Genomic DNA, 228804 nt, shown 5'->3' with positions numbered 1-228804 from the left:
GGCGGCCTGGTGGCCGGGGGCGCCCTCGAAGCCGACGGCGATCTGCCGGTCCGCGCCGGTCGCGTCCCGCCAGCCGCGGATCTCGTGCGGGGAGTCGACACCGCGCCGCGCCGGGTGGTTGGCGAGCATCAGCGCGTCCTTGACCTTGCGCCGCTGCACCTGCTCCGCGAGGAAGTTCAGGCCCGCGATGGCGAGGGCCTCGTTGGCGGGCGTGGAGTCGGAGGCGCCCTTGACGCTGCCGTCGTAGTCGGTCTCGAACTGCTTGAGGACGGAGACCTCGTTCTTGCCCGGGTGGACGAAGACCGTGCCGTGCTCGGCGGCCGGGATGTTCCACTCCAGGCCCTGGAAGACGAGGGTGTCCTCGTAGGCGGACCGGGCTTCCCTGATGTCCGGGTTGACCTTCTCCACGCCGATCCTGGCGTGCGTGGCGCTGCCGTGGTCGGTGATGACGAGCCAGTCCATGCCGTGCTTGGCGCCCTGGCGGACCTGGTCGACGACGGTGTACTTGCCGTCGCTGCTGTACTGGGTGTGGATGTGGTGGTCGCCGGCCAGCCACAGGAAGCCGTTCGTGCGGCGCCCCGCGGGGGCGGCGGCCGCGGCGGGCGTCGCCTGGGAGGCGAGGACACTGCCGGCGGCCAGGCCCGCGCCGAGCAGGCCGGCGCGGCGCAGCAGCGAGCGGCGCGACTGCTGCTCGGGGGTGAGCGCCTCGTCGGGGACGTTGACGTCGAAGGCGGCGGGCAGCGCCGTGACCTCCGCGTGGTCGTGGTCGTGTCCGTGGTGATGGTGGTGGTGATGCCCGTGTCCCATGACGCCTCCCGGTTGCCGCCGGCTGTCCGCGGCTGCCTTCCGCGGCGTGACCACGCCGCCTGTGGAGGATCGAGCCGAAACATGAACGTTGAACAAGCAGTGCGTTGCCGTCGCATGCCCCGCACACGGCGGATCGCCACGCCTTGCACAGTTTTCCCAACGGCCCTTGCACGTCAGGCCCGTTGGCGCCGAACCTGAGCCGCGTTCAGCTTCCCGCTCCCCCACCCGACGGAGACCCCCGCCATGAGACGAGTCCTCGGCACCCTCGCGGCCGCCGCGCTGGCCCTGACCGGCCTCACCGCCACCGGCGCGGCCCCCGCGACGGCCGCCGCGTCCGGTTCCTTCGACGTGCTGACCTACAACATCGCCGGGCTCCCCCTCGGCCTCGGCGACAGCGACCCGGAGACGAACACCCCGCTCATCGGGCAGCGCCTCGGCCCGTACGACATCGTCCATGTGCAGGAGGACTTCAACTACCACGCCTCCCTGTACGCCCACGACACCCACCCCCACCGCACCGCGACGAGCGGCGGAGCGGGCCTCGGCGACGGCCTGAACACCCTGTCCCACTTCGCCTTCGAGGACTTCGAGCGGGTGGACTGGAACGACTGCACGGGCACGGATTGCCTGACCCCCAAGGGGTTCACGCTGGCCCGGGTCCGGCTCGCCGAGGGTGCCTTCGTGGACCTCTACAACGTCCACACCAACGCCGATGTCACCGACGCCGCCCTCGCCGCCCGCCGCGCCAACATCGAGCAGCTGTCGGACTTCGTCCAGGCCAACTCCGCGGGCAACGCCGTGATCGTCATGGGCGACACCAACACGCGCTACACGCGTGCGGGCGACAACATCCGCACGCTGCTGTCGGAGAACGGCCTGCGGGACCCGTGGGTCGACCTGGTCAGGGGCGGCAGCGCGCCCGCGCCGGGCAGCGACGCCCTGGTCTGCGACGCGGCGGCGCCGACGGACGACTGCGAGGTGGTCGACAAGATCCTCTACCGGGGCAGCGGCCTGGTGTCCCTGAACGCCACCAGCTACCACAACGCATGGGCGTCCTTCCTCCGCGAGGACGGCGAGCACCTCTCCGACCACTTCCCGCACACCGTCGGCTTCTCCTACTCCCTCAGCCCGTCCCTGAAGGCGAGCGACTTCTTCGGCGGCCCGCACGGCACCGCGTTCACCGACGCCGACGACCTGCCGGGAACCGTCTCTCCCCGCACCCTCACCCTGCGCGGCGGCTCCCGGCTGGACGCCGTGGCGCTCACCCACGACGGCGGTACGGCCCTGGCCCACGGCGGCACGGGCGGCACTGCGGTCTCCCTGACCCTGGGCTCCGGCGAGCACCTCACCTCGGTGCGGCTGACGCGGGGTCAGAAGGACGGCCGGACCAGGATCTTCTCGGCCGCCTTCACCACGGACCGGGGCCGGGGCCTGGCGGCCGGAACGGCGACATCCGACGCGCGGACCTTCACCGCACCCCCGGGATGGCAGATCGTCGGCTTCACGGGCCGGTCGGGCCAGGAGATCGACAAGCTGGGGGTGCTGTACGCACCGATCGACTGAGCGGACGAGCCGGGGACAGCCGCTGCCTAGGACGACTAGGCTGCTCTCTAGGAGTACTAGGTCCGGAGGTGGGTGTGATGGCGCGTGCGGGACTGACCGCCGAGCGGCTCACGGCGGCGGCGGCCGAACTGGCCGACGAGGCCGGCCTGGAGAAGGTGTCGCTCTCGGCGCTGGCCCGCCACTTCGGCGTGAAGGACGCCAGCCTGTATTCGCACGTCAAGAGCCTCCAGGACCTCAGGACACGGATCGCGCTGCTGGCGGGCGGCGAGATGATCGACCGGATCGCCCTGGCGGTCGCCGGCCGGGCGGGCAAGGACGCCCTCGCCGCCTTCGCGGACGCCTACCGGTCCTACGCCCTGGACCACCCCGGCCGCTACGCGGCGACGCAGCTCCCGGTGGACCGGACCCTGTCGGCGGACTCCCCCGCCCTGCGCCGCACCGCCGACATCACCTACGGCATGCTCCGCGCCTACGGTCTGGAGGAACCCGACCTGACGGACGCGGTGCGCCTGCTGCGCAGCACCTTCCACGGCTACTGCGCCCTGGAGTCGGCGGGCGCCTTCGGCGCGCCCAGGGACGTCCGCCGCTCCTGGGACCGGGCGGTGGAGGCGCTTCACGTGGCGCTGGAGCACTGGCCGCGCGACCCGAACCCCGGGGCCTGACGCGCCTGCTGCACCTCGTCGTACGTCGGCGTGGTGCCGCCGGGAGTCCGCCCGGCCCGGATGTCGGCGACCGTGTCCAGGGCCGCACCCAGCGCCCGCCGGTACAGCAGGGACCCGAGGCTGACGCGGCGCACGCCGAGGTCGGCGAGGTGCGAGAGAGCGGGTCCGGTGGGCGAGTAGAGGATGTTGAGCGGGGTGTCGAGGTGCCGGACCAGGGCGCCGATCCGCGCGGGGTCGGTCAGGCCCGGGACGAACACCCCGTCGGCGCCCGCCTGCTGGTAGGCGTCGAGTCGGCGCAGCGTCTCCCGCTCGTCCCCCTCGCCCAGCCAGTAGGTGTCGGTGCGCGCGTTGACGAAGAGATGCGGGACGGCCCGCTTGACGGCGGCGATCTTCGCGGCGTGCGACGCCACGGGTCCCAGTCCGTCCTCCAGGTTGACGCCGACGGCACCGACGGCGGCCAGCTGCCGGGCGAACTCGCCCACGGCATCCGGGTCCTGGCTGAACCCGTCCTCCGCGTCGACGGAGAGCAGGAACGGCCCGCTCCCGAGGGTGAGGGCGAGCCGCAGCGTCTCGTCCCGGGTCACCGAGGCGCCGTCCGGCAGCCCCGCCGCCGCGGCAACGGCGAGGCTGCTGGTGCCGACGGCCGGGAAGCCCTCGCCGGCCAGGGCCAGGGCGCCGGCGTGGTCCCAGGCGTTGGGAAGGAGGAGGGGTTCGCCGGTGTCGTGGAGCCGGGCGAAGGCGGTCGTGCGGGCGCCGTAGGTCATGCGGCCATGGTGGGCCCCGGTTCCTTCGGTCCCCGCCGAACGATGGTCACCTCCACCGACCCGTCCCCCACCCGGACCCGGGCCTGCTCGCTCCCCGCCCACTGAACGACGAGCTCCCCGTCCTCCCGCGCACTCACCGCCGCGGTCCCCGCCAGTTCGGCCGGGTCCGGTTCCCCGGTGAGGCGGGCGAGGGCGGCGAAGAGGGTGGGCCCGTCCGCCGTGGTCCCCTTCAGGTCCTTGTCCAGGGCGAGGGCCGGGACCAGCTCGGCCCGCACGCCGTCTCCCCCGGGCCAGCCGGTAACCCGTACCGGTGTCCCCGGCTCCGCCCCGGCGACCAGGTGGATCCGCACCTCCACGGCGCCGTGCACGAGCACCACGCTCGTCACCCGGACGCCCGGGCAGACGGTGTGCCGGGAGGCCGCCCAGCCGTCGCCGACCCCCAGGGGCTCGATCTGCGTGCGGCTCGGGTCGCCGCCCACGAACACGGTGTTGTCGTACGACGGGGACGGCTGCGTCGACGTCGAGTAGGCGAGCCGCGTGTAGTACGGGTCGTAGCGGACCTCCTCGCTGCCGTGGTTGTGGAGGCGGACCAGGCCGTCCGGGACGGTGGAGTGGAGCAGCCAGTTGGGCGGGGCCACCGGGTACGCCGCGTCGGAGCGTTCCGCGGGGCCCGGTTCCTCCGTCGCCGTCCACACCTCGTGGTCCGCGGGCAGCAGCAGTCCCAGGAAGCCCTTGCTCGCCCAGTACGGGGAGGCCGGACCCGAGTAGTCCTGGAGCAGGGCGGGGTCGGGGCCGTGCCAGCCCAGGGTCAGCAGGCCCCGTTCGTCCACCGCGCCCCGCTCCAGGAAGTAGCGCAGGGCGCCCGAGGCCAGGCGCCGGGTCTCGCCCGGCGGCAGGGGGGTGTGGCCCGTCAGGGCGCCCAGCCACAGGGGGGCCGTGGTCGCGAAGCGGTACGTGAGGGAGCGGCCCTGGTGCACGGGGGCGCCGTCGGCGGCGAACAGGTGGGCGTAGTCCTGGAGATGGCGGGAGAGTCTGCCGCCGTACCGGGCCAGCAGCTCCGCGTCGTCCGCGAGCCAGGCGTGCAGCACCGGGTAGAGGTGCATCGCCCAGCCGTTGTAGTAGTCGAACTTGCGGCCGTCGCCGTCGGTGTACCAGCCGTCGCCCACGTACCACTGCTCGATGCGGTCCAGGCCCCGGTCGACCGCCTTGCGGGACGCCTCCGGCTCATGGCCGATCGACTCCAGGAAGCCGCCGACCGTGACCGGGAACAACTCCCAGTTGCACGGCCAGGGTTCGGCGGTGAGCGCGTCGCCCAGCCAGGCCGCCGCCCGCTGTCGCACGGCGTCGTCGAGGCGGTCCCACAGCAGCGGGCGGGTCAGCCGCAGGGCCAGCGCGATGGAGGCCGCCTCCACCAGGGGCTGGCTGCGGTGCCCGACGCGGGGCCACGCCCCGGCGACGCCCGCGGCCAGTCCGTCGGCGTAGCGGCCGAGGGCCCTCTCGTCGCGGCGGAAGGCGGCCAGCAGGAGCGTACGGGCGTAGCCCTCCAGACCGTCGGAGAGGCGGCCGGAGGCGCTCTGTCGGTCGCCGGGGAAGTGGTAGAGGGCGCGGTCGGCGGTGGCGTACGGCTCCACCGCGGCGAGCAGGGCGTCGGCGGCCGCCTCCCAGTGGGCGCGGGTCCAGCCGGTGCGGGGGCTGAGGATGCGGTCGTCGGGAGGCAGCTGCATCGGTTCTCCAGATGGTTCGGGACACAAGCCTGGGGCGCCCCGGTTCCGGTCGAGGCGCCCCAGGGGTTCATCCCACCCTCACCATGCCCTCGGGCACCAGCCCCTGGACGAGGAGTTCGTCGCGGACCAGCTCCGCGTAGGCGGTGGCACCCCGCACCGAGGTGTGGGTGTTGTCCCGCTTCTCGTCGTACAGGTAGAGGGACTTGGAGCCCTCCACGCCGAGGGACTCGACCAGCGCCTTCGTCCTCGCCGTCAGGTCGATCAGCGGCACGCCCTGGGCCGCGGCGACCGACCGGACGACCGCCGGATGGTCCACGCCCAGGCCGTTCACCAGCAGCGCGGTGCCGTTGTCGAGCGTGCCGTCGGCGCTGAACCAACGCCGCACGACCGGAGTGACGAGCACGGGGTCGCCGCCCCGCTCGCGCACGCCCGCCACCAGGGCCTCCAGGTTGGCACGGTACGTGGCCTCGTCGGTGGTCTTGTCGTTGTGCGCCAGCTGGACGAGAACGAGGTCGCCGTGCCGGATCTGCGGCTGGACGCCGGCCCACAGCAGCGGGTTCCCGAGATAGGTGACCGTGCTCTCCCCGGAATCGGCGTGGTTGGCGACCGAGAGGCCCTTGCGGAGGTACTGCGGGAGCTGTTGCCCCCAGCCGTAGTAGGGCTCGCCGGGCTGGTCGCAGACCGTGGAGTCGCCGACTAGGTGGATCTGGCGGGCGTGCCGGGCGGGGGTGACCCGGACGCCGGCCAGGGCGGGGGCCGAGCCGCCGAGAGTCAGGTCCAGTCCCGGGGTTCCGGCGGCGCCGGTGGGCTCGCCCTCGGGGGTGCGGACCTGCACGGTGAAGCTGCGGGCGACGCGCTCACCGGCGCCCGCCGCCGTCTCGGGGAGCAGGGCGCGCCGGGTCTCGCCGGTGATCGCCGTGCTCGACTCCGACGCACCGCCCAGCAGCACCTTCACGTCGTACGTCCCGGGCGGGAGGTCGAAGTGGCAGGCGGTGGCGGTGCAGTTGCCGGGTCCCGATGCCGGTTCGCCGGCGTGCGCAGGGACCGCGCCGAGCGCTGCGCTCAGCGCCACGGCCGCCGGCAGGGTGACGCCCAGGCGTCTCAACTTGCGCGCGTCCACTGCTGGTTCGTCCCTCCGTTGCAGGTGTACGTGATGATCGGGGCGGAGTTGGCGGTGGACGCGCCGTTCACGTCCAGGCACTCGCCGGTGGCGCGGGAGACGACGGTGACGTTGGAGCCGGTGGTGGTCAGCGACCACTGCTGGCCGGCCGCCGAGGCGGCGCAGGTCTCCTGCGTCACCGTGTTCGCGTTCTCCTGGACGCACAGCGAGCTGTGCCGGGCCATCAGCTGGAAGTAGCCGCCGCCGACGGGCTTGAACCAGAACCGCTGGTTGCCGCCGCCGTTGCAGTCGTGCTGCTTGAGCTGGGCGCCCTGCCACTGCGACTGGCCGGTCACGTCGGCGCACCGGCCGGAGTGCCGGGCGGTCAGCGACTGGTACGTGGCGCCGGTGCCGGTGAGCGAGCCGGTGGCCGTGTCGATCGTGACCTCCGGGGTCCAGGCCGTCGACAGGGTGGTCGCGTTCGGGAAGGTCAGCGGCAGCCACACGTACCGGGAGTCGTTGACGGTCCCGCCGAAGGAGTTGCCCCAGCGGTCGCCGAGGTACAGGTAGGAGGTGGCCGACGTGCCCTGCACGGGAAGGACGTACGCGGTCTGCGAGCCGTAAGCCGTGCTGTCGCCGATGTTCCTCATGGCCGTCCACGGGCCGGACAGCGACGTCGCGGTGGCGTACTGCTGCTGGTTGGGGTTCCAGCCGGTGGCACCGGACGTCAGCATGAAGTACACGCCGTTCCGCTTGAACAGCGCCGGGGCCTCCCGGTGGCCGCCGTGCCAGGGGTCGGCGACCAGGGCGGCGATGCCGGTGTAGTCGGCGGTGAGCCGGTAGATGTGCAGGTCGTAGTTGTCCCGCGCGGCGGAGACCATGTAGCCGGTGCCGTCGGTGTCGGCGAAGACCGTGATGTCCCGGGACATGTGCCGGTCCAGCGGGCGGAAGCTGCCGCGCCAGGTGTAGTCGCCGTCGACGGTGCCGGAGACGGCGACGGCCGCGCGGGCCTCGCTGTAGTCGGTGCCGTTCTCCTTGTGCATCCACATCACGAACGTGCCGGTGGCCGCGTTGTACATGACCTTGGGCCGCTCGATGTTGGCGGTGGCCAGCTCGGGGTGGGTGGCCTCGGTCAGGACGTGGTTGCGGAACTCCCAGTTCTTCAGGTCCGTGGAGCGGTAGGCGGAGACGTACCGGAAGGTGTTGTCGGCGTTGCGGTTCTCGCCGAACCAGTAGTAGTACGCCCCGACCTTGATGACACCACCGCCGTGCGCGTGCACCGGGTCGCCCGAAGTGTCGGTGAACTGGGTGCCGTTGGTGACGGTCATCGGCGCCGCCCGGGCGGGGCCGGCGGTGGCCAGGGATCCGGCGAGTGCCAGACAGAGGGCGAGCAGGGTGGCGTACGCACGTCTCATCTCACGCACTCTCCTCGGAACGGTTCGGCATTGCGAACAACATCTGTCATGACGAACGCCGAAAAGGTATGGGCGCGTTACGGGAAGGTCAACGGGTCCGGCGGGACGACCTCCGCACCCTTGCTCATGAAATCAACAAGTGATGAAATCAATGGCATGGAGGATCACAGCGTCCCCGTGGACGACGAGACAGAGGTGTTGGTCGTCGGCGCGGGGCCGGTCGGGCTCACCGCCCGCGCCCTGCTGGAGCGTTGGGGCGTGCGGGTGCTGCTGGTCGAGAAGCACCGGCGGTTGTCGCCCTTCCCGCGGTCCCGGCTGGTCAACGTGCGGTCGATGGAGATCTTCCGGCTGCTCGGGATCGACGCGAAGGTCACGGCGACCGCGTTCGGGCCGGAGTTCGGCCGGATCCGCTTCCGGGAGACCCTGGCCGCCCCCGACTTCGCCTCCGCGGCGCTGGTCGGGATCGACGCGCCGGTGGCCGAGAGCCCGGCGCTCGGGGTGATGACCTCGCAGGACCGGCTCGAACCGCATCTGCTGGCGGCGGCGTCCGCACCGGCGCGGTTCGGGGTCGAACTCACCGGTCTCACGGGACTCAGCGGTCTCGCCGGTCTCAACGGTCTCACGGGTCTCACGGGTCTCACCGAGGAGGAGGACGGGGTGGTGGCCCACCTCGTCGACCGCGGGAGCGGCGCGCGCACGCGGGTACGGGCCCGCTATGTGCTCGCGGCCGACGGCGCGAACTCCACCGTCCGGGACCTGCTCGGCATCGCCACCGCCGGCCCCGGGGCCATCGCCCACCTCACCACCGTGGTCTTCGACGCCGACCTCGACCGCTGGTGCGCCCGGCACCCCGCCGGGGTCTACGTGGCCGCGCACGGCTCGGTCATCCCGCTCTACCCCGAGGGCGGCTGGGCCTGGGCCGGTGCCACCCCCGAGGACACCGGGCACACCGACTGGGCGGGCCTCGTCGGGCACACGCTCGGCACCGGACCCGACGTACGGGTGGACGTGCGGCGGGTCCAGCACTGGGTGATGCAGGCGTTCGTCGCCGAGCGCTTCCGCCACGGCCGCGTCCTGCTCGCCGGTGACGCCGCCCACGCGGTGCCCGTGGTCGGCGGCCTCGGCATGAACGCCGGGCTCGCCGATGTGCACAACCTGTGCTGGAAGGTGGCGGGCGTGCTGCGCGGCTGGGCCGGGCCGGGCCTGCTGGACAGCTACGAGAGGGAACGGCGCCCCGTCGCCCACCGGACGCTCGCCCAGGCGGTGGCCAACGCCGAGCTGATGTTCCAGGTGCAGGCCAGGCGCCGGGAACAGTCGGCCTCCGGGGCGGCACACCCGGAGCAGATCGAACTGCCGTGGTCGGAGCGGTACTTCGCGCAGCTCGGGCTGGTGCTCGGCGTCGCCTACGACTCCGGCGCCGTGCTCGGGGACGGCGGCGCGCCGCCCGAGCCGGAGGACGAGGGCACGGAATACGTCCCCACCACGCGCCCCGGTCACCGCATGCCGCACCTCTGGCTGGCGCCGGAACGCTCCACGCTCGACACCTTCGGCGAGTGGTTCACCCTGCTCACCCCCGACCCCGCCGCCTGGCAGGGGCAGGTCACCGCGCCCTGGCCGCTGCGCGTGGAGCGGCTCCCCGAGGGCTTGGCGGACCTCGGACCGCGGGGGGCGCTGCTGGTGCGCCCGGACGGCCATGTCGGCGCCCGCTGGCCCGACGGCCCGCCCGGCGGCGCGGCCCTGCGCGAGGCGCTGACGGCGATCACCGCAACGGCCCGGTCCCCCATGCCGGTCACCGCGCCCAGGCGATGTGCCTGACCGGCCGCTCGACCGCTGTTCGACTAGCGTCAGGACATGACCAGCGCCATCACCCTCGCCGAGGCCCTCGCCGCCGGTCCCGTCGTCCTCGACGGCGGGATGTCCAACCAGCTGGAGTCCGCCGGGCACGACCTGAGCGACGAGCTGTGGTCGGCGCGGCTGCTCGCGGAGCGGCCCGAGGCGATCACCGAGGCACACCTCGCCTACTACGAGGCCGGCGCCGACGTGGCGATCACCTCCAGCTACCAGGCCACCTTCGAGGGGTTCGCGGGCCGCGGGATCGGGCCGGAGCGGGCGGCCGAACTGCTCACGCTGAGCGTGGAACTGGCCCGTGCGGCGGCCCGCCGGGCGCAGACGGAGCGGCCGCTGTGGGTGGCGGCGTCCGTCGGCCCGTACGGCGCGATGCTCGCCGACGGCTCGGAGTACCGGGGCCGCTACGGCCTGAGCGTCGACGCACTCGAGCGCTTCCACCGCCCCCGGCTGGAGGTCCTGGCCGCCGCCGGTCCCGATGTGCTGGCCCTGGAGACGGTCCCGGACGCCGACGAGGCGCGGGCGCTGCTGCGGGCGGTACGCGGACTCGGGGTCCCGGTGTGGCTGTCGTACTCCGTGGCCGGTGACCGCACCCGCGCGGGCCAGCCGCTGGAGGAGGCCTTCGCGCTCGCCGCCGACGCCGACGAGGTGATCGCGGTCGGCGTGAACTGCTGTGCGCCGCAGGACGTGGACGCGGCCATCGGCACGGCGGCCCGGACCACCGGCAAGCCGGTGGTGGCCTACCCGAACAGCGGCGAGTCCTGGAACGCCCGCACCCGCACCTGGCAGGGCCGGCCCACCTTCACCCCGGCCCGGCTCCACACCTGGCGCGACACGGGCGCCCGACTGATCGGGGGCTGCTGCCGGGTGGGCCCGGAGTCGATCGCGGGAATCGCGAGGACGCTACGGGGATAGACCCCCGCTCACATCCGCCCGGAGGCAGCACGGGAACAGGGAACGCCCACTCCCCGGCAGCCCCGGCTCCGCAGCACCGGGTGGTCCACGGCAGCACGGTGATCGGCGGCTGCCGCCGTGGGAGCCCGGAGGCAAGCGCGCACATCGCCGGGGCGGCGCAGGGTGCAGAGCACCGCCTGCGCCCGGCAGCCCAGATCCGCAGCACCAGGCAGTCCCCGGCAGCACGGTGGTCGGCAGGCGCTGCCGGGTGAGCGCGGAGGCAAGCTCGGAAGTCGCCGGGGCGGCCCCGGTCGAGAGCGCCGACCCCGCCCGGCAGACCGGATCCGTTCCGCCCCGGCACAGCTCCGCAGCCCCTGGCACTCCCCGCGGGCACCGCGATCGGCCGGCGCTGCCGCGTGGGCTCGGGAAGCACCGGGGCCGGGAGCCCGGGCCCGTGTCGCGCCCCGCAGGGGTCAGTGGCGGCGGACCGCGCCGGGGAGGCGGAGCCGTCGTACGACCGAGCGCAGTTCCGGGCCGCGCAGGGGCGGGCCCTCGGCCGGGGGTGGCTGGGGCGGGGGTGCCTCGGGGGTGCTGTCGGCCGCCCACAGGGCGAGTTCGCGGTCCCGGGGGCCGTACGCGGTGTGCGGTGGGCCGGCACCGAAGATCCGCACCGGGTGCGTGTCGTCCCAGTGCTGCCAGCCGGGGTCGCCGTGCTCGGCGAACCGCACCCAGGCGCCGTGCATGGCCTCGGAGAGTTCCGGCGGGGCGCCCGCACCCGCCAGCTTCGCGGACTCGGGGGCGTCGCCGGTGCCGAAGACGAAACCGAGCTCCAGGGCGTGGCAGGCGCCGAGGCCCGGCCGGTTGGAGGGCCAGGCGAACTCGTACACGTACGAGGTGTCCGGGCGGGAGTCGGCCAGTCGGTGCAGCGGGTTGCGCAGCAGGCGGTCGGTGACCATCTGGCCGACGATCTCGGCGGTGCGGGCCCCGGGGTGCAGGGTGCGGTAGCCGCGGGGCACCTCGTGACCGCAGCGGCAGCGGGCCATGGCTCCGGCCAGCGCGAGCGGGCCGAGCCGGTCGACGCGCTCCAGCAGTCCCCCGGGCACCAGCCACAGCCGGTACTCCTCGCTGGTCCAGCCCGTCAGCAGCTCCACGTCGCGCGCTACCCCGCCGTCGACGAGGGCTTCCAGGGGGTCGCGGGGCACGAGGTCGCCGTCGACGACGATCCCGAAGGCGGGCCCGCCGAGCACCGGGCTGCTGAGCCGGCCGGCCTCGGCCTGGGTGCGCAGCAGCAGGTCCCGGTCGACCTCGGCGAAGGCGGCCGCGGTGGCGGGGATCCTCAGCCGGGTGGCCATCCGGCGCACCACCTTGCGCACCTTGTCCCGCTCGGACGCCTCGGGCGGCCCGCTCTGCAGGATCGCCCGCCGCACCAGGCCCTGGGTCCCCGGGGCGGCCAGCAGCGCTCCGACGCTGATGGCTCCGGCGGACTGCCCGGCCAGGGTGATCCGGCCGGGGTCACCCCCGAAGGCCCCGATGGAGGCGTGCACCCACTCCAGGGCGGCGAGCTGGTCCCGCAGCCCGGGGTTGGCGGGGGCGTCCGGGAAGAGGCCGTAACCCTCCACGCCGAGCCGGTAGTTGACGGACACGAACACGATGCCGTTCCGGGCGAAGTGCCGTCCGTCGTAGACGGGCACGGCGGAGGAACCGCGGGTCAGCGCGCCCCCGTGCAGCCACACCAGGACCGGCAGTCGCGCCCCGGGGCCGGGATCGGGGGTCCACACGTTGAGGTTCAGGCAGTCGTCCCCGGCCACCACCGGGTCGGACAGGTACTCCGCGAAGGCCTCGGAGTACGGCGGTTTCGGCGCCGTCGGCCCGAACGCTCCCGCGTCACGGACCCCGTCCCAGGGTTCCGGCGGCAGCGGCGGCCGGAACCGGCGGGGCCCGACGGGCGGCGCCGCGTACGGGATGCCGCGGAACACGGCGACCGTCCGCTCGTACCTGCCGCGCACAGCCCCGTAGGGGGTGCCGACCACGGGGTCAGTCCGGTCCGCCGTCATCCGCCCACCAGCCCTTCGCCACGACCCGCACCGGTTCCATCAGAGCATCACATCGCCCGGGTGTATTCCGGGGGACGGCCTCGGTGCGGGTGGTCGACGTGCCCCAGGGCGCCGGAATGCGGCCGGTCACCGGTGCGCCGGTGGTCTCATTGACCGCCCTTCGTGCCGGATCTACGGTAGAAGGCGCTTTCTGAGACTGTGTCCATCAGCCCGTCAGGAGAGCCATGCCCAGCCGCCCGCCGCAGCCCCTGAGGGCCGTGTTCGCGATGGACCCCGTCCACCTCCCCCGGCTCTTCCCCCCGCCCCTCATGGCCCGGCTCGGGCAGACCTGCGTCCTCGAACCCTCCCTGGTCGTGCAGGACTTCGGCGCCCCGTCGGCCGCCGCGGCGCTGGCCGAAGCGGACGTCCTGATCACGGGCTGGGGGTGCCCCCCGCTGGACGCCGGCCTGTTGACGGCCGCCCCCCGCCTCCGCGCGGTCCTGCACGCCGCGGGCTCGGTCCGCCACCTGATCGGCGACGACGTCTGGGAGCGCGGCATCACCGTGTCCAGCGCGGCAGCGGCGAACGCCGTCCCGGTCGCCGAGTACACCCTGGCGATGATCCTGCTGGCGGGGAAGGACGCCTTCGCCCACCGGGACCGCTACCGCACCACCCACACCCTCCCGGCCCCCGCGGACACCGCGAGCACCGGCAACCTGGGCCGCCGCGTCGGCGTCATCGGCGCCTCCCGGGTGGGCAGACGCCTGCTGGAGCTGCTGCGCCCCTTCGACTTCGGCGTCCTGCTGCACGATCCCTACGCGACCCCGCAGGAAGCGGCGGCCCTGGGCGCCGAACCGGTGCCGCTGGAGACCCTCCTGAGCCGCAGTGACATCGTCACCCTGCACGCCCCCGACCTGCCCGGGACCCACCGCATGCTGGACGCCGCCCGACTGTCGCTGCTCCGGGACGGCGCGGTCCTGATCAACACGTCCCGAGGCGCCCTGGTCGACCCGGACGCCCTCACCGGCGAGCTGGTCTCGGGGCGCCTCAGCGCGATCCTCGACGTGACGGAACCCGAGCCGCTGCCCGCCGACTCCCCCCTGTACCGGCTCCCCAACGTCGTCCTCACCCCTCACATCGCGGGCTCCCTCGGCAACGAGCTGGAGCGCCTGGGCCGCACGGTCGTGGCGGAACTGGAACGCCTGGCGGCCGGTCAGGCCCCGGCTCACGAGGTACGCCGCGCGGACCTGACCCGGGTGGCGTGACCGGCACCTGATCCCGGCCGGACGGCTCCGGCAGCGGCGGCTCTTCCGCAGATCCTGCGGCGAACCTAGGGTAGGAAGCGCTTACTATCGCGCTGGGCGAGACGTTCGACGGCCCTCGGGCGGGCCGGAGAGGTGGTTCCGGATGGTCCGTACGGGGAGGGCGCACATGACGGCGGGGCCGACCCTGGCCGTGGTCGCCCGGGAGGCGGGGGTGTCGGTGCCCACCGCCTCCAAGGTGGTCAACGGCCGTGAGGACGTCGCGCCCGAGACCCGGCGCCGGGTCACCGAGGCCCTGGACCGGCTCGGTTACGTCCGCAGACCCCGCTTCGACGGGGTCAGGACACCCGGCTTCGTCGACCTGGTGGTGCACACACTGGACAGCTCCTGGTCGGGCGCCGTCCTGCACGGGGTCGAGGCGGCCGCCCACGACGCCGGACTGGAGGTGATCGTCTCGGCCGGGCTGCCCCGGGCCACGCCCGGCCGTCCGGAGCGCGGCTGGCTGGACAAGCTCACCGCGCGCGGCTCCTCCGGAGTGCTGTTCGACCGGACCGAGCCGACCCCCGTCCAGTACGCCTGGCTCGAACAGCACAGCATCCCGTTCGTGATGATCGACCCGGTCGTCGAACCCCCGCCGGGCGTGGTGTCGGTGGGCGCGGCGAACTGGCGGGGCGGGGTGACGGCGACCGAGCATCTGCTGGCGCTCGGGCACGAGCGGATCGCCGTGGTGGCCGGCGACCGGGCCACCCTGGCGGACAGCGCCCGGGTGGCCGGCTACCGCTCGGCGCTGGCCTCGGCGGGCGTGCGCCACCGGCCCGAGTACCTCCGGTACGCGGGCTCCGACGAGGACCTCGCCGACCTCGCCGGCCGCCGGACCGGGGAGCTGCTGGACCTGCCCGAGCCGCCGACCGCCCTGTTCGTCTCCTCGGACCGGATGGCGCACGGGGTGTACGCGGCCCTCGCCGCACGGGAGTTGAGCGTCCCGGACGACCTCAGCGTCGTCGGCTTCGACGATCTGCCGCAGTCCCGCTGGATCACCCCGGCGCTCACCACGGTCCGTCAGCCGCTGTCCGAGATGGCGGCGACGGCCCTGCGGCTGCTGGTGCGGATGATGGCCGGGGACCGGCCCGAGAGCACCCGTACCGAACTGTCGACACGGCTGGTGGAGCGGGCGAGCACGGCCGCCCCGAGTTTGGCATGTCCCGCTGGTCGTTCATAGGTTGACCCGATGGGTCTCATCGACAGGCTGACCGGCACCTGCTACCCCGAGGACGGGGCCGTGCCGCTGTCGGCGTCGGACGTCCGGGCCGCGCTGCTCGCGCTCAACGGCCCGGACGCGCCGTACCGCATACGCACCGCGCTGACCGCGGAGAAGGCCGATCTGGTGGCGGAGTGGCGGATCCCGCCGTTCGCCTCGGGCCGGCTGGAGCGGACCGTGAAGACACGGATGCTGCTGGTCCCCGGGCGGCGCGAGGTGCGCAGCGTCGACGAGCAGTGGGAGGTGAAGCGGGCCGGGAACCCGCCGCGCTGGGTGGTTTCGCGCCGGCACTCCGTCGGGCAGCTGAACTGGGTCGAGCGGCAGTGGGCCTACGAGCGGGGCGCCGACGGGCGGCGGCAGAAGGTCGAGACGTTCCGCTTCGACTCCCGGCAGGTCAAGGACCCGTTGCGGGCGGCGGCGCTGGCGGCGGGGTGGAGCTGGCGCGGGATGATGTTCAGGCTCGCGCCGCCCAGGTGATCCCGCCGCGCAGGTGGGCGCGGAAGCCGGGGTCGTCGTAGGCCTCGGCCGCGTGCCCGAGGGCGGTGTAGAAGACGCGTCCGGCGCCCTGTTCGCGGCACCAGGCGAGGGGGTGGTCGGCGCCCATGCCGCCGCCCTCGTACGACGTCTCGTCGGCGGTCAGCAACACCCGCGCCGACGCTCGGGGGTTGGTGTCGAAGTCGTACCACTCGTCGGTGAAGTCCCAGACGGGCGGCAGGTGGCGGGTCGCCGGGTGGTCGTGGTCCTCGACCAGGGCGCGGCCCGGCTGGAAGTCCGGGTGGCGGGTGAAGCGGGCGCCCAGCAGCTCGCCGTACCAGGGCCACCCGTACTCGGTGCAGGCCGCCGCGTGCACCCCGACGAATCCGCCGCCCGCCTCGACGTATCCGGCCAGCCGCTCCCGTCCGGCCGGGGTCAGTACCTCGCCGCTGGTGGAGAGGAAGACGACGGCGGCGTACGGCTCCAGGGGCGCGGCGAGCGCGGCCGGGTCCTCGCTGTGGTCGACCGCGAAGTCCCCGAGGGTGCGCAGCGCGGCGACGGCGGCCGGGATGGAGTCGTGCCGGTAGTCGGTGGTGCGGGTGAAGACGAGGAGTCGCGGGCCCATGGCCGACGAGCGTACGGCCCCGGCCGGCCGCCGGGCCGGTCGGGTCGTTCTCGCCTCAACCGGTCCGGTGGGCTATGCCGACTGGTTCCCGTCCGTTTTCTTCAAGACCGGCGCCCGGCCGCTGCCTACGGTGGGGGCATGACTCCGCGATTCGACGCCTTCGGGCTGGTGGTCTCCGACATGGCCGCCGCCGTCACCTTCTACCGCCGCCTCGGCTTCGCCTTCCCCGAAGGGGCCGAGAACGAGCCGCACGCCGAGGCCGGACTGCCCGGCGGGCTGCGGCTGATGCTCGACACCGAGGAGATGGCGCGCTCCCTCCACCCCGGATGGCAGCCGCCCTCCGGGTCCCGGCACTCCCTGGCCCTGCTCTGCGACCACCCCGGCGAGGTCGACACGGTGTACGAGGAGCTGGTCGGCGCCGGATACCACGGCGAGCTCAAGCCCTGGGACGCCTTCTGGGGCCAGCGGTACGCGGTCGTGCACGACCCGGACGGCAACGGCGTCGACCTGTTCGCGCCGCTACCGGCGGCCGAGTAGCTCACCCAGCGGCACCCCGGCCAACTCCTTGACCTCCCGCGCCAGATGGGCCTGGTCGGCGAATCCGGCACGGGCCGCCGCCTCGGCGAACGGCACCTCGGCGGCGAGGCGCAGGGCCCGCCTGAAGCGCAGGATGCGGGCCAGCGTCTTCGGCCCGTACCCGAACGCGTCCCGCGCCCGCCGGTGCAACTGGCGTGCGCCGAGACCGAGCTCGTCGGCGGTGGCGGCGACGGGCCGGCCCGCGTCCAGGGCGCCGACCAGCCGGCGCAGCAGGGGATCGGGCGGCTCGGCGCGCTCCAGGACGAGGTCCTCCAGCGCCCTCGGCAGGTCGGCCGATGCTGCGACCCGCCCCGACAGCCGCCGTACCTCGGAGGCGGGCCACAGCTCGGCGAGGTCGACGCGCCGGTCCCGCAGTTCGTGCGCGGGCACGCCCAGGAAGGCGGGCGCGGCACCGGGGAAGAAGCGCACGCCGTACCAGTCGCCCGCCGCGCCCTCGGTGCGGTGGGCCCGGGTGTCGGCGCCCGCGACGATCAGCCAGCCTTCGTGCCAGAGCAGGTCCATGCAGCCGTCGGGGAGCACGCGCCCGGTGCCGGGCGAGGTGTTCGCCCAGACGACGGCGCCTGAGAGCCGGGAGGGCCGTTCCTCGTACACGGCGTCACGTCCCCCTCGCCCGGTGCTCCTGCGGGCTCACCCCGTGGACCCGTTTGAAGGCGCTGGACAGGGCGAAGGCGCTGCCGTAGCCGACCCGGCGGGCGATCGCCTCGAGCGTGTCGCCGGTGTCCCGCAGCGCGTCCGCGGCGAGGGCCAGCCGCCAGCCGGTGAGGTAGGTCATCGGCGGCTCCCCGACCAGCTCCGTGAACCGCCGGGCGAGCGCCGCCCGTGACACCCCCGCCTTCGCCGCCAGGGACGCCACCGTCCAGGGGTGCGCCGGATCGTCCTGCACCAGCCTCAGCACCCGTCCGACCACCGGATCGGCGAGCGCCCGGTACCAGCCGGGCGCCGCCGCCTCGGGCCGGGAGAACCAGGCCCGCAGCGCCGCGATGACCAGCAGGTCCAGCAGCCGGTCCAGGACCACTTCCTGGCCCGGCTCGTCCCGGACGATCTCCTCCATGAGGAACGGGGTGAGCGGGCAGTCCCACACCTCGGCCGTGAGCGTCAGCAGCGGCGGCAGCGCGTCCAGCAGCCGCCCGCTGACCTCGCCCTGCCACAGGTAGGTGCCGATCAGCATGACGGCCGCGCCGTCGAGCCGGTCGCCCCAGGTCCGCACGCCGAGGTCCATCACGCCGTTGAGCGAGCGGCCGTCGGGGTAGCGGCACTCCCCGCCCGGCAGGATCAGCGCCTGCGGCGGGGTGTCCGGGGCGTCGGCGCAGGTGTACGGGTCGGGGCCGCGGGCGATCGCGAGATCGCCGGGGCGCAGCAGCACCCGCTCCCCGGTGTCCGGCACGATCCACGCCTCGCCGCGGGCCATCACCATCACGGTCAGCGGGGCGCGGTCCTCGATGCGGACGGCCCAGGGCGGGTCGAAGCACGCGCGGATCATGAAGGCGCCACGCGCGCGTGGGCCCTCCAGCAGGCCGGCCAGGGCATCCATGCCGCCAGCGTAGACGCGTGCGCATGGGAATGAGCCTTTCGGCGATGGGGACTTGGGGCGCGCGGCCGTTGACTTGAGCCATGACGACGCACACGCGCAACGCGACAGTGATGGTGACCGGCGCCTCGGGCCGTACCGGCAGCCGGGTGGTGCAGGCCGTACGGGCGGCCGGTCTGGACGTACGGGAGGCGACGCGGTCCCGGGGCTTCGACTGGGAGGACCCGGCGACCTGGGCGGACGCCCTGCGCGGCGCCGATGCCGCGTACCTGATGTACCCGACCGACGTGGGTTCGCCGGCCGCGGCCGAGGGCGTCGGGGCGCTGGCCCGGGAGGCGGTCGGACTCGGCGTACGGCGTCTGGTGCTGCTGTCGGCGCGCGGCGAGGACCAGGCGCTGCCGACGGAGGAGGCGCTGGCGTCCTCGGGCGCGGACTGGACGGTCGTACGGGCGGCGTGGTTCGCCCAGAACTTCAGCGAGGGCCCGCTGGCGGACGGGCTGCGCGAGGACGGGCGGCTGGTCTTCCCGGCCGGGGAGGTGGCGGAGCCGTTCATCGACGTACGGGACATCGCGGAGGTGGTGGCGGCGGTGCTGACCGCCGGGGACCGGTACGCGGGCCGGACGCTGGAGGTCACCGGGCCGCGGCTGCTGTCCTTCCGGCAGGCCGTCGCGGAGGTGTCGGGGGCCACGGGCGCCGAGCTGGATTACGTGCCGGTGCCGGCGCGGGCGTACGGGGAGCACCTGACCGGCTTCGGTGTGCCGCCGGAGGAGGCACAGCTGCTGGTGGAGGTCTTCGAGACCCTGCTGGACGGCCGCAACGCCCACCTCACCGACGGGGTCCGGCAGGTCCTGGGCCGGGAGCCCCGCGACTTCGCGGACTTCGCCCGGGAGGCCGCGGCGGCGGGCGCCTGGAAGGGGTGACGGGCGCGGTCAGTGGCCGTCGGGCTTGTGCGGGGGGTGCGGGCTCTTCACATGGGTGCGCAGCCGGGACGAGAGGTCCTCGGGGGGCAGGAAGCGGGACCAGCGTTCGGGGAACTCCGAGGGCATGTCCGGGTCGTCCGGGTCGTCGAGGGCGGCCTCGCGCTGGGCGGCGGCGCGGGCGACGTACTCGGCGACCTGGGCCTCGCGCAGCCGCTCGTTGGCGGCGCGCGCGGCGGCCGTCGCGGCGGCCGGCCAGACCCGGTCGATCGCCGCGTTGACCGCGGCCCCGACGAGGACCGCGAACGCGGACACGCCGATCCACAGCAGGACGGCGACGGCGGCGGCGAGGGAGCCGTAGATCGTGGCGCCCTCGACCGTGTTGGTGAGGTAGATCCGCAGCAGGAAGCTGCCGAGGACCCACATGCCGAGGGCGACCAGGGCGCCGGGGACGTCCTCGATCCACGGGGAGCGGACCGGCACGGAGACGTGGTACAGCGTCGTCAGGAACGCGATGGACAGCAGGATGACCACCGGCCAGTACAGCACCTGGACCAGGGTCTGCGACCACGGCAGGACGTTGAGCACCGCGTCCGGGCCCGCCACCATCAGCGGCAGGGCGATCGAGCCGATCACCAGGGCCACCAGGAAGAGCACGAAGGCGACCAGCCGCGTCTTCACGATGCCGCGGACGCCGTCGAGGCCGTACATGACGGTGATGGTGTCGATGAAGACGTTCACCGCGCGGGAGCCCGACCACAGCGCGAACAGGAAGCCGATGGAGATGACGTCGGGGCGGCCGCCCTTCATCACGTCGTCGAGGATCGGCTGGGCGATCTGGCGGACGCCCCGGTCCGACAGGACCGTGCGGGAGGCCTCGATGAGGTTCGCCTCCAGGCTGCTGATGGTGTCGGTGCCGGTCCAGGCGTCGACGTGACCGAGCAGTCCGATCATGCTCAGCAGCAGCGGCGGGACCGAGAGCAGCGTGAAGAAGGCCGCCTCCGCCGCGAGCCCCAGGATCCGGTACTCGATGCACGAGTTGACCGTGTCCTTGAGCAGCAGCCAGGCGGTCCGGCGCTTCGAGACGTTCCGGTAGAGGGCACGTGCCCGGTGGAGACGGCCGGAGGGCCTCTGGGGGGGTTCACTTGCTGGCTGCACGACCTAACGGTATCCGTCGCCGGGCCCGCTCCCGCCCCGCCCCGGGGGCCGCCGCGTCGGTGGGGTGAGTGCCCCGATCCGGACGGGTAGGTTCACAGCCATGGACGGCACCACCCACACCGTGACGAACCAGCCCCCGCCCCTGATCGGGTACGACGTCTACGCGGCCGACCGGGCGCTGACGGCGGCGGTCGAACGGCACCTCGACCCGGCCCTGCTCTCCGACGCGACCAGCGAGTTGTCGGCCCTGGGCCGGTCGGCCTCCGCGGCCCAGCTGCAGGAGTGGGCGGTGCAGGCCGACCAGAACCCGCCGCGGCTGCGCACCCACGACCGCTACGGCAACCGCGTCGACGAGGTCGACTTCCATCCGGCCTGGCACCGGCTGCTCGGCAAGGGGGTCGCCGCGGGGCTGACCGCGGCCTGGACCCGGCCCGGCGGGCATGTGCGGCGGGCCGCCGGGCTCCTGGTGTGGACACAGGTCGAGGCCGGCAACTGCTGTCCGCTGTCGATGACCCACGCCGCCGTACCGGCGCTGCGCCACGAGCCGGACCTGGCCGCCGAGTGGGAGCCCCGGCTGACCTCCGTGATCTACGACCGTGAGCTGCGGCCCGCCCGGCACAAGGCGGGGGCGCTGTTCGGGATGGCCCTGACGGAGAAGCAGGGCGGCAGCGACCTCCGGGCGAACACGACGGCCGCGCGGCCCCTGGGCGACGGCCGGTCCTACGAGCTGACCGGGCACAAGTGGTTCTGCTCGGCGCCGATGTCGGACGGGTTCCTGGTCCTCGCCCGGGCGCCGGAGGGACTGACCTGCTTCCTGGTGCCCCGGGTGCTGGAGGACGGCACCCGCAACCCCTTCCACCTCCAGCGCCTCAAGGACAAGCTGGGCAACCGGTCCAACGCCTCAGCGGAGGTCGAGCTGGCGGGGACCTGGGCGCGGCGGGTCGGCGAGGAGGGGCGCGGGGTGCGGACCGTCGTCGAGATGGTGGCGGCGACCCGTCTCGACTGCGTGCTGGCCTCGGCGGGGCTGATGCGGCAGGCCGTCGTCCAGGCGATCCACCACTGCGACCACCGGGAGGCGTTCGGCGGCCGGCTGGCCGACAAGCCGCTGATGCGCAACGTGCTGGCCGACCTCGCCCTGGAGTCGGAGGCGGCGACCGCGCTGGGCCTGCGGCTCGCGGCGGCCTGCGACGACGGCGGCGAGCAGGAGCGGGCGCTGCTGCGGATCGCGGTGCCGGCCGCCAAGTACTGGGTGACCAAGCGCTGTACGCCGGTGACGGTGGAGGCGTCCGAGTGCCTGGGCGGCAACGGCTACGTCGAGGAGTCCGGAATGCCCCGGCTGGTACGGGAGTCGCCGCTGAACTCGATCTGGGAGGGGGCGGGGAACGTCCAGGCGCTGGATGTCCTGCGGGCGCTGCGGCGCGAACCGGCCGCGCTGAACGCCTACCTCATGGAGATCGGCCGGGCCCGCGGCGCCGACCACCGGCTGGACGCCGCGATCAAGGGCCTGCTGACCGAACTGGCCGATTTGGAGAGCATCGAGGGCCGGGCGAGGCGCCTGACGGAGCGGCTGGCCCTGGTGCTCCAGGCGTCCCTGCTGGTCCGGTTCGCCCCGCCGGAGGTGGCCGACGCCTTCTGCGCGTCGCGTCTGGGCGAGGACGGCGGCGCCACCTTCGGGACCCTGCCGGCGACCCTGGATCTGGAGTCCGTGGTGGATCGGGCCAGGCCGGAGGTCTGACCGAGGGGTGCGGGCGACCGGGCGACGCCCTTGAGAACACCCGCCCCGCGGTGCCGCGAGGGGTGGTGCCGCGCCGACACGGCACCACCCTCCGCACAGGCCCGTTCGAGGCCGCTGGCGCCGCTCGGGACGGCGTTGCTCAAGTTTCAATCAGGCCATGGCCCACCACCAGGGTTGCAGGGGGTTGCAACTCGCCGACTCCTCTGGTCGGACTGGCTCCGTCCGCCGGGGATGGGCTGCACTATGAGACAACGGGTCAGGAAAGACCGACGCACTCCCGGGGAGGACTCGTGGCGCTGTCACCCATGGACGTGACGCAGTTGGTCGCCGTCGACGCGGCGCGCGCGGCGCGTGTGCTGAACGACGTGCGCAACGCCACCCTCGCCGGGCAGCGCGCGCCGGTCGCGCCGCGCCCGGTGATCGAGCAGTCCTGGGACCGGATGCTGCGCAGCGGGGTCGACCCGGACCGCGACGTCCGCTCCGGGCTGCTGTCCCGCGAGGAGGTGCAGCGGCGGCGGGAGACCAGCGCGCTGCGGCATGTGCTGCCGGTCCTGCGCGAAGGGCTGCTGTCGGTCGCGGACGTCGCCCACCACATCATGGTCGTCGCCGACGAGGACGGCCGGGTGCTGTGGCGCGAGGGCAGCGCGCCGGTGCTGCGCAAGGCCGACGGGCTCGGCTTTGAACTCGGCGCGGACTGGCGCGAGGACGTCGTCGGCACCAACGGCGTGGGCACCCCGGCCGTGGTGCGCCGGCCGGTGCAGGTCTTCGCCTCCGAGCACTTCGTGCGCACCCACGCCGCCTGGACCTGCGCCGGCGCCCCGATCACGGATCCGCGGGACGGCCGGCTGATCGGCGTGGTGGACATCAGCGGACCGCTGGAGACCATGCATCCGGCGACCCTCGCCCTGGTGGACACGGTCGCCAAGCTCGCCGAGTCCCGGTTGCGGGAGGTGCATCTGACCGCGCTGGAGCGGCTGCGCGCGGTGGCGGCGCCGGTGCTGTCCCGGCTCGCCGGGCGGGCACTGGTGGTGGACCGGGACGGCTGGTGCGCGGCGGTGACCGGGATGCCGTACCCGCACCGGATCGCGCTGCCCAAGTCGCTCGGGGCGGGCCGCCGGTGGCTGCCGCCGCTCGGGCTGTGCGCCGTGGAGCCGCTGGCGGGCGGCTGGCTGCTCAGGCCCGCCGGCGAGCCGGAGCCGCGCGGGGGCACGCGGATCGTGCTGGATCTGTCGCAGCCGCGCCGCTGGTCGATGACGGTGACCGGGGGCGCGGACACCTGGAGCCATGAACTGAGTCCAAGGCATGCGGAGTTGCTCTACCTGCTGGCACTGAACCGGGGCGGGATGAGCGCGGCGCGCCTGGCCGAGGAGATGTTCGCCGACCCGGGCCGCACGGTGACGGTCCGGGCCGAGATGTCCCGAGTACGGCGATATCTCGGAGGGCTGCTCGACCATCGGCCGTATCGTTTCTGCGAGTCGGCGGAGGTCGAGGTGCTGCTCCCCGGGAACCCACGCGACCTGCTGCCGCACTCGACGGCGCCGGGTGTGGCGGACGGCCGTACGCACTGAAGCTCCCGAGGTGGCATCTTCCGCACAATTACGGGGTCTTCGTCCGCGACCACACCCCGCTGCCGTAGCATCCCGGGTGGGCCACCCCACCTGCTCCTTGGTCAACGTACGGATCAACAGGCGCAGTTGGCCCGCACCGGGAGGACGTCATGACACAGCAACGCGGCAGGCACCGCCGGCGCAAGAGGGGCCGCGCGCTGCGGGGAGTGCTGGCCGGAACCGCCCTCGCGCTCACCGCGGCCGCCACCCTGATCAGCGCCTCGCAGGCCACGGTCGAGGAGGACCCGGGGGCGCTGAAGCCCCTCACCTCCCGCGCCGAGCTGGACCCCCTGCGGCTGCGCGAGGAACTGCTGCCCGAGGCGGCCATGGACCGGCTCGGCACCCGGCTGGGCCGCCCGGCCGGCGTCGGCACGGTGCTCGCCGACGCCGACGGCACCCTGCGCGACCCGGACGACTGCACCGGCACCGAGCGCGCGGCGCTTCCGGTGGCGCCCGCGGCCACGCGCGCGTACTGCTGGGACGCCGCCGACACCCGGGGCCTCAGGTCCGGCGCGGTCACCACCTCCGGGGACGCCGACGACGACGGCCGCTGGGGCGACCACCGCGTGGTGCTGTCCGCCTGGTCCGGCGACCGGCGCTCGCAGGTCGCCTTCGTCGACGCGGACGACCCCGGCCGGCTGACCTACACCTGGGTGCGGCTCGCCGTCCCCACGGACGACGGCCGTGCCCACCGCCCGCTGCGCTCGACGCTGTCGGGCATGGTCTGGTACCAGGACAAACTGCTGGTCACCGCGAGGGACGGACTGTACGTCTACGACGTGCACGGCGTCCGGCGCGCCACCGGGGCGGACGGCTCCCGGTACGTGCTGCCGGCCGTCGGCGTGTACCGCTCGGCCGGACCGGCCCCCACGGCCCTCTCACTGGACCGCAGCACCTCCCCCGACAGCCTGGTGGCGAGCCGGGACGGCCGGCTGTGGCGGTACGCGTTCAGCGCGGACCCGGGCCGCCGCGGGCTGCTCGCCACCGGGACCGCGACCGAGGCGTACGCGACCGGGGCGGACGATCTCGCCGGGGTGCTGTCGCACCGCTCCCGCTGGTACCTGACGCAGCGGGCCGAGGAGCGCGGCAGGCTGTGGCGGCAGACCGCGGACGGGGCCGAGGCCACCCGCTGCGGGGCCGACGGGACACGGCTGTGCTGGACCGGGCCGACCCCGTCCCTGTCGTACTGGCAGCAGACCGGAGAGGTCTGGTCGCAGTCGGGGCGGACCCTGTTCGCGCTGCCGCTGCACGCGATCGACAGAGCACTGGACTAGATGATTGTCTGGGCGACATGCCCAACATGCCCGTGACCACCTGGTCCCTGGAGCAGACGGACCCGTCCGACCTGCTGCCGGCCGCCGCCCCCGAGGGCGACGTGCGGATCGTCCGCTCCGCGGTCCCCTCCCCCGAGTTCAGCCGCTTCCTGTACGCCTCCGTCGGCGGCGACATCCGCTGGATCGACCGGCTGGACTGGAGCTACGCCCGGTGGCAGGAGCACCTGGAGCGCCCCGGCGTGGAGACCTGGGTCGCCTACGACCACGGCACGCCCGCCGGGTACGTGGAGCTGAGCCCGCAGGACGACGGGGTCGTGGAGATCGAGTACTTCGGGCTGATCCCCGCCTTCCGGGGCCGCCGCATCGGCGGCCACCTGCTGTCGTACGGCGCCGCGCGCGCCTGGGACCTCGCCGACCGCTGGCCGGGGCGGGCGCCGACGAAGCGCGTCTGGCTGCACACCTGCAGCCTGGACGGCGAGCACGCGATGGACAACTACCAGCGCCGGGGCTTCAAGCTGTTCGACACCAAGGTCGAGGAGCAGGCGCAGGTGACCACCCCGGGCCCCTGGCCGGGCGCATACCCCGCCTGACCTGCACGAGGCGGCACATTGACGGCATGTGACCCAGAACACCCTTGTCTCGCTCTTCGAGACAAGGGTGTCCGCATTTTGGACGAAGCTGGACTGTGTCCAGATCGCCGTGACACGCTTCCGTCATGCCTGGAACTGGAATTGCCTTGGTGAGTCGGCGGCACGTCGACCTCGGCCGCATGTCCAGCGCCATCTGTCCGGCGCGCTGAGAGTTCATCCAGCACCGCCCGGCATCTCCCCCTTTGCCTGCTTTCCCGCGCAAGGACGCGCACGTCTGCCCGTGCGCGCACGCGCAGGTCAGAGCCGCTTTCCCGCCTGTCCCGAAGGACGTATCAACCATGGCCGCCACCCCGCAGAACCCCGCCGCCGCGACCCCCCGCCGCAGGGCGAGCCGTCACCGCGGCGAGGGACAGTGGGCCGCGGGGCACTTCACCCCGCTGAACGGCAACGAGCAGTTCAAGAAGGACGACGACGGTCTCAATGTGCGGACACGCATTGAGACGATCTACTCCAAGCGCGGCTTCGACTCGATCGACCCCAACGACCTGCGCGGCCGGATGCGCTGGTGGGGTCTGTACACCCAGCGCAAGCCCGGGATCGACGGCGGCAAGACCGCGATCCTGGAGCCGGAGGAGCTGGACGACGAGTACTTCATGCTGCGCGTCCGGATCGACGGCGGCCGGCTCACCACCGAGCAGCTGCGCGTCGTCGGCGAGATCTCGCAGGAGTTCGCGCGCGGCACCGCCGACATCACCGACCGGCAGAACGTCCAGTACCACTGGATCCGGATCGAGGACGTGCCCGAGATCTGGAACCGCCTGGAGGCGGTCGGCCTGTCCACCACCGAGGCCTGCGGTGACACCCCCCGCGTGATCCTCGGCTCGCCGGTCGCCGGTATCGCCGCCGACGAGATCATCGACGGCACCCCGGCCATCGACGAGATCCAGCGCCGGATCATCGGCAACAAGGACTTCTCGAACCTGCCCCGCAAGTTCAAGTCCGCGATCTCCGGCTCGCCGCTGCTGGACGTGGCGCACGAGATCAACGACATCGCCTTCGTCGGGGTGAACCACCCCGAGCACGGCCCCGGCTTCGACCTGTGGGTCGGCGGCGGTCTGTCCACCAACCCCAAGATCGGTGTCCGGCTCGGCGCCTGGGTCCCGCTCGACGAGGTCCCGGACGTCTACGAGGGCGTCATCTCGATCTTCCGCGACTACGGCTACCGCCGGCTGCGCACCCGCGCCCGCCTGAAGTTCCTGGTCGCCGACTGGGGCCCGGAGAAGTTCCGCCAGATCCTCGAGGACGAGTACCTGCAGCGCAAGCTCGTCGACGGCCCGGCCCCGGCCCAGCCCGTCGAGCGCTGGCGCGACCACGTCGGTGTGCACCGGCAGAAGGACGGCCGCTACTACGTCGGCTTCGCCCCGCGCGTGGGCCGGGTGGACGGCACCACCCTGACGAAGATCGCAGAGCTGGCCGAGGCGCACGGCTCGGGCCGGGTGCGGACCACCGCCGAGCAGAAGATGCTCGTCCTGGACGTGGACCAGGCACAGGTCGACTCGCTCGTCGAGGGCCTGGAGGCGCTGGACCTCACCGTCAACCCGTCCCCGTTCCGGCGCGGCACCATGGCCTGCACCGGCATCGAGTACTGCAAGCTCGCCATTGTCGAGACCAAGGCGCGCGGCGCCTCCCTGATCGACGAACTGGAGCGCCGGATCCCGCAGTTCGACGAGCCCCTCACCATCAACATCAACGGCTGCCCGAACGCCTGCGCCCGTATCCAGGTCGCGGACATCGGTCTCAAGGGCCAGCTGGTCCTCGACGCCGAGGGCCGGCAGGTCGAGGGCTACCAGGTCCACCTGGGCGGCGCGCTCGGCCTGGAGGCCGGCTTCGGCCGCAAGGTGCGCGGTCTGAAGGTGACGGCGGAGGAACTGCCCGACTACGTCGAGCGGGTCCTCAAGCGGTTCCAGGAGGAGCGCGAGGACGGCGAGCGCTTCGCCACCTGGGCCGCGCGCGCTTCCGAGGAGGCCCTCTCATGAGCGAGCGGGCCGCCCCCTTCTACTGCCCCTACTGCGGCGACGAGGACCTGCGTCCCAGCGAGCAGGGTCACGGCGCGTGGGAATGCGCGGCGTGCAACCGGGCTTTCCAGCTGAAGTTCCTCGGGCTGCTGGCCCGGGGCGTTCAGCCGACCGAAGCAGGGGGAGACGAGATATGACGACCACCCGGGAAGACCGCACCACCGAGGAACTGAAGGCGCTCGCCGAGCAGGCGGGCCGCGATCTGGAGGACGCCGACGCGCTGGAGATCCTCCAGTGGGCCGCGGACACCTTCGGCCGGCGCTTCTGTGTGACCTCCTCCATGGAGGACGCGGTCGTCGCCCATCTCGCCTCCCGCGCGCTGCCCGGTGTCGACGTGGTGTTCCTCGACACCGGCTATCACTTCCCCGAGACCATCGGTACCCGTGATGCGGTGGAGGCGGTGATGGACGTCAACGTCATCACCCTCACCCCGCGTCGGACGGTCGCCGAGCAGGACGCGGAGCACGGCCCCCGGCTGCACGACCGCGACCCGGACCTGTGCTGCAAGCTGCGCAAGGTCCAGCCGCTGGAGGAGGGCCTCACGGGCTATCTGGCCTGGGCGACGGGCCTGCGCCGCGACGAGTCCGAGTCCCGGGCGAACACCCCGGTCGTCGGCTGGGACGACAAGCGGCAGAAGGTCAAGATCTCGCCGATCGCCAAGTGGACCCAGGACGACGTGGACGCCTACGTGGCCGAGCACGGTGTCCTCACCAACCCGCTGCTGATGGACGGCTACTCCTCCGTCGGCTGTGCCCCCTGCACCCGCCGCGTCCTGGAGGGCGAGGACGCGCGGGCCGGCCGCTGGGCGGGCCGCGCCAAGACCGAGTGCGGGCTGCACCTGTGACCACCACCCCGTTTCCGGAGACCGCCCCGGAGAACAAGGAGAACCACGTGACGACCGGAGCCACCGTCTGGCTCACGGGTCTGCCGAGCGCCGGCAAGACCACCATCGCGTACGAGCTGGCCGGCCGGCTGCGCGAGGAGGGCCACCGCGTCGAGGTGCTCGACGGCGACGAGATCCGCGAGTTCATCTCCGCGGGCCTCGGCTTCAGCCGCGCGGACCGGCACACCAATGTGCAGCGCATCGGCTTCCTCGCCGACCTGCTCGCCCGCAACGGCGTCAAGACGCTGGTGCCGGTGATCGCGCCGTACGCCGACAGCCGTGAGGCGGTGCGCAAGCGCCACCAGGACAGCGGAACCGCGTACCTGGAGATCCACGTGGCCACCCCGGTCGAGGTGTGCTCCGAGCGCGATGTGAAGGGCCTGTACGCCAAGCAGGCGGCGGGCGAGCTGACCGGGCTGACCGGGGTCGACGACCCCTACGAGGAGCCCGAGACGCCGGACCTGCGGATCGAGTCGCAGAACCAGACCGTGCGGGAGTCCGCGGCGGCCGTGTACGCGCTGCTCAGCGAAAGGGGCCTGGCATGACGACGACCGTCTCCTCGGTCGAGGAGGGCACGGAGACTCCGTACGCCCTCTCCCACCTGGACGCGCTGGAGTCCGAGGCGGTGCACATCTTCCGCGAGGTGGCGGGCGAGTTCGAGCGGCCGGTGATCCTGTTCTCCGGCGGCAAGGACTCCATCGTCATGCTGCACCTGGCGCTGAAGGCGTTCGCGCCGGCTCCGGTGCCCTTCTCGCTGCTGCACGTCGACACCGGGCACAACTTCCCCGAGGTCCTCGACTACCGCGACCGCGCGGTGGCCCGGCACGGGCTGCGGCTGCATGTCGCCTCCGTGCAGGACTACATCGACCGCGGGGTGCTCAAGGAGCGCCCGGACGGCACCCGCAACCCGCTGCAGACACTGCCGCTGACGGAGAAGATCCAGGCGGAGAAGTTCGACGCGGTCTTCGGCGGCGGGCGCCGCGACGAGGAGAAGGCGCGGGCCAAGGAGCGGGTGTTCTCGCTGCGGGACGAGTTCTCCCAGTGGGACCCGCGCCGCCAGCGGCCCGAACTGTGGAACCTCTACAACGGCCGGCACGCCCCCGGCGAGCACGTCCGGGTGTTCCCGCTGTCCAACTGGACCGAGCTGGACGTCTGGCAGTACATCGCCCGCGAGGGCATCGAGCTGCCGGAGATCTACTTCGCGCACGAGCGCGAGGTGTTCGCCCGGGGCGGCATGTGGCTGACCGCCGGCGAATGGGGCGGCCCGAAGGACGGCGAGACCGTCGAGAAGCGGCTCGTGCGCTACCGCACCGTCGGCGACATGTCCTGCACGGGTGCCGTCGACTCCGACGCCACCACGCTGGACGCCGTGATCACCGAGATCGCCGCCTCCCGGCTCACCGAGCGGGGCGCGACCCGCGCCGACGACAAGATGTCCGAGGCCGCGATGGAAGACCGCAAGCGCGAGGGGTACTTCTAACCATGAGCACGACCACGGAACTCCCCGAGACGACCCTGCTGCGGTTCGCCACCGCCGGTTCCGTCGACGACGGCAAGTCCACCCTGGTGGGCCGGCTGCTGCACGACTCCAAGTCGATCCTCACCGACCAGCTGGAGGCCGTGGAGCGCGCCTCGGCGAGCCGTGGCCAGGAGGGCCCGGACCTCGCGCTGCTCACCGACGGCCTGCGGGCCGAGCGGGAGCAGGGCATCACCATCGACGTGGCCTACCGCTACTTCGCCACCCCCCGGCGCCGGTTCATCCTCGCCGACACCCCCGGCCATGTGCAGTACACCCGCAACATGGTCACCGGCGCCTCCACCGCCGAGCTGACGGTCATCCTCATCGACGCCCGCAACGGCGTCGTCGAGCAGACCCGCCGGCACGCCGCGCTGGCCGCGCTGCTGCGCGTCCCGCACGTGGTCCTCGCCGTCAACAAGATGGACCTGGTGGACTACCGGGAGTCCGTGTTCGCCGCCATCGCCGAGGAGTTCACGGCGTACGCGCTCGAACTGGGCGTCCCGGAGGTCACCGCGATCCCGATCTCGGCACTCGCCGGTGACAACGTGGTGGAGCCGTCCGCCCACATGGACTGGTACGGCGGCCCGACGGTGCTGGAGCATCTGGAGACCGTCCCGGTCACCCACGACCTCAGCCACTGCCACGCCCGGCTGCCCGTGCAGTACGTGATCCGCCCGCAGACCGCCGAGCACCCCGACTACCGCGGTTACGCCGGTCAGATCGCCGCCGGTTCGTTCCGCGTCGGCGAGCAGATCACCGTGCTGCCGTCGGGCCGCTCCACGAAGATCGCCGGCATCGACCTGCTCGGCGAGCCGGTCGACGTCGCCTGGACCACCCAGTCGGTGACCGTCCTGCTGGAGGACGACATCGACATCTCGCGCGGCGACCTGATCGTGCCCAGCAAGGACGCGCCGCCGACCACGCAGGACATCGAGGCGACCGTGTGCCATGTCGCCGACGCCGCGCTCACCGTCGGCCACCGGGTGCTGCTCAAGCACGGCACGCGCACGGTCAAGGCGATCGTGAAGGACATCCCGTCCCGGCTCACGCTCGACGACCTGTCCCTGCACCCGCACCCGGGACAGCTCGTCGCCAACGACATCGGCCGGGTGAAGATCCGTACCGCCGAGCCGCTGCCCGTCGACTCCTACGCCGACTCGCGGCGCACGGGTTCGTTCATCCTGATCGACCCGAGCGACGGCACGACGCTCACCGCCGGCATGGTCGGCCAGTCCTTCGCCTCCCCGGAGCCCGTCAAGGACGCGTCCGACGACGACGGCTGGGACTTCTGACCGTGCCCCCGACCGGAGCGGGCGGGGGGCGGCGATGTCCGCGCTGACCTCCCACCCGTCCATCCGCCGTTCTCCCGGCCGCGCTCGCTAAGGGCGCCGGGCCGGGCCACCGAGAGGAACACCTCCCGTGCCTGCCATCCCCGCCCTGCGCCGTACCCTCGCGGTACTGGCCGTGCTGCCGCTGCTCGCGCTCGCGGCGTGCGGCTACGGCTCCCAGGCCGTGGAGAACACCGAGCACGCGATCCCCGGGGCGGCGAAGGTCGACGGCCTGGACTCGGTGCGCATCGGCTACTTCGGGAACCTCACCCACGCCACGGCGCTGGTGGGGCGGCACGAGGGGATCTTCCAGAAGGAACTCGGCGGTACGACCGCGAAGTACGCCGCGTTCAACGCCGGTCCCTCGGAGATCGAGGCGCTGAACTCGGGGTCCATCGACATCGGGTGGATCGGGCCCTCCCCCGCGATCAACGGGTACGTCAAGGCGGGCGGCAAGAACCTGCGGATCATCTCCGGTTCGGCCTCGGGCGGCGTGAAGCTGGTCGTGAACCCGGAGCGGATCAGGTCCGTGCAGGACGTCGAGGGCAAGCGGATCGCCACCCCGCAGCTCGGCAACACGCAGGACGTGGCCTTCCTCAACTGGGCCGCCGAGCAGGGCTGGAAGGTCGACGCGGAGAGCGGCGAGGGCGATGTGTCCGTCGTCCGCTCCGACAACAAGGTCACGCCCGACCTCTACCGGTCCGGCTCGGTCGACGGTGCCTGGGTGCCCGAGCCGACCGCGTCGAAGCTGGTCGCCGAGGGCGGCAAGGTGCTGCTGGACGAGGCCGACCTGTGGCCGGACAAGAAGTTCGTGATCACGAACGTGATCGTGTCGCAGAGCTTCCTCGAGGAGCACCCGAAGGCCGTCGAGGCGGTGCTGAGGGGTTCCGTCAAGGCCAACAAGTGGATCAACTCCCACCCGGACAAGGCGAAGGCGGCCGCCAACGCCCAGCTGGCCGCGGACACCGGCAAGGCGCTGCCCGCCGAGGTCGTCGACCGGGCCTGGCCGTCCATCCGGTTCACCGACGATCCGCTGGCGGCCACCCTCGACGCGCAGGCACGGCACGCGGTCGAGGCGGGCCTGCTGGAGCGGCCGGACCTGTCCGGCATCTACGACCTGACACCGCTGAACAGGGTCCTCGGAGCCGAGGGCGCACCCGAGGCCGACGACGCCGGCCTCGGCGTGAAGTGAGCCACGAGTCCTAATGAGTTCCCAGGAGGTGACGACCATGGCAACCGCCCTCGCCAAGGCCCCCCACACGGATACGTCCGTGGAGCACGCCGCGCGCATCGACCACGTGTCGAAGTCCTTCGCAGGCCCGGCCGGGCCCCAGCTCGTCCTCGACGACATCACCCTCGATGTCGCGCCCGGCGAGTTCGTCACCCTCCTCGGTGCCTCCGGCTGCGGCAAGTCGACACTGCTCAACCTGGTAGCGGGCCTGGACCGGCCGAGCGCGGGCGCCATCAGCACCGACGGCCGTCCCGCGCTGATGTTCCAGGAGCACGCCCTGTTCCCGTGGCTGACCGCGGGCAAGAACATCGAACTCGCCCTGAAACTGCGCGGGGTGCCCAAGGCCGAGCGGCACGGCCGGGCCGAGGACCTGCTGGAGCTGGTCCGGCTGGGCGGCGCGTACGGCAAGCGGGTGCACGAGCTGTCGGGCGGTATGCGGCAGCGGGTCGCGCTGGCGCGGGCGTTGGCGCAGGACAGCAAGCTGCTGCTGATGGACGAGCCGTTCGCGTCACTGGACGCGATCACCCGGGACGTGCTGCACGACGAGCTGACCAGGATCTGGCGCGAGGCCGGCGTGTCGGTGCTGTTCGTGACGCACAACGTCCGCGAGGCGGTACGGCTGGCGCAGCGGGTCGTGCTGCTGTCCTCGCGGCCCGGGCGCATCGCCCGGGAGTGGACGGTCGGCATCCCGCACCCGCGCCGCATCGAGGACAGCGCGGTGGCCGAGCTGTCCGTCGAGATCACCGAAGAACTGCGTGGGGAGATCCGCCGCCATGGCCAGCACTGAGACCACCGGCAAGGAGGCGAGCGACCTCGCCGGACTCGAAGCCGGCCTGGACGCGCTGGACGCCGTCCAGACCAGCCGCACTCCGCTGCGCGAGACCCTGGTCCGCAAGGTGCTGCCGCCGGTCACGGCGGTCGCGCTGGTGCTGGTGGTGTGGCAGGTCCTGGTCTGGGCCGAGGTCGCCCCCGCCTACAAGCTGCCCGCGCCCACGGCCGTCTGGGACGAGGTCCGCGCCGCCTGGCTGCAGGGCACGCTCCTGGACTACATCTGGACCAGCGTCTCGCGCGGTCTGCTCGGCTTCCTGCTCGCCCTCGCCATCGGCACCCCGCTCGGCCTGCTGGTCGCCAGGGTGAAGTTCGTGCGGGCGGCGATCGGCCCCATCCTGTCCGGCCTGCAGTCCCTGCCGTCGGTCGCCTGGGTGCCGCCGGCCGTGCTGTGGCTGGGCCTGAACAACTCGATGATGTACGCCGTGATCCTGCTCGGCGCGGTCCCCTCCATCGCCAACGGCCTGGTCTCGGGCATCGACCAGATCCCGCCGCTGTTCCTGCGGGCCGGGCGCACCCTGGGCGCGACCGGTCTGCGGGGCACCTGGCACATCGTGATGCCGGGAGCGCTGCCCGGCTATCTGGCCGGTCTGAAGCAGGGCTGGGCGTTCTCCTGGCGCTCGCTGATGGCCGCCGAGATCATCGCCTCCTCCCCCGACCTCGGGGTGGGGCTGGGCCAGTTGCTGGAGAACGGACGCAACAACGCCAGCATGTCCCAGGTGTTCCTGGCCATCTTCCTGATCCTGCTCGTCGGCATCGCCATCGACCTGCTGCTCTTCAGCCCGCTGGAGCGCTGGGTGCTGCGCAGCCGCGGTCTGCTCGCGAGGAGTTGAGCCCCATGCGCCACCAGCCGGTCCTCCTCGTCATCGCGCACGGCAGCCGCGACCCGCGGCACGCCGCGACCGTGCACGCCCTCGTACGACGGGTGCGCTCGGCGCGGCCCGGACTGCGCGTGGAGACCTGCTTCCTGGACTTCAACATCCCCACCGTGCAGGGCGTGCTGGAGTCCCTGGCGGCGGAGGGCGTGCGCGATGTCGTGGCGCTGCCGCTGCTGCTGACCCGCGCCTTCCACGCCAAGGCGGACATCCCGGCGGTGCTGCGGGACGCGCCCCGGCGCCTGCGGATCCGGCAGACGGAGGTGCTCGGCCCCTCCCCGCTGCTGCTCACGGCGCTGGAGCGGCGGCTGTACGAGGCGGGCCTCACGCCCGCCGACAAGTCCTCGACCGGGGTCGTGCTGGCCTCGGCGGGGTCCACCGACCCGGAGGCGAGCGCGGTGATCGCAGCAATCGCGCGGGAGTGGCGGCGCACCGGTTGGTGTGCCGTGCGGCCCGCGTTCGCCTCCGCATCCCTGCCCCGCACCGAGGACGCGGTACGGGAACTGCGGGCCCTCGGCTGTGAGCGGGTGGCCGTCGCCCCGTACGTCCTCGCGCCCGGCTTCCTGCCGGACCGGATCGCGCGGGGCGCGGCCGGGGCGGACGTCCTGGCCGATGTGCTCGGCCCGGCGCCGGAGGTCGCGGAGCTGCTGCTGGAGCGCTACGACGCGGCCCGGGTACCGGTGCTGGCTGCCGTCGGCGCCTGACGACCGGGGGCGAGTCGGCCACGGACGCCCGGCAGCCTCCCCCGCCTGGCCGGATTCGGCGAAACCGCCCTCCCCTGACCCGGCTGTCTGCTGGGATGGTCCCTCGTACACGAGCGGGGGGAAGCAGTACACGTGGGGGGACGGGAGTTCGGGCACCACTTGGGCCTGCCGCGGGCCCTGTCCGGGCTGCCGCTGAGCCCTCTGGTCGTCGGTTACGGCGACCTCGCCGCCGCCCAGCACGCGGCGGGGTTACGGCATCTCGGCGAGGCACTCGCCCCGGCGGGCGGCTTACGCGTCCTCGACGGCCTGTACGTCCCCTCGGGACCGCGCGCCCGGCGCCGGGTGGACGCGGCCCTGCTGGACGGCCTGGCCCGGGCCGCCTCCCCCGCCGCCCGGGTGGCCGAGCTGCTGGCGGGGCTGCACCGGCGTGATCCGCAGGGGCCGCGCAGGGCGGTGCTGTACCAGCTGATCTGTCTGCTCCAGGAGGGCTGCCCGGTCGCGGAGCTGGGCGTCCATCCGGACGAGACGGCCGCTCTGGTGGCGGCGGCCCGGCTGCGGCCCACGCTCGACCGGCGGCAGCGGGAGGCGGCCGAGTCCGTGGCCGATGTCTGGGAGCGGCGGCGGCTGCACCGGGTGCGCGGGCTGGTGGAGCGGCTGCCCCAGGGCGATCCCGGGATCGAGCGGCTGCGAGCCGCCCTGTCCGCCCGGTCGGCGACGGTCGAGGAGGCCCTCGCGGCGGCGTGGCGCGCGGAGGAGCGCGGTGAGCCGGACACCGCGAACGAGCGGTATCTGCACGCCCTGGACCTGGCGGCCGACGACCGGCGGGCGCTGCGCGGACTCGTACGGATCCAGCGGCCCGGACCGCAGGCCCCCTTGCGCGCCGAACTCGGCCCCGATCACATCGAGTTGCAGTGGGAGCGGGCGGGCTCCGACTGGCGGCTGCTGTGCCTGGACCGCACCGAGAAGGGCGAGTCCCGGGTCCGCGAGGTGCCGGCCGCCCGGGACACCGCCGTACCCCTCGGCACCACCGTCCGGTACGCCGCGCTCCCGCTGACGGACGGGCGGGTGGCCGGGCCCCCGCTCGTGTCGCACCGCGTGCTGTTCGCCCCCGAGGTCGCCGGACTGGAGCTGACCGACGGCCCGGGGCGGATCTCGGGGTCCTGGCGGCGGCCGCCGGGCGCCGAGGAGGTGACCGTGGAACTCGACGCGGCGGTACGGCCGGACCTGCGCGCCGACGGCTTCACCGCGACCGGGCTGCCGGCCGGCCGCCACACCGTCCGGGTCGTCTGCCACTACCGCGCGCCGGACGGACGCCTCGTCCCCTCGCCCGGCGTCCGGGCCACGCACCCCGTGCAGCCCTGGCCGCAGCCGGTGCACACCCTCACCGCCGCACCCGACGGCGACACCGTGCGGTTCGACTGGACCGGAGGCCGCGGCGCCGAGGTCCGCCTGGTGGTGTGGCCGGGCCAGGCGCCGCCGCCCGGCACCGAGTTGCGCACCGCCGACCTGCCGCCCGCCGCCGGCGCCCCGGCCGCCGGGCACCGTCGGATCGCCGCCGTCTCGGTCCTCGGCGAACGGGCGCTGGCCGGGCCCGTGGTCGACGTCGAGGTGCTGCGGCCGGTGACCGGGCTGACCGCCCGGCGGCTGCCCGGCGGGGAGGCCTCGGTCCTGCTGGACTGGCCCGACGGCACCAGCCATCTCACGGTCCGCTGGGACGGGCCCGACGGCGGCGGGGAGCGGACCGTCACCGCGCACGCCTACCGGCGCGGCGGGCTGCGGCTGCCCGTCGGCCCGGGGGACGTGCGCATCCGGGCCACGGCCGTGCCGCAGGTGCCGGACGCCGTGGTCGTGACGGCGGCGGGCACCGAGGCGGTCCTGCCGCCGGACACCGCCATCGGCTACCGACTCGTGCGCGAACGGCGGCGGTTCCGCGGCCGGAGCCGTACCCTGCTGAGGGTCACGCTGTCCGCCCCCGCCGGCGGAGGCGGCCCGGAGGTCCCCGAGTTCGTGTGTGTCGCCCGCAGCGGGACCCTCCGGCCGCGCAGCGCCGCCGACGGCACGACCCTCCTGCGCATCCCCGGTACCGATCTGACCCGACACGGCACGGTCGAACAGGAACTGCCGGCCACGCCGATCCCGGCCCCGTACACCTTGCGCGGCTTCCTGCTGGGCGAGCACGCGGCCGCCGTACGCCTCGAAGAACCGTCCCCCGCGACCCTGGTGGTGCGCTGAGCCATGACGACCGTGATCTGCCCCTACTGTTTCGCCCGCTGCGCCGCGGCGAAGCTGCCCTACCGCTGTCTGATGACGCCGACCGGCGTCCGCGGCGGCTCGCCCTGCGGGCCCGAACGCGACGACGTCTGGGCCGGGTTCATGGGCCCGGGGGTGCCGCCCGGGGCCCGGATGCGCGGGCCCGTGTTCACCCCGGCCCGCAGGGCCGGATGGCGCGTCGGCTCGGGCAGCAGTGTGCCGTGCCCGGGGTGCGGGGTGGGCACCACGACCCGGGTGTGCGGGTCCTGCCACAGCGACCTGCCGAGCGACTACTGCGACCAGGACAGCCGCATCATCGCCCTGGTCGGGGCCAAGGCGTCCGGCAAGAGCACCTATGTCTCGGTGCTGGTCAACGAGTTGAACCACCGGGTGGGCCAGGCCTACCACGCCTCGCTGGCCGCGATGGGGCAGAGCACCCAGGTACGGGACCGGGAGATGGCGGAGGACCTGTACGAGCGGCTGCGGCTGCCGGACGCCACCCGGCCCGCCGCCCTCGGCTTCAACGACCCGCTGCTGTACCGGCTCAGCCTGCCCCGGCGCAGCCGCCTCGGCTCGGGCACCCGGCACACCGCGCTGGTGTTCTTCGACGCGGCGGGCGAGGATCTCGCGGGCGCCGAGGCCATGGACCGCTACACCCGGTACCTGAGCGCCGCCGACGGCATCGTCCTGCTGGTCGACCCGCTGCAACTCGGCTCGGTGCGCGACCGGTTGCCGGTCCACGACGGGCCTCCGCTGCCCGTCGTGGAAACCCCGCCGCAGCAGATCGCCGCCGACCTGGCCCGCCAGCTGCGCGCCCACGGCAAGGGCGGCTCCCGGGGCCGGGTGGCGACGCCGATCGCGGTGGCGGTCACCAAGACGGACATGCTCAGGCCGCTGCTCGACCCGCACTCCCCGGTCCTGCGCAACGCCCCGCACCCCGGCGGCACCTTCGACGAGGACGACCGGCTCGCGGTGCACGAGGAGATCCGCTCCCTGCTCACCGACTGGGACTCGGGCGCGCTGCTGCGCCAACTGGAGCTCGACTTCGCTGAGTTGTCGCTGTTCGGGCTGTCCGCGCTGGGCGCCCCGCCGCCCGCCGAGGCGCCCGCGGACGCACCGAAGTCGGGTCCGCAGCCGATCCGGGTGGAGGATCCGCTGCTGTGGCTGCTGGCCCGGCGCGGACTGCTGCCGGTGCACCGTACGACGGGGAAGGAGCGGGCCACGTGACGCCGGCCCAGCTGCACTACACGTCCGCGCCGCCGGGCCCGGACGGTTCGGGCTTCCGGTTCACCGCGGTCAGCGCGGGGGTGCCGCAGGGGCTGCTGCGGGAGGCGGAGCAGCTCATCGGCTACGAGCCGCCGCGCGACTTCCCGGCCCGGCCGGACACCGAGGAGCTGAAGAGCTTCCCGAAGGCCTTCGCCTTCTCCGAACTGTCGGACGGGGGACGGCTGTTGAGCCGTTCCGTCTACACCGGCGCCGACTACACCGGGCGCTGGGGCAACTTCCACGCCCACGCGGTGCATCTGCCGCCGGGAGCCCGGCTGCCGGACGGGGCGCTGCCCATCACCGCCTGGGAGTCGCCCCGCTGGTCCGACACCACTCCCCCGGACGGGCGGCCCGGACCCGTCGACCGGTTCGAGCCGTCCGGGCTGCTGCGCCGGGACGGCCTGGTCGCGTTCGCCGCCTCCCGGCAGCCCTGGCTGGCGCCGTTCTTCGCCGATCTGCGGGCGGTCGCCGAGGATCCGGGCGCCGGTCAGCTCGTGCTGGTGGAGCAGGACAGCGCGGACGTGGCGCAGTGGATCGCGCTGGCCTGCGCGGTGCTCCCGCGCGAGCAGGCGCACCGGCTGACGTTCACCACGTACACCCGCCGTCCGCAGCAGGCCCGGCAGCAGATCGTGGGCGTGCTGCCGTCGTCGGAGCAGATCCCGCAGGACCACCGGTACCGGGTGCACGACTGCACCCGGCGGCCGCCGTCGGAGCCGGTCACCGACACCTGGGCGCAGGTGTGCGCCCGGATCTGGATCGCGGGCCGGCCCGATCTGTTCCGCGACCCGGTGGACGGGCTGGGGCCGCTCACGGTCGCGGCACTGGTCGAGGGCATCGGCCTGCCGTCGGACGCGCGGGCCGTGGCGGCCCGGTGGGCGGCGGAGCGGCTGCTGCCCGAGGCGACGCTGGGCGCGCTGATCGCCGGGCTGTGCCGGGACGGGGAGGACGCGGACGAACCGGCCGCGCTCGCCGCCCTCTGGGAGCGGGTCGACGGGCAGGTGCCGACCGCGGTGTCGGCGCCGCTCGCCGCGCGCGTGCTGGCGAGCGCCGTGCGCGGCGGCGGCCCGGTTCCCGCGCTGCGCCCCGGGTCCCTGACCCCGCAGGTCCACGCCGACCTGGCCCGCGCTCTCGCGCCCGTCCTGCGCGAGGGCGTCGCGGACGCCGCACAGCCCGCCGACGGCCGGCCGCTCACCCTGCTGCGGGTGGCGGATCTCCTCGGCGTCGACTGCCAGGACCTGCTGCCCGAGCTGGCCGGCCGCCTCGCGCGCGCCCTCGTGGACACGGCACCGCAGGAACGGCCGGCCGCACGCGAGCACCCCGTGGGGCACCCCGCCCTGCGGACCGCGGAGACCGCCGACGCGACCGCGCCCCGCCTCGGTACGCCCGCCCTGCTCGATGCCGTGCACGAGCATCCGGCGCTGCGGCTGGCGCTCTTCGGCTCGCTGGACGCGCTGGCCGCCGCCGACCCGCCCGCCGCCGCACGGACGCTGGCCGGCTCCGGTCTGCCCGTCGGGCTGCAGCCCGGCTTCCCGCATCTGCGGATGTGCGTGCTCGCGGAGCCCGGGGGCGACCGGCTCGCCCGGTTCCACGGGGCGCTGCGCACCGCCGGTGCCTCCCCGCACGCCGACCCGTCCGTCCTGCGGACCGCGCTGCGGCTGGTGTGGCCCGCCGGGGATTTACCCACGGGGCAGGAGGCGAGCCTGCTGCTGAACGAACTCGGATCCGATCTGCACCGGGCGGCCGGCACCCGGGACCTGCTCATCGACGCCGCCCTCGCCGCGCCGGCCGACGACCGGGACGTCCCCGCCCTCGCCGCGGACCTGCTGCGCTGCTTCACCACCGAACTGCGCCCCGGGCAGCGGGCGGCGCTGCTCCTGCTGGAGTACGCCGGGCTGCTGGGCACCCCGGGCGAGGGCGAGGAGTGGGTCCGGCGGGTGCTGTCCCTGCGGGACGGCGCCGCCGATCCGGTGCCGGACACGGTGTTGCACCGGGCCTTCGACGCGCTGGCCCGGCGGCTGGTGGCGGACTCGGTGCCGGAGAGCGAGCTGTACGCCCTGGCCCGGTCCGGCGAACCGGAGCTGCTGGCCGCCTACGAACGCGCCGGGCGCTCCCCGGCCGTGGCCGACCGGCTGCGCGTCGTGCCGTCGTACGTCGCCGTCTGCTTCCGCGCGTGGAGCGCCTTCCCGGGCACCCACCCCGCCTGGGACGAGACCGGCGCGGCACTGCTCGGCAAGGTGCTGCGGCCGGTGGTGAAGGCGCTGCCCGCCGAGGACGTCGCCGAGGTGGAGGCGGCGCTCGAACGGGCCGGGCGGAGCAAGCTCGACGCGTTCCGGTCCTGGAACCGGCCCGGCGCGCTGGGGCGGCTCGCGGGGCGGCTGTCCGGACGGGGGCGGCGCGCGGAACCCGGCGCCGCCTGGCCCGGAGACGTGGAACCGCCATACCGGGGAGGCCGTCGATGAGCGCCATGACCGTCGTGACGTTCTACTTCCTGTGGTGCGCGCTGATCGCCGCCGGGGTGGGCCTGGGCCGGGTGCTGTGGGAATTCCTCGGGATCGGGGTGCGTGGGGTGTGGCAGGGCCTGGGGCCCTGGCAGCCGGGCCGCCCCGACCAGCGGGTCCCGGCCGTGGGGGGCGCCGAACCCGCCCACCTGGCCTACTGGTGGCGGCAGATGTGGGTGGACGGCGGCACCGCCGCGGCCTACGGCATGCGGAAGATGTGGACCGCGCTGGCCGACCCCTGGCTGGAGCGGATCTCCAGGAACCTGTTCCGCGGCCGGTTCCCCTCCGGCCCTCGTACCGGCTCCCCGGCCGGAGCCGTGCTGCTGATCGTGTTCGTGGCGCCGGGCACGGCGGCGGGGGCGCTCATCGGCACCGCTCTGGCCACCCTGCTGCTCGGGGTGTTCCTCGTGGTGTTCGCGCTGCTGCTGGCGCTGGTCTGGCTGGGCTGCGCGACGGCCGTGCCGGTGCTGCGGGGTGCGGAGCGGGGCTGGGCGCTGGCCCGGGGAGTGCGCGTCAAGTGCCCCTACCCGGGCTGCTACCAGCCGGTGCCGCTGGCCGTGCACCGCTGCCCCGGCTGCGAGGCGGGACACGGCTCGCTGCGGCCCGGGCGGTACGGCGTCCTGTGGCACCGGTGCGGCTGCGGGCGCCGGCTGCCGACGACCCGGTTCGCCAAGCGGGGGGCGCTGACGACCCGGTGCCCGCACTGCGACCGGCGGTTGCCCGGGATCACCGGCACCACCCGCGTCGTCCACGCGCCGCTGGTCGGCGGGACCTCCTCCGGCAAGACGATGCTGATGGCGGCCATGGTGGAGGGGCTGCACGCCTGCGCGCGGCGCGGTGAACTCACCGTCGAGTACGCCTCGGACGACGACCGGACCGCCGCGAACGACCTCAACCAGGAACTGCGGCAGACCGGTTGGGCCCGCGCCACCACCGGCGGCCAGCCACGCGCCCTGATGCTGACGGTGACCCGGGGACGGCGGCGACGGCTGCTGTACCTGTACGACCCGATGGGCGAATCGGTCAGCGAGGCCGACCGGGTGCGCGCCCAGCACTACCTCCAGCACGCGAACGGAGTCGTGCTCGTCGCCGACGTCCTGGCCGACCCCAAGGTGCGCGGCAGGCTCGGCGCGGACGATCTCGCGCGGGCCCGGGCGGCACGGCCCTCGCCGCAGGGCCCCTGGGACACGTACCAGCGGCTGACCGGCGAGCTGGCGGCGCTGACCGGGCGGCGGGGGCGGCTGTCCGTGGCCACCGTCGTCACCAAGCGGGACATCCTCGACCAGCTGACGACCCTGGCCGTGCCCGGCGCGCAGATCGACGGCTGGCTGGAGCAGATCGGCCTCGGCCCGCTGGTCCGGGCCCTCGGGCACGACTTCCGGGCGGCCCGCTACTGGGCGGTGAGCGCCCACGCCGCCACCGGCACCGGGCCGCTGGAGAGCGAGCAGCGGCGGGCGGCCGAGCCGGTGCTCTGGCTGCTGGCCGCCTCGGGGCTGCGCACCGGCGCGCTGGCCGGGCCGGGCGGGGCGGGCGGCTCCGGCGGCCGGGAGCGCAGGATCCGGCTGCGTGGCACCGGCGACCGTGAGAGGACCCCCGCATGACACGGGTGACACCGTCCCTCGGGCGCTGGCGGCGGGTGATGGCGGGCGTGTTCGTCGCCTCCATCGCGCTGACGGTGCTCGCACTCCTCGGGCTGGCGCAGTGGCTGCTGGTCTGACGGCAACGACGAGAGGAAAGGAAACGGCGTGAGTGACATTCCCGGCGGGGCCATGGCCAGCCGGCCGGTCCACTTCATCTGGCTGCTCGACTGCTCGTACTCGATGCAGGGCGAGAAGATCGGCCAGCTCAACTACGCGATCAGAGAAGCGATCCCGGAGATGCGGTCGGTGGCGCACGACAATCCCGCCGCCCAGCTCCTGCTGCGCACGGTCACGTTCTCCACCACCGCGCAGTGGCACCATCAGGTGCCGGTGCCGGTCGACGCCTTCACCTGGCAGGACGTCCAGGTGGACGGCATGACCAACCTCGGTGAGGCGCTGGCCCTGGTGGCGCGGGAGCTGCAGAGCCCGCCGATGCCGCAGCGGGCGCTGAAGCCGGTGCTGGCGCTGGTGTCGGACGGGGTGCCCACCGACGACTGGAAGGCCGGTCTGAAGGCGATCGACGCGACCCCGTGGGGGCGCAAGGCGGTGCGGGTCGCCATCGCGATCGGCACCGACGCCGACCGCGGGGTGCTGCAGGAGTTCCTCGCCAACCCCGAGCTGCAGCCGCTGGACGCCAACAGCCCCAAGCAGCTGGCGGCGGCGATCCGCTGGGCGTCCACGGCGGCCGTCAAGGCGGCCTCGCAGCCGGTGGCCGGGGCGGCCGACCCGTTGGCGAAGCAGCAGCCGTACGCGCCGCCGGTCCTGGACGACGACGATGACGACGACGTGTGGTGACGCTCGGGGTGCGACGCTGGGACACACTCGGCGACAGCGTCCAGGGCGTCGGCAAGCGGTGCAACCAGGACTGGTGGGCCTGTGAGGGCACCGGCTCCGGGGACGAGCCGCTGGTGCTGGCGGTGGCCGACGGACACGGCTCGGCGGTGCACGCCCGCAGCGAGCTCGGCGCCCGGTTCGCCGTGGACCGGTTCCTGGGGCTGGCGGTCTCCTTCGGCCGCGCGGCCCGCGACTGCCACGCGCCGGGGCGGCTCGCCCGGCTGATGGCGTACGCCCGCGACGACTTCCCGCGCGCCCTGGTGCAGGAGTGGCGGTCGGAGGCGCTCGGTCACTGGGACCGGCACCGCCCGGTCGCCGACGACGGCGCGCCCGAGCCGGAGCCGGGCGACAAGCTGCTGCTGTACGGCACCACCCTGGTCGGCGCCGTGCTCACGCCGTGGCTGTTCGTGGCCTGGCAGATCGGCGACGGCGATCTCGCGGTGGTCGAGCACGACGGGGAGCTGCGCCGGCCGCTGGCTCCGGCCGAGGAGGATCTCGGCGACGAGACGGAGTCGCTGTGCGGCGCCCAGGCGTGGCGGGCGGTGCGTACGCACTGGGCGCCGCTGTTCGACGAGGCGCGCGGGCCGCGTCTGGTGGTGCTGTCGACGGACGGTCTGTCGAAGAGCTTCGCCGCCGCGGACGGCTACCGGGAGTTCGTCGAGGGGCTGGACGACCGGCTGGCGCAAGAGGGCACGGCGGGGGTGCGCGAGGTGCTGCCGGAGTGGCTGCGGCATGCCTCGCGCTACTCCGGGGACGACACGACGCTGGTGGCCGCGCTGCGGCCGGTGCACCTGACGTCGACAACGGAAGAGACAACGGAGAGTTGAGCGGATGAGCGGCATGCTCGACAGCGGGACGCGGCTGGCCGTGGACAACGGCGACGAGGCCGAGATCATCGGCATGCTGGGCGCCGGTGGCCAGGGCGAGGTGTACCGGGTGCGGACGGCGGCCGGGGAGAAGGCCCTGAAGTGGTACTACCCGACCTGTGCGACACCGGAGCAGGCGGCGATCGTCCAGGAGCTGGTGGAGCGGGACTTCGACGACGACCGGTTCCTGTGGCCCGAGGCGTACGTGGCCGGGTACCGGGGTTCGTTCGGCTATCTGATGGAGCTGCGCCCGGAGCGCTTCAAGGGCCTACCCGACCTGTTCCGGCGCCAACTGCGCACGAGTACGGGGGCGCTGCTCACGGCCTGTCTCTACACGGTGGAGGCGTACCAGGCGCTGCACTCGCGCGGGATCGCCTACCGGGACATCTCCTGGGGGAACGTCTTCTTCGACCCGGCCACCGGTGAGGTGCTGGTGTGCGACAACGACAACGCCGTGGTGGAGGGCGACGCGAGCGGCATCTCGGGGACGATGAAGTTCATGGCGCCGGAGCTGGTGCGCGCCGAGCCGGGCGCCCGGCCGGGCACCCAGTCCGATCTGCACTCCCTGGCCGTGCTGCTGTTCATGCTGCTGATGAACCACCATCCGCTGGAAGGCAGACGGGAGTTGGGCATTCACTGCTTCGACGAGGCGGCGGAGAAGCGGCTGTACGGCAAGAGCCCGCTGTTCGTGTTCGATCCGGTGGACGACTCCAACGCGCCCGACCCGATGGAGCACGCGACGGTGCTGGCGACCTGGGACGCGGCGGTCGGCACCCTCCAGCACCTGTTCGTGCGCAGCTTCACCGTCGGTCTGCGGGACCCCGCGGCCCGGGTGCGCGAGACGGAGTGGCGCAACGCGCTGCGGGCGGTGCTGGACGCGGTGGTGGAGTGCGCCTCCTGCGGGCGGCAGAACATGACCGAGCCGGGCGAGAACCCGCCGGAGCGGGCCTGCTGGGGGTGCGGGGCGCGGCTGGTGCTGCCGCCCCGGCTGACGGTGACGACCCCGCCACCGCGCGCCGAGCACCACATCCGGCTGCGCCGGGCGGCCCGGGTCCAGGCCCACCATCTGCTGCCCGAACCGGCCCGGCACGACTGCTCGGACCGGAGCGTGGTGGCGGAGCTGGTCGAACACCCCGCCAAGCCGGGCCGGTTCGGCATCGCCAACCGCTCCGGGGACACCTGGACGGGCACCCGCTCCGACGGCACGTCCCAGCAGATCGCCCCCGGCCAGACCGTACCGCTGCGCTCGGGTCTGGAACTGGACCTCGGCGGCGGGGCGCGGGCGGTGGTGCGCGCCAGGTAGCGGGGCCGCTCACAGGCCCAGGACGCGTCCGATCTCCTGGGCCAGGGCGAGTCCGCCGCTGCCCGCCGCGACCCCGATGCCGATGGTTTCCAGGGCGGCCCGGATCCGGCCCCGGTCGGCGGGCCGCCCGTCCTGCCCGGCACCGGCCAGCTCACCCTGGACGACCTGGGCCTGCGGGACCAGCGCCGGGCTCTCCAGGCGCAGCCGCTCCACGAGCTGGTCGGCCAGCCGCAGCAGGGCCACGGCGTCGGGGCCGTTGTTGATCTCGATACGGCCGTTGTCGCCGAAGTTGGCCGGGCCGTTGACGTTGTTGATGTGGTACGTGCTCATGTACCGGCTCCTGTTCCGTACCGGGTCGGGGCTTGGCCTACGGTGTTCCGCCGCCCCCGCCCGCACCCTGCGGCCCGCCGCCCTGGGGGCCGTTGTTCTGCTGGATGGTGCCGCCCGCGCCGAAGATGCTGGGCCCGTTGACGTTGTTGACGTGGTAGTTCTGCGTGATGATCTTCTGCGCGCTGTCGAAGGAGCTCGTGTCGACGTTGTGGTCCTTCAGGAAGCGCTCGGTGGCGGTCAGGACGCCCTGCTGCAGCCGGACGAGGTAGTCCAGCGCGTCCATGCGCTCCGCGTAGCCCGCCTGGTCCCAGTCGCCGTAGCGCTCGCGCAGGCTGGTGGCGGCGCCGTGGTCGACGATGACGTGCTGGTTCTTGATCCTGCGGCGCTGCTTGCGCAGGGTGCGCTCGTTGTCGTACAGCCACCGGGAGCGTTCCGTCATGCGTCCCGGGGCGCCGCTCAGCTCGGACCAGGTGTGCCCGGTGGTGTACTTGACCAGGCTCCACCAGCGGTCGAAGCGGGCCAGCGGGAGGGTGTCGACGTCGTGGAAGCGGGCTTCGAGCGGCGGGATCGCGTAGGCGGCCACCTCCCAGCTGAGGCTGGGCTTGGCGAGGATCGCCCGCAGGTACATGGAGACGATGAGCCGTCCGCCCTCGCCGACGCGCTCCAGGCACAGATGGGTGCGCATGCCCGCGCCGGGTTTGTGCAGCCCTGCCTGGACGAGCTGTTTGGGCACGTGCGGGTTGGGGCGCCGGGTCCGGTCCGGGACGAGTTCGGGAAGCAGATAGGCGTGGCTGCCGAGGACGTAGAGCCGGTTCCTGGTGCGCAGTCCGTCCAGGCCGGAGATGCTCTCCATGTGGCGGGCGACGTAGGTGTGCAGGTCGATGGCGTCGAAGTCGAGCACCGGCAGCTTGGTACCGCCGGGGCCCTCGGCCGGCTCGCTGACGTCGATGGGCCCCCAGATGACCTCCCGCTCCTGGAGCCGCTTGCCGCTGCCGACGAACGGATTGGTCAGGGAGGTCTCGTCGGCGTACGGCAGGACGTTGGAGCGCTTGAGCTCGTGCAGCCGGGTCTCCTCGGCCTGTTCCAGGGGCGGGGCGAGCGTCTCCGGCTTCTCGGCGCCGTGGAACACCTGCTGGGCCGCGTCCCTGGCCCGCGCCTGCGCGTGGTGGACGAGGCCCCAGGTGACCGCGAGGACGCCCGGGGGGCCGTAGACCGCGACGAGGACGAGGGAGCCGTGGCCGGCGATCAGGGACCACACGGCCATCAGCAGCGAGGCGAGGAACAGTACGCCGAGGACGGCGAGTTGACGGTCGAGCGACTTCCTGCGCCGGACCGCGGCGCGTGCGTGGCGGGCGACGGCCACGAAGTTGATGCCGAGGGTGAGTCCGATCGCGGTGAGCCGGTCGCCGGTGAGTTCGCGGTCGATGTCCCGGGCGAGGTCGTCGTGGAGGTGGACCGTGGCGCAGATCCGGCGCGTCACCGCGTCCTTTCGGTACTGCGGCAACAAGGGTAAGACTCTGCCCGCCACGCTGCCCCGCCCCCCTGCCGCCGTTGTCCCGCGGGTCTCACCTTAGGGACAACGGGGGCTATGTGTCCGGAGGTTGACCGCACCGGACCGCCTACGGGGCGGTCATCTCCAGCAGCTTGACCACGGTGTTCCAGTTCCGGGTGGTCGCGGTCACGCCCTTGGTCAAGCGCGGCCTGGCCAGCTGCTCGGCTAGTTTGGAGCGGCCGAGGCCGTTCGGGGCGTACAGGTACATGCAGCGGTCGCCGAGCCGGAACTCCTCCGGCAGGAAGGCGGCCGGGTCGATCTCGGCGAAGCGCTCGGCGGTGACCTGCTCGGAGAGGTACGTGACGTGCAGCTGCTTGCCCTCCAGCTCGGCGGCCGGGAAGGGACAGTCCTCGACGACCGACGCCAGATAGGCGTGGTCGCGGACGATGACGTCCACGGCGAACCCGAACCGCTGCTCGATCGCCCGGGTGATCTCCGCGGCCCAGGACTCCTCGTCGCCGCGCGCGGCGGAGAAGACGGCCTGGCCGCTCTGCAGGTAGGTGCGCACGTCCTCCAGGCCGAGCCTGGCCATCAGGACGCGCAGCTCCGCCATCGGGACCTTCTTGGCGCCGCCCACGTTGATCCCCCGCAGCAGCGCCGCATACGTCGTCGTCATCCGCACACCATAAGGCTGCACCGGGATGGGCAGTCGGCACATAGATGTAAGGGGCCTCCTCCTCCCCAGTGGGGAGAGGGCGGGGTCCAGGGGGATGATTCCGGCCGCGTTCAGCTCACCGATCAGCACGACGAGATGCCTTTATCCGCCGCATACCTTCAAAGCGAAAGGTGGCGGCAGGGGGCTGCCACCGCATACGAGGGGGCAAGCCCGTCATGGGGAACGGAGACATACGGGTGCGGGGTCTGGCCGCCCGGGCAGGCGGCTGGAGCGTCCGGCACCGATGGGCTGCCGTCGGCATCTGGGTGCTGTTCGTCGTCCTGGCGATGGGGGTCAGTTCCGCGACCGGCCGGGTGGACGTGGACGAGAGCCAGGCGCTCAAGGGCGAGACGAAGACCGCCGCGCAGATCATCGACGACGCCGGGATCGACGAGCCGGCCGGCGAGACCGTCCTGGTCCAGGCGAAGGACGCCGGCCTGAAGGCCACCGACACCGAGTTCCGCGCCGCGGTCACCGCGGTGATCGACGCGGTCGAGGCGACCGGCAAGGTCACCGACATCACCTCGCCGTACGACGCGGACACCCTCTCCGAGGACGGCCGCAGCGCACTGGTGCAGTTCGACATGCGCGGCGACGCGGAGACCGCGAGCGAGCGGGTCGAGCCGGTGCTGGACGCGGTGGCCGAGGTGCAGAAGGACCATCCGGCGCTGACGATCGAGGAGATCGGCGCCGCCAGCATGATGAAGACGTTCGACGACGCGTTCGGGGACGACTTCAAGAAGGCCGAGTACTCGGCCGTGCCCGTGGCCCTCGGCATTCTGCTGATCGCCTTCGGCGCGCTCGTCGCGGCGCTGCTGCCGGTGCTCCTGGCGATCACCGCGATCATGGCGACGATGGGTCTGATGGGCATCGTCAGCCATGTCATGCCGATGGGCGATGTCGCCAACTCGGTGATGCTGCTGGTCGGTCTGGCCGTCGGCGTCGACTACTGCCTGTTCTACCTGCGCCGCGAGCGTGAGGAGCGGGCGGCCGGCAAGGACCCGCAGACGGCGCTGCGGATCGCCGCCGCCACCAGTGGCCGGGCGATCGTGGTCTCCGGTGTCACGGTGTGCGTGGCGATGGCGGGCATGCTGTTCACCGGTATCGCCGACTTCGAGGCGATGGGCCTGGCCTCGCTGATCGTGGTGGCCGTCGCCATGGTCGGTTCGGTGACCGTGCTTCCCGCGGTGCTGTCGCTGCTGGGCCACCGGGTGGAGAAGGGCCGCATTCCCTACCTGCACCCGGAGAGCAAGCTGCGCCGCAAGCGCCGCGCCGTCAACCGGGACAGCCGACTGTGGACGGCCGTCCTCGGGACCGTGCTGAAGCGGCCGCTGATCTCGACGGTCGTCGCGACCGGCGCACTGCTCGCGGTCGCCGCCCCCGCGATCGGCATGAAGACGCAGAACCTCACGCTGGACCAGGAGTTCGGCGACTCGCTGCCCATCGTGCAGACCTACAACCGGGTCAACGACGCCTTCCCCGGCGGCTCCGAGCCTGCCGAGGTGGTCGTCAAGGCGGACGACATCAACGCCCCCGAGGTGCAGGGCGCGCTCGCCGACTTCAAGCGGGAAGCCGTGGACTCGGGCGCCTCGCGCGGCCCGGTCGAGATCAAGCTGCACGACGAGCAGAACCTCGCCTTCGTCTACGTCCCGCTGGTCGGCGGCTCCGACCTGGACAAGGCGGGCGAGAACCTGGAGAAGCTGCGCGACGAGGTCCGTCCGGCCACGCTCGGCAAGGTCGACGGCATCGAGGCGCCGATCACCGGACAGGTCGCGGGCAGCCACGACTTCAACAACCAGCTGGCCGGAGCGGTCGTCCCCGTCTTCGCGTTCGTGGTGGTCTTCGCCTTCCTGCTGATGCTGCTGTCCTTCCGGTCGCTGACGATCGCGATCACCTCGATCGCGCTCAACCTGCTGTCGGTGGGCGCGGCCTACGGCATCCTGGTCGGCGTCTTCCAGCACGGCTGGGGGGCGTCCCTGGTGGGCGCGGAGGGCGTCGGCGCCATCATCAGCTGGCTGCCGCTGTTCCTCTTCGTGATCCTGTTCGGCCTGTCGATGGACTACCACGTGTTCGTGGTCTCCCGGATCCGCGAGGCGCGGCTGAAGGGCCGTACGACGAACGAGGCGATCAAGCACGGGGTGGTCACCACGGCGGGGGTGGTCACCAGCGCCGCGGTCATCATGGTCGCCGTGTTCGGGATCTTCGGCACGCTGTCCATGCAGTCCATGAAGCAGATGGGCGTGGGTCTCGCGGCGGCGGTGCTGATCGACGCGACGATCATCCGGGGTGTGCTGCTCCCGGCGGTCATGGCGCTGCTGGGCGAGCGCAACTGGTACCTGCCGAAGTGGCTGGAGCGGCTGCCCGACCTGACGCACGACGAGGCGCCGGAGGCGGTGGCCCAGCAGGTACGGGACGACGAGGGGGAGCGCGTCCCGGTCTGATCCGGACCGCATGACACGAGGGCCCGTCGGTTCACGGGGGAACCGACGGGCCCTCGGCTGTGCTCACCGGCCGGGGAGTTCGGCCTCGATGAGGTCGGCCGCCCGCCGCGTGCCGCCCTCCTCGGCCATCTGCGCCGCGATCTCCTTCAGCCGCGCGGCCACCTCCGGATCGCCGACGAGGGCGAGCGCGGCCTCACGCAGCGCCTCGGCGGTCGCCTCCTCGGTGGACAGTTGCCGGGCCACACCGAGCGCCTGGAGCATCTCCGCGTTCCCGAACTGGTCCACGGCCTGCGGTACGGCGATCATGGGGGTGGCCGTGGCCATCCCCTCCTGGCTGCCGCCCGCGCCGGCGTGGGTGACGAACAGGTCGGCCTGCTTCAGCACGGCGAGCTGCGGCACCCACGAGCGCACGTCGACATCGGCGGGTACGTCGCCCAGCTCGGCGGGGTCGACATGGCGGCCGATCTGGAGCACGAGGTGCCAGCCGGGCAGTTCCCCGAATGCCTTGACGCACTCCCGGTAGAAGCCGGGCTGCTTGGTGAAGGACGAGCCGAGCGAGACGAGGACGACCTTCTCGGCACCGGCGGGCCGCTGCCACTCCCCCTCGGCGCCGCGGTCGCCCTGGCAGGCGCCCACGAAGGAGTACACCGACTCGTCGACCCGGTCGGCGTTCGGCTGCAGCGCCTTCGGGATCAGTACGAGGGAGCGGTCGGGGCGGCCCGCGAACCGGTCCGGGTGCAGGGTGATGCCGTTCTCCTCCAGCCAGGCGTGGAAGCGGGCGTAGTAGGCCCGCCCCCGCTCGGTCCTCTTCGGCTCCGCCCACATCGGCTCGGCGACCTCCTCCTCGTAGCCCTCCCAGGCGACGAGGTTCGGCGAGAGCGAGACGGCGGGGACGCCCCAGCGGTGGGCGAGGACACGGGCGGGGTAGGCGGTGATGTCGTGCAGGACGAGGTCCGGTTCGTCGCCCCGGTAGGCCTCGACGAGCTGGGGCAGCGCCTGGATCGCGTCGGCCAGGAACGGCTCGACGTTGTCCAGCAGGGTGCTGCCCCAGGCCTCGGGGTCGGCGTCCGGGCCGGGAAGGGTGGAGTTCCACAGCTTCGGCTCGGCGCCGGTCCCGGCGACCTTCTCGGCGAACGCGGGCGGGATCGCGTAGGTGACCCGGTGTCCGCGCGCGACGAGCTCACGGATCACTTCGAGGCTCGGGTTCACGTGGCCGTGGGCGGCGATGGAGAACATGGCGATGTGCGCGGGTGAGGTCATGCCCTGAACCTTAAGCGAGACGAGACGTCTCGTGCAACTTATTAGGAGTGCTGTGATGTCCGGGCCGTCACCTCTGATAGCGGGCGAGGACCAGGTTTCCGTCCTCCTCCAGGCGCTCGCGCAGGTCGTCGAGGCCGATCGCCCCGCTGTAGTACTCCTGCAGGGCGGGGGTGGCGACCTTGTCCTTCCACTCCGGGTAGCCGCGGACCGACTGCGCGGGCGCCGAGCGCAGGTGCGCGGCGAGGGCGGTGCCGGTCGCCCAGTCGTGCTCGGCCGTGCGCAGCGCCGGGTCCTGGAGCGCCTCGGTGCCGGTCGGCAGCATCCAGTCGCCGAGGGCGAGCCGGACCATGTTCCGCGGCTGGAGCAGGAAGTCGATGAACTCGGCCGCCTCCTCCGGGTGAGGGCTGTCCGCGGCGACGGAGAGCGTCTGCGGGCTGACGCCCTGGGTGAGTCCGTCCGCGCCCGCGGGGGCGGGCAGGACCCGCCAGTCGAAGCCCTCCGGGGCCTGCTGCACGATCTGCTGGCGGTAGGAGAAGCCGAGCGGGACCATCGCGTACCTGCCGCCGAAGAAGCCGGGCAGGGTGTCCGAGCCACCGCTGCCGAGCGTCGAACCGGAGGCGCTGCCATCGGAGTTGACCTGGTCGTGGATGGTCCTGGGGACCACCTCGTCGGCGGTCTTGAAGCGGATCTCGACCTTGCCGTCGGCGTTCCGGTGGAAGAGCTGTCCGCCGGCCGACAGGGAGAGGTTGAGGGTGGCGGAGACGGGTTCCTTCAGCGGCCAGGCCACGCCGTAGGTGCCGTCGCCGCTCAGCTCCTCGGTGATCCGCCGGAACTCCGGCCAGGTCCAGGGGTGTTCCGGCGTGGGGATGCGGACGCCGGACTTCCTCAGCCAGGTGGCGTTGGCGATGAGCACGCGCGGCTCCTGGAGGAACGGCACGCCGTAGATGCCGTCCCCGAAGGTCACCGTCTGCCAACTGCGTTCGGGGATGTCGGCCTTGAGGCGGTCCGGCAGCAGGTCGGTCAGGTCGGCGAGATGGCCGCCGTAGGCGAAGTCGGCGAGGTCGTCGGAGGCGTCGTGCACGATGTCGGGTGCCTCGCCGCCCTCGAAGGACGTGAGCAGCTGGTCGTGGACGCTGTCCCAACTGCCCTGCACGTACTCGACCTCGACGTCCGGATGGCTCGCGTTCCACTCCTCGACGAGTTCCTTGTTGACCGCGACGGACTCCTCCTGCCAGGCCAGGGACTGGAAGCGCAGGGTGATCCGGCCGTCGTCGGCGTCACCGCCGCCGGTGCAGCCCGCGAGGAGCAGCAGCAGGACGAGGATCCAGCGTGCGCGCATCAGTTCTTCACCGCCCCGGCGAGCATGCCGCCCGTGATGCGGCGCTGGACGATCGCGAAGACGACCAGGGAGGGCAGCGTCGCGAGGAACGCGGCCGCGGCGAGCGGGCCGAGGTCGGCGACGCCCTCCGCGCCGATGAAGTGGGTGAGGATCACCGGCAGGGTCTGCTTCTCCGGGGTCTTCAGGAGGACCAGCGCGAAGAAGAACTCGTTCCACGCGGTGACGAAGGCGAACAGCCCCGTGGCCACGATCCCGGGCGCGAGCAGGGGCGCGGTCACCGAGACCAGGGTGCGCAGCCGGCCGGCCCCGTCGACGGCGGCCGCCTCCTCCAGCTCGGTGGGCACGGCCCGGACGTAGCCGACGAGCATCCACAGCGCGAACGGCAGCGCCCACACCACGTACACCAGGATCAGCCCGGCCAGGGAGTCGATCAGCCGCAGGTTCTTCAGCACCAGGAACAGCGGGATGATCACCAGCACCAGCGGGAACGCCTGGCTGACCACGACCCAGCCGGTCGCGGCGCGCGCGAGCCGGGTGCGGTGGCGGGCCATGACGTACGCCATCGGAGTCGCGATCAGTACGGCGACCAGGGCGGCCGACACCGCGGCGACCAGGGAGTTCCCCGCGGCCTGGAGGAGCGGCTGTTCGTCGAAGGCCTGGCGGAAGTTGTCCAGGGTGGGGTTCTCGGGGATCCAGGTGGGGTGGAGGCTGCCGAGTTCGCGGGGCGGCTTGAAGGCGGTGGAGATCAGCCAGAGGAAGGGGAAGGCGAGGAAGACCAGATAACCGAGCAGGGCGGCGTACTGGGCGACGCGGGCGGCGGGGCGCGTCCTCATGACTCGTCCCCTCCCCTCAGCCGGCCCACGAGGAACAGGGCGAGCAGGACCGAGACCAGGGCGACCATCACACATCCCATCGCCGCGGCGTAGCCGAACTGGCCGTAGCGGAAGGCCTCTTCGTAGGCGAAGAGCATCGGCAGCCGGGTGCGGCCGCCGGGGCCGCCGCTGGTCAGGACGTAGACCAGGGCGAAGGAGTTGAAGTTCCAGATGAGGTTGAGCGCCGTGATGGCGAGGGCGACCGGCCGCAGCGCGGGCCAGGTGACGGTCCGAAAGCGCCGCCAGGCCCCGGCGCCGTCCACGGCGGCGGCCTCGTGCAGCTCGCGCGGGGTGTTCTGCAGGCCGGCGAGCAGGGCGACGGTCGTGGTCGGCATGCCCGCCCAGACGCCGACCACGATGACGGCGGGCAGGGCGGTGGCCAGGCCGCTGAGCCAGTCGCGGCCGTCACCGAGGTGCAGGTCGCGCAGGGTCTCGTTGAGGATGCCGGCGTCCGCGTTGTAGACCAGCCGCCACATCACCCCGACCACGACCTCCGGCATGGCCCACGGGACGATCGCGAGGGCGCGGGCCAGCCAGCGCAGCCTCAGGTCCTGGCTGAGCAGCAGGGCGAGCCCGAGCGCCAGCAGGAACTGCGGCACGGTGACCCCGACGGCCCACACCAGACCGATCCGGAACGACTCCCAGAACAGGGTGTCCTGCCACAGGTCCCGGAAGTTGAGACCGCCGATCCACTGGGTGGGCTCGGTGCGCCCGGACTGCGAGTCGGTGAAGGCCAGCAGGATCCCGTAGAGCAGCGGCCCGACGCTGAGCAGCAGGATGGGGATCAGCGCGGGCAGCACCAGGAACCAGGCCCCGCGGTCCAGCGGCGCCTTCCGCGCGGACCGCCTCGTCGCGGTCACCAGGGTCACGTGAGCGGCTCCTCGTGGGGCTCGTGGCGATCTCGAGGTGGGCCTGGTCATGGTCGTGACAGGGGTGGGCGTCGTCAAGACACCGCGCACCTGGCCCGACCTGTGCGAATGCGAGACTGGCCGACGGATGACCATTCACCGAGGGCGACATGGAGGCGGACGATGGACGAGATGCGGGCCCGGGAGGTCCTGGCCGCGGCGGGCGTGCTGCCCGCTCCGGCGCGGGACGCGGCTCTCCTCGCCCTGGGCGAGAACGCCGTGTTCGCCGCCGGTGACCTGGTCGTCAAGGTGGGCCGCGACGCAGGGCTGCTGGACCGGGCGCGGCGCGAACTGGACATCGCGCGGTGGCTGGCCGGGGCGGGCGTCCCGGCGGTCCGGGCGGCCGGGCCCGAGCCGCTGCTGGTCGAGGGACACCCGGTGACGGTGTGGCACCGGCTGCCCGAACCGGTCCGCCCCGCGGAGCCCCACGATTTGGCCGAACTCCTACGGGTCGTCCACGCCCTTCCCGCGCCCTCCTTCGGGCTTCCGGCACGGGATCTGCTGGGCGGCGTCGAACGCTGGCTGCGGCTCGCGGGCGACGCGATCGACCCGGCTGACGCGGCGTACCTGCGGGAGCGGCGGGACGGTTTCGCCGAGGCGGCGGCCCGGCTGACGCCGCGTCTGCCGGTGGGCCCGATCCACGGCGACGCGCTGCCGCGCAACGTCCACGTGGGCACGGACGGGCCTGTGCTGGTCGACCTGGAGACCTTCTCCTGCGACTTCCGCGAGCACGATCTGGTCGTGATGGCCCTGTCCCGCGACCGGTACGGGCTGCCCGCGGCGGCCTACGAGTCGTTCGTCGCCGGGTACGGCTGGGACGTGCGGGAGTGGGAGGGGTGCGCGGTGCTGCGGGGGGCCCGGGAGACGGCCAGTTGCGCGTGGGTGGCTCAGCACGCGCCGAGCAACCCCAAGGCGCGGGAGGAGTTCCGGCGGCGGGTGGCCTCGCTGCGGGACGGGGATGCGACGGTGCGGTGGTATCCGTTCTGAGCGCCTCCTGACGAGGGGCACTTGTCGGTTGTCGAGCGGCTGCGGGCCTTCCGTGGCGGATCGCGCGGTTGCCTGCGCCCCTGGGGCGCCTGGCTCGCGCCGGCCGCTGTGCGCAGTTCCTGCAGCACCCTGCGCACCGCCACACGGGCCGACCACTTCCGGCGGCTATGCGCTTCCCGTGGCTGGTCGCGCCGTTCCCCGCGCCCCTGGGGGCACTTGGCTCGCACCAGCCGCTGTGCCGCCGTTCCTGCAGCACCCTGCACACCGCCACACAGGCCGACCGCTCCCGGCGGCTGTGCGCTTCCTGCGGCCGATCGCGCGGTTCCCCGTGCCCCTAGGCGGCTTGGATCGAGCGGGCCGCTGCGCGCAGTTCCCGCAGTACCGTGCGGACCGCATTTCGTGCCGTCCGCTCCGGGCGGTAGAGGGCGTCGATGGTGCGCCTCGCCTGGACGCCGCTAAGAGGTCTCAGCGTCAGTGCCGGATGGGGGCGCATCGTCCAGCGGGGCATCAGCGCGATGCCTCCTCCGGCGGCCACCGCCTCCGCCACGACCGCGAACTCGTTGATGCGGTGGGCGAGCCGGAGCCGTCGGCCGGCCGCCGCCGCGATGGCGTCGATGGTGGCCATCACCGGGAAGCCGTCGTGCACGGTGATCCACGGCTCGTCGGCCACATCGCGCGGGGTGACCCGGCGCTTCGCGGCCAGCGGATGCTCCTTGGGCATGGCCACGTCCAGCGGCTCGCGCAGCAGCGTGGTCACGGTGACCGTGTCCGGCCAGGGCGGCGCATGGTCCAGGCGGTGGGCGAGGACGATGTCGTACTCCCTGGTGAGCCGGGGGAAGTCGTCCTGCGGTACGTCCTCGTCGGCGAGCCTCACCCGCGGCTTGCCGGGACCGGCGAGGGCGCGCAGCAGGAGCGGGAAGAACGAGCCGCCCGCGCTGTGGAACGCCGCCACCGACACCTCCCCGTCCGGCCGCCCGACGAACTCCTCGACACTGCCCCGGGCCCGCGCCAGCGCCGTCTCCACCTCCACGGCCGCGCCCGCCAGCGCCTGCCCGGCGTCGGTCAGCACCAGCCGTCTGCCCTGCCGCTCGGTGAGCGGGACCGGGATCGCCCGCTGGAGCAGCCTGAGCTGCTGGGAGATCGCCGACGGCGTCACCAGCAGCGCCTCGGCGACCGCGGTCACACTGCCCAGTTCGCCGAGCTCCCGCAGGATCCGCAGCTGCCGTTCGTCCATTCCCACAGTGTAGGAACCCGATGAAGCAGCCCTAAAAGATCCTTTTAGAAACTGGACCTGGGCTTCAGAGACGATCCGGGGCACCGTGGGGGCGTGTCCGACGTCCGCCGTACCGATGCGGTACTCCTCCTTGTCGCGATCGTCTGGGGATCCAGCTATCTCTCCGCCCAGACGGCCACCGCCGCCCTGCCCGTCCTGCTGGTGCTGTTCGCCCGCTACGCCCTGTCCGCGCTCGCCTGTCTCGGCGTCGTCCTCCTCAAGCCCGGCGCCCGCCGGTGGACCCGCGACGAGCTGCGCGCCGGGGTGCCGCTCGGTCTGACGCAGGCCGCGGTGCTCATCGTGGAGACGTACGGCGTCGCCCACACCACCGCCGCCAACGCCGGGCTCATCATCAGCCTGACCATCGTGCTCACCCCCCTCCTCGACCGTGCCGGGCGCTCCGGCGGCATGCCGGCCGCCTTCTACGCCGCCACCGGCGTGTGCGTCCTCGCCGTGGCCCTGCTGATGTCCGGCAACGGCTTCCACGCGCCCCGCCTCGGCGACCTGCTGATGCTCGGCGCCGCGGTGATCCGGGCCGGCCATGTCGTGCTGGTCGGACGGCTGACCGTCGGGCGGGCGATCCGTCCGCTGCATCTGACGACGGTGCAGACCCTGGTCGGCACGGTGCTGTTCGTGCCGACGCTCGCCGGGTCGGGGCTGCCGACGCTGGCCCGCGCCGACGCGGCGACCTGGACCCAGCTGGTCTATCTGGCCCTGTTCTGCAGCGTGTTCGCGTTCCTGGCGCAGACCTGGGCCGTGCAGCGGACGTCCGCGAGCCGGGCCAGCCTGCTGCTGGGCACCGAGCCGCTGTGGGCGGTGGCGGTGGGCATCGCCCTGGGCGGCGAGCACCTGACCGCGCTGACCGGTCTGGGCGCCGCCCTGATGCTCACCGGCACCTACTGGGGCCAGGCTGTGGAACGCGCCCACCGCACCCCGCCCCTCCCGCCCGATGGCCCCGCTCCTCCCACCGAACAGGACCCCGCATGTCCGAAGACACCACTTACCACCGCCTGATCTCCCTGCTGGACGCCTCCGGCGTCGGCTACCAGCTCCTCGACCACGCGCCCGAGGGCGCCACCGAGGCCGTCTGCGCGCTGCGCGGCCACCCGGCGTCCCAGGCGGCGAAGTGCCTCGTGCTGCGGGTCAAGGTCGACCGCCGCACCACCCGGCACGTCCTCGCGGTGGTCCCCGGGGACCGCCGCGTCGACCTGGACGCCGTCCGCGCGCTGTACGCGGCGCGCTACGTCGGCTTCAGCGATCCGGAGACGGCCGAGCGGCTGGCACGCTCGGTGCCGGGCACGGTCCTTCCCTTCAGCTTCGACCCCGGGCTCGAGGTCGTCGCCGACCCGGAGCTGGTGGCGCAGCCGAAGCTGTACTTCAACGCGGCCCGGCTGGACCGGTCGCTGCTGATGTCGGGCGCCGACTACGCCCGGCTGGCCGAGCCGCGGATCGAGCGGATCGCGGGACCCGCCCCCGAGTGACCGGCGGGGCTCACACGGTCTCGTCCGCCGGCTCCCGCAGCGGCCAGGTGCCGTCCACCACCGCCTGCTCGTCGCCCTTGCGGCGCAGGAAGCTCTGGAAGTCCGCCGCCCACTCGGCGTACCAGGCGATCTGGCGGCGATGCAGCTCCGCCGGAGCGAGGGACGCGATCTTGGGGTGGCGGTCGGCTATCGCGCAGGCGAGCCGGGCCGCGGCCAGGGCGTCCGCGAAGGCGTCGTGGGCGGACTCCAGCCGGACGCCGTACTCCGCGCAGACCGCCTCCAGATTGCGCTTGCCGCGGCGGTAGCGGTCGACCCAGCGGTCGATGGTGTACGGGTCGACGACGGGTGCGGGGTCCGTCCCGCCGAGGCGCTCCCGCAGCGACGGCAGGCCGTACCGCCGCAGTTCGGCGGAGAGCAGGCTCAGGTCGAACGCGGCGTTGTACGCCACGACCGGCACGCCCGTCTTCCAGTAGCCCGTCAGCACGTCCGCGATGGCGTCGGCCACTTGGTCGGCGGGCCGGCCCTCGCCGGCCGCGCGTTCGTTGCTGATGCCGTGCACCGCCACCGCGTCCGCCGGGATCACCACGCCCGGGTCCGCCAGCCACTCCCGGCGCCCGAGCTGCTGTCCGCCCCTGAGCTCGATCACGGCGCCGGTGACGATACGCGCCTGTCCCGGGTCCGTCCCGGTCGTCTCCAGGTCGAATCCGATCAGCAGCTCACGGTGCCAGCCCATGGGCGGTCCCCCTCCTCGGTGGTGCTCTCCCCCAGTGGTCTCCACCCTCCCATGAGCCACTGACAATCAGAGGAGCGCGTTCCGCTTACCCCTTCGGGCACTTCGGACAGACAGCCCGAAACGCCCACGCGACTCAGGACACCGGCCGCGAATCCGCCCAGGCCACCTCGAACTCCTCGCGGTACGTCGGAAAGAGCCCGCTGTCGTCCCGGGCGCCCGGTTTGACCAACCGGTTCCCGCCGCGCAGCACCAGCACCGGCGCCTCCATGCCCCGCGCCCGGCGCAGGTAGGACTGCAGGACCGCGATGCCGTCCGAGCCGTCGCCGTCGACCAGGTACGCCGTGAAGCGCGGTGTCTCGTCGTAGACCTGGATCTCGAAGGCCCCGGGGTCGCGCAGCCGGGCGCGGACCCGGCGCATGTGCAGGATGTTCATCTCGACCGAGCGGCTCAGTTCCCCGCGCTTGAGGCCCAGTTCCCGCTCGCGTCGCTTGACCGCGCTGGAGGCCGGGTTCAGGAACAGCAGCCGCACCCGGCAGCCCGACTCGGCCAGCCGCACCAGGCGGCGGCCGGAGAAGTTCTGCACCAGCAGGTTCAGGCCGATGCCGATGGCGTCGAGCCGGCGGGCCTCGCCGAAGATGTCCTCGGCCGGGAACTGCCGCAGCAGCCGCACCCGGTCGGAGTGCACGGCCACCACATCGCCGTACCGGTCGCCGACCAGCTCCTCGACCGCGTCGACCGGCAGCCGGCGCGCGGACGGTACGTCGCCGCCCGCGCCGAGCACCTCCAGCAGCCGCGCCGAGGCACGCTCGGCCTGGCCCAGCACCGCCTCGGACAGCGCCCGGTTGCGGGAGACGACGTTCCGGGTCACCTCCAGCTCGTCCAGGGCGAGTTCGACGTCCCGGCGCTCGTCGACGTAGGGCGCGAAGCACGGCCAGTGCTGCACCATCAGCTCGCGCAGCTGCGGCAGCGTCAGGAAGCTGAGGACGTTGTCGTCGGCCGGGTCGAGCAAGTAGCCCTTGCGGCGGCTGACTTCGCGTACGGCGACCGCGCGCTGCACCCACTCCTGCCCGGCGGGGCCGGCCGCGGCCACCACCCAGTCGTCGCCGTGGACGGGTTCGTAGATGGGGCGCAGGACGGCGGCCACCACCGCGCGCAGCCGCTGTTCGACGAGGTTGAGCCAGATGTAGGCCCGGCCGGCCCGCTGCGCGCGGGTGCGTACCTCGTGCCAGGCGTCGGCGTCCCAGTCCAGCTCCGGTCCGATGGCGCCGGCGTCCATGGGGCGCGCCAGGGACACCGTGCCGGGCGGGACGTCTGTGGAGGTCCCCTCGTGACCCTCGTCACCAGGGGGCAGCTCCCGCCCTCCCGAGCCCACCCGCGCACCGCCTTCCGCTCCCCCGAGCACTCCCCGTGTCAACGATCAAGGAAGGGTACTCCGGGACCGGTCGGCGGTGCAGCCGGATGGACAGGGTCGTTTCCCAACTGCCTCAGTCGAGGCGCCCGTTCGCCCCGGCGAGCTCGGCCGGAGTGAGCGGATTCATAGCGGTGACGTCACGCGGCGCGAGCGAGAAGCCCTGCCAGTGGACCGGCATGGGCTGCTGGTCCTCGTCCCGGGCTATGTGGTGGAAGCCGACGTTCACCCACATGATGGGGTTGGTCAGGGTCTGTCCGTCGACCCACTTGTCCACCGACTTGGGGTGCCCGGTGGGGCAGTTGCCCTTGTTGTTGCTGGCGTACTGCTCGCACTTGTCGTACTGCGTGAAGTACACGTCGTGCTTGGTGAACCCGCGGCCGCTGTACTTGGCGTTGGGGCCGGCGACGAGCTCGTAGGAACGCGGGTGGCCGTCCTTGTTCTTGCCGGTCGCGCTGACCACGCGCCACCAGCGCATGTTCTTGGCGTCGCCCGCGGTCTCCTTGGTGATCTTCGTGCGGGTGGTCTTGTTGGTGGGCGCGCGGTCGCCCGGCGCCTGCGGGGTGACCTTCGAGTCGTACTGCTCGACCCGGCCCTTGGAGGAGCCGTCCAGGCCGAAGTTGAGCCGCCAGAAGACGTTGTGGCTGTGGCTGAGGGGCCGGGCCTTCGGGCCCTTGCCTATCGGCCAGCCCTGGCCGTCCCCGGCGTCGTAGTCCTGCGGCGCGAGGCTGCCGGTGGCGCCGACGTTCAGGTGGATGGTGCCGTCGTCCGAGAAGCGCCACTCGGTGATGTACTCGTACCAGCTGACCTTGTTGACGGCGTAGACGAGCAGGTCCTTGCCCTGCTTCTGGTAGAGCTTCTGGCCGCCGCTGATCGGCTGGTTCAGCATCCGGTACGCGTGCCCGCGGGCGCGTGTCGTGGTGCACAGGCCCTTGACGTTGCGGGTCTCGGTGGACTCGGGCGCCCGGACCTTGACGGTGCGGATGGTGCCGCCCGGGCACTCGCCCGCGGCCAGGTTCTCCAGGCCGTCGCCGAAGTAGTAGCTCGTGATGTCGTCGTACTCCTCCGACCCGTCGTCGTAGGGCACGTGGATCTGGGCGAGCTTGGAGCTGTTGAGGACCTTGATCGGCTTGCTCTCGCCGGGCGGCTGGTAGGTGATGTCCTCCAGGATCATCCCGGCCATGGCCTCGTGGCGCCAGCACATGCGCCAGGTCGTGCCGTTGGAGAGCTTCTGCTCGATGCGGTAGGCCGCGCTGCAGTCGGGGGCGGCGGCGGGCGCCGCCGCGGGCTGGGCGGTGGCCGGTCCGGCGCCCGCGGCCGCGCCCGCCGTCAGTCCGGCCACGGCGAAGGCGGCCAGGGCCGTTCGCGTGCGGGCACGGCTCACTCTGTTGACGCGCATGAAGAATGGACTCCCTTGCATAAGGAGCGAAAGCGGAAGGGTGAAGTGGTCAGCGGTCGAGTTCGGCGACCGTGCGGGCGCTCAGGTCGATCACCAGGTGCCGCATGTCGATCCACGGGCCGTTGAGGGCCTTCGGGAAGAGCCGGGCGCAGCGGTGTTCGCCGCACCGGTCGAGTGCGGCGGGCTGGGCGCCCGGAGCGGCCCGGAAGACCATGCTGTCGACCTCCAGCTGGTCCGGGGAGGTCAGTTCCTTGCCGGTGGCGTCCTTGTAGTCCGCCTTCAGACCCGCGCTCAGCGGGCTGGCCAGCAGGATCTTCATGGCCTCGGTGTTCTCCGAGCGGCCGAGCGGCGGCTGGACGCCCTGCTCGGTGCCGGTGTGCTCGACCTCGCCGGTGTCGAGGTTGACCGTCTTGATGACCAGCGTGTCGTCCTTGTAGTCGTAGAACGTCACGTCGGCGCGCCGGGGCGCGGACGGGTCGTCGAGCTCGTCGGTCTCCGGCTCGGCGAGGTCGATGCCGAGGGTCTGCGGGCCGCGGTCCCCGTCGACGTCCTCACTGGACCGCAGCAGCTGCCGGTTCAGGGCGATCCGCTCGACCCGGGCCAGCTCGTCCTCGGTGAGCGGGTCGCGTCCGGTCCCGCGCTCGCCCTCGGCCGGCGCCTCCTGGACGACGCCGGGCTCGACGGCCTGGTCCTGGCCCGCTCCCTGCGCCTGTCCCGGGGCGCTCTGCCCGGTCCCCGTGTTCCGGTCGCCGGTGTCGTCGGCTCCCGCCGTGCCCGGCAGGGTGACCGCGATCATGGCCGCGGTCCCGGCCAGCGCTATCCCCGCGCCGGCCACCACCTTGCCCAGATGGCGGTGCACTGTCTTGCGCACGTCTTTCCCCCTACTCCCCCTGAATCCCCGGGAGTATGTGATCTGCCCCACTGGTTCGGCATACCGGGTATGCCTGGTCGATCGGTAAGAGGGACATAAGTCGGGGGTGGTTCCCTCACTTTCGGGGAGACTCGAAGCCAAGGCGCCCCGACGGGGCACTTCACCTGAAAGAGTCGTGTACATGCAGGTCTGGCCTGGAGAGGCATATCCACTCGGTGCCACGTATGACGGCGCCGGCACCAACTTCGCGGTCTTCACGGAGGCCGCGGACAGAGTAGAGCTGTGTCTGCTGCATGACGACGGCTCGGAGACGGCGGTGGAACTGCGGGAGAGCGACGCGTTCGTCCGGCACGCGTACGTGCCGGGCATCATGCCGGGACAGCGGTACGGCTTCCGGGTGCACGGGCCGTACGCCCCCGAGCACGGCATGCGCTGCAACTCGGCGAAGCTGCTCCTCGACCCGTACGCGAAGGCGGTGAGCGGCTCGATCCGCTGGGGCGAGGAGGTGTACGGCTACCACTTCGACGCGCCCGACGAGCGCAACGACCTCGACTCGGCGCCGCACACCATGTCGTCGGTCGTGGTCAACCCCTACTTCGACTGGGGCGACGACCGCCGCCCGCGCACCGAGTACCACCACACCGTGATCTACGAGGCCCATGTCAAGGGCCTCACCATGCGGCACCCCGGGCTCCCGGAGGAGCTGCGCGGCACCTACGCGGGCCTGGCGCACCCCGCACTGATCGAACACCTCACCGAACTGGGCGTCACCGCGCTGGAACTGATGCCCGTACACCAGTTCGTGAACGACCACCGGCTGGTCGACATGGGCCTGAACAACTACTGGGGCTACAACACCATCGGCTTCTTCGCCCCGCACAACGCCTACGCGTCCTGGGGCGACCGCGGCCAGCAGGTCCTGGAGTTCAAGTCGGCGGTGAAGGCGCTGCACGAGGCCGGCATCGAGGTCATCCTGGACGTCGTCTACAACCACACCGCCGAGGGCAACCACCTCGGCCCGACCCTGTCCTTCCGGGGCCTGGACAACCCCTCCTACTACCGGCTCACCGACGACCCCCGGTACTACATGGACACCACGGGCACCGGGAACTCCCTGCTCATGCGGTCTCCGCACGTCCTTCAGATGATCATGGACTCGCTGCGGTACTGGGTCACCGAGATGCACGTCGACGGCTTCCGCTTCGACCTGGCCGCCACCCTGGCCCGGCAGTTCCACGAGGTGGACCGGCTGTCGTCGTTCTTCGACCTGGTGCAGCAGGACCCGGTGGTCTCCCAGGTGAAGCTGATCGCCGAGCCCTGGGACGTCGGCGAGGGCGGCTACCAGGTGGGCAACTTCCCGCCTCTGTGGACGGAGTGGAACGGCAAGTACCGCGACACCGTACGGGACCTGTGGCGGGGCGAGCCGCGCACGCTCGCGGAGTTCGCCTCCCGGCTGACCGGCTCCTCCGACCTCTACCAGGACGACGGGCGGCGGCCGCTGGCCTCCATCAACTTCGTCACCTGCCACGACGGCTTCACCCTGCACGACCTCGTCTCGTACAACGAGAAGCACAACGAGGCCAACGGCGAGGACAACCGCGACGGGGAGAGCCACAACCGGTCGTGGAACTGCGGCGCGGAGGGCGAGACCGACGATCCGGCCGTGCTGGAGCTGCGGGCCCGCCAGATCCGCAACTTCCTCGCCACGCTGATGCTCTCCCAGGGCGTGCCGATGATCAGTCACGGTGACGAGTTCGCGCGCACCCAGCGGGGCAACAACAACGCCTACTGCCAGGACAGCGAGCTGGCCTGGCTGCAGTGGCCGGACCCCGACGACGAGGTCGGCAACAAGCTGCTGGACTTCACCCGCGCGATGGTGTGGCTGCGCCGGGACCATCCGGTCCTGCGCCGGCGCCGCTTCTTCCACGGGCGGCCGGTGGAGGGCACGCACGACGACCTGTCCGACATCGCCTGGTTCACCCCGCAGGGCAAGGAGATGACCCAGCGGGACTGGAACTCGACGCAGGCGTCGGCGCTGACGGTCTTCCTCAACGGCAACGCGATCTCCGAGCCGGGGCCGCGCGGGGAGCGCATCAGCGACGACTCGTTCCTGCTGATGTTCAACGCGTCGCCGAAGACCCTCGACTTCGTCGTACCGGTCGACCACGGCCGCCAGTGGCAGGTGGTCGTGGACACCGCGCGCGTGGACGGCGTTCCGCCCGGCACCGGGCCCAAGGTGCACGACGGGGACCGGCTGACCCTGGTGGACCGCAGCCTGGTGGTGCTCCAGCGGCCCGTCTAGGAACGGGTCCGCGGACGCCCGGCCACGCCCGCGTGGCCGGGCGTTTCCCGTGCGGCGTACGACCCCGTCCGCGCGGTCAGCGCGAGGGCGCAGGCGAGGGCGGCGGCCAGGCTCGCCGCCCCGAAGGCCGCGGCGGGGCCGTACGTCTCGGCGAGGCGGCCGGTCACGGCGACCGCCAGGGCCTGGCCGGCCACCAGGGCGCTGGTCGCGACGGCCATCGCCTCGGCCGGCCGGGCCGGCGGCACCACCCGCTCGGTGAGCCCGAACACCGTGATCAGATGCGGCGCGTAGGCCACACCGAGCACGGTGACCACGGCGTACAGGCCCGCCAGGCTGTCCGTCCACAGCAGCGGCAGCGACAGCGCGAACGCCGCCGCGGTCGCCGCCCGCCGCCGCGCCGGAAGCCCCACGCGCGCGGGTACGGCGGCCATGGCGAGCCCCGCGACGGCGCTCATGACCCCCATGGCGGCGTACACCAGTCCGGCCTGTTCCGGCCGCCCGAGCCGCTCGGTGAGCGCGGTGACGCCCGCCTGGCAGGCGCCGAACATGGCCCCCTGGAGGGCGAGCGCGGCGCGCAGCGAGTGGACGGTGCGGGGCATGCGCCCGGGTGCCCCGGTGCGGCGCACGGCGGCCGAACGGGTCACCGCGGCCGTCGGATGGAGGGCGAAGGCGCCGCCGCACAGGGCCACCAGGAGCGCCGCGGCGAGCAGGGCGTGGGCGGGGTGGGCCAGGACCGCGGCCAGGCCCACCAGGGCGGGGCCCAGCACGAAGGAGACCTCGTCCAGGGTGCTCTCGAAGGAGAACGCGGCGCCGACCACCGGCTCGGGGGCCTTGTGCCGCCGGGCCAGGGCGACCAGGCGGGCGCAGGCCAGGGGGCCGACCAGCGGCACGCTCGCGCCCGCGCAGGCGCCGAGCAGCGCGAGCCAGGGCGTGGCGAGCCCGGCGAGCGCCCCGCCCACCAGGGCGGTGATCGCGAGGGCGTTGGCGACCGAGAAGGCGAGCACGACCGTGCGCTGCCCGTGCCGGTCCGCGAGCCGGCCCACGAGCGGTCCGCACAGCACCTGCCCGACGGCCGGCGCCCCGCCGGTCAGACCGGCGGCGGCCAGGGAGCCGCTCGTGCGGGCGACCAGGAGAACACTGCCGAACTGGATGGTGGCCGTGGGCAGTCTGCCGAGGAACGACACCCCCGGCAGCAGCGGCCCGGTCAGGCCGATCACCTCACGGTATGTGTCCAGCGCCCGGCCCCGCCCCGAAGATCCCATCGCTCGACGCCAGCCACGCGCGGGGGCCACGTGGAGGGGAGGATGACACGAAGGGCGGCAGGGCGGGTACGTACGTTTCCATGACACCTGAGCGACCTGACACGGTGGCGCCCACGGCCACGTACCGGCTGCAGCTGCAGCCCGAGTTCCCCTTCGCCGCCGCGGCCGAGGCGGTGCCGTACCTGGCCTCGCTCGGCGTCTCGCACCTGCATCTGTCCCCGGTGCTGGAGGCGGTGCCCGGCTCGGCGCACGGCTACGACGTCGTCGACCACGCGCGCGTGCGGGAGGAACTGGGCGGCGAGGCGGGGCTGCGCGCGCTGGCCGGTACCGCCCGGGAGCACGGGCTCGGCCTGATCGTGGACATCGTGCCGAACCACATGGCGATGGCACCGCGCCACAACCGGGCCCTGTGGGAGGTGCTGCGCGAGGGCCCCAAGTCGCCGTACGCGCGCTGGTTCGACATCGACTGGGAGGCACAGGCCGGGCAGGTGCTGCTCCCGGTGCTCGGCGGTCCGCTCGGCCAGGAGCTCGGCCGCCTGGAGGTCGACGGCGACGTGCTGCGCTACTACGACCAGGCGTTCCCGCTGCGCCAGGGCACCGAGGACCTGCCGCTGCCCCAGCTCCTGGACGCCCAGTGGTACCGCCTCGCCTGGTGGCGGCTGGCCCGGACCGAGCTGAACTACCGCCGGTTCTTCAGCATCTCGGAGCTCATCGGGGTGCGGGTGGAGGACCCGGAGGTCTTCGAGGCCACCCACGACAAGATCCTCGCGCTGCTCCACGAGGGCGTGATCGACGGGCTGCGCATCGACCATCCCGACGGGCTCGCCGACCCCGACGGCTATCTGCGGCGGCTGCACGAGGCGACCGGGGGCCGCTGGACGGTCGTGGAGAAGATCCTCTCGGACGGGGAGCACCTGCCCGCCTCCTGGCCCGTCGCCGGGACCACCGGCTACGACGCCCTGCGGCACATCGACGGCCTCTTCACGGACCCGGCCGGGCACGGGGAACTCCTCGGCCAGTACCGGCGCTTCGCGGCGCCGCAGACGGACCGGGGCGGGCAGTGGGAGACGACCGTGCGGCGGGCCGCGTACAAGGTCCTCAGGCACGAGCTGGCCGCGGAGACCGAGCGGCTGACCCGGGTCGCCGACCGGGTCTGCACCACCTCGCCGGACCCCGCGCTGCGCGACCGCGCGCCCTGGGCGCTGCGCACCGCGCTCCAGGAACTCCTCGTCCGGCTCGAGGTCTACCGGCCCTACGCCTCCGGCGACCCGGCCGCCGTCGTCACCGAGGAGGCGGCGGCCGAGGCCCGGCACGCCTTCGCCGTCCCGGAGGAGGCCGGCGCGGTCGACGTCGTACGGGACCTGGTGCTCGGGCGGGACGGGGACGGCCCCGACCGGACGGAGTTCCGCACCCGGTTCGCGCAGACGGCGTCGGCGCTGCGGGCCAAGTCGGTGGAGGACACCGCGTTCTACCGCTACGTGCCGCTGCTGTCGGCGACCGAGGTGGGCGGGAACCCGGGCAGTCCCGCGATGTCCCCGGAGGACTTCCACGCCTACTGCGCGCGCGTGCAGCGCGACTGGCCGACGACGGGGACCGTCGTGTCGACGCACGACACCAAGCGCAGCGCCGACGTCCGGGCCGCGCTCGCGGTGCTCACCGAATGCCCGCAGCGGTGGGCGGACCTGCTGTCCGAGGTGACCCGCTCCGGCGAGGGCGTGCCCGACGCGCAGCTGGCGTGGGCCGCCTGGCAGACGGTGTTCGGGCTCGGCCCCGCGGACCCGCAGCGGGTGCGGGAGGCGCTGCTGAAGCACGTGCGGGAGGCAGGCCTCTACACGAGCTGGACGGAGCAGGAACCGCCGTACGAGGAGGCGGTGGCGGCCTTCGTCACCGCGGGGCCCTGCGGTCCGCCCGGCGCCCACGTGGCCGCCCTGCGCGACCGGCTCGCGCCGCACATCCGCGCGAACGTGCTGGGCACCGCCCTGGTCCAGCTGACGATGCCGGGTGTGCCCGACGTGTACCAGGGCACGGAGGGCGAGTACCGGGCCCTGGTGGACCCGGACAACCGGCGGCCGGTGCACTACCCGCCCCTGGAGACCGGCGAGAAGAACACGCTGACCGCGGCGGCGCTGCGGCTGCGCGCACGGAGGCCGGCCGCCTTCGGTGAGGCGGCGACGTACGCACCGCTGTCCGCGCAGGGTCCGGCGGCGGCGCACTGCGTGGCGTTCGCGCGCTCGCAGGAGGTGGTCACCGCGGTGACCCGGCTGTCGCTGCGGCTGGCGGAGGCGGGCGGCTGGCGGGAGACAGGGCTGGAGCTGCCGCCGGGGCGGTGGGCCGACGTGCTGACACCGGGACGGGAGTTCACCGGGCACGTGCGCGTGGCGGAGCTGTTCGAGCCGCTTCCGGTGGTGCTGCTGGAACGGGTCTGAGGAGGCCGCGGGCGGGCGCGCGCCGCGATGGCACGCGCCGCGGGGCGGGCTGTACGACCGGCTCGCCGCCGCGCGCGCTCCCCGCGTCCGCCCCGCGCGGGCGGCGCGTCGTGGTGTACGGCGCCGCTCCCCGCGTTTCCCCGCTTCCGGGGGCCGCCGGTGTCCGCCTCCTCCCCCACGGCTCCCGTCGGCACCGGCCGCCCCGCCGGTCGGCGTGCCGTGCCCCTGGGCGCCCCCTGGAGCCTCCCCCTGGCTGTCCTTGACAGTGCACGGCGGCCGTGGGGTACTGCGGATTGCGAGGCCGGGCGGACGTGACGGGGGTGAGTCTCCTGCCGGAGCTGCGCTACCCCACGGTGACCGAAGTCGTCTCGGCGGCCCGGGCGTTGGCGGCACAACGACCGGGCCCGTGCACACTGCGGGAGGTGGGCCTGTCGCGAGCGGGCCGCCCTCTGCATCTGCTGTCCGTGGGCCGTGCGCGGCGCGCGGTGCTGGTCGTCGCGGGCGCCCACGCCAACGAGCCGACCGGCGGCCCGGCCCTGCTCGCGCTGGCCGAACGGGTCCTGCACGAGCGGGCGCTGCGGACCGACACCTCCTGGCACTTCCTGCTGTGCGCCGATCCCGACGGGGCGAGCCTGCATGTCACTCCCGCGCCGCGCAGCCTGTTCGACTACCACCTCGGCTTCTTCCGGCCGGCGGGCCCCGAGCAGCCGGAGTGGTCGCCCGCGGTCCTGCCGCCCGACCGGCTGCCGCCGGAGACCCGCGCCCTGACCGGGGTCATCGACGAACTGCGCCCCTACCTCCAGGCCACCCTGCACGGCACCGAACTGGGCGGCAGCTGGGTGCAGCTGACGAAGGACCTGCCCGGGCTCGCCGAGCCGTTCGCCAAGTCGGCGGCGGAGCTGAACATCCCGGTGGAGACCGGCGCCGCGGACGCCGCGGGCTGGCCTGCGTCCGGGCCCGGCGTCCATGTGATGCCGGCGGCGGGGGCGGCGATGGCGTACCCGAGCATGCCGGACGACGCCCGGCACAGCACCTGGCACCACGTGCACCGGTACGGCGGGATGACGGCGGTCGTGGAGGTGCCGATGTGGGCGAGCGACCTGGTCGACGACCCGGTACCGCATCCGGCGCCGGTGGCGGCGATGCGGCGGCTCGCGGGCCGGCTGCTGCGGGACACGCGGGAGGTGGAGCGGGTGCTCACCGAGGTGCTGCCCCGGCTCGACGGCGCCGACGGACCGCTGCTGCGGGCCACGCGCTGGGCGCTGGAGCTGGTGCCGGGGCTGGCCGCGGACTGGACGCGCACGGCGCCGGTGGACGACACGCGCGCGTACATCGGCAGTGTGGACGCCTTCGCGCGCCGGCTGCCGCTGCGGGCGGCGGCCATGCTGCTGCGAGTGCTGCAGGAGACGGACGACCGTGCGGCGCCGGGTCTGGAACGGCTCGTGGCGTCCTGGAGCGGTTCCTTCGAGCGGCGGTTCCGGGCCCGCTGGGTGCCGTTGGAGCACCAGGTCGAGCACCAGTCCCGCACGGTCGTCGCGGCGGCCCGGCACGCGCGCGACCGGGCGGCGTGAGAGCCGCCACGCGCGTGCCGGGGGCGCGCGCACCGGTCAGTCGTCCAGGGCGAACACCGCCCCCGTCCGCGCCGTCAGCTCGCACGCGTTGCCGAACAGCCGGTGGAACTCGACCGGACGGCCGTTCCACCGGCCGCTCGCCCGGGCGGTGACCGGGGCGTAGACCATCGGGCAGATCGCGTCCCGCTGGGCGATGCGGTCGATGGCGCCGTCGACCGCCGCCAGGGCCGCGCAGGCCTCGGCGGCGCGCGCGTGGCCCTGGGGCATGTCGCACATCAGCAGTGCGCCGCGGGTGCGGCCGGAGTGCGCGTCGCCCGTGGTGAGCGTGAGGTAGAGCCAGTTGTCGGGGAGGGTCTCCCGCTCGACCGCCTGCGCCGGAACCGTCGCGAGGACGAGGACGGAGACCGCCGCGAGCAGGACGCCCCGGACACCGGCCCGTCCCGCCTTCACTGTGGTGGAGTGTGTCATTCCCGATGCATCGGCACGGCGGCCTCGGAACCCCACCCCTGCTCACCCGAACGGGAACCCGCGCGCGGGTGGCGCGAGGCCAGGTCGAACGCGGCGAGCACCACCCGGGACTGGTACTCGACCTGGCGTGCGACCGGTATCCACCGCGCCCCGCAGCCGTCGCGGTAGTCGGCGCACCACAGGTCGATGAGCCGGTCCAGCTCGGGCAGCACCCCCGCCGGGTCCCGGCCCGAGCCGGCCACCAGCCGGTGCAGCAGCCCCGCCGTGCGCAGCGCCAGCCGTCGCCCGGCGATGCGCAGGGTGGCCAGGTGGGCGGTGCTGAGCGGGGGCAGGGGGTGGGCGTCGGCGGTGACGATGTCGGGGTCCCAGGTGTCGGCGAGCCCCGGGCAGACCAGCACGTAGTCGTCGACCGGGGCGAGCAGGCGGGCGGTCTCCTGGGTGGCGGGCAGGTGGTGGCGCAGGCGGGTGAGGAGGCGGGCCAGCAGCCGGGAGTCGTGCCGCAGGGCGCGGCTGACCGTGCGCAGGACGGCGGCCGCGTCGGCGGGGATGGTGTCGTCCTCCACCGCGGCCACCCCCCACATGGGTGCCTCGACCACCGCCGTGACCGTGCCGTACCGGTAGGGGTGGAACCAGGTGGACTCCACGGCGGCCTCGGTGATGGCGGCGGCGAGGTCGCCCCGGCGCGGCGGCGGGATCAGGTAGACGGCGGGCCCGAGGCGCGGCCAGTACAGGGTGTCGTACGGCCCGAGTTCGCGGGGGATGCCCAGGCGGGCGGCGGTGTGCGCGAGGCGGCGCGGGAAGCCGGGCAGGTCGTGGGTGAGCTCGGCGAAGCCGCCGCCGACGTCGACGCCGTGCAGCGAGCACTGCAGGAAGGGGCGCAGCTCGTCCTGGAGGTCGAGCAGGGCGCGGGTCTCGGGCAGCGTGGCGCGGTCCGCCCCGTCGGGCAGCCACTCGGGCTGTTCCAGGAAGCCGGGGCGGAAGAAGTTCCGAAAGTAGCGGCCGAGGGTGTACGGGCCCTGGAGCCAGCCCTCGTTGCGGCGCAGTCCGTCGGGGTCGAGGCAGAGCAGCAGGTTCCAGGTGGCGTCGGCGTCCTCGTCGCGGCGGGGGTCGGCGAGGACCCGTTCGGCGAGCCGGAGGGCGGTGGCGCCGCCCACGGGTTCGTTGGCGTGCGGTCCGGCGACGACGAGGGCCTGGCGGCTGCCGTGGCCGACGGAGAGCAGCCACAGCGGGCTGCCTCCGCGGGAGGTCCCGACGCGGCGCAGCCGGGCGTCCGAGGGATGGCGGGTGACGAACGCGGCCGCCCGGGCGCCGAGTTCGTCGGCGGTCGGGTAGCGGAGGAGGGGCAGCAGGGCGCACCTCCGCGAGCCGGTGCCGTCGGTTCACTTGATGTGGCTGAGGTACGTACAGTCAGTCACGGCTGCGCTGGTACGTCAACGCCCCCGCGAGCAAAGGGATTTCCCCCACCGCGCCCCGTAAAGCCCAGGCCAGAGCTAAGGCACGGCTTAGTTCACGGTGAGCCGGAAGGCCAGCTGCCCGAAGCCGACCTGGTCGCCCGCGCGGACCACGGCCGTCCCGATGACACGCCGTCCGTTCACCGTGGTGCCGTTGGTCGAACCGAGGTCCCGCAGCAGCCACATGCCGCCCTGCCGGGTCAGCTCGGCGTGCCCCCGGGAGACCGTCTCGTGGGTCAGCCGCAGCCCGCTGGCGGGGTCGCGCCCGATGCGCAGCGGGTGACCGCCGCCGGGGTGGGGCAGCAGCAGCTTGGGCAGCCGCTCGGCCTGCCAGGCCCTGCGCAGCCGTACCCCGAACCCGGAGACCGCCTCGACGCCGCCGAGGACCATCCGGGAGAACCGGTTCTCCTGGGGCAGGTCGGCGGTGAGGGCGAGCAGTTCGTCGGCGCGGCGGGCGGCGAGGGCCAGCTCCATGCGCCGGATGAACGTGTCGTGCGAGAGCCGTCCCAGGGCGACACCGTCACGGAGCACCTTCAGCGCCTTGTCGCGCTCCGCGTCGGAGAGCCGCGCGGGGTACGTGGGGAACTCGAAGGACGACGTCACCTCGTGATTGTCGGTCAGCCGGGCCCGGGGTGTCCAGAAGCCGCGAAAACACCCGCCACGCGCGCGTAGTGCGACGACACCGGCCCCAAAAGGGAAGATTCAAAAGCGGATCGATCTCGTTTGAAGCACCATGGACGGGCTACATCACGGTGAGCAGACGAAGGGGAACCGTCCGTGCAGTTCGAGGTGTGGGCACCGCAGGCCGACCGGGTGACGCTCCATTACGGGGACGCCACACGCGCGCTGGAGCGCGATCCGGAGCGGGAGGGCTGGTGGCAGGGGGAGGCGGACGCCGAGGACGGCACCCGGTACGGCTATGCGCTGGACGACGGGCCGGTGCTGCCCGACCCGCGCTCGCGCCGCCAGCCCGAGGGTCCGGACGGGCGGAGCGCCGTCGTGGACCACGGGCGCCACACCTGGAGCGCCGCATGGGCCGGACGCGCGCTGCCGGGCGCGGTCCTCTACGAGCTGCACGTGGGCACGTACACCCCGGAGGGCACCCTGGACGCCGCCGCCGAGCGGCTCGGGCACCTCGTGGAACTGGGGATCACCCACGTCGAGTTGATGCCCCTGTGCCCCTTCCCCGGCCGGCACGGCTGGGGGTACGAAGGCGTCTCGCTGTGGGCGGTGCACGAGCCGTACGGCGGGCCCGAGGCGCTGAAACGGTTTGTCGACCGGGCGCACCACCTCGGTCTCGGGGTGGTGCTCGACGTGGTGCACAACCACCTCGGCCCGTCCGGCAACTACCTGCCCCTCTTCGGGCCGTACTTCACCGAGACGCACCACACGCCCTGGGGCGCCGCCGTCAACCTGGACGCGCCCGGCTCCGACGAGGTGCGCGACTACTTCCTGGGCAGCGCCCTGGCCTGGCTGCGCGACTACCGGATCGACGGACTCCGGCTGGACGCGGTGCACGCGCTGCGGGACACCCGCGCGTGCCACTTCCTGGAGGACCTGTCGACCGCGGTGGACGCGCTCTCGGCCGAGGTGGGACGGCCGCTGTTCCTGATCGCCGAGTCCGATCTGAACGACCCGCGGATCATCACCCCGCGCGAGGACGGCGGACTGGGGCTCCAGGCCCAGTGGAACGACGACTTCCACCACGCCCTGCACACCGCGCTGACCGGCGAGGCCCAGGGCTACTACGCCGACTTCGGGCGCTCCCCCCTGGCGTCCGTCGCCAAGACGCTGACCGGCGGGTACTTCCACGACGGCACCTACTCCAGCTTCCGCGGCCGCCGGCACGGACGGCCGCTGGACCGCTCGCGGACGGCCGGACACCGCCTGCTGGGCTACACCCAGACCCACGACCAGGTCGGCAACCGCGCCCAGGGCGACCGGCTGGCCGCCTCCCTCTCCCCCGGCCTGCTGGCCTGCGCGGCCACGCTCACCCTGACCGCGCCGTTCACGCCGATGCTGTTCATGGGCGAGGAGTGGGCGGCCGGCACCCCGTGGCAGTTCTTCACCGACCACACCGACCCCGAGCTCGCCGAGGCGGTACGGCGGGGCAGGCGCCGGGAGTTCGCCGCGCACGGCTGGGCCGAGGAGGACGTGCCCGACCCGCAGGACCCGGCGACCCGCGACCGCTCCTGCCTGGACTGGTCCGAGCCCGAGCGCGAGCCCCACGCGCGCGTGCTGGCCTGGTACCGCCGGCTCATCGCCCTGCGGCACGAACAGCCGGACCTGACCGACCCGGACCTCGCCGACACCAAGGTGGCCTACGACGAGCGGCAGCGCTGGCTCGCCTTCCGGCGCGGGGACGTGCGGGTGGCCGTCAACCTCGCCGGGGAACCGGCGCGGATCCCGCTGGGCCCCCGCCAGGCGCGCGTACTGGCCGCCTGGGAGCCCGTGGAGGCACCCGGCGCGGACGGGGTGCTGCACCTGCCCGGGGAGTCGTGCGTGGTGCTGCTCCAGGAGTGAGCGCCAGGCGCTTCCGCTCGGACAGGGCCTACGACCCTTCGTCGTCCCTCAGTTCGGTGACCCGCTCCAGCAGGATCGCCTCCCAGGCCAGTTCCAGTTGCCGCCGCAGCGGCGGCAGGGGGGCGCGGCGGGTGCCGTCGAGGGCCTCGGCGAGGTGCAGGACGGTGTCGCAGCGGGCCAGCCACAGGCCGCGCAGACAGGGGCGGGCGCCGTAGCCGGCCAGGGTGGCGGCGCGGACGGCGGCCGGGGAGCCGACGGCGCGGGCGAGTCCGGCGATGTCCTCGGCGGGGTCCCCGACCACCGTGTCGGTCCAGCCGAGGACGCCGAGCACCCGGCCGTCCGCGCTGACCACCAGGTGCTCGCCGGTCAGACCGTGGTGGACGAGGACGGAGCTGCCGGGCTGGGCGGCGAGCTGCACCGCGGCCGGCTGGGTGAGCTGGTGCAGCCGGCCGGGATCGAAGTCGTCGGCCGGGTCCAGGCGCCGGGCGGCGCGTTCGGCGGCCCGGCGCAGCCCCTCCAGGGAGCGCGGTCCGGTGCGCGGCACCCCGAGCGTCTCGGCCTGCCGCAGGGGGACCTCGCGCAGCCCGGTGAGCAGTCCGGCAAGGTCGGCCTCGCCGAGGGCGGACACGTCGTGCGCGTCGGCCGAGCCGCCGGGCACCTTGGTGTCCAGCGTGTAGGTCAGCCCGGGCGCCCACTCGCCGTGCGCGACGCTGGTCGGCACGGCGACCGGGACGTACGGCCGGACGAGATCGCGCAGCCGCAGCTCGCGGCGTTGCCGGACGGCGGTCTCGCGGTCGGGTGCGAGGCGCAGCACATGGCGGGCGCCGACCCACCAGGTGGCGGACGCGCCGCCCTCGGCGACGGGCCGGACCTCGGGTCCCGCGGTGTCGTCCGCACCGTCCTTGAGCAGGGAGCGGACCAGTCGGCGGACGGTGTCCGCGGTGGGTGTCGGTGCCTGGGTCATGGGTCGCGCCGTGGGTCGGTGGGAGGGTGCCGGGACTCCTGGGGCCGTTTCAGTCCACTATGACCATCTCGCGGGTGGTGTCGTTGAGGCGGCGGCCGCCGTCCTCGGTGACCGTGACGATGTCCTCGATGCGTACCCCGAACCGGCCCGGCAGATAGATGCCGGGCTCCACGGAGAAGCACATCCCGGGCACGAGGGGCTGGTCCTCGCCCTCGATCATGTACGGCGGCTCGTGCGTGGTGACGCCGATGCCGTGCCCGGTGCGGTGGATGAAGTACGCGCCGTACCCGGCGTCCGTGATGACCGCGCGGGCGGCCCGGTCCACCTCCTGGCAGGCGACGCCGGGCCGCACCGCCCGGAAACCGGCCTCCTGGGCCGCGCGCACCAGGTCGTGGACCCGGCGCTCCTCGTCGGTGGGCTCGCCGACGTGGACCGTGCGGGAGGTGTCGGAGCCGTAGCCGCCGCGGAGGCCGCCGAAGTCGAGGACGACCATGTCACCGCGCTCGATGACGCGGTCCCCGGGTTCGTGGTGGGGATTGGCGCCGTTGGGTCCCGAGGCGACGATCGTGAAGTCGACCGTCTCGTGTCCGTGCTCCCGCAGCAGCCGGGCCAGGTCCGCGGCGACCTCGGACTCCTTGCGGCCCGCGAAGGGAACCGTCCGGATCTCCTCGTACGTCGCGTCCGCGGCCGCGCCCGCGGCTGCCAGCCGGTCCAGTTCCGCCTCGTCCTTGACGGCCCGGAGCATCGGCAGCGCCTCGGTGAGGGAGGCGTAGGAGGAGTCGGGCAGGGTCTTGGCCAGGCCCAGCAGATGCATGGCCCAGGTGTTGTCGCTGATGCCGAACCGGCCGTCCCGCTGCAGCAGGGCCGCGGTGACGGCGTAGGGGTCCTTGCCGTCGGTCCAGTCGAGCAGGGTCAGCGCGGGCGCGCCGGTCGCCTTCGCGGCGTCGGGGGCCTCCAGGGCGGGGACGATCAGGCCGGGGTCCCGGCCGGGGACGAGGACGAGCAGGGTGAGCCGTTCGGTGACGGCGGTGGGTGCGTAGCCGGTGAGCCACACCAGGTCGGGTCCGGGCGCCACCAGCAGCCCGGCGAGTCCGGCGTCGGCGGCCGCCCGCGCGGCGCGCTCCATGCGGGCGCGGTAGTCGTCGGCGGTGAAGGGAGCGGGCGTAGGGGCGGTCATCCGGGCCTCCCTGGGCGGGTGAAGGTGACTACGGGCAGCATCCTGCCCGGACGGCGGGGGCGGCGCGAGCCGGTCGACGGACCCGGGCTCACCCCTCCAGGGCCATCCGGGCGCCGAGGAGCAGCAGCACGCCTCCGGAGACCTGCTCGAGCCGTCGGCGCACTCCCGCGCGGGACAGCAGGCTCTTCAGGCGGCCGACGAACCACACGTAAAGGCCGTAGTGGCCGATCTCGTAGACCGCCCAGAGCGCGGCGAGGCCCACCATGGCGGGCAGGTGCGGGGCGCCGTCGGGCACGAACTGCGGCAGGAAGGAGAGGGCGAAGACGGCCGCCTTGGGGTTGGCGAGGTTGAGCAGCAGGCCCGCGCGGTAGGACGCCCAGCCGCTGCGGCCGCCGCCCTCCCCGGCCTCGCCCTCCGGTTCGTCGCGGGTGCGGCGGGCCGTCCGCAGCGTCTGGATGCCGAAGCCGACCAGGACGACCGCGCCGACGACGCGCAGCACGTCGTACGCCACCTCCGAGGCGGTCAGCAGGGCGGTGAGGCCGAAGGCGGCGACGACGCCCCAGACGAAGACGCCGGTCTCGTTGCCGAGCACGGTCAGGAAGCCGGAGCGGCGGCTGTGCAGCGACTGCCGGATGATCAGCACCGTGCTGGGTCCCGGCGAGGCGGCCACCAGGGCGCAGGCGCCGAGGAAGGCGAGGAGTGTGGTCAGCATGGGGTCATCGTGGCCGGAGCGCCGGCTGTGGGGACAGGGGTTTTCCGACAGGGCTCAGGTGACGACGCCGGGGGTCACGGTCAGCTGCTGGTAGCCGCCGCTTCGGTGACGCACCGTCAGGGCGACCTCGGTGCCGGGCCTGGCCCGGGCCACCGCGTGGGCGAGGTCGGCGGCGTCGTCGATGCGGGTCGTGCCGAAGACCAGGAGGACATCGCCGCGGACCAGGCCCGCCGCGTAGCCGGGGCCCGGCACGTGCACGCCGATCACCTCGGCGCCCGCCTTGTCGGCGTCCACGGCCTCCACCCCGAGGGTGGCCCTGGCCGGCGCGGGAGCCGGGCTCGGTGCGGCGGACGGAGTGGGGCGCGGGTCCGCCGGGGCCGCCGGTGCGCTGCGCGGACCGGGGCCCGCCTGCTTCAGCTCGGCCAGCTTGCTCATGCCGATCACCGTGGCGGCGACCGTGCCCAGGCCGACGCCGGACAGGACCAGGACCGTGCCGGCGAACAGGGCGAGCAGCAGCGTCCTGAGCCGGCGTCCGCGCCGGCGGGCGGCGTGCGGGCGCCGGGCGGCCGGCTGCCTCGTGCCGCCGCCGGGCTCCTGGCCGGGCATCGGCTTGGGACGCAACGCGGTCTGTTCCATGGCTCGCCTCCGGCCGGAGGCTACGGATCGCCTCCGGCTGGAGGACTACCCGGGGCGCCGGCGCACGACGTGCCACGAACGAGTGAGACTGACCGCCGGTCAGGAGCGGAAGCCTCCCCGGTCAGGGGAGGCGAGTGCCGCTGCCGAGCGATGTGCCGCCCCCTGGAGCGGGCCGGCGTGCACCAGTTCCGTGCGGTGCACGAGCCGGGGCGCGGTGACCGGCACGGCGACGCCGCCCGGCACGCCCGTGGCCAGTGAGCGCGGGAGCAGGGTCAGGCCGTGCCCGGCGACGGCCAGCGCGGTGAGGGCCCGGACGTCGGTGCCCTCGTAGCGCAGGGAGGGGCGGAAGCCGTGACCGCCGCCCGCCGCGCGGAGCTGGGCGAGCGGGAGTCCCGCGTCGGGGGCGTCGAGCCAGCGGGCGTCGGCGAGGTCGCCGAGGCGCAGTCCGGGCCGTCCGGCCAGGGGGTGCGTCCGCGGCAGCAGCACGCACACCGGTTCCTCGCCCGCGCCGCGCGTGGTCAGCGGTGCCACGTCGGGCAGTCGCAGCGGATCGCTGGGGGCGGCCAGACCGTCGACGAGGCCCAGATCGGCGGAGCCGGTGGCGACGGCCGCCGGGATCCCGTCCCGGGGCAGCACCTTGAGGGTCACCCCGGCGGCCGGGAGCACGGCGAGGACGCGGGGTCCGAGGGCGGTGGGCGCGGCGGCGAGGGTCAGGCCGTGGGCGGGCGCGGCGGCCATCCGGACGACGTCGGCACGGGCCGCGTCCAGGCGCAGCAGCAGCGGGGCCGCGTGTTCCAGCAGCCGGGCGCCGGCCGCCGTGGGGGCGACGGGCCGGCGGGTGAGCAGCGGGGTGCCGAGGTCCTGTTCGAGGGCCGCGATGTGCTGGGACACGGCCGACTGGGTGTAGCCGAGGTCGCGGGCCGCCTCGGAGAAGGAGGAGAGGCGGGCGACCGTGACGTAGGTGCGCAGCAGATGCGGGTCCATGCCCCTGAGAATGACATCAGTTCCGCTTATCGAGCGTGCAGGGATCATCGTTGGACGTGAACTCGGGGGCGCGCCGAGGATGGCGGGCATGACCGAGACCTTCGCGCGGATCGCCCTGGTCGGCGACCGCTCCCCCAATGTCGTGTCGCACACCCGCATTCCCCTGCTGCTCGATGCCCTCGCCGCCCGTGAGCGGCTGGTCCTCGACGCGTACTGGATCCCGACCGAGGAGGCCGGCGCCCCGGGCGCCGTGGACGGGTTCGACGCGCTGTGGGTGGTTCCGGGCAGCCCGTACCGCAGCGAGGCCGGTGTGATCGCGGCGATCCGCACGGCGCGCGAGCAGCGCATTCCGTTCCTGGGGACGTGCGCCGGGTTCCAGCACGCGGTGCTGGAGTACGCCCGCCATGTCTGCGGGCTCACCGGCGTGGCGCACGCCGAGAACGACCCGTCCGCCGAGGACCCGATCATCGAGCCGCTGGCCTGCTCACTGGTGGGCCACGAGGCCGTGGTCACCATCGAGCCGGACTCGCTCGCGCACTCCGTGATCGGCTCGGAGCGGACCGTCGAGCGCTACTTCTGCGCCTACGGCCCCTCGCGCCACCTCGACACGCTGACCGCTCACGGACTGCGCTTCTCCGGGCGCGACGAGGACGGCCAGGTCCGGATCGCCGAACTGCCGGGCCACCCCTTCTTCCTGGCCTCGCTCTTCCAGCCGGAGCTGTCCGGCGACGGCTCCCGACCACACCCGGTGGTCACGGCCTGGGCCAGGGCGGCCGTCGAACACGCAGGTCAACCGGTCTGAGGCGGCCGGCCGGGGCCCGTTGTCAGCAGGGGCTGTTACGTTCTGTGACATGACCGATCACGCGCTGCGCAAGCTGCGGCAGGATCCGCGGCTCGCGGAACTGGCCGCCTTCCCCTTCGACTTCGACCTGAGCCGTGCCGCCCACGGCCATGTCGAGCCGGTCCGCCTCGCCTCGGGCGGCCCGATCGAGGTCGTCGCGGGCAGCGGCTCGGGCGGTACGTACTTCGGGTGCGCGGACGGTTCGGTGCTCTACGCCGATTCGGAGGGTGGGGCCGGGATCATCGGCTCCTCCGCCGACGAGGCGCTCGAGGTGGTGATCGGCCTGCCCTGCTGGTTCGACTGCGTGAACCTCTCCCCGCACGACGGCGAGCAGGCCGTCCTCGCGCGCGTCGCGGAGCTGGAGGCGGAACTCCGCGAGGACGACGACGGCTTCTACGCGGCGCGGGAGGAACTCCGCACGGCCCTGGGCCTCCCCGCGCGTTCCCCGTTCGATCTGGTCACCCTGCTGCACACCGCGCTCCTGCGCACGGAACCCGACTTCCTGCTGCTCAACGAGGAGGAGGGCGGCGCCTACCGGTTGCTCGACCAGCACCCCCGTCCCCCGCTGTGGGAGCCGGTGCTCGCCCGGGGCCGGGCGGATCTGGCCCTGCTGCGGGCGGGCGACCGCACCGCGTGGGACGCGGTAGTGGGGGATGCCGTACGGCGCCGACTCGCCCTGCGCGCGGCGCAGTTCGACCGCGCGGACGGCGACCTGGACCTGCTCCGGCATCTGCTGCGGCGGGAGACGGAGTCGTCGATGACGGACGAACTGCGGCTCGCCGCGGTCCTCGTGGGGCGGCACGGGGACGTGACCGATCTGCCGCTGCTGCACGAGGTCCGCGAGACGGACTTCGACACGCACTGCGGGCTCAGCGAGATCCCGGAACCGGGTTCGGACGCCGCCGAGTTGACACGCTGGGCCGAGGAGCTGGACGACATGATGTTCGGCACCGATCCCGCCGACGAAGGACTCGCCACCTGGACCGACCTCGCCCTGGACCAGGGGCTGACCGAACTCGCCCGGGTGGCGCTGATCCGCGAACTCGACGAGATCTTCCTGGACCGGAGCATCCTGCGACGGCCCGGCGATCCGGCCCGGCTGGACACGTCACGGCTCGGCCGGCTCGCATGTGCTCTGGAACGGGCCGGTGACCTCCCCCAGTCCCTGCGCGCCCAGCGCCTGTACGCCGCGCTCCAGGACACGGCGTGGGACCGGATCTCGGAGCTGCGGGACCAGGCCCGGCTGGAGCGCACCTGCGGACATCTGCCGCAGGCGGTGCGCACCTTGGCGTCGACACGTGCGCTCCTGGCCGACCCCGGCGACGACTCGCTGCGCCACTGGAGCCGGACCAACTTCGGCCGCTTCATCGCCGAGGAGCACTACGCCCTCACCGGGGCCCTCGCCGACGCCGGCCTCCCGGAGGAGGCCCGCGCCCTCCTCGCCTTGGCCGACGCGATACTCGGCGAGCTCTCGGGGAACGCCGCCACGGGCGCCCGGAAGCTCGCCGAGGAGACCTCCGAGCGGGTGGGGGACCTGACGGGCCTCAGCTGACGGGCAGGGCGGGCGGCCGGTCCGGCAGGAAGCCGTGGGCGCGGCGGGCCAGGTAGGCGGGCTTGTAGCGGTCGACCTCGCGGTGCCAGTTCAGGATGCCCGCCATCCAGTTCCGCAGGTCGGCCACATAGGTCCGCATGGCCTCGCGCGCCTCCTCGGTCAGGTCGAAGTCGTCGTACACGACCGGTAGTTCGTGCGCGACGACGTGCTCGAACTGCTGCATGCGCTGGGTCATCAGGTCATGCACCACGCCGAGCCCGGTCGGGTAGTCGCAGCCGAAGAAGTTCTGCACCACCAGGATCGAGTTGTGGATCTCGCCCTCGTACTCGACCTCCTTCTGGTACGAGAAGACGTCATTGAGGAGGCAGGCATAGTCGACAGCGGCGTTCTCCAGCGAGCGCACCGGGCCGCTGCGGTAGACCTCCGGCGGCACGGAGGGGCCGTGGCCCATGCGGCACAGGGCCATCGTGAGGTCGGAGCCGAAGGTGGCGCGGCGCATCTCCAGGTAGTCGACCGGGTCGGGGATGCGGTTCTGGAGCTGGTTGGACAGCTCCCACACCCAGCTCTCGGTCATGACGTTCACCGCGTCCTTGAGGGTGCGCCGCTGCCCGGGCGACATCCCGGCGGTGGTGCGGGCCCACAGGTCGCCGAGGGCGCGTTCCATGGCGTTGGCGGGGGCCAGGGGCTCCTCGCCGTCGACGGGCATGCAGGCCGCCAGGCGCTGGGTGGTGAGGTGGGCGGCGGCCAGGTCGCGGCGGTGGCCGAAGACGAGGGGGTAGTAGTCGTCGCCGTAGGTGCCCCAGGCGAGCCAGTCGGCGCTGAGGTCGAGGGCCTCCTCGGTCGCGTCCGGGTCCAGGCCCGCCGAACACAGGGCCAGGTCGGCGGCGGCGAGCTTGTCCTCGTCCCAGACGCCCTCCTCCAGCATGCCCATGCGGTGCGTCCAGTCGACGAGCCGCCGCCGGGCGCCGGGCAGATGGGGGCTGAGCTCCACCTGGAACGGCATGTAGATGTCGGGGATCAGGGACGGCCCGACCTTCTGGTACGGCACGTGCGTGTAGGCGCGCAGGCGTTCGGCGCCGGCCGCGGCGAGGAGGGCGCCGACGTCGGCGGCGGAGGTGCCGGGTCCGGTGAGGCCGTGCCAGGGGCTGGTGGAGCGGGCGCGCTCGTTCATGTACCGGCTGGAGCGCATGTGCCATTCGTGGCCGCCGGACTGCCAGTCCTGCAGTCCCTGGGTGTAGGCGGCGACGGCGGCGACCTCGTCCGGGGTCAGGCCCCGCTCCACGGCCAGCGCGGGGACCTCGGTGAGGGCGGTGTGCTCGAACTGGTGGAGCCGGGAGGTGAGGACGTCGTTGACGGTGTCGGCGGCCTCCTGGGTCGTGCAGCCGAAGAAGGTCTCCAGCACCAGGACGCCGTTGCTCAGCTCGCCCTCGTCCTCGACCTCGCGCTGGTAGGAGAACAGGTCGTTGCGCAGGTGCACGGCGTCGGAGAAGGTCTCCATCAGCACCCGCATGGGCCTGGTCCCGGCGACCGCGGCGGGCACCTCGGCCTGCGCGTACTCCACCAGACCCGCGGACCAGGGGGCGCCGCCCACCTTGCGGCGCATCTCGATGTACTCGACGGGGTTGGAGATCCGCCCCTCGTTGATGTTGGACAGCTCCCACATCGACTCGTTCAGCAGGTGCTCGGTGGCGACGGCGAAGCGGCGGCGCCAGTCGGCGGACATCGCGGGGACCGTGCGCTTCCAGAGGTCGGCGAGCCCGGCCTCCACCGGGTTCTCGGGCTCGGGCACCGGCGTGCCGAGGTCCATCGGCATGAACAGGGCGAGCCGGTCGAGGTGGGCCTTGCCGGCGGCGCGGTCCTGGGTGCGCTTGTACATGTCGAGGAAGTGGTCGTCGAAGAAGAAGACCCACACGTACCAGTCGGTGATCAGGGAGAGGGCGGGGCCGTCGCACTCGGGGTGGGTGTAGGCGCAGAGCAGGCCGTAGTCGTGCGCTTCGAGGTCGGACTGCTCCCAGATCCCGGAACCCTCCAGCATGCCCATCTCGCGGGCCCAGACGGTCGAGTGGGCGCGGGCCTCGTCGACATGGGGATTGAGCCGAGCGGGATACGGCATGTAGAAGTGCGGGAGTTCGAAGGGCTGCGTCATGGCCGGGCACTACCCGGCGCCACCGGCGGCCATCCTCGGGCCGGGACATGATCACACCATCGCGTGAATCCGGGATGAACCTCCGCATTCCCAAGGGCCCTTGTGGCGTTCACCTCTACGCGCGCAGACTACGGAGGTTCTCGCGTCCCTCCTCCCCGCCGGAGTCCCGATGAACCTGCCCGGAGCCCTGTCCCGCCGTACCGCCCTCGCCTCGCTCGCCGGGGCGGCGCTGGCCGGCACCGCCGCGTGGCCCGCCTCGGCGGCCGAACGCCACGGCCGCGCGGTCCGGTTCGCCACCTTCAACGCCTCCCTCAACCGCTCCGCCGAGGGCGCGCTCGTCGCGGACCTGTCCACGCCGGACAACGTCCAGGCGCGCAATGTCGCGGAGACGATCCAACGGGTCGACCCCGATGTGCTGTTGATCAACGAGTTCGACCACGTCGCGGGCGGCGCCGCGGTCCGCCTCTTCCGGGACAACTACCTCGCCGTCGGGCAGCGCGGCGCCGAGCCGGTCCGCTACCCGTACGCCTTCACCGCGCCGGTCAACACCGGTGTCGCCTCCGGGCTCGACCTCGACGGCCGGGGCGGCGCGGTGACGACGCCCGGTTCGGACGCGTACGGGCAGGACGCCTTCGGATACGGCTGGTTCCCCGGGCAGTACGGCATGGTGGTGCTGTCCAAGTACCCGATCGCCACGCATGCCGTGCGCAGCTTCCAGCGCTTCCTGTGGAAGGACATGCCGGGCCATCTGATGCCCCCGGGCTACTACAGCGCCGAGGCGACGGCGGTCTTCCAGCTGTCCTCCAAGAGCCACTGGGACGTGCCGGTGCGCATCGGCCGGGACACCGTGCACTTCCTGGTGTCGCACCCCACGCCGCCCACCTTCGACGGCCCCGAGGACCGCAACGGCCGCCGCAACCACGACGAGATCCGGCTGTGGGCCGACTACGTCGGCGGGCGCCGGCGCGGCGCGTACCTGTACGACGACCGGGGGATGCGCGGCGGGCTGCGGCCGGGGTCGCGGTTCGTGCTGGCCGGCGACCAGAACGCCGACCCGCACGACGGCGACAGCTACGGCGGCGCCATCCGGCTGCTGCTGGACCACCCGGCGATCCGCCCGCCCGCCGGTCCGCCGTCCAGCGCCGGAGCCGTCGAGGCGGCGCGGCTGCAGGGCGGCGCCAACGCCTCGCACACCGGCGACCCGGCCTACGACACCGCGGACTTCAACGACACCGCCCCGGGCAATCTGCGCGTCGACTACGTCCTGCCCTCCCGCGGTCTGACCCCCGGCGCGAACGGCGTGTTCTGGCCGACGTCCGACGATCCGCTGCACCGGCTGGTCGGTGGCGGCGCGAACGTGCCCACATCGGACCACCGGCTGGTGTGGCAGGACGTGTACGTCCGCTGAAACGCGCGCTCTTGCCGAGGCCGGGCCGGGGCGCCACCGTAAGCGCATGACCTCCTTCACGCTCCCTCATGAGCTGCACGGCGACGGCCCGCACAAGGTGTTCGCGGTGCACGGCTGGTTCGCCGACCGGTCCGCGTACGCGAGCGTCCGGCCCGACCTCGACGGCACGTCCTTCACCTACGCGCTGGTCGATCTGCGGGGCTACGGCGAGGCGAAGGACGCCGTCGGCAGCTACTCGACGGCCGAGGCGGCACAGGACCTGCTGGACCTGGCCGACCGGCTGGGCTGGGAGCGGTTCTCGGTGGTGGGGCACTCGATGGGCGGGTCGGTGGCCCAGCGGCTGCTGGCGTCGGCGCCCGGGCGGCTGCGCCGGATCGTGGGCGTCTCCCCGGTGCCCGCGTCGGGGCTGCCGCTCCCGGCCGAGCAGTGGCGGCTCTTCGCGGACTCGGCGCACCTGCCGGAGAACCGCCGTACGATCATCGACTTCACCACCGGGGGCGTCCGGCCCACGGCCTGGCTGGACCGGATGGTCAACCGGTCGCTCGCGGTGAGCGACGCGAAGGCATACCGGGCCTGGCTGGACTCCTGGGCCCGGGAGGACTTCCACGCCGAGGTGGCGGGCGCCCGGGTGCCCGCGCTGGCCGTCGCGGGCCGTCTCGACCCGGCGCTGTCGGCGTCGCTGCTGCGCGACACGTGGCAGCGCTGGTATCCGTACGGCGAGGTGCGGGAGCTGTCCGGTGCCGGGCACTACGCCATGGACGAGACCCCGCTGGAGCTGATCCAGGTGGTGGAGGCCTTCCTCGACGCGGACGACGAGGACGGCACCGGCCCCGAGGGCGGGGCGGACCAGCCCGGCGCGGCGGCCGAGGGCGAGGAGGCGTGACCTTCCGCCCCTCCCCGCCCGTCCCCGACGTCTTCGACCCGCGCCAGTACGCCACCGGCGTGCCCCACGCCGCCTACCGTGTGCTGCGTGACCATCACCCGGTGGCCTGGCAGGACGAGCCCGAGGTGCTGGGCTGGCCGGCCGGCCCCGGGTTCTGGGCGGTGACCCGGCACGCAGACGTGGTCCGGGTGCTCAAGGACCCGCTGACGTACTCGTCCCGGCTGGGCGCCACGCAGATCCGGGACCCGGACCCGGAGGACCTGCCGTTCATCCGGCGGATGATGCTCAACCAGGATCCGCCGGGACACGGCAGGCTGCGGCGGCTGGTGAGCCGGGCGTTCACCCCGGGCCGCGTCGACCGCTTCACCGCGGTCGCCGAGAAGCGCGCGCAGGACCTGTTCGCGCGGGCCCTGGAGACGGCCCGCGAGGGGGACGGCACGGTCGATCTCGTCGCCTCCGTCACCGACGACTACGCTCTGCTCAACCTGGCCGACCTGCTCGGCGTCCCGGAGCCGGACCGGGGGCTGCTGCTGCACTGGACGCAGCGGGTCATCGGCTACCAGGACCCCGACGAGGCGGGCCCGCCGGTGCTGGACGAGGCGGGCAAGCCGGTCAACCCGCGCTCCCCGGCGATGCTGCGGGACATGTTCGCGTACGCCCGCCAACTGGCCGCGTACAAGCGGCGGTACCCGGCCGACGACGTGCTCACCATCCTCGCGCACGACGCCGAACTCACCGCCGAGGAGCTGGAGATGTTCTTCTTCCTGCTCACCGTCGCCGGGAACGACACCGTGCGCGGCGCGGCCCCGGGCGGCCTGCTGGCACTCGCCGAGCACCCGGAGTCGTACGAGAGGCTCCGCGCCGGCGATACCGAACTCCCCTCTGCGGTAGATGAGTTACTGCGCTGGCACCCGCCCGTCCTGACCTTCCGCCGCACGGCCGACCACGACACCGAACTCGCCGGGCGGCGGATCCGTGCCGGGGACAAGGTCGTCGTCTTCCATGCCTCCGCCAACCGGGACGAGCGGGTCTTCGCGGAGCCGGACCGGCTGGATCTGACCCGGGCGCCGAACCCGCATGTCTCCTTCGGGGACGGCCCGCACGTCTGTCTCGGCGCGCACTTCGCGCGGCTGCAACTGCGGGTGCTGTACCGGGAGGCGGTGCGGGCGCTGCCCGTGCTGCGCACGGCGGGTCCGGCCGGGCGGCTGGTGTCGAACTTCATCAACGGGATCAAGTCACTGCCGGTGCGGGTGACCTGAGTCAGGGACGCACCTGGATCAGGGCGTGGGTGCCGCTGGTGCGCCAGCGCTGGTCCTCGGCGGCGGTCAAGGCGGCCTCGGTGGCGGCGTCCAGGCCGGTGATCACCTCGGACTTCAGGGTGCGCAGGGCGGCGACCGGGCCCGGGAAGCCGGTGGTGACGTCGGCGAAGGGGGTGGTCGGCGGCCATCTGCGGTCGCCCACCAGGCGCCGGTAGTTGAGGTCTCCCTTGAGCACGGTCAGCGTGGCCTCGGCGAGTTCCGCGCGGAAGTCGGCGGGCATCCGCTCGTAGGGCAGGGGCGCGCAGTTGAACGGGTGGGCGCGGATGGCGAGCCGGCCGTCGGTCAGCGCGGCCCACAGCGTCTCGCCGTACGTCCGTGCCGCGCCCTCAGCCGACCTGAGCCGGTGCAGGGCGTCGAGGACGTCGGCGGGTGTGGCGTCGGAGACGAAGTACGGGTACGGCTTGACGTGCAGGACGGCCCGCCGGACGCGCCCGCCGGCCAGGAGGTGGGCGATCAGGAGCAGGTCGGGGATGAGCTCGCGGCCGGCGTTGTCGGCGATCAGGCAGAGCAGCGGGGCCGCCGAGCCGGGCGGGAGCAGTGACCACAGGGCTTCACTGTCGTCGGCGACCAGGGGCGGGGTGCCGTCCGCCGCCGCGCCGTCGGCGGCGGAGAGCCGGAAGCCGAGGTCGGCGCGGTTTCCCCACAGGGAGCCGTGCAGCAGGGCGCGGTCTCGCTCGTCCGGTGACAGCGGGGCGAGGTCGTCCAGCGCGGCCAGTTCCTCGTCCGTCTCCGTGGAGTGCAGTTCGGCGAGCTTGGCGGGCCGGAAGGGGTCGATGCCCTGCCAGGGACCGGGGGTGAAGTAGCCGGTCGCGCCGAGGAGCCGGCGGTAGAAGTAGCTCTCCGCCCACAGCCACGGCACGTCGGTCCACGGCCGGCCGGCGTAGGCGGTGGTGCCCCACTCCCGCCACCGGTCCCGGTCGTGCGCGTCGGCGGGGAGGGGTTCGACCACGCCCTTGGTGCACTGGTCGAGGAGCGCGTCGAGCGCCACCTGCCGCTCGGGCCCGTACGGGACGGCCTCGCGGACCTGGCGGATGATCGCCGGGTGCCGCTCGGTGAGGACGCGGTGCGGAAAGGAGCCGGGTTCGTCGCCGGTGATCACGGGCGGGGAGACGCGCATACGGCCGACGGTACCGCGCCCAGCCCTACCGGGCAGGGGGCGGCGGGACTGGCGGGGCGGGAGGGCGGGCGGCCCGGCGACCCAGCGGGGCGGGAGGGCTGACGGCTCAGTGACCCAGCGGGGCTGGCTGCCCGGCGACCGACAGACTGGCACCCCTGGGGGCGAGCGGGACCGTGCTCAGCGGTCATGCGTCACGGGCTCCGACTGACCGGTGCGGGCGAGGCAGCGGGAGCGGCGAGACACCGGCTCCATGCCGCAGACCAATAGGCGCCACGACCCGGCCACCCACGGGGCCTGCGGGTGATGACCGGGCGGCTGACGGACTGGCGCCCCGGGGTCGAACGGGCCCGCACTCAGCAGCCCCGCTTCACGCGCTCCCCCAGGCCGGTGCGGGCGAGGCAACGGGAGCGGCGAGACACCGGCTCCATGCCGCAGACCAGCAGGCGCCACGACGCGGCCCCCGGCGGGGCTGGCGGCCGTATCGCGCGCAGGACGCGCTCGGCAGCCTCCGCGCTCACGCTCCGGCCAGCCGGTGTGGGCCAGGTAGGGAAGACGGCGGGACACCGGTAGGGACGCGGTCAGCAGGCTCTCGTCTCGCGTTCCAGTTGGGCCGTGAGGGCGAGGTAGCGGGGGCGGCGGGGTACCGGGACCATGCCGCGGATCAGCAGGTGCCACATCTCGGCGACCCGGCGGGGCTGGCGGGCGACGGGTTCGAGGGCGCGGCCGACGACTCGGGTGCCGACGAAGGAGCAGGCGAGGGAATGGGCCGCGGCGTCGACGTCGACGTCCTGATGGACGTCCGACTCCTTGACGGCGCCCAGGAGTTTGCGGGTCGAGATGTCCAGCCACTCCGTGAAGGGGTGCCGTAGCGGAGCCTTCACGGCCACGCCCCCGGTGGCGAGCCGGAGTCCGGCCCGGGGGATCGGGCCCTCGACCGACAGCCGGGTGATGCCGAAGGTGGTGCGCATCAGCGCCTCCAGGCAGGAGTAGCCGCGCGCGTCCATCTCGTCGGCGATCTGGCGGGAGGCCTGGGACTGCAGCTCCATGATGGCGTGGGCCAGGTCCTCCTTGGCCGCGAAGTGGAAGTACAGCGCGCCCTTGGTGACTTGGGCGTGCTCGACGATGTCGCTCAGACTGGTCGACTCGTACCCGCGCCGGTCGAACAGGTCGGCGGCAGCGGTGATGATCGTCGCGCGGGTCTGTTCAGCGCGTAACTGCCTCGCCATCGGCTGGACACTCCTGGGGCGGAAAAGAACGGGTCATGCCGTTTGTTTTTTACTCCCCGTACACAATAGCTCAATACGCCACCGTGCCTACCCGGCATGCGAAGACTGCCGAATCCCCCTGGATGCCGACGACTTGGAGCTCACCGTCGGCACCCCACTCCGCCTCGATCCACGTGGGCCGGTCCAGTTCGGCGTACCGGTTGAACGTCGCCTGGTAGGACGCCGGCACACGCTTCCCGCCTCCCATCACCTGCACGGCCTGGCGGGCTGCCTCCAGCAGCAGCATGCCGGGGACATGGTCGAGGGGGTGATCGAAGAAAACGGGATGCGCGGTATCTGCTCGCAACTGCCAGCGCCCCGCCCGGTCCGGCTGCGCGAGTACGACATCGGCGGCCACGGTGCGGTCCACTTCGGCGGGCGACAGCCCGGGCGGCGGGGTCAGGGCGGTGACATCGGCTGCGGTACGGCCGCCGCGCAGCCTGCGGTAGACGGGCTCGCTGGTCCAGGACGCGGCGAAGTACGCGGTCGCGACCTGCGTGCGGTCGACGGTCACGGCCGCGGAGAGGCGGAACGCGGCCACGCGTCCGGACCGGTGGCGGACGTCGAAGATCTGTACGGCGACGTCCGGTTCGGCGGGCACGGGACCTACGCCGAGGCGGTCGGGGCGGGTGGTGACATGCAGCTCCTGAAGCACGAACCGGTAGCCCATCGGCACCGCGTACTCGGTGTGGGCGAGGAGCGTCCCGCTCTGCCGGACGGTTTCGGTGACGAGCAGCGGCTCGTATGCGGTACGGTCGCTCGACACGTGCACCGGGTGGGCCCGCGGCCACTGCGCGGCTACCCTGAACTGGTCGGTTCCGGTCCGGCGCCAGCCGGTGATCAGGGTCTCGGCCACGGCCGCGCGATGCACCAGCTGACGCGGCACGGTGGCCGTGAGGGGCCCGGGCACCGTCGGGACACCAGCGAGTTGCGGCAATTCAGGCATGTCTCTCCCTGGCTCCCTCGGCAGTGCTGACAGACGGCGAGGTGCCCGTGCCGTGAGCGCTACAGTACGAGCCGACCGGTTTGTTTTCAATGAGACCAGGGTGACCGGGACCGGTCCGCGTCCGGGCCGTCGTACTGTGGGCCATCCGGTCAACTCGGCGCATCGAAGGGGCGCTTATGGCGAAGCAGGAGCGCGCCATCAGGACGCGCAGAGCCATCCTGGAGGCCGCTGGCGCGGTGTTCGACGAGCACGGCTACGCCTCGACGACCATCTCCATGGTGCTGGAGCGCGCCGAAGTCACCAAGGGCGCCCTGTACTTCCACTTCCCTTCCAAGGAGTCGCTCGCCCAGGCCGTCCTGGACGAGCAGGTGCCGTTCGGTGCGGTGCCGCCGCAGCCGTGCAAGCTCCAGGAAATGGTGGACATGGGCTACGTCCTCGGCCGGAGGCTCATGCACAACCCGTTGCTGCAGGGCAGTGTGCGCCTGACCGTGGACCAGTGCACACCCCCCGGCGTCGATCACAGCGGTCCGTTCCGGCAATGGGCGGACCGGCTGATCGACCTGCTGGAAGAGGCGGACAAGCAGGGCGAGTTGCTGCCCACGGTCGTGCCGAGGGACACGGTGGAACTGCTGGTCGGCTCGTTCGCCGGTATCCAGCTGATGTCCCGGGCGCTGACCGGGCGGGAGGATCTCGCGCACCGCCTCTCGGTGCTGTGGGCGCACGTCCTGCCGAGCATCGCGGTACCGGCGCTGCTGGTCCGGATCGACACCGCCCCGGACCGGGGCGTGCGGATCCTCGCCTCGCTCGACGAGGAGGCCCAGCTGATGCAGGGGGCCGAACCGTGATCCTGCTGACCGGGGCGACCGGAACCGTCGGCGGCCTGGTCGCGCGCAGGCTGCGCGGCACCACCGCGCTGCGTCTGCTGACCCGCCGGCCGGACCGGGCCGCGGACCTCTCCGGTCCCCGAGTGGAGGTGTGCGGCGGAGACTTCGACGACCTGGGGAGTCTGCGGAGCGCCCTGACCGGTGTGACCTCCGCCCTGCTGGTCTCCGCGAACCCGCTGACCCACACCCATGACGAGCACTTCCTGACGGCGGCGCGCGCGTGCGGGGTACGACAGGTGGTGAAGCTGTCCGCGCTGGCGGTCACCGACCCCGACGCTACCGACCTGATCACGGCCTGGCAGCGCCGCAACGAGCAGCTCCTCACGGCCTCGGGCCTGCCGTGGACCCTCCTCCGGCCGCGCGCGTTCATGTCCAACACCCTGGGTTGGGCCCACTCCGTCCGCGCCGAGGGTGTCGTACGGGCGGCGGGCGGGAGCGCGGTCAACGCCACCGTCGACCCGCGGGACATCGCCGACGTGGCCGCGCTGACCCTGCTGGAGCCCGACGCGCACGCCGGTCGGACGTACGCGCTCACCGGACCCGAGGCGATCAGCGCCGCGGATCAGACCCGCATCCTCGGTGAGCTGCTGGAACGTCCGGTGCGCTTCGAGGAGTTGACCGTGGCCGAGGCGCTGAGCCGGTTGCGCGTCCGCTATCCGGCGCCGATCGCCGAGGCACTCGCCGAGAGCGCGGCACGCGGAAGGGCCGGGGCGAAGACGCAGGTGGACCCGACGGTCGCGAAGCTGCTGGGGCGGCCCGCGGGGAGCTACCGGGAGTGGGCGCGGGATCATCTGGGCGCCTTCAGGGACGGGACGTGACGACGGGCCGGCCGGTGCCCCATCCGCACCGGCCGACCCGTCCGCTTCAGTGGAACGGCTCGCTCAGAAGGTCAGCTTCCAGCTGTTGAGCGTGCCCGTGTCCTGCGCCGCCGTGTCCTGCACCCGCAGCTTCCAGGTGCCGTTGGCGACCTCGGTGGAGGCGTTCACCGTGTAGGTGGCCACGACGTTGTCCGCGGAGTCCGAGGAGCTGGCGGACTTCAGGCGGTAGGCCGTGCCGTCCGGCGCAACAAGATCCAGCACCAGGTCACCGCGGTAGGTGTGGGTGATGTTCACGCCGACCTGGAGCGCCGAGGGCGCATTGCCGGTACGACCGGAGACGGTGATCGGGGACTCGATCGTGCCGTTGTCCGGGACCGCGACGGCCGAGGTGCTGGTGAAGGTGGTGCCCCCCGTGGAGCCGCCGGAACCGCTCACCGCCTGCACCGTCCTGGCCGCGTCCGCGAGACCGGCGCCGCAGCCGCCGGAGCAGGTGCCGGGCAGAGCACGCGCGTTGGTCTTGATCGCGGACTCGATCTGGGCCGGGGTCAGCGCGGAGTTCTTCGACTTCATCAGTGCGGCGAGACCCGCGATGTGCGGGGCGGCCATGCTGGTGCCCTGGTAGTACTCGTAGCTCTCGGCGCCCGGGCCCTGCGCGCCGGCGTTCAGCGTGGACAGGATGCCGTTGGTGGTCACGGAGTTGGTCTCGCCACCGGGGGCGGCGATGTCGACGACCGTGCCGTAGTTGGAGTAGTAGGAGCGGTTGCCCTGGCGGTCGGCGGCGGCGACGCTGATGACGTTGGAGCAGCTGGCCGGCGAGTAGTTGGCCGCGTTGGCGTTGCTGTTGCCCGCCGCGACGACGACCGCGGTGCCGCGGTTCACGGCGGCGTTGATCGCGTTCTGGGTGGCGGTGGTGCAGGCGCCGCCGCCGCCGAGGCTCATGTTGATGACCTTGGCGACATTGGTGTTGGCCGGGACACCGGAGACCGTGCCGCCGGACGCCCAGGTGATGGCGTCGATGATGTCGGAGTCGTAGCCGCCGCACTTGCCGAGGACCCGCAGCGGGGAGACCTTGGCGCCGTAGGCGATACCGGCGACGCCCTTGCCGTTGTTGGTCGCCGCGGCGATGGTGCCGGCCACGTGGGTGCCGTGCCAGGAGGAGTCGTAGGCCGGGTCGCCGGACTGGCACTCGTTGGCGGCGGTCCAGTCGCCCGGGTCGGCCGGGTTGCTGTCCCGGCCGCCGCCGTCGTTGGCGACGGTCGCGTCCGAGATGAAGTCGTAGCCGCCGACCATGTTCGCCGCGAGGTCGGAGTGGGCGACATAGCCGGTGTCGATCACGGCGACGATCACCCCGGTGCCGGTGGTGACGTCCCAGGCGCCCGGCACGTTCATGCCCGCGGTGGTCTCGAACAGGTCCCACTGCTTGGCGTACTCGGTGTCGTTGGGCGTGGCCAGCGGCTTGTTCAGGCGGTCCGGTACGACGTAGGCGACCTGCGGGTCGGCCTCGTACTCGGCGATGACGTCGGAGACGTCCGCCTTGGTGAGGTCCTCACCGAGGTCGACGAGGGCGGCACCGGTGCCGAGCCGGCGCTGGAAGTCCAGCTTCTCGCCGGCCTCCTTGCCCTTGGCGACGGCGTCCGCGTCGGCGGCCTTGTTCGACTTGGCCTCGGCGGCGCCGGACGTGTAGCCGACGATGAGCCGCTCGGCCGGGGCGCCGGGGGCGGCCTCGGTGCTCGCGGCGGGGGCATCCTGGGGAGCGGCGGACTCCTGGGCGACGGCGGCCGAGGCGGTAGCGGCCGTGAACAGCGCGGCGGAGACCGCGGCGACGGATATCAGCTTCCGTCGCACGGAGGGGGAGGTACGCAAGGGCTTGGCCTTTCGTGGCCGTGCTCCGGGCAGCGCGGAGCGGCGGTCGATGCGCTTCGTCCTCGAAGCGGAGGGGGGTGAACCGAAAACCGAAAGCGTGCGCAGTGGCCGGCCAGGCGCGGTGGGGGGCCGATCCGTCCGGGGTTACCTGTGGGTCGGCTGTGCAGGAACGATAGGCAAACAGAAGGTCATAGGGATACAGGGGAAACCCTCGATCCGGCCGGAAACGAACCCTCGCCGTCCGGGAGTTGACCGCCTGTGTCCCCTTTTGCACGGGCCCGTGCCCGCTGAACGCCCCGGGTCCGCGCCCCGTACTGGTCAGCGGCAGTCCGTCCCGCCCCGGCCGAGGAGACCCTTCACATGACCCGGACCCGCGCCCGGCGCGCCCTCGTGGCGGCGGCCCCGCTGCTGCTCGCCCTGGGGGCCGCGACCCCGGCCGCCGCCCACGGCGCGCCCACCGATCCGGTCAGCCGGGTGCGGGCCTGCTCGCCCGAGGGCGGCGATGCCGCGCGGTCGGCCGCGTGCCGGGCCGCCGTCGCCGCGAACGGCGCCCCGTTCACCGCCTGGGACAACCTGCGCATCGCGAACGTGAACGGCCAGGACCGGCGGATCGTCCCCGACGGACAGCTGTGCAGCGGCGGCCTGCCCGCCTACCGGGGTCTGGACCTGCCCCGCTCCGACTGGCCGTCGACCCGGCTGCGGCCGGGTGCCGCGCTGACCCTGCGGTACGCCTCGACGATCCCGCACACCGGCACCTTCCGGCTCTACCTCACCCGGCAGGGCTACGACCCCGCCCGGCCGCTCACCTGGTCCGACCTGCCGGAGCGGCCCTTCGCCGAGGTGCGGGACCCCGCGCTGACGGACGGCGCCTACCGGATCCGGGCGACCCTGCCGGCCGACCGGACGGGGCGGCACGTGCTGTACACGGTGTGGCAGAACAGCAGCACGCCGGACACGTACTACTCGTGCTCGGACGTGGAGTTCCCGGCGGAGCGGAAGGAGTCACCGGTCCAGGCGGAGGACTCACCGGCGGAGCGGAAGGAGTCACCGGCGGAACAGCAGGACCTCCCCGCGAAGGAGACGGACCTCCCCGTGAAGGAAACGGCTAAGGACACCGCCGAGGCGGCGCCGCCCGCACCTCCGGCGCCCCAGGAGCGCCGTACCGCCGCGGCCCCCGCCCCGGACGCGGGCCCGTCGGCCCCGCTGCTCGCGGGCGGCGCCGCCTCGGTGCTGCTGCTCATCGGGGGTGCCGCCGTGGCCGCGCGACTTCGACGGCGGTGACGAGACGCACACAGCGGCCGGATTAGTCGGAATTCGGCCACGAGCGTCGGTCTCGTTGACGCGCACGCGTCACCCCCTTACGTTCTGACCGGCTTGCCGAACCATGTTCGGCATATCGGCCATCGTCGACCCGCATCGGCCCTCCCCCAGGAGTCCGGATGACCCCCCTCCCCCACCCGTCCCGCAGAACGCTCCTCGGCCTCGCGGCGGCCACTCCCCTCGCCGCGACGGGCGTGCTGGCCCTCGGCGCCGGGACCGCCCACGCCGCCGACGCGGCGTACGTCATGGCGTACTTCACGGAATCGACCAACCTCGGCGACGGCACCGACTACGGCCTGCATCTCGCCGTCAGCACGGACGGGCTGAACTGGACCCCGCTGAACCAGAACAACCCCGTGGTCACCCCCACCCAGGGGGCCGGCGGACTGCGCGACCCGTTCGTCCTGCGCAAGCAGGACGGCACGTTCGTCGTGCTGGCCACCGACCTCAAAGGCACCGACTGGAGTTACAACAGCCAGTACATCCATGTCTGGAACTCGGCCGACCTGCGCACCTTCACGGGTTACCACCGGCTGAAGCTGCACGACATGGTGACCCACAGCTGGGCCCCCGAGGCCTTCTGGGACGCGGGCCGGGGCCGGTACGCGGTCATCTACTCGGCGGTCGACTCCAGCGGCCACAACGTGATCATGGTCAACTACACCACCGACTTCGTCACCGCCTCGGCGCCCCAGGTCTTCTTCGACCCCGGCTACGACGTCATCGACGGTGACATGGCGGTGGGCGTGAACGGGGTCAACTACCTCTACTTCAAGCGCAACGGGACGCTCGTGGGCGCCCGTTCCACCTCACTGAACCCGGGCAGCTTCACCCCCTTCACGTCAGGCGTGGCGCAGGGCGGCACGGAGGCGCCGACCCTGGTCAAGTCGCTGACGTCCGGCACCTGGTGGCTCTGGGGGGACACCTACACACCCAACGGCGTCTTCTACGCCTGGGCCACCACCGACCTGGCGGCGGGCACCTGGACGGCCGTCGACCAGCGCACCTACACCCAGCCGGTCAACTCCAAGCACTGCGGCATCACGCCGATCACCGCGGCGCAGTACACCGGCCTGCTCGCCCACTGGGGCGCGCCCGCCTGGAACCGGCTGAAGTCCTACAACTTCCCGGCACGTTACGTCCGGCACTCCGGCTTCGCCGGGCGGATCGACACCTATCCCGTCGAGCCGTACAAGGACTCGCTGTGGAAGCTGGTGCCGGGACTCGCGGATGCCTCGGCGGTGTCCTTCCAGTCGGTCAACCACCCGACCCGCTACCTGCGGCACGCCGACTACGCGGTCCGGCTGGACGTGAACGACGGCACACCGGCCTTCGCGGGGGACGCGACCTTCCACCGTACGACGGGGCTGGCCGACGCGTCCTGGTCGTCGTTCCGGTCGTACAACAACCCGACGCGGTATCTGCGGCACTACGGCTACGCCCTGCGCGTCGACCCGGTCGCCACGGCGACCGAGCGGCAGGACGCGACGTTCAGGGTGGGCTACTAACGGCCCGGCGGGGTCGTGGGGGCACGGCCCCGCCGGACGGGGCGTCAGCCGTCCAGGCCGACCGACTTCAGCCAGTCCTTGGCGACGTCGAGCGGGTCCTTGTTCTCCAGCTGGACCTGGGAGTCCAGGTCCAGCAGGGTCTTGGTGTCGAGCTTGGCGGAGACCTCGTTGAGGGCGTCGACGCCCTCCTGCGGCAGGCCCGACTTGTAGACCAGCGGGGTCACGTTGGCGAAGCCGAAGAGGTTCTCCGGGTCCTTCAGGACGACGAACTTCTCCTTGGTGATCGTCGGGTCCGTGGTGAAGATGTCCGCGGCCTGCACGGTGTTCTTCGTCAGCGCCGCCTGGGTGAGCGGACCGCCGGCGTCGAGCGCCTTGAAGGACTTGAACTCCAGGCCGTAGACGTCCTTGAGGCCCACCAGGCCCTGCTGCCGGGTCTGGAACTCCGGGGAGCCGCCGATGACCAGCTCGGGGGCGATGTCCTTGAGGTCCGCCAGGGTGGACTCGCCGGTGAGGTCGTACTTCTCGGCGGTCTCCGCGTTGATGCTGACGGAGTCCTTGTCCTCGGCGGGCGAGGACTCCAGCAGCGTCAGCTTCTTGTCCAGCTTGGTCTTCACCGCCGCGTTCACGGCGTCGGCGCTCTTCTGCTCCGCCTTCGGGTCCAGGTACGCCAGCAGCGAGCCGTTGTACTCCGGCAGCACGGTGATGGAGCCGTTCTTCAGCAGGCCGTAAGTGGTCTCGCGGCTGCCGATGTTGGGCTTGTAGGTGACCTTGATGCCCTTGGCCTTCAGGGCCTCGCCGTAGATGTCGGCGAGCAGGATGGACTCGGCGAAGTTGTTGGAGCCGACGACGACGGTGTCGCCGCTCGCCTTGTCCTCCGCCAGGGGGTTGTCGGACTCGTCGTCGGAGGAGCCACATCCCGCGAGCAGGGCCGCGGTGGCGGCGAGCACGACGATGGACCTACTGCGTGAGGCGGTAGAAGTCACGATTCCCGTTCCGGACTCAGAGATTGGGGGCGGTAGTTCTCCAGTTCTTGAACTGATCCAATCCAGCGGCTTCTTGGTCAGTCAAGGGAATCCTGGTTACCGATTGGCCTCAATGAGTGCTCGGTTGTGATCGCATGTGAAGAGATTCACCTCAAGAGGCGATAGTCTCCCCGCAGTTGACACCCGGTGTGCGATCACTCGAGGAGGAATGGTGTCCGCGACAGAGGTGGACGCGTCCACCGCGACACACGGCTCCCCTCCCGGCCTACGGCGACTCACCGACCGCTGGCCCTTCCGGCGCAAGCTCAATGTGCTGGTCGGCGTGCCGCTCGCCGTCGTCGCCGCGCTGCTCGCCTACCTGATCACCGATCAGCTCGGCCAGTCCTCCTCCGCCTCCGACGCGGCCCGGCTGGTCCGGGACAGCGCCGAGGTCGCCACCCTGGTGGACCGGGTGGAGGCCGAGCACCAGCAGGCGATCCTGCTCTCCGTACGGCACGAGGCCACCGCCGGCAGCGATTCCCGCCCCTCCACGGCCGCCTACGACCAGGCGCAGGCCGCGGTGGACGCCCAGGTCGTCAAGGTCCGCGAGACCTTCGGTGACCGGCTCCCGGCCACCGAGGCGCGGGCGCTGCGCGAGATCGGCGCCCTGGGCAGCCTCCGCGACACCATCGAGCAGGGCTATCTGCCCGCCGACAACATCGACCCGGCGTACGCGGGCGCCGCCAAGGGCGTCATCGACGGCCTCGGCCTGGACCGCAACTCCGACCTCGCGGGCACCTTCACCGGCAACCTCCTCGACTCCCTGCTGCGCGCCGACGCCGCCCACAGCGCCTTCGAGACCGGCGTGTTCTCCGCGGCGACCGGCGACTCCAACGCGCTCATCGAGTTCATCGGCGCGGTCGGCTCCTACGAGGTGTACACCTACCAGGCCGACCGGTTCGCCCGGTTCGCCACCGCCGAGCAGGCCGAGGAGTTCAGCGGCATCGAGCACAGCTCCCCGCAGGCCACCATCGGCCGCCAGTACGCCGAGCTGCAGATCGACCCCAGTTCCCTCCAGGCGGACTCGCCCGCCGAGATCCGGGAGGCGTTCCGGGCGGCGCTCGACTCCTACCCGGCCTACCGCGAGCAGGCCGAGATCCGGCTCGGGATCACCGCCTCCCTCATCGACCAGATCGCCGACCGGGCCGACGACGCCTCCAGCGACGCCGCCTGGCGCGCCGGGCTGCTCCTCGCGCTCGCCCTGTCCGGCTTCGCCCTGTGGCTCGGCCTGTCGGTCGTGGTCCGCCGCTCGGTGGTCCGGCCGGTGCAGGCCCTTACCGGCGCCGCCCGGGAGGTCGCCGAGGTCGCGGACCGCGAGCTGGCCCGGGTCGCCGACGACGACGCCGAGGACGACGGCCCGCCCCGGCTGCGCCCGATGCCGGTCACCGCACGCGACGAGATCGGCGACCTCGCCGACGCGTTCAACCGCGTCCAGTCCACCGCCGCCGCCCTGCTGGAACGCCAGGTGCTCAGCCGCCGCAACGTCGCCGAGATGTTCGGCAACGTCGGCCGCCGCGTCAGCAACCTCACCACCCGCCAGCTCGCCCTCATCGACGCGGTGGAACGCGGCGAGACCGACCCCGAGCTGCTGGAACGGCTGTACAGCATCGACCACATCGCGGTCCGGCTGCGCCGCAACGCCGACAGCCTGATGCTGCTCGCCGGCATCCGTGAGGCGGGGCTCGGCTCCGGTCCGCTCGCGCTCACCACCGTCGTCCGTGCCGCGCTCGGCCAGATCGAGGGCTTCCAGCGGGTACGGCTGACCGCGCGCTCCGAGGCCGCGGTGGAACCGGACGTCATCGGCGACCTGACCCTGATGGTGGCCGAACTCCTGGAGAACGCCGTGTCGTTCTCGCCCGCGGGCAGCCCCGTCGAGGTGACGGTGGCGACCGCCGAGGACGACACCGCGTCGATCGTGATCGCCGACCACGGTCTCGGCATGAGCGCCGAGCGCCTCGCCGAGGAGAACGCCCGGCTGATCCGCCGCGAGCGCCTGGACCTGGTGCCGACGAAGGTGCTGGGCCTGTTCGTGGTCGGCACCCTGGCCCGCCGCTGGGAGATCGGCGTGACCCTGACCCGGACACCGGGCGGCGGTGTCACCGCCGAGGTCAGCGTGCCGGCGTCGCTGCTGCTCCCGGTGCCCGCGGAACCGGAGCCGGTGCCCGTCCCCGCCGAGGTGCCCGCGGCGGCTCCGGCGGCCGGGCCACTGCCCTCGGCCGCCGCGGACGACGACTCCGGTCCCCTCCCCCGCCGGGTCCCCCGGCGCGAGGGCGCCGCCGCGGACGTACCCCCCGTCGATCACGCCCGGGCCGACCGCCCGGAGGCCTCCCCCCGGGCCCATGCCGAGGGCCCCGGTCCCCGCCCGCTGCGCCGCCGCGTCCGCGGGGCCACCCTGCGCAGCGGCGCCGAGGACACCGGCGCCCACCAGATCCTGCGCCGGCCCGCCCAGCCCGCCGACGCGGACGCCGTACGGTCCGCCCTGGAGGAGTTCGAGGCGGCCGTGGAGCAGGCGCACCGCGACAGCGACACCACCGAGCAACCGATCCCCGACCAGCACCCGACCCACCTCCCGGAAGGAGCGGAGCAGTGAGCACATCCACAGGAGGCACCACGCCGGCCGAACTCCAGGCCGCCGCAGCCGATTTCACCTGGCTGCTCAATCGCTTCGCGACGGAGACCGCGGGTGTCGTCGACGCCATCGCCGTCTCCTCCGACGGCCTGCTGATCGCGGTCTCCGAACTGCGGGAGCACGCCGACTCCGAGCGGCTCGCCGCGATCGTCTCGGGCATCACGAGCCTGGCCGCCGGGGCCTCCGGCAACTACGGCCTGGGCGGCCTCAACAAGGTCATCATCGATCTGGAGGGCGGCCATGTCCTGGTCTCCGCGATCGGCAGCGGCGCCGTGCTCGGCGTGGTCACCGACAAGGAGGCCAAGCTGGGCAACATCGCCTACGAGATGACGCTGTTCGCCAACCGTGCCGGTGCCGCGCTCAGCCCACAGCTCGTGCTCGAACTGAAGAACACCGTCGGCGCCGCGTCGGCCCGCTGACCGGGTCGAGAAGGACGGTACGGACCCCATGGCGGACGGCACTGCACTCCCGGGCGACGACCCGGTCGGCCCCGCTTCCGCCGTACGGCCGTTCCTGGTCACCGCCGGCCGGGTGGCGCCCAGCGTCGCCGGCCGGACGATGCCCGTCGAGACCCAGGTGGTGGCCACCGCCTCGGGGCTCGCCGCGCTGTCGCTGCTCTCCTTCGAGCATCACGACATCGTGGCCGCGTGCCGGCAGCCGCAGTCCATCGCGGAGATCGCGGCCCGGCTGCGGCTGCACCTCAACGTGGTGCGGGTCCTCGCCGAGGACCTGCGGGCCGAGGGACGGCTGACGGTGCACGTGCCGAACTCCGACGCCGTCCACGATTCATCCGTCCTGCGAAGAGTGATCGATGGCCTGCGCGCCATCCCCGACTCCCGGGGGGTACTCCGTGACACCGACTGAACCGGCCGCCGCCGTACGACCGCCGCTGCCGGTCAAGATGGTGATCGCGGGCGGCTTCGGCGTGGGCAAGACGACGGCCGTCGGCTCCATCTCCGAGATCGAGCCGCTGACGACCGAGGCCGCGATCACCGAGGTCGCCGCCGGCGTCGACGACCTCACGCACACACCGCTCAAGACGACGACCACGGTCGCCATGGACTTCGGGTGCATCACCATCGACCCGACGCTGAAGCTCTATCTGTTCGGCACGCCCGGGCAGGAGCGGTTCGGGTTCATGTGGGACGACATCGTCGAGGGCGCGGTGGGCGGCCTGGTCATCGTGGACACGCGGCGGCTCGACGACTGCTACGCGGCCGTCGACTACTTCGAACACCGGAAGATCCCGTTCGCCGTGGCGGTGAACGCGTTCGACGGCCGCGTCGAGCACGCGCTGGACGAGGTGCGCTGGGCGCTCGACGTGAGCGACGGGGTGCCCGTGGTGGTGTTCGACGCGCGGGAGCGGGGATCGGTGCGGGACTCGCTGCTGGTGGTGCTGGAGCTGGCGCTCGCCCGCAGCGGGGGATGACCCGGGGACCGCGGGCCGGTGCGGGCCCGGCGCGCAGTCCCCGCGCCCGCCCTTACCCGGTGCTTCCGCGCCGCACTCCCGGCGACACCGCGAAGCGACCCGCCGCCCAGAACAACCCCAGGGTCGCCAGCGCCATCGCCGCCACCAGCGTCGCGCCGCCGACCACCTTCTCGTAGTCCCGCTGGTACAGGCCGTCCACGATGTAGCGACCCAGGCCGCCGAAGCTGACGTACGCCGCGATCGTCGCCGTGGACACGATCTGGATCGCCGCCGAGCGCAGGCCGCTGAGGATCAGCGGGAGGGCGACGGGGAGTTCGACCCGGAACAGGACGCCTGTCTCCGCCATGCCCATGCCGCGCGCGGCGTCCACCGGGGCCGGGTCGACCGAGCGCATCGCCTCGTAGGTGGTGACCAGGATCGGCGGGATGGCGAGGACCACCAGCGGGATCATCACCGGTGCCATGCCGAGGCCCAGCAGCACGAACATCAGCACCATCAGCCCGAAGCTGGGCAGGGCCCGGCCCGCCGTGGCGATCAGCGCCACGGTGTTGCCGCCGCGGCCGGTGTGTCCGGTGAGCAGGCCGGCCGGGAGGCCGATGCCGGCGGCGATGGCGAGCGCCATCAGGGTGTAGCCGAGGTGTTCGGCCAGCCGGGTGGGGATGCCGTCGTAACCCGTCCAGTGCGCGCCGTCGCTGAAGAAGGCGTCGATGTGGTTGAGGAGGTTCATCGCGTGGCCTCGCGGGGCATCCAGGGGGTCAGCAGCATCCGTACGACGATCAGGGCCGCGTCCACCAGCATCGCGAGGACGGCCGTGCCCAGCACCGAGAGCCACACCAGGCGGGGCTGGTTGTAGATCATGCCGCTGTTCAGGAGGTTGCCGAGCGCGCCCTGGTTGCCGATCAGCATGCCGACGCTGACCAGGGAGATGCTCGACACCGCCGCCACCCGCAGCCCGGCGATGATCGCGGGGGTGGCGATCGGCAACTGGACCTGGAGATAGCGGCGTACGGGGCCGAAGCCCATCGCGGTGGCGGCCGCCAGCGTTTCCCGCGGGACCGACCGGACGCCGTCGACGATCGCCGGGACCAGCACCACCAGGCTGTACACGGACAGCGGGATCATCACGGTGAGTTCGGACAGGCCCGTGTAGTCGATCAGGATCACGAAGAAGGCCAGCGACGGGATCGCGTAGAGCACCGTCGTCACCCACAGCACCGGGGCGTACAACCAGCGCAGCCGTATGCAGAGCTGGGCCACCGGAAGGGCCACCAGCAGTCCGGCCAGCACCGGCAGCAGGGCCTCGCGCAGATGGAGGAGGACCAGGCCCACGTAGGTGTTCTGGAGGTCGCTCGGCATGTCGAAGAACTCGCTCATCGCGCGACCTTCTCCGTCACCGTCGCGCTTCTGGCGTGGGCGCCCCGGATCGCCTCGCCGATGGTCTGCTGCGAGACCACCCCGGTCGCGCGGCCCTCCGCGTTCACGGCGACGGCCCAGCCGGTCGGCGAGAGCACCGCGCAGTCGAGGGCGGCCCGCAGGGAGTCGGTGCGCGGCACGAACGGGCGCCCGTACGGCAGGAGTTGGTCCTTGTCGATGCGTCCGGCGGTCACGTCCTGCGGTTCGGCCCAGCCGAGCGGCTTGCCGTCCAGGTCCGTGACGAGGAGATAGGGGGCGTCGGCGGTGTCGCGGGCGGCGATCTGCTCGGCGGTGGCGTCGATCGCGACGATCGGGGACGTGCGCAGTTCCAGGCCCGCGGAGGGGAAGAAGGACAGCCGCCTGATGCCCCGGTCGGTGCCGAGGAAGTCCTCGACGAAGGAGTCCGCGGGGCTCGTCAGCAGGTCGGCGGGCGGGGCGAACTGGGCGAGCCGGCCGCCGGTGCGCATCACGGCGACCATCGTGCCGAGCTTGACGGCCTCGTCGATGTCGTGGGTGACGAAGACGATGGTCTTGCCCAGCTCGGCCTGGATGCGCAGCAGTTCGTCCTGCAGTCCCTTGCGGACGACCGGGTCGACCGCGGAGAACGGCTCGTCCATGAGCAGCACCGGCGGGTCGGCGGCGAGTGCCCGGGCCACGCCGACGCGCTGCTGCTGTCCGCCGGAGAGCTGGTAGGGGTAGCGCTTGGCGAGGGCGGTGTCGAGGCCGACCCGCTCCATCAGCTCGCGCGCCCTGGCCCGGGACTTCTCCTTGCCCCAGCCGATCATGCGGGGCACGGTGGCGATGTTGTCCAGGATCGTGCGGTGCTGGAAGAGACCGGCGTTCTGGATGACGTAACCCATCGAGCGGCGCAGGGTGTTGACCGGCTGCTGCTGGATGTCCTTGCCGTCGAGGAGGATGGTGCCCTCGGTGGGCTCGACCATCCGGTTGATCATGCGCAGGGTCGTCGTCTTCCCGCAGCCCGAGGGACCCACGAGGACGGTGATCGAGCGGTCGGGTATCTCCAGCGACAGCCGGTCGACCGCCACCGTGCCGTCCGGGTACCGCTTGGTGACAGAATCTATCCGTATCAAAACGCCGAATACCCTTCGGGTCTGGCAGAAGTCGCCCGCTTCCGGCCGGGGTTGAGCAAGCCGTTGCGGGGAGAGTCTAGACGGCTCACCAGATGAGGACGCCGCCTCCCATCTCCCGTGCACGCAGGGCGGTCTCCTCGATGGTGGCCAGCCGCGAGCCGATGTGGCCGGCGTGCTGTTCGACCGTCCGGTCCGGTCGGCAGGTGAGCTCCGCCAGCCGCTCCAGGTGCCCGCGCACGAGGGCGCATTCGGCCAGGAACGCGGGTGTCTCGTCCGGCGCGACGAGGCCGCCCCGGACCAGGTCCGGGAAGAACCGGGCACCGAGGGATCGGATCGCCCGGGAGCCCCACACCAGGGTGCGCCAGCTCTCGGGGCCCGCGGAGTCCGGCACCCCCTCGGGCGTTGCCTGGAACTCGACCTCCCCGTCCGCCCGCACCAGGAAGATCTCCACCGTCAGACTCATGGCCGCAGTTCACCATGGCGGGCGCCGCCGCAACGACCCGTTTTCGGCGGGGCGCCCCGGATGACGGCCGAAGCCGTCCGCGTCCCTCAAGGTGGAGTCATGAGCGAGCAGCAGCGGTTCGACGTGTGGCAGGCCGGACCCGCCTACGAGCGGTTCATGGGCCGGTGGAGCCGGAAGGTCGCCGAGCGGTTCACCGCCCTGGCCGGCCACCCGGACGGGCTGCGCTGGCTGGACGTCGGGTGCGGGACCGGGGCGTTGTCGGCGGTGCTGGCCGCGCGGTGCCGGCCGGCGCTGGTGCTGGGCTGCGACCGGTCCGCGGAGCTGGTGGCCACGGCCCGGGACGCGGCGTACGGTCCGGTGCGGTTCGTGGTGGCCGACGCCGGGGCACTGCCCGTGCGGGACGGGGCCTGCGATGCCGCGGTCAGCGGGCTCGCGCTGAACTTCCTGCCCGAGCCCGCGGCGGGCGTCGCCGAGATGACGCGGGCGGTCCGGGCCGGTGGCCGGGTCGCCGCGTACGTCTGGGACTACGCGGAGGGCATGGTCCTGCTGCGCCGGTTCTGGGACGCGGCCACGGCGCTGGATCCGGCGGCGGCCGAACTGGACGAGGGGCGCCGGTTCCCGGTGTGCGGCCCCGATCCCCTGCACGCGCTGTGGACGGGGGCCGGTCTGGCGGACGTGTGGGTCACCCCCATCGTCATCCGGACCGTCTTCACCGACCTCGCCGATCTGTGGTCCCCGTTCCTCGCGGGCCAGGGACCGGCCGGGTCCTACGTGGCCGACCTCCCCCCGGACGACCGGGACCGCCTCCGCGACACCCTCGCCGAAACCCTCCCCCGCGACCCGGACGGCTCCATCGAACTGACGGCCCGGGCCTGGTCGGTGAGCGGCATCAAGCGGTGAGCACGCGGGGGTGGGCAGCCCCGAAGCACGGCCGCAAGCGGCGAGGGCACGGGGGCGAGGGCACCGGGGGCGGGCAGCCCGGCACGCAGCCGCAAGCGGCGACGACACCGGCACCGGCGACGGCACCGGACCGCAGGCAACCCGGCGCACGGCATAAGCGGCGACAGCGCAGGACGCGGGCAGCCCCGGAGCACAGCCGCAAGCGGCACCGGCACCGGCACCGGCCGCAGACAGACCCGGCGCACGGCATCAGACGGCGACCGCACCGGCCGTGGGCCGTGGGACCCGCCCAGCCGGTGAACCGCGTCCGCCCGTAGCCGAGGGATCAGGCCCTCGCCCCCGCCACCACAGGCACCCCCTCCGTCCGCACCACCCGGCGCTCCGCGTCCACCGCGAACACCTCGCAGCCGGGGCGGGCGGACGCCCACGCCACGCCCTCCGGGCCCATCGCGAAGGCCGCCGTGGCGGTGCTGTCCGCTTCCGTCAGGGTGTCCGCGACGACCGTGACGCTGAGCAGACCCGTCGCCGGACGGCCGGTGCGGCCGTCGAGGATGTGCGCGCCCCGCTCGTACAGCGCGGAGGTCGCGACCGCCCCGTCGGTGATCTCCAGCACCGCGCAGAGCCGGTCGGCGCGTTCCGGATGCCGTACGCCCACCCGCCAGGGCCCGCCCGCGGCGACCACGTCACCCCCGGCGTTCAGGCAGAACCGCCGCACGCCGGCCGCCTGCAGCAGCTCGGCGCCCCGCTGCACCGACCACCCCTTGACCACCGCGCAGGGGTCGAGGCCGCGACCGGGCAGCCGGGCGTCGAAGGCGCCGCCGGTGGCGGTCCGGTACTCCTCGCACAGGCCGAGGACCTCGGCGAGGTCGGCGCTGATCCCGCCGGGGCCGATCTCGCCCCGGTCGAGCCGGGACACCTCGCTGTCCTCCCGGAACGGGCTGAACCGCTCGTCGACCTCCCGCAGCCAGGCGAAGACGGCGTCCACGGCCTCGCCGGGCACGTGCTCGTCGTCCACCCGGAGCGAGACCGGGAACCCCATCACGTGCTCGACGCGCCGCACCTCAGGCCCCCTTCGCGTCCAGGGCGGCCTGCAGCGACTCCCGGTATCCCTCGCTGGTGATCGTCGCCCCGGACACCGTGTCGACGTCCGCGCTCTGCGCCTGAAGCGTCCCCTCGATCAGCTTCGGCACCGCGGCCGCCGTCTGCGGATGATCCGGCTGCCGCAGCATCCGCACGGAGGCGATCCTGTCCCCCTCGAAGGTCACCTCCACCTGCACGGGACCCTTCTCGGTGGTCACCACCGAGCCCTCGATCACCAGGGCGGAGCTGCCCGACGAGGCGGACGGCGCCGGTGCGACCGCCTGGGTCGTGGGCGCCGGGTCCGTCGACGGCTCGTAGCGCCACAGCGGGACCAGACCGACGGCGGTCAGGACCAGGACGGGTATGGCTCGCTTCACGGTGTCCCTCTCATCCCGCCAGGCTGAAACGCTCGAAGTGGATCTGCGGCTTGGGCACGCCCAGCTCGCGCAGGCTGCCCAGGACCGCGGTCATCATCGGGGGCGGCCCGCACAGGAAGACGTCCCGGTCGGCGATGTCCGGGACCATCCGGGTCAGCTCGGCGGGCGCCAGCCGGTCGGGGCTGACCGGGCCGGTCACCAGGTGCAGGTCGGCGCCCTTGGCGAGAGCCAGCTCGCGCAGCTCGTCGTACAGGACCGCGTCCCGGTCCCTGGCGACGCGGTAGACAACCACGGCGTGCCCCTGCAGCTCCTCCAGCAGCGCCCGGATGGGCGTGACACCGACGCCGCCGGCGATCAGCACGGCCCCGGGGCGGGTGCGGTGCAGGGCGGTGAACGCGCCGTAGGGTCCCTCGGCGAAGACGCGGGTACCGGGCCGCAGATCGCGCAGCCCCGCGCTGCCGTCGCCGGCCGCCTTGACGGTGAGCCGGAGCCCGCGGCCGTCGGGGGCGGCGGACAGGGAGAAGGGGTTCGCCTGCCACCAGCGGTCCTTCGTCAGGAACCGCCACAGGAAGAACTGCCCCGCGCGGGCGGGCAGCCGGTCGAGGTCGCGGCCGGTGATGTGGACGGAGACCACGGTGTCGGACTCCGGGACGACCGCCGAGACGCGCAGCCGGTGGCGCCAGTTCCGCCACAGCGGCAGGACCAGGCGGCCCGTGAACACCGCGCCGAGCGCGACGCCCCACAGGCCGTACCAGTAGGCCGTGGCGGCCGGCGAGGCGGTGAAGGTCGTACCGACCGCGACCTGGTGGGTGAAGGCCAGCACCACGGCGAGGTAGGTGTACAGGTGGATGAAGTGCCAGGTCTCGTAGGCGAGCCGGCGGCGGGCGAAGCGTCCGGAGACCGCCCCGACCACCAGGACGATCACCAGCGCGGCGACGGCCCGCAGCACGCCCTCGACGGTCTCGGCGAGGTCGACCAGCTGGTTGACCGGGTCGAGGCCGGAGGAGTCGGCGTAGCCGAAGGTGATGAATACGGCGTGCGCCAGCAGCGTCCACAGGATGCCGAAGCCGGTCCAGCGGTGCCAGGACGTCAGCCGGTCCATGCCGATCCGGCGGTCCAGCCACGGCAGCCGGGCCACCAGCAGCAGCTGGAACGCCATGAACAGGGCGCCGTAGAGCCCGGCGAGGCGGCCGAGGACGAGCAGCGCGTTGGCGGCGCCGAAGCCCGCGTCGACGAAGAAGCAGGTCACCACGGCCACGTTCGCGGCCAGCACGGCGTACAGGCCGGTGCGGGCCACCACCCTGGGGCGTAGCGCCGTGGGGGGTGCGGGGGGCGATTGGACGGTCGTCACGGGCGGCAGCTCCTCATGGGGGTCCGGGGCCTGGGTACTGAGCTTGGCCGCACGAAGCTGTCGATCAGCTGTCGTAGATCTTTCAAGTGGTTATCGATGTACCGGGGGCGGCCGACCGGGCTGTGGCACGGGGCGCCGGGTGGCGCAGTATGAGCGGGTGGAAAAAGTACGACTCCTCGTCGTGGACGACGACCCGCCGATCGCCGACCTCGTGGCGACGGTCGCCCGCTACGAGGGCTGGGAGGCGGTCACCGCGAACTCCGGCGAGGAGGCGCTGCGGCGCGCCGCCGAGTTCCGTCCCGACATCGTCGTGCTCGATCTGATGCTGCCGGACGTGGACGGCTTCGGGGTGCTGGACCGGCTGCGCCGCTCGGGGACGATGGTGCCGGTGGTGTTTCTCACCGCCCGCGACGGCGTCGCCGACCGGGTGGCGGGGCTGACCCGGGGCGGTGACGACTACCTGGTCAAGCCGTTCGCGGTGGAGGAGCTGATGGCCCGGCTGCGGACCGTGCTGCGGCGCAGCGCCGGGCCCGGCTTCCAGCGCTCGGTGCTGCGGGTGGGCGACCTGACGATGGACGAGGACACCCGCGAGGTGCGCCGCGGCGAGCGGCTGCTGACCCTGACGCCGACCGAGTACGAGGTGCTGCGCTATCTGATGCGCAAGTCGCCGACCGTGCAGACCAAGGCGCAGATCCTGGACCATGTGTGGGAGTACGGCTTCGGCGGCCGGTCCAACGTGGTCGAGCTGGTCGTCAGCAGGCTGCGCCGCAAGCTCGACGACACCGGCGAGCCGATGATCCACACCGTGCGGGGCTTCGGCTACGTCATCCGGCAGGCCGCCCGGTGATCGGGCGGCTGCGGCGGGCGTACGGCAGGACGCGCCTCGGCACCCGGCTGGCGCTGGGGGTCGGGACGCTGGCCCTGGTGGTGTTCGCGGTCGTCGGCACCGCGCTGACGACGTACATGCGCGACTACCTGTCCGCGCAGCTCGACACCCAGCTCGCGCAGGCGCAGGTCGCCCAGTCCAAGAGCATCGCGCACTACGGCACGCTGTCGGGCAAGAAGTACTGGCGCTGGTACTACGCCGTGTACGACGTGCGGGACGGCAGCCCGCGGCTGCGCACGCCCGAGACGGCCGGTGATCTGCCCGCGGACGTCGAGGAGTTCACGGCGGTGGCCCGGGCGCGGTCCGCCTCGGACACGGAGGTGCTGCGCACCGGGCACCTCGAGGGCGAGGGGCAGTACCGGCTGCGCGCCTGCGAGGTGGAGCCGGGCGTGGTGCTGGTCAGCGCGGCGCCCATGGACGAGATCGACGACACCGTGGGCCAGTTGATCACCATCCAGGCGGTCACCTTCGGCCTCGCCCTGCTGGCCCTGGTGGTGGCCGGGCGGTCGCTGCTGCGGCGCGGTCTGCGGCCGCTGAGCGACATGGCGCACACCGCCCGGGGCATCACCTCGCACGATCTGACGGACTCGGCCCGGCTGCCGGTGCGGCACGACGGGCGCAGCGGCGGACCCGAGGTGGAGGAGCTGCGGACGGCGTTCAACACGATGCTGGAGCACATCGACGAGGCCCTCGCGGTGCGCGCGGAGGCCGAGCAGCGGCTGCGCCGCTTCGTCGCGGACGCCTCGCACGAGCTGCGTACGCCGCTGATGTCGGTACGGGGGTACGCGGACCTCTTCCAGTACGCGGCGGCCAACGCCCCCGAGGAGCGGGACAAGCACCTGGCGCGGCTGCGCGCGGAGGCGGCCCGGATGGGTTTCCTGCTGGACGACCTGCTGCTGCTCGCCCGGCTGGACGCGGCGGAGGCGGAGACCCCGCTGCGCCCCCGGGAGACGGATCTGGTGGAGCTGGTCCAGGAGGCCGCGGACGCCTTCCGCGCGAGCCACCCGGGCCGTCCCCTGACGGTCGCGCCCGGCCCCGCGGCCCTGTCGGCCCGGGTGGACGCGCAGCGGATCCGGCAGGTTCTGGACAACCTCCTCACCAACGCGGCGATGCACACCCCGCCCGGCACGCGGGTGCGGGTGGGCCTGTCGGTCTCCGGCGGCACGGCCCGGATCCGGGTCGCCGACGCGGGCCCCGGCATCCCGCCCGCCGACCGCGACCGGGTCTTCGACCGCTTCTACCGGGTCGACAAGGCGCGCAGCCGCGACCGCGGCGGCAGCGGTCTGGGTCTGGCCGTGGCCGGTTCCCTGATCCGGGCGCACGGCGGCACGATCGAGCTGAGCAGCGAGCCCGGCGAGACGGTCTTCACGGTCACCCTGAGCCTGGTCCCCTAGGTCCGGTCCCCTGAGGTCCGGTCAGGTCCCCTGAGCCCGGCCCCCGAGTCTTACGAAGCCGTGACGTGCCGGGCGCGGTCCGGTAGTCCGCAGGTGCCCCGGCCTAGCGTGGGCGCCATGCGTGTACTGGTCACCGGCGGCGCCGGGTTCATCGGGTCCCACATCGTGCAGGCGCTCGCGGAGCACGGTCACGAACCCGTCGTGTACGACGTCCGCGCCGACCCGGTGTCCGACGTGCGCGACCCGGAGGCGGTGCGCCGCGCCCTGGCCGGCGTGGACGCCGTCTGCCACCAGGCCGCGATGGTCGGGCTCGGCACCGGTTTCGCGGACGCGGCGGAGTACGTCTCCCGCAACGACCTAGGCACCGCCGTGCTGCTCACCGCCATGGCGGACGCAGGAGTACGGCGGCTGCTGCTCGCCGGGTCGATGGTGGTGTACGGCGAGGGCCGCTACACCTGCGCCCGGCACGGTGTCGTCCGTCCCGGACCGCGTGCCGTGGCCGACCTGGACGCCGGACGCTTCGAGCCGCGCTGCCCGGAGTGCGGGGCCGGGCTGTCGCCGGAGCTGGTCGCGGAGGAGGCGCCGGCGGACCCGCGGAACGTGTACGCCACGACCAAGCTCGCCCAGGAGCACCTGGCGGCCGCCTGGGCCCGGGTGACGGGCGCCCAGGCGGTGTCGCTGCGCTATCACAACGTGTACGGGCCGGGCATGCCGCGCGACACCCCGTACGCCGGTGTCGCCTCCTTCTTCCGCTCGGCGCTCGCCCGGGGCGAGGCCCCGCGGGTCTTCGAGGACGGCTGCCAGCGGCGGGACTTCGTGCACGTACGGGATGTGGCGGCGGCCAACCTGGCGGTGCTGGAGGCCGGTTCGCCGCCGGGGGTGCTGGTGGCCCGCAACGCCGGCAGCGGCGACCCGCACACGGTCGGCGAGATGGCGCACGCGCTGGCGGCGGCGTACGGCGGGCCCGAGCCGGTGGTGACCGGGGAGTACCGGCTGGGGGACGTACGGCACATCACCGCCGACTCCGCGCGCCTGCGGGCCGAGTTCGGCTGGCGGCCGAAGGTCGGATTCGAGGCGGGGATGCGGGAGTTCGCGCAGGACGCCTGACGCGGTCAGCCCTGGGCGGCCGGCAGCGTCACCTCGAAGCGGCAGCCGCCGGGGATGTTCCGTACGGTGGCCCGGCCCCGGTGGGCCTCGACGATGCCGCGCACGATCGCCAGGCCGAGGCCCGCGCCGGCCGGCGGGGTACGGGCGTCGGTGCCGCGCCAGCCGGTGTCGAAGACGCGCGGCAGGTCCTCCTCGGGGATGCCGCCGCAGCCGTCGGTCACCGACAGCAGCACCCCCTCGGGGACGCGTTCGGCGGCGATCGCGACCGTGCCGTCGGACGGGGTGCGGCGGATCGCGTTGATCAGGAGGTTGCCGAGGACCCGGCTCATCTCCTTGCCGTCGACCTCGACCGGCAGCGGTTCCACCCCGTCGCCGACGAGCCGGACGCCGTGCTCGCGGGCGAGGGGGTCCGCTCCCGCGAGGGCGTCGCCGACGAGGTCGTACAGGGAGACCCGGGTGGGGCTGAGGGCGAGGGCGCCGGCGTGGATGCGGGAGAGCTCGAAGAGGTCGCCGACCATGGCGTTGAGGCGTTCGACCTCGGTGCGGATCTGCCGGAGGTAGCGGTCGGGGTCGGCGGCGACGCCGTCCTCCAGGGCCTCGGACATCGCGCGCAGTCCGGCCAGCGGGGTGCGCAGGTCGTGGGAGATCCAGGCGACGAGTTCCCGGCGGGAGGACTCCAGGGCGCGTTCCCGTTCCCGGGACTCGGCGAGGCGGGCGCTGGTGGTCTCCAGCTCCCGGCTCAGGGCGGCGAGTTCGGCGGAGGCGGGGCCGTCGGGGGAGGTGAAGGCGCCGCCGTCGCCGAAGGAGCGGGCGGCGAGGGCGAGGGCGCGGCTGCCGGCGACGACCCAGCGGCCCAGCAGCAGGGCGGTGGCCAGGGAGACCACGGCGGCCATGGCGACGACCAGGGTGACGACCTTCAGGTCGTGCTCGGACAGGAACATCGCCTGGGCGACGGCGAGGGTGCCCGCGAGCATCGCGGTGACGGCGACGGCGGCCACCACCGCGAGGTGCACGGCGAGCGAACGGCGGCGGATCAGCCGCAGGACGCCCGCGCCGAGTATTCCGGCCGCGGCGGCGCCGAGGAAGGCGAACAGGGCGATGAGGAGGGTGTCCCGCACGGTCAGACCCCCTCGAACCGGTAGCCGACGCCCCACACGGTCTGGATCAGCCGGGGGCGGGCCGGGTCGTCCTCGACCTTGCCGCGCAGCCGTCGCACATGGACGGTGACGGTCGACAGGTCGCCGAAGTCCCAGCCCCACACCTCCCGCATCAGGTCCTCGCGGCTGAACACCCGCCCCGGGTGCCGCAGGAAGTAGGTGAGCAGGTCGAACTCGCGGATGGTGAGGGAGAGTTCGGCGCCCTCCTTGACCGCGCGGCGAGCCGCCGGGTCGACCGTGAGTCCGGCCCCGCGCAGCAGCCCCGCGGGCTGGGCGGGGCGGACCCGGCGCAGCACGGACTCGACGCGCAGGACGAGTTCGCGGGGGCTGAACGGCTTGGTGACGTAGTCGTCGGCGCCGACCTCCAGGCCGAGGATCCGGTCGTCCTCGTCGCCGCGCGCGGTGAGCATGATGACCGGGACCGGGCCCTGTCCGCGCATCCGGCGGCACACCTCCAGGCCGTCCATGCCGGGCAGCATCAGGTCCAGGACGACGAGGTCCGGCCAGTGCTCGGCGGCCCGGGCGAGGGCGTCCGGGCCGTCGCCGGCGCGGTCGACGAGGTAGCCGGCGCGGTCGAGGTAGCCGGAGACCACCTCGGCGACGGTCGGGTCGTCGTCGACGACGAGGACCCGGGGCTGCTGCTGTTCCATGCCGCCAGCCTCGCACCACGTCTGGCCGGATGCGGCGCCCGGCCGCCGACGTCCTTGTTCCGTAAGGAGCCGGTGCCCGATCCGCCCTTTTTGCGCTCGTAGGGTGAACGGTGTGACCACCTCTCCCGCCGCACCACCGGACCCGGCGCCGGTCGATGTCGTCCTGCCCTGCCTCGACGAGGCCGAGGCGCTGCCCTGGGTGCTGGAGCGCATCCCGCCGGGCTGGCGCGCGCTGGTCGTCGACAACGGCTCCACGGACGGCTCGGCCGCCGTCGCCCGCGCGCTCGGCGCGACGGTCGTGCGGGAGGAGCGGCGTGGATTCGGCGCCGCCTGCCACGCGGGCCTGACCGCCGCCACCGCCGAGGTGGTGTGCTTCTGCGACTGCGACGCCTCCCTCGACCCGTCCGACCTGGTGCCGTTCGTGGACCGGATCCGGTCCGGGGCGGCCGACCTGGTGCTCGGCAGGCGCCGGCCGCAGGGCCGGGGTGCCTGGCCCGCGCACGCCCGCGCCGGGAATCTCGCGCTCTCCCGTCTGCTGCGCCGCCGCACCGGCCTGCGGCTGCACGACCTCGGCCCGCTGCGGGCGGCCCGCCGCGAGGAGTTGCTCGCCCTCGGCCTGACCGACCGGCGCAGCGGCTATCCGCTGCAGATGGTGGTCCGTGCCTGTGACGCGGGCTGGCGGATCGCCGAGTACGACGTCCCGTACCGTCCGCGCACCGGCGCCTCCAAGGTGACGGGCACCTGGCGCGGCACGTGGCAGGCGGTGCGGGACATGAGCCGGGTCCTGTCGGACCGGGAGGCCCCCGCATGACCACGCCGCCGGCCATCACCGGGACACCCCGTCGCACCCCGGAGAAGGAGGCCGCCGACGGGACGTGGCAGGCGGTGCGGGACATGCGCCGAGCGCCGACGGAGCGGAGCATGAGCGGGGTGACGGCGCCGCGGGACGGGAGCGGGGCGTCGGCGCCGCGGACCACGAACCCGGCGCCCTCTGTCACCGGCGAGCAGGCATCCGACGGCACCCGGCAGGCCCTGCCGGACATGAGCCGGATCCCGGCGGAGCGGGAGGCCCACGCATGACCACGCTGCTCGTCATCGCCAAGGAGCCCAGGCCGGGCCGGGTGAAGACCCGGCTGACGCCTCCCTTCACCGCCGAGGAGGCGGCGGCCCTGGCGGAGGCGGCGCTGGCGGACACGCTGGAGGTGGTGGCCGCCACGCCCGCCCGGCGCCGCGTGCTGGTCCTGGACGGAGCGCCGGGCCGCTGGCTGCCGCCCGGCATCGAGGTCGTCCCGCAGGTCGGCGGCGGCCTGGACGAGCGGCTGGCCGCGGCTTTCGGTGCCTGCACGGGCCCGGCGCTCCTGATCGGCATGGACACCCCCCAGGTGACACCGGACCTCCTGACGGTGGACTTCACCGCCTGCGACGCCTTCTTCGGTCCCGCGGAGGACGGTGGCTTCTGGGCCCTGGGTCTCGCGGACCCGGACCCGGCCCTGCTCCGGGGCGTCCCGATGTCTGTGCCGCACACGGGCGCGGAACAGCGGGCCCGGCTGGCGGGGCTGCGCGTGCGGGAGCTGCCGGTGCTGCGGGACGTGGACACGGCGGCCGACGCGCGGCTGGTCGCGCGGGCCGCGCCCGGGGGACGGTTCGCGGCCCTGCTGGAGGAGTTCACGGCGGTGGGCCGCCCATGACCTCCTTCGCCCGCACCGCACCCGCCCGTACCTGGTCGGCCGACCCCTACACCCGCGCCCTGCGCACCGGCCGGGGCCCGCTCTTCCTGCGCCGGTCCGACGGCCGGCTGCTCCCGCTGGACATAGAACGCTGGTGCGCGCGGGCCGACGCCGCCGACCTGGACGTGCTCCGGCGCTGCGAAGGCCCGGTCCTGGACGTCGGCTGCGGCCCGGGCAGGCTGGTGGCCGCCCTGGGCGAGCAGGGCCGCCCCGCCCTCGGCATCGACGTCAGTGCAGCCGCCGTCGCCCGCACCCGTCAGCTGGGCGCTCCCGCCCTGCACCGCTCGGTCTTCGACCCGCTTCCCGGTGAGGGCCGCTGGGGCACCGCCCTGCTCATCGACGGCAACGTCGGCATCGGCGGCGACCCCCGCACGCTCCTCGCCCGGACGGCCCGACTCCTGCGCGCAGGAGGCCTGTTGATCGCGGAGACCGTTCCCGTACCCGACCTCGACGAGCGCGTCCTGGTCCACGTCACCGACGCCCACGGCACCGAGGGCACCCCCTTCCCCTGGGCCCGCATCGGCACCGCCGCCCTGCTGCGGCACGCCACCCGCGCCGGATGGCGTGCCGTCGCTCAGTGGACCGCCGGCGGCCGCTCCTTCGCCGCCCTGCGCACCCGCAGCGCGCACAGCGCCGCCGAGGCGCCGAACAGCACGGCCGTGATGAGCAGCCAGCGCGCCAGGAAACCGTCCGGGGAGAGTCCGGTGGCCGAGCGGTAGCGCTCCTCCACCCGGCCGGTGATCAGCGGGAACCACACGAGCAGCAGCAGCGCGGAGAACGCGGCGGGCACCCGGACGTACATCACGTACCGTCCGGCCGCCGCCCCGAGCGCCCGGTCCGCCACCGCGTACAGCGGCAGCAGGACCAGGTCGTGCAGCACGGCCGCGCCCGCGAACCACAACGCGATCCGGAACCAATCACCCTCCAGCAGCCGCACGCCCGCGTATCCGGCGAGCGCGAACGAGCAGACGAGCAGCAGGATCTGCAGCGGGCTGCCGAGGGGAAGCCGCGGTCGCATCACAGGTCTCCGAACGTCATCCGGGCCACCCACTTGGTGTTGAGCACCCCGGGCGCCGCGGGCACGATGACCCGGGCCGGCCGGCCGTGGTCGGGGGACAGTTCCTCGCCGTTGACGAACAGGGCGAGCAGGGAACGCGGGTCGGCGACCTGGTTGGCGCGCAGGGCGGCCCGGCGGAACGCGCCGCGTTGCTGCAGCGACTCCACGAGGACGTCCGGCGGATCGTCGTAACCGACGAGCGCGGCCAGATCCCGCAGCCGTACGCCGCGCCACGACTGGTCGGAGGTCGACCAGCCCTCGACGCAGGCGATGGGCAGCGCGGCGCTGTGCGCGGGGAGCCGCAGCAGATCGGCGCGGCTGAGCCGGACGGTTCCGGTGCGGCCGGTGACGACCAGGCGCCAGGCGTCGTCGGCCGTGTCCGCGGGGCGGATCCCGGCGTATGCCGCCGTCTTGTTGATCTGGAAGCCGTTGGGGCCCTCGCCCGGGTCGCCGGGCCCGTGCGGGGCGAGCAGGGCCGTCCAGCGCAGTGCGTCGGAGTTCTGCCCGGCGGTGGTGGCGAACAGCAGCAGCGATCCGCCTCCGACGAACCACAGCGCACCGCGCCGGGAGACGGTCGGCTCGGCCGGATCGCTCGGGACGAGGTCGTCGCGCTCCTCGCGCAGCTGCCGCAGGTTGCGCAGCGCGAGCGGCAGCTTGAGGGCGAGGTGCGCGAGGAACGCTGCGAAGAACACCCACGCCCCGTAGAAGTGCAGCGGGTAGAAGGAGCCCGGGAAGAGGTAGTCCAGCTGGACGTTGAGCACTCCGGTCACGAACTCGAACAGCGCGCCGCCGACCAGGAGCAGCAGCGAGATCCGCTCCAGGGCGTGGGCCAGGGAGCGGACGGGCGGCAGGGTGAACAGCCGCGGTACGACCGACCACAGCTTGGCCAGCAGCACCGGGATCAGGGTGATGCCGAGGGTGACGTGGACGCCCTGGTCGAGCCGGTACAGCCAGTGCGGGTCGGTCGGCCAGGCGAAGAGGTAGAAGCCGAGGATCCCCTTGTCCGGGGTCTTGTCGTTCACCGGCGACAGATCGGGGTTGTAGGCCGCGTACGACACCAGTCCCGTCACGAACAGCACCGTGATGCCGCCGAGCAGCACCACGCCCAGCACCGAGGTGAGCCAGGGGCCGCGCAGCGGACTGCGCCAGAAGCCCGGTGCGAAAGGAGACCGTTTCATGTCCCGACCGTAGGCCGGGAGCAGTGCCGCGAAGCGTTCACGAACCATGACGAATCTCTGACGTCCGCGCCTGTCAGCCGTCCGGTCCAGGCCCCGCCGCCCTAGCGTGCGGACGTGACCCGCCTTCCCTCCCGCGACCTTCGCCGCGACCTGTACGCCGCCGCGGCCGCCGCGCTGCTCTTCGCGGCCGCCGCCCTCGTCGGCACCGCCGTCGAGCACCGTGACGGCACTCTCTTCGTCAACTGGCCGCCGCTGCTGGCCGACTGGGGCCCGCACGCGGGGCCCGGCACCGCGGCGGCGCTCGTCGTCGCGGTCGCGGTGGTGGCGTACGGCCCGCCGCTGGCCGCCCGGCTGCCCTGGCGCGGGCTGCTGCTCGCCGTGTGGGGCGCGGGCACGGCCTGGACGTTCTCGCTGGCGCTGGTCGACGGCTGGCACCGCGGCATCGCCCGCCGCCTGACGACCCGGTACGAGTACCTCCAGGTCATCGACCGCTTCGACGACATCCCGGCCGCCCTGCGGGGGTTCACCGACCACATCCTGCTCGGCTCGCCCGACCACTGGCCCGCGCACGTCGCGGGCCACCCCCCGGCGGCCCCGCTCACCTTCGTGTACCTGGACCGGATCGGGCTCGGCGGCGGCGCCTGGGCGGGCGTGTGGTGCATCGTCGTCGGCGCCACGGCCGCGCTCGCGATCCTCGTCACCGTGCGCGCCCTGGCCGCCGAGCGACTCGCCCGCCGTGCCGCGCCGTTCCTCGTCCTGGCGCCGGGCGCGGTGTGGCTCGGCACGTCCGCCGACGGGTACTTCGCGGCCGTGGCCGCCTGGGCGGTGGCGCTGCTGGCGCTGGCGGTGACGGGCCGCCGCCCGCTCTGGACGGGCCTCGCCTCCGGCCTCCTGTTCGGCCTGACGGTGTACCTGTCGTACGGCCTGACCCTGTACGTCGTGATCGCGGCGGCCGTGCTGTTCCTGGGCTCGGCACGCGTACGGCCGCTGCTGTTCGCGGGGGCCGGTTTCCTGGTGGTCCCGGCGGTGTTCACCGCGCTGGGCTTCCACTGGTGGGAGGCGTACGACCTGCTGGTCACCCGCTACCACCAGGGCGCCGGCGGCACCCGGCCGGGGGCCTACTGGGTGTGGGCCAACCTCGCCTGCCAGGTCCTGGTGGTGGGCCTCGCGACGGCGGCGGGGCTGCCGCGGACCGGTGTGGTGCTGCTGCGGCGGCCGGGCGCGGCGGAGGTCCGGCTCGCGGTGCTGGTGGGCGCCGCGCTGCTCGCGATGCTCGTCGCCGACCTGTCGGGGATGAGCAAGGCGGAGACGGAACGCATCTGGCTGCCGTTCGCCCTGTGGCTGCTGCCGTCGTGCGCGTACCTCACCGCTCCCCGTGCCTGGCTCACCGCCCAGGCCGCCCTCGCCCTGCTCGTCAACCACCTGCTGTGGACGGGCTGGTGACGGAACCGCTCCCGGTCAGGGCAGGAGCTGCTCGGTCCAGATGACCTTCCCGTGCGGGGTGTAGCGCGTGCCCCAGCGCTCGGTGAGCTGGGCCACCAGGAAGAGCCCGCGACCGCCCTCGTCCTCGCTGCGCGCCCGGCGCAGCCGCGGCGAGGTACCGCTGCCGTCGGAGACCTCGCAGATCAGGGCGCGGTCGCGGAGGAGGCGGAGCTGGACGGGGCCGGTGGCGTGGCGGATGGCGTTGGTGACCAGTTCGCTGGCGACGAGTTCGGTGGTGAAGGCGAGCTCGTCCAGGCCCCAGGCGGCGAGCTGTTCGGTGACCGCGGCGCGGGACCGGGAGACGACCGCGGGGTCGCTCGGCAGCTCCCACTGGGCGACCCGGTCGGGCCCGAGGACATGGGTGCGGGCGACCAGCAGGGCCACGTCGTCGCTCGGCCGGGCCGGGAGCATCGCGTCCAGGACCGCCTCGCAGGTGTCCTCGGGAGAACGTCCGGCGCACCTGAGGACGGCACGGAGCCGGTCCAGGCCGGCGTCGATGTCCCGGTGGCGGTCCTCGACCAGACCGTCGGTGTAGAGCACCAGCTGGCTGCCCTCGGCGAGTTCCAGCTCGGCGGTCTCGAAGGGCATCCCGCCCAGTCCGAGCGGCGGTCCGGACGGCAGGTCGACGAAGTCCACCGAGCCGTCGGGACGGACGACCGCGGGCAGGGGGTGCCCGGCGCGGGTGAGGGTGCAGCGCCGGGACACCGGATCGTAGACCGCGACCAGGCAGGTGGCGCCGATGCCGCAGGTCTCCGGAGGGGCGCTCTCCACCGCCCAGCCCTCGCCCCGGTCGAGCCGTCCGACCAGGTCGTCGAGGTGGGTGAGGAGATCGTCGGGGGGCAGGTCGAGGGAGCAGAAGTTGTGCACGGCGGTGCGCAGCCGGCCCATCGTGGCGGCGGCGTGCAGCCCGTGCCCCACGACGTCGCCGACGACCAGTGCCACCCGCGCGCCGGAGAGCGGGATGACGTCGAACCAGTCGCCGCCCACGTCGGCGTGCGCGGGCAGGTACCGGTAGGCGACCTCGACGGCGCTCTGCTCGGGCCGCCCCTTGGGCAGCAGGCTGCGCTGGAGCGCGAGCGCGGTGTTGTGCTCGCGGGTGAAGCGGCGGGCGTTGTCTATGCACATGGCGGCCCGTCCGCCCAGCTCCTGGGCGAGGGAGAGGTCGTCGTCCTCGAAGGGGGCGGGGTTGGCGCAGCGGTAGAAGCTGACCACGCCGAGGGTGGCGCCGCGGGCCCGCAGCGGGACGGTGATCAGGGAGTGCGTCCCGGCCGCGAGCACCCGGTCCAGCCGTACCGGGTCCTGTGCGTACCAGCCGCCCGCCCGGGACAGCACCGGTTCCAGCACCGCCCGCCCGCTCTCCAGGCTGCGGGCCTGCGGGGTGGAGGCGACGTACGCGAAGCCGTCGCCGACGTGGTAGAGCCGCGGCTCGTCGTTGCGGCTGTGCAGGGCGACCCGGCGCAGCGGGACGTCCGCGCCGACCGGCGCGGGCTCCTCCCCGTTCAGCACGGCGTCGGGCAGGTCGACGGCGGCGAAGTCGGCGAACCGGGGCACGGCCACCTCGGCCAGCTCCTCCGCGGTGCGGGTGACGTCGAGGGTGGCGCCGATCCGCGCCCCGGCCTCGTGCAGCAGCTCCAGCCGTCGGCGCGCGAGGAGCGCCAGCCGCCCGACCCCGGGCTCCCCGACCAGCACCAGCCGTCCGCCGGTCGCGTCGCCGGTGTCGGCCGGGACGGTGAGGCGGGCCGTGGCCGCCGTCGGCGGGGGCGTCGGCGGGGTGAGGGCGACCGGGCGCGGATGCCCCAGGACGCGGGCCTCGACGACCACGCCGGTCTCCCCGGCCGCGCCCACGACCTTGCGGCGCATCAGGGTGGCGGTCCGGCCGCCGGTCAGGTTCACCTCGTCGAGGATGCGGTGCGGCGAGGCCAGCAGCGCCTCGGCCTTCTCCCGCAGAACGGCCAGGTCGATCCGGCCGAGCCCGGTGCCGTCGGACTCCGGGCCCGTCTCGGGGCCGGCCTGCCGGTAGGCGGCGAGCAGCGCCCGCTCCCGCTGGGTGGACTGCTCCAGCAGCCGTCCCTCGATGGCCTGGGCGGCCTCGCGCACCAGCCGGAGCATGATCGGGTCGCTGTCGTCGCGCAGGCAGGTCAGGTCCAGTACGGCCTCGATCCGCCCGCTCAGCGGGTCGCGGACCGGGGCGCCGACGCAGGCGAAGGGCTGCAGGCAGTCGGCGAAGTGCTCCCGGCCGACGACCTGGACGGGCCCGCGCTCGACCAGCGCGGTGCCGACGCCGTTGGTGCCCGCGGCCTGTTCGGAGGCGTCGAAGCCGGGGGCGAAGCTCACCGCGTCGAGCCGGTCGAGCAGCGCCCGCCCGCCGCCGAGCCGCTGGACGATCCGCCCTTGCCCGTCGCACAGGGCGATGGTCGTGCCGAGTCCGCCGAGGGATGCGGCGAGCTGCCCGAGGACGGGTTCGGCGGCGCGCAGGAACCGCTCGCCGAGGACCACGCCGGGGTCGTAGGGGATGTCCAGCCGGTCCGGTTCGAGCCCCGCCGACCTGCACCGCTTCCAGGACGCCAGCACGGAGTCCCGGACCTCCGCGTCGACACGGGCTCCGGCGAGGAAGCGTTCATGGGCATCGACGAGTCCGCCGATGTCGTCCCAGGCGACGGACAAATGGCTCACTTCCCTCAGGCGATTTCACCCTAGACCCTATGTGACCCACCTCACAACAATGCGTGAAAGGGGTGAAAGGGGCGCACGGGGGAGCGCGACGGCCCCGGAGCGGCGGGGGTGTGACGGAGGACACCCCGCGGTGGCGGGACTTTTTACCCGCAGCGCTGATTGTTTCGGGTTGCCCGCCCGTATCTCCGGGTGTCCGAGCCGTTCGCCTCAGGAGGTCCGATGCGCATCTCGCGCAGCACGGCGGGAACCGTCTTCGTCGGCGGCGCCCTGGTGCTCACCCTCTCCGCTCTCGCCTACCCCGCGATGCTGGGGGTGGAGAACACGTCGTCCGACACGTCGCGCATCATCGCCAACACGCAATGGGGGCCGCTCACCGAGGCGGACCGGGACTTCGTGGTCAAGGTGCGGGCGGCCGGACTGTGGGAGTACCCGCTCGGCGAGATGGCGCTGGAGCGCGGCACCAACGAGGCGATGAAGGAGGTCGGCAAGCATCTGCTCGTCGGCCACTCGGGCCTCGACGCGATGTGCCGCAAGATCGCGCCCGAGCTCGGCATCACACTGCCGAACCAGCCGAGCCCGCAGCAGCAGCAGTTCGTGGCGACCGCGGACTCCAAGACGGGCAAGGAGTTCGACTCCACCGCGGTGACCATCATGCGGGTGGCCCACGGCCGGATCTTCCCGGCCGTCGCCAGCATCCGGGCCAGCACGCAGAACACGCTGGTGCGGCAGCTCGCGGACCTGACCAACGACACGGTCCTGGACCACATCACGGTGCTGGAGAAGACCGGCCTGGTCAACTACGAGCAGGTCAACTTCCAGCAGACCTCCCCGCCGAAGCTCCCCGACGAACAGCTCACCCCGCCCCCGCCCCAGCCCGGCTCCCCGGTCCTGGTCCTCAAGCCCCGCCCGGACCTCAACGTCAACACGGCCTCTCCGACCCCCAACCCGAACCCGAGCCCCAGCGGGACGATCGGCTGACCGGCGAGCACCCCGGGCCTCCGCCGGGCAGGGTCACAGCGGCTTCGCCGGCCAGTCCAGCAGGCGGGCTCCGATCACCGCGGTCTGCAGGGTGTACCGCTGGACCGGGTCGGCCGGGTCCGCGCCGGTCAGCTGGCGGACGCGGTCCAGGCGGTAGGTCAGCGCGCGCACGCTGAGCGACAGCCGGCGGGCCGCCTCGGCGGCCACGCAGCCGCAGTCGAAGTAGGCGGTGAGCGTGTCCAGCAGGGGCCGCGCGCCGCCGCGGGCCTGCCGCAGCGGGCCGAGGGCACTGATCACGAGGTCGGCCATGGCCTGCCGGTCCCGGGTGAGGACCGGGTAGACGAGCAGGTCGGCGGCGTGCAGCACCGGCTCGCCGAGCTCCAGGCGCTCGGCGAGATCGAGGGCGTTCAGGGCCTCCTCGTAGGACTGGACGACACCGGCCGGCCCCGGGTGCGCGCGGCCGATCGCCACCTGGCCGCCGTCGGTGACGGCGTGGGCGTGCTGGGCGAAGTGGGCGAGGACGTCGTCGTGGTTGCCGGGGGCGATGCAGACCATCCGGCCGTCCTTGGTGGTGAGCAGGATGCTGCGGTCCCCGAACCGGCCGATGAGCGCGCGCTCCACCTCCCGGGGCACGGGGTCGCCGTCGTCGTAGGCGGTCCCGCCGCAGGCCACGGCGACGGCGGGCGCGTGCGACAGCCGCAGCCCGTACCGCTCCGCCCGCTGCGCCAGCAGGCCGAGGTCGCTGCGGCCGTAGAGCAGATCGTCCACGAACTCCCGGCGCGCGGCCTCCTCCTGCCGTACGGCGTCCCGCTGCGCGCGTTCGTAGCCCTCGGCGAAGGCGTCCAGGGCCTGGGCGGCCGCGGCCAGCACGGCGTCCACGGAGCCGGCGGCCGGCCGGCCGGCGCGGGTCTCCGCCATGTGGGCGGCGACCATGGCACGCAGGCCGAGCCCCGCCTCCGCCGCACGTTCTCCCAGGTCACGGCGGGATTCGAGCTCCGCGCGGGTGAGTCGGCGGCCGGTGGCGGAGGCGTCGGCGAGGATGTCGCGGTAGCCGGTCAGATACTCCGCATACGCGTCCGGCCCCGCCATCGGCGCTCCCCCGTTCTCCGGTCCGTCGTGCGTCGCTGTGCCGCGCGTCGTGTGTCGTGTGTGGCGTGTCGTGTGTCGTTCCGACATCGCTTTCTACGTCGTTTTCCCACGACTTTCCAGCGTGCGGAGCCGCACGGAACAGCACGGACGCTCCCCGGGCCGCCCGGATTCAGCCCGTCTTCCAGCCGTTGCGGGTGTCGATGCGCTCCCACTCGACGGCCCACTGTTCGAGGCGCCGGCGCTCCATCAGCTGCCGGACGACCCACACCGTGCCGAGGACCACGCCGGACGTGCACAGCGCGGCCAGCGTGCCGCCGGAGACGGCGTGCAGTCCGATCTCGCCGCTGCTCAACGGCGGGGCGGTGACCCGGCCGTGGCCGTCGGTCCAGACAGGGACCTTCGCCCCGGCCCTGGTCCTGGGCGCCACGCGCGCGTCGTCGGAGCGGGCGGTGCCGTCGGGATCGGTCCAGCTCACCCGGGCCCACACCCGGTAGTCGGCCGGCACCCGGGCGGGCACCTTGTCGTCCGCGTCCTCCATGAGCACCGCCGACACCTGCCGGCTCTGCGCCCGCCGGTCCTCGGCGGCCCGCTCCACCGCGCCGACCGCCAGCAGGCCCGCCAGCGCCCCGCCCACCAGGGCCAGCAGCCAGCCGCCGAGCACCACCCAGGCCTCGACGAGGTCGCAGCGCCGCCGCAACGGGCTGCGCCGCCACCGCCACATCCGTATGCGTTCGCACCGTGGCTCAGCCATCGGCCGACACCCCCTGGAGAGCACCGACAGCACACTCCCAGTGTGCGCCCGCGCGGCGGGTACCGCGCCCGGCCGTACACGTGCCGCCTTCATCAACCGTTCAACCAGCGTGGCCGAAAATCGACTGTTCCCCGGGCTCCGCCCACCCAAGTCGCATCCGGCGAATGTCAGTTCGCCTAAGTTGGGCATCACCTGATCAACGAAGCCACCGCAGGAGGCCGCACCGTGTCGGACGTCGATCCCCAGATCCGCGCGTCGATGGAGATACGCGCCCGCATCGACACGACGAAGCCGCACTCGGCGCGCTTCTGGAACTACTTCGTCGGCGGCAAGGACAACTACGAGGTCGACCGGGAGATCGGCGACCAGATCAAGGAGATCTTCCCCGGTCTGGTCGACGTCGCGGTGTCCAGCCGGCACTTCCTGGGCCGTGCGGTCCGCCACCTGGCCGGGGAGCAGGGCATCCGCCAGTTCCTGGACATCGGTACCGGCCTGCCCACCGCCGACAACACCCATGAGGTCGCCCAGCGCGTCGCCCCGGACGCCCGGATCGTCTACGTCGACAACGACCCCATCGTCCTGGCCCACGCCAACGCCCTGCTCACCAGCACCCCCGAGGGCAGGACGGCCTATCTGGACGCCAACCTCTACGAGCCGAAGTCAGTGCTCGAAGCCGCCGCCGAGACCCTCGACCTGTCCCAGCCGGTCGCCCTGATGATCCTCAACACCCTGGGCCATGTCGCCGACCACGCGCAGGCCGTGGACCTGGTGCAGCGGCTGATGGCGGGCCTGCCGTCGGGCAGCTACCTGGTGGTCAGCGACAGCACGGCCACCAGCGAGGGCATGATCGCCGCGTCCGCGGCCTACAACGCGAGCGGCGCGGTGCCGTACTACGTGCGCAGCGTCGGGGACATCGCCGCCTTCTTCGACGGCCTGGACCTGGTGGAGCCGGGCGTCGTCCCGGTCACCGACTGGCGCCGCGACGAGACCGGCCCGCAGGCTCCGGTCACCGCCGTGGACGCCTACTGCGGGGTCGGCCGCAAGGCGTAGGGACGGCTCACTGCCGAGGGGGCCGTTCCACAGGCGCGGAACGGCCCCGCCCGTTCCTTCCGATGCGCACGCCCTGACCCGTTTCTTCGATGGGCCGTCGGTTTCCGGACTCCATGGCGTCACATCCAGCGGGCACCTTTCGCTCGTCCCCCCTGCTTCGCCTTGTGATCCGTCCGCCCTGCGCCGCGTGGGCGTGACGCGGAAGGACGACGTGCGCCATGTCCCTTCTCCCCCTCCCTGCCCCGGCGGCCACCCCCGCCCGCCCGGGCTCCCCCTCCCCCTCCCCTGCCCGCCTCGCCCGCCTCGCCCGCCATGTGCTGACCGCCCTTCCGCTCGTGCTGATCGGCGTCTGGCTGGCCGCCGACTGGCGCGGCCTGTCCGACGGGGCGTCCCATCTGGCCGCCGCCGACCCGCGCTGGCTGCCGGCCGGAGTCGGCTTCACCTGTCTGACCTTCGTGGCCGCCGCCTGCGTCCGGCAGGGCGCGATTCCCGAGCGGCTGCCGCCCCTGCCGCTGCTCGCCTCGCAGGTCGCCGCGGGCGCCGCGAACCACGCGCTCCCCGCGAGCATCGGCGCGCACGCCGTGACCCTGCGCTTCCTCCAGCGCCAGGGCATACCCCTGCCTCGGGCCGCGGCCTCGCTCGCCCTGTACGCCCTGGTCAAGCCGGTCGCGAAGCGGTTCGTGCTGCTCGCCCTGCTGCTGGCGGCCCCGGAACTGATCCGGCTCGACGCGCTGGTCCCGGACCACGGGACCCTGCTCATGACCGGCGTGGGCGCGGCGGCCGTACTCGCCGCACTGGCCCTGTTCCTGACGACCGTACGGCCGCTGCGGCGCGCGGTTCTCGGGTTCCTGCGCACCGCGCTGACCGACGCGCGGCTGCTGCACACCATGCCCGGCCGGGTGCTCGCGCTGTGGGGCGGGGCGGCCGCGCTCCCGCTGCTCCAGGCCGGTGTGGTCGCCTCCGTGGGGGCCTCGCTGGGGCTGCCGCTGTCGTGGGCGCAGCTCGTGTTCGCGTTCCTGGCCGCCAGTACCGCTGCCGGGGCGGTGCCCGCGCCGGGCGGGATCGGTCCGGTCGACGCGGCGCTGGTGTTCACGATGGTCGCCCTCGGCGCCGCCCCGGCCCCGGCCACGGCGACCGTGATCGGCTACCGCGTGCTGACGGTGTGGCTGCCGCTCGTACCCGGCATGCTCACCCTCTCCGCCCTCGTCCACCGCAAGCTGCTCTGAGCGACGCGCGGCGACCCGGGTCCCCCGCGACCCGTCAGGAGCGGTGGTGGAGCCGGGCGGCGAGCACCGCCACGTCGTCCTCGGCGTGCCGGGCGTCGAGGCGGGCGAGCACGGTGTCGAGGACCTCCTGGACACCGGCGCCGGACGGGAAGCCGAGCCCGGCCAGGCGATCCAGGGACTGGTCGATGTCCTCGCCTCGGCGCTCGACGAGGCCGTCGGTGAAGAGCATGAGCGTCTGGGACGGGTCGAGGCGGCAGGTGGCCGGTTCGTAGCCGCCGAGCCCGGTGCCCAGGGGCGGGCCGACCGGCACGGGGAGCAGGGAGACCCGGCCGGATCCGTCGATCACGGCGGGCGGGAGATGCCCGGCACTGGCCAGGGTGACCAGTCCGCGCGCGGGGTCCACGCGCGCGACGAGGCAGGTGGCGGGGCGGCGTTCCGGCTCCGCGGCGGCGAGGTCGTCGAGCTGGCGCAGCACCCGGTGCGGCGGCAGATCGGCGGAGGCTATGTACCGCAGGGCCGAGCGGTAGGCCGTCATGTCGACGGCGGCGTCCAGGCCGTGCCCCATCACGTCGCCGACGACCAGCAGCGTACGGCCGAAGTGCAGCCGTACCGTCTCGCACCAGTCGCCGCCGACCAGCGCGCGCTGCCCGACGGGCAGGTAGCGGATGGCGACGTCGAGGTTGGGATGCGGGCGGCCGGGTTCGGCGAGCAGGGCCCGCTGGAGCCTGCCGACGATGCCGCTCACCGCGTCGTGCTCGCGGGCATGCCGGATGGTCGAGGCGGCGCGCTCGGCCAGGAACGCGACCACGTCCTCCTCCGCCTGGCCGAAGGGCGCCCCTTCCCGGGCGCAGACGAGCACGCCGTAGCGGTGGCCCTGGGCGGTGAGGGGGACGCAGAGGGCGGGCCGGGAGCCGCCGGAGGCGAGGTTCACGACGCCGGTGCCGCCCGTCCCGCGGGCCACCTGGGCGGTCCAGTGGGCGTCGGGCAGTACCGCCGGGTTCCCGACGACGGCCTCGTACTCCGCGCCGGTCTCGCCCCGCTCGCGCAGGACCGCCACCGCGGCCCCCACCTGTCCCGCGACTTCCCGGGTCAGCTCGGCGCGGGTGGTGTCCTCGTCCAGGGTGGTGCCGACGCGGGCGGCCGCCGAGCGCAGCGCGCTGAGCCGGGAGCCTCCGGCGCCGTACGCGGGCGAGCCGGCGGCATCGGCCGGCTCAGCCGTCGCCGGGCTATGAAACGACTCGCACGATCGCGCCACAGCTCCCACTCTAAGAGCACGCCGAACCGGAACAGGTGACGCCGAGGTTGCGTCATCTCGAACGCCTGTACGTCGGCGGGGGGGCGGACGTCCTCCGGTGCCGCTGCTCCGCGGGGCCCGGACCGCTCGGGATCTAGAGCGCCCGCTCCGGTGCCGCCGGCGGATCGACGGGCGTCGGTCCGGGCGGGCCGAAGAGGACGGCCCGGGCCACGGGCGGGGCGAGCAGGGCGGTGACGGGCTCGGCGAGGCTGAGGACCTGGCGGAAGGCGCGCCCCACCACGGGGTCGCCGGGGGACCGCTCCTGGACCCGGCGCAGATACCAGCCGGCGACCCGGTCGGCGCGCCCGCCCTCGGTCGCGGTACCGACCGCTCCGGGCATCGAGCGGTCCGCACCGGCGGAGATGTCCCACGCCTGCCGGGACGCCGCGAGCAGCGCCCGCTGCACGCGCCGCGTCGTGGGCGTCCGGCGCCGGTCGGCCAGCGCGTCCCCCAGGGCGACCGCGCTCATCGCGGCGATGGCCATGCCCTGCCCGTAGATCGGGTTGAAGGTGCACAGCGCGTCGCCGGTGGCGAGGAATCCGGCCGGGCGGCGGCCGGGGAGGTCGTAGCGGCGGCGGATGTTCGCGGTCCGCCGGTAGCCGAACGCCGGGGACAGCGGTTCGGCGCCCTCGATCCAGCGGTCCAGCAGCGGATGCGCCAGCCGCTTGGTGTAGGCGACGAACTCCTCGTCGTCCGTGGGCGGTTCGTCGCCGCGCAGCCCGGAGACGATGACCAGATGGCTGCCGTCCTCCAGCGGCAGCACGCCGCCGCCGTGGGGCTGCTGGGGGCCGGGGTAGACGTAGTAGCCGAGCGTCTCGCCGCCGAGGGCGCCGTTGCCGCCCCGGTAGACGCGGGAGGCGTAGGCGAGCCCGGTGTCGATGGTCTCCTCCGGCGGGCGCTCGGCGCCGATCGCCTCCAGCCACTGCGGGGCCTTCGTGCCGCTGCCGGTGGCGTCGACGACCAGGTCGGCCTCCAGGGGCCGTTGCTCCCCGCGGGCGTCGCCGGAGCGGTCCCGCAGCAGGACGCCCCGCACGCGGGCGGCGTCCCCGAGCAGCCCGACGACGTCGGCCCCCTCCACCGCGCCGATCACCGGGTCGGCGAGGACCCGCTGCCGCACCAGCGCCTCCAACTGGGCGCGGGAGCCGGTGTAGATGTGCGTGGACGCAGGCACCCGGCGCAGCCAGCGGCCGCTCTGCCAGAGCACCAGGTCCGCCGGCATGCCCACCCGCGGCGCCCCCGCCTCCCGCAACTGCGCGAGAAAGCCCGGCAGCAGCGACTCCAGGGCCGTCTGCCCGCCCTGGAGAAGGACGTGCGGATGCCGGCCCTGCGGCACACCGGGCCGGGAGTCACTGCCGGCCGGGAAGCGGTCGCGCTCCACGACGGTCACCCGGTCGGCGTGCCGGGCCAGTACGTGCGCCGCGAGGAGCCCCGCGAGGCTGCCGCCCACGACCACCGCATGCCGCCCGCCCGGGCGGCCCTTGTCTCCGGCCGAGTTCAACGATCGCTCCCCCTGGTCGTCACGTCACGCGAAGACCCAAGTATCCCGTGCCACCAGGGGGGTTGACCGACTTTCGGCCTTTCGGCCTTTCGTCCTTCCGCCGCCGCGGTCAGCCCGCGTCGGGCGTCAGCCGCAGGGAGATGCTGTTGATGCAGTACCGCTGGTCGGTCGGCGTGGGGTAGCCCTCGCCCTCGAAGACATGCCCGAGGTGGGAGCCGCACCGCGCGCACCGCACCTCCGTGCGCACCATGCCGTGCGAGGTGTCCGACAGCAGTTCCACCGCGTCGGAGTCCTTCGGGTCGAAGAAGGACGGCCAGCCGCAGTGGGACTCGAACTTGGTGTCCGAGGTGAACAGTTCGGCACCGCAGGCGCGACAGGAGTACACGCCCTGGGTCTTGGTGTCGGTGTACTCACCGGTGAAGGCGGGCTCGGTACCGGCCTGCCGCAGCACGGCGTACTCGGCCGGGGTCAATTCCGCGCGCCACTGCTCGTCCGGCTTCTCGACGTCGTACGACATGAGTCTCAGCCCCTCACTTCGACAGGCGGTCCAGGATCTGCGGGCCGAGGTCCGTCACGTCGCCCGCGCCCATGGTGAGAACGAGATCACCGGGCTTGGCCATTCCCGCCACCACGGAGGCGACCTCGCCCTTGTCGCGCACGGGCGTCACGTCGGCGCCCGCGACCCGGGCCGCCTCGATGATCAGCTCGCTGGTGACACCGGGGATCGGGTCCTCGCGGGCCGGGTAGATCTCCAGCACCAGCGAGGCGTCCGCGAGGGCCAGCGCCTGCCCCATCTCCTTGCCCAGCTCCTGGGTCCGGGAGAACAGGTGCGGCTGGAAGACGACGAGGATGCGGGCGTCCCCCGCGGCGGCGCGCATGGCCTCCAGGTCCGCCGTCATCTCGGTCGGGTGGTGCGCGTAGGAGTCGATGACCTGCACCCCGGCGGCCTCGCCCTTGAGCTGGAGGCGCCGCTTGACGCCGGTGTAGGCGGCGATCGCCCCGGCGAGTCCGGCGGCCGGGACCCCGAGCGCCACGCCCGCCGCCAGCGCGGCCACGGCGTTGTGGGCGTAGTGCCGGCCCGGGACGGAGACGGTGAAGGTGAGCCGCTGACCGTCCAGGTCCACGGTCACCTCGCTCTTCAGGCCCTGCGCGACCACGGACAGCACCCGCACGTCGGCGTCCTCGGACTCGCCGTACGTCACCACGCGGACGCCGTCGAGGCGCCGGGTGAGTTCGCGCGCGCCCTCGTGATCGGCGGAGATCACCAGCGTGCCGCCGGGCACGATCCGGCCCGCGAAGGTCTCGAAGGACTCGTAGATCTCGTCCATCGACGCGTAGTTCGCGTGGTGGTCCAGCTCCACGTTGAGCACGATCGCCACCTCGGGCGCGTACTTGTGGAAGCTGCGGTCCGACTCGTCGGCCTCGGCGACGAAGATCTCCCCGTCGCCGTGCAGCGCGTTGGATCCCGGCGCGTCCAGGTCCCCGCCGATCGCGTACGAGGGGTCGAGGCCGAGCGCGCTCAGCGACACGGCCAGCATCGAGGTGGTGGTCGTCTTGCCGTGCGTACCGGCGACGGCGATCGGCCGCAGTCCGTCCATCAGCGCGGCCAGCGCGTCGGACCGGTGCACCACCGGGATGCCCAGCTCGGCCGCGCGCGCCAGCTCGGGGTTGTCCTGCCGGATCGCCGACGACACGACGACACAGCTCGCGTCGTCGGCGAGATGCCCGGCGGCGTGCCCGATGTGCACGGTCACGCCCAGCGCGCGCAGCGCCTCGGCGGTGGCGGACTCCTTGGCGTCGCTCCCGGCCACCACGGCCCCGCGCTGCGCCAGGATCTTCGCGATGCCGGACATCCCGGCACCGCCGATGCCGATGAAGTGCGGTCGGTCCATGGCGGAGGGAAGGCCGGGTGCCATGTACATATCTCCCAAGATCCGGTACGACGTGAAGGTGCCCCCAGCCTATGGGGTGCGGCGGCCGGCCAGGACCTACGCCTTGCTGTGCGAGAAGAGCTTCAGCACCGGCACTCCCACCTTGTGGCGGGCCCGCGAGGCCCAGTCGCGGTGGAAGAACTCCTCCACGTAGTGCGGATCGGTGAGGACGATCACCTCGTCCGCCCTCACCTCGTCCACCAGGGACTTCAGCGCGTCCAGCGGATGGTCCTCGATCAACCGCCCGTCCGCCTCGCTCCCGGACGCCCGCAGCGCCTGGAGGGAGACGGCGAGCGCCCGCTCCCCGAACCCCCTGGCCTCCTCGCCCTCCGGCGTCTCCCCCTCGCGGGCCGCCTCGTCCAGCTCCCCCAGCGCCACGTCGTCGATGGCCCGCAGCAGGCGGTCCGCCTGGTCGCCGCGCGGCTGGAGCAGCACATGGAAGAAGACCGGCTCGTCCCCGTGCAGCGTGGTGACGAACTCCACGTCCGCGGAGGTCAGGGCCTTCTCGATCATCAATACGCTTCTGAACACCAGACGCCCCTTCTGCGACAGGGCCCGACAAGGCCCTGCGGAAACCATCCTGCCCCGTGATCGCACGAGGACTGCGACATTCAGTGTGCCCGCCGGGGGCTAAACGGAACGGCTTATTCCGCCCTTTACCGGACCCCGGCGCCCGGGCCGGCGCCCCGCCGCCCCCGTCAGACCCGGCCGTACCGGGTGAAGAGGAAGCCCTCCTCCTCCAGCATGGACATCAGTGCGAACTTCCGGGGCAGCTCCACCGGGGGCCCGTCCGCGATCCGCTGCGCGTTGCCCGCGGTGAGCATCGGGGACACGGTCAGACAGAGCTCGTCGAGCACCCCGGCCGCGATCAGCTGGCCGAGCAGCCGCGGCCCGCCCTCGGTCAGCAGCCGCCGGTGGCCGAGCCCGGCGAGCGCCTGGACGAGCCGGCCCGGGTCCACCCCGGCGCCGTCACCGGCGAAGAGCACCCGCACCCCCGCCTTCCCGGCGGCGGCGATCCGCTCCGGGGCCGCCCCGGCACCGGTCAGCACGATCGTCGGCACCAGCGGGGAGGCGAAGAGCGGAAGGGAGAAATCCAGGTCGAGACCGGCGGTGACGACGGCGATGGCCGGCGCGGGCGCCTGGCCGGCCGCCTCGCGCCGCGCCGCGAACTCGGCACGCGCGCGTGCGGGCCGGTACCCCTCCTGGCGTACCGTTTCCGCACCGACGACCACGGCATCCGCCAGCGCCCGCAGGGTGCCGAAGATCCGCATGTCGGTCGCGCTGGAGATCGGCTGCGACCTGCCGTCGTACTGGGCGGCCCCGTCGAGCGTGGAGACCATGTTGGCGCGCAGCCGGGGCTCGGCGGGGTCGGGGTAGGCGTAGACCTCGGCCAGCTCGTCGAGCGTCCACTCACGGTCGTCCGTCTGATCGGTCACTGGGAACAGGCGTCGCATGCGGGCAGTGTTCCACGCACGGGCGAGGACACACCGGCGCGCACTCCCCCGGCCGGCCCGCACCGGGGAGGCCGCCCGCGCGCCACCCCCTAAAATCGGTGAACGTGTCCTCCTCCAGCTCCGCCGGCGAGTCCCCGATAGCCGAAGCGACCCCGCTCTCCCTCTGCTCCCGCGAGCCGCGCGTCCCCGCGGACCGGCTGGTGGCGGAGATGGTCCCCCCGCCCCGCTTCGACTCGGTCCGCTTCGGCACGTACATCCCGGACCCGAACCAGCCCAGCCAGACGGAGGCGGTCCACGTCCTGGAGTCCTTCGCGGCGGGACTCGGCGGCGCGCAGGCGGCCGGCTCCGGCAGGCGCGGCTTCTTCGGCCTCGGCAGGCCCAAGGCGCCCAAGACCCCCGCAGGTCCCCGGGGCGTCTACCTGGACGGCGGCTACGGCGTGGGCAAGACCCACCTGCTCGCCTCGCTCTGGCACGCCACCCCGGCCGAACCGTCCCTCAAGGCGTTCGGCACCTTCGTGGAGCTGACCAACCTCGTCGGCGCCCTGGGCTTCCAGCAGACGGTGCAGACCCTGTCCGGGCACCGCCTGCTGTGCATCGACGAGTTCGAGCTGGACGACCCCGGCGACACGGTCCTCGTCTCCACCCTGCTCGGCAAGCTGGTCGACGCGGGGGTCGCCCTCGCCGCCACGTCCAACACGCTGCCCGGCAAGCTCGGCGAGGGCCGCTTCGCCGCGGCCGACTTCCTGCGGGAGATCCAGGGCCTGTCGGCGCACTTCCGCCCGCTGCGCATCGACGGCGAGGACTACCGCCACCGCGGCCTGCCCGAGGCTCCGGCGCCGTTCGACGACGAGCAGGTGACACGGGCGGCCCAGGAGACCGCGGGCGCCTCGCTCGACGACTTCCCGCGGCTGCTGGAACACCTGGCGAGGGTGCACCCCAGCCGGTACGGCGCGCTGACCGACGGCGTGACGGCGGTGTGCCTGACCGATGTGCGGCCGGTTCCGGACCAGTCCACCGCGCTGCGGCTGGTGGTGCTCGCGGACCGGCTCTACGACCGTGAAGTGCCCGTGCTGGCCTCGGGCCTGCCGTTCGATCAGCTGTTCAGCGAGGAGATGCTGAAGGGCGGGTACCGCAAGAAGTACTTCCGCGCGATCTCCCGCCTCACCGCGCTCGCCCGGGACGCGAAGGACCTCGTCCGAACCGCCTAGTTCAGGCCAGGCCGCCCCCACATTTCAGGCCCTCTTCCGCGCGAAGCGCCGAGTTGACCCTGCAAACAACTTTGCAGGGTTAACGTGTTTCTTGACCAGCGGTTGACCAACTGTTGGGGCGTACTAGAAGTGCGGGACGACCGGAGGAGGGCGCGTGTTCCGAGGTACGACGGATATGGCCCCAGAGCAGGCCCCCACCACCGCCATGCCGGCCCTCGAACTCTTCGCTCCCGCCGCATCCTTCGCACCCGCGCACACGGTCCGTCACGCAAAGGCCAGAGCCCGGGCGCGCCGGGTGGTCCGCCGCTGATCAGCGGAGCAGCTTCCCCCACTCTGCTTTGTCCTGCCCGTCCGACGCGCCCCTGTGCGGCGCGCCAGGAGGAATCACGACCTATGCAGCCCCTCATCGACAACGCCCGTACGTTCGGACAGCGCCCTGAGGAGTTCGCCGAGCTCGCCGAAGGCCAGTCCCCGCAGGTGCTCTTCATCACCTGCTCGGACTCCCGGGTCGTGCCGGCCCTGATCACGGGCGCCCGCCCCGGCGAGCTCTTCGAGCTGCGCACCGCGGGCAACATCGTCCCGCCGTACGCCTCCGAGCACCCCACCAGCGAGGCGGCCACCATCGAGTACGCCGTGGAAGTCCTCGGCGTCGGCGACATCGTGGTCTGCGGCCACTCCCACTGCGGTGCCGTCGGCGCGCTGGTGCGCGGCGACGACCTGGACGCCGTACCTGCCGTGCGCGACTGGCTGACGCACGCGACCCCGCGCCCGACCGGAGCGGCCGAGGACCCGGCCGTCGCCGCGGGCGTCCAGAGCCACGTCCTCACCCAGCTGCTACGGCTGCGCTCCTACCCCTTCATCGAGGCGAAACTGAAGGAACGCCGACTGACCCTGCACGGCTGGTACTACGAGGTGCACACCGGCGCCGTGCGGGAACACCGCGCCGACACCGACACCTTCGAGGCGCTGTGAGGGCGGCGGCGACCGCCTTCCCGCATCTGCGGCGGGACTTCGCCGCTTCCCTGGTCGTGTTCCTGGTCGCGCTGCCGCTGTGCGTGGGCGTGGCCGTCGCCTCCGGTGTCCCGGCCGAACTGGGCCTGGTCACCGGCATCGTGGGCGGCATCGTCACGGGCATGATGCGGGGCAGCAGCCTCCAGGTGTCGGGCCCCGCGGCGGGCCTGACCGTGCTGGTCTTCGAGGCCGTCCAGGAGTTCGGGCTGCCCGCGCTCGGTGTGATCGTGCCGGCCACGGGCCTGCTCCAGCTCCTGATGGGCGCCCTCCGGCTCGGGCGCTGGTTCCGGGCCATCTCGGTCGCGGTCGTCGAGGGCATGCTGGCCGGCATCGGTCTCGTGCTCATCGCCGGCCAGCTCTACGCCATGGCCGGCGCGGCGGCGCCGGCCTCCGGTGCGGCGAAAATAGCCGGGCTGCCCGGTGCGCTCGCCGACGCCCTCGGCGACACCGGGGCACTGGCCTCGCTGGGACTCGGCGCGGGCACGATCGCCGTCCTGGTGCTGTGGAAGCGGATGCCGGGCGCGCTGCGCACGGTGCCCGGTCCGCTCGCGGCTGTGGGGCTGGCGACGCTGGGCGCGACGGTGTTCGCGCTGCCGGTGGCCACCGTCGAGGTGAAGGGGCTGCTGGGCTCGGTCCAGCCGCCGTCGCCGAGCTCCTTCGGGCAGCTCGCGGATGTGGGGCTGCTCGTCACGATCGTCGCCTTCACGCTGATCGCGTCCGCGGAGTCGCTGTTCAGCGCGGCGGCGGTGGACCGGATGCACGACGGTCCGCGCACCGAGTACGACAAGGAGCTGATCGCCCAGGGCGCGGGCAACACCGTGTGCGGAGCGCTCGGCGCGCTGCCGATGACCGCGGTGATCGTGCGCAGCTCGGCCAACGTCCAGGCCGGGGCCCGGACCAAGGCCTCCCGGGTGATGCACGGCGTCTGGCTGCTGCTGTTCGCGGCGCTGCTGCCGTCCGTGCTGGCCTGGATTCCGCTCCCGGCCCTGGCGGGCGTACTGGTGCACGCCGGAGCCAAGCTGATCCCCGTGCGCGCGATCCGCTCGCTGTGGCCCGAGCACCGCGGTGAGGTGCTGATCCTCGTGGTCACGGCCGGGTCGATCGTCGCGGTCAGCATGTTCGAGGGGGTGCTCATCGGTCTCGCGCTGGCCGTCGCCAAGACGGCCTGGCAGGCCTCGCACCTGAAGCTGGAGGTGGTGGACAAGGGCGCCGGGCCGGTCCAGGCGTACCTGTCGGGCAACGCCACCTTCCTGCGGCTGCCGAAGATACTCGACAGCCTGGAGGCGCTGCCCCAGGACCGGCCGGTGGAACTGGACCTGTCCGGGCTGCACCACCTGGACCACGCCTGCCGTACGGCACTGGAGACGTGGGCCGGGCGGCACAGCGCGGCGGGCACCGACCCGGTGCGGGTCACCTCACCCTGACGGGTGCCCTCGGGGCGGGGCCGTCCCCGCCCCGAGGGCACACGGCCCGCGACACCCTTGCGCATATCGTCCGTTATTGGCCGCCTCGTCGGTGAACTCGCTCTACGCGCGTGGTTCACCTGGCCGGAACCAAATGGTAGACACGGCGTCGACACAGTCCTGTCCGCCAGCAGGAAGGTTCCACCATGTCCGACCACGGCTTGCAGAACCGCCGTCAGATGCTCGCCCGCACCGGCGCCCTGGGCGTCTCGATCGCCTTCGCCGGAAACCTCAGCGAACTCTTCGCGGGCACAGCCGCCGCGCAGGACCTGGGCCACACCGGTTACGGCCCCCTCGTCCCCGACCCGAACGGCCTCCTCGACCTGCCGAAAGGTTTCCGCTACCGGGTCCTGTCCCGTGAGGGCGACCCCCTGCGCTCGGGAGAGGGACCGGTCCCCTCGAACCACGACGGCATGGCCGCCCTGCCCGGCCGGCACGGCAGGGTCCACCTGGTCCGCAACCACGAGAACCGCGCCACCGCACGGCTCGCCGTCCCGGCGGTCGAGGGACTGACGTACGACCCGCAGGGCAAGGGCGGCTGCACGACGCTGACCCTGGACGCGCGCGGCAAGGTCCTCGCCGAGCGCGTCGGCATCGCCGGTACGGCGGTCAACTGCGCGGGCGGGCCCACTCCCTGGGGTACCTGGCTGACCTGCGAGGAGACCGAGGACAAGGCGGGCACCAACGGCTACACCAAGGACCACGGCTTCATCTTCGAGGTGGACCCGGCGGACCCGCACCGCAGCGGCGCGGTACCGCTGACCGCGATGGGCCGCTTCCAGCACGAGGCGGTGTCGGTGGACCCGAGACGCGGCATCGTCTACGAGACCGAGGACGCCTTCCAGAAGCCCTTCGGCCTGTTCTACCGCTTCCTCCCGCACCGGCCCCTCGGCGGCGGAGGCTCCCTGCGGGCGGGCGGCCGCCTCCAGGCGATGCGGGTGCCGGACGTACCGGACCTGTCGTCGATCCAGGAACCGGGAGCCTCCTTCGACCGCGTCGAGTGGGTGGACGTACCGGACCCCCTGGCCGCCGAGACCCCCATCCGCCTCCAGGACTTCGGCCCCCGGGGCATCACCCACGCCCAGAAGCTGGAGGGCTGCTACTGGGGCGGCCGCTCGGTCTACTTCGTGTCGTCCTTCGCCCGCAGTGCCGAGGGCTCGGCGGCGGACCACTACGGCCAGATCTGGCGCTACGACCCCGAGCGCCGCCGGCTCACCCTGGTGATCGTCTTCGGCCCCGACACGGACATCCAGCTCCCCGGCGAGTCCCCCGACAACATCTGCCTGGCCCCCTCCGGCGGCCTCATGGTCTGCGAGGACGGCAACGGCGCCCAGCACGTCTACGGCGTCACCCGCCGCGGCGAGGTCTACGCGATGGCCCGCAACGCCCAGAACATCGGCACACCCGAGGAACCGGAATGGGGCGAGTTCGCCGGCGTCGCCTTCTCCCCGGACGGCGGGACGATGTACGTCAACTGCTACACCCCGGGCACGACGTTCGCGGTGACGGGCCCCTGGCGCAGGTGACCGGCCGCTGACCGGGTGACACGGCCCCGTGTCGGCGGCGCCCGAAATCGGATAAGACGCATGTCGCCGTGATTCTCATACGGTGATCACTCGCGTACGCAGCATCACCGCCGTCTGTGTCCTGGGCGCCGCACTCGCCGCCTGCGGCGCCCCCCAGGCCCCCCGAGCCGCTCGCCCGGCGCCCTCCGCGGCCTCCGCCGCGCCGTCGCAGCCGCCGACGCTCGCGCCGGGCCCCGCCGGACTCACCCCCGTGTTCACGAACGGGCCCCGGACCCCGGACAGGACCGTCGCGCTCACCTTCGACGCCGACATGACCGCCGACCAGGGACCGCGGGCCGCGGCCGGGGAGCGGTTCGACAATCCGGGGCTCATCGAGGCGCTGCGGGAGCTGAAGGTGCCCGCGACCGTGTTCATGACCGGGCGGTGGGCCGAGGAGTACCCCCGGCAGGCGCGGGGCATCGGCCGGGACCCGCTCTTCGAGGTCGCCAACCACTCCTACAGCCACTACGCCTTCACCGGCGACTGCTACGGCCTGCCGACCGTGCCCGAGGCCCGGATGCGGGCGGACGTGGAGCGGGCGTACGCCGCCTTCCGCAGGGCCGGAGTGCCGGACGCGAGGCCGTACTTCCGGTTCCCCGGGGGGTGCTACGACCGGCGGGCGCTCAGGGCGCTGACCCCGGCCGGGGTGACCGCCGTGCAGTGGGACGTGGTGAGCGGGGACGCCTTCGCCACCGACGCCGACGCCGTGGCCCGGCAGGTGCTGGAGGGGGTGCGGCCGGGCTCGGTCGTCGTCATGCACTGCACCCGCAGCGCCGCCCCCACCACCGAGCGCGCCGTCCGCACCCTCGTGCCCGAGCTGCGGCGCCAGGGGTTCCGCTTCGTCCGGGTGTCCGAGCTGATCGGGGCCGCCCACGACCGGCGGTGACCGTTCTACGCTGGAGGCATGAGCGACGCCGACTACTGCACGATCGCCGACGCGACCAAGCCGCCGAAGGCCGACGGGCCGCCGTACGCGGAGTGTGTGCTGTGCCGGGAGCCGACGGAGTACCCGGAGTCGTACAAGGGCCTCACCCTGTGCCCGGTGTGCGAGTGGCGCGAGGCCGAGCGGACCGCCTGCTCGGGGTGATCCGCGGCAGCCGGGCGCCGGCCTTCCGGCTGGCAGACTGGGCGGGGTGAGCCAAGAAACCGCGTCCGCCGCCGACAGCCCCTTCCGTGCCGAGCCCACCCCCCGCGACCTCGCCCCGCAGTACGTGCTGCCGCTCGTCGTGCGCATCGAGCGGGCCGCTCCCCCGGCCCGCACCGACGCCCTGGAGACCGCCGCCCGTGCCGTGCTGGTGATGCTCGCGGACGAGCGGGCCGCCGGGGACGGCGAGTGGGCCGAGGCCGTGCGGGACTGGCAGGACGCCCGGATCCGCAAGGTCGTACGGCGGGCCCGGGGCGCCGAGTGGCGGCGGGCGGAGGCCCTGCCGGGGATCACGGTGACCGGCGGGACGGCCGAGGTACGGGTGTTCCCGCCCGTCCCCCTCGACGGCTGGCCCAAGGAGCTCGCCCGGCTCCAGGTCTCCGGCACCGACCTCGACGACCCGCAGGACCCGGTCGCCGCGGACCCGGCGGCCCCGGTGCTGTGGCTCAACCCCGACCTCGGCATGTCGGCCGGCAAGGCGATGGCCCAGGCCGGTCACGGCGCCCAGCTCGCCTGGTGGGACCTCGCGGAGGAGGAGCGCAGGGCCTGGCGCGACGCCGGCTTCCCGCTCGCCGTACGGACGGCGCCCCGCGACCGCTGGCCCGCCCTCACCACGAGCGGCCTGCCGGTCGTACGGGACGCCGGCTTCACGGAGATCGCCCCCGGCTCCTGCACGGTGGTCGCCGATCACCCCGCCCTGCGCTAGCCAACCTCAAATGTTGCTCTGAAGCCCCGGCCGAAGGGGTTCGCCGCCGCCCGCCGGGGCCATACCCCCTGCACGCACGTGCTGGGCGTGTCGGAGGGGGACGACCATGGAGCGACTGGGTACGGGGATCGGGTGGCGGCCGGAGATCGCGGACGCCGTGGAACGCATGCCGGGCATCGACTGGGTCGAGGTGGTCGCCGAGAACGTGTGCCCCGGCCATCTCCCGGCGGCGTTGCTGCGGCTGCGCGAGCGCGGGGTCACCGTGGTCCCGCACGGTGTCTCGCTCGGCCTCGGCGGCGCCGACCGGCCCGACGCCGCCCGGCTCACCGCACTCGCCGAGCGGGCCGAGGCGCTGGGCTCGCCGCTGGTCACCGAGCACATCGCGTTCGTCCGGGCGGGCGGCCCGCTCACCGCGTCACCGCCGCTGGAGGCGGGCCATCTGCTGCCCGTGCCGCGCACCCGGGACGCCCTGGACGTGCTGTGCGAGAACATCCGGATCGCCCAGGACGCGCTGCCCGTCCCGCTCGCCGTCGAGAACATCGCCGCACTGATCGCCTGGCCCGGCGAGGAACTGACCGAGGGACAGTTCCTCTACGAACTGGCCGACCGCACCGGCGTCCGGCTGCTCATCGACGTGGCCAACCTGCACACCAACCACGTCAACCGGGGCGAGGACCCGGCCGAGGCGCTCGCCCACCTCCCCCTGGAGGCCATCGCGTACGTCCATGTCGCGGGCGGCTTCGAGCGGGACGGCGTCTGGCACGACAGCCACGCCCACCCGGTCCCGCGGCCGGTGCTCGACATCCTCACCGACCTGGCCTCGCGCATCGCCCCGCCCGGCGTCCTGCTGGAGCGCGACGAGAACTTCCCCGAACCGGCCGAGCTGGAGCGGGAGTTGGCGCAGATCCGGGCGGCCGTCGAGAAGGGCGGCCAGGAGCCGGGGACCCCGGCCGCCCCGGCTGGCCGCCGCACCGCGGAACCGATCTCCCCGGCCGCCCGCGAGCGCCTGGCCCTCGCCCAGGCCGCGCTGCTGTCCGCGCTCGTCGCGGGGACACCGGTGCCCGAGGGATTCGACCGGACGCGGCTGGGCGTCCAGGCGCGGGCGCTGGCCGGGAAGCGGGCGGACGTCGTGGCGAAGGTCGCGCCCGAACTGCCCGTCATCCTCGGCCCGCGCTACCGTCCCGCCTTCCTCGCCTACGCCCAGCGCAACCCCATGACGGACGGCTACCGACGCGACGCGCTCGACTTCGCCGGTCACCTGCTCGCCGCCGAGGGGGCGCTGGACAGCCGCGCCCGCAGGGAGCTGGGCCGGTGGCGGCGGGAGCGCTCGGGCCCGGCCCCGCGCCCGCCCGCGCGGCTGGCGCGGATACGGCGCACGTTGACCCGCCGGGGAACCCCGCCCGTGCCCCCTCCCATGGCCCCTCCGGTGGACAAGAGGCCCGCGAAGCCCTGACGTTTCCTACGGAACGTTGCATATCGGCAACGCTCCGTCCGGATGGTGAATAAGGCATGGCGTCCGCACGCGCCCTTGGCATAGAAACGCGGCATGTTCTGGGTCCTTCTCCTGCTGCTGGCCTGGGCCGTCGCCGGCCTCGCGTGCACCCGGCTGTGCCTGGCCGCCGTCCACGCGGCGGCCGTCGACGTGCACGCGGGCCGGGAGCACGACCTGACGCTGTACGAGGCCGCGTTCCTGTCGGGCGGCCCGCGCCGGGTGGCCGATCTCACGCTCGTCTCCATGGCCCGTCAGCGCCGGCTGCTGCTCGCCCGCACCGGCTGGGCGACGGTCGTCGACCCGCGCGGCCGGGACGACATCGAACGGTCCGTCATAGGGGCCATCGGGCCCGGCGGGCAGTCCCCCATCGCGCCGGTGCGGGACGCCGCGGCCGACGCCGAGGCGGTGGGCACCCTCGCCGAACGGCTCGTCCGGGCCGGTCTCGCCGTTCCCGACGGAGCCCGCACCGGTATAGCGGCCGAGGTCCAGCGGGTGCGGCTCGCCGCGGTGGCCGTCCTGGCGCTGGGCGGGATCGCCCTGCTCCTGCCCGGCGGGGCCGAGTTGCCCCGCCATCTGGTCGCCCTCTGGTTCGGGCTGCCGCTCGCGCTCACCCTGAGCTGCCTGGCCATCGCGCGCGTCGAGGTCCACCCGTACTCGCGCTGGGCGTCGCCGGCCGGACAGCGGCTGCTGGGCGCGTTGTCCCGGCACACGGGCGGCGGGGACGACCGTACGTACCTCACCACCGTCGCCGTGCGCGGCGTCCGCGCGGTCGGCGAGCCGGACCTGCGGGCGGCCTTCGAGCAGCGCGCGTCCCTCTGGCGCGACTGACACCCCGCACCCAGGGGGCGCACAGGGGGCATTGGCGCCGACACCGGGCGGACGGTGCTTGCCTTCGCCCACAACCGAACGAAGCATCCCTTTTGTTGCGTCCGTGCACCGAAGGGATACGCGATGAGAGCCCTCACCCTCTACACGGCCGCCGGGTCGCTGCTCCTGACCACCCTCGCCGCCACCCCGGCCGGCGGCGCGGAGGCCGCCCCGGGTACGGCCGAGCTGCGCGGCACCGTGGTGGCCGCCGCGCGCGCGAGGGTGACCGGCATCGACTTCGGCTCCTGCTCCCAGGAGCAGGACATGCCGGGCTCCCTGCAGTGCGGCACGGTCAAGGTCCCGCTGGACTACGCACGTCCGGACGGCCGGCAGATCGAGCTGACGGTCAGCCGGGTGCGGGCCACCCACACGGACCCGCACAACAGCAAGCGCCGGGTGCCGCGGCAGGGCGCCCTGGTCTTCAACCCGGGCGGCCCCGGCGCCTCGGGCATGTACTTCCCGCTGATCGGCCTGATGCCCGAGTGGAAGCGCCTCGCGGCCGCCTACGACCTCGTCGGCTACGCCCCCCGCGGGGTGGGCCGCAGCGCTCCGCTGTCCTGCCAGGACCCCAAGCACTTCTTCAAGGGGCCGTCACAGGCGCCCACCCACCCCTCGGAGTCGTACAAGCAGGAACGCATCGCGCGGGCCAAGGCGTACGCGCGCGGCTGCGCCCAGCGGTCCGGTGGCGCGCTGCGGCACTACCACTCCCTGAACAACGCCCGCGACCTCGACGTCCTGCGGGCCGCGCTGGGCGAGGAGCGGCTGACGTTCATGGGCGCGTCCTACGGCACGTACTACGGCGCCCTGTACGCGGCGCTCTTCCCCTCGCGGGTGCGCCGGATGGTGTTCGACGCGGCCGTGAACCCGGACCCGGAGCAGATCTGGTACCGCAACAACCTCGACCAGTCGGCCGCGTTCGAGGGCCGCTGGGCGGACTTCCGGGAGTGGGTCGCCAAGCACCACAAGGTGTACCGGCTGGGCGACACCCCCGCGAAGGTGCTGCGCAGCTACGAGCGGGCGCGCGCGCAGCTCGCCGCGGAACCGGCGGGCGGGAAGGTGGGGCCGGGACAGCTGCAGGGGGCGTTTCTGCAGGCCGGGTACTACGACGACTACTGGCCGTACCGGGCGCAGGCGCTGTCGGCGTATCTCCAGGGCGACCCCAAGCCGCTGATCGGGATCGCCGCGCCGGTGACGGAGGCCGCCGCCGAGGCGGAGAACAGCAAGGCGGTGTACACGGCCGTCGAGTGCAACGACGCGCCCTGGCCCACGGAGTGGCGGGTGTGGGACCGGGACAACACCCGGCTCGCCCGGGTGGCGCCGTTCGAGACGTGGGACAACGTGTGGGCGAACCTGCCCTGCGCCTTCTGGCCCGCGCCGCGTCAGCGGCCGCTCGATGTGCGGACGGCGCCCGGTGAGCTGCCGCCGACGCTGATCCTCGCCGCCGAGCGGGATGCCGCGGCGCCCTATCAGGGGGCGCTGGAGCTGCACCGGCGGCTCGGGGACTCGGTGCTGGTGACCGAGCGGGACGCGGGGACGCACGGGATCGCGGGCGGGCCGAACGCGTGCGTCAACGCGCATGTGGAGGCGTACTTGCTGGAGGGGCGGCTTCCGGTGCGGCGCACCGCGTGTGCGCCGCGCCTGGAGCCGCGTCCTGCCACGTGAGGCGCCCCTGAGGGGCTCAGGCGAGCCCGGCGATCAGATCGGCGACCGACTTGCGGCGGCCCGTGTAGAACGGGACCTCCTCGCGTACGTGCATACGGGCCTCCGACGCGCGCAGGTGGCGCATCAGGTCGACGATGCGGTACAGCTCGTCCGCCTCGAAGGCGAGGATCCACTCGTAGTCGCCCAGCGAGAAGGACGCGACCGTGTTGGCGCGGACGTCCGGGTAGCCGCGGGCCATCTTGCCGTGGTCGGCGAGCATGCGGCGGCGGTCCTCGTCGGGCAGCAGGTACCAGTCGTAGCTGCGCACGAAGGGGTAGACGCTGACGTAGTCGCGGGGCGTCTCGTCGGCGAGGAACGCCGGGATGTGCGAGCGGTTGAACTCGGCGGGGCGGTGCAGTGCCATGTTCGACCAGACCGGCTCCAGCGCCCGGCCGAGCCGGGTGCGGCGGAAGAGGTTGTACGCCTCCTGGAGCTGGTCGCTGGTCTCGGCGTGCCACCAGATCATGACGTCGGCGTCGGCGCGCAGCCCGGACACGTCGTAGGTGCCGCGGACGGTCACGTCCTTGGCGGCGAGCTGGTCGAACAGCTCCTGGACCTCGTCGGCGTAGCCCGCGCGGTCCTCGGGGAGCACGTCCTTCAGCCGGAAGACGGACCAGAGGGTGTAGCGGATGACATCGTTGAGGTCCTTGGCCAGCTTGCCCTTGTTCGGGATCCTGCCGGACTCGGTGGTGGGGGCGTCGTCACTCATGGCCCTTATTCTCCCGCCCCTCCGTGCAGACTCTGCACCGGGTGGGCGGTGAGCCGCTGCACGGCGCGCAGATCGCCGTGGATCTGGTCGACGGCCGCGTACGCGCTCGCGATGCACGCCGGGATGCCCACGCCGTCGTAGGCGGCGCCGCACACCGCCAGGCCCGGCACCTTGGCCAGGTGCTCGCGGATGCGGGCGACGCGCGCGTGGTGGCCGACCGGGTACTGGGGCAGGCCGTCGGTCCAGCGGGTGACGCGGGTGGCGAGCGGGGTGGCGTCCAGTCCGGTGGCCGCCTTCAGGTCCTGCCGGGAGACCTCGACGAGGTCGGTGTCCTCCCGCTGGAGGATCTCCGTCTCGCCGTACCGCCCGAGGGAGGTGCGCAGGACCAGCACGTCCGGGTCCTGGTCGGCGATCCAGCCCCACTTGTGGGAGGCGAAGGTCGACGCCTTGATGGTGCGGCCGTCGACGGGCGGCACCAGGAAGCCGCTGCCGTCGGGCAGCGCGGTGTCGGCGCGCCGGTAGGCGAGGGTGACCAGGGCCATGGAGGCGTACTCGACGGCGGCCAGCTCGGTCGCGGCGGCCGGGGCCTCGGCGCGCAGCAGGCCGGCGGCGGCCCGCGCGGGTACGGCGACGACGACGGCGTCCGCGTGCAGCGTCCGGTCGCCGGTGACGACCCGCCAGCCGTCCGGCTCGCGGCGCAGCCCGGTCACCGGCGCGCCGGTGCGGATCTCGCCGCCCCTGGCCCGCACCGCCTGAGCGACGGCGAGCGCAAGCGTGCCGATGCCGCCGTCGATGCCCATGAAGACCGGGCCGCTCTGCTGAGCCGCCGCAGCCTTGGCCTGGACGGCGCGGACCGCCTCGGTCAGGGAGTCGTGGGCCTGCGCGGCCCGGAAGAGCTGCGGGACGGCCGAGCGCATCGAGATGCGGTAGGCGTCGCCCGCGTACACCCCGCCCAGCAGGGGCTCGACCAGCCGGTCGACCACCTCGCGGCCCAGCCGCTCCGCCACGTACGCGCCGACCGCCACATCGTCACCGACCTCGGTGCGCGGCAGTTCGGCCTCGCGCTCGATACGGGCCAGGCCCTCGTCGGACAGGACGCCGGCCAGGGCGGCGGCGGTGCCGGGCACGCCCATGACATGCCCCTTGGGCATGGGGCGCAGGGCACCGCGGGTCCACAGGGAGGCGGTGGCGGTGGCCGGCGGCTGGAGGTGCTCGGCGAGACCGGCCTCGCGGGCGAGTCCCACGGCCTCGGGGCGGCGGGCCAGCATCGACTCGGCGCCGAGGTCCACCCGGACGCCCGCGATCTCGCCGGGCAGCAGCTTGCCGCCGATCCGGTCCGCCGCCTCCAGCAGGGTCACCCGGCTGCCCCCGGCCAGCAGCCGGTGGGCCGCCGCGAGGCCGGCGATCCCGGCGCCGATGACGACGACCTGTCCGTGTTCCGCTGGAGTGTCCGCTGCGTGCATGATCCCACTCTCTCAAACGCCACTGACACTCCCGCCCACGCCCGTCCGGCCCCCGCGTGCCCGGCCCGAGTCCGGACCGTGACCGCATCGGAACCACCGGACGCCAACGTCCGGGCCCCTTCCGGCGTCGAAGAACCATCAGTCGTCACGACCCTCGGGGGGAACACCACCATGCGCGCACGACGTTCCGTACGACCCGTCCGGGCGCTCGCCGGAGTTCTGCTGGCGGCGGCCCTGGCACTGACCGGATGCACCGGCGGCGCCGACTCCAGCGACTCCGGCGGCAGCAACGAGGCCGCCAAGTCCCAGGCGGACAGCGCCGCGGGCCCGGCCGCCGGCGACTCGGGGGCCGGGAAGGCGGACGCCCCGCCCAGGATCACCGCGAGCCACATCATCCGTACGGCGTCGCTGACCGTGCAGGTGAAGGACGTACCGACGGCCCTCGACGAGGCCCGCACCACCGCCGAGACCGCGGGCGGCTACGTCGGCAACGAGACCACCACCCGCGACGGGGACGGCCGGGAGCGCACCCGGGTCGTGCTGCGCGTCCCCGTCGGCTCCTACGCGGACGTCCTCGCCGATCTGGAGGGCACCGGCAAGCTGCTCGACCGCACCGCCAAGGCGCAGGACGTCACCGAGCAGGTCGTCGACGTGGAGAGCCGCATCAAGTCGCAGCGGGCCAGCGTGACCCGGATCCGGGCGCTGATGGACCAGGCCACCAAGCTGAGCGACGTGGTGACGCTGGAGGGCGAACTGAGCACCCGCCAGGCGGACCTGGAGTCGCTGCTGGCCCAGCAGGCCTCCCTGAAGGACCGCACGAGCCTGGCCACCATCACCCTGTCGCTGTCCGAGACGCCGGTCAAGAAGGCGGTGGCCGAGGACGACGACCCCGGGGTCATGGACGCGCTCACGGGCGGCTGGGACGCCTTCGTGACGATGCTGCGCTGGATCGTCATGGCCGTGGCGGCGGTGCTGCCGTTCGCCGTGGGTGCGGCCCTGCTGATCGTGCTGTGGCTGCGGCTGGTGCAGCCGCGGCTGACCCCGCGCCCGGCGCCCGCGCGCGAGGAGGACTGACCGCGAGCCCGAAATGATCTGCGCCCGTAGCGTGTTCGCATGAACATGAACCGTGGGCGGGGTACGAGGCAACGGCTGGTCGTGATCGGCGGCGACGCCGCGGGGATGTCCGCGGCGTCGCAGGCGCGGCGCATGAAGGGCGCCGCCGATCTGGAGATCGTGGCCTTCGAACGCGGCGACTTCTCCTCGTACTCGGCGTGCGGCATCCCGTACTGGGTGGGCGGCGACGTCGCCGGGCGCGACGAGTTGATCGCCCGTACGCCCGAGGAGCACCGCGCGCGGGACATCGATCTGCGCATGCGCACCGAGGTCGTGGAGATCGACCCGGCCGGGCAGCGGGTACGCGCGCGTGACGTCGATTCGGGGGCCGAGTCCTGGACGCCGTACGACGACCTCGTGATCGCGACCGGTGCGCGACCGGTCCGCCCCGACCTGCCGGGCGCCGACGCGCCGGGCGTGCACGGGGTGCAGAGCCTGGGCGACGGGCAGGCGCTCCTGGACACGCTGGCGCGCACGCGCGGGCGGCGCGCGGTCGTGGTCGGCGCCGGTTACATCGGCGTGGAGATGGCCGAGGCGCTGATCAAGCGCGGTTACGAGGTGACGGTCGTCAACCGCGGCGAGGAGCCGATGTCCACGCTCGACCCGGACATGGGCCGCCTGGTGCACGAGGCCATGGCGGGCCTCGGCATCACCATGGTCGACGGCGCCGAGGTCACCGAGATCCGCACCGGCGACGACGGCCGGGTCCGCGCGGTGGTCACCGAGGACGCCGAGTACCCGGCGGACGTCGTCGTCCTCGGCATCGGGGTCCGCCCGGAGACGACGCTGGCGCGCGAGGCGGGGCTGCCCCTGGGAGGGCACCAGGGGCTGCTGACGGACCTCGCGATGCGGGTGCGCGGACACGGGAACATCTGGGCGGGCGGCGACTGCGTGGAGGTCCTCGACCTGGTCTCCGGCCAGGAGCGCCACATCGCGCTGGGCACCCACGCCAACAAGCACGGGCAGGTCATCGGCACCAACGTGGGCGGCGGCTACGCCACCTTCCCCGGCGTGGTCGGCACCGCGGTCAGCAAGGTCTGCGACCTGGAGATCGCCCGCACGGGCCTGCGCGAGAAGGACGCGCGCCGGGCGGGCCTGCAGTACGTCACCGCCACCGTCGAGTCGACCAGCCGGGCCGGCTACTACCCCGGCTCCTCCCCGATGACGGTCAAGATCCTCGCCGAGCGCCGCACCGGCCGCCTGCTGGGCGTGCAGATCGTCGGCCGGGAGGGCGCCGCCAAGCGCGTGGACATCGCGGCGGTGGCCCTGACCGCGGGGATGACGGTGGAGCGGATGACGGCCCTGGACCTCGGCTACGCCCCGCCGTTCAGCCCGGTGTGGGACCCCGTCCTGGTGGCGGCCCGCAAGGCGGCCAAGGCCGTGTCGGCGAGCGCCTAGGCCGAGCCGCTGAGCCTCGGCAGCGACGCCACGGAGGCACCGGCGGGAGCGGCCGCCGGCTGCTCCCCCGTCCCCGGCCTGGCGTGCGCGGCCGACGCCCGCACGGACCGCAGCCGATGGCTCACCGCCTCGTCGAGCGTCACCGGCCGCCCCGTCTGCGCGGCGAGCCGCGAGGCCTCCTGGCCCAGCCGGGCCACGTCCTCCCAGGGGATCCGCACCACCACGGAGAGCTCCGCCTCGCCGTCCGGCAGCGCGTGCATCGACGGAGCAACTCGTTCGTTCATCGCCTGTCCTCCCGTAGTCCCGGTCGACAAGCCATACGGGCGCAAGGACAACGGCGTTCACCGATTCCGGGACCGCATCGCGGGAAGAAGTCCCTTGTGGTCATACCCGTCCATGACGTGAACCCCGCACGCGGCACTCCGTGGGTGACGTACGGCCTGATCGCCGCGAACATCCTCGTCTTTCTGGCCATGCCCGGCACGATCGGCCTGCCGTGGGAGAGCCGTCTGGCCCAGACCTGCGAGCTGCACGCGTTCCTGGACCACTACGCCGCGGTACCCCGGGAGTTGATCCACGATCAGCTGCCCCGCCTGGTCCCCACCGGCGACGTCTCTGCCGGCCCGCGGGGCCCCGGCTGCGTGGTCGGCGAGCCGGGCTACGACAAGTCGCCGGTGCTGTCGGTCTTCACGTCGATGTTCCTGCACGGCGGCTGGCTGCACCTGCTCGGCAACATGCTCTTCCTGCTGATCTTCGGCAACAACATCGAGGACCGCATGGGCCATGTGCGGTACTTCCTCTTCTACGTCGTGTGCGGCTACGCGGCCGGTTACGGCTTCGCGCTCCTCAACGACGGCTCCGGCGACCCGCTGATCGGCGCCTCGGGAGCGATCGCGGGGGTGCTGGGCGCCTATCTGGTGCTGTATCCGAAGGCCAGGGTGTGGGTGCTGGTGCCGTTCCTGGTCTTCCTGCCGCTCAGACTGCCGGCCTGGATGGTGCTCGGCTTCTGGTTCGGGCTGCAGGCGGTGTACTCGTCCGGCGAGGGCATCTCGGACGCCGGGACGATCGCCTACACCGCGCATGTCGTCGGCTTCCTCGCGGGCATGCTGCTCGCCTGGCCGCTCAAGGCCGGCACTCCCCCGCCGCCGGAGCCGCGCGGCCTGCTGTTCGGCAGACGCGCCCGGCCCCGGGAGACGTGGTGAGTCAGCGCGCGGTGCGGGTGTGGACGTAGTCCACGAGCCGGGTCAGGGCGTCCGGGTCGGTGTTCGGCATGACGCCGTGGCCGAGGTTGAAGACATGGCCCTCCAGGCCCGCCGCGGCGTCCAGGACGTCCTGCGTCTTCGCCTCGACGGCCTCGGTGGTGGAGAACAGCACGGTCGGGTCGAGGTTGCCCTGGAGCGCCTTGCCGGGGCCGACCCGGCGGGCGGCCTCGTCCAGCGGGACGCGCCAGTCGACGCCGACCACGTCCGCGCCGGCCTCGCCCATCAGGCCGAGCAGTTCGCCGGTGCCGACACCGAAGTGGATGCGCGGGACGCCGTATCCGGCGACGGCCTCGAAGACCTTGGCCGAGGCGGGCATCACCGAGCGGCGGTAGTCGGCGGGAGCGAGCGCGCCGACCCAGGAGTCGAAGAGCTGGACCGCGGAGGCGCCGGCCTCGATCTGGACCTTCAGGAAGCCCGCCGTGATGCCGGCGAGGCGGTCGAGCAGCTCGGCCCAGAGCTCGGGGTCGCCGTACATCATCGCCTTGGCGTTCTCGTACGTACGGGACGGGCCGCCCTCGACCAGGTAGCTCGCGAGGGTGAAAGGCGCGCCCGCGAAACCGATCAGCGGGGTGGAGCCGAGCTCGCGGGTGAGCAGGCCGATGGCCTCGGTGACGTAGGAGACGTCCTCGGGGGTGAGCTCGCGCAGCCGGGCGAGGTCGGCGCGGGTGCGGATCGGGTTCTCGACGACCGGGCCGACGCCGGGCTTGATGTCGAGGTCGATGCCGATGGCCTTGAGCGGGACGACGATGTCGCTGAAGTAGATCGCCGCGTCCACGTTGTGCCGGCGCACCGGCTGGAGGGTGATCTCGGTGACCAGCTCCGGGCGCATGCACGACTCGAGCATCGGGATGCCCTCGCGGACCTTGCGGTACTCCGGCAGGGAGCGCCCGGCCTGGCGCATGAACCACACGGGCGTGTGCGGCACGGGTTCGCGGCGGCAGGCCCGGAGGAAGGCGGAGTCGTGCGTGGCGGTCGGCGTCGTCTCGTGTGCACTCACGTCGGAAAGTCTCGCACGGGGGCAGGGGTGCGCCGTCCCCCGCTCCGGGGCCCCTCGCCCGCCGCCGCCCCGGAACATCACGGGTGTCTAGGCCAGCGCCGACGCCCTGTTCCCCTTAATCTTCCGGCATGGCTGCGGCTCAGGAACGACTGTCGGACGGCACTGGTGGGATGGACGAGGCGAAGGACGGTAACCGGGAGGGGAGCGGGGCGGCGGCTCCGTCGGCGTTCCAGGCAGCGGTCCAGGCCCTGCGCGGCTGCCGGCTGAGGCCGCAGATCGAGGTGGAGCCGACGCGCGCCCCGCAGCGGCTCGCCCCGTACGCGTACGCGCTGGAGGCGACCGTCCTCGACGGCGACCAGGATCTCGCCGACGGCCGTCTGGTACTGCTGCACGACCCGGACGGGCACGACGCCTGGCGGGGCACGTTCCGGCTGGTGACGCTGGTGCGGGCGGAGCTGGAGCCGGAGATGGCGGCGGACCCGCTGCTGCCGGAGGTGTGCTGGTCGTGGCTGACCGGCGCGCTGCAGGCGCGCGGACTGACGTACGGCGAACCCAGCGGCACCGTCACGCGGGCCGGTTCGCACTACTTCGGCGGTCTGTCCGAACGCCCGCCGACCTCGCAGATCGAGATCCGCGCCTCCTGGACCCCGCGCGAGGGGCTGGGCGGGGTGCCGGACACCGCGGCGCATCTGGCGGCCTGGGCGGACCTGCTCGCACAGGTCGCGGGGCTGCCGCCGGCCGGCCCCGGCGACGCGGCGGTCGTGACGCTGCCGCAGCGGCGGGGACCGCAGTCGCGGTAGCGGTACACGGACGGGTGCATGAGACGTGGCGACGTGGGCATCACTTTGTCGATACGGCCACTTTCAGTCATCAGCAGACACTCGAACGAACCGATTCGTTCACCGAACGATCGACCGTACGTCCGAATTGCACTAATTGTTACTCACTAGATCGTGATCATTCTCTAAAGGACTCCGGGTTCGGTGCCGAAGACGTCTTTGACCTTCAAAGCCGTCCGCACCCCAGGAGGCCTGGTGTCCGTTCTCCTCGAGCAGCCCGCAAGCCTGGTCGCCTACCGCCCGAACAAGCCGACCGCCATGGTGGTCGTGGCCGACCCCCGCGTCCGCTCCACCGTCACCCGCCACCTGTGGGCGCTCGGTGTGAGAGACGTCATCGAGGCCTCGTCCGTCGCGGAGGCTCGTCCCCGCATCGGCAACCCCCGCGACATCTGTGTCGCCGACGTCCACCTGCCCGACGGCTCCGGCCTGACCCTGCTGTCCGAGACCCGCGCCGCGGGCTGGCCCAACGGCCTCGCCCTCTCCGCGGCCGACGACATCGGCGCCGTCCGCAACGCACTGGCCGGAGGCGTGAAGGGTTACGTCGTCACCGGCACCCGCACCAACGTCGGGCTCCCCACCCGGCCCGGTGCCGCCCCCATCGGCGCCGCCGCCGCCCGTATGCACCGCCGCCCCCCGGGTGCCCCGAGCCACCCGGGCGGCTACCGCGAACTGTCCGGCCGTGAGGTCGAGGTGCTGCGGCTGGTGGCGGAGGGCCAGTCGAACAAGGCCATCGGCGTCTCGATGGGCCTGTCCGCACTGACCGTCAAGAGCCACCTCGCCCGAATCGCCCGCAAGCTCGGCACGGGCGACCGTGCCGGCATGGTCGCCGTCGCCCTGCGCACCGGCATCATCCACTGACCCCCCGACCGCCCTTCACGGACGTGAACGGACCGCCCCCCGGCCCGCCCCGCCCGTGCTCCACCCGTCGTGAACCGGACGATTCACCGGCCTGACTGGTTTACGACCCCCAAGCGCCCTGCGCCGGACGGTTCCGTCGACGGGCGCTGTCCATACACGGATACCCTTGACAGGTGACCGACGCCCAAGACACCGCAGCAGACAGTTCACTGCGAACCACCGGAGGCGCCCCTCCGGACGACGGCGGATCTTCTGTTACGGGGGCGCCGGACGGGACGACCCACCCCGAGCCCACTCCGTTGCTGGCGCCACGCGAAGGCGTTCCGCCCGTGATCGCCGACGAGGAGTCCCTCGCCCGCGTCATCGCCGCGTTCGCCGGGGGCTCGGGCCCCGTCGCCGTGGACGCCGAGCGCGCCTCCGGCTACCGCTACGGACAGCGCGCCTATCTGGTGCAGCTGCGCCGCGAGGGCGCGGGCACCGCGCTGATCGACCCGGTGGCCTGCCCCGACCTGTCCGGTCTCGGCGAGGCGCTCTCCGGCACCGAGTGGGTGCTGCACGCCGCGACCCAGGACCTGCCCTGCCTCAGGGAAATAGGCATGGTCCCCACCCGGCTGTTCGACACCGAGCTGGCGGGCCGGCTCGCCGGGTTCCCGCGGGTCGGGCTCGGCGCCATGGTCGAGAGCGTGCTCGGCTTCGTCCTGGAGAAGGGGCACTCCGCCGTCGACTGGTCCACCCGCCCGCTGCCCGAGCCGTGGCTGCGGTACGCCGCGCTGGACGTGGAGCTCCTCGTCGACCTGCGCGACGCGCTGGAGAAGGACCTGGACCGGCAGGGCAAGCTGGAGTGGGCCCGCCAGGAGTTCGACGCCATCGCCGCCGCGCCGCCCGCCGAGCCGCGCAAGGACCCCTGGCGCCGCACCTCCGGCATGCACAAGGTGCGCCGGCGCCGGCAGCTCGGCGTGGTGCGCGAACTGTGGGAGACCCGGGACCGGATCGCGCAGCGCCGGGACGTGTCGCCGGGCAAGGTGCTGTCGGACGCCGCGATCGTGGAGGCCGCGCTGGCGCTGCCCGCGAACGTGCATGCGCTGGCCGCGCTCAACGGCTTCGGGCACCGGACGGGCCGGCGGCAGCTCGAGCAGTGGCAGGCGGCCGTCGACCGGGCCAGGCTGCTCAGCGAGTCGCAGTTGCCGCAGCCCGGGATGCCGCTGACCGGTCCGCCGCCGCCGCGCGCGTGGGCCGACAAGGACCCCGCGGCCGCCGCCCGGCTGTCGGCGGCCCGCGCGGGGGTCTCCGCGCTGGCCGAGCGGCTCAACATGCCCCAGGAGAACCTGATCACCCCGGACACCGTGCGCCGGGTGTGCTGGGAGCCGCCGAAGGACGTGGACACCGAGACGGTGGGGGCCGCCCTCGCCGGGTACGGGGCCCGGCCGTGGCAGGTGGAGCAGGTCACGCCGGTGCTGGTGGCCGCGCTGTCGGCCCAGGCGTAGCGCCGGGGGCACCTCGCGGGAGCGCCGGCGACGTCGAGATCGCGCCAAGGTCCTGCGACGTCACCCCCGCGGTGTGACCTTCGCCGCTTGGTTCCCCGGGGCTGGGCAGCTACGTTACTCATAAGTAGCATGGTTGTAAGCGCGCGCTCAGTGCATGCGTGCCGCAGCAGTGCAGTCCCGCACCCTGGAGGAGAGCCATCGTGCCTCGTACCGTCAGGGACGTCGTCTTCGTCGACGGCGTCCGCACCCCGTTCGGCAAGGCGGGCCCGAAGGGCATCTACCACGAGACCCGCGCCGACGACCTCGTCGTGAAGGCGATCCGGGAGCTGCTGCGCCGCAACCCCGGTCTCGACCCCAAGAAGATCGACGAGGTCGCCATCGCCGCGACCACGCAGATCGGTGACCAGGGCCTGACCCTCGGCCGCACGGCCGGCATCCTCGCCGGTCTGCCGCAGTCGGTGCCCGGCTACTCCATCGACCGGATGTGCGCGGGCGCCCTGACCGCCGTGACGTCCGTCGCCGGTTCCATCGCCTTCGGCGCCTACGACGCCGTCATCGCCGGTGGTGTCGAGCACATGGGCCGCCACCCGATGGGCGAGGGCGTGGACCCGAACCCGCGGTTCGTCAGCGAGAAGCTGGTCGACGAGTCGGCGCTGTTCATGGGCATGACCGCCGAGAACCTGCACGACCGCTACCCGCACATCACCAAGCAGCGCGCCGACGAGTACGCCGTGCGCTCGCAGGAGAAGGCCGCCAAGGCGTACGCCAACGGCAAGATCCAGGCCGACCTGGTGCCGGTCTCGGTGCGCCGCACCAACCCGGAGGCCGGGGAGACGGGCTGGGGCCTGGTCACCGCCGACGAGCCGATGCGCCCGGGCACCACGCTGGAGAACCTGGCCGGTCTCAAGACCCCGTTCCGCGTCCACGGCCGGGTCACCGCCGGTAACGCGGCCGGTCTGAACGACGGCGCCACCGCCTCGATCATCGCCTCCGAGGACTTCGCCCGGGAGCACGGCCTCCCGGTGAAGATGCGCCTCGTCTCCTACGCCTTCGCGGGCGTCGAGCCGGAGGTCATGGGCTACGGCCCGATCCCGGCCACCGAGAAGGCCCTCGCCAAGGCCGGCCTGTCGATCGAGGACATCAACCTCTTCGAGATCAACGAGGCCTTCGCCGTCCAGGTCCTGGCCTTCCTCGACCACTACGGCATCGCCGACGACGACGCGCGCGTCAACCAGTACGGCGGCGCCATCGCCTTCGGGCACCCGCTGGCCTCCTCCGGTGTGCGTCTGATGACGCAGCTGGCCCGCCAGTTCGAGGAGCAGCCGCACGTCCGCTACGGCCTGGTCACCATGTGCGTCGGCTTCGGCATGGGCGCGACGGTCATCTGGGAGAACCCGCACTTCGACGGAGGCAACAAGTGAGCACCACCGCTGAGCTCCTGAAGGGCGCGGCCGAGCTGTTCCCCGACGAGGTCGTCACGTCCGCGCACGTACGCCACCTCGACCTGCCGTTCGGCGCCGGGCGCTTCGCCCTGATCACGCTGGACAACGGCTTCGACCACACCAAGCCGACCACCTTCGGCCCGCAGTCGCTGGCGAACCTGGACACCGCCATCGACCAGGTCGAGGCGGAGGCCGCGGCCGGTGACATCGTCGGCGTCGGCATCACCGGCAAGCCGTTCATCTTCGCGGTCGGCGCCGACCTCAAGGGCGTCGAGCTGCTGAAGGAGCACCAGGACGCGCTGGCCATCGGCAAGGGCGGCCACGAGGTCTTCAAGCGCCTCGCGGGTCTCGCGGTGCCGACCTTCGCGTACTACAACGGTGCCGCGATGGGCGGTGGCGTCGAGGTCGGCCTGCACTGCCGGTACCGGACCGTCTCCAAGGCGCTCCCGGCGTTCTCGCTGCCCGAGGTCTTCCTCGGTCTGGTGCCCGGCTGGGGCGGCTGCACGATCCTGCCGAACCTGATCGGCCCCGAGAAGGCCGTCTCGGTGATCATCGAGAACAGCCTCAACCAGAACAAGCAGCTCAAGGGCGAGCAGGTCTACGAGCTCGGGATCGCCGACGCGATCTTCGAGGGCGCGGACTTCCTGGAGCAGTCGCTGCTGTGGACGGCCGCCGTCCTCAAGGGCGAGATCGTCGTCGACCGCCCGTCGATCGACCGCGGCGAGGCCTGGGACCAGGCCGTCGCCAAGGGCCGCTTCATCGCGGATTCCAAGGTGCACGGCGCCGCCCCGGCCGCCTACCGCGCCCTGGACATCATCGCGGCCGCCAAGAACGGCGACCTGCAGCAGGGCTTCGACGCCGAGGACCAGGCGCTCGCCGACCTGATCATGGGCGGCGAACTGCGCGCCGGCATCTACGCCTTCAACCTGGTGCAGAAGCGCGCCAAGCGCCCGGCCGGTGCCCCGGACAAGAACCTGGCCCGTCCGGTCACCAAGGTCGGTGTCGTCGGCGCCGGTCTGATGGCCTCCCAGCTCGCGCTGCTCTTCCTGCGCCGTCTGGAGGTGCCGGTCGTGCTGACCGACATCGACCAGGAGCGCGTCGACAAGGGCGTGGGCTACGTCCACGCCGAGATCGAGAAGCTGCTCGGCAAGGGCCGGATCAACCAGGACAAGGCCAACCGCCTCAAGGCCCTGGTCACCGGTGTGCTGGACAAGGCCGAGGGCTTCTCCGACGCGGACTTCATCATCGAGGCCGTGTTCGAGGAGATCGGCGTCAAGCAGCAGGTGTTCGCGGAGGTCGAGGCGGTCGCCCCGGCGCACGCGATCCTCGCCACCAACACCTCCTCGCTCTCAGTCTCCGAGATGGCGTCGAAGCTGAAGAACCCCGAGCGGGTCGTGGGCTTCCACTTCTTCAACCCGGTCGCGATCCTGCCGCTGCTGGAGATCGTCCGCGGTGAGAAGACCGACGACGCCTCGCTGGCCACGGCGTTCGCCGTCGCCAAGAAGCTGAAGAAGACCGCGGTCCTGACGAAGGACGCCCCGGCGTTCGTCGTGAACCGCATCCTCACCCGCTTCATGGGCGAGATCCAGAACGTCATCGACGAGGGCACCCCGGTCGAGACCGCCGAGAAGGCCATCGAGCCGCTCGGTCTGCCGATGTCCCCGCTGGTGCTGCTGGAGCTGGTCGGTCCCGCGATCGGTCTGCACGTCTCGGAGACCCTCAACCGGGCCTTCCCGGACCGCTTCACGGTCTCCCCGAACCTCGCCGCCGTCGTCAAGGCGGGCAAGCGCGGGTTCTACGTCTACGACTCCGGCAAGCCGGAGCTGGACCCGGAGGTCGCCGCGCTGCTGAAGCAGGGCGATGTCGTCCTGACCGAGGAGCAGGTCCGCGCGCGGGTCCTCGACGCCGTCGCCCAGGAGATCGGGCTCATGCTCGACGAGGGTGTCGTCGCCGAGGCCCAGGACATCGACCTGTGCCTGATCACGGGCGCCGGCTGGCCCTTCCACCTGGGCGGCATCACGCCGTACCTGGACCGCGAGGGTGTCTCGGAGCGCGTGAACGGCAAGAAGTTCCTGGCGCCGGGCGTGGCCTCGGTCCCCGCGTAACAGCACAGAGCGAGGAGGGCCCCCGCCGACCGGCGGGGGCCCTCCTCGCGTTCCTCAGACCTCCTGCCAGGCGGCCAGCGCGAGACCCGGTTCCTCCTTCTGCCGGGCCAGGCGCAGCACGCCGTCCGGGGTCAGGCTGGCGGCCACCACCCGGCCCGCCGCGTCCTCCGCCACGGCGACCCGCGTGCCCGCCGGCAGGGCCGGCCCCGACTCCGTCCACCACAGGCCCGCCGACTCCCGCTGCGTCGGATACGCGGCGAACGCGACCCGGCCGGAGGAGGAGCGCTGGGCGAGCAGGGTGCAGTCGTGGCCGTCCAGCACCCAGCGGACGGCGGACACCCGGCCGGGGCCCGCGGCGGCGAGCAGGGGCAGCGGGTCGCCGTCCGACCGCCAGGCGTGCAGCATGCCCTCGGGGTCGGCGAAGAAGAGCGTCGTGTGCTCCTTCGAGGTCGGCAGGGCGCTCAGGGTGCCCGGAGCGATCCGTACGGCCAGAGGGTCGGCCGCGACCGGGCGGCCGCCCGGCTCCTCCTGGAGCCAGCGCAGCACCCCGGTGGGAGCGGTCGCGTACACCTGGACCAGGCCCGACTCCGCGGTGACGGCGACGAGTTGGTCCGCCACCTCGGAGCCCTTCAGGTCGTGCCAGCCGTTCCAGCCGCCGCGTTCCTTCTGGTTGACGGTGTGGACGCCCTGACCGCGATTGCGTACGAAGAGGTAGGCGCGGCCCTCGGTGTCGACGGCGACGGCCGGGGTGCCGGTGCGCTCGCCCTGCTTGTCGGGGTGGCCTACGGGCAGCCAGTCCAGGGCGGCCAGCAGCGGGCGGAAGTGCGTGGAATGCACCAGGCCCGATTCACCCGGACGAGTGGGCCGCCAGGCGACCAGATGGGTGTACCCGTCCGCGCCCTGGCCCAGGGCGAATCCGGGCTGCACCTTCTGCTCGCCGCCCACCCGGCGCGGGGCGTCCCAGGGACCCCCGGGGACGTGCTCCGCCCGGCACAGGACGGCGTCCTTGGTGTGCCAGTAGACGCTGAGGCGGCCATCCCGACCGCGTATGAGCCAGTCGCCGTTCACCGGATCACTGTAGACGGGGGCGCCCCGGGCACCGCGTGCGACCCTGGGGCCATGGAGTCTGCCTTGTTGGTGATCGTCGACGCGGCGAACGTCGTCGGGTCGGTGCCGGACGGCTGGTGGCGGGACCGGAAGGGGGCCGCCGAGCGGCTGCGGGACCGGCTGGCGGCGGACGGGGTGCCGGGGCTGCCGGGACCGGCCGAGATCGTGCTGGTGGTGGAGGGCGCGGCCCGCGGGGTCCCGTCGGTGGCGGGGGTGCGGGTGGAGTCCGCCCAGGGCAGCGGGGACGACCACATGGTGGATCTGGTCGCCGGGCGGGCGGACGGGCGCCCGTGCCTGGTGGTGACGGCGGACCGGGAGCTGCGGCGGCGGGTGGCGGAGCTGGGGGCGGAGGTGGCGGGGCCGCGGACGGTACGGCCGTGACTACCGCGCCCGGGCGTGCAGTACGGCGCCGTCCACCACCGCCACTTCCTCGTACCCCGCCAGCAGCCGGCGCAGGGACCTGATGCGGTCCGGGGCGTACGGCTTGCCCCGGGAGTCGTCCACGATCAACCGGGGCGGGTGGGTGGCCAGTTCCCGGTGGAGCGTGGCCCAGGCGCCCTCCATGGCGTACTTCTCGCCCACGCCCGGCCCGTCCCGGCCGCCGCTGTAGTTCGTCAGCAGACCCGCCGTCAGATAGCGGGTGGCGGGGGCGCGGTGGGCCAGCCAGTACGTCTCCGGGTGTATCCCCCACAACAGGATCCGGTCGTCCGGCGTGGTGCGGCGGCCGATCGCGTCCGCCAGGCGCTGGGCGTGGGTCAGCTCCGGGCGGGGGGCGAGCAGGCCCCAGGTCAGGAACAGGGCGCAGCAGCAGGCCGAGGTCACGAGGGCGCGGGTCCGGCGGGCCCGGGGCACGGTCCGCAGCGCCGCTGTCGCCAGCAGGGCGAGCGGCGGGGTCAGTTGCAGGTAGTAGTGGCCGAAGAAGTGGAAGCCCAGGGCGACCGCCCCGGCCGCCGACGCCAGCCACAGCCACAGGTCCGCCGCTCCGGTACGGGCCCGCGCCACCAGCGGGAGCACCCCCGCGCAGGCCGCCGCCAGGAGCGCCGTGTTGGCCACCGCCCGGGCCAGGACGTGGAGTTCGGAGCCGGTGAAGGACGCGTACGCGCCCGATCCGGTGACCGTCCAGAACAGGAAGCCCGCCGGGTCGGTCAGTACCGCCGCCGACAGCACCGGCACCAGCGCCCCCGCGCCGAGCCGCAGCAGCCCGCCCCAGGACGCCCCGCACAGCCACAGCACCGGCAGCAGCACCGCCGCGCCGGTCTGCTTGGCGAGGAACGCGCAGCCGACGGCCGCCCCCGCCGCGGCCCAGCGCCCCCGGTCCGCGCACCACACGGCGGCCGCCGTGCACGGCAGCATGAACACCTCGAAGCCCGCCGCCTGCGCGTCCTCGGGGTTCAGGCCGACGGAGATCAGCAGATACAGCACGCCCGCCGTGCGGCCCGCGGTGTCGCCCCAGCGGCGGCGGGCCAGTGCGGCGAGGAGGGCCGCGGTCAGCAGGTGGGCCAGGACCGCCAGCAGCCGCACCGACACCAGCGAGTCGGAGCCCGCCAGCGCGAACGCCCCCTGGTAGAGCCACGGTACGAGCGGTGGCTTGCGGTCCACGACCGTCTCGTACAGCTCTCCGCCGTGGGCCAGCATGCGCGCCTGGACGGCGAGATACCCCTCGTCGGGGTTCCACAGGGGGTGGGCGAAGGACGGGACGCGGGTGAGGCAGGCGAGCGCCGCCAGCAGCGGCAGCAGCCGGCGCCAGTAGCCCCGGCCGGCTCGCGGCGGAGTCACGGAGCGTTGCTGGGCGAGGGGCTCGGCGTACATGGAAGTGCACGCTATCCGGCCCCGCAGTCCCTGCCTGAGCGGGACATACGGGGCCGGAGCGGAAACGGCGACGCTACTCCGCGTCACCCCGCGGCGGCTGCACGACCTGGCCGACCGAGGTCTCCTGGGCGCGGCCCAGACGGCTGTGGCCCCTGCCGTACAGGAAGTAGACGACGAAGCCCGCCGCCATCCAGAGGGCGAACCGGAGCCAGGTCTCGGCGGGCAGGTTCAGCATCAGCCACAGCGAGGCGCACACCGACAGGATCGGGATGACCGGCACCCAGGGGGTGCGGAAGGCCCGGTGCAGGTCGGGGCGGGTGCGGCGGAGGATGATCACGCCGATGGCGACGACCACGAAGGCGAACAGGGTGCCGATGTTGACGAGTTCGGCCAGTTCGCTCAGCGGGGTGAAGCCCGCGAGGATCGCGATGAGCACACCGAGCAGGATGGTGGGCCGGTGCGGGGTCTTGAACCGCGGGTGGACCTGGGAGAAGAAGCGCGGCAGCAGTCCGTCGCGGCTCATCGCGAAGAACACCCGGGTCTGGCCGAGGAGCAGGATCATGCAGACCGTCGTCAGGCCGACCGCGGCGCCGAAGCTGATGAAGCCCGCGAACCAGGGATGCCCGGTGGCCTTGAAGGCGTCGGCGAGCGGGGCGGTGATCGACAGGTCGGTGTAGTGCTGCATGCCGGTCACCACGATGGACACCGCGACGTACAGGACGGTGCAGATGATGAGCGATCCGATGATGCCGCGGGGCATGTCGCGCTGCGGGTTCTTGGTCTCCTCCGCGGCCGTGGCGACGACGTCGAAGCCGATGAAGGCGAAGAAGACGACGGAGGCCGCGGTGAAGATGCCCATCACACCGAAGTTGGAGGGCGCCCAGCCGAAGATCAGCTGGATCAGCGGAGCGTCCAGGCTGTCGCCCGCGTCCACCGGCTGCGCCTTGGGGACGAACGGGTCGTAGTTGTCGCCCTTGATGAAGAAGGCGCCCGCGATGATCACGGTCAGGACGACCGTCACCTTGATCGCCACGACCACGGAGGTGACCCGCGCGGAGAGCTTGGTGCCGAGCACCAGGATCGCCGTGAGCACCAGCACGAGCGCGGCGGCGAGGATGTCGAAGCCGAATCCGTCGGCCCCGTCCCTCGATCCGAGCGCGTCGGGCAGGTGCCACCCCGCGTTGTCCATCAGCGAGGCGACATAGCCGGACCAGCCGACGGCCACCACCGCCGTACCGAGCGCGAACTCCAGGACGAGGTCCCAGCCGATGATCCAGGCGGGCAGTTCCCCGAGGGAGGCGTACGAGAAGGTGTACGCCGATCCCGCCACCGGCAGGGTGGAGGCGAACTCGGCGTAGCACAGCGCGGCGAGCGCGCAGGCGACGCCGGCCGCGATGAAGGCCAGCGCGACGGCGGGGCCGGCGTTGTTCTTGGCGACGGTGCCGGTCAGGACGAAGATTCCGGTGCCGATGATGACACCGACGCCGAAGACCGTCAGATCGAGCGCGGACAGGGATTTCTTCAGTGCGTGCTCGGGTTCCTCGGTATCGAGGATGGACTGCTCGACCTTCTTCGTCCGGAAGAGGGTGCTGCTCATGGGCGTACCTCCGACGCTTGTCGTCCTCGACATGATCGAGAGGGGGCGTGGTGCGTATGCCCTGACACCAGCGAGGTCACACGGATGGGCCGGTCCCACCACCTCCACGGGGGGTGGGACCGGCCCATTCGGCGGTACTCAGTCGCGCGCGGCCTCCACCGAGCCGGCCTCGGCCGCCGTACGGTCGAACCGGCCGTCCAGCTTGGAGACGAGTCCGGTGACCTGGCGGGCGATGTCCGGGGCGGTCAGGCCGATCTCGGCCATCACCTCGGCGCGCGAGGCGTGGTCGAGGAAGCGCGGCGGGATGCCGAAGTCCCGCAGCGGGACGTCGACCCCGGCGTCGCGCAGCGCCTGGGCGACGGCCGAGCCGACGCCGCCGACGCGGGAGTTGTCCTCGACGGTGACGACCACGCGGTGCCGCTCGGCGAGCGGGGCCATCGACTCGTCGACGGGCTTGACCCAGCGCGGGTCGACGACGGTGGTGGTGATGCCCTGCTGGTCGAGCAGGCCGGCGATCTCCAGGCACATCGGGGCGAGGGCGCCCACCGAGACGAGCAGCACGTCGGGCCGGTCGGTGCCCGGCTCGCGCAGCACGTCCATGCCGCCGACCCGGCCCACGGCGGGTACGGCGGGGCCGACGGCGCCCTTGGAGAAGCGGACGACGGTCGGCGCGTCCTTGACCTCGACGGCCTCGCGGAGCTGGGCGCGGACCTGGTCGGCGTCGCGCGGGGCGGCGAGCCTGAGGCCGGGCACGACCTGGAGGATCGACATGTCCCACATGCCGTTGTGGGAGGCGCCGTCGGTGCCGGTGACACCGGCCCGGTCTAGGACGAAGGTCACCCCGCACTTGTGCAGGGCCACGTCCATCAGGACCTGGTCGAAGGCGCGGTTGAGGAAGGTGGCGTACACCGCGAAGACCGGATGCACCCCGCCGGTGGCCAGGCCCGCCGCGGAGACGGCGCCGTGCTGCTCGGCGATGCCGACGTCGTAGACCCGGTCGGGGAACGCCTTGGCGAACTTGTCGAGGCCGACCGGCTGGAGCATGGCGGCGGTGATGGCGACGATGTCCTCGCGCTCCTTGCCGAGCGCGACCATCTCCTCGCCGAAGACGGAGGTCCAGTCGGCGCCGGAGGTGGCGATCGGCAGGCCCGTGTCGGGGTGAATCTTGCCGACGGCGTGGAAGCGGTCCGCCTCGTCCTGGAGGGCGGGCTGGTAGCCGCGGCCCTTCTCGGTGAGGCAGTGCACGATGACGGGGCCGCCGAAGCGCTTGGCGCGGGCCAGGGCCGACTCCAGGGCCTCGATGTCGTGGCCGTCGATGGGGCCGACGTACTTCAGGCCGAGGTCCTCGAACATGCCCTGCGGGGCGATGAAGTCCTTCAGGCCCTTCTTGGCGCCGTGCAGGGTCTCGTAGAGCGGCCGGCCGACGACCGGGGTGCGCTCCAGGACCTCCTTGGTGCGGGCCAGGAAGCGCTCGTAGCCGTCGGTGGTGCGCAGGGTCGCCAGGTGGTTGGCGAGGCCGCCGATGGTCGGCGCGTAGGAGCGCTCGTTGTCGTTGACGACGATGACCAGCGGGCGGTCGCCGTCGGCGATGTTGTTCAGCGCCTCCCAGGCCATGCCACCGGTGAGGGCGCCGTCACCGATCACGGCGACCACGTGGTCGGCGCGCTTGCGGATCTGGTTGGCCTTCGCCAGGCCGTCGGCCCAGCCGAGGACCGTCGAGGCGTGGCTGTTCTCGATGACGTCGTGCTCGGACTCGGCCTGCGAGGGGTAGCCGGACAGGCCGCCCTTCATCTTCAGCCGGGAGAAGTCCTGGCGGCCGGTGAGCAGCTTGTGGACGTAGGACTGGTGGCCGGTGTCCCAGAGCACCTTGTCCTTGGGCGACTCGAAGACCCGGTGCAGGGCGATGGTCAGCTCGACCACACCGAGGTTGGGGCCGAGGTGGCCGCCGGTCTTGGAGACGGCGTCGACGAGGAAGGTCCGGATCTCCTCTGCCAGCTGGTCCAGCTGCTCCAGGCTGAGCCGGTCCAGATCGCGCGGTCCCCTGATGCGGGTCAGCAGCGGCACCCGTGCCTCCTTGCGATAGAGCTGTTCGAGCTGTTGCCGGGCTTGTCGAGTCTAATGTTCCGCCCCCGCGGCCGACGCCCGGGCGGTGCTTCGTGGGTCACGCGTCGGCTGTACCCATATTGCGGCGTTTCTACGACATGGCTGTTGCCCGGCACCCCAGGGGCGCCGGGCAACAGGTCCGTCGGAGGCTAGGCGCGACCGGCGGTCTTCTGGGTCTTGCGGGTGACCGCGTCGATGACGACGGTCGCCAGCAGCACACCACCGGTGATCATGTACTGGACCGGGGAGGCGATGCCCTCCAGGGCCAGGCCGTACTGGATCGAGACGATCACGAGGACACCGAGCAGGGCGTTCCAGGTGCGGCCCCGGCCGCCGAACAGCGAGGTGCCACCGATAACGGCCGCCGCGATGGCGTTCATCAGCAGGTCACCGGCGCCGGCGCCCTGGTTCGCGGAGGCGATCTTGGAGGCGATGAACAGACCGCCGATGGCCGCGAAGGTGCCGGAGATCGCGAAGACCGAGATCCGGACCATCTCCACGTTGATACCGGCACGGCGGGACGCTTCGACGCTGCCGCCGAGCGCGAACACCTTGCGCCCGTAGGCGGTGCGGCGCAGGACGAAGTCCGTGAGCAGCAGGACCGCGATGAAGAGCACCACGGCCAGCGGCAGGCCCTTGTAGGAGTTGTAGACCGCGGCGACGGCCAAGGAGACGATCGCCAGCAGCACCGTGCGCAGGATGGTGTCGCTCAGCGGCCTCGACGGCACGCCCGCGGCCTCGCGGCGGCGGTTGTCGTAGAAGGAGCTGAGGAAGAACAGCCCGGTCGCGACGATGGCGAGACCGTAGGCGGCGGCGACATCGGAGAAGTAGTAGCTGGTCAGCTTGGCCACCAGGCCGTCGCTGTCCAGGTTGATGGTGCCGTTGTCGCCCAGGATCTTGAGCATGAAGCCGTTCCAGAACAGCAGACCGGCGAGGGTCACCGCGAAGGCGGGGACGCCGATCCTCGCGAAGAAGAAGCCCTGGATGGCGCCGGCGGCGGTGCCGGTGAGGATGGCCAGCACGAAGGCGAGCCACTCGTTCATGCCGTGGGTGACGCTCAGCACCGCGAAGGAGGCGCCCGCGACACCGGAGAGCGAACCGACCGACAGGTCGATCTCGCCGAGCAGCAGGACGAACACGATGCCGACGGCGATCATGCCCGTGCCGACCATGGCGACGGAGATGTCGGAGAGGTTGCCCGCGGTGAGGAAGTTGGAGTTCAGGCTCTGGAAGATGATCCAGATGACCGCCAGGCCGATGACGACCGGGATGGAACCCAGGTCGCCGGCCTTCATCTTGCGCTTGAACTCGGAGACGTAGCCCGCGAGGCCCTGCTCGCGCACCAGCAGACGGGGGTCGACGACGGTCACGGCCGCGGCCGCCGCCTCGGGGTTCTCCACCGTGTGGTCCTCGGGCGGCGTGGAGGTCTTGTCGATGCTCACTTCTTGATCTCCCCATTGGAGCGCGCCGCACGACGGGTCACGGCGTTGTCCGTGGCGCCGGTGATGGCGGAGATGATCTCTTCTTGCGAGGTCGACTTGACCTCGAAGACGCCGTTGTTGCGCCCGAGGCGCAGGACGGCGACCTTGTCGGCCACCGCCTTGACATCCGCCATGTTGTGGCTGATGAGGATGACGGCGTGCCCGCGCTCGCGCAGCCGCTCCACGAGGTCGAGGACCTGGGCGGTCTGCTCGACGCCGAGGGCGGCGGTGGGCTCGTCGAGGATGACCAGCTTGGGCTCGCCCAGCATGGAGCGGGCGATGGCGACCGTCTGGCGCTGACCGCCGGAGAGCGAGGCGATCGGGATGCGGACGCTGGGGATGCGGATCGACAGCGTGTCCAGCAGCTCGCGGGAGCGGCGCTCCATCTCGACCTCGTCCAGGATGCCGCGCTTGCGGACTTCCCGGCCCAGGTAGAGGTTGCCGACGACATCGATGTTGTCGCACAGCGCGAGGTCCTGGTAGACCGTCGCGATGCCCAGGTTCTGGGCGTCGTGCGGCTTGTTGATCGTTACGGGCTTGCCGTCCCACTCGATGACGCCGTCATCGATGGGGTGCACGCCGGCGATCGTCTTGACCAGCGTGGACTTTCCGGCGCCGTTGTCGCCGACCAGGGCGACCACCTCACCGGCGTGGACCTCAAGCTCTACGTCGGTGAGCGCCTGAACGGCACCGAATCGCTTGGAGACCCCGCGCAACGCCAGCACGGGCGTAGCGGACACGTGAACCATCTCCTTCGCCGCCTGACCCGGCGGGAGGTTGTGCAAAGAATGAGGGGGAATTCCGTCCGGCACCCCGCGCCGAGCTTGCGGGGCTGTCGAGTGCGCGGGGCGCCGGAGGAGCCTTGGAGCATCAAGTCCCGTACGGGAACTCAAGGGTGAATTCCCGTACGTGTGAGGGACCTGGGGCTGCTTACTCGAGGCCGATCTTCTCGCAGGCCGCCTTGTACTTGGCGGTGCAGATCTCGGCGACGGTGTAGACGCCGTCCTTGACGACGGTGTCCTTGATGTTGTCCTGGGTCAGCGAGGTGACGTCGACCAGGACGGACGGGATGCCCTTGTTGGTGGGGCTGTCGACCTTGTCCTTGGCGATCGAGTCGAGCGACTTGCCCTGGGCGAGCGCGACGGCCATCTCGGCGGCGGCGTCGGCCTCGGGGGCGTACGGCTTGTAGACGCTCATGTACTGCTCACCCGAGACGATGCGCTGCACACCGGCGAGCTCGGCGTCCTGACCGGTCACCGGGACCTTGATGCCAGCGGCCTTGAGGGCGGTGATGATGCCGCCGGCCATGCCGTCATTGGCGGAGTAGACGCCAATGATCTTGTCCTTGCCGATCGCCGAGATCGCGCCCTCCATGTTGGCGTTGGCGTTCTCCGGCTTCCACTCCTTGGTGTCGTACTCCTTGCCGACGTTCACCTTGCCGTCGAGGACGGAGTGCGCGCCCTCCTTGAACTGGGCGGCGTTCGGGTCGGTGGAGGAACCGTTCATCATGACGATCTGGCCGTCCTTGGCCTTGTCGCCAAGGGCCTCCAGGAGCGCCTCGCCCTGGGTCTTGCCGACCGTCACGTTGTCGAAGGACGTGTAGGCGTCGATCGGGCCCTGCGCCAGGCGGTCATAGGCGACGACCGGGATGTCCGCGTCCTTGGCCTTCTGCACCGAGCTCTTGATGGCCGCGGCGTCGACCGCGTCCAGGATGATCACGTCCACCTTGTTGGTGATCATCGACTCGACCTGCTGAGCCTGCTGGCTCGCGTCCTGCTTGGCGTTGGCGTAGACGACCTCGCCCTTGCCGTTCGTCAGCTCGCCGATCTTCTCCTCGATCAGCGGGCGGTCGAACTTCTCGTACCGGGCGGTCTGGTTCTCCGGAAGGAGGAGACCGACCTTGATGTCGTCGCCCTTGGCGGCGGACGCCTTGGTGGAGTCGTTGTCGCCCGCTTCGTCGGCGCTGCCACAAGCGGCCAGCGAGACGGCCATTGCACCTGCGGCAACGGCAACGGCGGCACGACGCATATGCGTGTTCACTCTTGAAACCTCCCTGACGAGGCCGCGTCGTTGCGGCCGAGGTGGCTGGAAGTCAACTCGGCCACGCGTGCGACGTCAAGAAGTAAATCCTTAACGGGTTGGCAACGGTGCCATCCGTTCTCTAAGTGAAGGCGGGTGCCGCTGCGTGCAGGGTGCCGTCCAAAAGGGTCGAATCACCCATCTCGCTGAGGGCCAGGGCGAGTGCCCCGAGCACCTCCGCGCGGCCCCCAAGGGCCCCTGGAAGAACGGAGAGTTGACGTGCCGCGCTGGGGATCGCGTACCGGCTCACGGACTCCCTGATGGGCCCGAGAACCAGCTCGCCGGCCTCGGCGAGATCACCGCCCAGGACCACCCGGCTCGGGTTCAGGAGATTGCAGAGATTGGCCACTCCACTGCCGATGTGTCGGCCGACGTCGGCGATCACCCGACGGCAGCCCGGATCTCCGTCCCTGGCCAGCCGTACGACGCCCTCCATGGTGAGATCCGTGCCGTGGCTGGACTGGAGGAGCGGCAGCACATAGCGGGCGGCCGCGAAGGTCTCCAGGCAGCCGCGGTTTCCACAGCGGCAGACCGGGCCGGACTCGTCAAGTGTAATATGCCCGATTTCTCCCGCCGTGCCACCCGGGCCGCGGTAGATCTTGCCGCTGATCACCAGGCCCGCGCCGACACCGCTCGCGACCTTGATGTAGGCCAGGTCCCGGACCCCCCGGCCACTGCCCCAGACCAGCTCGCCGAGGGCGCCGAGGTTGGCGTCGTTGTCCACGTGCACCGGCACGCCGAGGCGGCCGCGCAGCTCCTCGGCGGGTTTGGTGCCGGTCCAGCCCGGCAGGATGGCGGTCGACCCGAGGGTCCCCGACTCCACGTCGATCGGTCCGGGCACGCCGAGGCCCACCCCCGCGACCTTCGAGCGGTCCACCCCGGTCGCCGCGATCAGGCGGTTGACCAGCTCTTCCGCCCGGTCGAAGCCCTGGGTCGAGGAGGCGTCCACATCCAGCGGCTCGGACTCCTCGGCGAGTACCTGGTGGGCCAGGTTGCCGACCGCGACGCGCAGATGGGTGTGCCCGAAATCCACCCCGATGACGATGCCTGCGTCCCCGCTCAGGGAAACGCTGCGGGCCCGGCGGCCACCCGCCGATGTGGGCGTGACCTCGACGGTCCCGCCGTCCTTCAGCTCCCGGACGATATTGGATACCGTCGCCGCCGACAGGCCCGTCGTCCTGGCGATCTCCGCCTGGGTGAGCGAACCCGCCAGCCGCACGGCCCGGACGACCCGCTCCAGGTTGGCTCGGTGCAGCGACGACTGCGACCCCGGAGTCTCCACGACGACCTCCTGCGCGCGGGACCGCTTCAGTGAGGCCCCGTCTATGTCCAACTAGTGAACTCTAAGCTGAGCCGTTCGGGTTGCCTCCCGTCAAGAGGTTGAACAACATCCGGGGTCCGGGACACGCCGACACACGCCGCTCCCTGGGGAGGGAGCGGCGTGCGCACGGGTGGTTGCCGAGGGTTACTTCAAGGTCGCGGAGGTCAGACCCGCCTGCACCTGACGCTGGAAGGACAGGTACACGACCAGCATGGGGATCATCGCGATGGTCACGCCCGCGAAGAGCACCGGAAGGTCGGAGGCGTACCCCTGCTGCTGCTGGAGCTGGATGAGCCCCTGGGTGAGCACGTAGCGCTCGGGGTCGTCACCGCTCTGCGGCTGCATCAGCACCGTCGGCAGGATGAACTGGTTCCACTGGCCGAGGGTGTTGAAGATGCCGACGCTGAGCAGTCCCGGCTTCGCCATCGGCAGCATGACCTGGAAGAAGGCCCGGGTGTGCGAGGCGCCGTCCAGGATCGCCGCCTCGAACACCGCGCTGGGCAGGGTCCGGAAGAAGGCGTGCATGAAGAACACCGTGAACGGCAGGGAGTAGGCGATGTACACCAGGATCAGGCCCTGGTAGGTGTTCAGCATGTCCAGCCGTTTGACCATGAAGAACAGCGGGACCAGCGCCAGGAACACCGGGAACATGGCGCCCGCGACGAAGAAGTAGTACATGAGCCGGTTGCCCCGGAACGGGTACCGGGCCAGGACGTACGCGGCCATGGAGCCGAACAGCATGGTCAGCGGCACCGAGAAGACGAGCACGATGACCGTGTTGATGAAGTAGTCCCCGATGCCCTTGTCCCAGGCCCGGGAGAAGACGTCCAGGGACCAGTTCTCGGGCCAGCCGAAGGCCGAGGAGCCGATCTGCACGTCGGACTTGAAGGAACTGAGCACCAGCCACAGCAGCGGCAGCACGATCAGCAGCGCCCACAGGGCGAGGAAGCCGTGCGAGAAGACGTTCAGTACGACGCCTTCGCCGCGTTCGTCGCGGGGGCGTGCCGGGGTCCTGTCCACGGGCCGCCGGGCGGGGGGCGCGGATTCCTTGATGGGTGCGCTCATGGGTCGTCGTCTCTCCCGCTCAGAACTCGATGCGCTCGCGGCGGGTGGCGCGCAGCGTGACCACGGACACGATCAGGGTGAGCAGCAGCATGATCACGCCCATGGCGCAGGCGTAGCCGCTCTTGCCGTACAGCAGGAAGTTCCGCATCATCACCGTCGCCATGACCTCGCTGTGGTGGTCGGGGCCGCCGCCGTAGTCACCGGAGGTCATGGTGGAGACCAGGATGAACATCTCCATCGCGGCGATGCCGAGGTAGACCCAGGCGGTCTGCACGGAGTCCCACAGCAGCGGCAGGGTGATGCGGAAGAAGGTGTGGGCCCGTCCCGCTCCGTCGATCAGGGCGGCCTCGTAGATGTCCCGGGGGATGGACTGCATGGCGGCGGAGAAGAGCACCAGGTAGAAACCGACGCCGTGCCAGACGACGACCGCCATCAGCGCCCACAGCACCATGTTCGGCTCGTTGAGCCACTCGATGGGGCTGTTCTCGTCGACCAGGCCGAGCTTGATCAGGGCGCCGTTGAGCATGCCGCCGCCGTCGCTGCGGTAGACCGCGCCGAACAGCACGGCGAGGATCGCCAGCGACAGGACCTGCGGGAAGAAGTAGACGACCTTGTAGAACCAGGAGCCGGTCACTCCCGAGACACCGCCGGCCCGCCCGCGCCCGCCCGCGTTCAGCATGAACGCGAAGAACAGCGCCAGCAGGATCGTGATCGCCGGGATGAAGATCAGGAACAGGATGTTGTGCCAGATCGCCCCCATGAAGATGTCGTCCTTGAACAACGCGGTGTAGTTGTCCAGGCCGACGAAGTTGAACGTCTGCGACTGCCCTTTCCAGTCGGTCAGCGAATAGCCGAACGTCTGGATGTACGGCCAGATCACGAAGATCAGATAGAGCGCCACGGGGACGAACAAAAACCCCGCGACGAACCGGTGCTGCCCTTTACGCATAGGCGTTTTCCTGCCCCTGAAGTCCCGTTCCGGGCCGGTGACGTCCGGCCCGGAACGTGGTCGGTCGAGCGGGATCAGTCCCGACGGTTGTTCTTGGAAGCCGGGTCCTTGGCCTGCTTGTCGATCGCGGCCTGCGCCCGCTTCAGCCACTCCTTGGGCTGGATCCGCTTCGCCATCAGCTCGTTGGAGGCGTTCTCGATCTCCGTGTTCATCTCGCTGTACCACTCCGTGTACAGGAACCGGAAGGTGTTGTCACCGGCGGCCTTGGACGCCTCCACCGTCGACTGCGTACCGGGGCGCAGCTGGACGCTGGAGTCCACGCCGTCCTTCAGGATCGTCAGCGAGTTCGCCTCCTTCGCGAACAGCGTCGACCACTCCTTGGACAGCATCATCCGCATGAACTCCTGGGCCGCGGGCAGGTTCTTCGCCTTGGCCGGGATGATGAACGGCTCGCCGGAACCGGCCCGGATCGCCTCGAACGGCAGCTTGCTGTCCGGGAGCAGCGGCATCGGCAGGAACTTCATGTCGAAGTCCTCCGGGGTCTGCTTCAGCTGCTCGTTCTCCAGCCAGGAGCCGCTGGTGATGAAGACCGCCTTGTACTGGTTCCACCGGGTCTGCGACTCGGTGTGCGTCAGACCGTTCGTACCGGGCATCAAGTAGCCCTTTTCGACGAGGTCGTAGACCGCCTCGATGGCGGCCGTCGCGGCGTCCGAGCCCACGAAGGCGTTGGGCTCCAGGTTGTCGATCGCCTTCATGGCGTCCAGACCGCCGGTCTTGGCGATCAGGTCCATGATGGCGACGTTGATGTAGTACGGGTACTTGCCCTGGTGGGCGAGGCCGCCGATGCCCTGCGACTTGGCGTCCTTGCAGATGGCGGTGAAGTCGTCCCAGGTCTTCGGCACCTCCCAGCCCTTCTCCTGGAAGAGCTTGCCGGAGTACCACAGGCCCCACACCGTGTAGATGTAGTTGAGCGCGACGACCTTGCCGCTCTGCATGCCGGCGTCCAGCGTGCCCGGGATCAGGGTGTCGCGGACCTTCTTGCTCGGGTCGTCGACCGACGGGGCGTTCAGGACCGCGGCGAGGTCGAGGAGCTGGCCGTTCTTGTGCAGGACGTCGATCGGGATCTGCTGGGCGCCCGAGTCGTCGACGATGTCCGGCGGGTTGCCCGCGTTGAACCGCGGCTGGAGCTTGCCGGTGATCTCCTGGGTACCGGTGTGGGTGGAGGTGACCCCCCACTTCTTCTCGAAGGACGCCTCCCACGCCTTGGCGTAGTCGTCGCCGTAACCGCCCTTGAAGACGACGACGTCGAGCTTGCTGCCCTTCTTCACGCCGAAGGGGTTCGACTTGGAGGTCTTGCCCTCGGTGTCGTTGCCGGAGTCGTCCTCGCCGCCGCCGCTCGCGCAGGCGGAGAGGAAGCTCATCGTGGGGACCGAGATCAGACCGAGTGCGGCGGACCGCTTGATCAGATCGCGGCGGTTTGTGCCCCCGGTGGTGCTGTTCGGGTCGGAAGTGGATCCCATGCTCAAGTCCTCGCCTTCTCCAGGACTCAGGCGGTGTACCGGATCCTCCGGGCACCGCGGTCAGGTCAAGCAGGGTCGTGCCGGAAGTACCGTGAATTGCCGACAGGTATAGTCCACTTCCCGCCAGCGGAGCAAGATCGAATGCAAGGTTGGCCTTCGGTCTTTTCCGAGTTGAGACCTCTCGGAAATATGAGCGGGCCGCGGCCCGTCCGACGGAAAAATCCCCGCCATTCCCCCCGAATGCCACAGGCAACACCCTTGACACGACAGGCCACTTGAGCCACTACTAATCCTTGCGCACCCATGCTGACAACGTTGTCCAGAGTGCAGGGAGAGTGCTTGCCGATGAGGCACAGACGTGGCACGGCGGTCGTGTGGACGACCGCCTTCGCTTTGGCGGTGGGCTCCCAGGGCGTGGCGGTCGCCCTGCCCGAGGCCCCCAGCACCGACCGGGAGTTCAGCTCCTCGTTCGAGAGCGGCGACCCCGCTCCGGACTGGCTGAACACGGTCGACGAGGCACCGGACGGAACGAAGCGGGCCGCAGGCGTGGACGGCGGATACAGCTCGGGCATTCCGGGCAATGTGACCGACCACGTCACGGACGTACGGGCCAGTGCCGAGAACACCGGCGGCGGGGAGGTGAAGGAGAACCTCGTCGACGGCGAACCCAGCACCAAGTGGCTGGTCTTCCAGCCCACCGGATGGGTCGAGTTCGATCTGGACAAGCCGGTCAAATTGGCCAGATACGCACTCACTTCGGCCAACGACTTCGCCGAGCGCGACCCGCGGGACTGGGTCCTCAAGGGCTCCGCGAACGGCACGGACTGGACGACCCTCGACACCCGCTCCGGGGAGAGCTTCGCCGAGCGGTTCCAGACCAGGACGTACGACATCGCCGAGCCGGCCGAGTACCGGCACTTCCGGCTGGAGGTCACCCGGAACAACGGCGCCTCCGGCATACTCCAGCTCGCCGACGTCCAGTTCTCCACGGGCGGCAGCGACGGGCCGGTGCCCCAGGACATGCTCTCGCTGGTCGACCGGGGCCCGAGCGGCTCGCCGACGGCCAAGGCGGGCGCGGGCTTCACCGGCAAGCGGGCGCTGCGCTACGCGGGGCGGCACACGGCGGACGGGCGGGCGTACTCGTACAACAAGATCTTCGACGTGGACGTGAAGGTCGGCCGGGACACCCGGCTGTCGTACCGGATCTTCCCCTCGATGGCCGACGGCGACCTCGACTACGACGCCACGAACGTCTCCGTCGACCTCGCCTTCACCGACGGCACCTACCTCAGCGACCTGAACGCCACCGACCAGCACGGGTTCGCGCTCACCCCGCGGGGGCAGGGCGCCGCCAAGATCCTCTACGTCAACCAGTGGAACAACGTCGCCTCGCGGATCGGGTCCGTCGCGGCCGGCAGGACGGTGGACCGGATCCTGGTCGCCTACGACTCCCCCAAGGGCCCCGCGAAGTTCCGCGGCTGGCTGGACGACGTGGCACTGAAGAACGTGCCGCGGGAGCGGCCCAAGGCGCATCTGTCGGACTACGCGGTGACGACCCGGGGCACCAACTCCAGCGGCGGGTTCTCGCGCGGCAACAACTTCCCGGCGACGGCCGTGCCGCACGGCTTCAACTTCTGGACGCCGGTGACCAACGCGGGCTCGCTGAGCTGGCTGTACGACTACGCGCGAGGGAACAACGCGGACAACCTGCCCACGATCCAGGCGTTCAGCGCGAGCCATGAGCCGAGCCCCTGGATGGGCGACCGGCAGACCTTCCAGGTGATGCCGTCCGCCGCCTCCGGCACCCCGGAGACCGGGCGGGAGGCCCGGGAGTTGGCCTTCCGGCACGAGAACGAGACGGCGCGGCCGTACTACTACGGCGTGCGGTTCGAGAACGGCCTGAAGGCGGAGATGACGCCGACCGACCACGCGGCCGTGCTGCGCTTCACCTACCCCGGCGACGACACGAGCGTCCTGTTCGACAACGTCACCGACCAGGCGGGCCTGACCCTCGACAAGGACAGCGGGACCTTCACCGGGTACTCCGACGTGAAGTCGGGCCTGTCGACCGGTGCCACGCGGCTCTTCGTCTACGGCGAGTTCGACCGGCCGGTGACCGAGGGCGACGCCAGCGGCGTCAAGGGCTACCTGCGGTTCGACGCGGGCGAGGACCGGACCGTCACCCTGCGCCTGGCCACGTCCCTCATCAGCGTCGACCAGGCCAAGGCCAATCTGCGCCAGGAGGTCCCGGACGGCACCTCCTTCGAGGCCGTCAAGCACCGCGCCCAGCGGCAGTGGGACCGCATCCTCGGCAAGGTCGAGGTCGAGGGCGCGACCCCGGACCAGCTGACCACGCTGTACTCCAGCCTGTACCGGCTGTATCTGTATCCCAACTCTGGCTTCGAGAAGGTCGGTTCGAAGTACCAGTACGCCTCGCCCTTCTCGCCGATGCCGAATCCGGACACCCCGACGCACACCGGCGCGAAGATCGTGGACGGCAAGGTGTACGTCAACAACGGCTTCTGGGACACCTATCGGACCACCTGGCCCGCGTACTCCCTGCTGACGCCCACCCAGGCCGGCGAGATGGTCGACGGGTTCGTCCAGCAGTACAAGGACGGCGGCTGGACCTCGCGCTGGTCCTCGCCGGGGTACGCGGACCTGATGACCGGCACCTCCTCCGACGTGGCGTTCGCGGACGCCTACGTCAAGGGCGTCGGCTTCGACGCGAAGGCGGCGTACGACGCGGCCGTGAAGAACGCCACCGTCGTCCCGCCGTCCTCGGGCGTGGGCCGCAAGGGCATGGCGACCTCGCCGTTCCTCGGCTACACCGGCACCGACACCCACGAGGGCCTGTCCTGGGCGCTGGAGGGCTATCTGAACGACTACGGCATCGCGCGGATGGGCCAGGAGCTGTTCAGGAAGACCGGCGAGAAGCGCTACCGGGAGGAGTCGGAGTACTTCCTCGACCGCGCTCAGGACTACGTGAACCTCTTCGATGCCGAAGCCGGGTTCTTCCAGGGGCGGGACGCGAAGGGCGACTGGCGCGTCGAGTCCTCGAAGTACGACCCGCGCGTATGGGGGCACGACTACACCGAGACCAACGGCTGGGGCTACGCCTTCACCGCCCCCCAGGACTCTCGCGGACTCGCCAACCTCTACGGCGGCCGGAACAAGCTCGCCGACAAGCTCGACGAGTACTTCTCCACCCCGGAGACCGCCTCCCCCGACTTCGTCGGCTCCTACGGCGGTGTCATCCACGAGATGACGGAGGCGCGGGACGTACGGATGGGCATGTACGGGCACTCCAACCAGGTCGCCCACCACGCCATCTACATGTACGACGCGGCCGGGCAGCCGTGGAAGGCGCAGAAGAACGTCCGTGAGGTGCTCTCCCGCCTCTACACCGGCAGCGAGATCGGCCAGGGCTACCACGGCGACGAGGACAACGGCGAGCAGTCGGCCTGGTACCTCTTCTCCGCGCTCGGCTTCTACCCGCTGGTGATGGGCAGCGGCGAATACGCCGTCGGCTCCCCGCTGTTCACCAAGGCGACCGTGCATCTGGAGAACGGTGCGGACCTCGTCGTCAAGGCGCCGAGGAACAGCGCCCGCAATGTCTACGTGCAGGGCCTGAAGGTCAACGGCAAGGCGTGGCACTCGACTTCGCTGCCGCACAAGCTGCTCGCCAAGGGCGGGGTCCTGGAGTTCGACATGGGTCCGCGGCCGTCGTCCTGGGGTACGGGCGAGGGCGCGGCGCCCGTGTCGATCACCCAGGACGACAAGGTGCCGACGCCCCGGGCGGACGTGCTCAAGGGTGACGGGGCCCTGTTCGACAACACCTCGGCCACCCAGGCGACGGTGACCTCCGTGGACCTGCCGACACCGGAGGCTGCCGAGGCCGTCCAGTACACGCTGACCTCCTCGGACCGGACCAAGGCGCCGACCGGCTGGACCCTCCAGGGCTCCTCGGACGGGACCGGGTGGACGACCCTGGACCGGCGCACCGGGGAGTCCTTCGCCTGGGACCGGCAGACCCGGGCGTTCTCGGTGGGGTCGCCCGGTACCTACGACACGTACCGCCTCGTGCTGGACGGCGAGGCGTCCGTGGCGGAGGTCGAACTCCTGGCCTCACAAGGGTAGTTGAGGTCCGAGACCGGGGGCGGCGCCGAGTGCGGCGCCGCCCCCGGGCCTCGATACCTGCTGACAGATCGTGATCGCGGTGCTTATGATGCCGCCGATGAAGAACTTCTCCTCTTGTGGATTGGGGGAATCGTCCGCGTCCGGTGAGTGCTGATGGCATCTCACTTCACGCACACGATTCCGACCCGCCTGCCGATGTGGCAGCGCGTACGCCAGTACGCCGTGCCACCGTCCATGATCGAGACCGCCACCGCTCGGCGTGCCGCCGGTGACTGGGCCGGGGCCTGCGCCGCCGCCCGGGTCGACGTCGATCTCGATCTGCGCGCCGTGCGCGACCGCCACGGCACCGAATTCGTCACCCGTCTGCGGGCGGACCTGCGCCGGCTGGCGCCGGATCTGCTCCGCTGGCACATGCCCCGGATCGCCCCCGACGGGCGGCTCCGGCCCGGCCTCACCCTGTCGCTGGCCCGCTATCCGGATGCCGGCGGCGGTCCGGTACAGCTGGTGGTGCGGACGCCGCCGGCCTGGGCGGACGCCGGGCAGCGGATGTCGCTGGCCCTGTGGGAGGAGTCCGGGAGCAGCGATCCCGGGCACCATCCGCATCCACATCCCGACCGGCGCTTCCGGCTCGACCTGCACCGGCACCTCTGGGACGCCGACCGCAGCGGCGAACTGACGCGCCGGGGCGCCGCCGGGGCGGGGGCGGGCGCCTCGCGGCTCCCCGGTTTCGCCGGGGACGGTGAGAGGTGGGCGGCCGGGGGTGCGCCTGGTCTTGCGCCGTCCGGTGGGAGTCGGGCCGCCGGGGGCGCGCCTGGTTCCGCGTGGCCCGGTGGGAGTGGGGCTGCCGAGGGCATGCCGGATTCCGCGGGCGGGGGAGGGAGTTGGGCTGCCAAGGACGCGCCCGGTCTCGCGTGGTCACGTGGGAGTTGCACCGCCGAGGGCATCCCGGATGCCGCGGGCGGCGGCGAGAGTTGTCCTGCGGGTACCACCTCGGAGGCCTCGTCGGTCGCGGCGGAGCGGGCTGTGGGGGCGGGTTCCGACTACGCCTGGGCCGGGCACGGTTGTGCCACCGGGGCTGCCATCGACCCCTCGCCGGTCCCTGCGGGTAGGGCCGCCGGGGTGAGGGCTGACTCCTCCTGGGCCACGGCGAGGTCCGCAACCGGGACCGCGCACGACTTCCCCGGCATCCCGACCAGTTGGACCACCGACGCTGCCCCCGACTCCTCCTGGGGCATGACCAGGTCCGCAACCGGGACCGCGCACGACTCCCCCGACATCCCGACCAGTTGGACCACCGACGCCACCCCCGGCTCCTCCTGGGCCACGGCCGGTTGGGCTGCTGAGGCTGAGCTGTTGCTGCGGGCCGAGGGGCGTAGTCGCGGGGCGTTCACCGTGCGGCTCGGTGCGCGCAGGTGGGCCGTGTTCGAGCTCGTCGCGCCCGACGACAGCCATGTCCCGACGATCCGGCCTGTGCGTCAGGAGCTCCCGCCGCAGGAGATCGCGGCGCTTCCGGTGCTGCCGGAGGCCGCGGCCCGGGTGCTGCCGGATCTGGAGCTGTTGCGGGCCGGGCTGATCACGGCCGACCGCCTGCACCCGCTCGTCGCCGCCGCGCTGGCGCCGATGGCCCCGGCACCGCCCCCGGCACCGGTGTCCCGCCCCGCGGGCGAACCCCGCGATCCGCATCGCGTGGAGTGCCGGGGCGAGGTGCACCGGATCGCGCTGCGGGACGGCGTACTGACGGCGATCGACCACGGCCCGGACGAACTGCGCCGGGAGGAGCTGCTGGTGGCGCTCGGCGGGCCGGCCCTGCCGTGTCTGCGGGCGATCGACGCGGTGCACCGCACTCCGGAGTCGCTGCCCGCGGTCCGGGAGCGGCTCGCCCACGGTGATGTCGCCGGGGCGCTGGCCGTGGTCGAAGGACTGCTCGGTCCCGCTGCGCTGCTGCGCGACGGGCCGCTCCGGGAGGAGCTGGAGTCCGCCGCGGCCGGCCGCATCGAGCACGGGCTGTTCCGCTCGGGACTGGTCGCCGTGCACCCCGCCGCCGCTGCCCCGGCAGAACACCGTCCCCGTCTCGACCGGCGTACGCCTTCCGTCTGGCGCTTCAAGCGCAACAGCCCGGGCCGGCCCCGTACCGCCCTGCCCTTCTGACCCGACGACCTCGTCACCGACCAGGACGTCCCCTTCCGCCTCGGCCCGCGCGGCTGTCCCGTTCTCTCCTCACACCCAGGTGATCCCCATGACTTCCAGCACCCTTGTGTCCACCGACTCCCAACTCGCGGTTGCCGACGACCTGTTGACGCTGCTGCGGACGACCACCACCGAACCGCGCCCCGACGAGCAGCTCGAAGCGCTCACCCTGGCCGTCGCCGCCGACCTGCCGGTGCTGCTCTGGGGCGAGCCGGGCATCGGCAAGACCGCGGCCCTGACCCAGCTCGCCGCCTCCCTCGAACTGCCGCTCACCACCGTGATCGCCAGTGTTCACGAGCCGACCGACTTCTCGGGGCTGCCCATCGTGGGCGACGACCCCGCGGTGCAGGGCGTGCCGATGGCGCCGCCGCAGTGGGCGGTGGAGCTGGTGCGGGCCGGGCGCGGGCTGCTCTTCCTGGACGAACTGTCCACCGCCACCCCGGCCGTCCAGGCCGCGCTGCTGCGGGTCGTGCTGGAGCGGCGGGTCGGCGCCCTGCAACTGCCGCCGGGCGTACGGATCGTGGCCGCCGCCAATCCGCGCGCCTCGGCGGCGGACGGGTGGGAGCTGAGCCCGCCGCTGGCCAACCGGTTCGTGCACCTGTACTGGGTGCACGACCGGGACGTGGTGGTGCGCGGCCTCGGCGGGGTCTGGCCCCGGGCCGAGCTGCCCCGGCTCGCCCCGGAGCGGCTGCCGGAGGCGGTGGCCCTCGCCCGGCGCGCGGTGTGCGGGTTCCTCGCCGCGCGGCCGACGCTGATCCACCGGCTGCCGAGCTCCGAGACGCGGCGCGGCGGAGCCTGGCCCTCGCCCCGGAGCTGGGAGACCGCGCTGACCCTGCTCGCCTTCGGTACGGCGGCCTCCGTCTCCCGGGAGGTGCTGGCGCTGCTGGTGCGCGGCGCGGTGGGCGACGGACCCGGGCTGGAGCTCCTCGCCCACCTGGACCGGATGGACCTGCCGGACCCGGAGCTGGTGCTGGCCGACCCGGCCCGCGCCGAGCTGCCCGAGCGCGGTGATCTCCGGCAGGCCGCGCTGGAGGCGGTGGTGGCCGCCGTCGGGGCCCGGCCGGAACGTACGCGCTGGGAGGCGGGCTGGGCGGTCCTGGTCCGGGCCCTGGAGACCGGCGCCCCGGATCTGCTGGTCGCCCCGGCCAAGGCGCTGGCCGCGGTGCGGCGCGACGACTGGGAGGTGCCGGCGGCGGTGGAACGGCTGGCGGCGATCGTCGGCCTCGCCGCCGGTGCGGACCGGTCGGTGGAACGGGCCGAGGCCGCCCTGGCGCGGGGGGCGCGCCGATGACGGGGGCCGTGCCGCGCCCGCGGGTGCTGCCCCGGCCGATGGCTCCGCCTCCGCCGCCGCGGCCGGTGCGGGCGACCGTGCCGGCACCGCCCGCCGCCGCGGGCGGGCACGCGGCGGACCGCGCCCTCCCGCTGGACATGGAGAAGCTGCTCACGGCTCGGCTGCACGCCGTCAAGGTCCGCCCCTATCTGGCCGTCGCGCTCTTCGCGCTCCAGGTGGTGGAGGACCGGTCGGTGCCGACGATGGCGGTCGACGCGCACTGGCGCTGCTACGTCTCCCCCGGCTTCGTGGCCCGCACCCCGGTGGAGGAGCTGGCGGGCGTCTGGGTGCACGAGGTGTCCCATCTGCTCCGCGACCACCACGGGCGCGGCGAGCGCTATGCGCGCGAGCACGAGGAGTACGGGCCGGGCGAGCGGCTGCGGCGCAACATCGCCGCCGACTTCGAGATCAACGACGACATCTACGGCGACGGACTGCCCCGGCCCACCGGGGCGGTGCTGCCCTCGCTGCTGCGGCTGCCGGACGGGCTGCTGATGGAGGAGTACCTGGGCCGAGCGTCGATGACCGGGCTCGTCGCCGAGCTGGCCTGGCTGGACTGCGGCGGCGGTGCCGACGGCGAGGAGCGGCCGTGGGAGCTGGGCGCCGACGGCTCCCACGGGCTGAGCAGGCAGCAGCGGGACGCGGTGCGCTTCCGGGTCGCCGAGGGGATCAAGGGGCGGCCGGGCGAGGCTCCGGAGGGGTGGCGCCGCTGGGCTGACGAGGCCTTCCACCCGCCGCAGCCGTGGCGGCAGTTGCTGGGGGCGGCGGTGCGCTCCGCGGCCGGGGCGCCGGGGGTGGGCGAGAACCACAGCTACCGGCGGCCGTCCCGGCGGTCGGCCGCCGTGCCCGGGGTGCTGCTGCCGAGCCTGCGGCGCATCCCTCCCCGGGTCTGCGTGGTGATCGACACCTCCGGTTCGGTGAGCGACGCCGAACTGGGCAGCGCGCTGGTGGAGGTGGCGGCGATCTCCCGGGCGGTGGGCGGGCGGCGCGACCTGGTCTCGGTGATCTCCTGTGACGCGGCGGCCGGGATCGCGGGCCCGATCTGCCGCGCCGAGGACATCGAGCTGATCGGCGGCGGGGGGACGGACCTGCGCTCCGGCTTCGCCCTGGCGCTGCGCTCCGGGCCCCGCCCGGACGTGATCGTCGCCCTGACGGACGGCCAGACCCCCTGGCCCGCCCAGCCGCCCTGCCGTACCGTCGTCGGCCTCTTTCCGCGTCCGGCCGGCCCCGCGGACGAGGAGGACCCGGACTACGTCCCGGACCGTCCGCCGCCCTGGGCACGTGTCGTCACCATCGGCTGAGCGGGCGGCCGCGCGGCAGGGAGGTGTGGGGTGGGGGCGGCTCCCGGAGGCGGGTTCCGGTCCACCGAGCATGGGAGCGCTCCCACCCCACAGGGTCGGAACGTAGCGCTGCGCGGCGCGCTTGTAAACGCCTGGAGCACAGGCGTCACACGCGAAGGGCCGCACCCCCGTCGCCGGGGATGCGGCCCTCAACCGCTGTGCCGTGCCGCTTACTTGCGGATCAGGCTGCGCAGCACGTACTGCATGATGCCGCCGTTGCGGTAGTAGTCCGCCTCGCCGGGGGTGTCGATGCGGACGACCGCGTCGAACTCGACGCCCGTGTCGGTGGTGACCTTCACCGTGCGCGGGGTGGTGCCGTTGTTGAGCTCCTCGACACCGGTGAAGGAGAAGGTCTCCTCGCCGGTCAGGCCGAGGGACTGGGCCGAGGCGCCCTCCGGGAACTGCAGCGGCAGCACGCCCATGCCGATGAGGTTCGAGCGGTGGATGCGCTCGTAGCTCTCGGCGATGACGGCCTTGACGCCGAGCAGCGCGGTGCCCTTGGCGGCCCAGTCGCGGGACGAGCCGGAGCCGTACTCCTTGCCGGCCAGGACGACCAGCGGGATGCCCTGCTCGATGTAGTTGCGCGAGGCGTCGTAGATGAACGACACCGGGCCGTCGGGCTGGGTGAAGTCGCGGGTGTAGCCGCCCTCGGTGCCCGGCGCGATCTGGTTGCGCAGGCGGATGTTGGCGAACGTGCCGCGGATCATGACCTCGTGGTTGCCGCGGCGCGAGCCGTAGCTGTTGAAGTCGCGGCGCTCGACGCCGTGCTCCGTGAGGTACTTGCCGGCCGGGGTGTCGGCCTTGATGGCGCCGGCGGGCGAGATGTGGTCGGTGGTGACCGAGTCGCCCAGCTTGGCCAGGACGCGGGCGCCCGTGATGTCGGAGACCGGGGTGGTCTCCATCGTCATGCCCTCGAAGTACGGGGGCTTGCGGACGTACGTCGACTCCGCGTCCCACTCGAAGGTGTTGCCGGTCGGGATCGGCAGCGCCTGCCACTGGGCGTCGCCCGCGAAGACGTCCTGGTAGGACTTGTTGAACATGTCCTCGCCGATGGCGTTGGCCACGACGTCGTTGACCTCGGCCTCGGAGGGCCAGATGTCCTTGAGGTAGACCGGGTTGCCGTCCTGGTCGGTGCCCAGGGCGTCGCGCGTGATGTCCACCTTCATGGAGCCCGCGAGGGCGTACGCGACGACCAGCGGCGGGGAGGCCAGGTAGTTCATCTTGACGTCGGGGTTGATCCGGCCCTCGAAGTTCCGGTTGCCGGAGAGGACCGAGGTGACCGCGAGGTCGTGGTCGTTGACGGCCTTGGAGACCTCCTCCGGCAGCGGGCCGGAGTTGCCGATGCAGGTGGTGCAGCCGTAGCCGACCAGGTTGAAGCCGACCTTGTCCAGGTACGGGGTCAGACCGGCCTTGTCGAAGTAGTCGGTGACGACCTTCGAGCCCGGGGCGAGGGTGGTCTTGACCCACGGCTTGCGGGTCAGGCCCTTCTCCACGGCCTTCTTCGCGACGAGGGCCGCGGCGACCATGACGTACGGGTTGGAGGTGTTGGTGCAGGAGGTGATGGCGGCGACCGTCACGGCACCGTGGTCGATCTCGTACGTCGAGCCGTCGGGGGCGGTCACGGGGACCGGCTTCGACGGGGCGCCGTTCGGCGTGTTCGCCGGGGCGTCGGAGGCCGGGAAGGACTCCTTGCCCGCCTCGTCGATGTCGTCCACGTAGTTGCGGACGTCCTGGGCGAACTGCTGGGCGGCGTTGGCGAGGACGATGCGGTCCTGCGGGCGCTTCGGGCCGGCGATCGACGGGACGACCGTCGACAGGTCCAGCTCCAGCTTCTCGGAGAAGTCCGGCTCGGCCTGCGGGTCCAGCCAGAGGCCCTGCTCCTTGGCGTACGCCTCGACGAGCGCGACCTGCTGCTCGGAGCGGCCGGTGAGCTTGAGGTACTTCAGAGTCTCGCCGTCGATGGGGAAGATCGCGGCGGTGGAGCCGAACTCCGGCGACATGTTGCCGATGGTGGCGCGGTTCGCGAGGGAGGTGGCGGCGACGCCCTCACCGTAGAACTCGACGAACTTGCCGACGACGCCGTGCTTGCGCAGCATCTCGGTGATCGTGAGGACCAGGTCGGTGGCGGTGGTGCCGGCCGGGAGCTCACCGGTCAGCTTGAAGCCGACGACGCGCGGGATGAGCATGGAGACCGGCTGGCCGAGCATCGCGGCCTCGGCCTCGATGCCGCCGACGCCCCAGCCGAGCACGCCGAGGCCGTTGACCATGGTGGTGTGCGAGTCGGTGCCGACGAGGGTGTCGGGGTAGGCCTGGCCGTTGCGGACCATGACCGTGCGGGCCAGGTGCTCGATGTTGACCTGGTGGACGATGCCGGTGCCCGGCGGGACGACCTTGAAGTCGTCGAAGGCGGTCTGGCCCCAGCGCAGGAACTGGTAGCGCTCCTTGTTGCGGCCGTACTCCAGCTCGACGTTCTGCGCGAACGCCTCGTTCGTGCCGAACTTGTCGGCGATGACGGAGTGGTCGATGACCAGCTCGGCCGGGGAGAGCGGGTTGACCTTCGCCGGGTCGCCGCCGAGCTCCTTGACGGCCTCGCGCATGGTGGCGAGGTCCACGACACAGGGCACGCCGGTGAAGTCCTGCATGATCACGCGGGCGGGCGTGAACTGGATCTCCTGCGACGGCTGGGCGCTCGAGTCCCAGGTGCCGAGCGCACGGATGTGGTCGGCGGTGATGTTCGCGCCGTCCTCCGTGCGGAGCAGGTTCTCCAGCAGGACCTTGAGGCTGTACGGAAGGCGGGCCGAGCCTTCCACCTTGTCCAGCCGGAAGATCTCGTACGACTCGTCGCCCACCTGCAGCGTGCTGCGGGCGTCGAAGCTGTTCGCCGACACGACAGTCTCCTTCTTTGATGTGCGCGTTCCCACCGCATCCTGCCGCCACGGCGACTTGGCCGATCCGCTAAGGTAAGGCTAAGTTAGGTCACCCTTACTGCCAGACCGATGATCGCGTGCGGCTGCGGTACGCCTCGGCAGATATCTCGATGTCGAGATAACTCTAGTACATGGGGCCGGGATGGTCATGCCCGGCCTCCGTGTGATGTCCTCCTTCCACCATGAAGCGAGGCGATTTCCACCGGCATGCGGGCGGCTGGACAAAATGGGTACCGCTGCCGACGACCGCATGGACGCGTCTGCGTCCCGGGCGCGCCCCGCTGCGCTGCCCTCTGCTGACCGACGACGACCTGGCGCGCGCCGCCTGGACGGCCGCCCATCTGCCCGACCTCTTCACAGCGCTCCGGCACGCCGTGTGCGCGCACCACGAGGGCTTCCCCGAGGGACTCGACGTGCGCGCCGTCCACATCCACCCGGTCTCCCGGGACGGCATCCCCTACGTCGGTGTCGAGTTCCGCGACCTCGGCGTCGCCGTGCACGGCACCCGCGTGGTGGACCTCGGCGGACCCGGGATCGCCGTCCAGCGCCGGATCGCGGAGGAGGACGCCGCGAACCCGCGCACCGGCCTGGACGAGGCGCTCATCGGGTACTGGAGCAGCATCCCCTTCGACTACGGCGTGATGGAGTGCTCGGAGTTCGAGCTGCGCGCCAACGGCCAGGGGTGGAGCAATCTGTCCAACGCCCTCGGCGAGTGCGTCACCCGGCTCACCTGGCGGTGCCCCGAGCCGGGTCTGCTGGAGCTGCGGACGGAGGAGGGGCGGGTGTCGCGGCACTCCTACGTCGTCACCGGCGCCCCCATAGCCGCCGTCACCTTCGACGAACCTGTGGAGTTCTGCCATCAGTTCGCCAGGCCGGGGTAACCGACAGGGGTCCGAACCGCTTCGACGGGAGGCCTCCATGCCCCTGACCTTTCGCAAGAGCTTCCGCATCCTGCCCGGAGTCCGGCTGAACATCAACCGGCGCTCCTGGTCCATCACCACCGGTGGGGCGAACGGCCCCCGGCACACCCACAGCAGCACCGGACGTCGTACGACATCGATGGATTTGCCCGGACCTTTCGGGTGGCGCCGTACCCGTACCGCCAGGCGGCGCTGACGCTCCGTCACCCGGACGGGTCCCCCAGGAGGCGCCATCTCATATCTGAGATAGCCTCAACCTCATGGCAGACGACTACCTCGTACGCATCGGCAAGCTCATCCGTGACGCCCGGCAACACCGTGGCTGGACACAGACGCAGCTGGCCGAGGCGCTCGGCACCAGTCAGAGCGCCGTCAACCGGATCGAGCGCGGCAATCAGAACATCAGCCTTGAGATGATCGCCCGTATCGGTGAAGCCCTGGACAGCGAAATCGTCTCTCTGGGCTATGCGGGTCCGATGCATCTTCGGGTGGTGGGCGGCCGGCGGCTGTCCGGCGCGATCGATGTGAAGACGAGCAAGAACGCGTGCGTGGCACTGCTGTGCGCCTCGCTGCTCAACAAGGGGCGCACGGTGCTGCGCCGGGTGGCCCGCATCGAGGAGGTCTACCGGCTGCTGGAGGTGCTGCACTCCATCGGTGTGCGGACGCGCTGGATCAACGGCGGGGTCGACCTGGAACTGGTGCCCCCGGCCGAGCTCGACATGGGCGCCATCGACGCCGAGGCGGCCGTCCGCACCCGCTCCATCATCATGTTCCTGGGCCCGCTGCTGCACCGGATGGACACCTTCAAGCTGCCCTACGCGGGCGGCTGCGACCTCGGTACGCGCACCATCGAGCCGCACATGATCGCGCTGCGCCGGTTCGGTCTGGACATCGCGGCCACCGAGGGCCTGTACCACGCCCAGGTGGACCGGGCGATCTCGCCCGACCGCCCGATCGTGCTGACCGAGCGCGGGGACACGGTCACCGAGAACGCCCTGCTGGCCGCCGCCCGGCACGACGGCGTGACCACGATCCGCAACGCCTCCTCCAACTACATGGTCCAGGACCTGTGCTTCTTCCTGGAGGCGCTCGGCGTCAAGGTCGAGGGCATCGGCACCACCACGCTCACCGTGCACGGCGTGCCGACCATCGACGTCGACGTGGACTACTCCCCCTCCGAGGACCCGGTCGAGGCGATGAGCCTGCTGGCCGCCGCGGTGGTGACCGAGTCGGAGCTGACGGTGCGCCGGGTGCCCATCGAGTTCCTGGAGATCGAGCTCGCGGTCCTGGAGGAGATGGGCCTCGACCACGACCGCACCCCCGAGTACTGCGCGGACAACGGCCGTACCCGCCTGGTGGACCTGACCGTCCGGCCCTCCAAGCTGGAGGCGCCGATCGACAAGATCCACCCGATGCCGTTCCCGGGCCTGAACATCGACAACGTCCCGTTCTTCGCGGCCATCGCGGCCGTCGCCTCGGGCAAGACCCTCATCCACGACTGGGTCTACGACAACCGCGCGATCTACCTGACCGACCTCAACCGGCTCGGCGGCCGCCTCCAGTTGCTGGACCCGCACCGCGTCCTGGTCGAGGGCCCCACCCGCTGGCGCGCGGCCGAGATGATGTGCCCGCCGGCCCTGCGCCCCGCGGTGGTCGTCCTGCTGGCGATGATGGCGGCGGAGGGCACGTCGGTGCTCCGCAACGTGTACGTCATCAACCGCGGCTACGAGGACCTCGCCGAGCGCCTCAACTCGATCGGCGCGCAGATCGAGACGTTCCGCGACATCTGAGCACGTAGGCTCGGACCATGCGGACGAGCGGGTACGTGCGGGCGGGAGGCGCCCTCGGGCAGCTGCTGCTCGTCGTCGTGCTCGCGCTCGGGGTGTTCGTGATGCACACCCTCGGGCACCCCGAGGACTCCTCCCCTGCGGGTTCGCACGCGTCCGCGCATGCGGCGGCCGTGGACCACCCGGCGGCGTCCGGGCCGGACGGCTCGTCCACGCACGAGCCCGCCGTGCCGATGGACCCGATGTCGCTGTGTGTCGCGGTGCTCTTCGGTGCCCTGGTGCTCGCCGCCCTGTCGAAGGCGGCGAGCGCCCGCGCCCGGGACGTGGCGGCCCGGCTCCTCGCCCAGGTCGCCGCCGTGGGGCGGCCCCGTCCACCGCCGCGCCGCCCCGATCTCACCCAGTTGTCCGTTCTGCGGCAATAGGCCGGTCCCCGCCACGGGCGTGAGCCCGTGACTCGGCATGCCCACGAACGGAACGACAAGCAAGGTGAGATCACCCATGACTGCAATCAAGCGCGGCCTCGCCGCGGCGGGTCTCGTCGCGGCGGGCGCCCTGTTCCTCGCGGCCTGCGGGGGCGACGGCACGGACGGCATGGACGGCATGGAGCACGGCGGTTCGGCGTCGCGGACGGCGTCGGAGCGGGCAGGAGCCGGGGCCGGGGCCGGGACCTTCAACGACGCGGATGTCGCGTTCGCGCGGATGATGATTCCGCACCACGAACAGGCCCTGGAGATGGCGGAGCTGGCCGACGGCCGGGCCTCCGACGCGGAGGTCGAGGAGCTCGCGGGGCGGATCGAGCGGGCCCAGGGCCCGGAGATCACGACGATGAAGGGCTGGCTTCAGTCCTGGAAGCAGCCGGCCGCCGATGCGTCGGGGTCCGGCATGGACCACGGCGCGGGCCACGGCGGTGACGGCATGATGTCCGGCGCGGACATGGCGGAGCTCAAGGCCCTGAAGGGCACCGCGTTCGACAAGGCCTTCGCCGAGATGATGATCGAGCACCACAACGGCGCGATCGCCATGGCCGAGGACGAGCGGAGGAACGGCGAGCATCCCGGCGCCCGGAAGATGGCGGCAGCCGTCGTCAAGAGCCAGGCAGCGGAGGTCGAGCAGCTCCGGGCCGTCGTCGACCGGCTCTCGTAGCGCGGTGGCCGGACTCCGCGGCGGCCTGTCGCCGGCCGCGGAGTCCGGCCGCAGTCGTATCCGGTGACCCGCAGGGGGTCAGCCCGCGACGAGGGTCACGTCCTGCTGGTGGGCCGCGTGGATGACGGGCAGCGGCAGGCCGCCGCTGGTGTCCAGCTCCATGACGGTCGCCTCCACGCGGGCCGCGCCCGCTTCGAGCGAACGGGCGGACGGTTTGCCCGTGTTCTGCCAGCGGTGCTCCAGGCCGTCGCAGACCGCGCGGGTGCCGCCGATGCCGTGACGCAGACCGGAGGAGGGCTTGCCCACGGAGGAGCTGACGAAGACCGGGCCCTTGCCGCCGGTGCAACGGTAGGTGCCGGAGAGGGTGACCGTGCCGTCGGTGGTGATGGTGCCGGTGGCGTCGACGGTCACCGTCCCGGAGGGGGCGGCGGGCGCGGCGGGGGCGGCAACGAGGAGGAGGGCGGCAGCGGCGGTTGTGCCGAGGGCGGCGCGTACGGGCATGGGAAGGCCTTCCGGTGAACGGAGTTCGGGGGCCTCCACCACTACCGGGCGGGCGCGCCCACGCGCGTGATCGTCACTCCTTCGGTGGCGAGTCCGCCCCGAGCGTCCCCGGACCGTCCGGGAGTTGTCCCCGTGGTGTCACGCTTGCGGCCGGCCCGTGGCGATGCGTTCACGCCGGGAGGATGGTCTACCCATAGGAAGTGTCCGACCCATGTGGAGGCGCGCCATGAGTGCTCACCCGACGTCGTGTTCCGTGACCGGTACGCATGCTCCGCTCGTCGTCGCCGCCCATCCCGAGCAGGGGTGGAGCCTGCTGTGCGACGGCACGATCGTCTTCGACGACTCCGGTGAGCTGCTGCCGGACGGGCGGGTCGTGCTGCCGCACCGGGTGCCGGTGGACCGGCTGGCGATGGCCGCCTGACCGGCGCGCTACGGCAGCACCGCGAAGCCGTCCAGTTCCACCAGCGCCTGCCGGTCCCACAGGCGCACGACCTCCACCACGGCCATCGCCGGGTAGTCCCGGCCCGCCAGCCGCCGCCAGATCAGCCCCAGGTCGCGGGCGTGCCCGCGGTAGGTCCCGAGGTCCGTGGCGTACACCGTGACCCGCGCCAGGTCCGCCGGGGTGCCGCCCGCCGCGCGCAGGGCCGTCAGCAGGTTGCCCAGCGCCTTCTCGAACTGCTCCGGGAGCGTGTCGCCCTGGATCTTCCCGTCGGCGTCCAGGGCTGTCTGGCCGGCCAGGAACACCAGCCGGGAACCCGTCGCCACCACCGCGTGGGTGAACCCCGTGGGCGGGGACAGCTCGGGCGGGTCGACGCGTTCCGCTGTCATGACCGTGCCTCCAGGTCGGCGTACAACTCCTTGGCGATGATGCCGCGTTGCACCTCGCTCGCGCCCTCGTAGATCCGCGGGGCGCGGACCTCGCGGTACAGGTGCTCCAGCAGGTGACCCCGGCGCAGGGCCCGGGCGCCGTGCAACTGGACGGCCCGGTCCACGACGTACTGCGCCGTCTCGGTCGCCAGCAGCTTCGCCATCGCGGCGCGCCTGGGCACGTCCGGGGCGTCTTCGTCGTACGCCGTGGCCGCCGCGTACACCATCAGACGGGCCGCCTCGGTGCGCAGGGCCAGCTCGGCGACCTGGTGGGCGACCGTCTGCAGGTCGCTCAGCGTGCCGCCGAAGGCGTCCCGTCGGGCGGTGTGGGCGAGCGTCGCGTCCAGGGCTGCCTGCGCCATGCCGACAGCGAAGGCGCCGACGCTGGGGCGGAAGAGGTTCAGGGTGCCCATCGCCACCCGGAAGCCCCGGTCGGGCTCGCCCAGGAGGTCGTCGGCCGTCACCGGGACCGCGTCGAAGTCCAGCGTCCCGATGGGGTGCGGGGAGAGCATGTCGAGGGAGGCGCCGGTCAGGCCCGGGCGGTCGGCCGGTACCAGGAACGCGGTCACTCCCCGGGATCCGGCGCCCGGGGTGGTGCGGGCGAACACCGTGTAGAAGTCGGCGTCGGGGGCGTTGGAGATCCAGCACTTCTCGCCGGTGAGGCGCCAGGCGGAGGGGCCGTCGGCGTCGGCGGTGAGGGACAGGGCCGCCGCGTCCGAGCCCGCCCCCGGCTCGCTCAGCGCGAACGCGGCCACCGCCGTGCCCTCGCCGACCCCCGGCAGCCAGCGCTCCCGCTGGGCCGGGGTGCCGTGGGCGTGGACCGGGTGGGCGCCCAGGCCCTGGAGGGCGAGGGCGGTCTCCGCCTCGGTGCACGCGTAGGCCAGGGACTCGCGCATCAGGCACAGGTCCAGGGCGCCGGAGGTGAACAGGCGGGGCAGCAGGCCGAGGCCGCCCAGTGCGGCGACGAGCGGGCGGTTGACCCGGCCGGGCTCGCCCTTCTCGGCGAGCGGGCGCAGGCGCTCGGCGGCCAGCAGGCGCAGGTCGGCACACCAGGCGGTCTGTTCCGGTGCGAGTGAGAATGCGGACATCGCCGTCCTCTCCGCCCGCGGCCGTCGACGGGACCGCGGAGCCACTCCCCCGACGGTATCGCGTGCAGTTGACTGCCGTCACCAACGCGATACGCTCCTCGGGCGAGCCCACCAGGGAGCCCACCAGGCAAGGGGGCGCACCGCCATGAACGTCTCGGCGCATCTCGACACCTTCGCGCGCGACCATCTCCCGCCGGCCGACCAGTGGCCCGAACTCACCTTCGATCTGCCGGAGCTGCGGTACCCCGAACGGCTGAACTGCGCCGCCGAGCTGCTGCAGGGCCCCCCGGACGACCGTCCGGCGTTCCGCACCGCCGGCGGCCCCGGCTGGACCTACGGCGAGCTGCGGGCCCGGGTCGACCGGCTCGCGCACCTGCTGACCGGCGACCTGGGGGTCGTCCCCGGCAACCGGGTGCTGCTGCGCGGCCCCACCGGCCCCTGGCTCGCGGCCTGCTGGCTCGCGGTGCTCAAGGCGGGCGCGGTCGCCGTGACCGTCCTGGCCCAGCAGCGCCCGCACGAGCTGCGCACGATGTGCCGGATGGCCGAGGTGAGCCACGCCCTGTGCGACATCCGGGCCGTCGACGACCTCGCCAAGGCGGAGATACCCGGGCTGCGGATCGCCGCCTACGGCGGTGACGCCCCGGACGACCTGCTGAAGCGGCCGGCGCCGCGCACCCCGTACACCGCCGTGGACACCGCCTGCGACGACGTGGCGCTGATCGCCTTCACCTCCGGCACCACCGGGCGGCCCAAGGGCTGTATGCACTTCCACCGGGATGTGCTGGCCATAGCGGACACCTTTTCCAAGTACGTGCTCCGGCCCCGTACGGGCGATGTGTTCACCGGCAGTCCCCCGCTCGGCTTCACCTTCGGGCTCGGCGGGCTCGTGGTCTTCCCGCTGCGGGCCGGGGCGAGCGCGCTGCTGCTCGAACAGGCCGGCCCGCGGCAGTTGCTGTCCGCCGTCGCCGAGCACCGGGTGACGGTGCTGTTCACCGCGCCGACCGCCTACCGCGTGATGCTCGGCGAACTGGACGGGCACGACGTCTCCAGCCTGCGCCGCTGTGTCTCGGCCGGCGAGAACCTGCCCGCCGCCACCTGGCGGGCCTGGCACGAGCGGACCGGGCTGCGCATCATCAACGGCATCGGCGCCACCGAACTGCTGCACATCTTCGTCTCCGCCGCCGACGAGCACATCAGGCCCGGCACCACCGGGCTGCCGGTGCCCGGCTGGCACGCGCGCGTGGTCGACGCGGACGGCCGGGAGAAGCCCGACGGGGAGCCGGGACTGCTCGCGGTGCGCGGACCGGTCGGCTGCCGCTATCTCGCCGACCCCCGCCAGCGCGAGTACGTGCGGCACGGCTGGAACATCACCGGCGACACCTACGTCCGGGAGAGTGACGGCTACTTCCGCTACGTCGCCCGCGCGGACGACATGATCATCTCGGCCGGGTACAACATCGCCGGTCCGGAGGTCGAGGAGGCGCTGCTGCGCCACCCGGACGTGCTGGAGACGGCGGTGGTGGGCCGGCCCGACGCGGCGCGCGGACAGGTCGTGACGGCGTTCGCGGTGCTCCGGCCGGACGCGCCCCGGGACGCGGCGGCGCTGCGCTCCTTCGTCAAGGCGGAACTCGCGCCGTACAAGTGCCCGCGCGAGATCGTGTTCCTGGACGCCCTGCCGCGTACGGCGACCGGCAAGCTCCAGCGGTTCAAGCTGCGTCTCACGGCCGACGCCGCCGGTGACCGGCAGTGACGCCGACGACCTAAGATGATCAACGTGTCCGACCAGCATGCACCACGGTCTTTGATCGTCACGCTCTACGGCGCCTACGGCCGCTTCGTGCCCGGCCCGGTGCCCGTCGCCGAACTGATCCGGCTGCTGGCCGCGGTGGGCGTGGACGCTCCCTCGGTGCGCTCGTCGGTGTCCCGCCTCAAACGGCGCGGGCTGCTCGTCCCGGCCCGTACCGCCGAGGGCGCGGCGGGCTACGAACTCTCCCCGGACGCGCGCCAGTTGCTCGACGACGGCGACCGGCGCGTGTACGCCACCGCGCCGCCCGACGAGGAGGGCTGGGTGCTGGCGGTCTTCTCGGTGCCGGAGTCGGAGCGCCAGAAGCGGCACGTCCTGCGCTCCCGGCTGGCGGGCCTCGGCTTCGGCAGCGCCGCCCCCGGCGTGTGGATCGCGCCCGCACGGCTGTACGAGGAGACCCGCCACACCCTGGCACGCCTGCGCCTGGAGGCGTACGTCGACTTCTTCCGCGGTGAGCACCTCGGCTTCGCGCCCACCGCCGAGGCCGTGACCCGCTGGTGGGACCTGGCGGCCGTCGCCAAGGAGCACGAGGCGTTCCTCGACCGCCACGCGCGCGTGCTGCACGCCTGGGAGCAGCGCTCGGACACCCCGCCCGAGGAGGCGTACCGCGACTATCTCCTCGCCCTGGACTCCTGGCGACATCTGCCGTACGTCGATCCGGGGCTGCCCGCCCGGCTGCTGCCGGAGGACTGGCCGGGGGTGCGGTCGGCGGAGGTGTTCCACGCGCTGCACGCGCGACTGAGGGACGCGGGGGCCGTCTTCGCCGGGCTGTGAGCCCCGTCGGAGCCCCGGCTGCCCTCATGTCCCGAGCGTGAGGCGGGGCTTGGGGGCGTCCGTGCGGCCCGTGCGGGGGCGGCGGCTGCCCGCCCGGTACGGGACCGGCCAGACCACGCCCGGTCCCTCGTAGGACTGTTCCGCCGCCGCGTGCAGGGTCCAGTTCGGGTCGTAGAGGTGGGGGCGGGCCAGGGCGCACAGGTCGGCGCGGCCCGCCAGCAGCAGGGAGTTGACGTCGTCCCAGGAGGAGATCGCGCCCACCGCTATCACCGGGATGCCGGTGCTGTGGCGGATGCGGTCGGCGTACGGCGTCTGGTACGAGCGCCCGAACTCCGGGCGTTCCTCGGCCACGACCTGCCCGGTCGAGACGTCGATCGCGTCGGCGCCGTGCGCGGCGAACGCGCGGGCGATCTCGACGGCGTCCTCGGCACCGGTGCCGCCCTCGGCCCAGTCCGTGGCGGAGATGCGGACGGTCATGGGCCGTTCCTGCGGCCAGACGCCCCGGACCGCGTCGAACACCTCCAGCGGGAAGCGCAGCCGCTTCTGGAGGGAGCCGCCGTAGGCGTCGGTGCGCCGGTTGGTCAGCGGGGAGAGGAAGCCGGAGAGCAGATAGCCGTGCGCGCAGTGCAGTTCGAGGAGGTCGAAGCCCGCGCGTGCGGCACGCCAGGCCGCGGCCGTGAACTGCTCGCGCAGATCGGTGAGCTGGGCCCGGGACAGCTCGCGCGGCGTCTGGCTCCCGGGCTTGTACGGGATGGCCGAGGCGGCCACCAGCGGCCAGTTGCCGTCGGGCAGCGGCTCGTCGATGCCCTCCCACATCAGCCGGGTCGAGCCCTTGCGCCCGCTGTGGCCGAGCTGCACGCCGATCGCGGTGCCGGGCGCCCGGGTGTGCACGAAGTCGGTGATCCGGCGCCAGGCCTCGGCCTGCTTGCCGTTGTAGAGGCCGGTGCAGCCGGGGGTGATCCGGCCCTCGGGGCTGATGCACACCATCTCGGTCATCACCAGGCCGGCCCCGCCGAGCGCCCGCGCGCCCAGGTGGACCAGGTGGAAGTCGCCGGGGAGTCCGTCGACGGCCGAGTACATGTCCATCGGCGAGACGACGACCCGGTTGCGCAGGGTCAGTCCGCGCAGCCGGAACGGGGTGAACATCGGCGGTGTGCCGGGCGGGCAGCCGAAGGCGCGTTCCACCGATTCCGTGAAGCCGGCGTCGCGCAGGCGCAGGTTGTCGTGGGTGACCCGGCGGCTGCGGGTGAGGAGGTTGAAGGCGAACTGGCGCGGGGGCTGGCCGAGGTAGCGGGCGATGTTCTCGAACCACTCCAGGCTGGCGCGGGCGGCGCGCTGGGTGGAGGCGACGACGGGTTTGCGTTCCTCCTCGTACGCGCGCAGGGCGCTGGGGATGCCGGGGTGCTCCTGGAGGCAGGCGGCGAGTGCGAGGGCGTCCTCCACGGCCAGCTTCGTGCCGGAGCCGATGGAGAAGTGGGCCGTGTGGGCGGCGTCGCCGAGCAGCACGACGTTCTCGTGCGACCAGCGTTCGTTGACGACCGTGCGGAAGGTGGTCCAGGCGGACTTGTTGGAGTGCAGGGGGCGGCCGCGCAGGGCTTCCGCGAAGATCTTGGCGCAGCTCTCGATGGACTGCTGCGGGTCGATGTCGTCGAAACCGGCCGCTCGCCACACCTCCTCGCGCATCTCGATGATGACGGTGGAGGCGCCTGGGGAGTAGGGATAGCCGTGCAGTTGCATCACGCCGTGTTCGGTCTCGGCGATGTCGAAGCGGAAGGCGTCGAAGGCGAAGTCGGTGGCCAGCCAGATGTAGCGGCAGCGGTGGGTGGCCACCTGGGGCCGGAACACGTGGGCGTAGGCGTCGCGGGTGGTGCTGTGCACACCGTCGGCGGCGATGACCAGGTCGTGGGAGGCGGCCAGCCGGGCCGGGTGCGGGGCCTCGGATGCGAAGCGGAGTTCCACGCCGAGGGCGCGGCAGCGGTGGTGCAGGATCTCCAGGAGGCGTCTGCGGCCGAGGGCGGCGAAGCCGTGGCCTCCGGAGGTGTGGCGGGTGGCGCGGTGGACGATGTCGATGTCGTCCCAGCGGATGAAGTGGTGCTGGAGGGCCGCGTGGACCTCGGGATCGGCGTGCTCTATGCCACCCAGGGTCTCGTCGGAGAGGACCACGCCGAAGCCGAAGGTGTCGTCGGGGGCGTTGCGCTCCCAGACGGTGATCTCGCGGGCGGGGTCGAGGCGTTTGAGGAGGGCGGCGGCGTAGAGGCCGCCGGGGCCGCCGCCGATGATCGCCACCTTCAGGGGGTGGCTGGTGAGGGGTGGCGCCTGCGGGTTCGTGGGGGCCGATCGCGCAGTTCCCCGCGCCCCTGGGGTCGGAACAGTCACCGTCCCCTCCATTTGGGAGGTCGCCGCGCGGTGAAGGCCGCGTGGAATTCCGCGTAGTCCTCGCCCGTCATCAGCAGGGCCTGCGTCGAGGCGTCCAGTTCCACCGCTGCCGCCAGCGGCATGTCCAGTTCCGCCGTCAGGAGCGCCTTCGTCTGGGCGTACGCCAGTGCCGGGCCCTCGGACAGGCGGCGGGCCAGGGAGCGGGCCGCCTCGTCCGCCCGGCCCTCCTCCGCCAGTTCGCTGATCAGGCCGATGCGCTCGGCCTCCGGCGCCCGTACCGGGTCGCCCAGCATCAGCAGGCGAGTGGCATGGCCCAGGCCGACGACCCTCGGCAGCAGGTACGCCGCTCCCATGTCGCCGCCGGACAGTCCCACGCGCGTGAAGAGGAAGGCGAACCGTGCCGTCGGGTCGGCCACCCGGAAGTCGGCGGCCAGGGCCAGCACCGCGCCCGCGCCCGCCGCCACGCCGTGGATCGCCGCGACCACCGGGAACGGGCACTCGCGGACCGCCCGGACCACCTGGCCGGTCATCCGGTTGAAGTCCAGCAGCTGGGCGGTGTCCATGGACAGCGTCGCGCCGATGATCTCGTCCACGTCCCCGCCGGAGCAGAAGCCGCGCCCCTCCCCGGCCAGCACCAGGGCCCGTACCGCCCGCTCGCGGGACAGTTCGGCGAGCAGGTCGCGCAGGTCGGCGTAGGCGCCGAAGGTGAGGGCGTTGAGCTTCTCGGGGCGCTCCAGGGTGACGGTGGCGACGCCGTCGGTGAGGTCCACGCGCAGATGCCGCCAGCGTTCGGTACGGGCGGCGGAGCCGGTGAAGGGACTCATGGCGGGCGGCCTCCTCGGGCGGACTGCGGGCGGCGCTGTTCCACTGAGGTCTACCCGGCGAAGTTATCACTCATCCGTGACTGTCGTCAGGATGGCGCGATACGTCACCGGCGCGATCCACGTGTCACGGGTCGTCGACGCCCCGGTAACGACGGGAGCAGCCGCGTGAGCCGCGTCGTGCATCCGGGTAGGCCGCTGGTCACCGGGGTGAAGGCCCCGGCCGGTGCCCGCCGGACGCTTCCACCGGCGGCCCCGTACCATTGCTCTGGTCGAGAGCAGGACAGCCTGCTTGATGAACGGATCCGCCGTGCACGATCGCCTCCCCTCCGCCGCCTCCTGGCGCATCGCACTGCCGCACACCACCGCGGCGGTGCCGGTCGCGCGCGCCCTGATCCGTACCGCCCTCGCCGAGCTGGAGCACTCCGCCGACGGCGACACCGCGGAGCTGCTGACCGCGGAGCTGGTGGCGAACGCCGTGGAGCACACGGCGGGCGAGGGGCCCATAGAGCTGGTGGTGGAACTGGCGCCGGGCGGCTGCCAGGTCGAGGTGCACGACCCGGACCCGGCGCCGCCGGGGAACCTCACCCTCCCCTGCGAAGGGGAGCCGGACCCCTGGCAGGAGCACGGCCGGGGTCTGCTGCTGATCCGCACGCTGAGCTCGTCCTGCGGTCACCGGCCGACGTCGTCGGGGAAGGCCGTGTGGTTCAGGCTGCCGGCGATACCGGCGCAGCGGCGGCCCGTCTAGCCCTCCTCAGGCCAGGGTGGCGACCAGGACCGCCTTGATCGTGTGCATACGGTTCTCCGCCTCGTCGAAGACCACCGAGTGCGGCGACTCGAAGACCTCGTCGGTGACCTCCAGGGAGTCCAGGCCGCGGGTCTCGAAGATCTCCCGGCCGACCTTCGTGCCCAGGTCGTGGAAGGCGGGGAGGCAGTGCAGGAACTTCACGTCCGGATTCCCGGTGGCGCGCAGCACGTCCATCGTCACCGCGTACGGGGCCAGCGACTTGATCCGCTCGTCCCAGACGTCCTTGGGCTCACCCATCGACACCCAGACGTCCGTGGCGACGAAGTCGGCGCCCACGACACCCTCCGCCACGGACTCGGTGAGCAGGACGGTGGCCCCGCTGCCCTCGGCGAGCCGGCGCGCCTCGGCGACGATGTCCTCGTGCGGCCAGTACGCCTTGGGCGCGACGATCCGTACGTCCATGCCGAGCAGCGCGCCGGTGATCAGATAGCTGTTGCCCATGTTGAAGCGGGCGTCGCCGAGGTAGGCGAAGGCGATGCCGTCGTCCAGGGTCTTCGGGGTGTGCTCCAGCATGGTGAGGACGTCGGCGAGCATCTGGGTGGGGTGCCAGTCGTCGGTGAGGCCGTTGTAGACCGGCACCCCGGCGTGCGCGGCCAGCTCCTCGACGTTCTCCTGGCTGTCCCCGCGGTACTCGATGGCGTCGAACATCCGCCCGAGCACCCGCGCGGTGTCCTTGACCGACTCCTTGTGCCCGATCTGCGAGCCGGAGGGGTCCAGGTAGGTCGTCGAGGCGCCCTGGTCGGCGGCGGCGACCTCGAAGGCGCAGCGGGTGCGGGTGGACGTCTTCTCGAAGATCAGCGCGATGTTCCTGCCGCGCAGGTACTGCGGCTCGGTCCCGGCCTTCTTGGCGGCCTTCAGCTCGGCGGCCAGCTCGACCAGACCGCGGAACTCGTCCCCGGTGAAGTCGAGCTCCTTGAGGAAGTGGCGGCCGGCGAGGGCGGTCGGGACTGTCGCCATGGGGGCGCTCCAGGGATACGTGAACAATGACCCTGGAAGTCTATACGATGTTCCACATTTATATACAGCGTCGCGTCAGCGGACGACCCCTCGCTCCACCGGGCAGCTCATGCAGCGCGGGCCGCCCCTCCCCCGGCCCAGTTCGCTGCCCGGGATCTCGATGACCTCGATGCCCTGCTTGCGCAGATGCGTGTTGGTGGTGGAGTTGCGCTCGTAGGCCACGACGACGCCCGGCTCGACCGCGAGGACGTTGCAGCCGTCGTCCCACTGCTCCCGCTCGGCCGCGTGCACGTCCTGGGTCGCGGTCAGGACCCGGATCTCGCTCAGCCCGAGGGCGGCGGCGATGGCGCGGTGCATGTGCTCGGGCGGGTGGTCGGTGACCTTCAGCTCCTTGCCATCGACGCCCGGCTCGATGGTGTACGAGCGGAGCATGCCGAGCCCGGCGTACTGGGTGAAGGTGTCGCCGTCGACCATCGTCATCACGGTGTCGAGGTGCATGAAGGCCCGCCGCTTGGGCATGTCCAGGGCCACGATCGACTGGGCGGAGCCCGCGGCGAACAGCTTGTGCGCCAGCATCTCCACGGCCTGCGGGGTGGTGCGCTCGCTCATGCCGATCAGCACGGCGCCGTTGCCGATCACCAGGACGTCGCCGCCCTCGATGGTGGACGGATAGTCGGCCTGCCCCTCGGACCAGACGTGGAACGTCTCGTCCCGGAAGAGCGGGTGGTGCCGGTAGATCGCCTCGAAGTGCACGGTCTCGCGCTGGCGGGCCGGCCAGCGCATGGCGTTGACGGAGACGCCGTCGTAGATCCAGGCGGAGGTGTCGCGGGTGAAGAGGTGGTTGGGCAGGGGCGCGAGCAGGAAGTCGTCGAGTTCCATGGCGTGGAAGCGCACGGAGACCGGCTCCGGGTGGGCGTCCAGGTACTCGCGCTTGGTCATGCCGCCGACGAGGGCCTCGGCCAGCTCGGGGGCGGGCAGGTTGTCGAAGGCGGCGCGCAGGTGGTCGGTGGCGAGGACGCCGTACTCCTTCTCGTCGAAGACGCGGTCCAGGACGAGGGTGCGGGCCGCCGGGATCGCCAGGGCCTCGGTGAGCAGGTCGCCGAAGAGGTGGACGGTGACCCCTCGGTCGCGCAGGACGTCGGCGAAGCCGTCGTGCTCGGCGCGCGCCCGGCGCACCCAGAGCACATCGTCGAAGAGCAGCGCGTCCTTGTTGCTGGGGGTGAGCCTTTTGAGCTCGAGATCCGGCCGGTGCAGGATGACGCGGCTGAGCCGCCCGGCCTCGGAGTCGACATGGAATCCCATGTCTCCATCCTGACCATCGGGGGGCGTATTCACCCCCTTCTTGACCACTTCTGATTGTCGTCCTCTTGACGATAAGCGGACCCTCCGCTTATCGTCGTCATGACGAAAATCAGTGAGGGGGGTCCTTCCATGGCCGACATCACCCGGCGCCTCGGCTGGCGCCATCTGCGCGGGGCGCCGACGGCGCACATCCGGCACCACCGCTCGGGCCGGCTGGCGCACGACGGCACGGGGATCAGCTTCTGGTTCCGGGCGCTCAGCGCCGCGCTCTCCGAAGTGCCGGTCGACGACCGGGAGCTGGCGATGACGTTCCACGCCCGTACGGCCGACTTCCAGGACGTGGCCGTCCAGGCGACGGTCACCTACCGCATCAGCGACCCGGCCCTCGCCTCGGCCCGCCTGGACTTCTCGGTCGACCCCGACACCGGGGCCTGGCGCGGCGCCCCCCTGGAACAGCTCGGCACCCTGCTGACCGAGACGGCCCAGCAGCACGCCCTGCACGTCCTCGCCCGTACGCCCCTCGCGGCGGCCTTGGTGGACGGGGTGAGCGCGGTGCGCGAACGGGTCGCCGCCGGGCTCGCCGCCGAGCCGCGGCTGCCCGCCACCGGCATCGAGATCGTCGCCGTGCGCGTGGTGGCGCTGCGCCCGGAGCCGGAGGTGGAGCGGGCGCTGCGCACCCCGGCGCGCGAGCTGATCCAGCAGGAGGCCGACCGGGCCACCTACGAGCGCCGGGCGGTGGCCGTCGAGCGGGAGCGCGCGATCGCCGAGAACGAACTGGCCAGCCAGATCGAACTCGCCCGCCGCGAGGAGCAGTTGGTCGAGCAGCGGGGCACCAACACGCGCCGGGAGGCGGAGGAGGCCGCGGCGGCCGACGCGGTACGGGCCGAGGCGGAGGCGGCTCGCTCGGTGCGGCTCGCCCGCGCCGAGGCCGAGGGCACCCGGCAGGTCGGTGACGCGAAGGCCGCGGCCCAGGCCGCCTGGCTGCGGGTGCACGCCGAGGTGGACGTCGCCGTCCTGCACGCCCTCACCGGCACCCGGCTCGCCGAGAACCTGCCCCGCATCGACAGCGTCACCGTCTCGCCGGACGTGCTCACCGGACTGCTCGCCCGGCTCGGCGACGGGGAGCGGACGTGAGCCTCGCCCCCCGGGCCGTGCTCGTCCACCGCACCACGGAGTACGAGGAGTTGGTGGCCCGGCACGGCACCCACGGGCAGGCCGCCTACTTCCTGCGCTCCCGCGGCCGGGACATCGAGGAGGTCGCGGCCCGGCACCGGCGCACCCGCCGGGCGCTCGCCGAGGTGGTCGCGGCGATTCCGCTGACCTGGCGTCAGGCTCGGGTGGAGCGGGCCGACGTGGACCGCTTCCTGTTCGCGCCGCAGGACGTGGTGGTCGTGGTCGGCCAGGACGGGCTGGTGGCGAACGTCGCCAAGTACCTCTCGGGGCAACCGGTGATCGGCATCGACGCCGAACCCGGGCGCAACCCGGGTGTCCTGGTACGGCACCGGCCCGCGGACGCGGCCAGGCTGCTGGCGTCGGCCGGCACCACGGCCGTCGACGAGCTCACCATGGTCGAGGCCGTCGCCGACGACACCCAGCGCCTGGTCGCGCTGAACGAGATCTATCTGGGCGCCGCCGGACACCAGACGGCCCGGTACCGCCTGGGCCTGGAGGACGACGGGGGTGTCGTCGAGGCCCAGGCGTCCTCCGGGGTGCTGATCGGCACCGGGACGGGGGCGACCGGATGGCTCCGGTCGGTGTGGCAGGACCGGGGAGGACGGCTGCGGCTGCCTTCCCCGGCGGAGGAACGGCTGCTGTGGTTCGTCCGCGAGGCCTGGCCCTCACCGGCCACCGGGACCTCCCTGGTGGCCGGTGAGCTGGCCGGTCCGGCCCGGCTGACCCTCACCGTCGAGTCCGAACGCCTGGTCGCCTTCGGGGACGGCATGGAGACCGACGCCCTGGAACTGACCTGGGGCCAGTCGGTGCGGATCGGCGTGTGCCGGGAGCGGCTGCGGCTCGCCGGGTAGAGCCCCGCTCACAGCCGCGGGTCGACCGGCTCCGACTCCAGCGCCAGCACCCCGAACACCGCCTCGTGCACCCGCCACAGCGGCTCGCCCTCGGCCAGCCGGTCCAGGGCCTCCAGACCGAGCGCGTACTCGCGGATCGCGAGCGAGCGCTTGTGGTTGAGGAAGCGCGAGCGCAGCCGGGTCAGGTTGTCCGGGCGCGTGTACTCGGGGCCGTAGATGATCCGCAGGTACTCGCGGCCGCGGCACTTGATGCCGGGCTGCACCAGCCGGCCCTGCGGGCCCCGCACCAGGGCGCCGGCCGGCTTGACGACCATGCCCTCGCCGCCGCGCCCGGTCATCTCCAGCCACCAGTCGACGCCCGCCCGCACCGACTCCGGGTCGGCGGTGTCGACGTGCAGGCGACGCGTCGTCTGCAGCAGGCCGGTGCTGTCGTGCTCCACCAGCCGGTCCAGCAGCGCGAGCTGTTCGTCGTGCGGGAGCGCGGCGAGGCTGCGGCCCTGGACCGCCAGGATCTGGAACGGTGCCAGGCGGACGCCGTCCAGGCCCTCGGTGGTCCAGCAGTAGCGGCGGTAGGCCTCCGTGAACGCCGAGGCGTCCGCGGCCCGTTCGCGCTGGCGTGCCAGCAGCGCGGACACGTCGACACCCCGCGCGGCGGCGCCCTCCAGCGCGGCGAGCGCACCCGGGAACACCGCCCCGGAGGCGGCGCCCACGGCCGCGTACTGCGAGCGCAGCAGCCCGGACGCCTTCAGCGACCAGGGCATCAGCTCGGCGTCCAGCAGCAGCCAGTCGGTGGCGAGTTCGTCCCACAGACCGGCCTCGCCGACGGCCGTGCGCAGGTGACCGAGGACCGTCTCCGTCACCGACTCGTCGTCGAAGAAGGGGCGCCCGGTCCGCGTGTACAGCGACCCGGTCGGCCCGTCGACGCCGAACCGCCCGCGCGCCGCGTCCGCGTCCCGGCACACCAGGACCACGGCACGCGAGCCCATGTGCTTCTCCTCGCACACGACCCGCTCGACCCCGTCCTCCCGGTACTGCGCGAACGCCTCCTCGGGGTGCTCCAGGTAGCCGTCCACCCGCGAGGTCGCCGTCGGCGCCATGGTCGGCGGCAGGTACGGCAGCAGCCGCGGGTCGACGGCGAAGCGGCTCATGACCTCCAGGGCCGCCGCCGCGTTCTCCTCGCGGACGGCGACCCGTCCCGCGTGCCGCGTCTCCACGGCCCGGCGCCCGTGCACGTCCGCCAGGTCCAGCGGCCGCCCGTCGTGACCGCCGGGCGCTTCCGTCCGCAGCGGCTTGGCCGGCTCGTACCAGACCCGCTCGGCCGGTACGTCGACCAGTTCCCGCTCGGGCCAGCGCAGCGCGGTCAGCTTGCCGCCGAAGACGGCACCGGTGTCCAGGCAGATGGTGTTGTTGAGCCACGTGGCCTCCGGGACGGGAGTGTGGCCGTACACCACGGCCGCCCGGCCCCGGTAGTCCTCGGCCCAGGGGTAGCGCACCGGCAGCCCGAACTCGTCGGTCTCCCCGGTGGTGTCGCCGTACAGGGCGTGCGAGCGGACCCGGCCCGAGGTGCGGCCGTGGTACTTCTCCGGCAGCCCGGCGTGGCAGACGACCAGCTTGCCGCCGTCGAGGACGTAGTGGCTGACCAGGCCGTCGATGAACTCCCGTACCTCGCGCACGAACTCCTCGCTCTGACCCTCCATCTGCTCGATGGTCTCGGCGAGTCCGTGCGTGTGCTGGACCTGGCGGCCCTTGAGGTGGCGGCCGAACTTGTTCTCGTGGTTGCCCGGCACGCACAGCGCGTGACCCGACTTCACCATCGACATCACCCGCCGCAGCACGCCCGGGCTGTCCGGGCCGCGGTCGACGAGGTCACCGACGAAGACGGCGGTACGGCCGGCCGGGTGGACGCCGTCGACGTAGCCGAGCCTGCCGAGCAGCGACTCCAGTTCGGCGGAGCAGCCGTGGATGTCGCCGATGATGTCGAAGGGGCCGGTGAGGTGGGTCAGGTCGTTGTAGCGCTTCTCGGTGACGACGGTGGCGTGCTCGACGTCCTCGACTCCGCGCAGGACGTGCACCTTGCGGAAGCCCTCGCGCTCCAGCTGCCGGATCGACCGGCGCAGTTCGCGGATGTGCCGCTGGATCACCCGGCGCGGCATGTCGGCGCGGTCGGTGCGGGCCGCGTTGCGCGCGGCGCACACCTCTTCCGGCACGTCCAGCACGATGGCTATCGGCAGGACGTCGTACTGCTTCGCCAGGTCGATCAGCCGGCGCCGGGAGTCCTGCTGGACGCTGGTGGCGTCGACGACCGTACGGCGGCCGGCCGCGAGGCGCTTGCCCGCGATGTAGTGCAGGAGGTCGAAGGCGTCCCGGCTCGCGCTCTGGTCGTTCTCGTCGTCGGAGACCAGGCCGCGGCAGAAGTCGGAGGAGATCACCTCGGTGGGCTTGAAGTGCTTGCGCGCGAAGGTGGACTTGCCGGAGCCGGAGGCGCCGACGAGCACCACGAGGGACAGGTCGGTGACGGGCAGGTTGCGCCCCTGGTTCTCGGTCATGCGGCCTTCGCCTCCTTGTCGTCACGCGTGAACACAGCCATCTGGGTGGGTGGTCCCACTTCGGGGTCGTCGGGGCCGACGGGCACGAACTCCACGCCGTAGCGGTGCCGTTCGGCCACCGCCGCCGCCCAGGCGCGGAACTCCTCGCGGGTCCACTCGAAGCGGTGGTCGCCGTGCCGGACGTGTCCGGCCGGGAGGGACTCCCAGCGGACGTTGTACTCGACGTTCGGGGTGGTCACCAGGACCGTCCGCGGGCGGGCGGCGCCGAAGACCGCGTACTCCAGGGCGGGCAGCCGCGGCAGGTCGAGGTGCTCGATGACCTCGCTGAGCACGGCGGCGTCGTAGCCCTTGAGCCGCTTGTCGGTGTAGGCGAGGGAGCTCTGCAGGAGCGTCACGCGGGACGCCTGCCGCTCGCCCATGCGGTCCAGCTTGAGCCGCCGGGAGGCGATGGTGAGCGCCCGCATCGAGACGTCGGTGCCGACGATCTCGGTGAAGCGGACGTCCTTGAGCAGCGCCTGCAGCAACTGGCCCTGGCCGCAGCCGAGATCGAGGACGCGGGCGGCACCGGACGCGCGCAGCGCGGCGAGGATCGCGTCCCGGCGCTGCACGGCGAGCGGGGTGGGGCGCTCCTCTTCCTCCGCCTCGGCCTCGACGGCGTTGTCGATGTCCTCGACCTCGCTGTCGTCGGCCTCGGCGAGCCGCACCAGTTCCAGCCGCTGCATGGCCTGGCGGGTCAGCGACCAGCGGCGGGAGAGGTAGCGGCTGGTGATCAGCTTCTGCTCGGGGTGGTCCGGCAGCCAGCCCTCGCCGGCGCGCAGCAGCTTGTCGACCTCGTCGGGGGCGACCCAGTAGTGCTTGGCGTCGTCCAGGACGGGCAGCAGCACGTACAGGTGGCGCAGCGCCTCGGCGAGGGTGAGCGTCTCGGACTGAAGGACGAGCCCGACGTAGCGCGAATCGCCCCACTCCGGGAACCGCTCGTCGAGGGGCACCGGTTCGGCGGTGACCGTCCAGCCGAGCGGCTCGAACAGGCGCCGTACCAGGCCGGGGCCGCCGCGGGCGGGCAGCGCGGGTACCTCGACGCGCAGCGGGCGGGCCTGTCCCGGCAGGTCCGGCCTGGCCGTGCAGGTGCCCTTCATCGCGCTGGAGAAGACCCCGCTCAGGGCCACCGCGAGCAGCGAGGAGGCCGCGTAGGGGCGGTCGTTGACGTATTGCGCGAGCGCCGCGTCGGGGGCGCCGCCGCGTCCCTTGCCCTTGCCGCGCCGGACCAGTGCCACCGCGTCGACCTCCAGCAGCAGCGCCGCCGTGCAGCGCTCGGCGTCCGCCTCGGGGTAGAGGACATGGGCCTTGCCGTAGGAGGTGGAGAACGCCTGCGCCTTCTCGGGATGCTTGTGCAGCAGGTAGCCGAGGTCGGTGGCGGGGCGCTGTGGGGTGCCGGTGGTACTGATCGTCAGGAACATGGGCAGGGCCTTTGAGGCTCGGTGGACGGATACGCCGCCGTACGCACGAAGGCCCCCAGGAGGGTGATCCTGGGGGCCTTCAGGACGACGGTCACACCTTCGCACACCGGGCCCGACCGGCGCCTTTGGTTATTCCTACGGTCTTAGGAGAGCTGCGACTGCACCTGGGAGGAGATGAGTTCCAGGTGGTCGAGGTCGGAGAGATCGAGCAGCTGGAGGTAGATCCGGCGGGAGCCCGTCTCGGCGTAGCGGCCGATCTTGTCGACGACCTCGGCCGGGGAGCCGGCCAGGCCGTTGGCCTTGAGCTCGTCCACCTCACGGCCGATGGCGGCGGCCCGGCGGGCGACCTCCGCGTCGTCCTTGCCGACGCAGACCACCAGGGTGTTGGAGTAGGTGAGCGCGTCGGCGGCGCGGCCGGCCGCCTCGGCGGCGGCGCGGACCCGGCCGAACTGGCGGACGGTGTCCTCGATGCTGCCGAAGGGCATGTTGAACTCGTCCGCGAACCGGCCCGCGAGGCGCGGGGTGCGGCTGGCGCCGTGGCCGCCGATGAGCACCGGGATCTTCGCCTGGGCGGGCTTGGGCAGCGCGGGCGAGCCGGTGAGGTCGTAGTAGGTGCCGTGGAAGTCGAAGGTCTTGCCGATGTCGGTGGCCCACAGACCGGTGACGATCGCGAGCTGCTCCTCCAGACGCCCGAACTTCTCCTTGGGGAAGGGAATGCCGTACGCCTTGTGCTCCTCCTCGAACCAGCCCGCGCCGAGGCCGAGTTCGACCCGGCCGCCCGACATCTGGTCGACCTGCGCGACCTGGATGGCGAGCACGCCGGGCAGCCGGAAGGTGCCCGCGGTCATGAGGGTGCCGAGGCGGATGCGCTGGGTCTCGCGGGCGAGTCCGGCGAGGGTGATCCAGGCGTCGGTGGGGCCGGGCAGGCCGTCGGCGGAGCCCATGCTCAGGTAGTGGTCGGACCGGAAGAAGGCGGAAAATCCCAGGTCCTCGGTGGCCTTCGCCACGGTGAGCAAGGTGTCGTAGGTGGCCCCCTGCTGGGGCTCGGTGAAGATGCGAAGATCCATGCCTCCATCCTGCACGGTCGGGCGGTGGTCAACCCGGGCGGTCCCACCGGCTGCGCTCGGCCACGGTCGGGTGAAAAACGCCGACGGCGGGCCCGGGGCGGGGGCCGGGCCAGTGACCCGGTCCGGTGATGATCGTTGGCTCGGGCGGAGCCGGACCGCCCGGCTCCCGCACCGGCCTGTTCGCCGCCGGGGCGACACCCGCGTCGGTCTCCGCAACCCGGGGCCGGGGGCCGAGGAGGCCGTCATGTCCGAAGAGTCCGTGCCGCAGCAGGGCGGGGCCACGAGCGCCGGGGGCGCCGACGGTCGGCCGAAGGGGCTGCTGCAGCAGATGGAGGAGCTGATGGCGGCGCTGAACGCGGATCTGTCGGCGCTGGACGCGGAGTTCCAGTCGTCCGGCGGGTCGGGGCGGGGTGCGGCGACGGGGGTCGTGAAGTCCGGCGACTAACTAGGCACCGGCTCACGGCGCCCGAGGGCACCGGCTCGCGAGGTCGAGGGGCACCGGCTCACGGCAGCCGAAGGCACCGAGTCGCGATGGTCGAAGGCACCAGCTCGCAATGGCCGAGATCACCGGCTCACGGCGACTGAAGGGCACCGGCTCACTGCGGCCGAGGGCACCGGCTTGCGATGGTCGAAGGCACCGGCTTGCGATGGTCGAGATCACCGGCTCACGGCGGCTGAAGGGCACCGGGCCACGGCGGCTGAAGGGCACCCGCTCACGGCGGCCGAAGGCACCGAGTCGCGATGGTCGAGGTCGGGGGGCTCGGTCAGCCCGCTTCCCTCTGCGCCTCCTGCAGCAGCAGTTCTCTGTCCCGGTCCGCCAGTCTGCGGAGCATCTCCAGGACGCGGTCGCGGGACTCGTCGGCCGCGTCGATGGCCTCCATGCACTGCCAGTACGTGCCCTCGTCGTCCGCCGCGCTCGCCAGACCGACCAGGGCGATGCCGACCTCGCCGAGCAGCCCGCCCAGGCACAGCAGCGCCTGGCGGGCGTCGCCCAGGTCGCCGAGCTGGGCGGCGCGCAGGTCCTTCAGGTCGAGTACGGGGGTGTCGAGCACCCCACAGCCCCGGCCCGCCAGCTCGGTCAACCCCAGTGCCTCGCCGCGCAGTTCGGGTGGGCCGAAGACCGCGAGCCGGCTGCCTATCGCCTGGGCCAGCGCCTGCGCCTGCCACACCTCGGTCATGATGTCCGGCGCGCGGTCGCTCGCCGCCAGGGCACGCCTGCTCGTCACGATGAGCCGCACCGCGTCCATGCGCTGCCCCCGTCTGCTCCGACGTGCCGTCGGCACGTCTTCCTGAACTCCCTTGTTCACTACCCAGAGTGAGGGGGCGTGAGACGAAAAGCCAGAGGAAGACGGAAATCTGCGGACAACAAATCGGTTTCGGACGGTTGAATCGTCACGGAGAGTAAAACCGGAGTGATCAACTCCTGGGCGGGAACCGCCGTTCGTTCCGGTCGATCTTCGCGGCCAGGGCCGCCAGCGGGTCGATGCCGAGCACCTCGCACAGTTGCAGCAGGTAGGCCAGCACGTCGGCGACCTCGTCCGTGACGCGGTGCGCGGTGTCGGGGTCGGACATCACCCGGGCCGACTCCTCGGGGGTCAGCCACTGGAAGATCTCGACCAGTTCGGAGGCCTCCACGCTGAGCGCGGCGACGAGGTTCTTGGGGGTGTGGTACGGCTGCCAGTCGCGGGCGGCCGCGAACTCGGCCAGTCTGCGCTGGAGCTGCGCCACGTCGAGGGGTTCGGTCACGGGTTCAGGTGTACCACCGTGACGCCGGGCGCCTCGCCGGCCCAGGCCGCGTCGCTGACCGTACCGACGAGGCGGATGTGGCCGCGGGCGCACATCCGGGCGGCCAGCCGCAGGAGTTCGGTGCGCTGGCGCGGGTCGAGGGCGCGTTCGAGGCCGTCCGTCAGGACGGTCAGGGTCCGCATGGCCGGGGGCACCTCCCCGGGGGCGTCCAGGTCCAGCACGCCGGGGCCGGTGAGCAGGACCAGGGCGAGCGCGAGATGGCGCAGCTCGCCGTCGCCGAGGCGGGCGAAGTCGGTGCGGGTGCCGTCGCCGCGGTCCAGCACGCCCCGGACGGTGCCGTCGCCGAGCTGTTCGGCCAGGACGTCGTGGACGGGGCCGGGGCATCCGGCGCGCACCGCGGTGATCAGCAGCCGGTGGCGGCGGGCGCACTCGACGCGGGTGCGCCACAGGACGTCCGCGAGGTTGTCGCAGCCGCCCAGGAGGCGTCCGGAGCCGGTGGGGACAGGGGCGCGCATCCGGTCCGGGTGCGGATCGCAGGCGAAGACCGAGCGCAGGGCGACGACCATCTGCTCGGCGGCAGCGAGGACGCGGCGCTGTCCGTCCGTCTTGCCGGCCACGCGCAGGGGCAGCAGCGCGGTGCCGAGGAGGTCGTCGGGGAGCGGGGCGCGGGTCACGGGCGCGGATCCGGCGGTGTGCCAGGCGGCCTGGACGGAGCGCCGGCCGGGGTCGCGCAGGGCGGTCTCCAGCAGGGTGACGCCGTCGGCCGTCAGCCGCTCGCCGACGATCCGCAGGCCGGGCTCGGCCTGTACGGCGAGGTCGAGCCGGACCGGGCCCTCGGGGCCGTCGGCGGTGCAGCCGATACGGAAGCCGCGGCGGCGCTGGGCGTCGGGGCGGGCGCCGTCGGGCACACAGGCGAGGGGATCCGGGAACACCTCCCGCAGTGCGGCTCCCCCGCCGAGCCGGGCCAGCGCCTCGTACGCCCGCAGCGCGGTGGTCTTCCCGCAGCCGCTGCCCCCGGCGAGCAGCGTGCACGCCCCGAACGGCACCCGGACCCCCCGGTGCCCGGCGAACGCGGACAGCCGTAACTCGGTGATCCGGGGCCGCTGGGGGCGCCGGGCCTCCCCGAAGTCGGAGAGGGAGTCGGAGGGGGCCGGCGCGGGCGAGGACTCCGGCGGCGCGGGCGGATTCGGAGGTGTGGGGGGTGCGGTCATATGCGGACCGTAGGAGGGCCGGGCCGGGGGAATCGTTCCGTCGGCGCGGGCTTCCTACGATCGGGGGACCGCGCGGGTCAGGAGTCCGGAACCGCCGCCTCCTCCATGAGCCCGCTCACCTCGGTGCCGTGCGGGGTCAGCAGGAACACATTGCGGTCGACCCGGTGCATCCCGCTCGCCAGGCCGAAGACGACGCCCGTGCTGAAGTCGAGGACGCGCTTGGCGACCTCGCCCTCCGCGCCCGTGAGGTCGAGGAGGACCGGGATGCCGGCCATCAGGGTCTCGGCGACCTCACGGGCGTCGCCGAAGACGTTGACCCGCAGGACCACGAAGCGGCGGCGCGGCTCGGTCGCCGCCTCGGGATGCGAGCGGTGGTCCACCGCGGACGGCCATGCGTCCCGGCCGCGCAGGGGTACGACCTGGGCGAGCCCTTCCCACTGTTCATCGGTGACGTCGTAGCGGTTCACCGGCTCCCCCCGAACTGACTGGTACTCGTTGCCTGCACCAGCCAATTCTTACGCCAAGTCACCCGTTCGGCCCAACACCGACACGGGCCGGAGTGGTGCGGCCCCGTGCCGGTGCGCCGTCAGGCGTGGCAGCTGGGGAGGGCGCCGCCGTTGTAGGTGATCATCTCGCCGAACGCCTCCGCCACGTCCACCGTCCGGCCGGAGGCTATCGCCTCGCGTTCGTCGAGTTCCGCGTAGGCGCGGTGCAGGTTGCCCACGATGCGCTCGAACTCGGTGAGGTGGCCGAAGGCGCCCGTGCCCGCCTCCCTGGCCGCCACCAGGGGAGTCAGGCGCTGGGCCCGGCCCTCCGCCGCCACCCGCTGGATCCAGCGCAGGTACTCCTCCGTCTCGTCCAGCACCTCCGGCCCCCGCACCGGGCCGTGCCCGCAGACCACCGTGCGGGGCCTGAGGGCGCGCAGCCGGGCCAGGGCCGCCAGGGACCCCGAGACCGAGCCCATGAGGACGAACGGGGAGCAGCCCGCCATCGCGATGTCCCCGGCGAACAGGACCCGTTCGCCGGGCAGCCAGGCCACCACGTCGTCGTTGGTGTGGGCCGGGCCCGGATGGAGCAGGCGGATCTCGCGGTCGCCCTGGTGGAGGCTCAGCTCGTCGGTGAAGGTGAGGTCCGGCAGCCGTACCGACAGCTCCCCCCACGCCACGTCCGGCCAGACCCCGGTGAGGGCCAGGCCGTTGCGCGCCATCTCCGCCCGGGTCCGGGCGTGCGCCACCACCGTCGCACCCTCGAACGCGCCGTTGCCGTGGGTGTGGTCGCCGTGGTGATGGGTGTTGACCAGGACCCGGACCGGGCCGCGGCCGAGCCCGCCCACCGCCTCCCGCAGCGCCGCCGCCCGCGCGGCCGTGGCCGCCGTGTCGACGAGGAGCAGGCCCTCGGGACCGGCGACCACGCCCGCGTTGCTGAGGCACCAGCCCCCGTCGGGCTGCAGATGGGCGTACACCCCGTCGGCCACCTCGACGAGCTCGGTCCTCAGCCGTGTCGCGGAACCGCTCATGACAGCGCCGTCCAGTACGGGTATCCCGGCGCCGCCCAGCTCGTCCCCCCTCCGCCCGTCTGCGTCCAGGCCACCGCCGGGGGCTGGACCGGCAGGGGTTCCACCTCCGCGGAGGCCTCCCGGCGGCCGGACATCGCCAGCAGCACGGTGAGCAGGGCCGAGAGTTCCTCCGGTGTCGGTTCGCCTCGTAGCACTCGTATCACCCGGTCCTCGGTCACTGGGGCTGGTTCCCGTGCTTGCGGGACGGGCGCTCGGCGTGCTTGCGGCGCAGGGTGCGCAGCGCGTCGATGAGCCGGGCGCGGGTGTCCGCGGGGTCGATGACGTCGTCCACCAGGCCGCGTTCGGCCGCGTAGTACGGGTGCATCAGCTCCGAGCGGTACTCCTTCACCAGCTGCTCGCGCGTCGCCTGCGGATCGTCCGAGGCCGCGATCTCACGCCGGAAGACGACGTTCGCCGCGCCCTCCGCGCCCATCACCGCGATCTCGTTGACCGGCCAGGCCAGGGAGACGTCACAGCCGATGGACCGGGAGTCCATGACGATGTACGCGCCGCCGTACGCCTTGCGCATGATGAGCTGGACCCGGGGCACGGTCGCGTCGCAGTACGCGTACAGCAGCTTCGCGCCGTGCCGGATGATGCCGCCGTGCTCCTGGCCGACGCCGGGCAGGAACCCGGGCACGTCGACCAGCGTGACCAGCGGGATGTTGAAGGAGTCGCAGAACCGCACGAACCGCGCCGCCTTCTCGGAGGCCGCGATGTCCAGCGCACCGGCCTGCACCATGGGCTGGTTGGCGACGATGCCGGTGACGTCGCCGCCCATCCGGACCAGCGCGCAGACCACGTTGCGGGCCCAGTTCTCGTGGACCTCGAAGAGGAAGCCGTCGTCGACGATCTCCTCGATGACGTCCCGGACGTCGTAGGAGGCGCGCGGGTCGGCCGGGACCATGTCCAGCAGCGCCTCGGTGCGCCGGTCGACCGGGTCGGACTCGGCGACGGACGGGGCGAGTTCGCGGTTGTTGGCGGGGAGCAGGGAGAGCAGGAAGCGGACGTTCTCCAGGCACTCCTCCTCGTCGTCGAAGACCGCGTGGGCCACGCCGGAGGCGGTGGAGTGCGGGTCGGCGCCGCCGAGCCCGTCCATGGTGATCTCCTCGCCGGTCACTGCCTGGACGACGTCGGGGCCGGTGATGAACATCTGCGAGGTGCCGCGCACCATGAACACGAAGTCGGTGAGGGCCGGCGAGTAGGCCGCGCCGCCCGCACACGGGCCCATGATGACGCTGATCTGCGGGATCACCCCGGAGTTGCGTACATTGCGGGAGAAGATGCCGCCGTACCCGGCGAGCGCGGTGACGCCCTCCTGGATCCGGGCGCCGGCGCCGTCGCACAGGCCGATCACCGGGGCGCCGGCCGCCGTGGCCAGATCCATCAGCTTGTGTATCTTCTGGGCGTGCGCCTCGCCGAGCGCGCCGCCGAAGATCCGGAAGTCATGGGCGTAGACGAAGGCGGTACGGCCGTTGATGCGGCCCCAGCCGGTGATCACGCCGTCGGTGTGCGGCCGGCGGGCCTCCAGGCCGAAGCCGGTCGCCCGGTGCCGTCGAAGGCCCTCGGTCTCGGTGAACGTGCCCTCGTCGAAGAGCAGATCGATCCGTTCGCGTGCGGTCAGCTTCCCCTTGGCGTGCTGTGCCTGGGTCGCCCGCTCCGAGGGACCGCGGCGCACCGACTCGCGCAGTTCGTTGAGTTCGGCAGTCCGTTCCCGGAGTGGAGGTGGAAAGCGGTCCATTGACGCTCCTCACAGGTCGTCAAGAGGCTGGTTCAGCCCGTTTTCGGAACGCGTGGGCGACAGAGTGCGTCGCGGAGCTGGAGAGCCGGTGGAGTGTGGCTTAAATGCCACCACGCGTACCTGGGCCCGAAGACTGGCAGCGCCTGCTCAGTCGGCCGTCGAGCCGCACTCGACGAGGGGGCGGATGCCGCGGGCGGGGGTGTTGGGGGCTGGGGTGGCGGAGGGCTGGGGGCGCGGGCGAGCGTGCGGGTCGTGGTGAACGTGTGCCCGGCCGGGCGGCGGGCCAGTGCCGGCGCCCGGGCCGCCCGTCGCGCTGTTGCGGTGTCCGCGGGCGCCGTGCGGCGCTACGGCAGGCTGGATGTGCTGGTGCACTTCCCGGGCGTGCCCGGCACGGGACCGCGCCAGGGCGCCGAGGTGCGGCGGGAGTTCTGCGGGGTCGACGTCGACGACGTCGGGACTCGGCAGCTACGCCTGGCCGCGCTGCCGCGGGCGTGCGGGCGGGCCGGGCGTGGTTGACGCGGGCCGGTGGCCGACGGGCCGGCAGGCCGGGGGCCGATGCCCCGTGCCGGGGAGGCAGCCAGCGGCCCTGTGTCACCTGGCGCGTCCCCGACGGGCGGGGCCAGGCCGACGGGCGGCAGGCCGGGGGCCGGTACGCCACGCCGTGAGCCGAGCGGCAGCCTCGAGCAGCCCGACACCACTGCGTCAGGGAAGCGGGTGGCGGCCCTGTGTCACCTGGCGCGTCCCCGACGGGCGGGGCCAGGCAGATGGGCGGGGGCCGGTGACCCGTGTCAGGGAGGCAGGTGGCGGCTCTGAAGCAGCTGACGTGTCTCCCGGTGGTCCGGTGGTCGACGGGAGGGGACGACACTGCGGTACTGGGCCCGCGCCGCCTCCACGGGCAGCGGCCAAGCGCCCTGGACGTCCGCGCAGGGTGGCCGCACCCCGTGGCGTGGGGTGCGGCCACCGGCGGGAGACGCTAGGCGCGGCGTGTCTCCGCGTACTCCTTGGCTCGGCGCAGGGTCACCCTGCTGTTCGTGCCCAGCGTGCCCCGCACCGCCTCGCGCACCTTGGGGTCCGCCAGGATCACGCTGTGCCGGGAGGTGGCCAGCGTCGTGCCGTCCGGCAGCCGGTCGAGGCGCCACTCCCCGGTGTGGGCGACCAGGACCGTGGGCGTGCGGAGCTGCTTGTAGACGATGCTGCCGCTCTCGGGCCGGCACACCCGCACCGACTCACCGGCGTGCAGCGTGCCGTCGGGGCCCCGGGTTTCCATCGCCACCCGCTGGATGCCCGGCGCCTCCTCGGTGAGCTCCAGCGAGGCCACGTGCGGCAGCCGGTCCGGCCAGCGGCCGGCCTCGTACAGGAAGCCGTAGACCACCTCCGGCGGCGCGGCGATGCGCAGGCCGTCCTCGAAGACGTACGGCGTCCTCGGCTTCTCGGCGGCGATCCGCACCCCGGCCAGCTCGGCCGGGCTGTTCTGGTGCAGGGCGTGCAGCACGAAGTGCTCGTCGGTGAACGCCTGGAACTCGTGGTGCAGCTCGAGCAGCGTCTCCCCGCCGCCGATGTCCTTGGCCACCCAGCGTCCGCTCATCGACGTCAGCGGCGCGGCCGGCTCCAGCTGGCGGAAGTCGACGCTCAGCGCGTGCGGGTCGAGGGTCCGTTCGGAGGTCCAGCTGCGGATCTGCGAGCCCGCGAACGCCCAGATGCGGATGCGTTCGCGGCCCTCCGTGCGCGGCGAGCCCTCGACGTACTCGGTGTGGATGTTCGGTTCGAACATCAGCGGCCAGACGGTCACATCGGCGACGAGCGCGTGGACGGCCTGCGCGGGCGCCGCGATCCGGGTGGTGTGGACGGTGTTCGGCATGCCGGTTCCCTCGGTGTCAGTGACGGTCAGTGACTTACCAGGCCGCCGCAGACATTGATCGCCTGGGCCGTGATGGCCGCGGCGTGGTCGCCGACCAGGTGGCCGACCATGCCCGCGACCTCCTCCGTGGTGGTGCGACGGCCCAGCGGGATCGTGGGGTCGAAGCGCCGGTCCGGCGGCACCCCCGCGGCCGGTGGGCCGTGGACGTAGCCGGGGCACACGGCGTTGACGGTGACGCCGGTCGCGGCGAGCTCCAGGCCAAGGGCCTTGGTGAAGCCGACCACGGCGTGCTCGGAGGCGGAGCACGGGGCGCCGCGGACGACGCCCTGTTTCCCGGCGGTGGAGGCGATGGTGACGATCCGCCCCCAGCCGCGGCCGACCGCGCCGCCCTGGCGGAGCATCTCGCGGGTGACGCGGAAGACGCTGTTGAGGTTGGTCTCGATGATGTCGAGCCAGAGCTCGTCGGTGAGTTCGGCGGTGACTCCCCCGCCGTCGCGGCCCGAGTTGTTGACGAGGACGTCGAGCCGGCCGTGACAGGCGACGGCGGCCTCGGCCAGTTCGGCGGCGGCCCGGGGGTCGCGTACGTCGGCGGCCATGCCGTCCGCCTTCACGCCCTTGGCGCGCAGCGCGGCGACGGTCTCGGCGACCGCACCGGCGTCCCGCGCGCAGACGTACAGGTCGAAGTCGTCCTCGGCGAGGCGTGCGGCGACGGCCCGTCCGATACGGCCGGTCGCGCCGGTCACCAGCGCGGTGCGGTGCGGCCGGTCGCGGCCCCGCGGGTCGCCGCCGCCCAGTGCGCCCGCCCAGGAGCCGGGCACGGCCCTGCCCATCGTCATCGCACGACCACCGCGGCCGAGTTGAACCCGCCGTGGCCGCGCGCCAGCACCAGCACGGCGCGCAGGTCGACCGGGCGGGGGGCGCCGGTGACCAGGTCGAGGTGCCAGTCGTCCTTGGGCCGGTCCACGTGCACCGCCGCCGGCAGCACGCCCTCGCGCAGCGCCAGCAGCGCCGCCACCAGGTCGAGCGTGGAGCCGCCGGCGCCGATCCGTCCGGTCATCGTCTTGGGCACGGCGACCGGGACGCCGTACGGCCCGAAGAGGGCTTCGATCACCTCGGCCTCGGCCTCGTCCAGCGCGGGCACCCCGGAGGCGTCCGCGAAGACGGCGTCGATGTCGTCCGGGGTCAGCCCGGCGTCGGCGAGCGCGAGCCGGGCCGCGAGGCCGAGGTTGCCGGGGCCGGTCGGCGGATCGAAGGCGGCGGCGTACCCGGCGACCTCGCCGAGCACCTGCGCGCCCCGCTGCTCGGCGGCCGACCGCTCCTCCAGCACGACGTAGGCGGCGCCCTCGCCGGGGACGTACCCGGAGGCCTCGGGGTGGAAGGGCAGGTAGGCGCGGGCCGGGTGGCGGTGCGGGCTGACCTGCCCGGTGGCGAGGTGGCCCGCCCAGCCCAGCGGGCACAGTGCCGCGTCGGAGCCGCCGGCCAGCAGCACCCGGGTGCCGTCGCCGAGCCGCCGCCGGGCCTGGCCCACCGCGTCCAGCCCCCCGCACTGCTCGGTGACGAGGGTGCCGCTGGGGCCGCGCATGCCGTGCCGGATGGAGACCTGGCCGGTGCAGGCGGCGTAGAACCAGGCGAAGGACTGGTAGGCGCTGACGCTGTCGCTGCCGGTGCGCCACAGGGCGCCCATCTCGTGCTGCCCGAACTCGTAGCCGCCGGCCGAGCTGGCGGTGAACACACCGGCGCCGTACTCCTCCAGCACGGCGGGGTCGACGCCGGCGTCGTCCAGGGCCTCGGCGGCTGCGGCGAGCGCGAGCCGGGTGAAGCGGGCGGTCTGCGGCAGCAGCCGGCTGGGCACGTGCTGTTCGGCCACGAAGGAGGCGACCTCACCGGCGACCGGGACACGGTCGACGGGCGCGTCGCGGGCCGGGCGCAGGGCGCTGACCCCGCGCAGGGTCGCCTGCCACCAGGCCTGGGTGCCGACGCCGTTGGGGGCGACGACACCGAGTCCGGTGACGGCCGCGCGCACCCGGGCGGGCGGGGCCGGGGCGGGTTCGGGGGTCATGCGGGCTTCCTCAGGACGAGGGCGCTCTGCAGGCCCCCGAAGCCGCTGCCCACGCTGAGGACCGTACGGAGGGGCTGAGTCCGCGCGGTCAAGGGCACGTAGTCGAGATCGCATTCCGGGTCCTGGGTGTGGAGGTTCGCGGTCGGCGGGACGGCGCCGTGCTCCAGGGCCAGGGCGCAGGCGGCCGCCTCCAGGGAGCCGATGGCGCCCAGCGAGTGGCCGATCATCGACTTGATGGAGCTGACCGGTACGTCGTAGGCGTGCGACCCGAGGCCGATCTTCAGCGCGTTGGTCTCGTGGACGTCGTTCTGCCGGGTCCCGGAACCGTGGGCGTTGACGTAGTCGACGGCGTCGGCGGGCAGCCGGGCCTCGTCCAGGGCGGCGCGGACGGCGGCGGCGAGTTCGGTGCCGTCGGGGCGCAGTCCGGTCATGTGGAAGGCGTTGCCGCGGGTGGCGAACCCGGCGATCTCGGCGTAGACGTGCGCGCCGCGGCGGCGGGCGTGCTCCTTCTCCTCCAGGACGAGGACGGCGCCGCCCTCGCCGAGCACGAACCCGTCGCGGTCGCGGTCGAAGGGCCGGCACGCCTCGGCGGGGTCGTCGCCCGCGTACGGCGTGGTGGCCTTGATGGCGTCGAAGGAGGCCGCGGTGATGGCGCACACGGGCGCCTCGGCGGCCCCGGCGAGCATCACGTCGGCCGATCCCTCGGCGATGATCCCGGCGGCGTGGCCGAGGGCGTCGAGCCCGGAGGTGCAGCCGGTGGAGACCATCGCGACCGGGCCCTGCGCGGCGACGGTCCAGGCGACCTCGCGGGCGAGCGCGCTCGGCACCGTGTAGTCGTACAGCTGCGGCACGGCATAGCGGGTGTCGGTGCGCCAGTCGCGGCCCTCGTCGCTGAGCAGCGGGTAGGCCGCGTCCAGGCTGGTGGCCGCGCCGACCGCGCAGCCGATGCTGACGCCGGTGCGCAGCGGGTCCAGGCCACCGAGCGCCAGGCCGCTGTCCGCGACCGCCTCCCAGGCGCTGACCACGGCGAACTGCGCCGAGCGGTCCATGCGGTGGATCTCCCGGACCCCGAGTCCCGCGGCCGCGGGGTCGAAGTCGACCTCGGCGGCGACCCGGGAGCGGTAACCGGAGGCGTCGAAGAAGGTGATGTGCCGGGTCGCGGCCCGGCCGCCGGTGAGCAGCTCCCAGTAGTCCTTGGTGCCGATGCCTCCGGGGGCGACCACACCCAGCCCCGTGATCACTGCGCGTCGGGTCATGCGGCGATGGTCGGCGCGCCGGCTCAAGGGGTGGTGGAGGGGTGCCCGACCTGGCCGACGGGCGTATGTCGGCACGCTCCCCGGTGCACCGCTTCTTGACCACCCCTCTAGGCGACCTACCGACACTGCAACCGCCGTGGGCACCCCCCGAGAGAGAGGTAGAGGCTCGGTGACTGCAGCTCCTCACCCCAGCATCCATCCACCGGCGGCCTCGGACGCTTCCTCGCGGACCGAGCGGCTGTCCCGTGTGGTCATCCGGTTCGCGGGCGACTCCGGAGACGGCATGCAGCTGACGGGTGACCGATTCACGTCGGAGACCGCCTCGTTCGGCAACGACCTGTCGACGCTGCCGAACTTCCCCGCCGAGATCCGTGCCCCCGCCGGCACCCTGGGCGGCGTCTCCTCCTTCCAGCTGCACTTCGCGGACCACGACATCCTCACGCCCGGCGACGCCGTGGACGTGCTGGTGGCGATGAACCCGGCGGCGCTGAAGACCAACCTGGCCGACCTGCGCCCGGGCGGTGAACTCCTCGTCAACAGCGACGAGTTCGACCCCCGTGCACTGACCAAGGCCGGGTACGCCGGCTCCCCGCTGGAGGACGACTCGCTCCAGGGCTACCGGCTGCACCCGGTGCCGCTGACCAGCCTCACCGTCGAGGCGCTCAAGGAGTACGGGCTGTCCCGCAAGGAGGCCCAGCGCGCCAAGAACATGTTCGCGCTCGGTCTGCTGTCCTGGATGTACCACCGGCCGACCGAGGGCACCGAGCGGTTCCTGCGGACGAAGTTCGCCAAGAAGCCGGAGATCGCGGCGGCCAACGTGGCCGCGTTCAAGGCCGGCTGGAACTTCGGCGAGACGACGGAGGACTTCGCGGTCTCCTACGAGATCGCCCCGGCGGCGAACACGTTCCCGTCCGGCACCTACCGCAACATCTCCGGCAACATCGCCCTGTCCTACGGACTGCTCACCGCGGCCCGGCAGGCGGACCTGCCGCTCTTCCTCGGTTCCTACCCCATCACCCCGGCGTCCGACATCCTGCACGAGCTGAGCCGGCACAAGAACTTCGGGGTCCGGACCTTCCAGGCGGAGGACGAGATCGCGGCGGCGGGCGCCGCGCTCGGCGCGGCGTTCGGCGGCTCACTGGCGGTGACCTCCAACTCGGGTCCCGGGATGGCGCTCAAGAGCGAGACGATCGGTCTGGCCGTCGCCCTGGAACTGCCCATGGTCATCGTCGACATCCAGCGCGGCGGCCCCTCCACGGGCCTGCCGACCAAGACCGAGCAGGCCGACCTGCTCCAGACGATGTACGGGCGCAACGGCGAGGCGCCGGTGCCGATCGTGGCGCCGCAGACACCCGCCGACTGTTTCGACGCGGCGCTGGAAGCGGTCCGCATCGCCCTGACCTACCGCACTCCGGTGTATCTGCTCAGCGACGGCTACCTGGCCAACGGCGCCGAGCCGTGGCGGATCCCCGAGCTGCACGAACTGCCGGACCTGCGGGTGAACTTCGCCGACGGGCCCAACCACACGCTGGAGGACGGCACCGAGGTCTTCTGGCCGTACAAGCGCGACCCGCTGACCCTGGCCCGCCCCTGGGCGATCCCGGGCACCCCGGGTCTCGAGCACCGCGTCGGCGGCATCGAGAAGCAGGACGGCACGGGCAACATCTCCTACGACCCGGCCAACCACGACTTCATGGTGCGCACCCGGCAGCGGAAGATCGACGGCATCTGGGTGCCGGACGTGGAGGTCGACGACCCGCACGGCGCCGACACCCTGGTCCTGGGCTGGGGTTCGACCTACGGCCCGGTCACCGCGGCGGTGCGCCGGCTGCGCACCGACGGGGAGCGGATCGCGCAGGCGCATCTGCGTCATCTCAGCCCGTTCCCGCGCAATCTCGGCGAGGTCCTCGGGAGCTACCGGCGGGTCGTGGTCCCCGAGATGAACCTCGGCCAGCTCGCGGGCCTGCTGCGTGCCCGGTACCTGGTCGACGTACGCAGCCACACCCAGGTGAGCGGCATGCCCTTCAAGGCGGAGCAGCTCGCCTCGGTCCTGAAGGAGGAGATCCATGCCGGCTGACCTGCTCGCCCGTGACTTCAAGTCCGACCAGGAGGTGCGCTGGTGCCCCGGGTGCGGTGACTACGCGATCCTCGCGGCCGTGCAGGGCTTCATGCCCGAACTGGGGGTGGCACGGGAGAACATCGTCTTCATCTCCGGGATCGGCTGCTCCTCGCGCTTCCCGTACTACATGAACACCTACGGCATGCACTCCATCCACGGCCGGGCCCCGGCGATCGCCACCGGTCTGTCCGTGACCCGGCCCGATCTGAGCGTGTGGGTGGTGACCGGGGACGGCGACGCGCTGTCCATCGGCGGCAACCACCTGATCCACGCCCTGCGCCGCAATGTGAACCTCAAGATCCTGCTGTTCAACAACCGCATCTACGGCCTGACCAAGGGCCAGTACAGCCCGACCAGCGAGGTCGGGAAGATCACCAAGTCGACACCGATGGGCTCGCTCGACGCGCCCTTCAACCCGGTGTCGCTGGCCCTCGGCGCCGAGGCCACCTTCGTGGCCCGGACCGTCGACTCCGACCGCAAGCACCTCACCGAGGTGCTGCGCGCCGCCCATGAGCACCCGGGCACCGCGCTGGTGGAGATCTACCAGAACTGCAACATCTTCAACGACGGCGCCTTCGACGTCCTGAAGGACAAGCAGCAGGCACAGGAGTCGGTGATCCGGCTGGAGCACGGCCGGCCCGTCCGCTTCGGTGCGGGCGGTGCCAAGGGGGTCGTCCGCGACCCGGCCACCGGCGATCTGGAGGTGGTCGACGTGACCGACGCGAACGAGGACCGCGTCCTCGTCCACGACGCCCGCTCGGCCTCCCCGACCACCGCCTTCGCGCTGTCCCGGCTCGCGGATCCGCAGACCTTGCACCACACGCCGATCGGGGTCTTCCGGGACGTCGAACGGCCGGTCTACGACCGGGAGCTGGCCGACCAACTGGAAGCCGCGGTCGAACAGAACGGCAAGGGCGACCTCGCGGCCGTCCTCGCCGGCAGCGACACATGGAGCCGCTGATCCGTTCCCGCCCCACCCGTTCATAAGGAGACCCAGTGAGCTCACTCGCTGCCGCCAACTCAGAGTGGCTGACCACAACAGTGATCGGTGGCGTCGCGCTGACGTTGTTGGTGGGCGTCGCCTTCGCCATCGGTGCCCGCCGCATACGACAGCCCGCGGTCGTCGGTGAGATCGCCGCGGGCATCTGCCTGGGCCCCAGCCTGCTCGGTCTGCTGCCAGGAGATCTGCCGGAGAAGTTCTTCCCGCTCGAGGCACGGGCCCATCTGGGCACCGCGGCCCAGATCGGCCTCATCCTGTTCATGTTCGTCATCGGCTGGGAGTTCGACGGCACGAGCTTCAGCGGACGCCGCAAGTCCACCGGCATCATCTGGCTGAGTTCGATCGCCTGCCCGCTCGCCCTGGGCATGGGCCTGGCCGCGCTGATCTACGGCACCTACGGGACCGTGAACGGCAAAGAGACCGGGATGTTCGAGTTCACCCTCTATCTCGGCGTGGCGATGTCGATCACGGCCTTCCCGGTGCTGGCCCGCATCGTCGCCGACCAGGGCCTGCAGTTCAGCCGGCCCGGCGCGCTCTCCCTGGCGCTGGCGGCGGCCGACGACGTGCTGGCCTGGTGCATGCTCGCCCTGGTCGTGGCGCTGGTGACGGCCTCCGGCACGGGCGCGTTCATCACGATGCTGCTGTGGTCGCTGGTGTACGTCGCCGGGATGCTCTGGATCGTCAAGCCGCTGCTCGCCAAGGTGTCCGCCAAGCTGCCGCGGTCGGCGGGGCCCTACATCATGGTCTTCGCCGCGTGCGGTGCCTTCGGCTCCGCCTGGCTCACCTCGGAGATCGGCATCCACGCCATCTTCGGCGCGTTCTTCTTCGGTCTGGTCATGCCGCGCGACCGCATGATGATGCAGTCGGCCTTCGGCCCGATGGAGAGCGCCAGCAAGCTGCTGCTGCCCCTGTTCTTCGTCGTGACCGGCCTGTCCGTCGACCTCACCACGATGACCGGCCAGGGTCTGCTCGTGATGCTGGCCGTGATCGCGGTGGCCTGCCTCGGCAAGCTCGGCGGCGTGGCCATCCCGGCCAAGCTGACCGGGATGAACTGGCGGGACGCCACCACGCTCGGGCTGCTGATGAACACCCGCGGTCTGACCGAGCTGGTGATCCTCAACGTCGGTCTGCAACTGGGCCTGCTCAGCATCGAGCTGTTCAGCGCGATGGTCATCATGGCGCTGGTCACGACCGCGATGGCCGCGCCGCTGCTGTCCGCCCTGCTGGCCCGGCCCAACGAGCGCGCCCACGAGGAGCTGCTGAAGTCCCGGCCCGCGGTCCAGCAGGACTCCGTGCTCACCTCCCCAAAGTGACTGAAAGGCAGGCATCCACCATGGACTTCGCCTGGACCGAGGAACAGAGGCAGGCGTACGACCGCACCCTGACCGCCGTACGCGAGGCGTTCCCCGCCAGTGACGGCACGGCCGGGTACTACGACCGCGGCGACTGGACGCAGCTGGGGAAGCTGGGCCTGCTGGGGCTCTCCGTGCCCGCGGAGTACGGCGGTGGCGGGCTCGGTGCCCTGGACACCGCACGGCAGGTGGAGGCCCTCGGCCGCGGCTGCGACCGCACCGGGCTGGTCTTCGGCGCCTCGGCGCACCTGTTCGCCTGCGCCATGCCGATCGTCGACTTCGGCAGCCCGGCCCTCAAGTCCCGGATCCTGCCGGAGATGTGCTCGGGCGAGCTGATCGCCGGCAACGCCATGACGGAGGACGAGGCGGGTTCCGATGTCTCCCGTCTCGCCACGGTCGGCGAGCGCACGGACGGCGGCTGGATCCTCAACGGTGAGAAGAGTTTCGTCACCAACGGTCCGGCGGCGGACGTCTTCACGACGTACGCGACGACCGACCCGAAGGCGGGGTATCTGGGCGTCACCGGGTTCGTGGTGGAGCGCGGCGCCCCCGGTCTGACGATCGGGGAGCCCTTCGAGAAGATGGGGATGGCCCATGTCCCGGCCGGCCGGCTGACGTTCGAGAACTGCTTCGTGCCCGACGAGCAGGTCCTCGGCGAGGAAGGCCAGGGCGGCTTCATCTTCCAGCACTCGATGGGCTGGGAGCGGTGCTGCCTGTTCGCCGGCTTCCTCGGGCTCGCGGACCATCTGCTGGACCGGGCCGTCGAACACGCCCGGACCCGGCGGCAGTCGGGGCGCCGGATCTCCCAGTTCCAGGCCGTGTCGCACCGGATCGCGGACATGAAGCTGCGCACCGAGAGCGCCCGGCTGCTGCTGTACCGCGCCGCCTGGGAGATGGACCGCGGCGGCCCGGCCACCCTGTGGATCGCCCTGTCCAAGCTGGCGGTCTCCGAGGGGGTGGTCGCCACGGCGCTGGACACCATCCGGCTCTTCGGCGGTCGTGGCTACCAGCGCGCCGAGGGCATCGAGGCCGCCCTGCGGGACGCGGTGCCCTCCGTCATCTTCTCCGGCACATCGGACATCCAGCGCGACATCATCTCCAGGGAGCTGGGACTATGAGCACCAACGTCAGCCTGCACCGCCTGCTGTACGACTCCGCCCGGCGCAATCCGTACGCCGTGGCGGTGCACGGGGCGGACGGCCCCGTCGACTACCGGACGCTGGACCGCCGCGCGGACCGGTATGCCGCGGCTCTGCTGGAGAGCGGGGTGGGCGTCGGCGACCGGGTGATCATCTGGAGTCACAAGAGCGTCGACGCGATCGCCGTCATGCAGGCCGCGCTGCGCATCGGCGCCCTGTACGTGCCGGTCACCGGCTCCAACCCGCCGGCCCGGGTGGCCAGGATCGCGGCCGGCTGCGAGCCGAAGCTGGTCGTGGCCGACGCGGGCGGGGTGGAGCGGGCCCGGGCCGCGGAGTTCGACGCGGCGCCGCTGGCCGGCTTCGAGGAACTGTTCGGCCGGGCCGAGGACGGGGTGCGCCCGGCGCAGTACCGCAACGAGCCGGACGACCCGGCGTACATCCTCTACACCTCGGGCTCCACCGGTGAGCCCAAGGGCGTGATGATCAGCCACCGCAACGCGCTGGCCTTCGTGGACTGGGCGGTCGAGGAGCTCCAGCTCACCGTCTCCGACCGGCTGTCGAACCACGCGCCGTTCAACTTCGACCTCTCGGTGTTCGACCTGTACGGCGCCTTCGCCTCCGGCGCCTCGGTGCACCTGGTCCCCGAGGAACTGGCGTACGCCCCGCTGCAGCTGGCGGAGTTCATGCGGCAGCGGCTGATCACCGTCTGGTACTCGGTGCCGTCCGCGATCAGCCTGATGATGCGGGAGGGCGGTCTGCTGGACGGGCCTCCCCCGTCGTCGCTGCGGGTCTGCCTGTTCGCCGGCGAGCCGTTCGCCATCCACCACGTCCAGGAGCTGCGCAAGGCATGGCCCGGGGTGCGGCTGCTGAACTGGTACGGGCCGACCGAGACCAACGTCTGCACCTCCTACGAGGTCACCGAGGCCGACCTGAAGCGGGAGACCCCGCTGCCGATCGGCACGGCCTGCTCCGGCGACACCGTCACCCTGGACGGCCCCGAGGGCGGTGAGGGCGAGGTCGTGGTGACCGGCCCGACGGTGATGCTCGGCTACTGGGGGCGCGGCCCCCACGAGGGTGCGTACCGCACCGGTGACATCGCCCGGCTCGGGGCGGACGGAAACCTGGAGTACGTCGGACGCCGCGACCACATGGTGAAGGTGCGCGGCAACCGGATCGAGCTGGGCGAGATCGAGGCGGCCATCGGCACCCTCGAGTCCGTCGCCGAGGTGACGGTTCTGGTGATCGGCACCGGCCTCACGTCCCAACTGCACGCGGTCGTCGTCCCCTCGCCGGGACAGCGGCCCTCCCTGCTCGCCATCAAACGCCGCTGTGCGGAAAGGTTGCCCACCTATATGAACATCGACCGTTTGCACATCGCAGAGGATCTGCCGAGGACTCCCAACGGCAAGCTCCACCGGGCCGCGCTGGTCACGGCCGTCGAGGCGGGTGAGCTGTGATGCAGACCGCGATGCCCACCCTGGCCCAGTCCGTCGACATCCAGCTGTTCCGCACCGTCATGGCGTCCCTGGCCAGCGGGGTCTCCATCGTCACCACACTGGACAAGGAGGACGAGCCGCGCGGTCTGACCTGCTCCGCGGTGTGCAGTGTCTCCGTGGACCCGCCGCTGCTGCTGGCGAGCGTCAGCAACCGCAGCGGCACGCTCCGGGCGGTGCTGGACCGGGCCCAGTTCTCGGTCAACATCCTCGGTTCGCAGGGCCAGATGGCCTCGCAGCTGTTCGCCTCGGGCGCGACGGACAAGTTCGAGCGGGTCCGCTGGACCCCGGGCCCGGAGACGGGCACCCCGCTGCTGGCGGTCAACGTGGGGTACGCGGAGTGCGAGCTGCACGACGCGGTGGAGGCCGGCGACCACACCCTGCTGATAGGCCGGGTGGTGGGCGGCGGCACCGCGGAGGACCGCTTCCCGCTGACCTACTGGCGGGGCGCCTACGCCCGGCTCCTGCCCAACGCGGGCTAGGCACCGCGGCCCGGCTCCCCTTCCGGCCCGCCACCGAATCCGGTGGCGGGCTTCGGGCTGTCGGGGCAGGACCCCGGGCCGCACACACCACGGCGCCGCCCCCTGGTGAGGGGGCGGCGCCGCGGTGCGGGGAGGAGGTGCGGTCAGCGGGATGTCGCCGAGGTCACCGAGGTCACGTTGTCGCGGGTCAGCAGGCGGCGGAAGTCCGCGGGGGCCGAGGTCTTGACCCACCACAGCATCTTCAGGCGCTTGGGGATGGTGAAGTGGTAGACCTTCGCCTCGGGGTCGCCGAAGGCGTACAGCGGGGGCACGAACTTCTCCCGGCGCAGCTCGGCGAAGATGCCGTCGGCCGCCGGCGCGGCCGCGAGTTCACCGGCGCCCACCCGCTCGATCGTCCGCAGCGAGCGGTCGATGATGCCGCGCAGCCCTTCGGGTACGTGGAACCAGATGCCGCCCAGTTCGAAGCGCTCCACCGGCCTCCAGTCCCGGCCGCCGTGGCTCGCCTCGACGTCGAGACGGGCCCGCTTGAGCGAGAGGTCGGCGAGGATCTGCCACAGCAGCCAGACCCGGGAGTAGGCGTTCCAGAGCCGGAAGTCCTGGCTCGCGATGCGGGCGCCGGCCAGCCACCGGTCGTTGAAGGCGGCGAGCTCGTCCTGGAAGGCGGCGATGCGGGCGAAGGGCGCCGGCGAGAAGTCGTCGCGGCGCACCGCCGGGATCAGCGCCGTGGCCAGGGCGTGCACCATCTCCGCGGCCATGGTGACGTCCCGGGAGAGGAACATGTCGTTGCGCGCCGCGGTCCGCTCCAGCGCGAACCAGCGGTCGCCCTGGGTGCGGGCGGCGGTGCGCTGCCACAGCGGGGCGCTCGTCCAGGGCCGTACCGCCTGCGCGGAGGCGAACTGCCGGGCCAGGTCGGGGTACTGCTCGACCACGACCTGGAAGGCCTTCTCGGGGTCCTCCGGAAGGTGCTCCCAGCGGCCGGGGTCGAGGCTGAGCGTCACACCGGTGGCGGGGTTGTCGCCGTCGCGGTGGTTGTCGAAGCGGACGAGCTGGATCCAGCCGCCGTCGAAGATGTGGTGCACCGTGCCCTGGGACCAGGCGGTGGCGCGCGGATAGTCCGCGGCGTCGCGTATCTCCTCGAAGCGGGCGACGCCCGTCATGTGGGTGGCGATGACCCGGGAGCGCAGGGCGAGCCGCGGTTCGGCGTCGTCGCCGCCGTTGCGGGCCACCAGCGGGGAGTCGGGGCCGCTGACGTCCACGATGTAGCGGGCGCGCCACACATGGCCGTCGCTGGTCTCCACCCGGGCCCCGTCGGGATCGGTCCACGCGTCGGTGGCGTGCACGCCGTGCGGCAGGACGGCCGCGCCGTAGCGGTGGGCCAGGCGCACCGTGTACATGTCGACACTGCGGCGCTCCAGATGCCACTCCGCGTGCTCGCCGGGGACATTGAACTGGACGGCCTCGTCGGGTCGTTGCTCCTCCCCCCGACGGTGGTAGAGGAAGCCGAGGCTCTTCTTGATGCCGCTGTCCCGGCGGATGTCCTCGGGCAGGTCGGGGAAAAGGCCGAAGGCCGCGATCTCCGGGATGCCGAAGCGCTTGGCCAGCAGCAGGAAGACCTCGGCCGTGTAGGGGACCGTGGTCTCCCCGGA

At 72.8% G+C, this 228804-nt stretch carries 199 protein-coding genes and 1 pseudogene (2 of these 200 only partly in view); 106 read left to right on the top strand and 94 right to left on the bottom strand.

Annotated features, from left to right (window positions below; all coding sequences use genetic code 11):
* A protein-coding gene (locus M8H82_RS06235) for a PHP domain-containing protein (RefSeq protein ID WP_250071434.1) crosses the window boundary here: on the bottom strand, positions 1–807 show its 5' end (the start). Its footprint begins 888 nt before the window's first position; 807 of the gene's 1695 nt are visible here — the first part of the coding sequence; its start codon is at positions 805–807; its stop codon lies off the left edge, out of view.
* A 243-nt stretch (positions 808–1050) separates the two neighbouring features.
* Here M8H82_RS06235 and M8H82_RS06230 point away from each other — a divergent pair, with 243 nt between their 5' ends.
* Positions 1051–2370: a jacalin-like lectin gene (locus tag M8H82_RS06230; RefSeq protein ID WP_250071433.1), complete on the top strand. Its 1320-nt coding sequence runs from the start codon at positions 1051–1053 to the stop codon at positions 2368–2370.
* Between the two features lie 77 nt (positions 2371–2447).
* Positions 2448–3032 carry a TetR/AcrR family transcriptional regulator gene (locus tag M8H82_RS06225; protein WP_250071432.1) on the top strand — a complete coding sequence of 195 codons (585 nt, stop codon included), beginning with the start codon at positions 2448–2450 and terminating at the stop codon, positions 3030–3032.
* Here M8H82_RS06225 and M8H82_RS06220 read toward each other — a convergent pair.
* The 4 genes from M8H82_RS06220 to M8H82_RS06205 form a co-directional block, all read right to left on the bottom strand.
* Positions 2984–3796 (bottom strand): isocitrate lyase/phosphoenolpyruvate mutase family protein, encoded by an 813-nt coding sequence (locus M8H82_RS06220; RefSeq protein WP_250071431.1) that lies wholly within the window; start codon positions 3794–3796, stop codon positions 2984–2986. The two genes, M8H82_RS06225 and M8H82_RS06220, sit on opposite strands and share 49 nt — an antisense overlap.
* On the bottom strand, positions 3793–5520 hold the full coding sequence (locus tag M8H82_RS06215; protein ID WP_250071430.1) for a DUF2264 domain-containing protein: 1728 nt from the start codon (positions 5518–5520) through the stop codon (positions 3793–3795). Before M8H82_RS06215 ends, M8H82_RS06220 begins: the two co-directional genes overlap by 4 nt.
* 67 nt (positions 5521–5587) lie before the next feature.
* On the bottom strand, positions 5588–6640 hold the full coding sequence (locus M8H82_RS06210) for a rhamnogalacturonan acetylesterase (protein WP_374211625.1): 1053 nt from the start codon (positions 6638–6640) through the stop codon (positions 5588–5590).
* The gene (locus M8H82_RS06205; protein ID WP_250071429.1) at positions 6622–8034 is read right to left on the bottom strand and encodes an RICIN domain-containing protein; all 1413 of its coding nucleotides are present in this window, start codon (positions 8032–8034) and stop codon (positions 6622–6624) included. The genes M8H82_RS06210 and M8H82_RS06205 overlap by 19 nt, the downstream gene beginning before the upstream one ends.
* 156 nt (positions 8035–8190) lie before the next feature.
* Here M8H82_RS06205 and M8H82_RS06200 point away from each other — a divergent pair, with 156 nt between their 5' ends.
* Positions 8191–9849, top strand: a complete 1659-nt coding sequence (locus M8H82_RS06200) for an FAD-dependent monooxygenase (RefSeq protein WP_250071428.1) — start codon at positions 8191–8193, stop codon at positions 9847–9849.
* Positions 9850–9885: 36 nt separating this feature from the next.
* Positions 9886–10794 (top strand): homocysteine S-methyltransferase, encoded by a 909-nt coding sequence (gene mmuM / locus M8H82_RS06195; RefSeq protein ID WP_250071427.1) that lies wholly within the window; start codon positions 9886–9888, stop codon positions 10792–10794.
* 452 nt (positions 10795–11246) lie between these two features.
* On the opposite strand, the gene M8H82_RS06190 is transcribed toward mmuM, so the two are convergent.
* Entirely contained in the window at positions 11247–12827 is a 1581-nt protein-coding gene (locus M8H82_RS06190; protein ID WP_250071426.1) for a carboxylesterase/lipase family protein, read from the bottom strand.
* A gap of 224 nt (positions 12828–13051) precedes the next feature.
* Between M8H82_RS06190 and M8H82_RS06185 the strand changes: the two genes are divergently transcribed.
* The 3 genes from M8H82_RS06185 (at position 13052) to M8H82_RS06175 (ending at position 15803) form a co-directional block, all read left to right on the top strand.
* A complete protein-coding gene (locus M8H82_RS06185; RefSeq protein ID WP_250071425.1) occupies positions 13052–14071 on the top strand; it encodes a hydroxyacid dehydrogenase in 1020 nt (339 codons plus the stop codon).
* 142 nt (positions 14072–14213) lie between these two features.
* Positions 14214–15287: a LacI family DNA-binding transcriptional regulator gene (locus tag M8H82_RS06180; protein ID WP_250071424.1), complete on the top strand. Its 1074-nt coding sequence runs from the start codon at positions 14214–14216 to the stop codon at positions 15285–15287.
* A 9-nt stretch (positions 15288–15296) separates the two neighbouring features.
* Positions 15297–15803, top strand: a complete 507-nt coding sequence (locus M8H82_RS06175; protein ID WP_250071423.1) for a hypothetical protein — start codon at positions 15297–15299, stop codon at positions 15801–15803.
* Here the strand turns inward: M8H82_RS06175 and M8H82_RS06170 are convergent.
* Positions 15781–16425: a ThuA domain-containing protein gene (locus M8H82_RS06170; protein WP_250071422.1), complete on the bottom strand. Its 645-nt coding sequence runs from the start codon at positions 16423–16425 to the stop codon at positions 15781–15783. The two genes, M8H82_RS06175 and M8H82_RS06170, sit on opposite strands and share 23 nt — an antisense overlap.
* 138 nt (positions 16426–16563) lie before the next feature.
* Here M8H82_RS06170 and M8H82_RS06165 point away from each other — a divergent pair, with 138 nt between their 5' ends.
* Positions 16564–16962: a VOC family protein gene (locus tag M8H82_RS06165; RefSeq protein WP_250071421.1), complete on the top strand. Its 399-nt coding sequence runs from the start codon at positions 16564–16566 to the stop codon at positions 16960–16962.
* On the opposite strand, the gene M8H82_RS06160 is transcribed toward M8H82_RS06165, so the two are convergent.
* Together M8H82_RS06160 and M8H82_RS06155 are read right to left on the bottom strand one after the other, a co-directional pair.
* A complete protein-coding gene (locus M8H82_RS06160; protein WP_250071420.1) occupies positions 16945–17613 on the bottom strand; it encodes a helix-turn-helix domain-containing protein in 669 nt (222 codons plus the stop codon). The genes M8H82_RS06165 and M8H82_RS06160 overlap by 18 nt on opposite strands.
* Before the next feature lie 4 nt (positions 17614–17617).
* Positions 17618–18553 (bottom strand): AraC family transcriptional regulator, encoded by a 936-nt coding sequence (locus M8H82_RS06155; RefSeq protein ID WP_250071419.1) that lies wholly within the window; start codon positions 18551–18553, stop codon positions 17618–17620.
* 80 nt (positions 18554–18633) lie between these two features.
* Here M8H82_RS06155 and M8H82_RS06150 point away from each other — a divergent pair, with 80 nt between their 5' ends.
* A complete protein-coding gene (locus M8H82_RS06150) occupies positions 18634–19470 on the top strand; it encodes an NAD(P)H-binding protein (protein ID WP_250071418.1) in 837 nt (278 codons plus the stop codon).
* Positions 19471–19479: 9 nt separating this feature from the next.
* On the opposite strand, the gene M8H82_RS06145 is transcribed toward M8H82_RS06150, so the two are convergent.
* On the bottom strand, positions 19480–20625 hold the full coding sequence (locus M8H82_RS06145; protein ID WP_250071417.1) for a YihY/virulence factor BrkB family protein: 1146 nt from the start codon (positions 20623–20625) through the stop codon (positions 19480–19482).
* A 100-nt stretch (positions 20626–20725) separates the two neighbouring features.
* Here M8H82_RS06145 and M8H82_RS06140 point away from each other — a divergent pair, with 100 nt between their 5' ends.
* From M8H82_RS06140 to M8H82_RS06040, 22 genes are all read left to right on the top strand, one after another.
* Positions 20726–22360: an acyl-CoA dehydrogenase family protein gene (locus tag M8H82_RS06140; protein WP_250071416.1), complete on the top strand. Its 1635-nt coding sequence runs from the start codon at positions 20726–20728 to the stop codon at positions 22358–22360.
* A gap of 290 nt (positions 22361–22650) precedes the next feature.
* Positions 22651–23928 (top strand): helix-turn-helix domain-containing protein, encoded by a 1278-nt coding sequence (locus M8H82_RS06135; protein WP_250071415.1) that lies wholly within the window; start codon positions 22651–22653, stop codon positions 23926–23928.
* Positions 23929–24077: 149 nt separating this feature from the next.
* A complete protein-coding gene (locus M8H82_RS06130; RefSeq protein ID WP_250071414.1) occupies positions 24078–25241 on the top strand; it encodes a hypothetical protein in 1164 nt (387 codons plus the stop codon).
* A gap of 17 nt (positions 25242–25258) precedes the next feature.
* On the top strand, positions 25259–25831 hold the full coding sequence (locus M8H82_RS06125) for a GNAT family N-acetyltransferase (protein WP_250071413.1): 573 nt from the start codon (positions 25259–25261) through the stop codon (positions 25829–25831).
* Between the two features lie 125 nt (positions 25832–25956).
* A complete protein-coding gene (locus tag M8H82_RS36730; RefSeq protein ID WP_310887545.1) occupies positions 25957–26040 on the top strand; it encodes a putative leader peptide in 84 nt (27 codons plus the stop codon).
* A 129-nt stretch (positions 26041–26169) separates the two neighbouring features.
* Positions 26170–27867, top strand: a complete 1698-nt coding sequence (locus M8H82_RS06120; protein WP_250071412.1) for a nitrite/sulfite reductase — start codon at positions 26170–26172, stop codon at positions 27865–27867.
* Positions 27864–28043 carry a hypothetical protein gene (locus tag M8H82_RS06115; RefSeq protein WP_250071411.1) on the top strand — a complete coding sequence of 60 codons (180 nt, stop codon included), beginning with the start codon at positions 27864–27866 and terminating at the stop codon, positions 28041–28043. The genes M8H82_RS06120 and M8H82_RS06115 overlap by 4 nt, the downstream gene beginning before the upstream one ends.
* Complete coding sequence (locus M8H82_RS06110; protein WP_250071410.1) at positions 28040–28750, top strand: phosphoadenylyl-sulfate reductase; 711 nt, start codon at positions 28040–28042, stop codon at positions 28748–28750. The genes M8H82_RS06115 and M8H82_RS06110 overlap by 4 nt, the downstream gene beginning before the upstream one ends.
* Positions 28747–29334, top strand: a complete 588-nt coding sequence (cysC, locus tag M8H82_RS06105) for an adenylyl-sulfate kinase (RefSeq protein ID WP_250071409.1) — start codon at positions 28747–28749, stop codon at positions 29332–29334. Before M8H82_RS06110 ends, cysC begins: the two co-directional genes overlap by 4 nt.
* Positions 29331–30269 carry a sulfate adenylyltransferase subunit CysD gene (cysD, locus tag M8H82_RS06100; RefSeq protein ID WP_250071408.1) on the top strand — a complete coding sequence of 313 codons (939 nt, stop codon included), beginning with the start codon at positions 29331–29333 and terminating at the stop codon, positions 30267–30269. The genes cysC and cysD overlap by 4 nt, the downstream gene beginning before the upstream one ends.
* Before the next feature lie 2 nt (positions 30270–30271).
* Positions 30272–31600, top strand: coding sequence for a sulfate adenylyltransferase subunit 1 (locus M8H82_RS06095; protein WP_250071407.1), 1329 nt, complete (start codon positions 30272–30274; stop codon positions 31598–31600).
* 127 nt (positions 31601–31727) lie between these two features.
* Positions 31728–32828 carry an aliphatic sulfonate ABC transporter substrate-binding protein gene (locus M8H82_RS06090; protein ID WP_250071406.1) on the top strand — a complete coding sequence of 367 codons (1101 nt, stop codon included), beginning with the start codon at positions 31728–31730 and terminating at the stop codon, positions 32826–32828.
* 37 nt (positions 32829–32865) lie between these two features.
* Positions 32866–33654 (top strand): ABC transporter ATP-binding protein, encoded by a 789-nt coding sequence (locus tag M8H82_RS06085; RefSeq protein ID WP_250071405.1) that lies wholly within the window; start codon positions 32866–32868, stop codon positions 33652–33654.
* Complete coding sequence (locus tag M8H82_RS06080; protein WP_250071404.1) at positions 33641–34528, top strand: ABC transporter permease; 888 nt, start codon at positions 33641–33643, stop codon at positions 34526–34528. Before M8H82_RS06085 ends, M8H82_RS06080 begins: the two co-directional genes overlap by 14 nt.
* Positions 34529–34533: 5 nt before the next feature.
* Positions 34534–35274 (top strand): sirohydrochlorin chelatase, encoded by a 741-nt coding sequence (locus M8H82_RS06075; protein ID WP_250071395.1) that lies wholly within the window; start codon positions 34534–34536, stop codon positions 35272–35274.
* Positions 35275–35406: 132 nt separating this feature from the next.
* Positions 35407–37506 carry a hypothetical protein gene (locus M8H82_RS06070; protein WP_250071392.1) on the top strand — a complete coding sequence of 700 codons (2100 nt, stop codon included), beginning with the start codon at positions 35407–35409 and terminating at the stop codon, positions 37504–37506.
* Positions 37507–37509: 3 nt separating this feature from the next.
* Entirely contained in the window at positions 37510–38751 is a 1242-nt protein-coding gene (locus M8H82_RS06065) for a hypothetical protein (protein WP_250071391.1), read from the top strand.
* Positions 38748–41249, top strand: coding sequence for a GTPase-associated protein 1-related protein (locus tag M8H82_RS06060; protein WP_250071390.1), 2502 nt, complete (start codon positions 38748–38750; stop codon positions 41247–41249). Before M8H82_RS06065 ends, M8H82_RS06060 begins: the two co-directional genes overlap by 4 nt.
* Positions 41246–42889: a hypothetical protein gene (locus M8H82_RS06055; protein ID WP_250071389.1), complete on the top strand. Its 1644-nt coding sequence runs from the start codon at positions 41246–41248 to the stop codon at positions 42887–42889. The genes M8H82_RS06060 and M8H82_RS06055 overlap by 4 nt, the downstream gene beginning before the upstream one ends.
* 168 nt (positions 42890–43057) lie before the next feature.
* Positions 43058–43723 carry a tellurium resistance protein gene (locus M8H82_RS06050; RefSeq protein ID WP_250071458.1) on the top strand — a complete coding sequence of 222 codons (666 nt, stop codon included), beginning with the start codon at positions 43058–43060 and terminating at the stop codon, positions 43721–43723.
* Positions 43717–44589 (top strand): protein phosphatase 2C domain-containing protein, encoded by an 873-nt coding sequence (locus tag M8H82_RS06045; protein WP_250071388.1) that lies wholly within the window; start codon positions 43717–43719, stop codon positions 44587–44589. The genes M8H82_RS06050 and M8H82_RS06045 overlap by 7 nt, the downstream gene beginning before the upstream one ends.
* A 4-nt stretch (positions 44590–44593) precedes the next feature.
* Positions 44594–45931 carry a protein kinase gene (locus M8H82_RS06040; protein WP_250071387.1) on the top strand — a complete coding sequence of 446 codons (1338 nt, stop codon included), beginning with the start codon at positions 44594–44596 and terminating at the stop codon, positions 45929–45931.
* 9 nt (positions 45932–45940) lie between these two features.
* Here M8H82_RS06040 and M8H82_RS06035 read toward each other — a convergent pair whose 3' ends face one another.
* The 3 genes from M8H82_RS06035 to M8H82_RS06025 form a co-directional block, all read right to left on the bottom strand.
* A complete protein-coding gene (locus tag M8H82_RS06035) occupies positions 45941–46261 on the bottom strand; it encodes a hypothetical protein (protein ID WP_250071386.1) in 321 nt (106 codons plus the stop codon).
* Positions 46262–46298: 37 nt separating this feature from the next.
* Positions 46299–47765 (bottom strand): hypothetical protein, encoded by a 1467-nt coding sequence (locus tag M8H82_RS06030; protein ID WP_250071385.1) that lies wholly within the window; start codon positions 47763–47765, stop codon positions 46299–46301.
* A 115-nt stretch (positions 47766–47880) separates the two neighbouring features.
* Complete coding sequence (locus M8H82_RS06025) at positions 47881–48429, bottom strand: DUF1697 domain-containing protein (RefSeq protein WP_250071383.1); 549 nt, start codon at positions 48427–48429, stop codon at positions 47881–47883.
* Positions 48430–48644: 215 nt separating this feature from the next.
* Here M8H82_RS06025 and M8H82_RS06020 point away from each other — a divergent pair, with 215 nt between their 5' ends.
* The gene (locus tag M8H82_RS06020) at positions 48645–50909 is read left to right on the top strand and encodes an MMPL family transporter (protein ID WP_250071382.1); all 2265 of its coding nucleotides are present in this window, start codon (positions 48645–48647) and stop codon (positions 50907–50909) included.
* Positions 50910–50972: 63 nt separating this feature from the next.
* Here M8H82_RS06020 and mgt read toward each other — a convergent pair.
* The 4 genes and pseudogenes from mgt to M8H82_RS06000 form a co-directional block, all read right to left on the bottom strand.
* Positions 50973–52206 (bottom strand): annotated as a pseudogene (mgt, locus tag M8H82_RS06015) (macrolide-inactivating glycosyltransferase).
* Positions 52207–52236: 30 nt separating this feature from the next.
* Positions 52237–53508 (bottom strand): ABC transporter substrate-binding protein, encoded by a 1272-nt coding sequence (locus M8H82_RS06010; protein WP_250071380.1) that lies wholly within the window; start codon positions 53506–53508, stop codon positions 52237–52239.
* Entirely contained in the window at positions 53508–54341 is an 834-nt protein-coding gene (locus tag M8H82_RS06005) for a carbohydrate ABC transporter permease (RefSeq protein ID WP_250071379.1), read from the bottom strand. Before M8H82_RS06005 ends, M8H82_RS06010 begins: the two co-directional genes overlap by 1 nt.
* Positions 54338–55249 carry a carbohydrate ABC transporter permease gene (locus tag M8H82_RS06000; protein ID WP_250071378.1) on the bottom strand — a complete coding sequence of 304 codons (912 nt, stop codon included), beginning with the start codon at positions 55247–55249 and terminating at the stop codon, positions 54338–54340. Before M8H82_RS06000 ends, M8H82_RS06005 begins: the two co-directional genes overlap by 4 nt.
* A 162-nt stretch (positions 55250–55411) precedes the next feature.
* On the opposite strand from M8H82_RS06000, the gene M8H82_RS05995 reads away from it, so the two are divergent.
* Positions 55412–56275 (top strand): phosphotransferase enzyme family protein, encoded by an 864-nt coding sequence (locus M8H82_RS05995; RefSeq protein WP_250071377.1) that lies wholly within the window; start codon positions 55412–55414, stop codon positions 56273–56275.
* Between the two features lie 334 nt (positions 56276–56609).
* On the opposite strand, the gene M8H82_RS05990 is transcribed toward M8H82_RS05995, so the two are convergent.
* Positions 56610–57509: a LysR family transcriptional regulator gene (locus tag M8H82_RS05990; RefSeq protein WP_250071375.1), complete on the bottom strand. Its 900-nt coding sequence runs from the start codon at positions 57507–57509 to the stop codon at positions 56610–56612.
* 93 nt (positions 57510–57602) lie between these two features.
* On the opposite strand from M8H82_RS05990, the gene M8H82_RS05985 reads away from it, so the two are divergent.
* Positions 57603–58562 carry a DMT family transporter gene (locus M8H82_RS05985; protein ID WP_250071374.1) on the top strand — a complete coding sequence of 320 codons (960 nt, stop codon included), beginning with the start codon at positions 57603–57605 and terminating at the stop codon, positions 58560–58562.
* Positions 58532–59029, top strand: coding sequence for a YbaK/EbsC family protein (locus tag M8H82_RS05980; protein ID WP_250071373.1), 498 nt, complete (start codon positions 58532–58534; stop codon positions 59027–59029). The genes M8H82_RS05985 and M8H82_RS05980 overlap by 31 nt, the downstream gene beginning before the upstream one ends.
* A gap of 10 nt (positions 59030–59039) precedes the next feature.
* Here the strand turns inward: M8H82_RS05980 and M8H82_RS05975 are convergent, their stop codons facing one another.
* From M8H82_RS05975 to M8H82_RS05960, 4 genes are all read right to left on the bottom strand, one after another.
* Positions 59040–59762 carry a 3'-5' exonuclease gene (locus tag M8H82_RS05975; protein WP_250071372.1) on the bottom strand — a complete coding sequence of 241 codons (723 nt, stop codon included), beginning with the start codon at positions 59760–59762 and terminating at the stop codon, positions 59040–59042.
* Positions 59763–59895: 133 nt separating this feature from the next.
* Positions 59896–61134 (bottom strand): SAV2148 family HEPN domain-containing protein, encoded by a 1239-nt coding sequence (locus M8H82_RS05970; protein WP_250071371.1) that lies wholly within the window; start codon positions 61132–61134, stop codon positions 59896–59898.
* 112 nt (positions 61135–61246) lie between these two features.
* A complete protein-coding gene (locus M8H82_RS05965; protein WP_250071370.1) occupies positions 61247–62569 on the bottom strand; it encodes a copper amine oxidase in 1323 nt (440 codons plus the stop codon).
* A 49-nt stretch (positions 62570–62618) separates the two neighbouring features.
* Positions 62619–63440, bottom strand: a complete 822-nt coding sequence (locus tag M8H82_RS05960; protein ID WP_250071369.1) for a Tat pathway signal sequence domain protein — start codon at positions 63438–63440, stop codon at positions 62619–62621.
* Between the two features lie 181 nt (positions 63441–63621).
* Here M8H82_RS05960 and glgX point away from each other — a divergent pair, with 181 nt between their 5' ends.
* Complete coding sequence (gene glgX, locus M8H82_RS05955; RefSeq protein WP_250071368.1) at positions 63622–65742, top strand: glycogen debranching protein GlgX; 2121 nt, start codon at positions 63622–63624, stop codon at positions 65740–65742.
* Here glgX and M8H82_RS05950 read toward each other — a convergent pair.
* On the bottom strand, positions 65739–67004 hold the full coding sequence (locus M8H82_RS05950; RefSeq protein ID WP_250071367.1) for an MFS transporter: 1266 nt from the start codon (positions 67002–67004) through the stop codon (positions 65739–65741). The two genes, glgX and M8H82_RS05950, sit on opposite strands and share 4 nt — an antisense overlap.
* Positions 67005–67084: 80 nt before the next feature.
* Here M8H82_RS05950 and treY point away from each other — a divergent pair, with 80 nt between their 5' ends.
* The gene (gene treY, locus M8H82_RS05945; RefSeq protein ID WP_250071365.1) at positions 67085–69430 is read left to right on the top strand and encodes a malto-oligosyltrehalose synthase; all 2346 of its coding nucleotides are present in this window, start codon (positions 67085–67087) and stop codon (positions 69428–69430) included.
* A gap of 320 nt (positions 69431–69750) precedes the next feature.
* Entirely contained in the window at positions 69751–71001 is a 1251-nt protein-coding gene (locus tag M8H82_RS05940; RefSeq protein ID WP_250071362.1) for a M14 family zinc carboxypeptidase, read from the top strand.
* A gap of 36 nt (positions 71002–71037) precedes the next feature.
* On the opposite strand, the gene M8H82_RS05935 is transcribed toward M8H82_RS05940, so the two are convergent.
* The 3 genes from M8H82_RS05935 to M8H82_RS05925 all read right to left on the bottom strand — a co-directional run bounded on the left by M8H82_RS05935 (position 71038) and on the right by M8H82_RS05925 (position 73523).
* Positions 71038–71469, bottom strand: a complete 432-nt coding sequence (locus M8H82_RS05935; protein ID WP_250071361.1) for an SSI family serine proteinase inhibitor — start codon at positions 71467–71469, stop codon at positions 71038–71040.
* The gene (locus M8H82_RS05930) at positions 71466–72818 is read right to left on the bottom strand and encodes a M14 family zinc carboxypeptidase (protein WP_250071457.1); all 1353 of its coding nucleotides are present in this window, start codon (positions 72816–72818) and stop codon (positions 71466–71468) included. Before M8H82_RS05930 ends, M8H82_RS05935 begins: the two co-directional genes overlap by 4 nt.
* A 153-nt stretch (positions 72819–72971) precedes the next feature.
* Entirely contained in the window at positions 72972–73523 is a 552-nt protein-coding gene (locus M8H82_RS05925) for a DUF1707 and FHA domain-containing protein (protein WP_250071359.1), read from the bottom strand.
* Between the two features lie 174 nt (positions 73524–73697).
* On the opposite strand from M8H82_RS05925, the gene treZ reads away from it, so the two are divergent.
* Positions 73698–75443, top strand: a complete 1746-nt coding sequence (gene treZ / locus M8H82_RS05920) for a malto-oligosyltrehalose trehalohydrolase (RefSeq protein WP_250071357.1) — start codon at positions 73698–73700, stop codon at positions 75441–75443.
* 28 nt (positions 75444–75471) lie between these two features.
* Here treZ and M8H82_RS05915 read toward each other — a convergent pair whose 3' ends face one another.
* From M8H82_RS05915 to M8H82_RS05895, 5 genes are all read right to left on the bottom strand, one after another.
* Entirely contained in the window at positions 75472–76407 is a 936-nt protein-coding gene (locus M8H82_RS05915) for an aminoglycoside phosphotransferase family protein (RefSeq protein ID WP_250071356.1), read from the bottom strand.
* A gap of 49 nt (positions 76408–76456) precedes the next feature.
* Entirely contained in the window at positions 76457–77584 is a 1128-nt protein-coding gene (locus M8H82_RS05910; protein ID WP_250071355.1) for an aminopeptidase P family protein, read from the bottom strand.
* An 88-nt stretch (positions 77585–77672) separates the two neighbouring features.
* Positions 77673–78296: a LysE family translocator gene (locus tag M8H82_RS05905; protein ID WP_250071351.1), complete on the bottom strand. Its 624-nt coding sequence runs from the start codon at positions 78294–78296 to the stop codon at positions 77673–77675.
* Between the two features lie 54 nt (positions 78297–78350).
* Positions 78351–78932 (bottom strand): PDZ domain-containing protein, encoded by a 582-nt coding sequence (locus M8H82_RS05900; protein WP_250071350.1) that lies wholly within the window; start codon positions 78930–78932, stop codon positions 78351–78353.
* Between the two features lie 99 nt (positions 78933–79031).
* The gene (locus M8H82_RS05895) at positions 79032–79916 is read right to left on the bottom strand and encodes a LysR family transcriptional regulator (protein WP_250071349.1); all 885 of its coding nucleotides are present in this window, start codon (positions 79914–79916) and stop codon (positions 79032–79034) included.
* An 88-nt stretch (positions 79917–80004) separates the two neighbouring features.
* Between M8H82_RS05895 and M8H82_RS05890 the strand changes: the two genes are divergently transcribed.
* Together M8H82_RS05890 and M8H82_RS05885 are read left to right on the top strand one after the other, a co-directional pair.
* Entirely contained in the window at positions 80005–80718 is a 714-nt protein-coding gene (locus M8H82_RS05890) for a hypothetical protein (RefSeq protein WP_250071348.1), read from the top strand.
* A 49-nt stretch (positions 80719–80767) separates the two neighbouring features.
* Positions 80768–82309 carry a hypothetical protein gene (locus M8H82_RS05885; protein ID WP_250071347.1) on the top strand — a complete coding sequence of 514 codons (1542 nt, stop codon included), beginning with the start codon at positions 80768–80770 and terminating at the stop codon, positions 82307–82309.
* Here M8H82_RS05885 and cyc2 read toward each other — a convergent pair.
* Positions 82302–84455: a germacradienol/geosmin synthase Cyc2 gene (gene cyc2, locus M8H82_RS05880; RefSeq protein WP_250071346.1), complete on the bottom strand. Its 2154-nt coding sequence runs from the start codon at positions 84453–84455 to the stop codon at positions 82302–82304. The two genes, M8H82_RS05885 and cyc2, sit on opposite strands and share 8 nt — an antisense overlap.
* Positions 84456–84624: 169 nt before the next feature.
* On the opposite strand from cyc2, the gene M8H82_RS05875 reads away from it, so the two are divergent.
* From M8H82_RS05875 to M8H82_RS05865, 3 genes are read left to right on the top strand one after another with little or no spacing between them, the layout of a single operon-like run.
* Positions 84625–85863, top strand: a complete 1239-nt coding sequence (locus M8H82_RS05875) for an endonuclease/exonuclease/phosphatase family protein (protein WP_250071345.1) — start codon at positions 84625–84627, stop codon at positions 85861–85863.
* 46 nt (positions 85864–85909) lie between these two features.
* Positions 85910–86746 carry an alpha/beta fold hydrolase gene (locus M8H82_RS05870; RefSeq protein ID WP_250071344.1) on the top strand — a complete coding sequence of 279 codons (837 nt, stop codon included), beginning with the start codon at positions 85910–85912 and terminating at the stop codon, positions 86744–86746.
* Positions 86743–88005 (top strand): cytochrome P450, encoded by a 1263-nt coding sequence (locus M8H82_RS05865; RefSeq protein ID WP_250071343.1) that lies wholly within the window; start codon positions 86743–86745, stop codon positions 88003–88005. Before M8H82_RS05870 ends, M8H82_RS05865 begins: the two co-directional genes overlap by 4 nt.
* Position 88006: 1 nt before the next feature.
* Here M8H82_RS05865 and M8H82_RS05860 read toward each other — a convergent pair whose 3' ends face one another.
* The 3 genes from M8H82_RS05860 to M8H82_RS05850 form a co-directional block, all read right to left on the bottom strand.
* Positions 88007–89182 (bottom strand): damage-control phosphatase ARMT1 family protein, encoded by a 1176-nt coding sequence (locus M8H82_RS05860; protein WP_250071342.1) that lies wholly within the window; start codon positions 89180–89182, stop codon positions 88007–88009.
* Between the two features lie 578 nt (positions 89183–89760).
* Complete coding sequence (locus M8H82_RS05855; protein WP_250071341.1) at positions 89761–90408, bottom strand: ScbR family autoregulator-binding transcription factor; 648 nt, start codon at positions 90406–90408, stop codon at positions 89761–89763.
* A gap of 70 nt (positions 90409–90478) precedes the next feature.
* Complete coding sequence (locus tag M8H82_RS05850; protein WP_250071340.1) at positions 90479–91393, bottom strand: ScbA/BarX family gamma-butyrolactone biosynthesis protein; 915 nt, start codon at positions 91391–91393, stop codon at positions 90479–90481.
* A gap of 176 nt (positions 91394–91569) precedes the next feature.
* Here M8H82_RS05850 and M8H82_RS05845 point away from each other — a divergent pair, with 176 nt between their 5' ends.
* Both M8H82_RS05845 and M8H82_RS05840 read left to right on the top strand, forming a co-directional pair.
* A complete protein-coding gene (locus M8H82_RS05845) occupies positions 91570–92238 on the top strand; it encodes a ScbR family autoregulator-binding transcription factor (protein WP_250071339.1) in 669 nt (222 codons plus the stop codon).
* Positions 92235–93095 (top strand): NAD(P)H-binding protein, encoded by an 861-nt coding sequence (locus tag M8H82_RS05840; RefSeq protein WP_250071338.1) that lies wholly within the window; start codon positions 92235–92237, stop codon positions 93093–93095. The genes M8H82_RS05845 and M8H82_RS05840 overlap by 4 nt, the downstream gene beginning before the upstream one ends.
* A gap of 63 nt (positions 93096–93158) precedes the next feature.
* Here M8H82_RS05840 and M8H82_RS05835 read toward each other — a convergent pair whose 3' ends face one another.
* Positions 93159–94958 (bottom strand): S8 family serine peptidase, encoded by a 1800-nt coding sequence (locus M8H82_RS05835; protein WP_250071337.1) that lies wholly within the window; start codon positions 94956–94958, stop codon positions 93159–93161.
* Positions 94959–95318: 360 nt separating this feature from the next.
* On the opposite strand from M8H82_RS05835, the gene M8H82_RS05830 reads away from it, so the two are divergent.
* Positions 95319–96239: a lytic polysaccharide monooxygenase gene (locus M8H82_RS05830; protein WP_250071336.1), complete on the top strand. Its 921-nt coding sequence runs from the start codon at positions 95319–95321 to the stop codon at positions 96237–96239.
* Between the two features lie 158 nt (positions 96240–96397).
* A complete protein-coding gene (locus M8H82_RS05825) occupies positions 96398–97786 on the top strand; it encodes a glycoside hydrolase family 43 protein (protein WP_250071335.1) in 1389 nt (462 codons plus the stop codon).
* Positions 97787–97830: 44 nt separating this feature from the next.
* Here the strand turns inward: M8H82_RS05825 and M8H82_RS05820 are convergent, their stop codons facing one another.
* Positions 97831–98769, bottom strand: a complete 939-nt coding sequence (locus M8H82_RS05820; protein ID WP_250071334.1) for an ABC transporter substrate-binding protein — start codon at positions 98767–98769, stop codon at positions 97831–97833.
* A gap of 211 nt (positions 98770–98980) precedes the next feature.
* Here M8H82_RS05820 and M8H82_RS05815 point away from each other — a divergent pair, with 211 nt between their 5' ends.
* The 4 genes from M8H82_RS05815 to M8H82_RS05800 are packed head-to-tail and all read left to right on the top strand — an operon-like array spanning position 98981 to position 102866.
* A complete protein-coding gene (locus tag M8H82_RS05815; protein WP_250071333.1) occupies positions 98981–101398 on the top strand; it encodes an ATP-binding protein in 2418 nt (805 codons plus the stop codon).
* A complete protein-coding gene (locus M8H82_RS05810; RefSeq protein WP_250071332.1) occupies positions 101395–101856 on the top strand; it encodes a roadblock/LC7 domain-containing protein in 462 nt (153 codons plus the stop codon). The genes M8H82_RS05815 and M8H82_RS05810 overlap by 4 nt, the downstream gene beginning before the upstream one ends.
* Positions 101857–101884: 28 nt before the next feature.
* Positions 101885–102301, top strand: a complete 417-nt coding sequence (locus M8H82_RS05805; RefSeq protein ID WP_250071331.1) for a DUF742 domain-containing protein — start codon at positions 101885–101887, stop codon at positions 102299–102301.
* Positions 102249–102866 carry an ATP/GTP-binding protein gene (locus M8H82_RS05800; RefSeq protein ID WP_250071330.1) on the top strand — a complete coding sequence of 206 codons (618 nt, stop codon included), beginning with the start codon at positions 102249–102251 and terminating at the stop codon, positions 102864–102866. Before M8H82_RS05805 ends, M8H82_RS05800 begins: the two co-directional genes overlap by 53 nt.
* 52 nt (positions 102867–102918) lie before the next feature.
* Here the strand turns inward: M8H82_RS05800 and M8H82_RS05795 are convergent, their stop codons facing one another.
* The 4 genes from M8H82_RS05795 to M8H82_RS05780 form a co-directional block, all read right to left on the bottom strand.
* On the bottom strand, positions 102919–103593 hold the full coding sequence (locus tag M8H82_RS05795) for an ABC transporter permease (RefSeq protein WP_250071329.1): 675 nt from the start codon (positions 103591–103593) through the stop codon (positions 102919–102921).
* On the bottom strand, positions 103590–104240 hold the full coding sequence (locus tag M8H82_RS05790) for an ABC transporter permease (protein WP_250071328.1): 651 nt from the start codon (positions 104238–104240) through the stop codon (positions 103590–103592). Before M8H82_RS05790 ends, M8H82_RS05795 begins: the two co-directional genes overlap by 4 nt.
* Positions 104237–105370, bottom strand: a complete 1134-nt coding sequence (locus M8H82_RS05785; protein WP_250071327.1) for an ABC transporter ATP-binding protein — start codon at positions 105368–105370, stop codon at positions 104237–104239. The genes M8H82_RS05790 and M8H82_RS05785 overlap by 4 nt, the downstream gene beginning before the upstream one ends.
* Before the next feature lie 85 nt (positions 105371–105455).
* On the bottom strand, positions 105456–105833 hold the full coding sequence (locus M8H82_RS05780) for a hypothetical protein (protein WP_250071326.1): 378 nt from the start codon (positions 105831–105833) through the stop codon (positions 105456–105458).
* A 99-nt stretch (positions 105834–105932) separates the two neighbouring features.
* Here M8H82_RS05780 and M8H82_RS05775 point away from each other — a divergent pair, with 99 nt between their 5' ends.
* Positions 105933–106733, top strand: coding sequence for a class I SAM-dependent methyltransferase (locus M8H82_RS05775; RefSeq protein ID WP_250071325.1), 801 nt, complete (start codon positions 105933–105935; stop codon positions 106731–106733).
* Positions 106734–107058: 325 nt separating this feature from the next.
* Here M8H82_RS05775 and M8H82_RS05770 read toward each other — a convergent pair whose 3' ends face one another.
* Genes M8H82_RS05770 through M8H82_RS05760 form a run of 3 tightly spaced genes read right to left on the bottom strand, consistent with a single transcriptional unit; the run spans position 107059 to position 109541 of the window.
* Positions 107059–107793 (bottom strand): FAD:protein FMN transferase, encoded by a 735-nt coding sequence (locus tag M8H82_RS05770; protein ID WP_250071324.1) that lies wholly within the window; start codon positions 107791–107793, stop codon positions 107059–107061.
* A 1-nt stretch (position 107794) separates the two neighbouring features.
* Entirely contained in the window at positions 107795–108190 is a 396-nt protein-coding gene (locus tag M8H82_RS05765; protein WP_250071323.1) for an FMN-binding protein, read from the bottom strand.
* Between the two features lie 10 nt (positions 108191–108200).
* Entirely contained in the window at positions 108201–109541 is a 1341-nt protein-coding gene (locus M8H82_RS05760; protein ID WP_250071322.1) for a ferredoxin reductase family protein, read from the bottom strand.
* Positions 109542–109698: 157 nt separating this feature from the next.
* Here M8H82_RS05760 and M8H82_RS05755 point away from each other — a divergent pair, with 157 nt between their 5' ends.
* From M8H82_RS05755 to M8H82_RS05745, 3 genes are all read left to right on the top strand, one after another.
* Positions 109699–110388 carry a response regulator transcription factor gene (locus tag M8H82_RS05755; protein WP_250071321.1) on the top strand — a complete coding sequence of 230 codons (690 nt, stop codon included), beginning with the start codon at positions 109699–109701 and terminating at the stop codon, positions 110386–110388.
* Positions 110385–111821: a HAMP domain-containing sensor histidine kinase gene (locus M8H82_RS05750; RefSeq protein ID WP_250071320.1), complete on the top strand. Its 1437-nt coding sequence runs from the start codon at positions 110385–110387 to the stop codon at positions 111819–111821. The genes M8H82_RS05755 and M8H82_RS05750 overlap by 4 nt, the downstream gene beginning before the upstream one ends.
* 117 nt (positions 111822–111938) lie before the next feature.
* Positions 111939–112928: an NAD(P)-dependent oxidoreductase gene (locus tag M8H82_RS05745; RefSeq protein WP_250071319.1), complete on the top strand. Its 990-nt coding sequence runs from the start codon at positions 111939–111941 to the stop codon at positions 112926–112928.
* Between the two features lie 5 nt (positions 112929–112933).
* Here M8H82_RS05745 and M8H82_RS05740 read toward each other — a convergent pair whose 3' ends face one another.
* Both M8H82_RS05740 and M8H82_RS05735 read right to left on the bottom strand, forming a co-directional pair.
* Complete coding sequence (locus M8H82_RS05740) at positions 112934–114046, bottom strand: HAMP domain-containing sensor histidine kinase (RefSeq protein WP_250071318.1); 1113 nt, start codon at positions 114044–114046, stop codon at positions 112934–112936.
* A gap of 2 nt (positions 114047–114048) precedes the next feature.
* A complete protein-coding gene (locus M8H82_RS05735) occupies positions 114049–114735 on the bottom strand; it encodes a response regulator transcription factor (protein WP_250071317.1) in 687 nt (228 codons plus the stop codon).
* 103 nt (positions 114736–114838) lie between these two features.
* On the opposite strand from M8H82_RS05735, the gene M8H82_RS05730 reads away from it, so the two are divergent.
* The 4 genes from M8H82_RS05730 to M8H82_RS05715 are packed head-to-tail and all read left to right on the top strand — an operon-like array spanning position 114839 to position 117181.
* Positions 114839–115546: a glycosyltransferase family 2 protein gene (locus M8H82_RS05730; protein ID WP_250071316.1), complete on the top strand. Its 708-nt coding sequence runs from the start codon at positions 114839–114841 to the stop codon at positions 115544–115546.
* Positions 115543–115815, top strand: coding sequence for a hypothetical protein (locus M8H82_RS05725; RefSeq protein WP_250071315.1), 273 nt, complete (start codon positions 115543–115545; stop codon positions 115813–115815). The genes M8H82_RS05730 and M8H82_RS05725 overlap by 4 nt, the downstream gene beginning before the upstream one ends.
* A complete protein-coding gene (locus M8H82_RS05720) occupies positions 115812–116423 on the top strand; it encodes a DUF2064 domain-containing protein (protein WP_250071314.1) in 612 nt (203 codons plus the stop codon). The genes M8H82_RS05725 and M8H82_RS05720 overlap by 4 nt, the downstream gene beginning before the upstream one ends.
* Entirely contained in the window at positions 116420–117181 is a 762-nt protein-coding gene (locus M8H82_RS05715) for a bifunctional 2-polyprenyl-6-hydroxyphenol methylase/3-demethylubiquinol 3-O-methyltransferase UbiG (RefSeq protein ID WP_250071313.1), read from the top strand. Before M8H82_RS05720 ends, M8H82_RS05715 begins: the two co-directional genes overlap by 4 nt.
* Positions 117182–117479: 298 nt before the next feature.
* On the opposite strand, the gene M8H82_RS05710 is transcribed toward M8H82_RS05715, so the two are convergent.
* Positions 117480–118697: a molybdopterin-dependent oxidoreductase gene (locus M8H82_RS05710; protein ID WP_250071312.1), complete on the bottom strand. Its 1218-nt coding sequence runs from the start codon at positions 118695–118697 to the stop codon at positions 117480–117482.
* 114 nt (positions 118698–118811) lie between these two features.
* Between M8H82_RS05710 and M8H82_RS05705 the strand changes: the two genes are divergently transcribed.
* Positions 118812–120140, top strand: a complete 1329-nt coding sequence (locus M8H82_RS05705) for a hypothetical protein (RefSeq protein ID WP_250071311.1) — start codon at positions 118812–118814, stop codon at positions 120138–120140.
* Between the two features lie 15 nt (positions 120141–120155).
* Here the strand turns inward: M8H82_RS05705 and M8H82_RS05700 are convergent, their stop codons facing one another.
* The gene (locus M8H82_RS05700; RefSeq protein WP_250071456.1) at positions 120156–122843 is read right to left on the bottom strand and encodes a SpoIIE family protein phosphatase; all 2688 of its coding nucleotides are present in this window, start codon (positions 122841–122843) and stop codon (positions 120156–120158) included.
* A gap of 228 nt (positions 122844–123071) precedes the next feature.
* On the opposite strand from M8H82_RS05700, the gene M8H82_RS05695 reads away from it, so the two are divergent.
* Entirely contained in the window at positions 123072–123830 is a 759-nt protein-coding gene (locus tag M8H82_RS05695; RefSeq protein WP_250071310.1) for a DUF4142 domain-containing protein, read from the top strand.
* A gap of 33 nt (positions 123831–123863) precedes the next feature.
* Here M8H82_RS05695 and M8H82_RS05690 read toward each other — a convergent pair whose 3' ends face one another.
* Together M8H82_RS05690 and M8H82_RS05685 are read right to left on the bottom strand one after the other, a co-directional pair.
* Positions 123864–124919 carry a CdaR family transcriptional regulator gene (locus tag M8H82_RS05690; RefSeq protein ID WP_250071309.1) on the bottom strand — a complete coding sequence of 352 codons (1056 nt, stop codon included), beginning with the start codon at positions 124917–124919 and terminating at the stop codon, positions 123864–123866.
* 169 nt (positions 124920–125088) lie between these two features.
* On the bottom strand, positions 125089–125670 hold the full coding sequence (locus M8H82_RS05685; protein WP_250071308.1) for a hypothetical protein: 582 nt from the start codon (positions 125668–125670) through the stop codon (positions 125089–125091).
* A gap of 258 nt (positions 125671–125928) precedes the next feature.
* On the opposite strand from M8H82_RS05685, the gene M8H82_RS05680 reads away from it, so the two are divergent.
* Positions 125929–126720: an SAM-dependent methyltransferase gene (locus M8H82_RS05680; protein WP_250071455.1), complete on the top strand. Its 792-nt coding sequence runs from the start codon at positions 125929–125931 to the stop codon at positions 126718–126720.
* A gap of 218 nt (positions 126721–126938) precedes the next feature.
* Entirely contained in the window at positions 126939–127946 is a 1008-nt protein-coding gene (locus M8H82_RS05675; protein WP_250071307.1) for a lysylphosphatidylglycerol synthase domain-containing protein, read from the top strand.
* 34 nt (positions 127947–127980) lie between these two features.
* On the opposite strand, the gene M8H82_RS05670 is transcribed toward M8H82_RS05675, so the two are convergent.
* From M8H82_RS05670 to M8H82_RS05645, 6 genes are all read right to left on the bottom strand, one after another.
* Complete coding sequence (locus M8H82_RS05670) at positions 127981–129201, bottom strand: GAF domain-containing SpoIIE family protein phosphatase (protein WP_250071306.1); 1221 nt, start codon at positions 129199–129201, stop codon at positions 127981–127983.
* 133 nt (positions 129202–129334) lie between these two features.
* Positions 129335–130687 (bottom strand): FAD-dependent monooxygenase, encoded by a 1353-nt coding sequence (locus M8H82_RS05665; RefSeq protein WP_250071454.1) that lies wholly within the window; start codon positions 130685–130687, stop codon positions 129335–129337.
* Positions 130688–130847: 160 nt separating this feature from the next.
* Positions 130848–131255 (bottom strand): peptide-methionine (R)-S-oxide reductase MsrB, encoded by a 408-nt coding sequence (msrB, locus tag M8H82_RS05660; RefSeq protein ID WP_250071305.1) that lies wholly within the window; start codon positions 131253–131255, stop codon positions 130848–130850.
* A 13-nt stretch (positions 131256–131268) separates the two neighbouring features.
* Positions 131269–132654, bottom strand: coding sequence for a UDP-N-acetylmuramate--L-alanine ligase (murC, locus tag M8H82_RS05655; protein WP_250071304.1), 1386 nt, complete (start codon positions 132652–132654; stop codon positions 131269–131271).
* Between the two features lie 72 nt (positions 132655–132726).
* The gene (locus M8H82_RS05650; RefSeq protein WP_250071303.1) at positions 132727–133182 is read right to left on the bottom strand and encodes an indole-3-glycerol phosphate synthase; all 456 of its coding nucleotides are present in this window, start codon (positions 133180–133182) and stop codon (positions 132727–132729) included.
* Positions 133183–133367: 185 nt separating this feature from the next.
* A complete protein-coding gene (locus tag M8H82_RS05645) occupies positions 133368–134123 on the bottom strand; it encodes a pyrimidine reductase family protein (RefSeq protein ID WP_250071302.1) in 756 nt (251 codons plus the stop codon).
* A gap of 104 nt (positions 134124–134227) precedes the next feature.
* Between M8H82_RS05645 and zapE the strand changes: the two genes are divergently transcribed.
* From zapE to M8H82_RS05595, 10 genes are all read left to right on the top strand, one after another.
* Complete coding sequence (zapE, locus tag M8H82_RS05640) at positions 134228–135331, top strand: cell division protein ZapE (RefSeq protein WP_250071301.1); 1104 nt, start codon at positions 134228–134230, stop codon at positions 135329–135331.
* Between the two features lie 393 nt (positions 135332–135724).
* Positions 135725–136303 (top strand): carbonic anhydrase, encoded by a 579-nt coding sequence (locus M8H82_RS05635; RefSeq protein WP_250071300.1) that lies wholly within the window; start codon positions 135725–135727, stop codon positions 136301–136303.
* Positions 136300–137766, top strand: coding sequence for a SulP family inorganic anion transporter (locus tag M8H82_RS05630; protein ID WP_250071299.1), 1467 nt, complete (start codon positions 136300–136302; stop codon positions 137764–137766). The genes M8H82_RS05635 and M8H82_RS05630 overlap by 4 nt, the downstream gene beginning before the upstream one ends.
* Positions 137767–137951: 185 nt before the next feature.
* Entirely contained in the window at positions 137952–139331 is a 1380-nt protein-coding gene (locus tag M8H82_RS05625; RefSeq protein WP_250071298.1) for a PhoX family protein, read from the top strand.
* An 82-nt stretch (positions 139332–139413) separates the two neighbouring features.
* Positions 139414–140256 carry a polysaccharide deacetylase family protein gene (locus M8H82_RS05620; protein ID WP_250071297.1) on the top strand — a complete coding sequence of 281 codons (843 nt, stop codon included), beginning with the start codon at positions 139414–139416 and terminating at the stop codon, positions 140254–140256.
* A gap of 18 nt (positions 140257–140274) precedes the next feature.
* Positions 140275–140457, top strand: a complete 183-nt coding sequence (locus M8H82_RS05615) for a hypothetical protein (protein WP_250071296.1) — start codon at positions 140275–140277, stop codon at positions 140455–140457.
* A gap of 46 nt (positions 140458–140503) precedes the next feature.
* Positions 140504–141220 (top strand): peptidyl-tRNA hydrolase, encoded by a 717-nt coding sequence (locus M8H82_RS05610; RefSeq protein ID WP_250071295.1) that lies wholly within the window; start codon positions 140504–140506, stop codon positions 141218–141220.
* Positions 141221–141326: 106 nt separating this feature from the next.
* The gene (locus M8H82_RS05605) at positions 141327–142673 is read left to right on the top strand and encodes a DUF692 domain-containing protein (RefSeq protein WP_250071294.1); all 1347 of its coding nucleotides are present in this window, start codon (positions 141327–141329) and stop codon (positions 142671–142673) included.
* A gap of 93 nt (positions 142674–142766) precedes the next feature.
* Positions 142767–143540, top strand: a complete 774-nt coding sequence (locus M8H82_RS05600) for a TIGR04222 domain-containing membrane protein (protein ID WP_250071293.1) — start codon at positions 142767–142769, stop codon at positions 143538–143540.
* 123 nt (positions 143541–143663) lie between these two features.
* Positions 143664–145241 (top strand): alpha/beta hydrolase, encoded by a 1578-nt coding sequence (locus M8H82_RS05595; RefSeq protein WP_250071292.1) that lies wholly within the window; start codon positions 143664–143666, stop codon positions 145239–145241.
* Between the two features lie 16 nt (positions 145242–145257).
* Here the strand turns inward: M8H82_RS05595 and hemQ are convergent, their stop codons facing one another.
* Both hemQ and hemG read right to left on the bottom strand, forming a co-directional pair.
* Entirely contained in the window at positions 145258–145989 is a 732-nt protein-coding gene (gene hemQ / locus M8H82_RS05590; protein WP_250071291.1) for a hydrogen peroxide-dependent heme synthase, read from the bottom strand.
* A 5-nt stretch (positions 145990–145994) separates the two neighbouring features.
* Complete coding sequence (gene hemG / locus M8H82_RS05585) at positions 145995–147452, bottom strand: protoporphyrinogen oxidase (protein ID WP_250071290.1); 1458 nt, start codon at positions 147450–147452, stop codon at positions 145995–145997.
* Positions 147453–147623: 171 nt separating this feature from the next.
* On the opposite strand from hemG, the gene M8H82_RS05580 reads away from it, so the two are divergent.
* Together M8H82_RS05580 and M8H82_RS05575 are read left to right on the top strand one after the other, a co-directional pair.
* Positions 147624–148526, top strand: a complete 903-nt coding sequence (locus tag M8H82_RS05580; protein ID WP_250071289.1) for a DUF4349 domain-containing protein — start codon at positions 147624–147626, stop codon at positions 148524–148526.
* Between the two features lie 39 nt (positions 148527–148565).
* Positions 148566–149963, top strand: coding sequence for an FAD-dependent oxidoreductase (locus M8H82_RS05575; RefSeq protein WP_250071288.1), 1398 nt, complete (start codon positions 148566–148568; stop codon positions 149961–149963).
* Here the strand turns inward: M8H82_RS05575 and M8H82_RS05570 are convergent.
* A complete protein-coding gene (locus M8H82_RS05570) occupies positions 149960–150247 on the bottom strand; it encodes a hypothetical protein (protein ID WP_250071287.1) in 288 nt (95 codons plus the stop codon). The two genes, M8H82_RS05575 and M8H82_RS05570, sit on opposite strands and share 4 nt — an antisense overlap.
* Positions 150248–150343: 96 nt before the next feature.
* On the opposite strand from M8H82_RS05570, the gene M8H82_RS05565 reads away from it, so the two are divergent.
* On the top strand, positions 150344–151165 hold the full coding sequence (locus tag M8H82_RS05565) for a rhomboid family intramembrane serine protease (protein ID WP_250071286.1): 822 nt from the start codon (positions 150344–150346) through the stop codon (positions 151163–151165).
* A 1-nt stretch (position 151166) separates the two neighbouring features.
* Here M8H82_RS05565 and hemE read toward each other — a convergent pair whose 3' ends face one another.
* The gene (gene hemE, locus M8H82_RS05560) at positions 151167–152222 is read right to left on the bottom strand and encodes a uroporphyrinogen decarboxylase (protein WP_250071285.1); all 1056 of its coding nucleotides are present in this window, start codon (positions 152220–152222) and stop codon (positions 151167–151169) included.
* A 128-nt stretch (positions 152223–152350) separates the two neighbouring features.
* Here hemE and M8H82_RS05555 point away from each other — a divergent pair, with 128 nt between their 5' ends.
* From M8H82_RS05555 to M8H82_RS05535, 5 genes are all read left to right on the top strand, one after another.
* Positions 152351–153022: a DUF3000 domain-containing protein gene (locus M8H82_RS05555; protein WP_250071284.1), complete on the top strand. Its 672-nt coding sequence runs from the start codon at positions 152351–152353 to the stop codon at positions 153020–153022.
* A gap of 234 nt (positions 153023–153256) precedes the next feature.
* Positions 153257–153919, top strand: coding sequence for a response regulator transcription factor (locus M8H82_RS05550; protein WP_053751649.1), 663 nt, complete (start codon positions 153257–153259; stop codon positions 153917–153919).
* Positions 153920–154092: 173 nt separating this feature from the next.
* Entirely contained in the window at positions 154093–155403 is a 1311-nt protein-coding gene (locus M8H82_RS05545) for a ribonuclease D (RefSeq protein WP_250071283.1), read from the top strand.
* A gap of 200 nt (positions 155404–155603) precedes the next feature.
* On the top strand, positions 155604–156824 hold the full coding sequence (locus M8H82_RS05540) for an acetyl-CoA C-acyltransferase (RefSeq protein ID WP_250071282.1): 1221 nt from the start codon (positions 155604–155606) through the stop codon (positions 156822–156824).
* A complete protein-coding gene (locus M8H82_RS05535) occupies positions 156821–158950 on the top strand; it encodes a 3-hydroxyacyl-CoA dehydrogenase NAD-binding domain-containing protein (RefSeq protein WP_250071281.1) in 2130 nt (709 codons plus the stop codon). The genes M8H82_RS05540 and M8H82_RS05535 overlap by 4 nt, the downstream gene beginning before the upstream one ends.
* A gap of 54 nt (positions 158951–159004) precedes the next feature.
* Here the strand turns inward: M8H82_RS05535 and M8H82_RS05530 are convergent, their stop codons facing one another.
* The gene (locus M8H82_RS05530; RefSeq protein WP_250071280.1) at positions 159005–160018 is read right to left on the bottom strand and encodes a hypothetical protein; all 1014 of its coding nucleotides are present in this window, start codon (positions 160016–160018) and stop codon (positions 159005–159007) included.
* Positions 160019–160069: 51 nt separating this feature from the next.
* Between M8H82_RS05530 and M8H82_RS05525 the strand changes: the two genes are divergently transcribed.
* Positions 160070–160438 carry an NTP pyrophosphohydrolase gene (locus M8H82_RS05525; protein ID WP_250071279.1) on the top strand — a complete coding sequence of 123 codons (369 nt, stop codon included), beginning with the start codon at positions 160070–160072 and terminating at the stop codon, positions 160436–160438.
* On the opposite strand, the gene M8H82_RS05520 is transcribed toward M8H82_RS05525, so the two are convergent.
* The 10 genes from M8H82_RS05520 to ngcE all read right to left on the bottom strand — a co-directional run bounded on the left by M8H82_RS05520 (position 160439) and on the right by ngcE (position 173981).
* Positions 160439–161866 carry a glycosyltransferase family 39 protein gene (locus M8H82_RS05520; RefSeq protein WP_250071278.1) on the bottom strand — a complete coding sequence of 476 codons (1428 nt, stop codon included), beginning with the start codon at positions 161864–161866 and terminating at the stop codon, positions 160439–160441.
* A gap of 73 nt (positions 161867–161939) precedes the next feature.
* Positions 161940–163463: an amino acid permease gene (locus M8H82_RS05515; RefSeq protein ID WP_250071277.1), complete on the bottom strand. Its 1524-nt coding sequence runs from the start codon at positions 163461–163463 to the stop codon at positions 161940–161942.
* 138 nt (positions 163464–163601) lie between these two features.
* Positions 163602–165527, bottom strand: coding sequence for a 1-deoxy-D-xylulose-5-phosphate synthase (gene dxs, locus M8H82_RS05510; protein WP_250071276.1), 1926 nt, complete (start codon positions 165525–165527; stop codon positions 163602–163604).
* 188 nt (positions 165528–165715) lie between these two features.
* Positions 165716–167008: a sugar ABC transporter permease gene (locus M8H82_RS05505; protein ID WP_250071275.1), complete on the bottom strand. Its 1293-nt coding sequence runs from the start codon at positions 167006–167008 to the stop codon at positions 165716–165718.
* Complete coding sequence (locus M8H82_RS05500) at positions 167005–167796, bottom strand: ATP-binding cassette domain-containing protein (protein ID WP_250071274.1); 792 nt, start codon at positions 167794–167796, stop codon at positions 167005–167007. The genes M8H82_RS05505 and M8H82_RS05500 overlap by 4 nt, the downstream gene beginning before the upstream one ends.
* A gap of 181 nt (positions 167797–167977) precedes the next feature.
* Complete coding sequence (locus tag M8H82_RS05495; protein WP_250071453.1) at positions 167978–169075, bottom strand: substrate-binding domain-containing protein; 1098 nt, start codon at positions 169073–169075, stop codon at positions 167978–167980.
* Between the two features lie 133 nt (positions 169076–169208).
* The gene (locus tag M8H82_RS05490; RefSeq protein ID WP_250071452.1) at positions 169209–170408 is read right to left on the bottom strand and encodes an ROK family transcriptional regulator; all 1200 of its coding nucleotides are present in this window, start codon (positions 170406–170408) and stop codon (positions 169209–169211) included.
* A gap of 183 nt (positions 170409–170591) precedes the next feature.
* Positions 170592–171512 carry a carbohydrate ABC transporter permease gene (locus M8H82_RS05485; RefSeq protein ID WP_250071273.1) on the bottom strand — a complete coding sequence of 307 codons (921 nt, stop codon included), beginning with the start codon at positions 171510–171512 and terminating at the stop codon, positions 170592–170594.
* A 19-nt stretch (positions 171513–171531) separates the two neighbouring features.
* Positions 171532–172461, bottom strand: coding sequence for a carbohydrate ABC transporter permease (locus tag M8H82_RS05480; RefSeq protein ID WP_250071272.1), 930 nt, complete (start codon positions 172459–172461; stop codon positions 171532–171534).
* A gap of 74 nt (positions 172462–172535) precedes the next feature.
* The gene (gene ngcE, locus M8H82_RS05475; RefSeq protein ID WP_250071271.1) at positions 172536–173981 is read right to left on the bottom strand and encodes an N-acetylglucosamine/diacetylchitobiose ABC transporter substrate-binding protein; all 1446 of its coding nucleotides are present in this window, start codon (positions 173979–173981) and stop codon (positions 172536–172538) included.
* Between the two features lie 345 nt (positions 173982–174326).
* Between ngcE and M8H82_RS05470 the strand changes: the two genes are divergently transcribed.
* The 4 genes from M8H82_RS05470 to M8H82_RS05455 all read left to right on the top strand — a co-directional run bounded on the left by M8H82_RS05470 (position 174327) and on the right by M8H82_RS05455 (position 182939).
* Positions 174327–178121, top strand: a complete 3795-nt coding sequence (locus M8H82_RS05470; protein ID WP_250071270.1) for a GH92 family glycosyl hydrolase — start codon at positions 174327–174329, stop codon at positions 178119–178121.
* A 153-nt stretch (positions 178122–178274) separates the two neighbouring features.
* Positions 178275–180269 carry a hypothetical protein gene (locus M8H82_RS05465; RefSeq protein WP_250071269.1) on the top strand — a complete coding sequence of 665 codons (1995 nt, stop codon included), beginning with the start codon at positions 178275–178277 and terminating at the stop codon, positions 180267–180269.
* An 88-nt stretch (positions 180270–180357) separates the two neighbouring features.
* Positions 180358–181599, top strand: coding sequence for an AAA family ATPase (locus M8H82_RS05460; RefSeq protein ID WP_250071268.1), 1242 nt, complete (start codon positions 180358–180360; stop codon positions 181597–181599).
* Positions 181600–181736: 137 nt separating this feature from the next.
* Complete coding sequence (locus M8H82_RS05455; protein WP_250071451.1) at positions 181737–182939, top strand: VWA-like domain-containing protein; 1203 nt, start codon at positions 181737–181739, stop codon at positions 182937–182939.
* 209 nt (positions 182940–183148) lie between these two features.
* On the opposite strand, the gene acnA is transcribed toward M8H82_RS05455, so the two are convergent.
* Positions 183149–185866, bottom strand: a complete 2718-nt coding sequence (acnA, locus tag M8H82_RS05450) for an aconitate hydratase AcnA (protein ID WP_250071267.1) — start codon at positions 185864–185866, stop codon at positions 183149–183151.
* A 221-nt stretch (positions 185867–186087) separates the two neighbouring features.
* Between acnA and M8H82_RS05445 the strand changes: the two genes are divergently transcribed.
* The 5 genes from M8H82_RS05445 to M8H82_RS05425 all read left to right on the top strand — a co-directional run bounded on the left by M8H82_RS05445 (position 186088) and on the right by M8H82_RS05425 (position 189755).
* Complete coding sequence (locus tag M8H82_RS05445; protein WP_250071266.1) at positions 186088–186786, top strand: hypothetical protein; 699 nt, start codon at positions 186088–186090, stop codon at positions 186784–186786.
* Between the two features lie 37 nt (positions 186787–186823).
* Positions 186824–187021, top strand: a complete 198-nt coding sequence (locus M8H82_RS05440; protein ID WP_190194188.1) for a DUF4236 domain-containing protein — start codon at positions 186824–186826, stop codon at positions 187019–187021.
* A 64-nt stretch (positions 187022–187085) separates the two neighbouring features.
* On the top strand, positions 187086–188615 hold the full coding sequence (locus M8H82_RS05435) for a UDP-N-acetylglucosamine 1-carboxyvinyltransferase (protein ID WP_250071265.1): 1530 nt from the start codon (positions 187086–187088) through the stop codon (positions 188613–188615).
* A 17-nt stretch (positions 188616–188632) separates the two neighbouring features.
* The gene (locus M8H82_RS05430) at positions 188633–189034 is read left to right on the top strand and encodes a DUF6153 family protein (protein ID WP_250071264.1); all 402 of its coding nucleotides are present in this window, start codon (positions 188633–188635) and stop codon (positions 189032–189034) included.
* A gap of 76 nt (positions 189035–189110) precedes the next feature.
* Positions 189111–189755, top strand: a complete 645-nt coding sequence (locus M8H82_RS05425) for a DUF305 domain-containing protein (protein WP_250071263.1) — start codon at positions 189111–189113, stop codon at positions 189753–189755.
* A gap of 78 nt (positions 189756–189833) precedes the next feature.
* Here the strand turns inward: M8H82_RS05425 and M8H82_RS05420 are convergent, their stop codons facing one another.
* A complete protein-coding gene (locus tag M8H82_RS05420; RefSeq protein WP_250071262.1) occupies positions 189834–190256 on the bottom strand; it encodes a DUF6299 family protein in 423 nt (140 codons plus the stop codon).
* A gap of 226 nt (positions 190257–190482) precedes the next feature.
* On the opposite strand from M8H82_RS05420, the gene M8H82_RS05415 reads away from it, so the two are divergent.
* On the top strand, positions 190483–190677 hold the full coding sequence (locus tag M8H82_RS05415) for a DUF5999 family protein (protein ID WP_250071261.1): 195 nt from the start codon (positions 190483–190485) through the stop codon (positions 190675–190677).
* A gap of 8 nt (positions 190678–190685) precedes the next feature.
* On the opposite strand, the gene M8H82_RS05410 is transcribed toward M8H82_RS05415, so the two are convergent.
* Together M8H82_RS05410 and M8H82_RS05405 are read right to left on the bottom strand one after the other, a co-directional pair.
* Positions 190686–191084, bottom strand: coding sequence for a RidA family protein (locus M8H82_RS05410; protein ID WP_250071260.1), 399 nt, complete (start codon positions 191082–191084; stop codon positions 190686–190688).
* Positions 191081–192211: an acyl-CoA dehydrogenase family protein gene (locus M8H82_RS05405; protein ID WP_250071259.1), complete on the bottom strand. Its 1131-nt coding sequence runs from the start codon at positions 192209–192211 to the stop codon at positions 191081–191083. The genes M8H82_RS05410 and M8H82_RS05405 overlap by 4 nt, the downstream gene beginning before the upstream one ends.
* A gap of 145 nt (positions 192212–192356) precedes the next feature.
* On the opposite strand from M8H82_RS05405, the gene M8H82_RS05400 reads away from it, so the two are divergent.
* Positions 192357–193961 carry an AMP-binding protein gene (locus M8H82_RS05400; RefSeq protein WP_250071258.1) on the top strand — a complete coding sequence of 535 codons (1605 nt, stop codon included), beginning with the start codon at positions 192357–192359 and terminating at the stop codon, positions 193959–193961.
* 15 nt (positions 193962–193976) lie between these two features.
* Positions 193977–194789: a PaaX family transcriptional regulator C-terminal domain-containing protein gene (locus M8H82_RS05395; protein ID WP_250071257.1), complete on the top strand. Its 813-nt coding sequence runs from the start codon at positions 193977–193979 to the stop codon at positions 194787–194789.
* Positions 194790–194813: 24 nt separating this feature from the next.
* Here M8H82_RS05395 and M8H82_RS05390 read toward each other — a convergent pair whose 3' ends face one another.
* A complete protein-coding gene (locus tag M8H82_RS05390) occupies positions 194814–197177 on the bottom strand; it encodes a bifunctional salicylyl-CoA 5-hydroxylase/oxidoreductase (protein ID WP_250071256.1) in 2364 nt (787 codons plus the stop codon).
* Positions 197162–197989: an enoyl-CoA hydratase family protein gene (locus M8H82_RS05385; RefSeq protein WP_250071255.1), complete on the bottom strand. Its 828-nt coding sequence runs from the start codon at positions 197987–197989 to the stop codon at positions 197162–197164. Before M8H82_RS05385 ends, M8H82_RS05390 begins: the two co-directional genes overlap by 16 nt.
* A gap of 292 nt (positions 197990–198281) precedes the next feature.
* On the opposite strand from M8H82_RS05385, the gene M8H82_RS05380 reads away from it, so the two are divergent.
* A complete protein-coding gene (locus tag M8H82_RS05380) occupies positions 198282–198734 on the top strand; it encodes an ATP-binding protein (RefSeq protein ID WP_250071254.1) in 453 nt (150 codons plus the stop codon).
* 6 nt (positions 198735–198740) lie between these two features.
* On the opposite strand, the gene argF is transcribed toward M8H82_RS05380, so the two are convergent.
* Together argF and M8H82_RS05370 are read right to left on the bottom strand one after the other, a co-directional pair.
* Positions 198741–199751, bottom strand: a complete 1011-nt coding sequence (gene argF / locus M8H82_RS05375) for an ornithine carbamoyltransferase (protein WP_250071253.1) — start codon at positions 199749–199751, stop codon at positions 198741–198743.
* A gap of 75 nt (positions 199752–199826) precedes the next feature.
* Positions 199827–201053, bottom strand: a complete 1227-nt coding sequence (locus tag M8H82_RS05370) for an arginine deiminase (protein ID WP_250071252.1) — start codon at positions 201051–201053, stop codon at positions 199827–199829.
* Between the two features lie 129 nt (positions 201054–201182).
* Between M8H82_RS05370 and M8H82_RS05365 the strand changes: the two genes are divergently transcribed.
* On the top strand, positions 201183–202187 hold the full coding sequence (locus M8H82_RS05365) for an SPFH domain-containing protein (RefSeq protein ID WP_250071251.1): 1005 nt from the start codon (positions 201183–201185) through the stop codon (positions 202185–202187).
* Positions 202184–203077, top strand: a complete 894-nt coding sequence (locus M8H82_RS05360; RefSeq protein ID WP_250071250.1) for a hypothetical protein — start codon at positions 202184–202186, stop codon at positions 203075–203077. The genes M8H82_RS05365 and M8H82_RS05360 overlap by 4 nt, the downstream gene beginning before the upstream one ends.
* An 8-nt stretch (positions 203078–203085) precedes the next feature.
* Here M8H82_RS05360 and M8H82_RS05355 read toward each other — a convergent pair whose 3' ends face one another.
* From M8H82_RS05355 to M8H82_RS05345, 3 genes are all read right to left on the bottom strand, one after another.
* Positions 203086–205623: a polynucleotide kinase-phosphatase gene (locus tag M8H82_RS05355; protein WP_250071249.1), complete on the bottom strand. Its 2538-nt coding sequence runs from the start codon at positions 205621–205623 to the stop codon at positions 203086–203088.
* A complete protein-coding gene (locus tag M8H82_RS05350) occupies positions 205620–207080 on the bottom strand; it encodes a 3' terminal RNA ribose 2'-O-methyltransferase Hen1 (RefSeq protein WP_250071248.1) in 1461 nt (486 codons plus the stop codon). Before M8H82_RS05350 ends, M8H82_RS05355 begins: the two co-directional genes overlap by 4 nt.
* 143 nt (positions 207081–207223) lie before the next feature.
* Positions 207224–208147, bottom strand: a complete 924-nt coding sequence (locus M8H82_RS05345; protein WP_250071247.1) for an LLM class F420-dependent oxidoreductase — start codon at positions 208145–208147, stop codon at positions 207224–207226.
* A gap of 244 nt (positions 208148–208391) precedes the next feature.
* On the opposite strand from M8H82_RS05345, the gene M8H82_RS05340 reads away from it, so the two are divergent.
* Entirely contained in the window at positions 208392–208592 is a 201-nt protein-coding gene (locus tag M8H82_RS05340) for a hypothetical protein (RefSeq protein WP_250071246.1), read from the top strand.
* 319 nt (positions 208593–208911) lie between these two features.
* Here M8H82_RS05340 and M8H82_RS05335 read toward each other — a convergent pair whose 3' ends face one another.
* The 7 genes from M8H82_RS05335 to M8H82_RS05305 form a co-directional block, all read right to left on the bottom strand.
* A complete protein-coding gene (locus M8H82_RS05335) occupies positions 208912–209394 on the bottom strand; it encodes a DUF6099 family protein (RefSeq protein WP_250071450.1) in 483 nt (160 codons plus the stop codon).
* A gap of 169 nt (positions 209395–209563) precedes the next feature.
* Positions 209564–209893: a nucleotide pyrophosphohydrolase gene (locus tag M8H82_RS05330; protein ID WP_250071245.1), complete on the bottom strand. Its 330-nt coding sequence runs from the start codon at positions 209891–209893 to the stop codon at positions 209564–209566.
* Positions 209890–211104 carry an ATP-binding protein gene (locus tag M8H82_RS05325; protein WP_250071244.1) on the bottom strand — a complete coding sequence of 405 codons (1215 nt, stop codon included), beginning with the start codon at positions 211102–211104 and terminating at the stop codon, positions 209890–209892. The genes M8H82_RS05330 and M8H82_RS05325 overlap by 4 nt, the downstream gene beginning before the upstream one ends.
* A gap of 77 nt (positions 211105–211181) precedes the next feature.
* Positions 211182–211571, bottom strand: a complete 390-nt coding sequence (locus M8H82_RS05320; RefSeq protein ID WP_250071243.1) for a cell division protein SepF — start codon at positions 211569–211571, stop codon at positions 211182–211184.
* A 119-nt stretch (positions 211572–211690) separates the two neighbouring features.
* A complete protein-coding gene (locus M8H82_RS05315; RefSeq protein ID WP_250071242.1) occupies positions 211691–212620 on the bottom strand; it encodes an MBL fold metallo-hydrolase in 930 nt (309 codons plus the stop codon).
* A complete protein-coding gene (locus M8H82_RS05310; protein ID WP_250071241.1) occupies positions 212617–212814 on the bottom strand; it encodes an acyl-CoA carboxylase subunit epsilon in 198 nt (65 codons plus the stop codon). Before M8H82_RS05310 ends, M8H82_RS05315 begins: the two co-directional genes overlap by 4 nt.
* A 20-nt stretch (positions 212815–212834) precedes the next feature.
* The gene (locus M8H82_RS05305) at positions 212835–214400 is read right to left on the bottom strand and encodes an acyl-CoA carboxylase subunit beta (protein WP_250071240.1); all 1566 of its coding nucleotides are present in this window, start codon (positions 214398–214400) and stop codon (positions 212835–212837) included.
* Positions 214401–214652: 252 nt separating this feature from the next.
* Here M8H82_RS05305 and M8H82_RS05300 point away from each other — a divergent pair, with 252 nt between their 5' ends.
* On the top strand, positions 214653–214916 hold the full coding sequence (locus tag M8H82_RS05300; RefSeq protein WP_250071239.1) for a hypothetical protein: 264 nt from the start codon (positions 214653–214655) through the stop codon (positions 214914–214916).
* Positions 214917–215373: 457 nt separating this feature from the next.
* Here M8H82_RS05300 and M8H82_RS05295 read toward each other — a convergent pair whose 3' ends face one another.
* From M8H82_RS05295 to M8H82_RS05280, 4 genes are read right to left on the bottom strand one after another with little or no spacing between them, the layout of a single operon-like run.
* Positions 215374–216258, bottom strand: coding sequence for an aromatase/cyclase (locus tag M8H82_RS05295; RefSeq protein ID WP_250071238.1), 885 nt, complete (start codon positions 216256–216258; stop codon positions 215374–215376).
* Positions 216259–216284: 26 nt separating this feature from the next.
* Positions 216285–217094 (bottom strand): SDR family NAD(P)-dependent oxidoreductase, encoded by an 810-nt coding sequence (locus M8H82_RS05290; RefSeq protein ID WP_250071237.1) that lies wholly within the window; start codon positions 217092–217094, stop codon positions 216285–216287.
* A complete protein-coding gene (locus M8H82_RS05285; protein WP_250071236.1) occupies positions 217091–218317 on the bottom strand; it encodes a beta-ketoacyl synthase N-terminal-like domain-containing protein in 1227 nt (408 codons plus the stop codon). The genes M8H82_RS05290 and M8H82_RS05285 overlap by 4 nt, the downstream gene beginning before the upstream one ends.
* Positions 218314–219573 carry a beta-ketoacyl synthase gene (locus M8H82_RS05280; protein WP_250071235.1) on the bottom strand — a complete coding sequence of 420 codons (1260 nt, stop codon included), beginning with the start codon at positions 219571–219573 and terminating at the stop codon, positions 218314–218316. The genes M8H82_RS05285 and M8H82_RS05280 overlap by 4 nt, the downstream gene beginning before the upstream one ends.
* A gap of 193 nt (positions 219574–219766) precedes the next feature.
* On the opposite strand from M8H82_RS05280, the gene M8H82_RS05275 reads away from it, so the two are divergent.
* The 6 genes from M8H82_RS05275 to M8H82_RS05250 are packed head-to-tail and all read left to right on the top strand — an operon-like array spanning position 219767 to position 227158.
* Positions 219767–221650, top strand: coding sequence for a 2-oxoacid:acceptor oxidoreductase subunit alpha (locus M8H82_RS05275; protein ID WP_250071449.1), 1884 nt, complete (start codon positions 219767–219769; stop codon positions 221648–221650).
* On the top strand, positions 221640–222653 hold the full coding sequence (locus tag M8H82_RS05270) for a 2-oxoacid:ferredoxin oxidoreductase subunit beta (protein ID WP_250071234.1): 1014 nt from the start codon (positions 221640–221642) through the stop codon (positions 222651–222653). The genes M8H82_RS05275 and M8H82_RS05270 overlap by 11 nt, the downstream gene beginning before the upstream one ends.
* Positions 222654–222688: 35 nt before the next feature.
* A complete protein-coding gene (locus tag M8H82_RS05265; protein WP_250071233.1) occupies positions 222689–224005 on the top strand; it encodes a cation:proton antiporter in 1317 nt (438 codons plus the stop codon).
* A 20-nt stretch (positions 224006–224025) separates the two neighbouring features.
* Positions 224026–225162 carry an acyl-CoA dehydrogenase family protein gene (locus M8H82_RS05260; protein WP_250071448.1) on the top strand — a complete coding sequence of 379 codons (1137 nt, stop codon included), beginning with the start codon at positions 224026–224028 and terminating at the stop codon, positions 225160–225162.
* Positions 225159–226640, top strand: a complete 1482-nt coding sequence (locus M8H82_RS05255; protein WP_250071232.1) for an amino acid adenylation domain-containing protein — start codon at positions 225159–225161, stop codon at positions 226638–226640. The genes M8H82_RS05260 and M8H82_RS05255 overlap by 4 nt, the downstream gene beginning before the upstream one ends.
* On the top strand, positions 226640–227158 hold the full coding sequence (locus M8H82_RS05250; RefSeq protein WP_250071231.1) for a flavin reductase family protein: 519 nt from the start codon (positions 226640–226642) through the stop codon (positions 227156–227158). Before M8H82_RS05255 ends, M8H82_RS05250 begins: the two co-directional genes overlap by 1 nt.
* Positions 227159–227301: 143 nt before the next feature.
* Here M8H82_RS05250 and M8H82_RS05245 read toward each other — a convergent pair whose 3' ends face one another.
* A protein-coding gene (locus tag M8H82_RS05245) for a hypothetical protein (protein WP_250071230.1) crosses the window boundary here: on the bottom strand, positions 227302–228804 show its 3' portion. Its footprint extends 183 nt past the window's final position; the window shows 1503 of its 1686 coding nt (coding positions 184–1686); its start codon lies beyond the right edge, outside the window — the gene reads right to left on this strand; the stop codon is at positions 227302–227304.

This window comes from Streptomyces sp. YS415 (assembly GCF_023544665.1).
GTDB lineage: Bacteria > Actinomycetota > Actinomycetes > Streptomycetales > Streptomycetaceae > Streptomyces.
Note: the sequence above shows the minus strand (reverse complement) of the source record. Positions and strands in the feature narration are given on the sequence as shown.

Coding starts and splice junctions, on each gene's coding strand:
- M8H82_RS05910 (WP_250071355.1), bottom strand. CDS start 77,584: ATGACCGCCCCTACGCCCGCTCCCTTCACCGCCGACGACTACCGCGCC.
- M8H82_RS05790 (WP_250071328.1), bottom strand. CDS start 104,240: ATGAGCGAGTTCTTCGACATGCCGAGCGACCTCCAGAACACCTACGTG.
- M8H82_RS05325 (WP_250071244.1), bottom strand. CDS start 211,104: ATGACCGCACCCCCCACACCTCCGAATCCGCCCGCGCCGCCGGAGTCC.
- M8H82_RS05485 (WP_250071273.1), bottom strand. CDS start 171,512: ATGAGCGCACCCATCAAGGAATCCGCGCCCCCCGCCCGGCGGCCCGTG.
- M8H82_RS05860 (WP_250071342.1), bottom strand. CDS start 89,182: ATGCGCGTCTCCCCGCCCGTGATCACCGGCGACGAACCCGGCTCCTTT.
- M8H82_RS06065 (WP_250071391.1), top strand. CDS start 37,510: ATGACGACCGTGATCTGCCCCTACTGTTTCGCCCGCTGCGCCGCGGCG.
- M8H82_RS06005 (WP_250071379.1), bottom strand. CDS start 54,341: ATGAGGACGCGCCCCGCCGCCCGCGTCGCCCAGTACGCCGCCCTGCTC.
- M8H82_RS05515 (WP_250071277.1), bottom strand. CDS start 163,463: ATGAGCAGCACCCTCTTCCGGACGAAGAAGGTCGAGCAGTCCATCCTC.
- M8H82_RS05725 (WP_250071315.1), top strand. CDS start 115,543: ATGACCACGCCGCCGGCCATCACCGGGACACCCCGTCGCACCCCGGAG.
- M8H82_RS05290 (WP_250071237.1), bottom strand. CDS start 217,094: ATGACGATGGGCAGGGCCGTGCCCGGCTCCTGGGCGGGCGCACTGGGC.
- M8H82_RS05285 (WP_250071236.1), bottom strand. CDS start 218,317: ATGACCCCCGAACCCGCCCCGGCCCCGCCCGCCCGGGTGCGCGCGGCC.
- M8H82_RS05805 (WP_250071331.1), top strand. CDS start 101,885: ATGGCGGACGGCACTGCACTCCCGGGCGACGACCCGGTCGGCCCCGCT.
- M8H82_RS06175 (WP_250071423.1), top strand. CDS start 15,297: ATGGGTCTCATCGACAGGCTGACCGGCACCTGCTACCCCGAGGACGGG.
- M8H82_RS05995 (WP_250071377.1), top strand. CDS start 55,412: ATGGACGAGATGCGGGCCCGGGAGGTCCTGGCCGCGGCGGGCGTGCTG.
- M8H82_RS05440 (WP_190194188.1), top strand. CDS start 186,824: ATGCCCCTGACCTTTCGCAAGAGCTTCCGCATCCTGCCCGGAGTCCGG.
- M8H82_RS05635 (WP_250071300.1), top strand. CDS start 135,725: ATGCAGCCCCTCATCGACAACGCCCGTACGTTCGGACAGCGCCCTGAG.
- M8H82_RS06020 (WP_250071382.1), top strand. CDS start 48,645: ATGGGGAACGGAGACATACGGGTGCGGGGTCTGGCCGCCCGGGCAGGC.
- M8H82_RS06140 (WP_250071416.1), top strand. CDS start 20,726: ATGGACGGCACCACCCACACCGTGACGAACCAGCCCCCGCCCCTGATC.
- M8H82_RS05270 (WP_250071234.1), top strand. CDS start 221,640: ATGCCGGCTGACCTGCTCGCCCGTGACTTCAAGTCCGACCAGGAGGTG.
- M8H82_RS05255 (WP_250071232.1), top strand. CDS start 225,159: ATGAGCACCAACGTCAGCCTGCACCGCCTGCTGTACGACTCCGCCCGG.
- M8H82_RS06165 (WP_250071421.1), top strand. CDS start 16,564: ATGACTCCGCGATTCGACGCCTTCGGGCTGGTGGTCTCCGACATGGCC.
- M8H82_RS05580 (WP_250071289.1), top strand. CDS start 147,624: ATGCGCGCACGACGTTCCGTACGACCCGTCCGGGCGCTCGCCGGAGTT.
- M8H82_RS05575 (WP_250071288.1), top strand. CDS start 148,566: ATGAACATGAACCGTGGGCGGGGTACGAGGCAACGGCTGGTCGTGATC.
- cysD (WP_250071408.1), top strand. CDS start 29,331: ATGACGACGACCGTCTCCTCGGTCGAGGAGGGCACGGAGACTCCGTAC.
- M8H82_RS05260 (WP_250071448.1), top strand. CDS start 224,026: ATGGACTTCGCCTGGACCGAGGAACAGAGGCAGGCGTACGACCGCACC.
- M8H82_RS05410 (WP_250071260.1), bottom strand. CDS start 191,084: ATGACAGCGGAACGCGTCGACCCGCCCGAGCTGTCCCCGCCCACGGGG.
- M8H82_RS06180 (WP_250071424.1), top strand. CDS start 14,214: ATGGTCCGTACGGGGAGGGCGCACATGACGGCGGGGCCGACCCTGGCC.
- M8H82_RS05690 (WP_250071309.1), bottom strand. CDS start 124,919: ATGGCGGGGCCGGACGCGTATGCGGAGTATCTGACCGGCTACCGCGAC.
- M8H82_RS05335 (WP_250071450.1), bottom strand. CDS start 209,394: ATGGACGCGGTGCGGCTCATCGTGACGAGCAGGCGTGCCCTGGCGGCG.
- M8H82_RS05415 (WP_250071261.1), top strand. CDS start 190,483: ATGAGTGCTCACCCGACGTCGTGTTCCGTGACCGGTACGCATGCTCCG.
- M8H82_RS05850 (WP_250071340.1), bottom strand. CDS start 91,393: ATGCCTGAATTGCCGCAACTCGCTGGTGTCCCGACGGTGCCCGGGCCC.
- M8H82_RS05965 (WP_250071370.1), bottom strand. CDS start 62,569: ATGCGCGTCAACAGAGTGAGCCGTGCCCGCACGCGAACGGCCCTGGCC.
- M8H82_RS05280 (WP_250071235.1), bottom strand. CDS start 219,573: ATGACCCGACGCGCAGTGATCACGGGGCTGGGTGTGGTCGCCCCCGGA.
- M8H82_RS05950 (WP_250071367.1), bottom strand. CDS start 67,004: ATGGGATCTTCGGGGCGGGGCCGGGCGCTGGACACATACCGTGAGGTG.
- M8H82_RS06170 (WP_250071422.1), bottom strand. CDS start 16,425: ATGGGCCCGCGACTCCTCGTCTTCACCCGCACCACCGACTACCGGCAC.
- M8H82_RS05525 (WP_250071279.1), top strand. CDS start 160,070: ATGGAGTCTGCCTTGTTGGTGATCGTCGACGCGGCGAACGTCGTCGGG.
- M8H82_RS05425 (WP_250071263.1), top strand. CDS start 189,111: ATGACTGCAATCAAGCGCGGCCTCGCCGCGGCGGGTCTCGTCGCGGCG.
- M8H82_RS05570 (WP_250071287.1), bottom strand. CDS start 150,247: ATGAACGAACGAGTTGCTCCGTCGATGCACGCGCTGCCGGACGGCGAG.
- M8H82_RS05345 (WP_250071247.1), bottom strand. CDS start 208,147: ATGGATCTTCGCATCTTCACCGAGCCCCAGCAGGGGGCCACCTACGAC.
- M8H82_RS05825 (WP_250071335.1), top strand. CDS start 96,398: ATGACCCCCCTCCCCCACCCGTCCCGCAGAACGCTCCTCGGCCTCGCG.
- M8H82_RS05405 (WP_250071259.1), bottom strand. CDS start 192,211: ATGTCCGCATTCTCACTCGCACCGGAACAGACCGCCTGGTGTGCCGAC.
- M8H82_RS06200 (WP_250071428.1), top strand. CDS start 8,191: ATGGAGGATCACAGCGTCCCCGTGGACGACGAGACAGAGGTGTTGGTC.
- M8H82_RS06115 (WP_250071411.1), top strand. CDS start 27,864: ATGAGCGAGCGGGCCGCCCCCTTCTACTGCCCCTACTGCGGCGACGAG.
- M8H82_RS06225 (WP_250071432.1), top strand. CDS start 2,448: ATGGCGCGTGCGGGACTGACCGCCGAGCGGCTCACGGCGGCGGCGGCC.
- M8H82_RS05715 (WP_250071313.1), top strand. CDS start 116,420: ATGACCTCCTTCGCCCGCACCGCACCCGCCCGTACCTGGTCGGCCGAC.
- M8H82_RS05460 (WP_250071268.1), top strand. CDS start 180,358: ATGACTTCCAGCACCCTTGTGTCCACCGACTCCCAACTCGCGGTTGCC.
- hemG (WP_250071290.1), bottom strand. CDS start 147,452: ATGCACGCAGCGGACACTCCAGCGGAACACGGACAGGTCGTCGTCATC.
- M8H82_RS05895 (WP_250071349.1), bottom strand. CDS start 79,916: ATGGACCCGCATCTGCTGCGCACCTACGTCACGGTCGCCCGCCTCTCC.
- M8H82_RS05695 (WP_250071310.1), top strand. CDS start 123,072: ATGCGCATCTCGCGCAGCACGGCGGGAACCGTCTTCGTCGGCGGCGCC.
- M8H82_RS06230 (WP_250071433.1), top strand. CDS start 1,051: ATGAGACGAGTCCTCGGCACCCTCGCGGCCGCCGCGCTGGCCCTGACC.
- M8H82_RS06215 (WP_250071430.1), bottom strand. CDS start 5,520: ATGCAGCTGCCTCCCGACGACCGCATCCTCAGCCCCCGCACCGGCTGG.
- M8H82_RS05830 (WP_250071336.1), top strand. CDS start 95,319: ATGACCCGGACCCGCGCCCGGCGCGCCCTCGTGGCGGCGGCCCCGCTG.
- M8H82_RS05685 (WP_250071308.1), bottom strand. CDS start 125,670: ATGGCTGAGCCACGGTGCGAACGCATACGGATGTGGCGGTGGCGGCGC.
- M8H82_RS05315 (WP_250071242.1), bottom strand. CDS start 212,620: ATGAGCGGTTCCGCGACACGGCTGAGGACCGAGCTCGTCGAGGTGGCC.
- M8H82_RS05365 (WP_250071251.1), top strand. CDS start 201,183: ATGGCCGACATCACCCGGCGCCTCGGCTGGCGCCATCTGCGCGGGGCG.
- M8H82_RS05445 (WP_250071266.1), top strand. CDS start 186,088: ATGAAGCGAGGCGATTTCCACCGGCATGCGGGCGGCTGGACAAAATGG.
- M8H82_RS05385 (WP_250071255.1), bottom strand. CDS start 197,989: ATGAGTCCCTTCACCGGCTCCGCCGCCCGTACCGAACGCTGGCGGCAT.
- M8H82_RS06095 (WP_250071407.1), top strand. CDS start 30,272: ATGAGCACGACCACGGAACTCCCCGAGACGACCCTGCTGCGGTTCGCC.
- M8H82_RS05470 (WP_250071270.1), top strand. CDS start 174,327: ATGAGGCACAGACGTGGCACGGCGGTCGTGTGGACGACCGCCTTCGCT.
- M8H82_RS06220 (WP_250071431.1), bottom strand. CDS start 3,796: ATGACCTACGGCGCCCGCACGACCGCCTTCGCCCGGCTCCACGACACC.
- M8H82_RS05435 (WP_250071265.1), top strand. CDS start 187,086: ATGGCAGACGACTACCTCGTACGCATCGGCAAGCTCATCCGTGACGCC.
- M8H82_RS05600 (WP_250071293.1), top strand. CDS start 142,767: ATGTTCTGGGTCCTTCTCCTGCTGCTGGCCTGGGCCGTCGCCGGCCTC.
- M8H82_RS05455 (WP_250071451.1), top strand. CDS start 181,737: ATGGAGAAGCTGCTCACGGCTCGGCTGCACGCCGTCAAGGTCCGCCCC.
- M8H82_RS05855 (WP_250071341.1), bottom strand. CDS start 90,408: ATGGCGAGGCAGTTACGCGCTGAACAGACCCGCGCGACGATCATCACC.
- M8H82_RS06040 (WP_250071387.1), top strand. CDS start 44,594: ATGAGCGGCATGCTCGACAGCGGGACGCGGCTGGCCGTGGACAACGGC.
- M8H82_RS06130 (WP_250071414.1), top strand. CDS start 24,078: ATGACACAGCAACGCGGCAGGCACCGCCGGCGCAAGAGGGGCCGCGCG.
- M8H82_RS06120 (WP_250071412.1), top strand. CDS start 26,170: ATGGCCGCCACCCCGCAGAACCCCGCCGCCGCGACCCCCCGCCGCAGG.
- M8H82_RS06035 (WP_250071386.1), bottom strand. CDS start 46,261: ATGAGCACGTACCACATCAACAACGTCAACGGCCCGGCCAACTTCGGC.
- M8H82_RS05520 (WP_250071278.1), bottom strand. CDS start 161,866: ATGTACGCCGAGCCCCTCGCCCAGCAACGCTCCGTGACTCCGCCGCGA.
- M8H82_RS06050 (WP_250071458.1), top strand. CDS start 43,058: ATGGCCAGCCGGCCGGTCCACTTCATCTGGCTGCTCGACTGCTCGTAC.
- M8H82_RS05975 (WP_250071372.1), bottom strand. CDS start 59,762: ATGGGCTGGCACCGTGAGCTGCTGATCGGATTCGACCTGGAGACGACC.
- M8H82_RS05900 (WP_250071350.1), bottom strand. CDS start 78,932: ATGGAACAGACCGCGTTGCGTCCCAAGCCGATGCCCGGCCAGGAGCCC.
- M8H82_RS05795 (WP_250071329.1), bottom strand. CDS start 103,593: ATGAACCTCCTCAACCACATCGACGCCTTCTTCAGCGACGGCGCGCAC.
- M8H82_RS05250 (WP_250071231.1), top strand. CDS start 226,640: ATGCAGACCGCGATGCCCACCCTGGCCCAGTCCGTCGACATCCAGCTG.
- M8H82_RS05370 (WP_250071252.1), bottom strand. CDS start 201,053: ATGGGATTCCATGTCGACTCCGAGGCCGGGCGGCTCAGCCGCGTCATC.
- ngcE (WP_250071271.1), bottom strand. CDS start 173,981: ATGGGATCCACTTCCGACCCGAACAGCACCACCGGGGGCACAAACCGC.
- M8H82_RS05500 (WP_250071274.1), bottom strand. CDS start 167,796: ATGGTTCACGTGTCCGCTACGCCCGTGCTGGCGTTGCGCGGGGTCTCC.
- M8H82_RS05745 (WP_250071319.1), top strand. CDS start 111,939: ATGCGTGTACTGGTCACCGGCGGCGCCGGGTTCATCGGGTCCCACATC.
- M8H82_RS05775 (WP_250071325.1), top strand. CDS start 105,933: ATGAGCGAGCAGCAGCGGTTCGACGTGTGGCAGGCCGGACCCGCCTAC.
- M8H82_RS05615 (WP_250071296.1), top strand. CDS start 140,275: ATGAGCGACGCCGACTACTGCACGATCGCCGACGCGACCAAGCCGCCG.
- M8H82_RS05710 (WP_250071312.1), bottom strand. CDS start 118,697: ATGAAACGGTCTCCTTTCGCACCGGGCTTCTGGCGCAGTCCGCTGCGC.
- M8H82_RS06010 (WP_250071380.1), bottom strand. CDS start 53,508: ATGCGCGCACGCTGGATCCTCGTCCTGCTGCTGCTCCTCGCGGGCTGC.
- M8H82_RS06190 (WP_250071426.1), bottom strand. CDS start 12,827: ATGACGGCGGACCGGACTGACCCCGTGGTCGGCACCCCCTACGGGGCT.
- M8H82_RS05870 (WP_250071344.1), top strand. CDS start 85,910: ATGACCTCCTTCACGCTCCCTCATGAGCTGCACGGCGACGGCCCGCAC.
- M8H82_RS05350 (WP_250071248.1), bottom strand. CDS start 207,080: ATGTTCCTGACGATCAGTACCACCGGCACCCCACAGCGCCCCGCCACC.
- M8H82_RS06080 (WP_250071404.1), top strand. CDS start 33,641: ATGGCCAGCACTGAGACCACCGGCAAGGAGGCGAGCGACCTCGCCGGA.
- M8H82_RS05430 (WP_250071264.1), top strand. CDS start 188,633: ATGCGGACGAGCGGGTACGTGCGGGCGGGAGGCGCCCTCGGGCAGCTG.
- M8H82_RS05595 (WP_250071292.1), top strand. CDS start 143,664: ATGAGAGCCCTCACCCTCTACACGGCCGCCGGGTCGCTGCTCCTGACC.
- M8H82_RS05780 (WP_250071326.1), bottom strand. CDS start 105,833: ATGAGTCTGACGGTGGAGATCTTCCTGGTGCGGGCGGACGGGGAGGTC.
- M8H82_RS06155 (WP_250071419.1), bottom strand. CDS start 18,553: ATGGATGCCCTGGCCGGCCTGCTGGAGGGCCCACGCGCGCGTGGCGCC.
- glgX (WP_250071368.1), top strand. CDS start 63,622: ATGCAGGTCTGGCCTGGAGAGGCATATCCACTCGGTGCCACGTATGAC.
- M8H82_RS06150 (WP_250071418.1), top strand. CDS start 18,634: ATGACGACGCACACGCGCAACGCGACAGTGATGGTGACCGGCGCCTCG.
- M8H82_RS05650 (WP_250071303.1), bottom strand. CDS start 133,182: ATGATCGAGAAGGCCCTGACCTCCGCGGACGTGGAGTTCGTCACCACG.
- M8H82_RS05845 (WP_250071339.1), top strand. CDS start 91,570: ATGGCGAAGCAGGAGCGCGCCATCAGGACGCGCAGAGCCATCCTGGAG.
- M8H82_RS06075 (WP_250071395.1), top strand. CDS start 34,534: ATGCGCCACCAGCCGGTCCTCCTCGTCATCGCGCACGGCAGCCGCGAC.
- argF (WP_250071253.1), bottom strand. CDS start 199,751: ATGGCGACAGTCCCGACCGCCCTCGCCGGCCGCCACTTCCTCAAGGAG.
- M8H82_RS05980 (WP_250071373.1), top strand. CDS start 58,532: ATGTCCGAAGACACCACTTACCACCGCCTGATCTCCCTGCTGGACGCC.
- M8H82_RS05295 (WP_250071238.1), bottom strand. CDS start 216,258: ATGCCGAACACCGTCCACACCACCCGGATCGCGGCGCCCGCGCAGGCC.
- M8H82_RS05800 (WP_250071330.1), top strand. CDS start 102,249: ATGGCCTGCGCGCCATCCCCGACTCCCGGGGGGTACTCCGTGACACCG.
- M8H82_RS05340 (WP_250071246.1), top strand. CDS start 208,392: ATGTCCGAAGAGTCCGTGCCGCAGCAGGGCGGGGCCACGAGCGCCGGG.
- M8H82_RS36730 (WP_310887545.1), top strand. CDS start 25,957: ATGCCTGGAACTGGAATTGCCTTGGTGAGTCGGCGGCACGTCGACCTC.
- M8H82_RS05465 (WP_250071269.1), top strand. CDS start 178,275: ATGGCATCTCACTTCACGCACACGATTCCGACCCGCCTGCCGATGTGG.
- M8H82_RS05390 (WP_250071256.1), bottom strand. CDS start 197,177: ATGGAGGGGACGGTGACTGTTCCGACCCCAGGGGCGCGGGGAACTGCG.
- M8H82_RS06085 (WP_250071405.1), top strand. CDS start 32,866: ATGGCAACCGCCCTCGCCAAGGCCCCCCACACGGATACGTCCGTGGAG.
- M8H82_RS05885 (WP_250071347.1), top strand. CDS start 80,768: ATGACCGATCACGCGCTGCGCAAGCTGCGGCAGGATCCGCGGCTCGCG.
- M8H82_RS05890 (WP_250071348.1), top strand. CDS start 80,005: ATGACCGAGACCTTCGCGCGGATCGCCCTGGTCGGCGACCGCTCCCCC.
- M8H82_RS05735 (WP_250071317.1), bottom strand. CDS start 114,735: ATGGAACAGCAGCAGCCCCGGGTCCTCGTCGTCGACGACGACCCGACC.
- M8H82_RS05990 (WP_250071375.1), bottom strand. CDS start 57,509: ATGGACGAACGGCAGCTGCGGATCCTGCGGGAGCTCGGCGAACTGGGC.
- M8H82_RS05645 (WP_250071302.1), bottom strand. CDS start 134,123: ATGCGACGCCTGTTCCCAGTGACCGATCAGACGGACGACCGTGAGTGG.
- M8H82_RS06205 (WP_250071429.1), bottom strand. CDS start 8,034: ATGAGACGTGCGTACGCCACCCTGCTCGCCCTCTGTCTGGCACTCGCC.
- hemQ (WP_250071291.1), bottom strand. CDS start 145,989: ATGAGTGACGACGCCCCCACCACCGAGTCCGGCAGGATCCCGAACAAG.
- treY (WP_250071365.1), top strand. CDS start 67,085: ATGACACCTGAGCGACCTGACACGGTGGCGCCCACGGCCACGTACCGG.
- M8H82_RS05380 (WP_250071254.1), top strand. CDS start 198,282: ATGAACGGATCCGCCGTGCACGATCGCCTCCCCTCCGCCGCCTCCTGG.
- M8H82_RS05935 (WP_250071361.1), bottom strand. CDS start 71,469: ATGACACACTCCACCACAGTGAAGGCGGGACGGGCCGGTGTCCGGGGC.
- M8H82_RS05355 (WP_250071249.1), bottom strand. CDS start 205,623: ATGACCGAGAACCAGGGGCGCAACCTGCCCGTCACCGACCTGTCCCTC.
- M8H82_RS05625 (WP_250071298.1), top strand. CDS start 137,952: ATGTCCGACCACGGCTTGCAGAACCGCCGTCAGATGCTCGCCCGCACC.
- M8H82_RS05675 (WP_250071307.1), top strand. CDS start 126,939: ATGTCCCTTCTCCCCCTCCCTGCCCCGGCGGCCACCCCCGCCCGCCCG.
- M8H82_RS06125 (WP_250071413.1), top strand. CDS start 25,259: ATGCCCAACATGCCCGTGACCACCTGGTCCCTGGAGCAGACGGACCCG.
- M8H82_RS05480 (WP_250071272.1), bottom strand. CDS start 172,461: ATGCGTAAAGGGCAGCACCGGTTCGTCGCGGGGTTTTTGTTCGTCCCC.
- M8H82_RS05305 (WP_250071240.1), bottom strand. CDS start 214,400: ATGGACCGCTTTCCACCTCCACTCCGGGAACGGACTGCCGAACTCAAC.
- M8H82_RS05605 (WP_250071294.1), top strand. CDS start 141,327: ATGGAGCGACTGGGTACGGGGATCGGGTGGCGGCCGGAGATCGCGGAC.
- M8H82_RS05915 (WP_250071356.1), bottom strand. CDS start 76,407: ATGACCCAGGCACCGACACCCACCGCGGACACCGTCCGCCGACTGGTC.
- M8H82_RS05680 (WP_250071455.1), top strand. CDS start 125,929: ATGGAGATACGCGCCCGCATCGACACGACGAAGCCGCACTCGGCGCGC.
- M8H82_RS05495 (WP_250071453.1), bottom strand. CDS start 169,075: ATGCGTCGTGCCGCCGTTGCCGTTGCCGCAGGTGCAATGGCCGTCTCG.
- M8H82_RS05720 (WP_250071314.1), top strand. CDS start 115,812: ATGACCACGCTGCTCGTCATCGCCAAGGAGCCCAGGCCGGGCCGGGTG.
- M8H82_RS05555 (WP_250071284.1), top strand. CDS start 152,351: ATGGCTGCGGCTCAGGAACGACTGTCGGACGGCACTGGTGGGATGGAC.
- M8H82_RS05905 (WP_250071351.1), bottom strand. CDS start 78,296: ATGCTGACCACACTCCTCGCCTTCCTCGGCGCCTGCGCCCTGGTGGCC.
- mmuM (WP_250071427.1), top strand. CDS start 9,886: ATGACCAGCGCCATCACCCTCGCCGAGGCCCTCGCCGCCGGTCCCGTC.
- M8H82_RS06110 (WP_250071410.1), top strand. CDS start 28,040: ATGACGACCACCCGGGAAGACCGCACCACCGAGGAACTGAAGGCGCTC.
- cyc2 (WP_250071346.1), bottom strand. CDS start 84,455: ATGACGCAGCCCTTCGAACTCCCGCACTTCTACATGCCGTATCCCGCT.
- M8H82_RS05395 (WP_250071257.1), top strand. CDS start 193,977: ATGATCAACGTGTCCGACCAGCATGCACCACGGTCTTTGATCGTCACG.
- M8H82_RS06055 (WP_250071389.1), top strand. CDS start 41,246: ATGAGCGCCATGACCGTCGTGACGTTCTACTTCCTGTGGTGCGCGCTG.
- murC (WP_250071304.1), bottom strand. CDS start 132,654: ATGGCACCCGGCCTTCCCTCCGCCATGGACCGACCGCACTTCATCGGC.
- M8H82_RS05875 (WP_250071345.1), top strand. CDS start 84,625: ATGAACCTGCCCGGAGCCCTGTCCCGCCGTACCGCCCTCGCCTCGCTC.
- M8H82_RS05420 (WP_250071262.1), bottom strand. CDS start 190,256: ATGCCCGTACGCGCCGCCCTCGGCACAACCGCCGCTGCCGCCCTCCTC.
- M8H82_RS06025 (WP_250071383.1), bottom strand. CDS start 48,429: ATGACGACGACGTATGCGGCGCTGCTGCGGGGGATCAACGTGGGCGGC.
- M8H82_RS05400 (WP_250071258.1), top strand. CDS start 192,357: ATGAACGTCTCGGCGCATCTCGACACCTTCGCGCGCGACCATCTCCCG.
- msrB (WP_250071305.1), bottom strand. CDS start 131,255: ATGTCGTACGACGTCGAGAAGCCGGACGAGCAGTGGCGCGCGGAATTG.
- M8H82_RS06185 (WP_250071425.1), top strand. CDS start 13,052: ATGCCCAGCCGCCCGCCGCAGCCCCTGAGGGCCGTGTTCGCGATGGAC.